This window comes from Pandoraea pnomenusa (genome assembly GCF_000767615.3).
In the GTDB taxonomy this organism is placed as follows: Bacteria; Pseudomonadota; Gammaproteobacteria; order Burkholderiales; family Burkholderiaceae; genus Pandoraea; species Pandoraea pnomenusa.
The window spans coordinates 4300742-4529946 of the sequence record NZ_CP009553.3; the positions used below are offsets into that span (position 1 = coordinate 4300742).

At 63.3% G+C, this 229205-nt stretch carries 219 protein-coding genes, 1 tRNA gene, 7 pseudogenes and 1 other annotated feature (1 of these 228 cut by a window edge); of the genes and pseudogenes, 108 read left to right on the top strand and 119 right to left on the bottom strand.

The features are described 5' to 3' along the window. Positions 1–670 carry the 5' portion of an inositol phosphate phosphatase SopB gene (locus LV28_RS43140; protein ID WP_038620142.1) on the bottom strand. The gene continues 1115 nt to the left of window position 1, outside the view, so the window shows 670 of its 1785 coding nt (coding positions 1–670); it begins with the start codon at positions 668–670; the stop codon falls past the left edge of the window. 217 nt (positions 671–887) lie between these two features. Between LV28_RS43140 and LV28_RS43145 the strand changes: the two genes are divergently transcribed. The 33 genes from LV28_RS43145 to sctV (LV28_RS43310) all read left to right on the top strand — a co-directional run bounded on the left by LV28_RS43145 (position 888) and on the right by sctV (LV28_RS43310) (position 30828). Beyond that, a complete protein-coding gene (locus LV28_RS43145; RefSeq protein WP_023597365.1) occupies positions 888–1202 on the top strand; it encodes a hypothetical protein in 315 nt (104 codons plus the stop codon). A 48-nt stretch (positions 1203–1250) separates the two neighbouring features. Next, entirely contained in the window at positions 1251–1871 is a 621-nt protein-coding gene (locus LV28_RS43150; RefSeq protein WP_115344485.1) for a hypothetical protein, read from the top strand. Next, a complete protein-coding gene (locus tag LV28_RS43155) occupies positions 1868–2392 on the top strand; it encodes a SycD/LcrH family type III secretion system chaperone (protein WP_023597367.1) in 525 nt (174 codons plus the stop codon). Before LV28_RS43150 ends, LV28_RS43155 begins: the two co-directional genes overlap by 4 nt. Beyond that, positions 2389–3573, top strand: a complete 1185-nt coding sequence (gene sctE / locus LV28_RS43160; RefSeq protein WP_038620138.1) for a type III secretion system translocon subunit SseC family protein — start codon at positions 2389–2391, stop codon at positions 3571–3573. The genes LV28_RS43155 and sctE overlap by 4 nt, the downstream gene beginning before the upstream one ends. A gap of 41 nt (positions 3574–3614) precedes the next feature. Then, positions 3615–4610, top strand: a complete 996-nt coding sequence (locus LV28_RS43165; protein ID WP_023597369.1) for a hypothetical protein — start codon at positions 3615–3617, stop codon at positions 4608–4610. Between the two features lie 6 nt (positions 4611–4616). Then, complete coding sequence (locus LV28_RS43170; RefSeq protein ID WP_023597370.1) at positions 4617–5105, top strand: hypothetical protein; 489 nt, start codon at positions 4617–4619, stop codon at positions 5103–5105. Further along, positions 5102–5515: a tetratricopeptide repeat protein gene (locus tag LV28_RS43175; protein WP_023597371.1), complete on the top strand. Its 414-nt coding sequence runs from the start codon at positions 5102–5104 to the stop codon at positions 5513–5515. Before LV28_RS43170 ends, LV28_RS43175 begins: the two co-directional genes overlap by 4 nt. A gap of 10 nt (positions 5516–5525) precedes the next feature. Further along, positions 5526–5945, top strand: coding sequence for a type III secretion system inner rod subunit SctI (gene sctI, locus LV28_RS43180; RefSeq protein WP_038620136.1), 420 nt, complete (start codon positions 5526–5528; stop codon positions 5943–5945). Further along, entirely contained in the window at positions 5942–6745 is an 804-nt protein-coding gene (gene sctJ, locus LV28_RS43185; RefSeq protein ID WP_023597373.1) for a type III secretion system inner membrane ring lipoprotein SctJ, read from the top strand. Before sctI (LV28_RS43180) ends, sctJ (LV28_RS43185) begins: the two co-directional genes overlap by 4 nt. Then, positions 6745–7410 carry a hypothetical protein gene (locus LV28_RS48860; protein WP_038620134.1) on the top strand — a complete coding sequence of 222 codons (666 nt, stop codon included), beginning with the start codon at positions 6745–6747 and terminating at the stop codon, positions 7408–7410. The genes sctJ (LV28_RS43185) and LV28_RS48860 overlap by 1 nt, the downstream gene beginning before the upstream one ends. Further along, positions 7398–8081, top strand: a complete 684-nt coding sequence (locus LV28_RS43195; protein WP_052408632.1) for an HrpE/YscL family type III secretion apparatus protein — start codon at positions 7398–7400, stop codon at positions 8079–8081. The genes LV28_RS48860 and LV28_RS43195 overlap by 13 nt, the downstream gene beginning before the upstream one ends. After that, positions 8078–9409, top strand: coding sequence for a type III secretion system ATPase SctN (gene sctN, locus LV28_RS43200; protein WP_023597376.1), 1332 nt, complete (start codon positions 8078–8080; stop codon positions 9407–9409). Before LV28_RS43195 ends, sctN begins: the two co-directional genes overlap by 4 nt. Positions 9410–9449: 40 nt before the next feature. Next, on the top strand, positions 9450–9941 hold the full coding sequence (gene sctO / locus LV28_RS43205) for a type III secretion system stalk subunit SctO (RefSeq protein ID WP_023597377.1): 492 nt from the start codon (positions 9450–9452) through the stop codon (positions 9939–9941). A 174-nt stretch (positions 9942–10115) separates the two neighbouring features. Next, positions 10116–10793 carry a hypothetical protein gene (locus tag LV28_RS43210; protein ID WP_144347400.1) on the top strand — a complete coding sequence of 226 codons (678 nt, stop codon included), beginning with the start codon at positions 10116–10118 and terminating at the stop codon, positions 10791–10793. Then, positions 10790–11908: a type III secretion system cytoplasmic ring protein SctQ gene (sctQ, locus tag LV28_RS43215; protein ID WP_023597379.1), complete on the top strand. Its 1119-nt coding sequence runs from the start codon at positions 10790–10792 to the stop codon at positions 11906–11908. Before LV28_RS43210 ends, sctQ begins: the two co-directional genes overlap by 4 nt. Continuing rightward, a complete protein-coding gene (sctR, locus tag LV28_RS43220; protein WP_031627393.1) occupies positions 11908–12555 on the top strand; it encodes a type III secretion system export apparatus subunit SctR in 648 nt (215 codons plus the stop codon). The genes sctQ and sctR (LV28_RS43220) overlap by 1 nt, the downstream gene beginning before the upstream one ends. 7 nt (positions 12556–12562) lie before the next feature. Continuing rightward, entirely contained in the window at positions 12563–12829 is a 267-nt protein-coding gene (sctS, locus tag LV28_RS43225; protein ID WP_023597381.1) for a type III secretion system export apparatus subunit SctS, read from the top strand. Positions 12830–12835: 6 nt separating this feature from the next. Then, the gene (gene sctT, locus LV28_RS43230) at positions 12836–13648 is read left to right on the top strand and encodes a type III secretion system export apparatus subunit SctT (RefSeq protein WP_023597382.1); all 813 of its coding nucleotides are present in this window, start codon (positions 12836–12838) and stop codon (positions 13646–13648) included. After that, the gene (sctU, locus tag LV28_RS43235; RefSeq protein ID WP_023597383.1) at positions 13645–14694 is read left to right on the top strand and encodes a type III secretion system export apparatus subunit SctU; all 1050 of its coding nucleotides are present in this window, start codon (positions 13645–13647) and stop codon (positions 14692–14694) included. The genes sctT (LV28_RS43230) and sctU overlap by 4 nt, the downstream gene beginning before the upstream one ends. Beyond that, the gene (locus tag LV28_RS43240) at positions 14691–15122 is read left to right on the top strand and encodes a CesT family type III secretion system chaperone (RefSeq protein WP_023597384.1); all 432 of its coding nucleotides are present in this window, start codon (positions 14691–14693) and stop codon (positions 15120–15122) included. The genes sctU and LV28_RS43240 overlap by 4 nt, the downstream gene beginning before the upstream one ends. Positions 15123–15413: 291 nt before the next feature. After that, positions 15414–17009, top strand: a complete 1596-nt coding sequence (gene sctC / locus LV28_RS43245) for a type III secretion system outer membrane ring subunit SctC (RefSeq protein ID WP_160117971.1) — start codon at positions 15414–15416, stop codon at positions 17007–17009. 99 nt (positions 17010–17108) lie between these two features. Then, positions 17109–19205 (top strand): hypothetical protein, encoded by a 2097-nt coding sequence (locus LV28_RS43255; protein ID WP_058371692.1) that lies wholly within the window; start codon positions 17109–17111, stop codon positions 19203–19205. Continuing rightward, positions 19202–21220 (top strand): hypothetical protein, encoded by a 2019-nt coding sequence (locus tag LV28_RS43260; RefSeq protein ID WP_155765761.1) that lies wholly within the window; start codon positions 19202–19204, stop codon positions 21218–21220. The genes LV28_RS43255 and LV28_RS43260 overlap by 4 nt, the downstream gene beginning before the upstream one ends. 30 nt (positions 21221–21250) lie before the next feature. Beyond that, entirely contained in the window at positions 21251–22189 is a 939-nt protein-coding gene (locus tag LV28_RS43265) for a hypothetical protein (RefSeq protein ID WP_147291609.1), read from the top strand. 159 nt (positions 22190–22348) lie between these two features. Beyond that, on the top strand, positions 22349–22822 hold the full coding sequence (locus LV28_RS43270; protein WP_023597389.1) for a type III secretion system chaperone: 474 nt from the start codon (positions 22349–22351) through the stop codon (positions 22820–22822). A gap of 200 nt (positions 22823–23022) precedes the next feature. Next, positions 23023–23427 carry a hypothetical protein gene (locus LV28_RS43275; protein ID WP_147291608.1) on the top strand — a complete coding sequence of 135 codons (405 nt, stop codon included), beginning with the start codon at positions 23023–23025 and terminating at the stop codon, positions 23425–23427. Further along, positions 23424–25181: a hypothetical protein gene (locus tag LV28_RS43280; RefSeq protein WP_147291607.1), complete on the top strand. Its 1758-nt coding sequence runs from the start codon at positions 23424–23426 to the stop codon at positions 25179–25181. The genes LV28_RS43275 and LV28_RS43280 overlap by 4 nt, the downstream gene beginning before the upstream one ends. Continuing rightward, positions 25168–26196, top strand: a complete 1029-nt coding sequence (locus LV28_RS43285) for an ABC transporter substrate-binding protein (RefSeq protein WP_058371695.1) — start codon at positions 25168–25170, stop codon at positions 26194–26196. The genes LV28_RS43280 and LV28_RS43285 overlap by 14 nt, the downstream gene beginning before the upstream one ends. Before the next feature lie 79 nt (positions 26197–26275). Further along, entirely contained in the window at positions 26276–27508 is a 1233-nt protein-coding gene (locus LV28_RS43290) for a TyeA family type III secretion system gatekeeper subunit (RefSeq protein WP_081326942.1), read from the top strand. A 4-nt stretch (positions 27509–27512) separates the two neighbouring features. Further along, on the top strand, positions 27513–27902 hold the full coding sequence (locus LV28_RS43295; protein WP_038620116.1) for a hypothetical protein: 390 nt from the start codon (positions 27513–27515) through the stop codon (positions 27900–27902). A gap of 14 nt (positions 27903–27916) precedes the next feature. After that, complete coding sequence (gene sctX / locus LV28_RS43300; RefSeq protein ID WP_023597395.1) at positions 27917–28309, top strand: type III secretion apparatus assembly protein SctX; 393 nt, start codon at positions 27917–27919, stop codon at positions 28307–28309. Further along, on the top strand, positions 28306–28716 hold the full coding sequence (locus tag LV28_RS43305; RefSeq protein ID WP_048806535.1) for a hypothetical protein: 411 nt from the start codon (positions 28306–28308) through the stop codon (positions 28714–28716). The genes sctX and LV28_RS43305 overlap by 4 nt, the downstream gene beginning before the upstream one ends. A gap of 6 nt (positions 28717–28722) precedes the next feature. Beyond that, positions 28723–30828, top strand: coding sequence for a type III secretion system export apparatus subunit SctV (gene sctV / locus LV28_RS43310; RefSeq protein WP_038620114.1), 2106 nt, complete (start codon positions 28723–28725; stop codon positions 30826–30828). Between the two features lie 41 nt (positions 30829–30869). On the opposite strand, the gene LV28_RS43315 is transcribed toward sctV (LV28_RS43310), so the two are convergent. After that, a complete protein-coding gene (locus LV28_RS43315) occupies positions 30870–31202 on the bottom strand; it encodes an STAS domain-containing protein (protein WP_048806534.1) in 333 nt (110 codons plus the stop codon). 66 nt (positions 31203–31268) lie between these two features. Between LV28_RS43315 and sctD (LV28_RS43320) the strand changes: the two genes are divergently transcribed. The 7 genes from sctD (LV28_RS43320) to LV28_RS43345 all read left to right on the top strand — a co-directional run bounded on the left by sctD (LV28_RS43320) (position 31269) and on the right by LV28_RS43345 (position 37266). Next, positions 31269–32621 carry a type III secretion system inner membrane ring subunit SctD gene (gene sctD / locus LV28_RS43320; protein ID WP_038620112.1) on the top strand — a complete coding sequence of 451 codons (1353 nt, stop codon included), beginning with the start codon at positions 31269–31271 and terminating at the stop codon, positions 32619–32621. Beyond that, the gene (locus LV28_RS48865) at positions 32618–32896 is read left to right on the top strand and encodes a hypothetical protein (RefSeq protein ID WP_147291606.1); all 279 of its coding nucleotides are present in this window, start codon (positions 32618–32620) and stop codon (positions 32894–32896) included. The genes sctD (LV28_RS43320) and LV28_RS48865 overlap by 4 nt, the downstream gene beginning before the upstream one ends. A gap of 15 nt (positions 32897–32911) precedes the next feature. Continuing rightward, positions 32912–33166 (top strand): EscF/YscF/HrpA family type III secretion system needle major subunit, encoded by a 255-nt coding sequence (locus LV28_RS43325; RefSeq protein ID WP_023597401.1) that lies wholly within the window; start codon positions 32912–32914, stop codon positions 33164–33166. 212 nt (positions 33167–33378) lie between these two features. Then, positions 33379–33924, top strand: a complete 546-nt coding sequence (locus LV28_RS43330) for an RNA polymerase sigma factor (RefSeq protein WP_158443211.1) — start codon at positions 33379–33381, stop codon at positions 33922–33924. Continuing rightward, on the top strand, positions 33917–34609 hold the full coding sequence (locus LV28_RS43335) for a lytic transglycosylase domain-containing protein (protein ID WP_081326943.1): 693 nt from the start codon (positions 33917–33919) through the stop codon (positions 34607–34609). The genes LV28_RS43330 and LV28_RS43335 overlap by 8 nt, the downstream gene beginning before the upstream one ends. A gap of 57 nt (positions 34610–34666) precedes the next feature. Further along, on the top strand, positions 34667–36691 hold the full coding sequence (locus LV28_RS43340) for a hypothetical protein (RefSeq protein ID WP_147291605.1): 2025 nt from the start codon (positions 34667–34669) through the stop codon (positions 36689–36691). Positions 36692–36900: 209 nt separating this feature from the next. Beyond that, entirely contained in the window at positions 36901–37266 is a 366-nt protein-coding gene (locus LV28_RS43345; RefSeq protein ID WP_038620108.1) for a CesT family type III secretion system chaperone, read from the top strand. Between the two features lie 198 nt (positions 37267–37464). On the opposite strand, the gene LV28_RS43350 is transcribed toward LV28_RS43345, so the two are convergent. Continuing rightward, positions 37465–39738, bottom strand: coding sequence for a hypothetical protein (locus LV28_RS43350; RefSeq protein WP_147291604.1), 2274 nt, complete (start codon positions 39736–39738; stop codon positions 37465–37467). After that, entirely contained in the window at positions 39735–43238 is a 3504-nt protein-coding gene (locus LV28_RS43355) for a hypothetical protein (RefSeq protein ID WP_023597407.1), read from the bottom strand. Before LV28_RS43355 ends, LV28_RS43350 begins: the two co-directional genes overlap by 4 nt. 278 nt (positions 43239–43516) lie before the next feature. Here LV28_RS43355 and LV28_RS48870 point away from each other — a divergent pair, with 278 nt between their 5' ends. From LV28_RS48870 to LV28_RS43370, 3 genes are all read left to right on the top strand, one after another. Further along, positions 43517–44248, top strand: coding sequence for a GNAT family N-acetyltransferase (locus tag LV28_RS48870; protein ID WP_115344480.1), 732 nt, complete (start codon positions 43517–43519; stop codon positions 44246–44248). 123 nt (positions 44249–44371) lie between these two features. After that, the gene (locus LV28_RS43365; RefSeq protein ID WP_147291603.1) at positions 44372–45106 is read left to right on the top strand and encodes a hypothetical protein; all 735 of its coding nucleotides are present in this window, start codon (positions 44372–44374) and stop codon (positions 45104–45106) included. Between the two features lie 149 nt (positions 45107–45255). After that, positions 45256–46116, top strand: a complete 861-nt coding sequence (locus tag LV28_RS43370) for a hypothetical protein (protein WP_147291602.1) — start codon at positions 45256–45258, stop codon at positions 46114–46116. Between the two features lie 88 nt (positions 46117–46204). Here LV28_RS43370 and LV28_RS43375 read toward each other — a convergent pair whose 3' ends face one another. The 3 genes from LV28_RS43375 to LV28_RS43385 form a co-directional block, all read right to left on the bottom strand. Beyond that, on the bottom strand, positions 46205–47302 hold the full coding sequence (locus LV28_RS43375; RefSeq protein ID WP_038620093.1) for a M14 family metallopeptidase: 1098 nt from the start codon (positions 47300–47302) through the stop codon (positions 46205–46207). After that, positions 47299–48498, bottom strand: a complete 1200-nt coding sequence (locus tag LV28_RS43380) for a M20 aminoacylase family protein (RefSeq protein ID WP_038622121.1) — start codon at positions 48496–48498, stop codon at positions 47299–47301. Before LV28_RS43380 ends, LV28_RS43375 begins: the two co-directional genes overlap by 4 nt. A 153-nt stretch (positions 48499–48651) precedes the next feature. Continuing rightward, positions 48652–49977 (bottom strand): MFS transporter, encoded by a 1326-nt coding sequence (locus tag LV28_RS43385; RefSeq protein ID WP_038620090.1) that lies wholly within the window; start codon positions 49975–49977, stop codon positions 48652–48654. Between the two features lie 341 nt (positions 49978–50318). On the opposite strand from LV28_RS43385, the gene LV28_RS43390 reads away from it, so the two are divergent. Beyond that, positions 50319–51191 carry a LysR family transcriptional regulator gene (locus tag LV28_RS43390; protein ID WP_038620087.1) on the top strand — a complete coding sequence of 291 codons (873 nt, stop codon included), beginning with the start codon at positions 50319–50321 and terminating at the stop codon, positions 51189–51191. 55 nt (positions 51192–51246) lie between these two features. Beyond that, positions 51247–52497, top strand: a complete 1251-nt coding sequence (locus LV28_RS43395; protein ID WP_038620084.1) for an IS256 family transposase — start codon at positions 51247–51249, stop codon at positions 52495–52497. Positions 52498–52577: 80 nt separating this feature from the next. On the opposite strand, the gene LV28_RS48875 is transcribed toward LV28_RS43395, so the two are convergent. From LV28_RS48875 to LV28_RS43400, 3 genes are read right to left on the bottom strand one after another with little or no spacing between them, the layout of a single operon-like run. After that, positions 52578–52898: a hypothetical protein gene (locus LV28_RS48875; protein ID WP_147291601.1), complete on the bottom strand. Its 321-nt coding sequence runs from the start codon at positions 52896–52898 to the stop codon at positions 52578–52580. A 3-nt stretch (positions 52899–52901) separates the two neighbouring features. After that, on the bottom strand, positions 52902–53231 hold the full coding sequence (locus tag LV28_RS48505) for a colicin E3/pyocin S6 family cytotoxin (RefSeq protein WP_196759336.1): 330 nt from the start codon (positions 53229–53231) through the stop codon (positions 52902–52904). Then, positions 53222–54256: a DUF637 domain-containing protein gene (locus LV28_RS43400; RefSeq protein ID WP_038620081.1), complete on the bottom strand. Its 1035-nt coding sequence runs from the start codon at positions 54254–54256 to the stop codon at positions 53222–53224. The genes LV28_RS48505 and LV28_RS43400 overlap by 10 nt, the downstream gene beginning before the upstream one ends. A 58-nt stretch (positions 54257–54314) precedes the next feature. Here LV28_RS43400 and LV28_RS49615 point away from each other — a divergent pair, with 58 nt between their 5' ends. Together LV28_RS49615 and LV28_RS43410 are read left to right on the top strand one after the other, a co-directional pair. After that, the gene (locus LV28_RS49615; protein WP_023597417.1) at positions 54315–54641 is read left to right on the top strand and encodes an IS3 family transposase; all 327 of its coding nucleotides are present in this window, start codon (positions 54315–54317) and stop codon (positions 54639–54641) included. Further along, positions 54638–55501, top strand: a complete 864-nt coding sequence (locus LV28_RS43410) for an IS3 family transposase (protein WP_025249651.1) — start codon at positions 54638–54640, stop codon at positions 55499–55501. Before LV28_RS49615 ends, LV28_RS43410 begins: the two co-directional genes overlap by 4 nt. Positions 55502–55610: 109 nt before the next feature. Here LV28_RS43410 and LV28_RS43415 read toward each other — a convergent pair whose 3' ends face one another. From LV28_RS43415 to LV28_RS43445, 5 genes and pseudogenes are all read right to left on the bottom strand, one after another. Continuing rightward, positions 55611–56243, bottom strand: coding sequence for an immunity protein Imm33 domain-containing protein (locus tag LV28_RS43415; RefSeq protein WP_038620077.1), 633 nt, complete (start codon positions 56241–56243; stop codon positions 55611–55613). Positions 56244–56423: 180 nt separating this feature from the next. After that, the gene (locus LV28_RS48880) at positions 56424–56843 is read right to left on the bottom strand and encodes a hypothetical protein (protein WP_147291600.1); all 420 of its coding nucleotides are present in this window, start codon (positions 56841–56843) and stop codon (positions 56424–56426) included. 79 nt (positions 56844–56922) lie between these two features. Next, positions 56923–58026, bottom strand: a pseudogene (locus LV28_RS48510) (IS3 family transposase). Positions 58027–58107: 81 nt separating this feature from the next. Next, positions 58108–58911, bottom strand: a pseudogene (locus tag LV28_RS48515) (IS3 family transposase); the annotation flags it as partial. A gap of 518 nt (positions 58912–59429) precedes the next feature. After that, positions 59430–60667 (bottom strand): IS3 family transposase gene (locus LV28_RS43445; RefSeq protein ID WP_115344476.1). Its coding sequence is split into 2 segments (ribosomal slippage): positions 59430–60376 and positions 60376–60667, totalling 1239 coding nucleotides; the frame shifts between segments, so codons are not numbered across the junction. Then, positions 60270–60386: a sequence feature (AL1L pseudoknot), on the bottom strand. It overlaps the preceding gene by 117 nt. Before the next feature lie 774 nt (positions 60668–61441). Here LV28_RS43445 and LV28_RS43465 point away from each other — a divergent pair. Then, a protein-coding gene (locus LV28_RS43465) for an IS3 family transposase (protein ID WP_371328132.1) occupies positions 61442–62544 on the top strand; the annotation gives its coding sequence in 2 pieces (ribosomal slippage) (positions 61442–61703 and positions 61703–62544; 1104 coding nt in all). Positions 62545–62914: 370 nt separating this feature from the next. On the opposite strand, the gene LV28_RS43470 is transcribed toward LV28_RS43465, so the two are convergent. The 7 genes from LV28_RS43470 to LV28_RS43500 form a co-directional block, all read right to left on the bottom strand. Further along, the gene (locus LV28_RS43470) at positions 62915–74659 is read right to left on the bottom strand and encodes a two-partner secretion domain-containing protein (RefSeq protein ID WP_058371696.1); all 11745 of its coding nucleotides are present in this window, start codon (positions 74657–74659) and stop codon (positions 62915–62917) included. Positions 74660–74852: 193 nt separating this feature from the next. After that, positions 74853–75776 carry a peptidyl-prolyl cis-trans isomerase gene (locus LV28_RS43475; protein ID WP_052408652.1) on the bottom strand — a complete coding sequence of 308 codons (924 nt, stop codon included), beginning with the start codon at positions 75774–75776 and terminating at the stop codon, positions 74853–74855. Between the two features lie 67 nt (positions 75777–75843). After that, the gene (locus LV28_RS43480) at positions 75844–77640 is read right to left on the bottom strand and encodes a ShlB/FhaC/HecB family hemolysin secretion/activation protein (RefSeq protein ID WP_038620069.1); all 1797 of its coding nucleotides are present in this window, start codon (positions 77638–77640) and stop codon (positions 75844–75846) included. Further along, complete coding sequence (locus LV28_RS43485; protein WP_081326946.1) at positions 77637–79802, bottom strand: filamentous hemagglutinin N-terminal domain-containing protein; 2166 nt, start codon at positions 79800–79802, stop codon at positions 77637–77639. Before LV28_RS43485 ends, LV28_RS43480 begins: the two co-directional genes overlap by 4 nt. A 498-nt stretch (positions 79803–80300) precedes the next feature. Beyond that, complete coding sequence (locus tag LV28_RS43490; protein ID WP_038620066.1) at positions 80301–80936, bottom strand: flavin reductase family protein; 636 nt, start codon at positions 80934–80936, stop codon at positions 80301–80303. A gap of 17 nt (positions 80937–80953) precedes the next feature. Next, a complete protein-coding gene (locus LV28_RS43495; RefSeq protein ID WP_371328133.1) occupies positions 80954–81781 on the bottom strand; it encodes a GntR family transcriptional regulator in 828 nt (275 codons plus the stop codon). A gap of 115 nt (positions 81782–81896) precedes the next feature. Further along, positions 81897–82886, bottom strand: coding sequence for a polysaccharide deacetylase family protein (locus LV28_RS43500; RefSeq protein WP_025249754.1), 990 nt, complete (start codon positions 82884–82886; stop codon positions 81897–81899). Positions 82887–83178: 292 nt separating this feature from the next. Here LV28_RS43500 and LV28_RS43505 point away from each other — a divergent pair, with 292 nt between their 5' ends. From LV28_RS43505 to LV28_RS43520, 4 genes are all read left to right on the top strand, one after another. Continuing rightward, positions 83179–84453 carry an ABC transporter substrate-binding protein gene (locus LV28_RS43505; RefSeq protein ID WP_081326947.1) on the top strand — a complete coding sequence of 425 codons (1275 nt, stop codon included), beginning with the start codon at positions 83179–83181 and terminating at the stop codon, positions 84451–84453. A gap of 71 nt (positions 84454–84524) precedes the next feature. Next, positions 84525–85403, top strand: a complete 879-nt coding sequence (locus tag LV28_RS43510; RefSeq protein ID WP_023873229.1) for a branched-chain amino acid ABC transporter permease — start codon at positions 84525–84527, stop codon at positions 85401–85403. Beyond that, on the top strand, positions 85400–87997 hold the full coding sequence (locus tag LV28_RS43515; RefSeq protein WP_038620059.1) for a branched-chain amino acid ABC transporter ATP-binding protein/permease: 2598 nt from the start codon (positions 85400–85402) through the stop codon (positions 87995–87997). The genes LV28_RS43510 and LV28_RS43515 overlap by 4 nt, the downstream gene beginning before the upstream one ends. Continuing rightward, positions 87994–89643 (top strand): gamma-glutamyltransferase family protein, encoded by a 1650-nt coding sequence (locus tag LV28_RS43520; protein ID WP_038620056.1) that lies wholly within the window; start codon positions 87994–87996, stop codon positions 89641–89643. Before LV28_RS43515 ends, LV28_RS43520 begins: the two co-directional genes overlap by 4 nt. A gap of 87 nt (positions 89644–89730) precedes the next feature. Here LV28_RS43520 and LV28_RS43525 read toward each other — a convergent pair whose 3' ends face one another. The 5 genes and pseudogenes from LV28_RS43525 to LV28_RS43540 form a co-directional block, all read right to left on the bottom strand. Further along, a complete protein-coding gene (locus LV28_RS43525; protein WP_038620053.1) occupies positions 89731–90522 on the bottom strand; it encodes an EAL domain-containing protein in 792 nt (263 codons plus the stop codon). Positions 90523–90588: 66 nt separating this feature from the next. Next, a complete protein-coding gene (locus LV28_RS43530) occupies positions 90589–91929 on the bottom strand; it encodes a sensor domain-containing diguanylate cyclase (protein WP_023873224.1) in 1341 nt (446 codons plus the stop codon). Next, positions 91926–92417 carry a PAS domain-containing protein gene (locus LV28_RS43535; RefSeq protein WP_223272091.1) on the bottom strand — a complete coding sequence of 164 codons (492 nt, stop codon included), beginning with the start codon at positions 92415–92417 and terminating at the stop codon, positions 91926–91928. The genes LV28_RS43530 and LV28_RS43535 overlap by 4 nt, the downstream gene beginning before the upstream one ends. 164 nt (positions 92418–92581) lie before the next feature. Then, positions 92582–92695: pseudogene (locus LV28_RS49620) on the bottom strand (hypothetical protein); the annotation flags it as partial. Beyond that, the gene (locus LV28_RS43540) at positions 92661–93464 is read right to left on the bottom strand and encodes a DNA-binding transcriptional regulator (RefSeq protein ID WP_038620049.1); all 804 of its coding nucleotides are present in this window, start codon (positions 93462–93464) and stop codon (positions 92661–92663) included. The gene LV28_RS43540 and the pseudogene LV28_RS49620, both read right to left, overlap by 35 nt. A gap of 289 nt (positions 93465–93753) precedes the next feature. Between LV28_RS43540 and LV28_RS43545 the strand changes: the two genes are divergently transcribed. From LV28_RS43545 to LV28_RS43565, 5 genes are all read left to right on the top strand, one after another. Beyond that, positions 93754–95622: a bifunctional 3-(3-hydroxy-phenyl)propionate/3-hydroxycinnamic acid hydroxylase gene (locus LV28_RS43545; protein ID WP_038620046.1), complete on the top strand. Its 1869-nt coding sequence runs from the start codon at positions 93754–93756 to the stop codon at positions 95620–95622. A gap of 3 nt (positions 95623–95625) precedes the next feature. After that, positions 95626–96585 carry a 3-carboxyethylcatechol 2,3-dioxygenase gene (locus LV28_RS43550; protein ID WP_038620044.1) on the top strand — a complete coding sequence of 320 codons (960 nt, stop codon included), beginning with the start codon at positions 95626–95628 and terminating at the stop codon, positions 96583–96585. A 15-nt stretch (positions 96586–96600) separates the two neighbouring features. Next, positions 96601–97386, top strand: coding sequence for a 2-keto-4-pentenoate hydratase (mhpD, locus tag LV28_RS43555; protein ID WP_038620041.1), 786 nt, complete (start codon positions 96601–96603; stop codon positions 97384–97386). 108 nt (positions 97387–97494) lie between these two features. Next, complete coding sequence (gene mhpT, locus LV28_RS43560) at positions 97495–98772, top strand: 3-(3-hydroxy-phenyl)propionate transporter MhpT (RefSeq protein WP_038620038.1); 1278 nt, start codon at positions 97495–97497, stop codon at positions 98770–98772. A gap of 110 nt (positions 98773–98882) precedes the next feature. Beyond that, positions 98883–99761: an alpha/beta fold hydrolase gene (locus LV28_RS43565; RefSeq protein ID WP_023873211.1), complete on the top strand. Its 879-nt coding sequence runs from the start codon at positions 98883–98885 to the stop codon at positions 99759–99761. Here LV28_RS43565 and LV28_RS43570 read toward each other — a convergent pair. The 5 genes and pseudogenes from LV28_RS43570 to LV28_RS43590 form a co-directional block, all read right to left on the bottom strand. Beyond that, a complete protein-coding gene (locus LV28_RS43570; protein ID WP_038620036.1) occupies positions 99739–101103 on the bottom strand; it encodes an MFS transporter in 1365 nt (454 codons plus the stop codon). The genes LV28_RS43565 and LV28_RS43570 overlap by 23 nt on opposite strands. Before the next feature lie 38 nt (positions 101104–101141). Next, positions 101142–101999: an enoyl-CoA hydratase-related protein gene (locus LV28_RS43575; protein ID WP_048806529.1), complete on the bottom strand. Its 858-nt coding sequence runs from the start codon at positions 101997–101999 to the stop codon at positions 101142–101144. Next, positions 101983–103214, bottom strand: a pseudogene (locus tag LV28_RS43580) (CaiB/BaiF CoA transferase family protein). The gene LV28_RS43575 and the pseudogene LV28_RS43580 overlap by 17 nt, the downstream one beginning before the upstream one ends. 132 nt (positions 103215–103346) lie before the next feature. Continuing rightward, complete coding sequence (locus LV28_RS43585; protein WP_028731230.1) at positions 103347–104231, bottom strand: LysR substrate-binding domain-containing protein; 885 nt, start codon at positions 104229–104231, stop codon at positions 103347–103349. A 65-nt stretch (positions 104232–104296) separates the two neighbouring features. Then, a complete protein-coding gene (locus LV28_RS43590; protein WP_048806528.1) occupies positions 104297–105688 on the bottom strand; it encodes an MmgE/PrpD family protein in 1392 nt (463 codons plus the stop codon). Positions 105689–105799: 111 nt separating this feature from the next. Here LV28_RS43590 and LV28_RS43595 point away from each other — a divergent pair, with 111 nt between their 5' ends. After that, complete coding sequence (locus tag LV28_RS43595; protein ID WP_038620032.1) at positions 105800–106720, top strand: LysR family transcriptional regulator; 921 nt, start codon at positions 105800–105802, stop codon at positions 106718–106720. On the opposite strand, the gene LV28_RS43600 is transcribed toward LV28_RS43595, so the two are convergent. The 4 genes from LV28_RS43600 to LV28_RS43615 form a co-directional block, all read right to left on the bottom strand. Beyond that, complete coding sequence (locus tag LV28_RS43600) at positions 106688–107494, bottom strand: fumarylacetoacetate hydrolase family protein (RefSeq protein ID WP_160117968.1); 807 nt, start codon at positions 107492–107494, stop codon at positions 106688–106690. The genes LV28_RS43595 and LV28_RS43600 overlap by 33 nt on opposite strands. 88 nt (positions 107495–107582) lie before the next feature. Further along, positions 107583–108788, bottom strand: a complete 1206-nt coding sequence (locus tag LV28_RS43605; protein ID WP_025249775.1) for a porin — start codon at positions 108786–108788, stop codon at positions 107583–107585. 96 nt (positions 108789–108884) lie between these two features. Next, positions 108885–110210, bottom strand: coding sequence for an MFS transporter (locus LV28_RS43610; RefSeq protein WP_028731227.1), 1326 nt, complete (start codon positions 110208–110210; stop codon positions 108885–108887). 47 nt (positions 110211–110257) lie between these two features. Beyond that, positions 110258–111109, bottom strand: coding sequence for a TauD/TfdA dioxygenase family protein (locus LV28_RS43615; protein WP_048806526.1), 852 nt, complete (start codon positions 111107–111109; stop codon positions 110258–110260). Between the two features lie 536 nt (positions 111110–111645). On the opposite strand from LV28_RS43615, the gene LV28_RS43625 reads away from it, so the two are divergent. From LV28_RS43625 to LV28_RS43640, 3 genes are all read left to right on the top strand, one after another. After that, a protein-coding gene (locus tag LV28_RS43625) for an IS3 family transposase (RefSeq protein ID WP_115344469.1) occupies positions 111646–112754 on the top strand; the annotation gives its coding sequence in 2 pieces (ribosomal slippage) (positions 111646–111895 and positions 111895–112754; 1110 coding nt in all). Positions 112755–112979: 225 nt separating this feature from the next. Further along, entirely contained in the window at positions 112980–114014 is a 1035-nt protein-coding gene (locus LV28_RS48885) for a hypothetical protein (protein ID WP_147291599.1), read from the top strand. Between the two features lie 319 nt (positions 114015–114333). Continuing rightward, positions 114334–114936 carry a hypothetical protein gene (locus LV28_RS43640; RefSeq protein ID WP_038620016.1) on the top strand — a complete coding sequence of 201 codons (603 nt, stop codon included), beginning with the start codon at positions 114334–114336 and terminating at the stop codon, positions 114934–114936. A 90-nt stretch (positions 114937–115026) separates the two neighbouring features. Here LV28_RS43640 and LV28_RS43645 read toward each other — a convergent pair. From LV28_RS43645 to LV28_RS43660, 4 genes and pseudogenes are all read right to left on the bottom strand, one after another. Next, positions 115027–115764, bottom strand: a pseudogene (locus LV28_RS43645) (phage portal protein); the annotation flags it as partial. Between the two features lie 564 nt (positions 115765–116328). After that, positions 116329–116784 (bottom strand): DUF6941 family protein, encoded by a 456-nt coding sequence (locus LV28_RS43650; protein ID WP_038620013.1) that lies wholly within the window; start codon positions 116782–116784, stop codon positions 116329–116331. Positions 116785–117164: 380 nt separating this feature from the next. Then, on the bottom strand, positions 117165–117569 hold the full coding sequence (locus LV28_RS43655) for a hypothetical protein (RefSeq protein WP_038620010.1): 405 nt from the start codon (positions 117567–117569) through the stop codon (positions 117165–117167). 612 nt (positions 117570–118181) lie between these two features. After that, positions 118182–118973 carry a DNA adenine methylase gene (locus LV28_RS43660; RefSeq protein WP_038620008.1) on the bottom strand — a complete coding sequence of 264 codons (792 nt, stop codon included), beginning with the start codon at positions 118971–118973 and terminating at the stop codon, positions 118182–118184. A 181-nt stretch (positions 118974–119154) separates the two neighbouring features. On the opposite strand from LV28_RS43660, the gene LV28_RS48890 reads away from it, so the two are divergent. Next, positions 119155–119856, top strand: a complete 702-nt coding sequence (locus LV28_RS48890; protein WP_147291598.1) for a hypothetical protein — start codon at positions 119155–119157, stop codon at positions 119854–119856. A gap of 261 nt (positions 119857–120117) precedes the next feature. Here the strand turns inward: LV28_RS48890 and LV28_RS43675 are convergent, their stop codons facing one another. The 33 genes from LV28_RS43675 to LV28_RS43830 form a co-directional block, all read right to left on the bottom strand. After that, a complete protein-coding gene (locus LV28_RS43675; protein WP_147291597.1) occupies positions 120118–120525 on the bottom strand; it encodes a hypothetical protein in 408 nt (135 codons plus the stop codon). After that, entirely contained in the window at positions 120512–120913 is a 402-nt protein-coding gene (locus tag LV28_RS43680) for a phage holin family protein (RefSeq protein ID WP_038620001.1), read from the bottom strand. Before LV28_RS43680 ends, LV28_RS43675 begins: the two co-directional genes overlap by 14 nt. Continuing rightward, positions 120892–121338, bottom strand: a complete 447-nt coding sequence (locus tag LV28_RS43685) for a hypothetical protein (protein ID WP_038619998.1) — start codon at positions 121336–121338, stop codon at positions 120892–120894. Before LV28_RS43685 ends, LV28_RS43680 begins: the two co-directional genes overlap by 22 nt. Before the next feature lies 1 nt (position 121339). Next, entirely contained in the window at positions 121340–121873 is a 534-nt protein-coding gene (locus LV28_RS43690) for a glycoside hydrolase family 19 protein (protein WP_038619995.1), read from the bottom strand. A gap of 55 nt (positions 121874–121928) precedes the next feature. Continuing rightward, positions 121929–122117 carry a hypothetical protein gene (locus tag LV28_RS43695; RefSeq protein WP_038619992.1) on the bottom strand — a complete coding sequence of 63 codons (189 nt, stop codon included), beginning with the start codon at positions 122115–122117 and terminating at the stop codon, positions 121929–121931. An 11-nt stretch (positions 122118–122128) separates the two neighbouring features. Further along, the gene (locus LV28_RS43700) at positions 122129–123082 is read right to left on the bottom strand and encodes a hypothetical protein (protein WP_038619989.1); all 954 of its coding nucleotides are present in this window, start codon (positions 123080–123082) and stop codon (positions 122129–122131) included. A 9-nt stretch (positions 123083–123091) separates the two neighbouring features. Beyond that, the gene (locus tag LV28_RS43705) at positions 123092–123688 is read right to left on the bottom strand and encodes a YmfQ family protein (protein WP_038619986.1); all 597 of its coding nucleotides are present in this window, start codon (positions 123686–123688) and stop codon (positions 123092–123094) included. Further along, the gene (locus LV28_RS43710) at positions 123679–124731 is read right to left on the bottom strand and encodes a baseplate J/gp47 family protein (protein WP_038619984.1); all 1053 of its coding nucleotides are present in this window, start codon (positions 124729–124731) and stop codon (positions 123679–123681) included. The genes LV28_RS43705 and LV28_RS43710 overlap by 10 nt, the downstream gene beginning before the upstream one ends. Beyond that, a complete protein-coding gene (locus LV28_RS43715; protein ID WP_038619981.1) occupies positions 124721–125125 on the bottom strand; it encodes a phage GP46 family protein in 405 nt (134 codons plus the stop codon). Before LV28_RS43715 ends, LV28_RS43710 begins: the two co-directional genes overlap by 11 nt. Then, the gene (locus LV28_RS43720) at positions 125122–125661 is read right to left on the bottom strand and encodes a phage baseplate assembly protein V (protein ID WP_038619978.1); all 540 of its coding nucleotides are present in this window, start codon (positions 125659–125661) and stop codon (positions 125122–125124) included. Before LV28_RS43720 ends, LV28_RS43715 begins: the two co-directional genes overlap by 4 nt. Then, positions 125661–126779 (bottom strand): phage baseplate assembly protein, encoded by a 1119-nt coding sequence (locus LV28_RS43725; protein WP_038619975.1) that lies wholly within the window; start codon positions 126777–126779, stop codon positions 125661–125663. Before LV28_RS43725 ends, LV28_RS43720 begins: the two co-directional genes overlap by 1 nt. A 1-nt stretch (position 126780) precedes the next feature. Next, positions 126781–127998 (bottom strand): DNA circularization protein, encoded by a 1218-nt coding sequence (locus LV28_RS43730; RefSeq protein ID WP_038619973.1) that lies wholly within the window; start codon positions 127996–127998, stop codon positions 126781–126783. Between the two features lie 14 nt (positions 127999–128012). Then, complete coding sequence (locus LV28_RS43735; RefSeq protein WP_038619970.1) at positions 128013–129848, bottom strand: phage tail tape measure protein; 1836 nt, start codon at positions 129846–129848, stop codon at positions 128013–128015. Between the two features lie 129 nt (positions 129849–129977). Next, positions 129978–130508 carry a phage tail assembly protein gene (locus LV28_RS43740; RefSeq protein WP_048806524.1) on the bottom strand — a complete coding sequence of 177 codons (531 nt, stop codon included), beginning with the start codon at positions 130506–130508 and terminating at the stop codon, positions 129978–129980. Further along, complete coding sequence (locus LV28_RS43745) at positions 130499–130846, bottom strand: phage tail tube protein (RefSeq protein WP_038619967.1); 348 nt, start codon at positions 130844–130846, stop codon at positions 130499–130501. Before LV28_RS43745 ends, LV28_RS43740 begins: the two co-directional genes overlap by 10 nt. A gap of 63 nt (positions 130847–130909) precedes the next feature. Further along, a complete protein-coding gene (locus LV28_RS43750) occupies positions 130910–132391 on the bottom strand; it encodes a phage tail sheath subtilisin-like domain-containing protein (protein ID WP_255315205.1) in 1482 nt (493 codons plus the stop codon). 8 nt (positions 132392–132399) lie between these two features. Beyond that, positions 132400–132594, bottom strand: a complete 195-nt coding sequence (locus tag LV28_RS43755; RefSeq protein ID WP_038619960.1) for a DUF2635 domain-containing protein — start codon at positions 132592–132594, stop codon at positions 132400–132402. Continuing rightward, entirely contained in the window at positions 132594–133184 is a 591-nt protein-coding gene (locus LV28_RS43760; protein ID WP_038619957.1) for a phage tail terminator protein, read from the bottom strand. The genes LV28_RS43755 and LV28_RS43760 overlap by 1 nt, the downstream gene beginning before the upstream one ends. 8 nt (positions 133185–133192) lie before the next feature. Further along, positions 133193–133630, bottom strand: coding sequence for a hypothetical protein (locus tag LV28_RS43765; RefSeq protein ID WP_038619953.1), 438 nt, complete (start codon positions 133628–133630; stop codon positions 133193–133195). Then, a complete protein-coding gene (locus LV28_RS43770) occupies positions 133620–133976 on the bottom strand; it encodes a head-tail adaptor protein (protein ID WP_038619950.1) in 357 nt (118 codons plus the stop codon). Before LV28_RS43770 ends, LV28_RS43765 begins: the two co-directional genes overlap by 11 nt. After that, a complete protein-coding gene (locus tag LV28_RS43775) occupies positions 133973–134557 on the bottom strand; it encodes a head-tail connector protein (RefSeq protein ID WP_052408627.1) in 585 nt (194 codons plus the stop codon). The genes LV28_RS43770 and LV28_RS43775 overlap by 4 nt, the downstream gene beginning before the upstream one ends. A gap of 60 nt (positions 134558–134617) precedes the next feature. After that, a complete protein-coding gene (locus LV28_RS43780) occupies positions 134618–135871 on the bottom strand; it encodes a phage major capsid protein (RefSeq protein WP_038619947.1) in 1254 nt (417 codons plus the stop codon). 69 nt (positions 135872–135940) lie between these two features. Beyond that, a complete protein-coding gene (locus tag LV28_RS43785) occupies positions 135941–136735 on the bottom strand; it encodes a head maturation protease, ClpP-related (protein WP_038619944.1) in 795 nt (264 codons plus the stop codon). Further along, positions 136701–138002, bottom strand: coding sequence for a phage portal protein (locus LV28_RS43790; RefSeq protein WP_038619941.1), 1302 nt, complete (start codon positions 138000–138002; stop codon positions 136701–136703). The genes LV28_RS43785 and LV28_RS43790 overlap by 35 nt, the downstream gene beginning before the upstream one ends. Further along, a complete protein-coding gene (locus tag LV28_RS43795; protein ID WP_048806834.1) occupies positions 137999–139669 on the bottom strand; it encodes a terminase large subunit in 1671 nt (556 codons plus the stop codon). The genes LV28_RS43790 and LV28_RS43795 overlap by 4 nt, the downstream gene beginning before the upstream one ends. Before the next feature lie 44 nt (positions 139670–139713). Continuing rightward, positions 139714–140085, bottom strand: coding sequence for a P27 family phage terminase small subunit (locus LV28_RS49430; RefSeq protein WP_255315204.1), 372 nt, complete (start codon positions 140083–140085; stop codon positions 139714–139716). Positions 140086–140436: 351 nt separating this feature from the next. Further along, positions 140437–140808 (bottom strand): HNH endonuclease, encoded by a 372-nt coding sequence (locus LV28_RS48530; RefSeq protein ID WP_038619935.1) that lies wholly within the window; start codon positions 140806–140808, stop codon positions 140437–140439. Positions 140809–141078: 270 nt separating this feature from the next. Continuing rightward, entirely contained in the window at positions 141079–141507 is a 429-nt protein-coding gene (locus LV28_RS43805) for a hypothetical protein (RefSeq protein WP_147291596.1), read from the bottom strand. After that, complete coding sequence (locus tag LV28_RS43810) at positions 141504–141953, bottom strand: phage replication protein O (protein ID WP_069106845.1); 450 nt, start codon at positions 141951–141953, stop codon at positions 141504–141506. Before LV28_RS43810 ends, LV28_RS43805 begins: the two co-directional genes overlap by 4 nt. 74 nt (positions 141954–142027) lie before the next feature. Next, positions 142028–142546 carry a helix-turn-helix domain-containing protein gene (locus LV28_RS43815; RefSeq protein WP_058371699.1) on the bottom strand — a complete coding sequence of 173 codons (519 nt, stop codon included), beginning with the start codon at positions 142544–142546 and terminating at the stop codon, positions 142028–142030. 11 nt (positions 142547–142557) lie between these two features. Next, complete coding sequence (gene dnaB / locus LV28_RS43820) at positions 142558–143931, bottom strand: replicative DNA helicase (RefSeq protein ID WP_038619931.1); 1374 nt, start codon at positions 143929–143931, stop codon at positions 142558–142560. 26 nt (positions 143932–143957) lie between these two features. Then, the gene (locus LV28_RS43825; protein ID WP_038619929.1) at positions 143958–144182 is read right to left on the bottom strand and encodes a hypothetical protein; all 225 of its coding nucleotides are present in this window, start codon (positions 144180–144182) and stop codon (positions 143958–143960) included. A gap of 29 nt (positions 144183–144211) precedes the next feature. Next, the gene (locus LV28_RS43830; RefSeq protein ID WP_058371700.1) at positions 144212–144742 is read right to left on the bottom strand and encodes a phage regulatory CII family protein; all 531 of its coding nucleotides are present in this window, start codon (positions 144740–144742) and stop codon (positions 144212–144214) included. A gap of 487 nt (positions 144743–145229) precedes the next feature. Here LV28_RS43830 and LV28_RS43840 point away from each other — a divergent pair, with 487 nt between their 5' ends. The 12 genes from LV28_RS43840 to LV28_RS43890 all read left to right on the top strand — a co-directional run bounded on the left by LV28_RS43840 (position 145230) and on the right by LV28_RS43890 (position 153262). Next, a complete protein-coding gene (locus LV28_RS43840; protein ID WP_058371701.1) occupies positions 145230–145916 on the top strand; it encodes a S24 family peptidase in 687 nt (228 codons plus the stop codon). A 376-nt stretch (positions 145917–146292) separates the two neighbouring features. Beyond that, on the top strand, positions 146293–146436 hold the full coding sequence (locus LV28_RS48895; protein ID WP_155765762.1) for a hypothetical protein: 144 nt from the start codon (positions 146293–146295) through the stop codon (positions 146434–146436). 105 nt (positions 146437–146541) lie between these two features. Then, the gene (locus LV28_RS43845) at positions 146542–146748 is read left to right on the top strand and encodes a hypothetical protein (RefSeq protein WP_038619919.1); all 207 of its coding nucleotides are present in this window, start codon (positions 146542–146544) and stop codon (positions 146746–146748) included. Positions 146749–147289: 541 nt separating this feature from the next. After that, positions 147290–147775 carry a PRTRC system protein E gene (locus tag LV28_RS43850; protein ID WP_052408626.1) on the top strand — a complete coding sequence of 162 codons (486 nt, stop codon included), beginning with the start codon at positions 147290–147292 and terminating at the stop codon, positions 147773–147775. Positions 147776–147802: 27 nt separating this feature from the next. Next, a complete protein-coding gene (locus LV28_RS48535; RefSeq protein ID WP_081326949.1) occupies positions 147803–148195 on the top strand; it encodes a PRTRC system protein C in 393 nt (130 codons plus the stop codon). Between the two features lie 181 nt (positions 148196–148376). Next, positions 148377–149366: a PRTRC system protein F gene (locus LV28_RS43860; protein WP_038619916.1), complete on the top strand. Its 990-nt coding sequence runs from the start codon at positions 148377–148379 to the stop codon at positions 149364–149366. Beyond that, a complete protein-coding gene (locus LV28_RS43865; protein WP_038619913.1) occupies positions 149363–150079 on the top strand; it encodes a PRTRC system protein B in 717 nt (238 codons plus the stop codon). The genes LV28_RS43860 and LV28_RS43865 overlap by 4 nt, the downstream gene beginning before the upstream one ends. Beyond that, entirely contained in the window at positions 150079–150882 is an 804-nt protein-coding gene (locus LV28_RS43870) for a PRTRC system protein A (RefSeq protein WP_038619910.1), read from the top strand. The genes LV28_RS43865 and LV28_RS43870 overlap by 1 nt, the downstream gene beginning before the upstream one ends. Beyond that, entirely contained in the window at positions 150872–151171 is a 300-nt protein-coding gene (locus LV28_RS43875; protein WP_038619907.1) for a hypothetical protein, read from the top strand. The genes LV28_RS43870 and LV28_RS43875 overlap by 11 nt, the downstream gene beginning before the upstream one ends. Further along, the gene (locus tag LV28_RS43880) at positions 151168–151968 is read left to right on the top strand and encodes a PRTRC system ThiF family protein (RefSeq protein WP_038619904.1); all 801 of its coding nucleotides are present in this window, start codon (positions 151168–151170) and stop codon (positions 151966–151968) included. Before LV28_RS43875 ends, LV28_RS43880 begins: the two co-directional genes overlap by 4 nt. Before the next feature lie 8 nt (positions 151969–151976). After that, entirely contained in the window at positions 151977–152192 is a 216-nt protein-coding gene (locus tag LV28_RS43885; protein ID WP_038619901.1) for a DUF4224 domain-containing protein, read from the top strand. After that, positions 152165–153262 (top strand): site-specific integrase, encoded by a 1098-nt coding sequence (locus LV28_RS43890; protein WP_257125731.1) that lies wholly within the window; start codon positions 152165–152167, stop codon positions 153260–153262. The genes LV28_RS43885 and LV28_RS43890 overlap by 28 nt, the downstream gene beginning before the upstream one ends. A 65-nt stretch (positions 153263–153327) precedes the next feature. On the opposite strand, the gene LV28_RS43895 is transcribed toward LV28_RS43890, so the two are convergent. From LV28_RS43895 to acs, 4 genes are all read right to left on the bottom strand, one after another. Further along, positions 153328–153418, bottom strand: a tRNA-Ser gene (locus tag LV28_RS43895). Between the two features lie 87 nt (positions 153419–153505). Then, positions 153506–155524 carry a sodium:solute symporter family protein gene (locus tag LV28_RS43900; protein WP_023597419.1) on the bottom strand — a complete coding sequence of 673 codons (2019 nt, stop codon included), beginning with the start codon at positions 155522–155524 and terminating at the stop codon, positions 153506–153508. Beyond that, complete coding sequence (locus tag LV28_RS43905) at positions 155521–156006, bottom strand: DUF4212 domain-containing protein (RefSeq protein WP_025249785.1); 486 nt, start codon at positions 156004–156006, stop codon at positions 155521–155523. The genes LV28_RS43900 and LV28_RS43905 overlap by 4 nt, the downstream gene beginning before the upstream one ends. A gap of 21 nt (positions 156007–156027) precedes the next feature. Beyond that, entirely contained in the window at positions 156028–158010 is a 1983-nt protein-coding gene (gene acs / locus LV28_RS43910) for an acetate--CoA ligase (RefSeq protein ID WP_038619897.1), read from the bottom strand. 302 nt (positions 158011–158312) lie between these two features. Between acs and LV28_RS43915 the strand changes: the two genes are divergently transcribed. From LV28_RS43915 to hemP, 13 genes and pseudogenes are all read left to right on the top strand, one after another. Further along, positions 158313–159239, top strand: coding sequence for a DMT family transporter (locus LV28_RS43915; RefSeq protein WP_255315234.1), 927 nt, complete (start codon positions 158313–158315; stop codon positions 159237–159239). A 179-nt stretch (positions 159240–159418) separates the two neighbouring features. Further along, positions 159419–159973: pseudogene (locus tag LV28_RS43920) on the top strand (TIGR00645 family protein); the annotation flags it as partial. A 32-nt stretch (positions 159974–160005) separates the two neighbouring features. Next, a complete protein-coding gene (locus LV28_RS43925; RefSeq protein ID WP_023597423.1) occupies positions 160006–161529 on the top strand; it encodes a fumarate hydratase in 1524 nt (507 codons plus the stop codon). A 182-nt stretch (positions 161530–161711) separates the two neighbouring features. Further along, the gene (gene bfr / locus LV28_RS43930; RefSeq protein ID WP_023597424.1) at positions 161712–162191 is read left to right on the top strand and encodes a bacterioferritin; all 480 of its coding nucleotides are present in this window, start codon (positions 161712–161714) and stop codon (positions 162189–162191) included. A 113-nt stretch (positions 162192–162304) separates the two neighbouring features. Continuing rightward, the gene (gene murI, locus LV28_RS43935; RefSeq protein ID WP_038619889.1) at positions 162305–163213 is read left to right on the top strand and encodes a glutamate racemase; all 909 of its coding nucleotides are present in this window, start codon (positions 162305–162307) and stop codon (positions 163211–163213) included. Between the two features lie 113 nt (positions 163214–163326). Then, positions 163327–163587, top strand: coding sequence for a (2Fe-2S)-binding protein (locus LV28_RS43940; RefSeq protein ID WP_023597426.1), 261 nt, complete (start codon positions 163327–163329; stop codon positions 163585–163587). Positions 163588–163950: 363 nt separating this feature from the next. Continuing rightward, entirely contained in the window at positions 163951–164673 is a 723-nt protein-coding gene (locus LV28_RS43945) for an energy transducer TonB (RefSeq protein ID WP_023873194.1), read from the top strand. A gap of 27 nt (positions 164674–164700) precedes the next feature. Beyond that, positions 164701–165441 carry a MotA/TolQ/ExbB proton channel family protein gene (locus tag LV28_RS43950; RefSeq protein ID WP_023873193.1) on the top strand — a complete coding sequence of 247 codons (741 nt, stop codon included), beginning with the start codon at positions 164701–164703 and terminating at the stop codon, positions 165439–165441. Positions 165442–165468: 27 nt separating this feature from the next. Continuing rightward, on the top strand, positions 165469–165894 hold the full coding sequence (locus tag LV28_RS43955; RefSeq protein ID WP_023597429.1) for an ExbD/TolR family protein: 426 nt from the start codon (positions 165469–165471) through the stop codon (positions 165892–165894). Between the two features lie 321 nt (positions 165895–166215). Further along, on the top strand, positions 166216–167118 hold the full coding sequence (locus LV28_RS43960; RefSeq protein WP_023597430.1) for a pirin family protein: 903 nt from the start codon (positions 166216–166218) through the stop codon (positions 167116–167118). 161 nt (positions 167119–167279) lie between these two features. Beyond that, positions 167280–167690, top strand: coding sequence for an OsmC family protein (locus tag LV28_RS43965; protein ID WP_023873190.1), 411 nt, complete (start codon positions 167280–167282; stop codon positions 167688–167690). 74 nt (positions 167691–167764) lie between these two features. Further along, a complete protein-coding gene (locus LV28_RS43970) occupies positions 167765–168235 on the top strand; it encodes an SRPBCC family protein (RefSeq protein ID WP_023597432.1) in 471 nt (156 codons plus the stop codon). A 177-nt stretch (positions 168236–168412) separates the two neighbouring features. Beyond that, the gene (gene hemP, locus LV28_RS43975; RefSeq protein WP_023873189.1) at positions 168413–168670 is read left to right on the top strand and encodes a hemin uptake protein HemP; all 258 of its coding nucleotides are present in this window, start codon (positions 168413–168415) and stop codon (positions 168668–168670) included. A 302-nt stretch (positions 168671–168972) separates the two neighbouring features. Here the strand turns inward: hemP and LV28_RS43980 are convergent, their stop codons facing one another. Continuing rightward, entirely contained in the window at positions 168973–169380 is a 408-nt protein-coding gene (locus LV28_RS43980) for a GlcG/HbpS family heme-binding protein (protein WP_023597434.1), read from the bottom strand. Between the two features lie 114 nt (positions 169381–169494). Next, entirely contained in the window at positions 169495–170292 is a 798-nt protein-coding gene (locus LV28_RS43985) for a YdcF family protein (RefSeq protein ID WP_023597435.1), read from the bottom strand. 195 nt (positions 170293–170487) lie between these two features. Between LV28_RS43985 and LV28_RS43990 the strand changes: the two genes are divergently transcribed. Beyond that, on the top strand, positions 170488–171126 hold the full coding sequence (locus LV28_RS43990; protein WP_023873188.1) for a thiamine phosphate synthase: 639 nt from the start codon (positions 170488–170490) through the stop codon (positions 171124–171126). 99 nt (positions 171127–171225) lie between these two features. Here the strand turns inward: LV28_RS43990 and LV28_RS43995 are convergent, their stop codons facing one another. From LV28_RS43995 to recG, 4 genes are all read right to left on the bottom strand, one after another. Beyond that, a complete protein-coding gene (locus LV28_RS43995; protein WP_038619886.1) occupies positions 171226–172674 on the bottom strand; it encodes a catalase in 1449 nt (482 codons plus the stop codon). A gap of 41 nt (positions 172675–172715) precedes the next feature. After that, positions 172716–172952 carry a hypothetical protein gene (locus LV28_RS48900; protein ID WP_152552663.1) on the bottom strand — a complete coding sequence of 79 codons (237 nt, stop codon included), beginning with the start codon at positions 172950–172952 and terminating at the stop codon, positions 172716–172718. A gap of 160 nt (positions 172953–173112) precedes the next feature. Beyond that, on the bottom strand, positions 173113–174057 hold the full coding sequence (locus LV28_RS44000) for a LysR substrate-binding domain-containing protein (RefSeq protein WP_023597437.1): 945 nt from the start codon (positions 174055–174057) through the stop codon (positions 173113–173115). Positions 174058–174234: 177 nt separating this feature from the next. Next, positions 174235–176598, bottom strand: coding sequence for an ATP-dependent DNA helicase RecG (gene recG, locus LV28_RS44005; protein WP_038619883.1), 2364 nt, complete (start codon positions 176596–176598; stop codon positions 174235–174237). 58 nt (positions 176599–176656) lie between these two features. Between recG and queA the strand changes: the two genes are divergently transcribed. The 6 genes from queA (at position 176657) to LV28_RS44035 (ending at position 183465) form a co-directional block, all read left to right on the top strand. Next, on the top strand, positions 176657–177739 hold the full coding sequence (gene queA / locus LV28_RS44010; RefSeq protein ID WP_023873183.1) for a tRNA preQ1(34) S-adenosylmethionine ribosyltransferase-isomerase QueA: 1083 nt from the start codon (positions 176657–176659) through the stop codon (positions 177737–177739). A gap of 236 nt (positions 177740–177975) precedes the next feature. Further along, on the top strand, positions 177976–179106 hold the full coding sequence (gene tgt / locus LV28_RS44015; protein WP_023597440.1) for a tRNA guanosine(34) transglycosylase Tgt: 1131 nt from the start codon (positions 177976–177978) through the stop codon (positions 179104–179106). Between the two features lie 225 nt (positions 179107–179331). Next, a complete protein-coding gene (yajC, locus tag LV28_RS44020; RefSeq protein ID WP_231107075.1) occupies positions 179332–179598 on the top strand; it encodes a preprotein translocase subunit YajC in 267 nt (88 codons plus the stop codon). Positions 179599–179732: 134 nt separating this feature from the next. Next, a complete protein-coding gene (gene secD / locus LV28_RS44025; protein WP_023873181.1) occupies positions 179733–181625 on the top strand; it encodes a protein translocase subunit SecD in 1893 nt (630 codons plus the stop codon). 24 nt (positions 181626–181649) lie between these two features. Next, the gene (secF, locus tag LV28_RS44030) at positions 181650–182627 is read left to right on the top strand and encodes a protein translocase subunit SecF (protein WP_023873180.1); all 978 of its coding nucleotides are present in this window, start codon (positions 181650–181652) and stop codon (positions 182625–182627) included. Positions 182628–182778: 151 nt separating this feature from the next. Then, complete coding sequence (locus tag LV28_RS44035; protein ID WP_038619880.1) at positions 182779–183465, top strand: cytochrome b/b6 domain-containing protein; 687 nt, start codon at positions 182779–182781, stop codon at positions 183463–183465. A gap of 80 nt (positions 183466–183545) precedes the next feature. On the opposite strand, the gene LV28_RS44040 is transcribed toward LV28_RS44035, so the two are convergent. Together LV28_RS44040 and purB are read right to left on the bottom strand one after the other, a co-directional pair. Next, positions 183546–183995, bottom strand: coding sequence for a c-type cytochrome (locus tag LV28_RS44040; RefSeq protein WP_023597445.1), 450 nt, complete (start codon positions 183993–183995; stop codon positions 183546–183548). A gap of 145 nt (positions 183996–184140) precedes the next feature. After that, entirely contained in the window at positions 184141–185514 is a 1374-nt protein-coding gene (purB, locus tag LV28_RS44045; protein ID WP_023597446.1) for an adenylosuccinate lyase, read from the bottom strand. A 140-nt stretch (positions 185515–185654) separates the two neighbouring features. Between purB and LV28_RS44050 the strand changes: the two genes are divergently transcribed. Beyond that, complete coding sequence (locus tag LV28_RS44050) at positions 185655–186266, top strand: glutathione S-transferase family protein (RefSeq protein WP_023873178.1); 612 nt, start codon at positions 185655–185657, stop codon at positions 186264–186266. A gap of 7 nt (positions 186267–186273) precedes the next feature. Here the strand turns inward: LV28_RS44050 and LV28_RS44055 are convergent, their stop codons facing one another. The 13 genes and pseudogenes from LV28_RS44055 to LV28_RS44105 form a co-directional block, all read right to left on the bottom strand. Continuing rightward, positions 186274–187275, bottom strand: a complete 1002-nt coding sequence (locus LV28_RS44055) for a lytic transglycosylase domain-containing protein (RefSeq protein WP_052408625.1) — start codon at positions 187273–187275, stop codon at positions 186274–186276. Beyond that, complete coding sequence (locus LV28_RS44060; RefSeq protein ID WP_081326951.1) at positions 187272–188495, bottom strand: EscU/YscU/HrcU family type III secretion system export apparatus switch protein; 1224 nt, start codon at positions 188493–188495, stop codon at positions 187272–187274. The genes LV28_RS44055 and LV28_RS44060 overlap by 4 nt, the downstream gene beginning before the upstream one ends. Before the next feature lie 7 nt (positions 188496–188502). After that, a complete protein-coding gene (gene sctT / locus LV28_RS44065) occupies positions 188503–189345 on the bottom strand; it encodes a type III secretion system export apparatus subunit SctT (protein ID WP_069106848.1) in 843 nt (280 codons plus the stop codon). A 4-nt stretch (positions 189346–189349) separates the two neighbouring features. Further along, positions 189350–189616, bottom strand: a complete 267-nt coding sequence (sctS, locus tag LV28_RS44070) for a type III secretion system export apparatus subunit SctS (protein WP_023597451.1) — start codon at positions 189614–189616, stop codon at positions 189350–189352. 18 nt (positions 189617–189634) lie between these two features. Then, entirely contained in the window at positions 189635–190285 is a 651-nt protein-coding gene (gene sctR / locus LV28_RS44075; RefSeq protein WP_038619877.1) for a type III secretion system export apparatus subunit SctR, read from the bottom strand. A 56-nt stretch (positions 190286–190341) separates the two neighbouring features. Next, entirely contained in the window at positions 190342–191397 is a 1056-nt protein-coding gene (locus LV28_RS44080) for a type III secretion system protein SepQ (protein WP_038619874.1), read from the bottom strand. Then, positions 191387–191869 (bottom strand): hypothetical protein, encoded by a 483-nt coding sequence (locus LV28_RS44085; RefSeq protein WP_038619871.1) that lies wholly within the window; start codon positions 191867–191869, stop codon positions 191387–191389. Before LV28_RS44085 ends, LV28_RS44080 begins: the two co-directional genes overlap by 11 nt. Positions 191870–191930: 61 nt before the next feature. Next, positions 191931–192365 carry a hypothetical protein gene (locus LV28_RS44090; RefSeq protein WP_058371702.1) on the bottom strand — a complete coding sequence of 145 codons (435 nt, stop codon included), beginning with the start codon at positions 192363–192365 and terminating at the stop codon, positions 191931–191933. Then, the gene (locus tag LV28_RS44095; protein ID WP_038619865.1) at positions 192341–193705 is read right to left on the bottom strand and encodes a FliI/YscN family ATPase; all 1365 of its coding nucleotides are present in this window, start codon (positions 193703–193705) and stop codon (positions 192341–192343) included. The genes LV28_RS44090 and LV28_RS44095 overlap by 25 nt, the downstream gene beginning before the upstream one ends. Position 193706: 1 nt before the next feature. Further along, complete coding sequence (sctV, locus tag LV28_RS44100; RefSeq protein ID WP_031627404.1) at positions 193707–195782, bottom strand: type III secretion system export apparatus subunit SctV; 2076 nt, start codon at positions 195780–195782, stop codon at positions 193707–193709. A 142-nt stretch (positions 195783–195924) separates the two neighbouring features. Beyond that, a pseudogene (locus LV28_RS49665) lies at positions 195925–196179 on the bottom strand (hypothetical protein); the annotation flags it as partial. Between the two features lie 237 nt (positions 196180–196416). After that, positions 196417–196584 carry a LuxR C-terminal-related transcriptional regulator gene (locus LV28_RS49440; protein ID WP_257125732.1) on the bottom strand — a complete coding sequence of 56 codons (168 nt, stop codon included), beginning with the start codon at positions 196582–196584 and terminating at the stop codon, positions 196417–196419. Continuing rightward, positions 196518–197075, bottom strand: coding sequence for a response regulator (locus tag LV28_RS44105; protein ID WP_257125733.1), 558 nt, complete (start codon positions 197073–197075; stop codon positions 196518–196520). Before LV28_RS44105 ends, LV28_RS49440 begins: the two co-directional genes overlap by 67 nt. 326 nt (positions 197076–197401) lie before the next feature. Here LV28_RS44105 and LV28_RS44110 point away from each other — a divergent pair, with 326 nt between their 5' ends. From LV28_RS44110 to LV28_RS44125, 5 genes are all read left to right on the top strand, one after another. Further along, positions 197402–197899, top strand: a complete 498-nt coding sequence (locus LV28_RS44110; protein WP_038619859.1) for a hypothetical protein — start codon at positions 197402–197404, stop codon at positions 197897–197899. 2 nt (positions 197900–197901) lie between these two features. Next, positions 197902–199494 carry a type III secretion system outer membrane ring subunit SctC gene (sctC, locus tag LV28_RS44115; protein WP_058371703.1) on the top strand — a complete coding sequence of 531 codons (1593 nt, stop codon included), beginning with the start codon at positions 197902–197904 and terminating at the stop codon, positions 199492–199494. 40 nt (positions 199495–199534) lie between these two features. Continuing rightward, positions 199535–200932, top strand: coding sequence for a type III secretion system inner membrane ring subunit SctD (gene sctD / locus LV28_RS44120; RefSeq protein ID WP_038619856.1), 1398 nt, complete (start codon positions 199535–199537; stop codon positions 200930–200932). Then, positions 200907–201146, top strand: a complete 240-nt coding sequence (locus tag LV28_RS48540) for an EscE/YscE/SsaE family type III secretion system needle protein co-chaperone (RefSeq protein WP_023873164.1) — start codon at positions 200907–200909, stop codon at positions 201144–201146. The genes sctD (LV28_RS44120) and LV28_RS48540 overlap by 26 nt, the downstream gene beginning before the upstream one ends. A gap of 217 nt (positions 201147–201363) precedes the next feature. Then, on the top strand, positions 201364–201777 hold the full coding sequence (locus LV28_RS44125) for an InvB/SpaK family type III secretion system chaperone (protein ID WP_150565604.1): 414 nt from the start codon (positions 201364–201366) through the stop codon (positions 201775–201777). Positions 201778–201914: 137 nt separating this feature from the next. On the opposite strand, the gene LV28_RS44130 is transcribed toward LV28_RS44125, so the two are convergent. From LV28_RS44130 to LV28_RS44180, 11 genes are all read right to left on the bottom strand, one after another. Next, positions 201915–203048, bottom strand: a complete 1134-nt coding sequence (locus LV28_RS44130; RefSeq protein ID WP_038619853.1) for a TyeA family type III secretion system gatekeeper subunit — start codon at positions 203046–203048, stop codon at positions 201915–201917. Further along, entirely contained in the window at positions 203041–203730 is a 690-nt protein-coding gene (locus tag LV28_RS44135; RefSeq protein WP_025249799.1) for a hypothetical protein, read from the bottom strand. Before LV28_RS44135 ends, LV28_RS44130 begins: the two co-directional genes overlap by 8 nt. Then, positions 203706–204368: a type III secretion system domain-containing protein gene (locus tag LV28_RS44140; protein WP_160117967.1), complete on the bottom strand. Its 663-nt coding sequence runs from the start codon at positions 204366–204368 to the stop codon at positions 203706–203708. Before LV28_RS44140 ends, LV28_RS44135 begins: the two co-directional genes overlap by 25 nt. Then, entirely contained in the window at positions 204365–205219 is an 855-nt protein-coding gene (gene sctJ / locus LV28_RS44145) for a type III secretion system inner membrane ring lipoprotein SctJ (RefSeq protein WP_023597467.1), read from the bottom strand. The genes LV28_RS44140 and sctJ (LV28_RS44145) overlap by 4 nt, the downstream gene beginning before the upstream one ends. Continuing rightward, the gene (sctI, locus tag LV28_RS48905; RefSeq protein ID WP_023597468.1) at positions 205216–205572 is read right to left on the bottom strand and encodes a type III secretion system inner rod subunit SctI; all 357 of its coding nucleotides are present in this window, start codon (positions 205570–205572) and stop codon (positions 205216–205218) included. The genes sctJ (LV28_RS44145) and sctI (LV28_RS48905) overlap by 4 nt, the downstream gene beginning before the upstream one ends. Beyond that, the gene (locus tag LV28_RS48910) at positions 205569–205982 is read right to left on the bottom strand and encodes a DUF1039 domain-containing protein (RefSeq protein ID WP_115344461.1); all 414 of its coding nucleotides are present in this window, start codon (positions 205980–205982) and stop codon (positions 205569–205571) included. The genes sctI (LV28_RS48905) and LV28_RS48910 overlap by 4 nt, the downstream gene beginning before the upstream one ends. After that, positions 205979–206197, bottom strand: coding sequence for a type III secretion system needle filament subunit SctF (gene sctF / locus LV28_RS44160; RefSeq protein WP_023597470.1), 219 nt, complete (start codon positions 206195–206197; stop codon positions 205979–205981). Before sctF ends, LV28_RS48910 begins: the two co-directional genes overlap by 4 nt. Further along, the gene (locus LV28_RS44165; protein ID WP_023597471.1) at positions 206194–206994 is read right to left on the bottom strand and encodes a helix-turn-helix transcriptional regulator; all 801 of its coding nucleotides are present in this window, start codon (positions 206992–206994) and stop codon (positions 206194–206196) included. The genes sctF and LV28_RS44165 overlap by 4 nt, the downstream gene beginning before the upstream one ends. A gap of 231 nt (positions 206995–207225) precedes the next feature. Next, positions 207226–208827 (bottom strand): FMN-binding glutamate synthase family protein, encoded by a 1602-nt coding sequence (locus LV28_RS44170; protein WP_023597472.1) that lies wholly within the window; start codon positions 208825–208827, stop codon positions 207226–207228. 72 nt (positions 208828–208899) lie between these two features. After that, positions 208900–210099 carry a tRNA 2-thiouridine(34) synthase MnmA gene (gene mnmA / locus LV28_RS44175; protein ID WP_023597473.1) on the bottom strand — a complete coding sequence of 400 codons (1200 nt, stop codon included), beginning with the start codon at positions 210097–210099 and terminating at the stop codon, positions 208900–208902. Beyond that, on the bottom strand, positions 210096–210572 hold the full coding sequence (locus LV28_RS44180; RefSeq protein ID WP_038619844.1) for an NUDIX hydrolase: 477 nt from the start codon (positions 210570–210572) through the stop codon (positions 210096–210098). Before LV28_RS44180 ends, mnmA begins: the two co-directional genes overlap by 4 nt. 422 nt (positions 210573–210994) lie before the next feature. On the opposite strand from LV28_RS44180, the gene LV28_RS44185 reads away from it, so the two are divergent. The 4 genes from LV28_RS44185 to LV28_RS44200 all read left to right on the top strand — a co-directional run bounded on the left by LV28_RS44185 (position 210995) and on the right by LV28_RS44200 (position 214790). Continuing rightward, positions 210995–212125, top strand: a complete 1131-nt coding sequence (locus tag LV28_RS44185) for a Re/Si-specific NAD(P)(+) transhydrogenase subunit alpha (RefSeq protein ID WP_023597475.1) — start codon at positions 210995–210997, stop codon at positions 212123–212125. Positions 212126–212140: 15 nt separating this feature from the next. Beyond that, a complete protein-coding gene (locus LV28_RS44190; protein WP_023596913.1) occupies positions 212141–212485 on the top strand; it encodes an NAD(P) transhydrogenase subunit alpha part 2 in 345 nt (114 codons plus the stop codon). Between the two features lies 1 nt (position 212486). After that, positions 212487–213929, top strand: a complete 1443-nt coding sequence (locus tag LV28_RS44195; RefSeq protein ID WP_038619840.1) for an NAD(P)(+) transhydrogenase (Re/Si-specific) subunit beta — start codon at positions 212487–212489, stop codon at positions 213927–213929. 99 nt (positions 213930–214028) lie between these two features. Then, positions 214029–214790: a 5'-methylthioadenosine/adenosylhomocysteine nucleosidase gene (locus LV28_RS44200; RefSeq protein ID WP_023597478.1), complete on the top strand. Its 762-nt coding sequence runs from the start codon at positions 214029–214031 to the stop codon at positions 214788–214790. Positions 214791–214878: 88 nt separating this feature from the next. On the opposite strand, the gene LV28_RS44205 is transcribed toward LV28_RS44200, so the two are convergent. From LV28_RS44205 to edd, 5 genes are all read right to left on the bottom strand, one after another. Beyond that, positions 214879–216183 (bottom strand): THUMP domain-containing class I SAM-dependent RNA methyltransferase, encoded by a 1305-nt coding sequence (locus tag LV28_RS44205; protein WP_023597479.1) that lies wholly within the window; start codon positions 216181–216183, stop codon positions 214879–214881. A 49-nt stretch (positions 216184–216232) separates the two neighbouring features. Beyond that, entirely contained in the window at positions 216233–216766 is a 534-nt protein-coding gene (locus LV28_RS44210; protein WP_023597480.1) for a gluconokinase, read from the bottom strand. A 70-nt stretch (positions 216767–216836) separates the two neighbouring features. Beyond that, a complete protein-coding gene (locus LV28_RS44215) occupies positions 216837–218192 on the bottom strand; it encodes a GntP family permease (RefSeq protein ID WP_038619836.1) in 1356 nt (451 codons plus the stop codon). Positions 218193–218321: 129 nt separating this feature from the next. Further along, positions 218322–218948 (bottom strand): bifunctional 4-hydroxy-2-oxoglutarate aldolase/2-dehydro-3-deoxy-phosphogluconate aldolase, encoded by a 627-nt coding sequence (eda, locus tag LV28_RS44220; RefSeq protein ID WP_023597482.1) that lies wholly within the window; start codon positions 218946–218948, stop codon positions 218322–218324. A 36-nt stretch (positions 218949–218984) separates the two neighbouring features. Next, positions 218985–220820 carry a phosphogluconate dehydratase gene (gene edd / locus LV28_RS44225; RefSeq protein WP_038619833.1) on the bottom strand — a complete coding sequence of 612 codons (1836 nt, stop codon included), beginning with the start codon at positions 220818–220820 and terminating at the stop codon, positions 218985–218987. A gap of 387 nt (positions 220821–221207) precedes the next feature. Between edd and LV28_RS44230 the strand changes: the two genes are divergently transcribed. Next, complete coding sequence (locus tag LV28_RS44230; protein ID WP_038622064.1) at positions 221208–222077, top strand: MurR/RpiR family transcriptional regulator; 870 nt, start codon at positions 221208–221210, stop codon at positions 222075–222077. A 239-nt stretch (positions 222078–222316) separates the two neighbouring features. Here the strand turns inward: LV28_RS44230 and LV28_RS44235 are convergent, their stop codons facing one another. The 3 genes from LV28_RS44235 to LV28_RS44245 form a co-directional block, all read right to left on the bottom strand. Beyond that, a complete protein-coding gene (locus LV28_RS44235; protein ID WP_038622060.1) occupies positions 222317–223297 on the bottom strand; it encodes a 2-hydroxyacid dehydrogenase in 981 nt (326 codons plus the stop codon). Positions 223298–223490: 193 nt separating this feature from the next. Then, the gene (locus LV28_RS44240) at positions 223491–224105 is read right to left on the bottom strand and encodes a 2-hydroxychromene-2-carboxylate isomerase (protein ID WP_038619830.1); all 615 of its coding nucleotides are present in this window, start codon (positions 224103–224105) and stop codon (positions 223491–223493) included. Between the two features lie 190 nt (positions 224106–224295). Beyond that, positions 224296–224712: a CopD family protein gene (locus tag LV28_RS44245; protein ID WP_023597487.1), complete on the bottom strand. Its 417-nt coding sequence runs from the start codon at positions 224710–224712 to the stop codon at positions 224296–224298. A 344-nt stretch (positions 224713–225056) separates the two neighbouring features. Between LV28_RS44245 and ruvC the strand changes: the two genes are divergently transcribed. The 3 genes from ruvC to LV28_RS44260 all read left to right on the top strand — a co-directional run bounded on the left by ruvC (position 225057) and on the right by LV28_RS44260 (position 227781). After that, a complete protein-coding gene (gene ruvC, locus LV28_RS44250; RefSeq protein WP_023597488.1) occupies positions 225057–225599 on the top strand; it encodes a crossover junction endodeoxyribonuclease RuvC in 543 nt (180 codons plus the stop codon). Between the two features lie 81 nt (positions 225600–225680). Beyond that, positions 225681–226751 (top strand): Holliday junction branch migration DNA helicase RuvB, encoded by a 1071-nt coding sequence (gene ruvB, locus LV28_RS44255; protein ID WP_023597489.1) that lies wholly within the window; start codon positions 225681–225683, stop codon positions 226749–226751. A 43-nt stretch (positions 226752–226794) separates the two neighbouring features. After that, positions 226795–227781 (top strand): oxygenase MpaB family protein, encoded by a 987-nt coding sequence (locus LV28_RS44260; RefSeq protein WP_023597490.1) that lies wholly within the window; start codon positions 226795–226797, stop codon positions 227779–227781. A gap of 15 nt (positions 227782–227796) precedes the next feature. Here LV28_RS44260 and LV28_RS44265 read toward each other — a convergent pair whose 3' ends face one another. Together LV28_RS44265 and LV28_RS44270 are read right to left on the bottom strand one after the other, a co-directional pair. Then, on the bottom strand, positions 227797–228510 hold the full coding sequence (locus LV28_RS44265; RefSeq protein ID WP_371328134.1) for a histidine phosphatase family protein: 714 nt from the start codon (positions 228508–228510) through the stop codon (positions 227797–227799). A gap of 40 nt (positions 228511–228550) precedes the next feature. After that, on the bottom strand, positions 228551–229177 hold the full coding sequence (locus tag LV28_RS44270; RefSeq protein ID WP_025249805.1) for a YbhB/YbcL family Raf kinase inhibitor-like protein: 627 nt from the start codon (positions 229175–229177) through the stop codon (positions 228551–228553). Between the last annotated feature and the right edge of the window lie 28 nt (positions 229178–229205).

Sequence of the window (229205 nt, forward strand, 5' to 3'; positions counted from 1 at the left end):
CCCGGGAGAGCACCGGCCATTCGCGATGGTTCAGCTGATGGATGGCCATCCTGTGGAATGCCTCCTGCGCTTCGCGACGCCCCATTCCCGCGTTGATCAGGTCTTTGATGAGTCGCCCGGGATACGCGGCGCCCTGAGCAATTTCCCGCTGTGTCGCATGTCGCTCGCCGCCGGCGAGCACTGGCTCCGGCGTCAATGGAAACTTGGAGAGATCGAGCTTCGCGTTCTTGGCGACGGCCAGGGCGACCTCGTGACGCCAATGGTTGAGTTCCTTGAGTCTGGAGATGTCGCGGGTGGAAACCGCTTTCCCCGGCGACGGCAATGCGGCGGGGGTCGCCACGTCGGGCGCCGACTCGCGCACCTGTGGCTCATCGATCTGAACAACCGCCGTCTTGATCGTCTCGTACCCGGGGATCTTGCCGTGACGCCACACCGTTGCCTTGGGTTTTACCTGACCAGCGTCACCGATTGAAGTCCGTTCTGTCACTGTGCGCGACGTTGTGGCAGGCGGCTTTGGCGAACCGGCTCGCGGCTCGATTCTCTTGTCCCCGTGCATCACGGTGCGGCCATTCAGGATCCCCTTGGCCGTCTTGAGGGCAGCTGCCGCGAACGCGCTGAACAGCGAGATATTCAGGCTTCCTGCGCCATTCACCGAATTGCTTGTCGTCATAGTGCGATTCCCCGGTTCGATTCAGTTTCTGTTCATCGGCCGATCTCGAACACCGCCCCGCAGGCACAGCGCTCATCCGGCTCCTGGACTGAGTAACCATGGAAAACCCGGCGTTCCCACAAAAAATTTCGCAGACGCTGGAACCCGAACCGGCGGTCCGTTACATAGCGAGCGAGACCAGATAAGCCAGGGCGCCTCCGGCGTCCTTGCAACCAAAATGACCGATAAAGAAATCGACTACATCCTGAGCCGCTCAGAAGCGCTCATCGAGCAGGCGTTCGCCCTGAAAGACAGGGCAGATGCCATGCGACGCGCCTTCGGATTCTCCGTCGAGCACTACGACGAGGAGTTGGCACGAGCGTTTCCTCCCCACGTACTGGCAGCCGCAATGGCCGTCGAGCGTGCCCATGTGGAAGAGGCCAAGGCCAATGCCGAGGCCTTGATCGCTGCACAGGCAACGAAGCCGTCGCCATCCCAGTCATCCCCCGGACGCCCCCGAATGAAACGAATTCACCGGTTCGCCAAAGTCTGAGGCGAACTAGTTCGTAGCCGTTCACTTTCAACCCGACAGGAGTCATCAATGCCGACCGCCACTTCCGCAACATCCGCGGCTTCCCCCGCTTCGAACTATTCAATTGACTTTGGCACTGCCGATGTGGGTTACATCTACACCGCCGTTGCGCTGCAGACCAGCGACACCAACACGGCGCTCATGATCAACCAGGCAGAGGGGATGCAGTCGCGTAACAAGCAGATCAACGAACTGCGCATGCTCAAGACCCGCCTGCAGGCCTGCAACCCGAACAATAAGACCGGCACCGATTTCGAGCCGCTGTCGTCCCTGCCGAAGGGGGTTTACGACCCCACCCTTTACACCGCCGAGTGGGGCAAGCAAGACACCCTCTTCTACGATTCGCTCAAGTTGAAGACCGATCTGGCGGCAGCAGGTTTCGTCCCCAAGGACGGTGGCACTCGTGGTCCGGACAGCTCACACGTGTCTGACGCCACGTTCGATCAGATGAATGACTGGTTGAGCCAGATCTCCAATCAGATCGACAGCCTGACGAGTACCACGTCGACCGACAGCATCTACCTGCAGCAATTCCTGAACAAGTCAACGAATGCCATGGAGCAGGGGAGCAACGTTCAGAAGAAGGTCTACGACACCAAGTCCAGCATTACTCGGAACATTGGCGCATGAACCCGCCCTCCCTCGCCAGCGTCGATGAGTCCGCTTCGGGAACCGACGCGGCGACGAGCGCCGCCATGCGAATCCTGGCGCATTTCGAGTCGTTCGGCACGTTCGGCGACTTGTGCGGGTACACACAGCAAGAAATGGACGCGCTGTATTCCGTGGGCTATGCGCACTATCGCAACGCGAGATACCAGGCGGCGCACGACATATTTGCGTTTCTTGTTCAGCACGATCACCTTGATCGTCGTTACCTCCACGCATTGGCGGGCGCACTGCAAGCGCTCGGCAAGTACACGGACGCGATCAAGTTCTACGGTCTGGCGCTCGGCTATGACATCGACGACACATCCGTCATCGTTCCCATGGCCGAGTGTTTTGCCCGAAGCGGGGACCGCGCCACGGCGCTCGAGTGCCTGGACGCGTTGTTGGCGCTTCACGCCCAAACCCCGCAAGACCCGGCGCTGGTATCACGCGCCGAAGCCCTGCGCAGTTTGTTGAATGCCGACCGGCAAGGAGAACGAACGTGAGTTCAATCAACGAATCGAATAACAGTCGCGACGCAGTGTCGCGTTACAGGCGCAGCGCCGACGTCAAGTCCGCGCAAAAGCGCGACGGCGAATCCCAACCGGGAAACAAGGCGGGGTTGACCGTCGGGAAGGATGCCGGCAGTTCGGTCCCCGGACTCGGCGATCCGTCTGTGCCCGAGATACCGGAGGCAGTGTTTGCCACCACGGCGGACGGTCTCGCGTTGATGCTGACCTCCATGCTGTCGAAGACGTCGGACGTGATGGTGCAAAGCGCCGCCACCGACATGTGCCTTGCCACGAAGCGGCGCAATTCGCAGAATGCCGAGCGCGAGCAGAAAGTCGCGGAAATGCGCCGAAAGAACGCAGAGGCCGCGGAAAAGAACAACAACCCGATTCTGAAGATCTTTAACAAGATCTTCAGTGGCATCGGCTACGTGATCGGCATGGCTGCACTGACATTTGCCACGGTGCTCACCCTGGGCGCCACCGCCCCTCTGTTGGCCGCCGCCGTGTATGGATCCGGCAAGCAGATGGCCGAAGGCACCTTCGATTTCTCGATGACCAAAGCCATGCAGGTCGGCGTAACGGACGCGCTGGTGGGCATGGGCATGTCGGAAAAGGACGCACAGGACATCGCCAAGATCGCCGTGGGCGTGGGCATGGCCCTGACGGTCATGGGGCTCATCGTGGCGCCCGACGCCATCGGCGACATGGCGGGCGGTGCCGCCAGTCTCGCGGGGGCAAACGATACAACCGTGATGGCGATCCAGGCGGCGGTGTCCGTTGCCGTCACCATCGCTGTCGCCATCGCCATGACCGTTGCTTCAGGCGGCACCGCGGCCGGTGCCATGGCCGCGCAGATCAGCCAGAAGATCTCAGCGGCGGTACTGCGAAGCGTCGATATCGCCAAGGCCGCCTACGGCATCGCGCAGGGCGGGTTGTCAGTCGCCAACGGCGGCGTCGGTATTTCCGTGGCACTGAACAGGCGCGACGCCTCGGAGTTCGAGGCCCAGCTCGCCGAACTGGCTGTCGCACTCAAACAACTCGCGCAACTCGATCAGAACAACAAAGAGATCATCGAAACCTACATGGGTCTGCGTCCGAGAATGTGCGAAGACATGTCAAACCTGATCAAGACCTCTGGCGAGATGAGCTCGCAACTTAGCGCCAATCTTGCGTAACGCCGCGCTCGCACGAACGCCCCATCTTCGAGGAATGTTCCATGAATACGATCAACGAACGAAAGAACACCGCACTCTCGGCCAGAATGGCAGATATTGCTGCGCAGGAGCACGACAAGCAGAACGGCACCAAGCCGCGCTCCCATGGCCATCATGGCAACCACGCTGCACGCGCGCTCACCGGGGTGAGCGACACGTCGCGCACCGCGGCGACGTCCGAGCTCTCGGACGCCACGCTCTCCGAGAGCTCACTGCCTCACGGTTCCGCCGAATCCGGGAAACGCACCTTTCTTGGCATCCAGATCAACCATCTGCGTTATGTGCCTGCGCCCGAGATCACGCTCGACTCGCCGAACGTGAGTGCCGCGGTCGACACTTTGCCCAAGGAGCCCTTGAGCTTCGCCGCCGTGATCGTCACGCTGAAGAACATGATGCAGGCGCAGAAATCGTGGGACCGGATGCAACGTACCGCCGGCTTCACGGTGCAGATTCAGGGATTGCAGAGCGCCGCCGAAGAAATTCGGAGTTCGGCGAAGATGCAGTTCGCCGCCAGCATGACACAGAGCGTCACTCAGGTGGCTGCGGGCGCCGCGCAGATGGGCATGTCCGCGGGTGCGTTGCGCATGACAAAGACGGAGATCAGCCTCGGCCGCAAGGCGTCGGACCTCAGCGCGAAGATCGAAGCCGACCCGAGCCTCAAATGCGCGTCGGCCAAGACGCTGGCAAATCTTGAAGACGGCTCGTCGCTGGCGCACGGGAAGGCTGCGCATTGGAACAACGTTTCGCAGGGCGTTGGGGCATCCGGGCAAGGCATCGGTGGGCTCGGGTCAGCGCCGATGCAATATGAATCGCAGATGGCCGATGCACGCCGTGCCGATCAGGAAACGGCGGCCAAACGAGGCGAAGCCCTGTCATCCCAATCGTCGGAATCGATGCAGTCGGAGAGTGATGTCATCCGAAGCCTCGACGAAGACCTCAAGTCCCTGCTGATGACGCCCCTGGAAGCCCAGCGCCGCGTCAATGCGAACATCGCCTGATCCGCCATGTCCGACATCATTGGTCGGTACGGAATCGCCGTGTCCCACGAGGACATGGCGATGGTCCGTCAAACGCTCGAGCGGGAAACGACGCGTGCCGCGCACAACCCGCATCTTCTGGCGACGGTCTATGCCCTGGCCTATCAGTTGCTCTCGGTGCAGAAGCTCGCAAAGGCGCATCGCTATTTCCTGCTGCTCGCGCAGTGGGCGCCCACCAACACGACCTACTTGAGAGCGCTCGGACGTGTTCAGTTCCTCCGAGGGCAAAGCTACGAAGCCCTGAACACCTTTTCGATGTGCGTAGCTTTCGGCGACGTGACACCCGAACTGGGTGTGTGCATCGCGGAGTGCCACCTCGCGCTGGATCAGCGTGCGCAGGCGGCGTCCGTGCTCTACGAGGTTCAGGACGCGTGCACTGACATCCCGGAACATGGGGCCCTGCTCGAGCGTGTCAACGCCATGGTCGACCTCATCGTCAGCGGGCAACAGCAATGAAACGCGAAACCCAGAACCTCGAGCTTGCGAGCGATGAAGTGCGTCTGCTCACCGAAATCGCGGTAGTGGCCATTGGTCGCCGCGATCCGGACCGCGCCCGACAGTTGTTCGCGGCGCTCTGCGAGCTGCGTCCGGATGTCGATTTTCCTTATATCGGACTGGCTCTCGCGCTGATGAGCGGCGGTCGGGCGGCAGACGCCGTCAAGTTGCTCGAGGAAGCGGACCGGCGGTTTCCCAACAATGCCGCGATTCAAACGCATCTCGGCATGGCCTTGCTTCTGAACGATCGCCGCACGCACAGCACAGCCATGCTCAACCGCGTTGTGCGTCGCCGGGATATCGGCCAACAGGACAAGCGTCTGGCTCGCGCGCTGCTTCTCCAGCCAATCCCCTCTTACTCGACTCATTAGGAGCCATGCGATGACATCAGCGATCAGTGCGATCACTGCGACGTCGGCCGAACCGGTGGCGGCGGCCGCCCTTCCGACCGCTCCTGCCGATGGCGCGGCGGTCCTCCAGTTCCGTAGCGCGCTTTCGCAACCGGACGTGAGTGCGCCAGCCCCCGTCGACGCCGCCCGCAATGCGGCGACCGTCAGCGCCGCCGGGAATACGCCGTCGGTATTTGGTGATCGCGTGCTGGCGGGCCTTCAGAGCGTATCGGACTCGTTTCGGCACCAGAACGCAACGCTCACCGCTCTGTCCACGTATCCGGGGCTGTCAATGACCGGCGTATTGCAACTTCAGGCAGACATTGCGCGCTTCTCCCTGCAGGTGGAAATGCTCGGAAAGATTACCGGCAAGGCGCCGCAACAGCTCGATCAACTTTTGCGCATGCAATGATGTCCACTGCCATTTCGCGCGCCCGTCTGGGCGCAGTCGCCTTACTGCTGGCCACCGCTGTAGCCTGCACGTCTCGCGTGGAATTGCTGTCCGCACTTCCCGAAAACGATGCCAACGAGATTCTGAGCACGCTGCTCAACGCGGGGATCAATGCCGAGAAGCGCGCGAACAAGGAAGGCTTTACGGTCAACGTGGACCCATCGCAGGTCGCTTCCGCCATGTCGGCGTTGCACGCGCAAGGACTGCCTCGCGACCCGTACGTGAGTATCGGTCAGGTGTTTCGCAAGGACGGATTGATTTCGTCGCCGCTCGAGGAACGCGCCCGCTATCTGTATGCCTTGTCCCAGGAACTCGCCTTCACGCTCACCAAGATCGATGGCGTGCTTACCGCGCGCGTTCATATCGTGCTTCCCGAGCGGATCGGCAAAGATGAAGCCGTCACACCGTCGTCGGCGGCCGTATTCATCAAGTATCGCGACGATGTCGCCGTCGACACGTTGCAGCCGCAGTTGCGCAAGCTCGTGTCCAACAGTATTCCCGGACTGTCCGCCGACAAGGTCTCGTTCATTCTCGTGCCTGCCGCCCCCATCACACGCACGGTGACGCCCGCGGCCCAGAACGCGTCGGGCACGTCGGGCGCCATGCTGGCGCTAATTGCCGGTCTGGCGCTCGTGGCCCTTGCTTCGGCCGGCGCTCTGACGTATGTGCTCATCGGCAGGCGATGGGACCGCTTTCTCGAAACACTGGCGGCACGCCTGCCCGGGCGCCGTGCCAAATCCGCAAGCGCCGAGGCGCAATAGTGCCCACGTTGACCGATGCCCAATGGCAGTCGATCGCCAAACGGTCGCCCGATGACATCCCGGCGCTCATGGCCTTCCTTCACTGCCCGGCCGCGCAGGCAATACCTGAGCGTATCTCGCAGGCGCTGGCCGTGCCGCTCGAATGCACCACGGCGATACCCGCACACGATGGGGTCCTGTGGTCCCGCCGGCTGCTGCAACACTTCCGGCAGACCGATGGCAAGGTGGCGCTGGTCGATGGTGAGGCCTTGCGCTATGCCAGCCAGTCGGAGAACACATGGCGCCGCATGGCCGCATACCTCGGGGCCAGACGCTTGGCACGGGCGCTGGCCCGGCGGGTGCAACGTTCGCAACTGGAAGTCGTACTGGATCTGGCAGGCCCCGACGCCCTGCAATTTGCTCGCCGTCCGTTGCTGGACGACCCGCTCGTGCTCGATGACACACAGGAATGGTCGAACGAGCAGATCGCGGCTTGTCTGATGCCGGGAGGCCTGGCGTGTCTTCAGAGATCGTTCGAAGCGCTCCCGCCCGCGCTCGCCTGGCGTGGCCGCCTGCGCCTGCCCGCGCCCCCTGACACCGAAAACCATACGGTGCCGCCGGCAGAGGTGCTGTGGCCCATATGTCTTGCGCTCGCCAAGGAGTTGAACAGTTCATGGTTTTCCTGATACCGGTCCTGCGCGCCGAAAGGCGCGATGATGCGGATGAATCGGTGGCGCCCGTGCGGATCGGCACGCATACCGGCGTCATTCCCCGCGAAATGGTGCAAACCTTCGCTGATGCCCAGTCGGCACTCGCCTCGGCGCGTGACGAAGCCGCACGTCTTGCCCGCGCCGGCCAGGCGGCCTATGAAGCGGAACGGCGTCGCGGCTACGAAGATGGCCTGGCGCTCGCTCGCGAGGAGCAGGCGGAACGAATGATCGAAGTTGTCGGGCGTACGGTCGATTACTTCGAGAATGTGGAGCAGCGTGTTGTCGCGCTCGTTACCGACGCGGTGCGCCGCATCACGCTCGATGCCCCCGATGGGGCGCGCGTGCTCGCCGTCACCCGCAGCGTGCTGTCCGTCGTGCGCAACCAGAAGCAAATGACGCTGCGCCTGAATCCGGGCCAGATCGATGCCGTTCAGGCCCACCTCAACGATCTGCTGGTCGCCTACCCGGGCACTGGATACATCGACCTGGTCGCCGACTCTCGCATCGCGCCCGACGCGTGCATGCTCGAATCCGAGATGGGCTTTGTGGAGGCGTCGCTCGAAGGCCAGCTCAACGCCATGAAGAAAGTGTTCGAGCGTGTGCTGGGCAACGACCGCGAACCTGCCGTCGAGCGCGCCACCTCATGAGGCAGTACGACTACATTCTCGACCTGATGAGCCTTGCGTTGCAGGACGCCACGCTGCTTCAGGTACGCGGGCGGGTCACGCAGGTCGTGGGGACGATCATCAAAGCCGTGGTGCCCACCGTGAAGATCGGAGAGGTATGCCTGCTCAGAAATCCCGGGGAAGCGGAAGCGCTCAAGGCCGAGGTCGTCGGCCTTACCCGCGAGGCAGCGCTGCTCACGCCAATCGGCGAGCTCTACGGCATCTCGGCGGCGACTGAAGTCGTGCCCACCGGCCGGGCCCACATGGTGCCGGTAGGTAACGGCCTGCTCGGGCGCGTACTCGACGGTCTTGGGCAACCGCTGGACATCGCAACCGAGGGCGCCCTGGTGCCCGACACGTACTACCCCGTCTACGCGGACGCCCCTGACCCCTTGCGCCGCCGCATCATCGACCGCCCGCTCAAGCTCGGCGTGCGCGCGCTCGACGGTCTTCTGACCTGCGGGGAGGGGCAGCGCATTGGCATTTTTGCGGCGGCCGGGGGGGGCAAGTCGACGTTGATGGGAATGCTCGTCAAAGGCGCAGACGTCGATGTCACGGTTATTGCGCTGATCGGCGAGCGCGGACGCGAAGTCAGGGAATTCATCGAGAACGAGCTCGGTCCGGAAGGTCGGGCGCGTGCCGTCATTGTCTGCGCAACGTCCGACAAATCGTCGATGGAGCGCGCCAAGGCGGCCTATGTCGCTACCGCCATTGCCGAGTTCTATCGGGATCAGGGCAAGAAAGTCCTCTTCCTCATGGACTCGGTCACGCGCTTCGCCCGTGCCTTGCGTGAAATTGGTCTCGCGGCGGGGGAACCTCCGACGCGCCGCGGTTACCCACCCTCCGTCTTTGCCACTTTGCCCCGCCTGATGGAGCGCGTGGGCATGAATGACAAGGGCTCGATTACCGCAATGTACACGGTGCTGGTCGAAGGCGATGACATGACCGAACCGGTGGCCGACGAGACACGTTCGATTCTGGACGGCCATGTCGTGTTGTCGCGCAAGCTGGCTGCCGCGAACCATTATCCGGCCATCGACGTACTGGCCTCGGCAAGCCGTGTCATGAGTGCAGTGGCTGATCCCGCTCACCTGAAAGCGGCCGGCAAGTTCCGTGAATTGTTGGCGAAGTACGCGGAAATCGAGCTGTTGGTGAAGATCGGCGAATACCAGCCAGGCGCGGACGCCATTGCCGACGAAGCCATCGCAAAGCACGACGCGATGCGTGGATTTCTGCGACAGCGCACCGACGAGTTCGAAACGTTGGATGCCTCGATTTCGAAACTCGACGACATCGCGTTCGGCAGGTAACCGCCCGAAATGATGGCATGACACGTCGTCCGAGGATTCGATGCTGAACGAGATATTGATCATCAAACGCCACCGGGAATCGAAGGCGGAGCGCGAGGTCAGCCGCTCCCGGATCGCTCAGGCACAGGCGGCCAGAGCGGTGCAGGAGGAAACCGAAGCGCTGCGCACCCTGGAGATCGAGCACACCCGTCGTGAGAAGGCGATGTACGCGGACCTGTGTGCCCGCATCGTGAAGTTGACCGACATCCAGAACGTATGTGCTTCGGTGGCACAGATGCATGAAGCGCAGACTCGCCAGGACGACGTCATCCACGAATGCAGCGCACATCTCGCGCAGTGCGATGAACAGCTCGATCAGGCCCGGCAAGATCTGCAAAGCGCCATGCGCAAGGTCGAGAAATACGTGCAGATACTCGCGACACTGAACGAAGAGATCACCGTGCAACGGGAGCGCGGCGAGGAAACCGAACTGGAAGAAAGTGCAAATGTCATCTTTGGCCGCCACGCGGCCGAGCGTTCCGCGGACAACTGAGCCAGCACGACATTCAACAAGAAGCCGGGCGATCAGGCATTACCGAGAAAAATCATGGAGACTTCCAGAAACGGGTTCGCGGCGTTCCCGCCCCCGGGCAGCGTGTCCGGGCAAACGGACCGCACCGCGACATCATCAGAGACGTGCGACGGACGGCTCGCGGCCGACGCACTGATGTTTGCGAACCTGCTTGTCCGCGAATCCGAGGGCCCCGAACCTGCAGAAGCTCGCCCGGCAGTTCCTGACGACGACGTTCGCTGCGCACCCGTGGCTGCCGACGCGTTCCCGCCGGTCCCGGATGTCGAGCCACGGCCCGCCGGGCAGGCGCAGACGGCCCTCGCTGCGCAAGATGCGCCCACGACAGGCGAAGGCGTTGGCGTGCCGGTTGCAACCGGCACGCGCATGGCGACGACGTCCGCCGAGAACCCCACGGTACCGGAAACTTCCTCGTCACTCACCGCGCCCGACTTCGCAACCGCAGTTGCCGCTCCGGCAAGGCGGTCGTTCACCGGCGCTCACCAGACGCCCGACACGGAAGCTACGGTCCTGGCGCGTTTGCGCGAGCACATCACGCATCTGTTCATCGACGATGCCGCCGGCCGGGAACGCCTCACAGCGAGCCTCCATGACACCGTGTTGCCCGGTGTCACACTGAGCGTCGCGACGCAGGACGGTTACCTGTGCGCCCGCTTCGACTGCGTACATGCCATGCAGTGGCACCGCCTGTCGGATCTTCGTTTTGAGATCGCGGAACGCATCGCCGACGTTATGGACGCCGGCATACAAGTCCGGGTCGTTCACCTGAATGAACCCTCGTCATATCGCGACGCCCGTGCGGGAGACTCACGGTGACTTCGCCACAACCACTCCGGCTTGCGCGAATCAGCGCCAGCGAAGCGGCCGCGCGGACATCGCTGGCTGCCGCCGCCTCGGGCTTCGACGTATCGGGCGTGGGCGGGGGACTGACGTTCTCGCTCGTGCCGCTGAATTTCTGCGCGAATCAGGGTGCGGGTTTCGACGACACGCGTTACGTACGCTGGTCAGGTGCCCAGTTCTCCATCTCGGGGACCCAGGCACTCTCCCGCTACCTGGCCGTGCAGGCGTTTGGCGCGGTGGCGAGCGATCCACCGCAAGCGCTTCAAACGCTGGCGCTAGAGGGGTTCCTGTCGGATCTGGTTCAAAAGGCAGGCCTGCTGGGCCGCGGCATCCCCGAGTTCTCCACGGAAGCATCGACTGCGCCGCTGCCCTTCGCTTATCGATGGGAGATCCGGCCCATTGACGAGCGAGCCGGGACCGACGCAGTGATTCCCACCTCAATGTGTGGAGAACTGCGCTGCGACTCGCTCGGGCAACTCATTGCGGGCGGTGTCGCTGCGTCCCGACTGGGCGGCGACGTGCCATCCGGCGGACTGCATGCGGGCGACCTTCGTGTCAGAACGCGCCTGCATGTCGGAAATGCGCGCCTGCCGATCAACGTACTGCAAGGGCTACGTCCGGCAGATGTCATCCTGGTCGAGGACTGTACGTTGCGAGACGGGATCATGACGCTGCTCGTCGGTAATTCACACTGCTGGCGGGTGCGCTTGCAGAACCAACAATTGGTCATTCTCGGTGGGCCCACGAAAATCATGAATCTCACAGATCAACCCGGCGAAGCCATGTTCGCCGACGACGACACCTCGGGCGACTTCGATCTCGACGACGATATCGACGTGGACGCCGAGCCGCCGAGTCTCGACGAACTTCCCGTTACCCTGACATTCGACGTTGGCCAGCGCCATATGACCGTCGCGCAAGCCTTCGATCTCGCGGCCGGAACCGTGCTCGACCTCGGACGCCCCCTCGCCCGGGCGGTGAGCATTCGCAGCGCGGGCGTGCGAATCGGCGAGGGGGAATTGGTCGAGATCGACGGTCGCATCGGCGTGTCGATCACGCGCATCGTATCGCGCTCGGAAGAAGCATCATGATGGCGGGCGTCGATCCGGTCAGCCTTGCGCTGGGACTGGCGCTATTCTCGCTGCTGCCGATTGCCATCATCGTGTGCACGTCGTTTCTCAAGATTTCAGCCGTGTTGTTGATGCTTCGCAACGCCATCGGCGTACAACAGATCCCGCCGAACATGGCGCTCTACGCACTTGCATTGATCCTGAGCGCCTATGTCATGGCCCCCATCGGGGTACAGATGTACGACCGCGTGAGCGAGTTGCCTGAACAATCGCGCAACGTTCCCGCCATCCTGGCGCAGGTCAAGGCGGGCGCGGAACCCGTGCGTCAGTTCATGGCACGCAATACGCGACCGGAACAGCGCACATTCTTTGTCGACACCACCTATCGTCTTTGGGGCAAGGAACTGGCCAAGGACGTCAAACCGAACGATTTCATCATCCTGATGCCGGCCTTTCTCGTCTCGCAGATCAACGCGGCATTCGAAGTCGGATTTCTGCTCTACCTGCCCTTCGTCATCATCGACCTCGTTGTCTCCAACATCCTCCTGGCCATGGGCATGATGATGGTGTCCCCCGTCATGATCTCTTTGCCGCTCAAGCTCTTCCTGTTCATCATGCTCGACGGATGGACCCGCTTGATCCAGGGCCTCGTTCTTTCCTACGTGTAAGGTCATCATGACGCCCAGCGAAATCACCATGTATGTCAACCAGGCGCTGTATCTGTCGCTGCTGCTTTCCATGCCGACGATCCTGGTGGCATCCGTGGTCGGCACGTTGTTTTCCCTGTTCCAGGCACTGACCCAGATTCAGGAGCAAACGCTGTCGTACGGCATCAAGCTCGCCGCCGTTGGCGTGACGCTGTTCATGACCGCGCAGTGGATGGGCGCCGAGCTTTACCGTTACAGCGAAGCCGTGCTCGACGCGCTGCGCACGATTTACTAGCGCGCCATGCCGGATATCACGCTGCCCTGGTTCAATGATCTGGACGTCAAGTTGTTCCTGATCACCTGGTCGCTGTGCATTCCGCGCCTGCTCGGCATGGCGTTGCTGCTGCCTGTGCTGGGAGCCCAGAATTTTCCCGGCTTGCTCCGCGTCGGCATCTGCGGCGGCTTTGCCCTGCTTGTCATTCCGGCCACCGCGCCGCACGTTCCTGCCGGGGGCCTGAGTGCGGCCGTCATGGCGGGCATCGCGCTCAAGGAAAGCCTGCTCGGCCTGATGCTCGGATTCCTGCTGGCGGTACCATTCTGGTCGATCGAATCGGTTGGTTTCATTATCGACAACCAGTGCGGCGCGTCGATTTCCGCCACGCTCAATCCGTTCGACGGCCACGACACCTCGCCCTTGGGCGTGCTCTATTCGCAGGCGTTCGCCGCCTTTTTCATCGCCACCGGCGGGCTGACGCTCGTGCTGGGGCTGATCTACGAATCGTACCGGCTCTGGCCGGTGATGAGCGCCATGCCCAGGCTTGCCATCGAGAATGCGCCCGCGTGGCTCGGCGTACTCAACGGCATGATGGCGATCGCGCTCGCATTGGCCGCCCCCGCCATGCTGCTGATGTACCTCGCGGAAATCAGCCTTGCACTGATGTCGAGCTTCGTTCCGCAACTGCAAGTGTTCTTCATGGCGATGCCAATCAAGAGCGCGCTCGCCTTGTTTGTGCTGGCGGCCTATGGCACAACGCTGTTCCACTACGCGGACCGCGATATCACCGGACTTCGCGACGCGATTCCTCATCTCGCTCGTCTGATGGGGGCGCCATGAGTGAAAAGACAGAACAGCCCACGCCCAAGAAGCAGCGCGACGCACGCGAAAAAGGACAAGTCGCTTACAGCAAGGACTTCACCAAGGCGATGCTCACTGTGAGCCTGCTTGGCTATCTGGTCATGCGCGGCGACGTCATCACCGAGCAAATGCAGTCGCTCATGCTCGCGCCCGCCGCATTTCTGCATCTGCCATTCCGTGAAGCGCTGGCCGGCATCTACGGTCAGATGAGTACCGACGCGATGGCGCTGCTCGCCCCGTTCATACTCATCGTGATCATTGTCGGCATGGCATCCGACATCATGCAGGTCGGTCTCGTGCTTGCGTTCGAGGCGGCAAAACCGTCGGGAGACAAGATCAATCCCGCCACCAACCTGAAGAACATCTTCTCGAAGCGGAATCTGGTCGAATTCATCAAGTCGCTGATCAAGGTGATCGTGCTCGGCGTCGTGGTGATGCATATCGTGAAATCGTCGCTGCCGGGGCTGGTGACATTGCCGTCGGCGGGGGTTTCGTCGGTAGGCATCGCGTCCGGAATATTGCTCAAGGCGTTGCTGATTCCGATCGGCTTCGTGTTCTTTCTCATCGCCGGTGCCGACCTGCTGTGGCAGCGCTATTCCCACAACAAGGAATTGATGATGTCGAAAGACGAAGTCGACCGCGAGTACAAGGAGATGGAGGGAGATCAGGATGTCAAGCAGCACCGCAAATCCCTTCACCGCGAGCTGCTCGAGGAGGATGCGGTGGAGCGCAGTCAGTCGGCGTCTGTGCTGGTGACGAACCCGACCCACTTTGCCATCGCCCTCTATTACGTTCAGGACGAGACGCCGTTACCGCTGATTCTCGCCAAGGGCGAGGATCAGCTGGCACAGCGCATGATCGACGCCGCAAGGCGCAAGGGCGTGCCGATCATGCGAAACGTTCCGCTCGCCCGTGCCCTTTGGGCCGAGGGCAGCGTCGATCAATACATTCCCAGTACGCAGATTGCCCCCGTTGCCGAGGTCATCCGCGTGGTGTTGAACATGCGCAATGAAGGCAGACTATGAACCTCACCGAAACCTGCCCGGCGCTCGGGCAATGGATTCGCGACGCCGACGGCATTTCACCGGCGGAGTTCGACGGCGACCGCGGAATCCTGCTCATCGACGACCGCTATCGCGTTCACCTGCAGGCGTTGCGCCGTCATCTGTTATTGCGCTGCCGCGTCGCTACGCTGCCGGATGGCATCGAACGCGAGACGATGCTGCGCACGCTTCTGTCCGAGGCCACGCAGCGCTTTGAACAGGAGCCGTTTGGTCTCGCCGTCGATCCGGACGGGGAAGCCATCTGGCTGCAGGGCACGCTTCCGCTCACGATGCCTGCCTTGCTGCTGACCCGAACGCTCGACGACTTCGTGGGCGCGCTCGATGCGCTTCGCGCACAGGCCATCCCACTGCGCCGCCGCCACCCAGCCCCTCGCGCGCGGTCCGCCTGAATTCCGAGGACTACCGACATGATTGCCTCCAGCACCTCCCGTCTCGCCCCGAACCTCGCACCGGCTGCCCGCCTCCGGTTCGCGCAACGCGTTCGCCACCTGCGCATCCGCGTCGATCGTCTTCGCCCCGGAATTGCACGTGTCGTCGCCGCCCTCGCCATTGCTTGCGTTGCCACGCAAGCGCTGGGCGCGGCTCCCTGGCCGGAAGCGTCATACAGCTACTATGCCGACAACCAGCGCGCGTCGCGCGTGCTCCAGGATTTCGCCAGCTCATTCGGACTGACGCTGAAAATGAGCACCGAGATCGATACCCGCGCCAACGGACGCTATAACACCGCGACGCCGACCGAGTTTCTCAATCGATTCTCCAGTTCGCTCGGACTGACGTGGTTTACCTACGCCGGCACACTGTATATAAGCCGTAGCTCCGAAACCATCACCCGCAGCCTGAGTGTTCAGAACGCCAACGTGAGTGCGATCCGCACAGCATTGGGAGACCTCGGGCTGATCGACGCCAGATTTGGTTGGGGCGAACTGCCCGATCAGGGTGTCATCATGATTTCAGGGCCGCCGGCCTATGTCGAACTGATCGAGCGAACGATCGCTACGCTGCCGAAGAATACATCGGCATCCGGCCAGCAAATGGCGGTCTACAAGCTCCAGCATGCCGAGGTGAACGACCGGCAGATGCAATACCGCGACACGCAGTTGACGATTCCGGGCGTGGCCAGCATTCTGCGCAATCTTTTGCAGCGCGAAGGGAACACCACAAAATCAGGCGGCATGACGGTGCAAACCAATAAGCCGTTGCCGGGCCCAATGATGCCGCTAGGGGGTCTTGGCGGTCCGGACGCAAGCAAAGGCGGCCCTGCGCCGGGCGCGGCCGACGTGGCGGCGACCGCTCCGGCAGGCACCAGGCCAGACCTTGAGAACGCAGCAAAACCCGGCGGCGCCCGCGCCACCATCGAAGCGTACTCGTACCTCAACGCTGTGGTGGTCCATGACTATCCGTGGCGCTTCCCGCTGTATGAAGCCCTGATCAAACAGCTCGACGTTCCCACGGCACTGATCGAAATCGAAGCCGTCATTCTCGACGTCAAGAAGAGCTCCGTGGAGGAACTCGGGGTCTCGTGGGGCGGACGCCTGGGCGGTGTGGCGGCCGGACAGGGGCCGGTCACCGCGACGTCGGCCACCGGTACGATATCTCTCGTGGCGGGCGCGGTCGGGTCCGTCAACCCATCAACCATCATTGCGGACGCCGGCAACTACCTGTCGAGCCGGATCAAGGCGCTCGAGCAGTCGGGCGACGCCATCGTGCAATCCAGCCCTTCCATTCTGACGGTCGACAACGTCGGGGCCGTCCTGGACCTGAGTCAGACGTTCTACGTGCAGACCGTCGGCGAGCGTGTGGCCAACGTCACGCCGGTGAGCGCAGGGACCACGCTTCGCGTCACCCCGCGCATGATCGAGCGCAACGGTGTGCGCGCTATCCAGATGGTCATCGACATCCAGGACGGACAACTGGTGTTCCCGGACGGCCAGAATACGCTGCCCACCGTCGCCAACAGCACGATCAGCACGCAGGCCATTGTCGGCGAAGGCGAGAGCCTGCTCATTGGCGGGTACAACACGGACACCACCTCCGCAGCCAAATCGCGGGTCCCCGGTCTGGGTCGAATTCCCATACTCGGAGCACTTTTCGGCACGACACGGGATGAAGTGTCGAAACGCGAGCGCATGTTCCTCATTCGCCCCAAGCTGGTGGCACTGCCGGGATCGGTTCCGCCACCGGCGGCGCCGGTGCCGGGACCGACGCCATCCGCGACGTCGTCCACCACGGCGCCCGCCAGTCCTGCCGACCTCCCGTCAGCCCCGCCGGGCGCATGACAGCCGTACACTTCGTCGCCCGGGGGGCATGGAACCCGCCACCGCCCTGACGTTACCTATCTGTCATTGGTGGTTTGGGTTTCTCCTGAGGAGTTGAGCATGGTAGGTTTCATCAGGTCGCGCACACCGGGCGGCCAGACGCGCACGGACGAAATGCGCCAGCACACCGACAAGCCGAAATCGAAACTGTCGGCCTGGTTCGGATTGGCCGTTCGGCCACGTGCGAAAAGCGATACGCCCCCGGTTGCCAGCCCGATCCAGCGAAAGGCATCGGTCGCACCGACCACGAGGATTCAGCCTCGGGCAAGCGAGTCCGTGGCCGAATTGCACTCGGAAGTCAAAGGCTATGCTCGGTCGATGATGTTTCGACTGAGTGTCCCCGAGCAAGGGCGCGAAGTCGATCTGGAACTGCTGGGAAACGCGTTTACCCTGCCTTCCGATCACGATTTCAGCGATACCGAGATCGACGCGGCGATGATAGCCACGCTTGACCAGATGGCGATCGGCAATCCGGAAGCATCGTTGGCTTTCGAGGCCGCATTGGAGCAAGACGAGGTGCTGACATCCGTCCAGAAGTCGGACGTCGGCCGCTCGCTTGTCCGATGCGTTGCCGCGCTCCAGCAGCATTCCGCACTCATCATGCAACTTCATGCAGTCACCGGAGCATTGCAGGCGACCGAGTTGTCGTTCACCGGATGCATCGAACATCTCGATACGCTCGTCAATGTGTTGACCAGCCTGGACGAAATGCGTCGGACCACCGCCATCGCGCCGGCCCCCGATATTGACGGTATGGTGATGGATGTTGTGGAAAAGCTCGTGATGTCGATCAAGGAGCAACTCGGATCGTTGGCGCCAAACCAGCTATGTGATATCGCGGACGCCATCCGCGCGGTGACCACCAGAATTGGAGACAACCAAGGCGCCACGCCAGCCAGAGATCTGCTTCAATTTGCCGTCGCGAAGTCCCGGGCAGCGTACGAGACCGCCACGGCGTCGATGATCACTGCGTTGAGCGCTGAGCCCGGCCGGTCCGAGGCCATCGAAACTGTCCGCGCTGCGGGCCAGCAACTTGCTCGGCACACGCGTCTGCTGGGCACTATTCTCCCGCGGCTCCCGGATGCGCCCAGCGCAGAAGCGACGCTCGGCGCCGAACACCGCTCGGTGGACGACGCCATGCACGATGGCGTGCGCGAGGCGCTCTCGGGAATCGGCACAACAACGGCACGCCCGGCCGCATGCTTTGCATTGCTCAGTGCGATGGGTGAGGGAAAACGTCTGTTTTTGCACGGTCCGGACCATCGCCGCGCATCCCGATCGCGCGCGCTTGACGAAATCGATGCTGCCCACAGGCTCATGAGCACGCTCCTGTCTCAATGGGCGCCTCGGGAAAGCGGGTCTGCCATCGTCCCGGATCATGATGCGTTAGGTGGCACATGGCGCACCGGCCTCGAGCAGACGTTTGGACTGCGTCTATCTGAGCACGGCGAGGTTCATGACCTTCATCGCTATTCGAACGAGGTCTTTTCCGATTGGGACGCCTATGTCGCTCCGGTCAAGAATGATTTCCTGAAGATTGCGGCGAGAAGCCGGGCGCAGGGCGTCTCTGCGTTCGATATCGACGGCACCTCTTTTGGATCCGATCTACCGCGAACGCGATTCATCATTGGGAATGAGCTGCTGGATCCTCGTGCCGACCGCACCGGAAAGGTCATCGCCGATATTAAGGCCGCCATGTCGCGAGTGGCCGGCTTCAACTCGGAGATGGCGGCCAATATGGCGGCGTGGCTACATCAGGGCTCGATGGCCATGTTCATCAACCCCAATGTCCCTGGCCTGGACCGGAAGTCCCTCCGGCGCCTGAGCGCGGTATCCGGCTATGAATCGGAGATGCTGAGTCCGATTCACGGCCCCCGCGACGCGGACGCCGGCTTTACCTGCATTGTGGACCGGATGGATCGGGATCGGGTAAGCATCGAATTCCGCTTCATTTCCCGTGCTGAGAACGTGTTGCGCCCGGAGGCGCCGGAGCACGCGAAGCAAATGATTAGCGTCGATCCGGAAACCAATTTCTGGTTCGGCCGATACTCGGTCGTGCTGGGCCCCGACGGTACCGCCTTGCCAGACGGCCCCGTCGAGGTTCACCATACGTGGCGCGTTGGGCCCGAAAACAATGCGCTGGGAGCTGAAGAATGACCTTTGCGGCCATCAATCGCGCGTCCTCCCTGCAAACGTCCAATCCCCAGAGCCAGACGCCGGCCTCAACGCCCACGCACGGTCAGGCGACGACGCAGTTGTCCGCAGCGCCCAATCGTTCGACGCCCCCCCCCCGATTCTCGGCGCTCGGCACAGGACAGGCATCGGCCCCGCGAAGCCGCGCGTCGTTACTGCATCTGAAGCGCACCATTGGAACGAGCGCGGGCAGACTCGGGCATCGCATCCTCAAACGAACCGTCAAGCCAGGCGTCGGCCCGCGTCGCGCCTCGACTTCGGCAGGGATTGAGCGCGACTTGCGCCGACAACTCGGCGCGTTGCTCAGGGCGCCCGGAAAAGACTCCATCGCCCGCCAGATGAACCTGGGCCGGCTTAGGTCGCTCATGACACGGCTGACCTGGCTGGACGAGGCAGGCGTTATCGGTACCCCGATGTCTACAATGGTAACGGGGCAGAATCCACGGCAAATCTACCTGCGTCACATCATGAGCGAAGTCGTCGGAACGCTTGGCGACTCGCACCTCGCCGACGTCGTGTCAGGCAACCCGCTGCCCAACCCGCTCGACCGCAATGCGCCGGCCGTTCCGGCAAAATTCGCCAACGGCCTGCACAACATGATGTTCGAGAGCTTCAAGCAAATTGCCGTGGAATGCGCGAGCGCCGAACTGATGCGGCGTGCGCAAAGCCGGGAACCGGGCGACGCCGGGAATCAGACGGATGTCCCGACGAGGCCGAATGCGACGCCTGAGCATCACATTCCCATCGATACCGACGCCGCGCCACCCGCAACCGGCACAATGTCCGGAGGCCCGCTGCCGGACGCGCGCCCGCCATCGCCGCATTCTCCGCCGGAGCCGATGGCCGGGCCCCGACCGGAATTGGACGCCGCTTTCGACTACGGCAGCCAAACCAGCGACATCGACACGGCATCGTTCACTACGGACACGTTGACGTTCGACGGCACATCGACGATTCGGAGTGACGGCTCGGAAGCCGCTACGTCCGAGATCAGTTCGGACGACACCGCGCAGTCATTCCGATGGAGCGACTTCGTGGCAAATGTGAATACCGGGAAGCGCGGCGCACTGTCGGAAAAATCGCAGCGGGCCCTGAACCAGTTCTCCGTGGCGCTCCACGATTACTTTGATCTGGCCGCCTATGTGCTGACGCCTTCGTGGATCGACGACGGCAGCCAACCGGACGGCGACCATGACACCCTCATGGCGAGAATGGAGTTGTGTCTCAGGTCACTGTCGAACACGTTTACCAGCGCACAGTCCGGCACCAGCCCCACGCAACGCGACGAAATTGCCAAACAGATTTCCCGGATGGTCGCTCAGTACGCGCAGACGCTCCCCCCCTTCACATTCGCATCATTGCTTGCCGCGAGCCAGTTCTCGAATCCCGGCTTCCGTCAAGACGGCGTTACCCCGCGTACGCTGAACATGGCTCGCAACAACGAACCCATGGCGTGGCATAGCGTGATCACCGCCGAGTTCGCCAAATCGGCCCACCTCGTCCCCGACAAGCTGACTGCCGCGCTCGCCGCCCTCCCGGTGGGCCAGGCAGTGGAGTCCGGTAGTGCGCTGCCTGCTAACACGGCGTTGGAGCGCGCCAACGCCATGCGCGCATTCTCCCGCGCGGCACGTCAATGGCCGCACCTGGACTGGGGTTGGATACCGCAAAGCACCCTGGCGCATCTGACCGAAGCGCTTGAGGCCAGAGGTGACGACGAGTTCCGTATGTTCCAGGAAACGGTGGCCGGTGCGATGCACTTGCCCCAGCATCTCTGGGTCGATCAGGCGACGATGCTCGTAGAGGCGCATCTTGAAAGGCAGCAAGCCGCGCGTCAGGAACCCGAGGCCCAGGTGTCCGAAACGAGCGAATCGTCGTCGAACACGGCGGCGATCAATGGACCGTCTGACGGGGACGCGGTAGCCGGCAGCACGCCGTGGCCATCTCCCGTGAGTCAGCCCGACGCCGGCCATCGCGCGTGATCGTCATCCCCACCCGTTAGCGTAAACAGCATGGTAAAGATCCGCACATCGACGCATGGTGACAATCAGGCATCCGGGCGCACATCCGACGACGTCAGAGCTAACGCCGCCGCCGAGCCGCCACCGACACGCTTCGCCGGACGACCTGTCAAGGTGATCGATGAGGTCGCCGCGGTGCCGCGTGCGGCGCCCCGTAGCGTGGACACGACTGCCGCTCGCACCCCGGCGCGCTTCTCCGGCACGGCAAGCTCGCGTTCCGCGTATGCTCCGCAGGACTTACGCAGACGGATGGGATACCTGCAGTGCCAGATGATTCAGTCATGCCTGAAACACTCCGGCAGACTGATGGCGACGAATCTTGCGTTGACGGAACCGCGCTTTGTGGAGTTGCTTTCGGAGGCGCGAGCGAGCGAAGCCCTGACGGTTCGGCATTTTCATCGGATTACCCGGCGACAGGTGGCCGGGCTGCCCAACGGAGCGCTCAGCGCCTTGGTTCAGGTCGGCTCGCATGTCACCAACGGACCGGATTCCGGCATCATGCCCGACGCCATGCTCAACGACATCGCGCAGGACCGTGTTCAATTCGAACACTTGATTCTTCGTGCCATCTTCAGTGCTGGCATCGATTCGCTTGACGAACGTCTTTGTCATGAAAAAGACGGCGCGCGTCAACAAGCGTTGGACGAAACGCGCAACGCCCGGCGGCAAATCCGTCAAGGGCATATCAGCGCGAATGGACCATCGCCGGAATTCTCGATCGGTAGTTTCGGTGTTCGGCTCAGGGATATCTGGCATCACCGATTCATACGCCTTCGGCCGTTGATCGAAGCGGTTCTGGCGCACCCCCAGGCGTTCGAGGGTCGAGACGCCCTCCCCATTGCGCTGTCAGCGAGCCTGCTCAACGATCCCTCTCGTGCCGTTCTGCACGGCAGGGCACTGCGCGTCCTTTCGGGGGACGCGCCCGCCTGAGACGCACGGCCCTGATGGAAAGCACCTTCCCTATCCCTGTGAATTTGTGTGGAACTCACCTCTCGTGACGGGTACTCAGTGGTTAATTGAATTGGCATCCGTATGAATGATCGACGTCCGAACGCAGCACACCATTCTTTTTTCAGGGGAAATTGAATCATGATGATCGACGAACTAATCACGCAGATCGGCTCCGTCATCGGTCTCCCGACGCTCAAGCTCGATGAGCGCGGTCTGGCGTGTGTTCGCATCCAGGACGCACCCGACTTGAATCTGGAGTACGACGAAGCGGCGCAGTGCCTGCATCTCTACAGCGTTGTGGGAACCGTCGGGCAGCACAGCCCTGCATCGATGCTCACGTCGCTGCTGGTAGCAAACGCCTTTGGCGCACGAACGGGTGGTTCGACGCTGGGAATCGACGACCTGAACGGCGATCTCGTGTTGTCCACACGCATCGAAACCAGCCAGATGCCCCCGACAACGCTGCTCAACATTCTGGAGCGGTTCGTTCACAATGCCGAACAGTGGACGCGGCGCATCGCCAATGGAAATCTCGATGGAGACGATGAATTCGCCACCAGCAGCCCCATGCCGGACGCCCCCCAAATGGCCGTCGGCGGACAGTGGGTGTGACGACCTGGCACATGCGCCAACCCGAATGGACCACGCGCCTGGGACTGGCTGGACTCACCGCTTGTATTTGCTTTGCGGTGACCTTGCTTTTCGGTGCACTGCCTGACGAGGCGAGAAACGCGGAAGTTCGCACGGTCGTCAACAACGAACTGGCGGGGGTGAGGCAAACGTTGGTGTTCCGTCTGGCGCTGGGGTCCCGATTGGGCGACATGCAAAATGGTGACCTGTCGTTTCGCGACAGTTTCTTGCGCGTGCCTTCGCTGCTGTCATTGCGCGTGCTTGCCGCCAATGGTGAGGTGATTCACACCGAGTACCGTGACAGGCAGACCGCGCTGGACGATTCGGCGTCGACGCGGCACGCGCGGCCTTTCTTCGCAGGGCAAACGCCCGGTCGCGGCGAGACCGTCACGGCGACAGTCGTGTCCCCACTCGGGGCGCCCGGAGGCTATCTGGTCGCGACATTCAGACGGCATGAATACAACGCCCCGTTAAGCGCCTTTACGCAGGCCGTCGCCGGGTCGCTGATCATTCTCATCGGGTGCTGCGCCCTGGATGCCGTATCGCGTCGACGCGCGCGGTCTCGAGCGTTCACGATACGCACGTGACGCCGCTTGCCCGCCGCACGACCTCGCTTGTTTTCAGTAGATTCATTCGAATGCCTTCCCATTCCGGTGTACCGGTGCCCGACGAGCTGTCGGACACGACGCCTGCAAGATTCGCACGATTGCCCGCCGCGTACCGTCGCACGCAATGGCAGTGGACGATCGCAGGCATTTCCGCATTGGCCATGGTTCTCTGCCTCGTCGCGTGGCAGACACTGGCTCACATCACCCTTGCGCAACGCGCCGGTGTGCAGTTTCGCGCGCAGCGCAACGCCGCGGCGCTTGCTCAGCGTATCTCGCACGCTGCGGCCACCGGGATGCCGATCGCCCGCATCAGCCGCATAGACGAAGCTTTCGAGAAATGCCTGCTCTCCGAGCCTGACATTCAATCGATCCGGCTTCTGAATCTGAGCTCGGGAAGTGTAATTGCGCGGGCCGATCGTGCGCCCGCGGTCCATGCGCATCCGCTGGAGGCCACGAGTGAAGTGGTCATCAACGGTACCGCCAGGTACACGGTGCGGGTGAGTGCCGCGTGGACGCCAGGAGAAAGCACGTCACTGATGCAAACCGTCTGGCTGTTCCTGGTTGCCCTGGCGAGTGGCGGTTGCATGATCTACGAATTCATGCGCTATCGGCGATGTCGCGACGTAATCGAGGATAAACCGGCTGCGGGACGCGCGCGGCGAATCGAATGGCAGCGGATGGCCGATGACGCGACTCGACGCTTTGCGCGGGTGCTCGTTGCCACGTCGCTCGGCGCAATCCTGGCCTGGTGCCTTCACGCAAGCGCTCCGATGTTTGCGGCTATCACGCTCGGCGCCATTGTCGGTACCCTCCTGTCGCGCGGCCTCGATCGCTATGGTCTGCCCCGGTTTCCGCCAATTTTCCTATGCCTTGCGACGGGCTGTGTCCTGATGGTGCTTGACTTGCCGGAACCCTGGTGGGGAATAGCGCCTGTCGCGGCAGGCGTCCTGTTGCTGGACACGAGCAGCGCCGACGCTTTCGTGCCGACGCAGCGCCTGGGTGCTGCGCGCCGTTTCCATTCGGGGCTGCCCGGGTTCGACGCCGCCATCGCCACCGGGTTGCTGGTGGGCGGCCCGGTTTGGGGCATCGCGCTGGCCGTTGCCGCGCCCGCCTGGTGGATGCCGCTGCTACTTCTGGTTCCTGCGGCGTTTGGCGCCGCAATGTCCGCGTCGCACGGTCCCGACCGGTTCGTGCGCGCACACGCAGGCGACCTCACCCCCACACCTGCACTCGTTGCCGCTGTTGCGCTAACAGGGGTCGGACTCGGGCTCGTCGCACTGACGCCAGATGCGACTTCGCCCCACGCACTTCACACCTTTCGGGCCTTGAACCCTGATTGGCGCGGCATGCTCCTATGTTTCGTGATCTGGCTGGTGTTGCAAATTCGCTGGCATCCTTTGCATGGCATGACGGCGATGCTACTCGCGTCCGTCGCCGCACTCTCTCCCATGCTGGCGCCCGATTGGGAGATCATCGCACTGGTCGGAAAGGCTTATCTGCTGGGGGAGGCATGGCGCGCTGTCTCGCGACTGACCGGCGTTGCCGACTGGTGTCACCGGGGATTCTGGTTTGCGGTAACTGCAATCGCCGCGGGGTCGATCTGGTACGTCGTTGATCTGCTTACCGCTTCCGCGCCGTCAAGCGATTACGCATTCGGCATGATGGGCCTCCCCATGCTACTCGGCGCGTGGGCCATCGATCGTTGGGTGGAGTGGCAACATGACACTCCCTGATGTCTCACGGTTTGCCGCGACCTTGCGCGGCATTCGCCTGTCCCTCGCGCTCGCGCTTGCCCCGCTCGCAGCCATTGCCGCGCAGCCGTCGCCCCATATCGTCATGGTCACGCCGCGCGGTATGCACGAGGCGGAGTTCGCCTTCCTGAGCTATTTCAGGCAACGTGGGGTCGAGGTTCGACTTACCCTGCTGGAATACGATCAGCCGTTGCTGCTTCAGTCCCGTATCCGGACGCTCAGGCCCGATCTGGTCTACACGTGGGGCACACCGGCCTCCCTCGCCGTACTGGGACAGTTCACCCAACGCACACATTCACCCGGGATCAGCGATATTCCAGTGGTATTCGCTGAGGTTGCGGACCCCGTCGGCTCCCATCTGCTTCCCCGGCTTTCGGTCCACGGCCCCAACGTTACGGGGGTTATCCACATCGCCCCCATGGCTGCGCAACTCGCCGCATTGCGGACGTTCAGACCGTTGCGGAAAATCGGCTACCTTGCCAATCCCGCCGAGCCCAACACGCTGACGACTGTGGCGGAACTCCAGCGGGCGGCGAAACGCGAGCCTTTCGAGCTCGTCAAACGCGCATTGCCCCTGCACGACGGGTCGCCGAGCGCGGCCGACATCGATCCCCTGGTTCACGAACTTGCCGATGCCGGCATCGACATGCTCTACGTCGAACCGAGTACCTTTCTGGCATCGACCTATCGTGATGCCCTCATGAACGCTGCCCTCAAGTGGCGCGTACCAACGTTCTGCGCAACGCAGAGCATTGTGCGCAAGTCGGGGTGCCTGATGGGACTGGTCTCGGACGAGGCCGACGTCGGCCGGCTGGCTGCGGCCAAGGCCTACGCCATACTTCATGACGGCGTGGCGCCCGCAAACATTCCGGTCGAGTTCGTCCACCGCTATACGCTGATCGCCAATTTCGACACCGCGCTGCGCCTGGATATCGAACTGCCGCTGGCGCTGCTGGACGTCGCACAGCCGTCGCATTCCCGGCCGTTGCCTCCGTAAAACAACGCCGGGAAGGAACTGAAGCGCGCCTGACGTTACACAAGGCCGTAAGCGGTGAAAGCGCCGCAACGAGACCACCATGGCGACTTCAAGAATCGATCCCCAATCTGCAATCGGGCGTGTTCCCCCTCGCGGGCGCAACACGACGACCGGCACCAGACAGCGACTGTTTGGTCGGGATCTGACGGTGCGCGCCAACGCAAGAGCCCAATCCGTGCTCAAGCGACTCGGCGGCGGTCGCCTCGGCTCGGCATCTCGCCGGCCTGTACTGGACAGGCGCGTGCGCGGCGGAAAGGCGCGCGAGAAGGCCGATATCGATACGGCGGACGAATACTTCGGCATGCTCGACGAGGGCGCGGACCCTCTTGCCCGAAAATCCCTGGAGCAAAGCTGTCTGAACGGGGACAACCCTCGTCAATCCGCACGCCAGTGGTATGAAGACCCTGCCGAGCAATATGCAGCACTGGAGAAGGTGCTCGAATCCAGCAGCGTATCCAACGATGCCGTCGTGCGGGCGCGGATCGAAGATGCGCTCGCCGAACTCCTTGCCGAGGAGGGCGATGCAATTCATGCCACGATCAATTCGGCAAGGGCTGCCACCGAGTTCGCCGAGATAACACAAGGCGGTGCCTCCGATGCGCGGGCCATTACGCAGACTTACGACGATATTGTGTTCGATCCGGAACGCAACCTCGCGCGGGTGCTGAATCTCGTGGTCGAGCGATTTCCCGGTCGCCCATTGAGCGGGGCGATCTCCGCAATCCGGCGTGCGCTGGGAGACGATCTCTCCGCACGCAGGCAATCCGCGCCGGACGAGCGATTAAGACTCCTGGTGTCAGACCTTTACTACGTGAGTGTAGCTACCACCGTGTTACTCACATGCACGCAGTTGGCCGAGCGGATTTCTGCGCAAGCGCCCGAAGGGGCGACCGACCATGGCCTCACTGACGAAGTATTGATGCGCAGAATCGCACACTGGACGATCGATCGCTGGCTGCCGTCCAACCGTGTGACGGAACTGGTCGACATGCTGCCGGACGATGGCGTCCCTGCCAGGATCACGCTGATGTCGGGCCTGCGCAAGATCACCGCCGCGCTGCCCGATCAACTCTATATCGACAAGGATCACCGGTTCCTCGTGGCCGACACGGTCCAACAGGTGCTTGACGAAATCATCGACGTGGAGATCGATGACCTTGCGATTGACGACGCCTTCGACGACATCGTTGTGATGGATCAGGCTGCCCCGATCTCCGCCGCGTCACCGGACGCCATCTCGACGCACGCGAGTTCGTCGCCTCGAACGGAGTGAATGAATGAGCCTCTCGCAGGAAGTCCGCGCTTTCGGTCTCTCGTTGGGGTTGACCGAATGGACCTTGAATGCGTCCGGCGTGGCGGAAGCCGCGCTCGGCGACGATTACATCATCAGCGTGGAGTCGCTGGGCGACGACGCCATCGTGCTCGCCACCTGGCGACGCCCATACATGGAAGCGTCGGCCATGGAGAACTTGTTGCGAGGTGCATGGCTCCACGAGAACACGCCGCTTTTCGACGTCATGCAGGTGGGCGTGCTGCACCAGGGCGCGGATACCACCGTGATTCTTGCGCGCCGCGAGGCCGCATCCCGTCTGAATTCAACGCTTATGGAAACCTGGCTGGCGCATTTCATGGGCCTTTTCGATGCCATTGAGGGTCATGTCGCCTGAGGAGATGCCATTTCATGTCAAGCCGTATCGACGCTGCCGCCTTGTTGAACTTCAGTCGCGGCATCGAACTCGTCGTCAATCGCGAGAACGACATCCGATCATTGCCACGCGTCACGCAATCGATGATCAGTGTGTCGCCGGGTCGCGCGAAGATCGACGCGCTCCTGCGAAAACCTTCGCACGAGGAGCGACTAATGGGGCTGCTCAGACCCAACCTGCCGCCAAATCTTCTGGACGCTCACGCTACCGAGCAATCGCTCGTCGCGTTGACTCAGAGTCTTCGGCAAGCCGCGGCGGCCGGCGGCGAGCACGCACAGATACTGCGGCGCGCCGCGGCCATTGTGTCGGAAGAGTCCAAGTCGAGAGAGTTGGTGGGTGCCTACAAACGTGCCCTCGTTTCAGCATGACGTCGCCCAAGAAATCCCGGCCGAGACTCGATCCTCAGCAAGTCACGCTGGCGTTGTTCCTGGCACATACGTACCTCGAATACCACTTGCCCGCAAAGGCCAACGCGCTGCTGCACGCACTGCAGGTGAGCGGCGCCGCGACCGGAAATGTCTATGTGCTTCGTGCCATTGCGCTGGTGAGAATGGAGAAGCCGGAACAGGCGCTCGCCTTGCTGGATGAAGCGGCGCTCAAGGGAGAGTTGGCGCCGGGCTACCACCTGGTTCGCGCTCAGGCGCTCGCCGTGTCAGGCCGACACGGCGAGGCCACCGAGGCCTTTCGATGCTTTATGGACAGCCCGGAGAGCGCGTATGCACCGGAGACGCCCGGGCAGGGAATTCTGCGCGATCGACGCATTTCACAGGACTGACGCATCATGCCAACGCTGCACCGAAAACTACAACGTCTGGTGGAATTCATTACCAGCCGGAATGACCTGATCCTGGCAGTGGTGGTCGTGGGCATCATCTTCATGATGATCCTTCCGCTGCCAACGCCACTTGTTGACGCACTAATCGCCACCAACATGAGCCTCTCGGCCATCCTGCTGATGGTCGCGATGTACCTGCCTTCACCGCTCGCATTCTCCTCATTTCCCACGGTGCTTCTGGTGACCACGCTGTTCCGGCTGGGGATCAGCATCGCCACCACACGGCTGATCCTGCTCAATGGCGATGCCGGACACATCGTGGATACCTTCGGCAATTTCGTCGTCGGCGGCAACCTGGTCGTCGGCCTGGTGGTGTTTCTGATTCTCACGATCGTGCAGTTTGTCGTGATCACCAAAGGGGCCGAGCGGGTGGCCGAAGTGGCCGCGCGCTTCTCGCTCGACGCCATGCCTGGAAAGCAGATGTCGATCGACGGCGATCTTCGCGCCAACACTATCGACATGGAGGAAGCCAAACGTCGACGCGCCATCGTCGAGAAGGAGAGCCAGTTGTACGGCGCGATGGACGGTGCGATGAAGTTCGTCAAGGGAGACGCCATCGCCGGCCTGATCATCGTGGCCGTCAACCTCGTCGGCGGCATGATCATCGGCACCGTGCAGCGCGGTCTAAGCGCCTCCGAAGCCGTTCATATCTACTCGATCCTCACCATCGGCGATGGCTTGATCGCGCAGATTCCGGCATTGTTCATCGCCATCTGCGCAGGCATGATCGTGACGCGCGTGTCATCGGATACGGGCAAACCCAGCAACATTGGCCGCGATATCGGTGAGCAGATCCTCGCTCGCCCACGCCCGTTGCTCATCGGTGCCTCGACGATGCTCGGGATGGCGTTGATCCCGGGTATGCCCACCCTGACGTTCCTCGGTCTTGCCGTCCTGATCGGCAGCGTCGGTTATGGACTGTCGCAGCCAAAGCGACGCGGGAAGGACAGCCCTGAGGGCATTGACGACATGCCCGGCGCGCAGGGCGACGCGGCGAAAGACAAGAGCGGCGCTGTCTCGGATGACGAACTGACCCCCACCGTGCCGCTCTTGCTCGACGTCGCCGAGGATTTGCGCAGAAGTTTCAGCGCGAAACAATTGAACGAAGAGCTCATTGCAATTCGACGCGCACTTTACTTCGATCTTGGGGTGCCATTTCCCGGTATTCAACTTCGCTTCAATCAGAACCTTCCCGCAGGCACCTACAGCATTCTCCTCTCGGAAGTGCCTGTCGCCGAGGGTCGGCTGCGTCCCGATCACATTCTGGTCAGGGAGAGCCGCAACAACATCGCCGCGCTCGGGGTGGAGATCGAAGAAGAGGCGCAGTTCCTGCCACACCTTCAAAGCTTGTGGGCACGCAGCGAGCTACGCGCACGGCTCACCGACGCCGGCATTCAGTGCATGGACAACGCGCAGATCCTGGGCTACCACCTCTCGTTCGTGCTCAAGAAACACGCCGCCGACTTTATCGGTATCCAGGAAACGCGCGCGTTGCTGACGTCGATGGAGTCGCGATTCTCCGAACTCGTCAAGGAAGTCACGCGGATCATGCCACTGCAGAAGATCGCGGAGATCCTCCAGCGGCTGGTTTCCGAGAGCATCTCGGTGCGAAATCTGCGTGCCATCATGGAGTCGCTGATCGAGTGGGGACAAAAGGAGAAGGATTCCGTGCTGCTCACGGAGTACGTTCGTGGCACCCTCAAGCGCCAGATCTGTCATCGCCACACGAGCGGGCAAAACGCGCTTCCGGCCTATCTCCTGGCCCCCGATCTGGAAGAGGTCATTCGCGGCGCCGTTCGGCAAACTTCCGGCGGCAGCTATCTCGCGCTCGACCCCAATCTTTCCAAGCGCGTGGTTGAACAGGTTCGCGAAACCGTGGGCGACAGCATGGCTTTACTGCACCCGCCCGTGCTGCTTACTTCGATGGATATTCGGCGATACGTGAGAAAAATGGTCGAGGCGGAATGCCACGACCTGCATGTGTTGTCGTATCAGGAATTGACGCCCGACATCAATATTCAGCCCCTCGCACGCATCGAGGTCGCGGCATGAGACGCCTCACGTTGGCGTTCCTTGCCGGCCTGGGGCGCGTCTCACACGCGAGCGTCGACGTCATGTGCACTGGCGACCTGACGGAACAACGCGAGAAAGCCGCTGAGTTCGAAGATCTCGCGCGCCATGCCATCGAGCCCGGTAATCAGCAAATCGCCGCCGTGCGTGCGCAACGTACGGCCGGCGTCGAGCACCACACGCAATCCCGCCGAACTGATGTAACTGAGCTCGGAAAAGTCGAATACCAACTTCTCGGGCGACTTCGCCAGCACTTCCTGCACTTGCCGCTCAAACTCCGCTGCCGCCGCACTGTCGAGCCGTCCGCTAACGGAGGTGACGAATGTGGGATGCGTAGTGTCGGTAACGATTCTCACAGAACAACTCCTGGAAAGGAAATTCGGAACGCCTTCTGCTACTGAAGCGGCCGGAGAAAAAACATCATGGACCAGAACCCTGCTTCTCTCGAACCCCGTGGAGCCCTGCACATTCTTAATGGGCACCATGCCGGGGTAGTCGTCGAGCTCAACGACTTCGATCATCTGAGCGTCGGCTCCGGCGTCGACAACGACATCATTCTTGCCGACGACACCATCGAAGCCCAGCATGCGCAGTTCAAGCGCGACAAGGCCGGATGGCGCATTCTTGCCAGCGCGGCCGTGACTCGACAGAACGGCTTGGCCGTTGAACCCGAAACTTGGAATGCCGCCGACGGTGCCTTGCGGCTAGGTAACATTTGGCTTGCGTTGGTTCCTGAGGGCGGCACGCCGCCGGATCTTGCGTCAATCGAGCACGGCGCGCCCGCCATGGGCGTCGATAGCGGCGAGCAGGAAAGCGCGATACACGACGAAGGCAGCGCGATGGTGCCTCCCACATTGCCCGCCAGTCCGCCGAAGGCCAGACGCCCCGCACGCTGGCGACGTTTGCCGATGGTACTGGTACCGGTGCTCCTGTTGCCTGCCGGACTGCTCCTGGGCATGACACAACGCCCCGGCACTTCGCCATCCGAGGCGGTCATCGCCCGCCCGTTGCCCGAGCTGGATCCCGCGCTCGCGAAGCTGTTGCAGGCACCGCGCTGGCGCGATCTCAAGGCGACCCCTCAAGAGGACGGCCGGGCCGTCATCCACGGGTGGCTGCCGGACGAGGGATCACTCGAGGCGTTGTCAATGCAGTTGGCTCGGGTCAAACCCCGGCCGATACTTCGCATTCGCACCGACGACGGCACCCGCGAAGCCGTCAAGACGCTCGTCACCGAGCTGGCGCCAGGACTTCACTCCGAATACGCGAAGAATGGACACGTCGTGCTGAGCGGCGCTGCCGCGGACGAACAAAGCGTTGACGGGGTTGTCGCGAGACTCAAGAAGCAGATCCCCGAACTGAACGTGAAGACCGAAGGCATTGAATATCTGCCCACGGTCGTCGACCAACTCCAGAAGACATTGGAGGCCGAGAAAATTGCTGGCGTTCGCGCGAGCTGGGATGGCCGCCAGGTCAAATTGACCGGCACGGTGTCGCCTGTTTCGGAAGCCCGTTTGCAAACGTTGCTGCAAGCATTCGACCAGCGCTACCGAAGCGCCATCCCGTTCGAGGCAACCCTCACGCGCGACCTCGGGCGATACGGTACCGGCCTGCCCTTCGCCATCCGCTCGGTGGTCGGAGGCAACGCGCCATATATTGTGCTCGAAGATGGAACCATGCTGACCCCTGGCGGTACGTACGCAGGTTGGCGGCTCAAAGACGTCGACGCCACCAACCTAACGTTCGATGCACCTCAACTGCTTGTGGTCAAACGATGACACTACACCCCACGCTGCCCGCCGCCGGGCAAGGGTTGTCGGGCGCGACGACCCGCTCACCCGGCTTCTCCACCGACCTTGAGCTTCGCCTTTCGGGCCCTGGTGGCGAAGATCACGCCAGAGCGTTGATCGCACGATGCAATGCGCGCCGCGCGCTCATCGATGCCGCGCTGCGCAATCCAATGACGCAAGCGAACTTCGAGCATCTGCGCGTTGCCAGTCGCGCGTTGAAGCTCGCTTGCGAAATTCTCGAGAACCGATCCGAAATCCGCTGACTCTGGAAATTACTCATGGCCACACCCAACGCAGGTTCTGTCGACGCCCTTACATTCGGCGTTATCAACGACACCGTATTCAATGTCGTCAAGAGTACGGAAAGCAATTTGAAGTCCACGATCAGCGGACTTGGCGAGAATCCGACGACGACAGATTTGTTGATGGTCCAGCAGGGCGTTCAGCAATGGACGCTAATGGTCCAGATTCAAAGTACGGTTACCAAGGAAATCGGCGATGCAATGAAGGGCATCATTCAGAAAGCCAGTTGATTGAATGCAAAATACTTGGCTAACGAGGGAAAACACTAACAAGAGAATCACCAATTATTTAGCATCCTGAGACTTTAGTCCAATGACAATGGGTTTTTCGTCTCCTACGATGAGCGTTATCGAAGCTGAAATGAAGCGATGTCCTGACACATCGCCCACGCTTGAACGAGTGACGCAGGATATGCGCACTCTTCTTAAATCCGGGGGTAGCCGTGGAGACAAATCTCGCCAACGTTGAAAATGTGGTGCTGTTTGCCAGACTTTACGAAGCTCATGGTCGACGGATTTATCGATTCATATTGAGACACATTGGCAATCATGGCGATGCTGAGGATATCACCCAACAGGTATTCCTCGATGCCTCGCGTTGCCACGACTCATTTCGCGGGGAATCAGAGTATTCGACGTGGCTATATGGTATTGCCCTGAATCAGATAAAGAATTACCTCAACAGATCTCCAGGCCGTCGCTATTCATTTGAAGAATACAATTCTCTTGAAGATACACACACATCCAATAACGATGTAGAAGGCATTGCTGTTCAAAACGAGCTGTTCAATATCATTGCAACGCAAATAAACAATCTTCCCAATGACATGCGCGATATCCTGATGGCCGTGGGCCTGAAGGAAATGTCGTATGAGGAGGCCGGTGCGCTGCTGGGCATCCCGATCGGAACGGTGCGCAGCCGCCTGTCGCGAGCCAGGGCACTGCTGCGTGAGCGCATGCGCGCTTGCGGCGCGGGATTGGATGAGTGACCGTCAGGCGATGAAACCGGACGCGGCACAAGTCTCGCCGCGCGTATGCAGGCTATCCAGCCTTTTGATAGTCGGTATCTGCGCGAGCGCCATGGCGAACAGCGCCCAAGCCGAGATCTATTTCCGCGACGCCGGGCGCCATCGCGTCGTGCTGAGCAATCGCAACGACGACGGCAAATGGACGCCGCTGATCAGGGTGGCAAGTCACACGTACGCGGGGTATTCAAAAAGAAGCGAAGGTCGGACGCGCACCGTTCCGACCGAATTCGACTCGCTTATCCAATCGAGCGCAGCGCAACATAATATCGATCCATCGCTGCTCAAGGCCGTGATTTCCGTTGAATCGTCGTTCATCCCTTCGGCAGTGTCGCCCAAGGGCGCCGTTGGTCTGATGCAATTGATTCCGTCAACTGCGGCCCAATACGGGGTCGTCGCCGACGCGCAAGGCTCGATCGCGGATAAGCTCACCAACCCCGAGACCAATGTGTCTGCCGGCGCCCGCCATCTGCGCGGCCTGATCGAGCGGTTTCCCGGCAATCTTTCGCTCGCGCTGGCTGCCTATAACGCTGGGGAAGGCGCGGTGCGCCGGTACGACAACCGGCTCCCGCCCTACGAAGAAACGCATCGCTATGTAAGCGAGGTATTGGCGCGCTACGAACAATTCTCGGCGCAACACGGCAAGTGATGCGGGGCTCCGCTCGCGACGTCGCGAACTTTTCATGTCGCGGATGTTACCGAGCCCATGTTGTCCGACGATGGGCCTGTCGGGCAATCCCCCCGTCAATTTTGCGTCCGCATACAGGCGCCATATGAAATCACAAATCACCAGCAAAAAGCCGGCAGCCGGATACCCGTCCTCCGTCAATGGCTCGCAGGGCACCCCCCCTCTTCCACGCCGAATCTCGAAAGTGCACCGCCGCAGCAAACGCCCGACCAGCCCCAATTTGAAATCCCGCAAACCGCCGGGCCGAATTCCCCAAACGCCGCCAAGCGGGAAAACGTCTGGAGTCGCAGCAAACCCGAAGTGAACTCTCAGCCGACATCGCCAGTGATCACCTCGGAGCAGCAACCTGCCGAGGAACACGCCGTCAGGCAGCAAGGGGCTGTCTGGAAACATAAGAAGCCGGATGATCTGTCGCAGCCAACGTCGCCCATCGTCACACAGCCGGAGCCACCGTCCGTACAGGACATACCCGTCGAACCCTCCCCGCCGGCGGGGCTCAAACCCTCCGCCGAGCCAGCAGCGCCGCCGGCGGAATCAGTGATGGCGACGCCCTCGCCCAACCCGAGCACTGCGGCAACGCCGACAACCGTGCCGTCGATTTCCCCCCCCGTGGAACAGGCAGCGCCGACTGTCTCACTGACGGGGGTCCAAACCGGTGTACCGGACATCGACCCGCCTGCCTTGTCCGCCACCCCGCTCAACACCACCGCGTCGGTCACGCCGCTCGTTGCCACGCCCATCCCGACAGGTCAGTATCACGAGGCCGAGAACCCATCCGAGCCGCGTACTTCGCACCGCGATGACCTTGAAACGGGAGTGCGGGACGTCGCCCGGAGTCACGCCGTTGCCGACGTTCAGGTCGGCGACGCAACAGCGCTGAATGAGCCCCCCGCGCTGGAGCAGCAGGCCAACTCGCCATCCGGTTGGCAGCTTGCGCTCACCATCGCTGCTCGCGGCGCTTTCGACGGCGTTTACACCGCGACAGGGAAAACATTCGGTGAACTGGCTGCCGCGGGCTGCTACATGCTCCCGGAGAATTCAGAAGTCCTCAAGTGGGTGAAGAATGTTCTCTGCGCGTGCCCTGCCATCGCCGGCGGAGGTCTGGGCGCAATTGCCGGCGCCTCGGTCGGGAAAAGAATGGATGAACGTTGGCGACTCGACAACCACGCTTTCGAGATCGTCGGCGGATCGCTTGGCCTCGTGGCAGGCGCAGGAATTGGCACATTGACGCCAGTGAGCTACGCATTGCGCGGCATGTCGCACACAGCTCAGTTGGCAGCGCTCGTCAGGTCGATCGTCTATCCGCTCGTGCGCGACCTGCTCACCGCGAGCACCTCTCGCGCGCTTGGCACCGTCCGCCCGCCCGACGACTTTGCGCGACGAGCCAAAATGACGCTGGTGGCGACGATATTCTATTTCGGGTTTTCGGTAGGGAGTAGCGCCGCGAACGCCGAACTGGGCAATGTATCCACAAGCTCATTCGAGCGATATATGCGGGAAGTCATGTCGCACGTCGGCGTCAGCGCCGGTGTCGAATTGCTCGACACGGTCGTGGGTACGGTGATACGTGCCATGTGGTGGGTTCCGTTTGTCGACCGCTTGGCGCACCAGCGCGCCCAAGGCGATCCAGTGCCCTTCTACTATCGGGAGCCCGATGTCTATCGCCCCCACCCCGACAGCGGGAGCACGATATCCCGCTGGCTCCGGAACCCCTTCACCGTTTCGACGCTGTTTTCAGGCGTGGCCCGTTATTTCGGCGTGAATCTGGTCCAAACCGTTCCATTACCTGAGCACTTCGATAATTTCCTGGTAAACCTCGGGGCGTCGGCGATCAATGGGGCAACGGAATTCCGGGGAATGTCAGCCCAGTGGCTCGAGAACAGCTTCGGCGAGCTCAGGGAAGCTCGCCCAGTGAATGCACGGCTTGAGCCAGCGCAGCCCCCCCTCGATACGGCTGACCTGGAAGCGAATGACATTCCCCTTCCGGCGCACAATACCGAGGCTACGGGGACTGACGCGCCCCAGCAACCAGCCGCGCACTGATGCCGGTTGCGACGGATCAAAGATCGATCACTTCATTGCATTGAGAATTCCGCCGGCATCGCGCACTCGGGGTGCCGGCATATGCCCGGAATACACAGGAGAAAAGATTGATGAGTACATCTCATTACACACGTGTCGTGGAAGCGTTCTGCACTTGCATCGGTCGAAGTGAGTCGTTCCCCACACTGCTGAAATCAGGTGAGATTGTCGTGGACGGCGTTGCGTTCTCGATTTCACAAGCCAACGTCGGCGAGATGGAGAGCGCGGTCATCATTTGCGATTTCGGTGACATTCCCGAGCACGCACAGGCGATCGTTCATCGGGAAATGTTGGAATCGAATGCGTATCTCTTCCATGGCCCCGGCGCGCCATGCTTCGCCATGTCACCTGAAACCGGTCGTGCGATATTCATGTTGCACATGGTGCTGGAGGAAGCCACTGGCGAGTCGTTGCGCGATTGCCTGTCCTATTTCGCTGCCGTGGCCAGTGAGTGGCAATCACGTGATTGGCAAACCGAGGCAGCCGACCGGCTGCGCATGCGCGTCATGCTCAACGAAATGGTGCGAGGCGTTTGACCCGGCGCGCTCGCCCGGGATAGGAACGCGAATACATATATCAGGCGGGCGCGAAGCTACTACCGTCCGCATTCTCAGCCGAATCATCAAGTTGTCTCAAAAAAACGGGGTCCTATTGTGTAGGACCCCGTTTTTTATTCTGACCTGTCAGTGTCCGAGATCATCGGACAGACGTCAGGGCAACGCCATCGTCACGATCTACCCTTGGACGTCCACGGCGATCGGCGACGTCACGGCCGGGCGAGAAACCGGCGCCTGCCGCGAATCGGACGCCGGGGTGCCGTAGGGCACCGGATCTGCCCACTGCTTGTTCATGGCATCCTGAACAGCAGCCAGGGTTTCCTTGGACACGATAGGATCCGAAAGACGGACAATCGCCTCTTCCAGCCTGAAGATCAGATTGTCGCGAACGCGCCGCGTCTCCTCACCACTCAGACGATCGAACCACACAGTGCCGTCCTCGTCGGTGATGTAGTCCACGCCGGCCTGGCGACTAATCTCGATCCGTGTGGACGCATCCGGCAATACCTTACCGCCTGCCAAATCGACCACTAACATGGTGAAACCAAACACGTACGGCGATTGATTGTCCGGGCCGCGCAGCAAGGCCATTGCAGTCGCGCGTATATCCAGCAACCTGGACTTCAGCTTGTCGGCTTGATTTTTCCGTTCCAGCATCAGCGAGTTGGAGGCCGTTCGAATCCGATCGATCTCCTCTTTCTCTTGCTGTGCGAGCGGCACGGTCGTTCGATACTCGTTGTTGATGCGGGAAATCTCGCCGCCGAGCTCGGCCGAAACCTGTCCGAAGGCAAGAAGGACGTTTCGCAATTCAGTTGCGCTGAGCGAGTTCACACTCACTTGCTCATCGCCCTTGGTGAAAAGGATCTCGCCCTTGCTGCTCACTGCAATTTGATACGGTGAGCGTCGATTGATGAGACCGAGCGTCTCGAAATGCATTTCGGCATTCGCCGTCCGGTCCGGAACAATCTTGCCCGCAGACACGCTCAGGGGTCCCACCTTCGCATTCGCTTCATCGAGTTGACGGCTGAGCTCCAAAGCTAATGTGGCATCCGGCTTCTTTGGCCTCCACACCGATGTGCCCTTGTTGGCCTGTTGGGCTTTTTCAACGAGCTTTCGGGCGTCATTGACCGCCACCTGGTATAGGATCGCGTCGTACAGGTGTTGTGTGTAGAGCTCGATCAGGGTGGGCCGGGCGAGTTCCTGCTTCGCAAGTTTGGCTCTCAATGCCACATTCTCACGCGCTCGCGCGACAATCTGCTTGTCAATTGACTGTCGCCGCGAAAGCGCAACGCGATCTCTGCCATCGATATGCCGGTCAAGCCGTTCTTCGTGCTCCGTGGCCCCATTCATCCATGCCTTGCCCAAGGCCTCCGAGATCTCCCGATTCAGCGCACGCTCACGCTGCAAGACAATCGCCGAAGACTCAGGAGTATTCCGGAACATCGCTTCAAGCTTCGGGTTTGGTGCCTCGTCCAGCCCATCGAGATATCTCTTTGCTATACCGGGCATGCTCGCATGCTCGTCGAACGCCGGCTGGCCGTATCGTCGGATGAACTCTTTCGTACGTGTCGGATCGTCGTCGATCTGAGATGGCTCAGTCGGCTCCATCGCCCGCGCTTCGTTAGCTACACGAACGTCCTCCTGACGTTTACGTGCGCCCAGATCGCGCTCGCGAATCTTGCCCATCTCGTTGAGCAGCGACAGGCCGCCCTTGACCAGCGGATCCCCATTCGAATCGCCACTTTCGCCCGCCGCTTCACTGCGTTGCAATGCAAGTACCTGCGCACGAATGCTATTCATCGCATCGGTGATGGTGCCGTTCTCCTGCCCGCCGCAAAGCAATCGCACCGCCTTGTCGAAGCTCGCTTCGTCCGAGGCAACGAACGCTGCCTTCAACGTAGCGAGCAATGGCTGACTGATGTCTGCATAGTCCGGCACATCCGAACTCGGAATCATCTGAAACTGCGTGAGCTCTGCAATGGCTTTCCCAATCTCGGAGGGACCAAGGCCTCGCTCGTGCATGGATCTCAGGCCAGTGGCAAGCCGGGTGAAAGCACCGGGAAGGCTCTCATAGTCGCGGGCGCATACCGCTCGCGAGAACTGATCGATGCCCTGGGCCAACCGAAAGTGCGCTTCGCGGGTTCGTGCTTCTGCGCGAAAGCCTTTCACGCCAATCGTGTCCATGACGCGATCAGCGAAGGACAAAATCTTCTGTTTCACGCGTTGTGCGATACTGGCGCGCGGCGTGTCGCAAGGCTTGCCCAACTCCGCCTTGTAGCGGAACGTTCTGAGTCCCGCATAGCGGGTATCACGCGCCCATTCGTGCTTGCGTCCGACATTCGAGTTGGCAATGACTGTCCCAGTCACTGGAGGGGCGGTTGTCGTGAGTGTCATTTCTTCGACTCCTTGTACATCTGGCTTGGCATTGCCAGCGATGGCAATGCGGATCAAACGTCGCCTTGTGCCAGATTCAGGGGCGACATCGGTGGGTTGGTGGTCAATTCGTACTTGAGCAGAGGCGGTGACTTCGGCTGGGACGCGACCATGCTCGCGTCCTCGTCACGCTTCTCGACCCACTGACAGGAAAGTCGCACATCGTCGTCGAGGCGTGCGTGTCCCTGGGCGTCAATGAGCAGCGATACCGACAAGACCAGCCAGCTATCGGCCGGCTCCAACTCGACCGGATCGGACATGGGGTCCGGCCCATCGATCCAGAGCGTCCTGCCGTTCTGGCAACGCTCGATCATATTCAGGCGCACGTCTCCGTTGGGCTCGCGCCTCAGGTGAATCGTGCTTTCCTGGTCTTCCACCCTGAAGCCCGACGGAAGGCATGGGTCTCCAGACTTTTCAAACGGCCACGTCTCTCTGCCTTTTCGCATCAACTCCCAGATCAGGCCGGTGAGCTCCTGGCCTGTGCTGCGGGCGACCATCCATGTCTGCCGCCGGTTTCCTCCCGTCAGTTCCAGAAGGTCGTGTCGCAGTTCATCAGGTTGGCGCGGACATTTCGGGGCATCGCCAATCCACACAGTGCGCCGGCCGACGTCAGCTACGACATCTACGGGAACGACGGGCCAGTTCATTTCGGGCACGTCTTTAGTCGCCTCTTGCCATTGGAGCTCGTCACGTTCGTTGAAATCAGCCATGCGTTCAGCCATGGCGACGGTCGTGCCCAGTGACCGGCTGAGCGTCACAACGCTGCTGTCGACGATGCCGATATTGAAGTACATGCCAAGCGCAGTGCGGGCGTCACCGGCCAGCGATCGCTGCACTTGTGAAAGATTCCGAAGTTGTCCTTTACCGGCATTCCCGGGCATCAGTACATGCGTGAAGGTATCAATGGCTTGCTGAAGCGCTTCGCGCCATACTTGCGGCAATTCGGAAGATTTCGAGCCATGCGCGGTCAGCGCTCGCAGCATGGGCAACCCCTCAGGGGACAAGGCGATCTTGCGCAGTTGCGCCGCGCATTCCCTCGAAATCTCGCCACTGGCGAGTGTCGCCAGCTCAGCCGACGTCGGCGGGCGCCGGCCCAGGCTGGCATAGCGGCCGGCCAGCCGATCGACTGCCACCTTGAGGTGATAGCAAACGTCAAGTATCTGGCGTCCTGTGCTCGCCTGACGGATGGATGTCAAATGCTTGGCAATACGGCGAACTCCCGCCTTGAACTCGTCGCGAATCGTACCTTCACGCGCGCTCTTCGCGCGCTGCGCCAGATCCACGATGCTCGTGGCGGTTTCGCCAAATCGAAGTGCCAATTCATCTGCATGCGAAGCCCACACGTCTATCTCCTCATCCTGGAGCTGTGCGGTTAGCGTTGCAGGATCGCCGGCCCCGCGGGACGCCCCAGCGGCCGCGGTCTGTCCGAAGGCCGTGCGGCTGGCTCCTCCGGACCCTGGCGACCAAACCATGATGTGCTCTTTTTCGATAGCGCGACGCAGTTGGCCCTCGGCAAGCCGGATGTCAGAAGTGAACTTCGGTGGTTCCAGGAGCGATATCTCACCCGAGCGGCGGATAACAAACGCGCAGTGCTCCGTGCGATAGGTTCCTTCTGTCTCCGTAGACAGGTCCGCCACGGGGTACCAGTCCGGGGTAACCAGGGACACCGATGAGCAATGCGTGCGGGCGTTGTATATCTTCACGACCATCTCCTGGTCGGACGATCGGAAGATTTCGTATTCCGTCTCGCGATCCCCCTGCCCCAGAATGGCATTCATGCCTCCCGGGCTCGGCGTCGGGACCGCAGAGAATATCTGCGCGCCCGTTTGTGTGGCAACAGCACTTACGCGGCGGGCCCACGCCGCATCGTTGTCGCACATCTCGATCAGATGCGCATTGCACGCGGCAAGACCATCGGCGCTCAAACGAATCGCATTGTCATTACTCGACGCATCCTGGGCGTTGGTAGTCCGTATGACCATCGTCGGACCCTGCACCTGCATGGTGGTGTTACCCAACGCGTCCCGTACGAAGATCGGGTGCAATCCAGGCGAGCGCGGATCGGGCGCAATCGTTGTGTCCCCCGCTTGTTGCGCGATGTTGGCAAGTAATTCGCCAAATGCCACGGGGTCGCACATTTGAGTGGTCGCAAGCCGCTCCACGACGTTGTCGGTCGTGACGACCGGACGCGCGCCCCACTTCTCGCCCATCGTGTAACACACCCTCGGTGAAAGGCCACGCACGAATCCTGCGAGATCACTCGCAGGAATGCCGCTCGACTGCGTGAGCACGTCGAACGCATCCGCAGCGGCGCGTAAGCCGGCGTGATCCGGATAGAGTCTCCGGATCAATGCAAAACATGTGTGGGCATGCGCGCCAGCGTCAATACGCGGCGTGCCTGCCAACAATTGCGAGATTGAAATTTGATTGAGCGAGACGAACTTACTAATGATCTCGCCCGATTTTTCGATGACGTCGAGCGAGTCCGGCGCCGTCAGCAAGCCCGGCGCATTCGGGCGTATCGCCGCAGTCAACGCCGCGAGCGGGGCCCGGAGATCGCCCCACACCTGCTTCTGGAGGTCTTCCAGCATGTCTTCGGCACGCTTCACCACGTCGGACCCGGGCAGGTCTCCTGCTTTAAGCACCTCTGTCACGCTGTTGACGCCATCGAATATCGTCTTCAGCGCGGTGGGGGGCAACTCCCGCGCGACGACGGGGCCGGCGACATTGGCCAGTTCCGTCAATCTAGCCAGGCGCGCGACCATGCCGGCTGACCGTGGCGTCAAATGTGCGACCCATTGCGCAAGCGTGCCAAGCCATTTCCAGCGCGCTGCCAGTTCGAGCTTGTGAATGACGGGGTTCAGTTCCCGCTCCTGCGCCGAGACGAGACCTTCGAGCCAGTAGGCGTGCACGTCGAGGCGCTGTGTCCGGCTCTCTGTGTGCGTGTCGTTGGGCATGGGAATCATTGGCCAGGTGGCCGGGTCCGCGACGCCCCCCATCCGCTCCGTCAGGACATGGCCGAGCGCCACACGCTCTTCGGAACTCAGGGCGCAAATCGCCGCCTTGAGTCTCGCGGCAAGCACGTCCCCGGCCTTCATGCCGGAACCAATGCGCGATGCGCACCGCGCCGCGTGCCGAATCATCCGATTCGCTGTGTCTTCGATCTGAAGTTTGACGTCGGCACCGGGAGTTCGGGTCAGCAAGAAGGTCAGCTTCCCGATGGCACGATCAACGTGCCGCCGTTCAGTTCGAGCATGGATCGAAGCGAGCGCCTCCCGCCCTCGGGGAATCGACTTCAGCAGCGCAAGGATTCGGCCCAGAAACGGTCTCACTTTCGCCGAGACGCCCGGCGACCGGCGACTGGCCCTGGGGCGGCCCGTTTGCGGCACTTGCGCGGTCGAGCGCGCCTGGTCGACGGGGGCCGGCCAACGCGCCAAGCTGCCTTTGGCGCTCACGGCGCGGAATTTCGCCAGGTGAACGTTAATGTGCGCCTTCATGCCGTCGGTCAAGGCGGCCATTTGAGTTCCTTTGTGGTCAGTCCGATTGTTTGGCTTCCAGCATTCGGCACAGAATCGCAGTAAAGTGACGGAGCCTGCGGAGTCGAGAAAAATGCGTCTGATTTGGTGCATATGTAACCTGCCATCCAGATCAGTTCCAACCCTAATACCGCGCCCACCGAGACAGGCGCATAAAGCCAATTGCCTTGTTTAGAGGGACTCGTCAAAATACGGAATATCTTTGCGATGACTTTCGCGGAATTGTTACCAATACTTGAGAATCCACTTGGAGAATCACGATGAATCTGCGCGGAAATCCTCTACAGGTACCCAATTCCGGGAAAAATCGCGCAACTTCGCACTACTCCCGCTTCAAAGTGCGAATGCTGTCTGACATGTACTTCCAGCCGCTCGTATCACTGAGAAAACGCGTTATTGATTCGCTCCCTCACCCCGATCTTTATGTTCCGGAAGTGGATGAGATTTCCTTCATCAATAACCATTGCGGCGCTGCGGGGGAGTCGATAGGCATCTTTTCGGGAGACGACCTCATCGCATACGCCATGCTCGGGTTGCCGGAAGACGAAGACGAAAGCACGTTTGCGCATGCCCTCAATATTGGATCGACGCCGTTGAACGAAACTGCGTACTTGAGCAGTTGCATGGTATTGCCAGGTTTCCGCGGTCACGGTCTTCAGCGGGCATTGATTTCGTCGCGGATGACGCTGGCGCGCATTCTGGGACGCGGGCGATGCATGGCCATCGTGTCGCCACACAATCACATCAGCCGCCAGAACCTTCTCGACTCGGGACTGCATCTCATTGGAACGCGGGACGTGGACGGCCACATGCGCCAGATCATGAGTTCGTTGCCAGGATCACCGCCGCATGATTGGCGCGACCTTGCCGAAGTCGACGCAAGCAACGTCGAGGCCCAGGCCGAGCTGGTGGAGCGAGGATTTCTCGGCTTCGCCCAGACCATGGCCAATGGAAATACGACACTGATCTTCGGTCGCTGCGCATCGGAATGACAAGGGATGGCCCGCCCGGGGGAATTGGAACGCAAGTTTGCGGATGGTTACTTAATTGAGCGATAAGGAATGGCTTCCTGCGAAGCCGTTCACGATGCTCACTCAAAGAAAGCCTCCACTCCCATGCGCACCAATACCGATTCGTCGCAAACGCGTCGTACATATGAGCCGCTCATCGAGCTCAAGCCGTTCAGGAATGGCCATCCCGATCCTGAAACATCGCTGACCTTCGAATCCTGCAGTCAGGTTCCGGCAGCAGGCAAACGTATCGGCGGCGTCCTGGGCGCGATGCGTCATACCGTGACCGCGACGCGCAACCTCCTGCGTCGGTTCATGAGACTCGTCACTCCGCAGTCGACAGTACGCAGCGTGCGAAAGGTCTGCGAGTACTGTGCGCGCACGGACGTTCCGACGAAAGACATTTATTCGCACCTCAAGCACTTGAGGCGGTCGACAGCCCCAATCTGGCCGGTCATAGCCACAGATCGGTTCGTGGCGATGCCTGACGCATCATTTGCAGCGTTGGGATTCGTTCTGATGATGCACGGGGAGGAATGGCAAATTCATCAGTGGTTCCGCTTGGGCAAGGATCGGAATTTCGATTCCATGCCGCTCAGCCTTGCTTGCCTTAACGGGATCATCGAGGCGGCGGTGTTGGCCAAGCTGCAAGTTGGAGAGCCCCCCCGGCTCTCGTCTGATGACTACGTTATCGACGCAAGCGCTTTGGAGAGAACGCGACGGCTTTCCGAGGTGGATATCAGTCCCCTCAGCGAGTATTTCAGCACGAGAGGGACCACGGCGCCCCCCGCGCGAGAGGTAACGGGCGATTGGCGCGATCATGCGTCGTTCCGCTCATGATTTGCCGTGAAGATTGCGTCCGGCCATCACGACCTGCGAGAAACGGAACACGACGCGACGCAAATGTTACATAACAGGTGCGACGTGCACCGTCGAATTCCACGAGTGCAGCGCAAACCTTTAGCTTTACCTTTCCGCAGGGTAATCCGATGACTAGCGCCAAGGCACCGAATTCAATCAGGACGTCCAACATCCGCAATCTCGCGTCGAAACGAGTGTCGCGGTGCCATATTCGACAGACACGCAGTGGGACATTCCGGTCAGCGCAACTCGCCGGGCTGAATCGGCTGACACCGCGCGCCGTCGCGCGAACAGGCCAACACCGCGCACACTGGCCCGTATCGCTGTTGCGGCGCCTGATCTGGCTGGTCACACCAAAGTCCGAGGCGCGCAATCTGCGCAAGATTGCGGAATACACACGCCGCGGCAATGTGGCGACTTGCGACATATATTTTCATGCGAAAGATCTCGCATCCAGGACAGCGCCCGTTGCCGTCGAACATGCGCGCAATGGCACCGGATCCGGGTCGCCCTGGTCGGATAGCGCCCGGAATGCGCTCTCAAACCTGCCCGACGCGTCGTTTGCCACCCTGGGGCGCGCCCTGATATCGCACGGCACCAAGCAAGAAATTGAAGCGTGGATTGACCTCGCACGGGAAAAGCTCCTCTCGCACCACGGCGACGGCGACAGCCGTTCCGGTGAAGCGGCCAATATCTCGAGCGTCACGATGGGTACGCATGCGGAAACGCTGCGCTGTCTGATCGACTTGGAAGAGCAGATCCACCTCGCGCGAAACCGCGCCTCGCCCGACGCTGTTGGCGGCGGGGCAGATCCGATCTCGTCACTGGACGAAGCGGGGCGAAATTTGGCGCCCCCAACCCGAGCCGACGTGATCGCGACGCTCGATCTGTGGCGCCTGGAGGCGAGCATTCCCGACGCTCCCGGCGAAAGTTTGGCGTCCAGTGCCCAGTTGGCACTTCTCCATGCCGAACCAAAAATGAACTGGTGATGCTGAGTGCCCCCCGCCGATATGGCCGACGGTGAAGCAAGTGACGGGGAGCACCCCGTCGCACCTGCAAAGGCCTCCCCCAAACGCGTCAGTCACGCGCCGACGTGCGCCCCAGCCCCGTGACCGCCTGCAGGATCGCCACACGCGCCTGACCGAGGATTTGCCCCTGCCATACCGGGTCGTCGAAGCAGAACGCCTGTTGCACCGCGTTTCGTATCGACGACGCCTGTGCCGCGGGCGCTTCCGGGTGCTGCTTCAACCAGGCGTCGGCGCGCAGCATGTGCAGCATGTCGATGAGCGGCACCGTGCCGTATTCGATGGCCATGGCGGTAATCTGAGCGTCCGGTCGCGCGCTGCGCAGGGTATCGAGCAAAGGGCCCCCGACATTCGACGCCACCGTCGTGCCGTCCACGGGACTGGCCAGGTCGGCGCCCCACCACGCGCGGGCGCGGGACAGTTCCTCGGCGTCCAGCGCGCCCACGCAGATCTTCTCGCCGTGTCCCGGCGGCCCGAGCCCGGTGTGGAAGTCGATCCATCCGATCGCGTCGCAGTGCTTCGCGTGCGTCTCGATGAGCGTGCGCATCAGACGTGTGCTCCACACGGGGCTGCGCCCGCCGTAGAACAGACCGTCGGCGAAGGCGTACTGCCCAACCGTCAGCGCCCGCTGATAGGCCGCTTCCCCATGCGTCGCAATGTAGTCCGAGATTGCCCGCGCGTTGTCGTCGTCGGGCGGCCAGGTCCGGGGCACCAGCAGCGCGTGCAGGTCGGCGTACGCGTCGTTGACCGGAAGCGGTTGCGAGAAGTCGATGCTGTTGCGGTTCAGGTCGACGTTGTCCTCGTTGGTGCGCGACAGCCACGAGAAGCCGTACGGATTGATGGCATGTACCACGAGGATGGCCACGTTCCCCGCGTCGAGACGCGACTTCAGACCTTCATCGCCCAGCAGCGCGATCTGCGCCGCGCTACCACAGAAGCCCTCGACGCCATGCGTGCCGGAGGTCAGGATCAGCATTCGCCTGGCGCGCGCCGGCCCCAGGCGCACGACATCAGTCGCCAGCGCTTCGCCTTCACGGCCGGTAATGCCGGGGATGATGTGGCTCGTCACCTCGGCGCCGGCCGTACGGGCCGCCGTCGCGAAGCGCTCGCGCGCCTGACGATAGCTCTCCGAAAACACGGCGGTGGTCATAGCGCGTCGCCCGAGAGGAAGGCCTCGGTCAGCCGTACCCAATACGTCGCCCCCAGGGTGAGCACCTCGTCGTTGAAGTCGTAGCTGGTGTTGTGGAGCATGCAGGGGCCGAGTCCGTGACCATGCGCGCGATGGTCGCCCGTGCCATTGCCGATATAGGCGTAACACCCGGGGCGCTCCAGCAGGAAGAACGAGAAGTCTTCCGCGCCCATCGTCGGATCGATCGGATCGACGACGTGGTCGCGGCCCACGATCTCCCGCATCACGTTCGTCGCGAACTGCGTCTCGGCGGCGGTATTGACCGTCGGCGGGTAATTGCGGATGAATGAGAACTCGACCGTACAGCCGTAAGCGGCGGCGGTGGACTCACAGAACTCGCGCATGCGCGTCTCGACGAGATCGAGCACGTCGAGGGAGAAAGTGCGCACGGTACCGGCCAGCGTGGCGGTGTTCGGGATCACGTTGATCGCCTCGCCCGCCTGCATCTGGGTGATGGAGAGCACGGCGGCGTCGATCGGGCGCTTGTTGCGCGTCATGATGCTTTGCAGGCCGGTGCCGATCTGCATGGCGGTGAGTACCGGATCGATACCGTTGTGCGGCATGGCGGCGTGCGCGCCGGTGCCTCTGACGACGATGCGGAACTCGTTGCTCGACGCCTGCGTTGCGCCGACACGGGCCCCGAAGCTGCCGGCGGCGAGTCCTGGCCAGTTGTGCAGGGCGAACACGGCGTCGACCGGAAATTTTTCGAACAGACCGTCGTCGAGCATGGCTTTGGCGCCGCCCCCGCCCTCCTCCGCGGGCTGGAAGATGAAGACGACGGTGCCGTCGAACGTGCGGTGTTGGGCCAGATGCTGAGCGGCGCCGAGCAGCATGGCGGTATGACCGTCATGGCCGCAGGCATGCATCTTCCCTGCGAACTTCGACGCGTGTTCGAACGTGTTGAGTTCCTGAATCGGCAGCGCGTCCATGTCGGCGCGCAGACCGATGACCTTCTTCGCGGAGCCGTTGCGCAGCACGCCTACGACACCCGTCTTCCCCAGTCCTCGCGTGACTTCGATGCCCCACGATTCGAGCAGTTTCGCCACGATATCCGACGTGCGGGCTTCCTCGTAGCGAAGTTCCGGGTGGGCATGAATGTCGCGTCGGATGGCTTGCAGTTCGGCCGAGCGTTCGGCGATTTCGGGAATGATGGACATGGATTGCGTCTCTTGATGGGTGCCCCCGGTGAGCGATGCCGCGACGTGGACGTCGACGGTCACGCCATTGGACAAGGGGCGGGTTGGGGAGGTGTTGGCCGGGCGCGTCGGCGCGAAGGCGCCGACGACCCTGGAAAGCGGCGTGCTACGGAATTACAGCAGCGGCTGGCGCGAGCGGTCCTGAAGCATCAGGATCGTGATCAACCCCACGGCGGCGCCGAACAGGCCGTAGTAGACCACCGCGAGCTTGTCGCCCGTCCATCCGATCAGCAGCGTGGCGATGGCCCCGGCGAAGCCGCCGAAGATCATGACGGCGAAGTTGTAGCCGATGGCCATGGAGGTAGCGCGGACCCGCGAGGGGAAGAGTTCACACACGAACGCGCAATACGAACCCTGGAAGAGACCCAGCGAGAGCATCAGGCAGCATTGCACGAAGATCAGCATCGGCAGCGTTGGCACGTGGCTCACGGCGAGGAACAGCGGATACGCGATGATCAGACTGATGAGCGCGGAGGCGGTCATCGGCTTCTTGCGACCTATCGCGTCGGAGATGCGACCTGAGGCGAACGTGCCGACGATGTAGGCGACGGCGGCGCACAGCGATGCAATCACACTGCTCTTGAAGGGGATGCCCAGCGACTTCGTGGCGTAGCTCGGCATGTAGTAGTAGAAGATATACGTTCCGATGGTGCCATACACCGTGAGGCCGAACCCGGCGATCACCTGACGCCAGTGCAGAGTGATCGATTCGAAGAACGGGGAGCGCTTTTCGGCGGGCTTGTGGCGAGCGTCCTTGAATACGGGCGATTCTTCGAGACGCGAGCGCACGTAGAGCCCGACCGGGACAATCAGCAGACCGATGACGAACGGAATGCGCCAGCCGTACGCGTCGATCTGCTCGGGCGTGAGTGCCTGGGTAATACCAACGGAGACGATGGCGCCGAGAAGCATGCTGCACGCCTGCGCGATCATCTGAAAGCTGCCGTAAACGCCGCGACGCTCGACCGGCGCGTGTTCCACGAGGAATGCGGTGGCGCTGCCGACTTCGCCGCCTGCGGAGAAGCCCTGGAGGAATCGACCGATGAGCATGAGCACCGGCGCGGCCATGCCGATTTGCGCGTAGGTGGGGGCGAACGCGATCACGGCAACGCCGAGGGCCATGACGGAGATGGTCACGAGCAGCGCGGCCTTCCGGCCGTGCCTGTCGGCGTAGGCGCCCAGGACGATGCCGCCCAGCGGACGCGTCAGGAAGCCGACACCGAAGGTCGTCCACGCGGCGAGCAGTGCGGCCGTCGGGTTATCGCTGGGGAAGAACTGGCGGGCGATATTGGCGGCAAAGAACGTGAAGACGGTGAAATCGAACCATTCGAGCGCATTGCCGATGGTCGACACGGCGATGACGCCGACATCGATGCGCTTTCCCGATCGCTCGGGGATCGCGGGGTTTGCGGCGCTGTCGCGCCCGACCGAAACTTCCATGGGGATACTCCTCTTCTGTGAAGTACTTTGGGTGTTCGTGGCAAGCCGACCGCACTCGCTTCGCCCCATTCTGCTTGTGCCAAAAAACCAATAAAAGCTAGAATTTGTGATCCGTCATCGCAATTTTTCTGATGAATCGAGGACGAGAATTCGGGATGAATACGAGGCGGAGCGGGGCCATGTGGGGGCCGATAGCCGATGGCGAGTCGACGGTGGGCGCGCGGTGAGTGCCTGGCGTGTCTTTCGGCGAGGGAGCTGCCTTTGCGATGCGCGTGGACGGCGCGGCGGAGGCGGGCGTCGGCGGTGAATGTCGAGCGATAACGGTGAGCGGTGAGTCATTCATGAGCAATCTTCGATTTATGAGGACGTTTGCGGCGGTCGCGAGATATGGATCGTTCGCTTCGGCAGCCGAACATCTGGCGATGACGCAATCGGCGGTAAGTATGCAAATGCGGGCGTTGGAGGAGGAGTTTGATCATCCGCTGTTCGATCGCGCGGGACGCTCGGTGGCGCTCAACGCCATGGGACGGGTTTTGCTGCCGCATGCAGAGAAGCTGCTTGCGCAGTATCAGACGATGCGCGCGTTGGCGGCCGGCATCGAATCGACGGCGGGCCCGGTGACGATTGGCGCGGTGGAATCGGCGGTCAGTGCGCTGGCACCGGCCGTGTCGTTGATCAAGCAGGCACAACCTCGCCTGGAGATCCTGATACAGACGGCGCGCTCGATTGGACTGACGGCCATGCTGGACGCCGGGGAGATTGATTGTGCAGTGCTGGTCGAGCCATCGGGACGGCGTCCGGCCGGCGTGCGATGGACGCCGTTGTACAGGGAGCCGTTGGTACTGCTGGCCTCGTCGGCATTGAGGACGGTGTCGGTGACGAAGCTGCTGGAGACGGAACGGTTTCTCCGTTTTGACCGGTCACAGCGCACGGGAGCGCTGATCGATCGCGCGGTGCGACGTCAACATGTGAAAGTCAATGACTTTCTGGAGTTGTCGTCAATCGAGGGGATCGTGGCTTTGGTTCGGCAACGCGTCGGCGTGGCCGTCGTTCCGATGCTGCGCAGCGCGACATGGGCAGAGGAAGATTCGCTACGCGTGATCCCGCTGCCCGGCGTGACGGAGCAACGAAGCATCGGCTTGTTGGAACGCATACGCCACGACAAGAGCGGAATCACCGCGACGATCGCGCAACAGGTGATGGCGCAGGGGTGATCGGGCCTGTCAGTAATTTCGTGTTCAAGGCATATGATGCTCCCAAGGAGAATGTATGCCTCGCAAACCGAAAGCCCCGCTGGCAGAGCTGCCGGCAATTCCCGCCGAGCTGCTTGAGCAGTTCGGCAATGGTGCGATGACGGCCGAAGCCATCAATGCCGCGACCATGGCGCTCAAGAAGGCGCTCATCGAACGCGCGCTGGGCGGCGAGATGAACCACCATCTCGGCTACCCGGCCGGCGGGGCCAAACCGGCCAACGTCACCAATCAGCGCAACGGCCGAGGTGCCAAGACGGTGCTGACTGAGGACGGCCCGATGCGCATCGAGGTGCCCCGCGACCGTGACGGCAGCTTCGAGCCGCTGCTGATTCCCAAGCACGAACGCCGCTTCACGGGCTTCGACGACAAGATTGTCGCCATGTATGCCCGAGGCATGACTGTGCGCGAGATTCAGGGCTTCCTGCTGGAGCAGTACGGCACCGAGGTCTCACCCGACTTCATCAGTTCCGTGACCGACGAGGTGATGGCCGAGGTCACTGCCTGGCAGGCCCGGGCGCTGGAGCCGATGTATCCGGTCGTGTTCTTCGACGCGCTGCGGGTCAAGATTCGCGAAGACGCCGTGGTGCGTAACAAGGCTGTCTATCTGGCACTGGGCGTGTTGCCTGACGGCTCACGCGACATCCTGGGCCTGTGGATCGAGAACACCGAAGGTGCCAAGTTCTGGATGAAAGTGTTCAACGACCTGAAAACGCGTGGGATCAATGACATCCTGATCGCCGTGACCGACGGCCTCAAAGGCATGCCTGAAGCCCTGGCCGCCGTGTTTCCGGCAACGACGCTGCAAACCTGCATCGTCCATCTGATCCGCAACAGCCTCGACTACGCGAGCTGGAAGGATCGCAAGGGTCTGGCTGCCGCGCTCAAACCGATCTACACCGCGCCCAGCGCCGAGGCGGCCCAGGCCGAATTGGATGCGTTTGCCCACGGGCCTTGGGGCCAGAAATTCCCAACTGTGAGCACGTCGTGGCGCAATGCCTGGGATCGCGTGATTCCGTTCTTTGCGTTTCCACCGGACATCCGCAAGGTTATATACACTACGAACGCCATCGAGAATATCAACTCGCAACTGCGCAAGATCATCAAGACGCGAGGTCACTTCCCGACGGATGATGCAGCGACGAAACTCATTTGGCTGGCACTGCGCAATATCACCGCTGATTGGGGGCGTGCAGCCAAAGACTGGAAAGCGGCCATGAACCAATTCGCTATCCTCTACGCCGATCGTTTCGTGCGACCGTCCGTGTGATTCCCAACCCGCCTTGAACACGGAATTTCTGACACCCTCCGCCACCTCCATAGCCGGCTCGAATTCCAAATACATTCCCATTAAGTTGCCTTCGGACAAATCACATGCTTGATTTGAAGTTCACCTTCGTTTTCACGAACCAACCATCCGAACTTTTCCAGCGCGATTATTTGACCACATACAAAGCATCGATCAGGCCAACCATTAGCTCGCCAATTAGCGAGATCTCGAAATTCCGCTCCTTGCGCATGCGCTGTCCACTCAACCCTTGACATACCTAGCGCTTCGTGTGCTGGCAAAGCTCCGAGAGGATCGGATAGAACATCACTGCAAATGTCGTCTGCCTCCTCATCTGTGATAACTCCGTTATAAAGATCCTTCAACAGGTCGATTTTTTTCATGATTTAGCGATTATTTAGCTTACGTCCTGGAACGGCTGGCTTATAGATTTCACCACTGACAGGATCCATCGATCCAATGTGCTCGCCGCGCTTGTTGTACACCTCGATGTCGTTGTGTGTGTAGTCCCATTCAAAGTAGCGTTTGCCATCCGTTTTGACGCTATTTCCCGCACTTCGAAGCTCCTTCCATACAGGACTTTCGCCCTTATTGGGATTGGATTGACGATCACTTGTCTCGTCTCGGCCACTATCCAGCATGACGTTATCGGGAACGTATCCCGGCATGCCCATCCCTGATGCAGACTCCGCTCCTCGCATACCGTTCACCAGCACGGTTCCCGGGTTACTCGTAGGCGGCCTCCCACCACCAGCCCCCCAACCGCCGTCCATCCGTTCGCGACGCCTTCAGCAATCAGTTGTTCCGGTGGCTCGGACATCTTCCGCTTGGCGTGGGCATTCATCAAATCGACGAATTGATTCCTTGCAACCTCCATCACGGGATTCCCTGGCAAAGCGGGCATTAGCAAGGACAGAAGGATGTTCAGTGTGCTCAGCACCCCGCCCTTCACCGCATCGGCGGTATGCTCAGGACTTCCGGCGTCGTTATTGATCGCCTGATTCTGCGCCCAGAACGCGCCGGCATTGGGGTCCGCTCCTGCAAGACCCGCGAACATGCTTCCCGCCAGGCTCGAAAGCGTAGATAGCGCTGCCAGATGCCCTGCGTCAAGCGGCGCCCCCGACGAGTCGATCGCCTTGATAAAGTCCGGGATGAAGGCGGCACTGACCGCCCCTCCAATCACACCGCCCGCGCACCCGTTTCCGGATGCAGCACTACCGATGCATCCCAACGCCGCATGGGCCACAACTGAAATAATGTTCCGGCCGGCACCTTCGCCGAATACTTCACCAACCTTGGCCTCACCGATCTGGAACGCCAATGCCGCGCCGAGATTATTAATCCCACTCGCCTTCAATGCGTCAAGGAAGCTCCCTCCCTGAATCGTTGACTGCACCCCCGCTTGAATGGCTGATTGCGCCAGTATCGCCACGCCCTGCGAGAGTAGCTTGTCGGCGGTAGTCGCAACCGCATTGCTTGCCGTTCCCGCCACATAGCTAGGATTGACCCCAGCCAAGCTGCTTAGGCTGTTGCCCGCGCCACCTACATCGGCAAAGCCGAGGCCATACTCGTTCGAGTACGTCATGCCGTTGAGCAAGCCCGCCGTAATCGCACTCGACAACCCGCTTGTCATCACCGAGCCGAAATCGATCGACCCCGTCATCACCAACTGCGAGAACGCCGAGCTCGTCATCGCGGTCATCGCTGCGCTTAGCGCGATGTTGCCAAGACCCGTGACCATGCCTCGATTTCGCGTACAGCAGGAATTTTGTTAGTTTCCTGTTTGTACGGAGGATTGCATGTCAGAGAAGTCAGTGCCGAAAAGGCAATACACGAACGAGTTCAAGGTTGAGGCCATCAGGCTTGCCGAAACAGTCGGGCAGCATGAAGCGGCGCGCAGGCTCGGGGTGCCAGTGGCAACGTTAGGGAACTGGAGTCGGCGTAGCCGCAGTTTCGAAGGCGGTATCGAGACGAGTGGTCGTGACGTGAGCGCTGCACGTGTTACGCGCCCGATCAGCGAGTTGGAGGCAGAGAACAGCCGGCTGCGCAAGGAACTCGCCAGCGCAAAACTGGATATTGAAATTCTCTCAAAAGCGACGGCGTACTTCGCGAAGGGGTCGCGGTGAAGTACGCCTGGATCGACGATCACCGCGACCAGTACAGTATCACCCGTCTATGCCAGATTCTGGGCGTTTCACGCAGCGGATATTGCCAGTGGCGCGTTCGCCCACCCAGCGCGAGGGCGCAAGCGAACGCGGCCCTGGATGTGGAAGTCGCGGCGATCCACCGCAAGCATCGTGGCACCTATGGCCGCTCCCGCATCGTGCGTCAATTGCGAGCCCAGGGTCGCACGGCGAGCGAGGAGCGTGTGCGACGTAGCTTGCGACGTCAGGACTTGCGCCCGGTCTACAGGCGTGCCTATCGGGTCACGACGGACTCGGCGCACAGCCTGCCCGTAGCGCCGAACCTGCTCGATCGTCGTTTCAACGGATGGCAGCCTGATCGTGCCTGGGTTAGCGACATCACGTTTGTCAGGACCGGCGAAGGCTGGCTGTATCTCGCAGCGATACTCGATCTGGCGAGCCGACGCGTAGTGGGCTGGTCAATGTCCGAACGCATCGACGCCGAGCTTGTTTGCCAGGCACTGCGCAGCGCGTGCTGGCAACGCAAACCGGCGCCAGGACTGCTGTTACATTCCGACAGAGGGGCCCAGTATGCAAGCCGGGCATACCAAAAGCTGGCTGCCGGATACAAGGCAACGATCTCTATGAGCCGTCGTGCCAATGCGTGGGACAACGCCCCTATGGAAAGCTTCTTTAAGACCCTGAAAGTCGAGAGAATCTATGAGGTCCACTACGAAACTCGAGCGCAGGCTCGTTTGGATATCGTCGACTGGATCGAGGGCTATTACAATCGAGAGCGTTTGCACACCTCTATAGGATTTCTTACCCCTGTCGACTACGAGGCCGCGTTGATCGCAGCATGATCTACTGTACGTGGAAACGAGGCAGGGTCAAGCGACTGCCGCCTCATCCTTCCATCCCTCGGAGGTCTCGCCGAGATTTGCTTCCAAATTCTCAACTAGCGACAAAGCTTCACCTCAATACTTTCCGCAAAAAATCATTGTTCTTCGATGATACGCTCTGTAGTCCAATACGAATATCAATGCAACTTTTCCGATATTTGACCGACGCTCCCATCGGAAGAGCAAGGAATGCAATGATTTCGGGACGAGCTACCGCGATCTCGAAGAGTGAGTAATGCTTACCTCCACTTGGCTCTGGCCCCTCGAACAGCCAGCCCGAATCGGCAGCGGCATCGACAGCCTCTCGATCCATGTAGAAGCTATCGCTATCGAGGAAATCAGCTGATACGATTCCGGACAGATTCAACGCCGGAAATTCAGGCCCAACATCCAATTGAGCGCAAACCTCTCTCTGAAGCATCAGATGACGAATAGTCATGCTCCCACCCTTAACCCAGGTGATCGGTATCGAGTCGAAACTAGGCTCCCATACGTCCAAATCTCCCGACGAATTTTTGCGCAACATCACTAGCATCCAGCCAATCTGCACTAGTTGCTTGTCGCTGAAAGCTGCTCCGTCGGCGACCTCGTTCTCGAAGTAGGAGAGAATCCACTCGAAGCCAACGCCCAACTCGGGCGCTACCGCCACACTGATGTTCGGGTGGCCGAATCGCTGGCGCAAGTTTGTACGGTACTCAATCATCCTAGTGCCTTCATCCGAGAGATTTGATGCGATCCGTGATGTGCGTACTGATAACTTCGGCTTGACGCGTACCATCCCGAATATAACCGGGCTCAATAGCTCGTCCCCTGTACGTCACTCTGGAACGGACCCTACACTGTCACCGTACTAAACGCGGGGTGCAGGTCAAGCCCCCTCACCTCACTCGCACCAACGGACGAAAATCCTCTCTGCAACGATTACAGCCCCTGCCCCTCGTGACGGCTTTATTGCTAGGACTTGCAGGCTACCGTTACTAATATCCTTCAAGCATTTCCTCATGGAATCGGGCGTCAACTCAATCTCTACATCGGAGAATGAGTTCGACCAGTTCACAAGTTCTTTCAATTCGTCTCCTGAAAAATTTACAAATGTCGAAACACGAATCTCGGAAACCACATTTTGCATAACAAAATCAACAATCCTCGCAAATCTAATTTTTTTAATTTCCAAGCGTGCGTGAATTCCAGATGGCATCAATAAGCTGATTCGCATCTCATTATCTGACCTCACGATTTCAATCGACGATATTTCTGAATCATGAAATTTCGAAGCATCTTCTGACGCGAACTCGTGGACCATTCCGTCCTCCGCCACCATTAATGTTGATCCCCTTGGGTTTTCTGTGCCAAATCCAGAGCGAGTTTTTCGGCGTATCGGGTCAAGTCGACCCGGGTAAAAACACCAATTTTCGAGCGAATTCGGCCGGCACCAGCTCTTGGAGAGCTGAGTGAGGCCCACTTTCGTTGTAGTTCCCGCGCCATGCCTCGATAGTCGCTTTCGCTTCGTCCAGCGTCTCGAACCAATGCAAGTTCAAACACTCATCACGGAATGATCCGTTAAACGTCTCAATGTGGCAATTGTCCGTGGGCTTTCCCGGGCGACTGAAATCGATTTTCGACTTGTGGTGATATGCCCTCATGTCGAGCAATCGCCCGGAAAACTCACTGCCGTTGTCTACGAAAATATGCCGAGGAGCGCCGCGTCTGGCCGCGATACGATTGAGCGCCGACACCACATGCTCTGCCCTCAACCGTTGACCAACTTCGATGGCCAGGGCTTCTTTCGTGAATACATCGACAACTGTCAGCGCGCGAAACTTCGAGCCATCCGCGAGTTGATCGGCGACGAAATCCATACTTCAGGCATCATTCGGTTTGCTCTGCACGATTTTCTGCACGCGCGTGACGACCATCTTGCGACGCTTGGGCAGCTTCGATCGTAATTGCAATTGCTCTTCGCAATACAGCCGGTATGCTTGATCCCTGCCCAACTGCCAGCCTTCACGCCGTTAGCAGTACATGCACGCGCCGATAGCCATAGCGCACCCGCGTATAGGCAATTTCGCGCATGCGGGCACGAAGCTCGGGCCGAGGATCTTTCACGCTTTGGTAGTACTGCGTGCTGCGAGGTTGCTTCACCAAACGACAGGCCCGCCTCATCGTCAATCCGTAGTGGCTTATCACGTAATCCACCACGTCTTTCCTCAGCGCGGGTCGGGCCGCTTTTTTGAGGCAACGTCCTGCAGAATGGCCTTGTCCAGGCTTAGCTCGGCCACTAGCTTCTTGAGCCGTGCGTTCTCGTCTTGCAACTGTTTGAGCTCACGCACCTGATCCGACTGCATACCGGCATATTGCTTCTTCCTGCGATAAAACGTCTGCTCCGAAATACCGACGTGACGGGTAAGATCGGCCACCGGCATACCCAACTCGGCCTGCTTCAGTACCACCACAATCTGCTCGACTGAAAGGCGCTTGCGTTTCATAGCAAACTCCTCCTTTTTCCAAGGGTAAAGTTTGCCGAAAAACTAACGTCCCAGGTGGTCCAGATTTCTCATTGCAGATCACAATGCCTTCGCCACCGAGCCGGCATCAGGGCTCGTCGAGAATGACCAGCCGACAACGCGGCGAGTGAAAAGGTCCAACACCACGGCTAAACAATGCCGGCGCCCCTGCGCCCATAAGTACGTGATGTCGCCGCACCAGACTTGATTCGGCGCCGCCACATCGAACTCGCGATTCAGGATGATCGGAATGTCGATGCGCTCCACCGTAGCGCGCTTGTATGCGTGGTTGCCAGGTTGCTTGCATATCAAGCCGAGCTCGTCCATCTGAGGGCTGACCTTAAAGCGCCCAATCGTCGCGCCTTGCTCGCGCAGCATGCCCATGATGCTGCGGCTGCCTGCCGAACTTCGGCTTTCGGCAAACAGCTCCTGCACGCGACTGCGCAGTGCGATTCGTGTCGCGTCAACTCGCTCTCGACGATGTCTGTATGCGTAAAAGCACGACCGAGCTATATCGAACAACTCACACAACATAGCTACCGGCACGCCGTGGCCGACCTGGTCGATTATTTCGTAGGTTCTATCCGTTCCGACATCAGTAGCGCAGTAGCGTTTCTTAAATTGCTCCTCTCCCTCTCGAGGCGTTCCCGCGCGTCCAGCTCCCGGATCCGCTGCTGCTCTGGCGTCATTACTGGATTCTGAGGATGCCTTGGCGTTCCTGGTGCAGTTGTTGAACCCAACGGCGCAGAACCGACTCCGCAACCCGACCGACCGGCTGGCATCGACGTGGCTATAGCTCTGGTCGAGAACCAGAGACGCAGCACTGCGCTTGAACTCAGGGGAAAACGTACGACGTTGCTTGCTCATCAGACACCTCTTCGTGGCGAGTATTCTCGTCTTAATTGGTGTCCGGGGAGATTAGACCTCTACAGTCGACGATGCTTTAGCTTTGCCGATTCCCAGTTCACAGTACCCGCTCGACCTTCCCGTAGCCGACCAGTCGGTCGAGCTCGAGTACCTCGAACGAATCGCCGGGCTTCACCGCATCCTTGAAATACTCCCAACTTGGAAAGCTAATCCGCGTCTCTAGCGTTTCTCCAGGATAGTGAAGATGATCATTCTCATACGTATGCACTCCACTCACCAAGAAATCAACCGATGCGAATTTATGGTGAGGGGAGTACCCGGATCTCACCCCCTTCTCCTTCGGTTCGTCAACGTCATCCGCGATGTGGATCGTCGCAATAATGTGGTGCAAAATAACCCTCCTAAAATGCATGACCAACGTTCTTCAAAGCGGAATTAAACAGATTCAATCCCGACTGTCCATTTATGGTAAGAACACCATTTTTGAACCGCACCGGGAATCGTGGAGGCTGGTTGGTTTAAGTTAATGCGGACACGTCAGCGGCATTTCTGAGTTGCCTGTAGTAGTTTGCCTCAGCTTCAGCAGGCGGGATATAGCCGAGCGGTTCCATCAGCCGATGATGGTTGTACCAGGCGACCCATTCCAGCGTTGCCAGTTCGACGGATTCCCTCGTTTTCCAAGGGGCGCGCCGATGAATCAGTTCCGTCTTGTACAGGCCGTTGATCGTCTCGGCCAGCGCATTGTCGTAGCTGTCGCCCCGGCTGCCGACCGATGGCTCAATGCCCGCTTCGGCAAGTCGCTCGGTGTACCGAATGGAAACATATTGCGATCCCCTGTCGGAGTGATGGATCAGCGTCCCGTCGCCGCCCGGTTGGCGGGCATACAGCGCCTGTTCAAGCGCATCGAGTACGAAGTCGGTGCGCATCGTCCGACTCACCCGCCAGCCAACGATGCGCCGCGCAAACACGTCGATGACGAACGCCACGTACAGCCAGCCCTGCCACGTCGAAACGTAGGTGAAATCGCAAACCCAAAGCTGATTCGGCCGGTCGGCCGTAAATTGGCGATTGACCCGGTCCAGCGCGCGAGGTGCCGAGACATCTGGAATCGTCGTGCGAACCCGTTTGCCGCGAACCGCGCCTTGCAATCCCAGCCGCTGCATCAATCTCTCGACCGTGCAGCGGGCCACACGAATTTGCTCCCGGTTCATCTGCCTCCAGACCTTGTCTGCGCCGTAGACCCGCATGTTGGCGTGCCAGACACGCTGGATTTCCGGGCACAGCACGTCATCACGCTTGACTCGGGCGCAGCGCTTCGATGGATCGCGAAGCTGGGCAGCATGGCGCCAGTAACCCGACGGGGCAATCCGCAAGACCTTGCAGATCGACTCGACCCCGAAGATGTCGCGATGCTGATCGATGAAGGCTTTCAGGACTTGATACGGCGGTCGAGTTCCGCCTGGGCGAAAAACGCGCTGGCCAGTTTGAGAATCTCGTTGGTCTTGCGCAATTCCTTGTTCTCGCGCTCCAGTGTTTTCAGGCGCTCGCGTTCGCTCGTGGTCAGGCCGGCACGTTCGCCGTTATCGATCTCGTCGCGCTTGACCCAATCGTTCAGTGTTTGCGGCGTGCAGCCGATCATCGGCGCAATCGATTCGACTGCCGCCCACATCGAAGGATGCTCGCTACGCTGCTCGCGTACTAGGCGCACTGCGCGCTCTCGGACTTCCGGGGAAAACTTGCTTGGCTTCTTGTTCATGGCTCCATTCTCTCAAGAGTTGGAGCCTCCACAAAATCCGGTGCGGTTCAAGCTTGCTTTCGAGGGCTCGACGTGTCGAACCCTGCTGCGCCGTTTGTGGCAACGAATTCTTAAGACACGACAAGCCGTCCATCCTCCCTAACCCATATCAATCCGGGCAGTTCATAAAAGTAGTACGTCAATTCAATATCGTTTTGATCATTAGCCTCCTCGGGCCACCGACCCCGTACGTAGCTCATGATCTCGGACACTGGGGCACTCCATCGCGCTTCCGGGTCCTCCACCGTAAGCTTCGGCTTAGGGTTAGCCGGTGAGACATAGCAATCGGCTCCTGGAGCAATGAACATCACCCTGCCCTCGCGAAGCAATTTTTCGAGAAGCATGAAGAAGAATTCCTTCTTCTCCAGAAAGGACCCACCGGGATTCCAACCGCACACGGCGCTGAAGAGCCCTGAAATCCAGAGCCCAAAGGCATCTCGAACGATTTCGCTCTCATGATCCATTTTCGTTTTACCTCAGGAACTTGATTTCCGGATTGTAGGTCTTTCCGACAGCACCGCCCGGAACATCAATAGTCCACGCCGCCCCAGTTTGTGCGGATGAGCCAGCGAAATCTCGCAGAGTAAAATTGCCCTGCGGCGTCTTCACCACGTAGATCGTTCCTTGGCCCGGAATAGTCCGAGCAGCAGGCATTGATCTGCAATGAGAATTCTGGGCCACCTGGGCCGTTAGTTTTTCGGCAAACTTTACCCTTGGAAAAAGGAGGAGTTTGCTATGAAACGCAAGCGCTTTTCAGTCGAGCAGATTGTGGCGGTACTGAAGCAGGCCGAGTTGGGAATGCCGGTGGCCGATCTCATCCGTCACGTCGGTATTTCGGAGCAGACGTTTTATCGCTGGAAGAAGCAATATGCCGGTATGCAGTCAGACCAGGTACGTGAGCTCAAACAGTTGCAAGACGAGAACGCACGGCTCAAGAAGCTAGTGGCCGAGCTAAGCCTGGACAAGGCCATTCTGCAGGATGTTGCTTCAAAAAAGTGGCCCGGCCCGCGCTGAGGAAAGACGTGGTGGATTACGTGATAAGCCACTATGGATTGACGATGAGGCGGGCCTGTCGTTTGGTGAAGCAACCTCGCAGCACGCAGTACTACCAAAGCGTGAAAGATCCTCGGCCCGAGCTTCGTGCCCGCATGCGCGAAATTGCCTATACGCGGGTGCGCTATGGCTATCGGCGCGTGCATGTACTGCTACGGCGTGAAGGCTGGCAGTTGGGCAGGGATCAAGCATACCGGCTGTATTGCGAAGAGCAATTGCAATTGCGATCGAAACTGCCCAAGCGCCGCAAGATGGTCGTCACGCGCGTGCAGAAAATCGTGCCGAGCAAACCGAATGATGCCTGGAGTATGGATTTCGTCGCCGATCAACTCGCAGATGGCTCGAAGTTTCGCATGCTGACAGTTGTCGATGTATTCACGAAAGAAGCCCTGGCCATCGAAGTTGGTCAACGGTTGAGGGGAGAGCATGTGGTGTCGGCGCTCAATCGAATCGCGGCCAGACGCGGCGCTCCTCGGCATATTTTCGTAGACAACGGCAGTGAGTTTTCCGGGCGACTGCTCGACATGTGGGCATATCACCACAAGTCGAAAATCGATTTCAGCCGCCCAGGAAAGCCCACGGACAATTGCCACATTGAGACGTTTAACGGATCATTCCGTGACGAGTGTTTGAACTTGCATTGGTTCGAGACGCTGGACGAAGCGAAGGCGACTATCGAGGCATGGCGCGCGGACTACAACGAGAGTCGGCCTCACTCAGCTCTCAAAGAGCTGGCGCCGGCCGATTTCGCCCGCCAATTGGTGGGTTTACCCGGGCCGACTTGACCCGATACGCCGAAAAACTCGCTCTGGATTTGGCACAGAAAACCCAAGCGGATCAACGCCGAAAAACTCGCTCTGGATTTGGCACAGAAAACCCAAGCGGATCAAGATCAAAGCTCCCTCCTTGAATCGTTGAGTTAATGGGGAGGATCCAACACAAGGCTTGCATCCACCCCGCCGCCTCTTGCTTTCTCAATACACCTTAGCCAATCGTTCCAAGCGGCGGGGTCAGCGGTTGTCCCGTCTGCGAGCAGACTCAGATCACCTAACAATGACCCGAGTTCGTCAGATTGGGTTCTTTCGTATAGCTCGACCAGGAATTCATACATCGCCAGATACGCTACTTTGATAGTGACAACATCCGTTTGAATATTCACTTTATTGCCTTCGATAGTCCAGTCACGGGATTAAAGATCTTTGGGGTTGCATTCAGGCCACCGTTCTGAACAACTCCATTTCGAACACTACCCCAGAGTTGAGTTCCATCCGACAAAATTTGGGCGAACCACTGGTTTCCAAATCTATCAGTACCGAGGAGGTTCGCTGGATTATTAACCAGATTTACTAGCGTTCGCCGATTCTCAGGCGTGTTAGACAAATGACCTGTTTCCTCACGAAAGATGTGAGACAACTGTGAAGAGTTTGACGGCAGGTTGTTGTTCCTGGCGTTACCACTGTCTTCGTCGTTACCGCTTGAGAACGTCCAACCGCTTGGTGGCGCACCTCCAGCGACAGTCGGAGGTGCAATAACGCATCCTCCGCCCCCTGGTGAGAGGACGCACACGGCCGGCGGTGGAGTCACCACCCTCCCCCCTGCCGCTGGGGGAATGCGATCGTTTTCCTGCACCAGCGGATTCGCATCTGCTGGAGGCGTCTCACCGGACTGCTGACGTTGCGCGAGCAAGAACTGGCGTACCAACCATTCGCGTAAATCCGATCGGCCGTTCAGAAGCGAAACAAGAACACCGGACAATTTCGAGGCTAGCCCGGCACTCCCCGGATGCTCTTCCGCATTATTTACCGCCTCATTCTGCGCCCAGAATACACCTGCATTTGGATCGGCACCGGCGAGTCCCGCTCCAAATGCGCCTGCTAGCCCCGCGAGTGTAGTCAATGCGGATCGCTGGGCGACGTCCAACGGCTGATCACCGTTTCCTAAGGCGCGGATCAAATCCGATATCAGCGCCGCACTAACACTCGCCCCAATAGCCCCCCCGACACAATCGCTTCCCGACGCCGCCGTACCGGCGCATCCTAAGGCAGCATGAGTTGCCACATAGGCCAGGCCTCCCGACAATCCGTTGCCAAACTTGCCGGCATCATTCAACTCGCCAATCTGGAACGCCAATGCCGCGCCGAGATTATTAATACCACTCGCCTTCAATGCATCAAGGAAGCTCCCCCCTTGAATCGTTGACTGCACCCCCGCCTGAATGGCTGACTGCGCCAATATGGCCACGCCCTGCGAGAGCAGCTTGTCGGCGGTAGTCGCAACCGCATTGCTTGCCGTTCCCGCCACATAGCTAGGATTGACCCCAGCCAAGCTGCTTAGGCTGTTGCCCGCGCCACCCACATCGACAAATCCCAGGCCGTACTCGTTCGAGTAGGTGATGCCGTTGAGCAAGCCCGCCGTAATCGCACTGGACATCCCGCTTGTCATCACCGAACCGAAATCGATCGATCCCGTCATCACCAACTGCGAGAACGCCGAGCTCGTCATCGCCGTCATCGCTGCGCTCAACGCAATGTTGCCCAGACCCGCTCCTATCGCAACGCCTTCAGCGGTCGTCCCGGCCGCTGCCATGAGCGTCGCAGTGCCTGCCGTGGCTCCGGCCATGTTCCCGATCAGTGCCGAGAACATCGGCCCCGCCACCATCGAGAGCGCAACTGCTGAGACAATCATCCCAACCTGCTGGATGCCAAAGTCACCGCCCTGCTTCACGAAGTCCGTGTGCAGGTCGTTCTTCAGTGTCTGTTGCAGGAAGTTCGCACCCAACTGTGCCGATACACCCGCAATGAATGCTTGCGTCGCGGCTTGGTCGACTTGGCCGTTCGGGTCCAAGAGTTGGAGTGCGCCGCCGATCTGGTTGAACTGGTCGACGTTCAGCGTCAGCCCACCCGCCGCTGCGCTCATGAAGCCGCCCGGCTGCACCATCGTGCCGGTCGTCTTCAGGTAACCCGCGTCCTTGATGTAGCTCCAGAGCTCGCCGACGTCCACCACGTTCGCGCGGTTCGTCAGCGTGCCCGTGTTCACCGTCAGCGTCCCGCCGGAGGTGATCGAGCCTGTGTTCAGAACGCTGCCACCCGTCGCCGTGCTGCCGAAGTTCAGCGACAGGTCGTTACTTGCCAGAATCTGCCCGCCCGCCGACAGCGCCGTGAAGTTCTCCGGCAAGTACACCTGCGGCATCAGCGCCGTCACCGTCGGGCACTTTGCGTTGCCCGTTGCAGCACATCCCGGCTCCGGCACCGTCTGCTCGACATACCACAGCATCGGTTGCGACAAACCTGCAACTTGCTCAGGCGTCAGGGCCTGACCCAATTGGATGTTGTTCGCTTTCGCGTACTCCACCGCGTTGCCGTATAGCACCAGCTTCTGCTGGTCGTTGACGGTAAGTTGCGACGTGCTGTCCGTCGACAACCCATTGATAAAGCTCGCCTTGCCCGTTTGCATCAGGGCGGCTTGCTGGAGTTGGATTGCTTCTTGTTGCGGTGAGAAGTAGAACGTCGTCGTGCCCGGTTGCAGCGACGCGGGTAAGTTCGAGATCAGCACTTGCGGCGAAACCGGATCGAGCGTTGCGCCCAGTCCACCGACGACATAGCTCGGGCCGTTCTGCTGGCCGGTGGCTCCCGTCAGGATCGACGAAACCGCGCCGCCCAGGCTCGCGGGGATCGTCAGATTCAGACCACCGTTCGCCGGCGCCAGGCTGATCACTTGCGGTGCGTTGCCGACTTGCGGCGTGTACGTGTTCGCTGTCGTGATGCCATTCACGAGACTCGTGCCCGTGAGCGACACCGACTGTCCCACCACGTTACCGACGTTGACGATCTGACCGCCTGACGTCACCGTCAGGTTCGGAGCCTGAATCGTCGCCGCGATGTTGCCCACCGGCGTCGGCGGGTTAATGACACCGCCTACGCTCGTATAAGCATCCCCATACAGCGACGTACACTCCGCAGCACTGCCGCAGCTCCACACATCGTGACGCTTGTCCGACTCGAACATGCCCGTCTCTTGCACCCAGTGCGAGTGCCAGTAGGCATTAAGCGTCTGTGCGCTGTTGACCACCGGACCGCTGACGTTGATCGTCGCGTTAAGCCCCGCCGTGATCAGGCTGCCGACGTTCGTCAGCGACCCGGCGTTGATCGTCAGATTGTTCCCCGCGCCGATGATCGACGAGTTGCCGGACTGCTGATCGACGTATGCCTCGCAGTAGCTTTCCTTGTAGCCACCCGCCGTCATACAGCCCGAGTACTTTTCGAGCTTGCCGTAGTTCTCGTGCACCTGAACCGGCGGCGGCAGCGTGTTCGTGATGCCGCCTGCCACGTTAAGCGTCAGGTTATTGCCCGCGAGGATGTTGCCCGATGTGTTGGTCAGCGAATCGGCCGCCGTCGTGCCCGTCGCTGACGAGCCAACCCCGCCGATCACGAGATCGTGTCCTGCGATCAGATCGCCGTACTTATTGGTGATCGTGCCCGCGGCAATCGTAAGGTTGTTGCCTGCGATGATTGCGGCGTTGTTCTGCGCGTAGGTGAAGCTCGTGGTGTCGGGATTCTGCCCCCGGACATCGTTGCCTCGGTAGCAGGCAACGTTGCTCGTGCCCGGCGCACACCCTGCCTGAGACGTGAACTGCTGCGTATTTCCGCCCTGATTCGTAACGCTCGCAGCGAAGATATTGACGTTGTTCTGGGCATAGATCATGCCCTCGTTCACCAGATTTCCGCCGTAGAGGTTCAGCGTGTTCGCTGCGGTGATCAGCCCGAGCGACGTCGACCAGGAAATCGTCGACGTTGACGTCGGCGCGGCCGATCCCGTTGCAATGTTGAACGAAACCGTCTGGTGCGCGAGCTGTGCGTCAGACAAATTCTCGCCTTGATATGCAGGAACCTCGATGGTACCCAGCGATGCAAGCTGCGCGAGGAAGGCAGAGTACTGCCCTTGATCGACCGCGTTCACCACCGAACTGGTGGTCGTGGGCGACACCGCGCCGTTGGACAACGCGCCAACATTCAGCGTCAGGTTGCGTCCCGCCGCGATCTGACCGCCCTTGTTTGACAGATTCGCCGTCGTCAGCGAGATGTCGCCTCCGGCGATCATCACGCCCGACGCCCCCATCTGCATCACCGTCGAGGTCTGGCTGACCGTCGGCAACGCGATCGCGACCGATGCCTGCGCCCCGGATATCGGGGTGGCGCTCATCATCCAGTAGTCGTAATCGACGGGATTGTCCCCAACCATCCGGCTGCCGCGAAGCTTGTTCATGTAGAACGTTCCCGATCCGGTCACCGGTGCGGCTGTTCCTGCATCACAACTCACGCCGAAGGCGCCGTCGCACCGATCTCCCGTCCACGGGTTGATCCCTTCCGTCTTGCCTTCCAGCGTGACGCCCGTCGGCGAGAGCAAGTCACCGAGCGTCGCCGTGGACGACACGGTCATCCATCGAGGGTTCATGTCGCCCTCGCCGCCGGTCGGTGCAGACCAATCGCGAATCGTCGTGCCCCGCGTGCCGATCACGGCGCTCCAGATCAGACCCGGATCGATGACGGTCGTCGTCGTGGTCACGGCACCAGCCCCGGCCGCCTGATCGTTTATCACGGCCCCGGCGTTCACCGCCAGGTTATTGCCGGCGATGATCGTGCCGCCAATATTGTTCAGTTGCCCCGGCAACGTGAACGTGACATTGCCGGCCGCCTGTGTCTTCGCGCCCACATTGGTGAAGTTGCCGCCCGTCGCCGACAGGTTCCGTTCCGCTTCCAGCAACCCGTTGTTGACGACATCGCCCGTCATCGACAGATCGCGACCCGCGTGAACCGAAGCGCCCGCGCCATTGAGCAGCGCCGCGTTCACCGTCACGTCGCCGCCCCCGACCACATTGCCGGCATTGGTGAACCAACCCTGGCTCGCCAGCGTCAGCGAACCGTCGCTCTGCAACGTTCCGCTGTTGTTGAACGAGTTCACGCCGGTGAGCACGGCATTGAGCGCGCCGATCTGCAACGTACCGGAATTGGTGATCGCGTTCGCCGTGATCGACAGCGTGCTGCCCGCTTGCAAAGCCCCCCCGGTGGCATCGAATACCGCCGAGCGCATCAGTGCCGACAACTCGCGCGTGGCAGCAAGCTCTCCGCCCGCGTTCGTGACCGTACCGCCGCCCGTCACCGTCAGCGCAAGATCGGCGCTCGCCGGTGTCGCGCCCGTCACGTCGCCCGCGAGGATCATGCCGCCGTTGTTGTTCAACCCGCCGACGTTGAGCGTGACGCCGTTCGCGCCGAGCACCGTCCCCGTGTTGGTGAGCGCGCCGCCCGCTGTGACGGACGTCGTGCTGCCGTTCATCAACCCGTTATTGACGATGTTGCCGGTGGACGTCAGCGTCAGTGCCTTCGTCGACGCCAGTTGCCCGTTCGCCTCGTTGACGATGCCGCCCGCCGTCACCGACAACGGCCCGGCGCTCAGCACCGATGCCCCCGCCGAGTTGGTGAACGTGCCTGCGCCTGCATTGAAGGTCGTCGCGCCATTGACGAGCGCGAGGCCGTGCGTCCTGATCCACTGCGTCGCGGTCACATCCAGCGCGCCACCGATGATCATCGCGCCCGTGTCGATGCGTGCGCCGCTCAGCTTCGCGTCCTGAGTGACGAAGAGTTGCCCGCCGCTTGCATCGAGCGCACCGGTTGCCGTGACAGTGAAGGATTTGGATGCCGTCGTTGCACCATTGATGACGACGTTGCCGCCATCGAGCGCCATGTCGCCGACGACGGTGTTGGTGCCGCCCAGCGTGAGCGTCTGTCCCGCACGCAGCGAAACCGTGTCGTTGCCGGAGACGTTCGCGACGCTGAGGTTGCCGTTCTGCGCGGTCAACGTCATCGCGCCCATGCTCGACAAGCCTTGCAGCGCCGTCAGGTTGGTCGCAGCGGTCATGTCGAGTGTGCCGCCGACGAGCACCTTGTCCACCGTCAGACTGCCCGACGTGCTGGTGAGCGACGCCTTACCCATCGAGGTCAATGCGCCAAGCAACGCGTCGCCTGCCGACGTCACCTTCACATCGCCTGCCGTATCCACGCCGCCGAGCGCCAGCTTGCCGCCGGACGTGATCGCGACGTCCTTACCGAACGTCAGCGCACCGTTGCTTCCCGTGATGTCGCCGCCGGATTGCAGCGTCGCCGTGCCCTTGCCGATGAGATGACCGCCCAGTGCCATCGTGGTACCGGACGTCAGCAACGTGTCGCCGTTGACTTGCGCGGCGCCCATCGACAGCGCGCCGCCCGCCTTTGCCGTGAAGTTCTGGATCGCAGTAACGGGGCCGGTCAGCGTGACACTGCCTTGCGTCGCGGTCAGTGCGATGTCCTGATTCGCCGACAGCGCGCCGGTCACCGTCAGGTTGCGCGCGGCCGTGACGCTCAGGCCCTCACCCGCTGTCACTGCGCCGCCGAGGGTCACATCGCGTCCCGCATTGACGGTCAAGCTCGTACCCGTGCCGACGTCGCCCGCAACGCGAACGTCACCCACACCGCCCGCCGTGAGCATGGCTGACTTGCCCGCCTGGATAGCGCCCGCGGTCAGGTCGCCCGTCGTCGTCATCGTCAGGGCATCGCCTGCGACGATGGCTCCCGTGACTTGCGTCGCACCTCCTGACAGCGTGGTCAGGCCACCATTGCCGAACGTGAGCGACGCAGCGCTGAGCTTGCCACCTGCCGTCAGCAACCCGGCAACAGCGTCTGCGACGACGCTGCGCACATTGCCCAGCGTCATATCGCCGCCTGACGTCAGACGCACCAGACCGTTGGCCGTCGTATCGCCTTGCATCGTCAGCGACTTGCCCGCGTTGACGGTGACGTCACCCTGCGCACCCGCATTACCCGTCGTGATCGCACCGTTCGCCGCCGTCAGCGTGAGATTGCGCTCGGAAGCCGTATCGCCTTGCAGACGAATGTCGCCCGTCGAGGCAGTCGCCGTGACGTTGTCGCCACCGACCGTCTTTCCGGTCACGGCGACGTCGTGCGCGCCAGTCAGTGTCACCGTGCCGAGTGCGACCGCGTCGCCAGTGATGGCCACATCGCCGCCGTCCGCCGTTACCGTCAGTGCCTTGGTCGCCTGCACGTTATGCAGGCCCGCGTTGTTCGCGGCGTGGACGTCGACGTTCTGGCCGGATAATGCGCCCGTGAGCGTCGTGTTGCGTCCGGCATCTAGCGTGACGTCGCCGCCAAACAATGCCGTGCCGTCTCCGAGGACGTCGCCACCGGCGCGCAACGCACCGATGCCCTGCACATTGGTTTGCCCAGTCAGCGTAAGATCGTTGGCAGCAGTAGCGCGCAAGTCGCCTTGCACGCTCAGCTTGCCGCCAAGCGTTGCGTTGCCCGCGCTCGTCGCCAGCAGCGCACCCGCTGTCGTCACCTCACCACTGATGGCGAGGTCGCCCATCCGCGTGATCAACGAGAGATCGCCCATTGTGAGCGCCGTACCCGCCACCGACAGATCGCGTTGTGCGGTCAGTTCGCATGCCGCACCGCACGCCAGGCTGCCTGCAAGGAGGATGTCGCGCGCAGCCGTCGCCGAGAACGCATTCGGCGACGACACCGCGCCGTTGAAGACGATGTCGCCCGGACCACCCAGCGCCCCCGCCGTGCCGGTCGTCGTGACCTTGATGCCGGTGGCCGAGTTGAGGACGCCGAAAGTCGCGTTGCCACCAGCCGTCGCGTCGATGGCATTCGCCTGCACACCGCCCGCGAGTCGCGTGTCGCCCGCCGACGCGAGCGTGGCGCTGCCCGTGAAGACAGCCTTGCTGCTGCCGTCGACGGTGTCGAGCAACGTACGGCCTGCCGTCAGGTTCGCGTTCACGCCGAGCAACACGGCACCGAGTTGCAGATCGCGTCCGGCGTTGATCGTGACGTCGCGCAATGCACTGGTCGACTGACCCAGCGTGACGTCTTGCGCTGCGTTGAACAAGAGATTCGCCCCGCCACTCACACCGCCGGTCGCGCGAATGCTGCCGCCGTGCGCCGTCAGGTTGGCGTCGCCTACCGACTGGATCGCGCCGCCCACGACGATGTCGCGTTGCGCGTCGAGCGTGGTGCCCGCGCCGCCGCCGAGCGTGCCTGCCACGTTGATGTCGCGCGCGGCCTGCAACGATACGGTGCCCGGTGCGCCGGATTCGCCATTGACGACGATGTCGCCGCCGCCTGCGAGGCCTTTTGCAGTCAACGTCAATGCGCCGGTCGACTGTGCATTTTTGACGGTGACGCTGTTGCCCGCAACAACCGCCAGACCACCGCCCTGCAACAGACCGCTCTGGTCGACGTCGCGCGCGGCGCTCACGTCGAGCGCACCGGTGAACGATGCCGAACCCGCGCCGCTTACGTCGCGACCTGCATCGATGCGTCCGGTGCCTTGACCGTTCAGCGCGCCCTGCACGAGCGTGTCGCGCCCCGAGGTCAGCGTCGTGTTGCCCGCAACGGCCGTCTGCCCGCCCATGACGACATCCGTCCCTGCCGACCCGGTCAGTTGTCCGCCCACGCCGAGCTTGCCCTGCGTGTCGACGTTGACACTACCTTGCGTCGCCGTCAGCGTCGCGTCCTTCGCCGAGCGGACCGTGCCCGTGATATTGACGTCGCGTGCGCCGGTGAGCGAGGCATCTGCGCCCGTTTGCAAGGTGCCTGCGACAGCGACGTCGCGCGCGCCCTTCAAATTAACAGCACCGACCACGCTCGACTCGCCGTTGACGACGACATCACCACCATCCGCATTGCCGTTGGCCGATACCGAGAACAGGCCATTGGACGTGACGCTGGAGACCGTCGCGCTGTTGCCCGCCGTCACGCTCACACCGTTACCCTGTAAAACGCCGGACAGGTTGACATTGCGGTTCGCGCCGAGCGTCGCGGTGTTGGTGAATGCCGACGCCCCTGCGCCGACGAGATCACGTCCGGCTTGCAAGACACCGGCGAGGCCGACCAGCGCGCCGTTCAGCACGATGTCCTGTCCCGCGGTGACCGTGGCGTTGCCGATGGCGCTCGTCTGCGGTGCGCCGAGCGCCACGGATTGCCCGGCGGTCAATGCGAGCTGACTATTCGTGCTCAGATTCGCCGTCGTGTTCAGATTGCCCGACGTCGCGGTAATCGCCACGTCGCCGACTGCCGCCACGCTACCGTCGAGTTGCGCATCGCGTTGTGCCGTGATGACGAGCCTGTCGTTCGCTTCAATCTTGCCCGTGCTCGCAATGGCGACATCGCGTGCGGCATTCAACGTCGCCACGCCGAAGGACGCCAACGGTCCGGCCACGCGGATGTCGCCGCTGCCGTCGAGACCGCGCGCCAGCACGTCGAGCGTGCCGCCGGTCTGGACATCGCCCAGCGTGACCGCGTTGCGGCTCGTGACGACGAGGTTCGCCGTCTGCAACTTGCCGCTCAGCGTGGCGTTCGCACCGGACGTCAGCCAGGTGTCGCCGAGGAAATGCGCGCCACCGCCGATGTCGAGATTGCCACCTGCGTCGAGCTTGCCAGTGAGTTGACCGGACACGTTGCCCGTCACGCGCATGTCACCGCCGGATTGCAGGGCGACGTCGCCCGCCGCGGTCGCGGCACCGGCTACGTCGAGCGTCGCACCGGCATTCGTTTTGAGGTCCGCGCTCGCCTGAATCGTGCCCGGGACGGTGACGGCATTGCCCGCAGCGATCGTCAGCGGATTCCCGGTGCCCGCCGTTTGAAGCGAGCCTGCGACGTTGACGTCGCGCGAAGCGTTCAGCGTCACAGCATCCGCACCCGCCGTGGTGCCGTTCACGAGAATGTCGCGCGCTGCCGTGAGCGCCGCCGCGCCGTAAAACGAGACCTTGCCTTGCAGGGCGATGTCGCCACCGCCTGCATTGCCCAACGCACGCAATGCGGCGACACCCGTGCTCTGCACATCGGCCAGCGACAGGCCGTTCGCGGCTTCGACGTCCAATCCACCTGCGAGCAACGCCCCGGTCAGCGAGATGTCGCGCCCGGCACGCAATGTGGCATCCATGCCGAAAGCGAGCTTGCCTTTGCCCGTGATGTCGCTGCCTGCGCGCAGCGTCGCGTCGGCTTGCCCGAGCAACGTGCCGTCGACGTTCAGCGTTTCGCCCGCGCTCAGGTGCGCGGTGCCGCTCGACGCCACATCGCCCTGTACGTCGAGACGGCGATTCGACGTCATGTCGAGTTGCGCGCCGGACGCCAGCGTCCCATCGATGCGCGTGTCACCACCCGATTGCGTCGATACCGCGCCATGGCCCGTCAGACGTGCGCCTTGCGCGATCTGGAAATCGCCGCCGGTGACGACGGACACGTTACCGTTCGCGCCCGTGCTGTCGGTGACGACAAGACTGCGCGCGGCGTTTGCGACGAGGGTGCCACCCACGGTCACCGGCCCCGTCAGACGGATGTCGCCCAGCGCACTGTCTTGCGTCGCCAGCGACAGATTGCCGCCGATTTGCGCTTCCTTCAGCGCCAGCGCCTTCGTTGCACTCAACGCGGTGTCGCCGTTCGACTGAAGGTTCGCGAGCGTGAGATTGCCGCCCGCCTGCACGTCCATTGCTTTGCCCGATTGCAGCGAGCCGGCCGACGTCACATCGCCGCTCGCCGTCAGTCGATAACCGTTCTCGCCGAGTCCCGTGCCGCTGAGCGCGACATTACCCGCACTCGTCATCTGCACCTGCTGCTGCGCCGCGTGGTTGGCAACGGTGAGGTCGCCGCCCGACGAGAGCGTTAGGTCGCCGGCCGTCGACGCGAGATCGCCCGCCATGCGCACACCAAGGCCAGCCGTCGTGCCGATGACCTGAATCTGCCCGGCGGTCATCGCGCCGAAGCGCGTCGCGTCGATAGCGAACGCCTGCGCGTTGCCCGGAGCGCTCTGAATGGCTTGCGCGGTATTGGCCGTGCCGTTTGCCGACGTGATGTAGCGCGTACCCGTGCCGTCGACTGCCCCTGTCAGCACCTGCTGATTTCCGGTGATGACGTTGATGCGCGTGCCCGCATACAACGGCGCGTTGATGCCGACCGTCTGACCGATGAGATCGATAGCGCCGACGGTGCCTTCGATGCCGCTGCCGGGGCCGGTCATTCCCGCATTCCCTTCCAGCTGGATATGGCCGCCGGTGACGTTGTAGCCGAGCGCGTTGGCGTTAGCGAAATCGGTAGGCGTGCCGCCCGGCCCGGAGAGGAATTGCGGTGTCCCCGTCGTCAGTGTCACGCCGATGGTGTTGGTGAAGCCCGCGCCGCGCACGGAAATGCCGTTCGGGTTCGCAATGATCACCGTGGCGGGCGCGCCGAACACTTCGAGCGGTCCATTGAGCGCGGAGGCATAAGCGCCGCCCGACGAGGTCACCTGGTTGACGATGGTGCTAGCGGAGCGGCCCGATAGATTCGGGTTCGCGGCAATCGTCCCACCGTTGAGCGACGTGCCGTTGAGAAGGCTGTTGTTGAGAATCAGTCCGGCAGCATCGACGTTGAAGCTCTGGTACTGGTTGAGCGAGATGCCCGCCGCGTTGGGGGCCGTGATGTTGACGACGGGTACGCCGTTACCGCTCATCGTCATCTTCGGTGCGAAGACGACCGGCGCCGTCGGATCCGTAATCGGCGCCGCCGACACCGTCTGCATGCCGACACGAAGACGCAACGACGCGAGCGAGCGCAGCACCGTCAGGGCGGTTTCGTCGAAGCCCGCTTTACCGGTCGCGTTGGCGGCCAATTCGCGAGCGGCTGACTGGCTCAGTTCGAACGTCACCGAGATCGGACTGATGAGCAGCGTCAGCGCAACGCACGCCGCAATGGCGCGCTGCCACACTCGAATCGCGGGCTTCTCCGGGAAGTGGGAATCCATAGCCTCGTCGTCGACATTGATCGACTGACGTGCGTTTTCCCCAACTTCGGTGATTCCTCGCGAAGATGCGTTCATGACGTGACCTGTTCGTTCTTTGGACGTGTGTAGCGCGAGACCGCCACGCAACATGCGGCGGCTCGATGACCTGCTCACTGCTAACCGCCGACGACTGCGTGCGGCAAACCGCGATTCGGCGAAACGCGACAAGGTCGAACGACGCCCGGCGGGGCGGCTCGACCGCGCCCGGCGTCGATCGGTGACTCCCGGATTACTGCTGGATGCGTGCGCTCTTCACGAGATCGCCAATCATTTGCGCCGTGGCCTTTTCCATCGCCACCTGCTCGAGTTGCTTGCGCAGCAGCGGGGCGCTCTCTTCGAACTTCGGGATCTGCGTGGCGCGCCTGTCGTCGACGCGCAGGATCCAGAACTGCTCGCCGACCTTCAGGGGCTCGGCGGACACGCCGCCCTTGGGCAGGTTCACCAGCGCTTCGGCAATCGGCTGCGGCCAGTTCTGCGTATTGCCTGCCGTGATCGGCGTCTTGAACGACACCCAGTTCAACTGGCCGCCCTGCGCAGCGTTCGGCCCCTGGCTGTACTGACGCGCCAACGCCGCGAAATCGCCCCCCTTCCGGATCTCGTCGAGCACGGTCTGTGCCGTGGCGGCATCGCGCACAGCGATCGCACTGGCGTGATATTCGTTCTCGCCCAGCGAGGCGACCACGGCGTCGTACTTGGCCTTGACGTCGGCATCGCTCACCGGGGCGGCCTTCGCATGCTCGGTCATGTAGGCGCGCGTGACGATCATCGTCTTTGCGGCTTCCAGCGCAGCCTGCACTTCCGGGCGCGTCTCGTAGTGCTGCCGGAGCGCCGCCTGCCTGAGCAATTCGTTCGCGATCAGTTGCCCCTTGAACAGCTCGCGCAATTGCGCGCTGTCCGGCTGGCCGCTCGCCTTGACCATCGCGTCCACCGACGCTTTCGGAATCCCGACATCGTTGACGCTGGCGACGACGTCGGCGCCCAGCGGCTTCGGCGCGGCAGTCCTGCTGTCGACCTTCTCCCCGGCTTTCTTCTCGGACTGACTGTCGGTCTTGGCCGCCCTGGCTGCCATCGCCGGCGCCATCGCAACGCTCAGCGCCACCCATACGCCCGCGGCACCCGCCACACCCCACCCCCGGATGAACTTCGCTTTCATCGACATCTCTCCCACAACGTTGGCAGGCGCCGCGAGCGAATGGCCCTTACGCCTGCGTTTTCACAATTCATCCCGCCCAGTTGAGCGTGATGAGCACGACACTGCCCTTCGGGCCGAGCGACGCGGGCTGCACCAGTGCGCGCCCGGCCATCAGCTCGCCCGAGAACGTCTGCCCCCGGAACTGCCATTGCGCACGCACGCCGACTCCCGCGCCGATCAGCGTCGGCCAGCCGGGCTCGGCCACCAGGTGAGCCTTGCCGCCGTCGAGGAACGCGTAAGGCTCCCAGCGCAGTCCCTGCCATACCGGGGCATTGGCCCAGACGGCCTCGTTCCGGAGATAGAAGCCGCTGTCGCCGGCAATGCCTCCCTGCATGAAGCCGCGCACCGAGTCCGTGCCGCCGAGGAAAATCTGCGCGTTGCCGAAGAGCGCTACGGCGCTGTATTGGCCGGTGAACGTGGTACGCCATGTCCATTGCGTCGGGCCGATTCGCGCGAGCGGCAATTGCACCGTCGTGCCGGCGTCCACCTTGGTGAACTGCGCGTGCGCGTCCTGCTTCTGGATACCGTCGAAGTCGCGCGTGGCATCGAACCACGGCAGGCCTTGCGAGACGCCCAGCGACGCGGTCAACGCGCCCGGCAGCCCGTTCCGGGTGAAGCGCCAGAGTCCTGAGATACCGACACGCAGGATCGTGAGCGCCTGGGGGGACAGCGGAATGTCGTTGACATCGCGCTCGGTGGACAGCTTGGTGAGCGTGGCGTCCAGACTCACGCGTTGCGACGCCGATCGCCTGAGCACGGTGTTCCAGCCGAAAATCTGACTGAGGGTGCGGCCGTAGAGCAGCGCGGTGCCCCCGATGATCTGCTGGTATTCGGAGAGCGCCGCCGTGTAGCTGAACGTTTGATAGCCGTAGGGAACGGCAGCCGAGACGACGAGCGCGTTGCTGTCGCGCGTGCCGGTGTAGGCCAGGCTCAATGACTCCTGCAAGCCGATGACGTTGCCGGCGTCCACGGATGCCCGCGTGCGCCACCGTCCCGTTGCCGTGCTGCCGTAGTTGTCCAGGCCAACGCTGTAGTTCAGGCGGCTGCCGAAGGGGTTCTGAATCGCGACGATGGACTCGCCAGGCGCTTGCCCCGGCAATATCTGGATCTGCGCCTGATTGCGGCGCAGCCGGTTGATCTGGTCGACACCCTGTTCGAGCGCGGGCAGCGTAAGCACATCGCCGACCGATGCGGGGAAGGCCCACGCGGTGCCCGCGTCCGTGAGCAGCCCTCCCCCATCGCCCGGCTTGCCCTGTCCCGCCGGACGCAACGCACCGCCGTTCAACGTGAAGCCGCTGATTCGCCCCGCGACGAGCGTAATGGCCAGCGTCCCGGAGGACAGATTCTGCGGCGTGGCGAGATAGGCACGCGTGGTGATGAGCCCGTCCGCCACGAATGCCTCCGTCAGGCGACGCAGCAGCAGATCGATGCGGCGCCGGCCAAGGGCCTTGTGCAGGAATGGCGCGCAGATCTCGTCGAGGCGCGACGGCGCGAGCACCGCGTCGCCCCGGAACACGATCCGATCGATGCGAAAGGTCGGCTCCGGGTCGGGCAGGGTATCGACGTCGGCGTTCGCGGGCAGATCGGGAACCCCGGGCGCGGCCGAGGGCGACGTCTCGATCTGTGCAGGCCCACGATCGAGCTCGCGTTGCAGCGCGTTGTTGCGTTGCTCTTCCAGCAGTCGTTGTCCGGGATCCTGCTGCGGGACCATGCCCGGCGGCAACGCCGGTACCGGTGGCGTTTGCGCGAACGCGACGCTCACGGTCCCCGTGAACACCAGCGCCGCGGCCCAGACACGTGCGGCGATCGTTGAGCGTATCGTCATAGCCCGAACCACGTCGTCAGGCCAAGGTGCGTGCCGATGCGTGCCGGTTCACGGTACGGCACGTAGGCCGTCTCGATGCCCTGCGCCGCCTTCACCCCCCTGGCCCCGGTGATCACGCCGCCCTTGATCAAGCCGCGCCCCGTCAGCACGACTTCGCCCGAGGCGGCGGAGAACAGACCGCCGTCGTTTTGGGCATAGATGGCGGCCCAGTGATTGCCGAACCAGGCCTTCAGGCCACGCGTGCCGTTGTAGGCCGTATACCCGAGCAGGCCCTGCGCGGTGACGAACGGGGCATCGACCGTCAGATTGCCGGACCACGCGATCACGTTGCCGCCAACGTTGCTGGCGCTTTGTCCGGCACGCAGTGCAATGCTTCCGGCCGCCTGCATCTGCCCACCGTATGAGGTCGTCGTGCTGGACGCCTCCGCCTTGCAGACAATGAAGCACGAACGCCGATACGACGCCTGTCCCGCCATGACCGCCTGATTGACGAACTGATCGGTCGCCGTCACCTGAATGTTCCCGCCATTGGTCAGCACCGTGCCGCCGGTGTTGAACACATTCCGGCCGGAGAGGGTGACGTTGCCGGCGTCGGCAATGATGTAGGACAGTTGCCCCGGTGCCGGGATCGCGCCGTAGTCGACGGAGAAGCCTTCGTCGCGCGTGGAGAAGAGCAGCCAGCGCCGGCCGCTGTTCGCATAGGCCGTCGCGACACCGCCGTTCGCACCATCGAGATGCGAAATGGCATTGCTCAGGTCGCCCTGCGCCTGCATCGACACCGACTGATTGGATTCGACGCGGGCGTTCAGATTGACGATATCGCCGGCAGCGCGCATCACGACGTCGTCGTTCACACCGAACACCACACCGAACGCACCGCCCGGGCGGGACACGTCGGAGGTGTTGGTGATGGTACCGGTGGCGTCGAGGGTGACCGCGCCCGCCGACGTCGTCATCGCCGTATCGCGCGTCACGCCCTGGATCAGGCTGCTGACATTGGTGATGTCACCCTGGCTGGTGATCACGACGCCGCTGCGCTGGGACACCAGCGTCGATTGCGTGGCGCCGGCGTTGGCGATGCGCACGCCGTGGCTCGAAAGCCGAATCGACCCGCCGGTCAGCACCGCCGCGCCCTGCAGGGTGGTCTGTCCCGCCGACTGCCAGGAGAGGTTGTTCGCGACATCGATCCGGCTCCACGGCGCCAGCAGCACATCGCCGGCGGCGGTGAGCGAGAAATCCCCGGCGTTGGCCATCATCGATCCGGCGTGGCGCACGCCGGCGCCGAGATCCGTCGTCAACAGCTGGATGCGCCCGGACGTGATGCTGCCGGACGGCTCGACGTCGAGCGCGATGGCATCGGGGTTCGCCTGCTGCCGGCTCGCGAGCGTGACCCAGTCGTTGTTGTTGTCGTCGGGCGAGAAGCCGGTGTTGAGCGACACCCGGCTGCTGCCCGCAATCACGCGCACGTAAGCGGTAGGCGACGAGAAGTCGTTGGTGATCGGCGCGCTCACCCTGACCGTCTTAGCGATGAGCTCCAGGCCGATGAGCGTTCCCGCGAGCCCGCCGCCCGCGACTTCGATCGTGCCGCGTCCGGTGTCGAGCACAACGTTGCGCTGATACACGCCGGGCGCGACGAGGACGTCGCTGAACGACACTTGTCCGGTGCTCAACGCGACGTGGCCGGTGTTGACGAAGGTACCGCCATTGACCGTGATGCCGTTGGGATTCGCGAGCACGACGTTCGCTCGCGGTCCTGTCACGGCGATCTGGCCCTGAATCAGGCTGGGGGCGGTACCCGTCACTTCGTTGACGATGGTGCGCGCGTTGACCCCGCTGTTGTTGAGGGTCGCACCGGCGCGATCGACGCTGAAGCTGGCGTAGGTGTTATGGGACACCCCGCGCACCGGCGGGGCGATCGCGACGTTCTGGCGTCCATCGGCGCCAATGGTGACGGACGTCGCCGTGCCGCCGTCGGGAACAATGCCCGCGGCACGGCAATGCGCGGCCGTGGCGAGTACCGTCGCCAGGCCGAAGCCGAATACCCGTCTTACCGTTTGACGCGTCTGAGACGCCCGAAACCGCCGAATCCCCAAGCCCTGTGAAGTGTGCCCGTCAATCCCGCCAGCCAACGGCGAGACTTCGCGCGTTGATTTCCAAGGCATCTGATATTTCGTTTTCCTGATTGTCGTAACGCTCGCAACATCCAAAGGCCGCAGCGGACATGGCCATCGCCCTGCCCCATGCGTTCCCCGGACGACGCCCCGCGCGCCGGCTATCGTGCCGTGCCGATTTTGCGCAAAGTGCCGCGCCCTTCGAATTCCCGGCCGGCGAGAACCGGTCCAGACAGAGCATTACGGAAGGGTTCTGAAATATCTTTAAGTAACCGATTGAAGTTTTTCGATCCCGGATCTCACCGCGGCGCAAACGCAAGGGAATTCCCTTCTGGAGCCTTGCCAGTGAAGGCCCGTGCGCAATACAAAAGAAATGCTAAACGTGCCGTTGATATATTTTCATTATTTAAAATCGGCATCCGAACTATCAGGAAACCACATCAATCCCTGTCGTCCAACACGTGCCTGCATGACGAAAACCGGCTCCCGATCCTACTCGCCCCCAGTACCGACGGACCGAATCCTCGTCATGCGGCCCCGCCAATCACTTCACATCTCGTCGACGGCTGTCGCGGCGGTAGGTTGACCGTCCTGCTGTTCCAGGGAGAAGCGATTGCGTGTGTCCACATAGAAGCTCGCGCCGAAACGCCCTACGGGGAAGTAGTTCTGCAACCGGACCCGCCAGGTTTCGGTGTCGATCAGCTCGTCGCGCGCGTGCATGCGCTCGACGCGCCCGATGAAGATGTGGCGGCTCGGCGTCTCCAGCGTCTCCCACAGCTTGCACTCGAACGCCACCGGCGCCTGCGCGATGCGCGGTGGCGCGACGAGACGGCTCGCCACCGGCGTGAATCCCGCATGCGTCAGCTCGCTCTCGGTCGGCGGCAAGCGCTCGCCACACGCGTGCATGCGGGCAGTCATCGCCTCATCGGTGAGATGCACGACAAACTCCCGATCCCGGAGAATGTTGGTGGCGGTGTCCTTGAGGGAATCGTCGTCGAGCCGGTTGATCGACAGCATCACGATCGGCGGTTCCTCGCCAAGCATGTTGAACATCGAGAACGGTGCGGCGTTGATGGCGCCGCCTTCGTTGATCGTCGTGACGAGCGCGATCGGACGCGGCACGATCAGGCTGGCCATCAATTTGTAGCGCTGGTAAGCGGTGATTTCCCGAAAGTCGATTTCCATGCGATATCCCTTGTGCCTCAAGCGCGTTTGCGAGCGGTGCGCCTGACGGGCGCAAGCGGTGGCGCATCGTGCCCGGGCTCAACCATCTCCGGCAGACCCAGCAGCGATGCCAGACTCTTCTGTCCTCGCATCCGAGTCGTCTCGATGCGACGCTCCAGCTCCTCGAGATGCGCCTGCATCCGGGCAATGGCGCCCGCGGCGTCGCGCGCTTCGATGCATGCCACGATGGCCGCGTGTTCATCGTGCTCGCACGGCGCGTATCCTGGCGGCTCGTACAACCCCACGATGAGCGAACACCGCGAGATCAGCTCGGTGAGGTAGCGCAGCAGCACGGCGTTACCGGCGAGCGCGGCCACACGCAGGTGGAAATCACTCGCCAGACGCGCCCACGACGGCTGATCGAAACGATGCATGGCGTCGTGCTCGGCATCGAGCTGGCGGCGCAGCATGGCGAGGTCGTCGTCGGTCACGCGCGACACGGCGAGCTCGACCAGTGAACGTTCGAGCGCGCGACGCGCCTCGAAGATCTCGCGCGTTTCCTCGGGCGTCGGCTCCGCAATCACGGCGCCTTTGTTCGGTCGGAGCGTGACGATGCCGTCATGCGCAAGACGCTCCAGCACGCGCCGCACGACCGCCCGTCCCACGTCGAACAACTGGCAAAGCTCCGGCTCGGGCAGCTTCGTGCCGGGCGTCAGGCGATGTGCTAGCACGCCGTCGACGATCGTGCGATAGATGTGCGTCTCGATGCGCGTCTCGGCGCTCTGCTCGTCATCGCTCGCCACGGGCGAGTGCAGCGAGCGCAGACGGGATTCGGTGTCCCGGTCGTCAGCGGCGGACGCAGCCACGTCGGCGGCGCGGCGACGTGGCGTCAGGGGGGGTTTGGCAGCAGGCATGGATGACAAGGGCAGTAAGGTCGAAGTCGCGCAGTCGGGGCAATGGCGTTTGAGCGTCATGCCGGGTTCATCCCATGATGGCACCGGGCTCGGCCACACTCACTGAGTCCACGTGCGCGGCGATGTCACCCGGCGTGGCCAGCCAGATTTCGCCACGTCCGGCCGCCTGAGCGATGGGCGTGAGCACACGTCGCAGATGCCGCAGGCGATAGGGCTGGCCCACCAGGTACGGGTGCAGCGCGATGCCCATGACCAGCGGTTGTCCCCGCGTCGGATGCTCTGCCTGAGCGTACATCTCGTCAAAGTTGTCGGCAATCATGTCGGCAAATGCGGCGCCGTCCATCTGACGCCCGACGATCATCGGAATATCGTTGACTTCCTGCGGGTAGGGCACCGACCAAAGCGTGCCGTGGGCAGTGCGCATGCGCACCGGGCGGTCGTCGTGACACCAGTTCAAGGTATAGCGGTAGCCGTTGCGAACGAGCAGGTCGGGCGTGTGATGCGTCTCTGAAATCCATGGCGAGAGCCATCCCGACGGCGTGTGGCCGGTTGCCCGCGCCAGGCGCGAGCGGCAATGCGCCAGCAGATCGAGCTCGTGCGCATATTCGAAATCGCTTTGGCGATGGGCATTGGTATGCCCGTGCCCGATCAACTCGTCGCCACGCGCCACGCACGCATGCACAAGGTCGGGACAGTGATCGAGCAGCGCCGTGTTGAGCACCACGCCGGCGCGCATCGCGAGATCGTCGAACAGATCGAGGCATCGCCACGCGCCAACCCGGTTGCCATACTCGCGCCAGCTGTAGTTGAGCACATCCGGCTGTGGCGAGACGGGTCCCAGATTCGCCCCAAGTCCCTCCCCGAAGGCGAAATGCTCGAGATTGAAGCCCAGATAGACGGCCAGGCGCGCGCCATTGGGCCAGCGGTAAGTGTCGCGCGCCGTGATCGGCAGATAGTCGAAGCGATCATGCGTGCGAAGTGCACCGAAGCGCACGTCGCCGGTCTCGGCATCGTCAGGTTGCGAGACGGGAAGCGTAAGAGGAAGCGTAAGGGTCATCGTGTGTCGTCTTGAAACATTCGCGCACCGCCGCAGTGCGGGCGCGTTCCGAGTTGGCGCAAAGCGCATCGTCAACGAACGTCATACGCAATCGTTCGCAATTTCAGTGCCAGATCGTCAACACCTTGGCATTCATATCGCGCAACGTCATTCGTTCGAAATGTCGACGAGGTGGCATGCCTCTTGCGTATGGCGGGGACATGGCGGGCCACGCCCGTTGCCGGGACGCCGTTGCGTCCCTTTCGATTCGCTTCCGATGCATCGCTTCGATGTGTCCCCACGGAGATTGCCCATGTCTGCCTCTGCAAGTCACCACGCCGTCGGCGCCAGCGCCGCGACCCCGGTATCCGTCCCTTCCCGCCGTCGCTGGCTTCGCAACGGCACCGTGGCCCTGGCGGCCGCCTGTGGGTTCGTGAGTCTGTCGAGTTACGCTGCCGACACCGTCAAGATCGGCCTCGTCACGGCGCTTTCGGGCCAGTCGGCCCGCGCGGGCGAAGCGCTCACGCGCGGCATGACCATCGCCATCGACGAGATCAACGCGAGCGGTGGCGTGCTCGGCGGCCGCAAGCTCGAACTGGTGCGCCGCGACGATGAAGGCAACCCGGCCAAGGGCGTGCTCGCCGCTCGCGAGCTGATCTACAAGGACAAGGTGGCGGTGCTCTTCGGCGGTCTGGACACGCCGGTGTCGATGGCCATCGTGCCCATTGCGAATCAGGAGAAGGTGCCGTTCATGGGGCCGTGGGCCGCAGGCACGCCGATTACCCATAACGGCGCCAATCCGAACTACGTGTTTCGCGTGTCGGCGGTCGATGAGATCGTCGACGGTGCGATGGTGAACTACGCACAGCAGACCTTCGGTGCGAAGAAGCTGGGCCTGATTCTCGTGAACAACCCATGGGGCGAGTCGAACGAGAAAGGCATCGTCGCCTCGCTCGCGGCCAAGGGCATGAAGCCGGCCGCGATCGAGAAATTCGAGGCAACCGACGTGGACGTCACGCCGCAGCTTGGGCGTCTGAAAGCCGCGGGCGCGGACACGCTGCTGATGGTCGGCAACGTCGGTCCGTCCGCGCAGGTTGTGAAGTCACTCGATCGCATGGGCTGGAAGGTGCCCATCGTTTCGCACTGGGGCCCGGCGGGCGGGCGCTTCACCGAACTGGCCGGACCGAACGCGAAGACCGTGCACTTCGTGCAGACGTACAGCTTCTTCGGCGCGACCACACCGGTCAGCCAACGCGTTGTGGCGGCCCTCAAGGCGAAGTACCCGGACATCAAGGGACCGGATGACATCACCCCGGCGGTGGGCGTGGCCAACGCGTACGACGCCATGCGCCTGACCGCGCTCGCCATCGATCGCGCGGGTTCGACCAACGGCGACGCGATCCGCACCGGCTTCCACAAGATCGACCGCTACGAAGGACTGATCAAGACGTACGTGAAGCCGTTCAGCGAACAACAGCACGACGCCCTTTCCGCGCACGACTATGTGTGGGCGCAGTTCATCGACAACCGCATCGTGCCGGTATCGCCGACCGGTGCGAAAGTGGCCGCGAAGGTGGCCGCGAAGTAAGTCGTTCAACGCAGGTCGTTCGACACCTGCAATGAAGCGACGCCGCGAAGCGGCGTCGCGGAGGACATCTCATGCAATGGATCTCGGCGCTCGTCGCCGGCCTCGGGCTCGGCAGCATGTACGGGCTCATGGCGCTCGGCTTTCATCTGACATTCGCCGTGAGCGCGACGGTCAATTTCGCGCAAGGCAGCTCGATGATGCTCGGCGCCGTGCTCGCCTACACCTTCTCGCAGACGCTCGGCTGGCCCATGCCGCTGGCGATCGTCGCGGCGCTGGCGCTTTGCGCCGTCTACGGACTGGCGGTCGAGCGCCTCGCCGTGCAGCCGTTCGTGCGACGCGGTTCGAGCGCATGGCTCATGGCGACGGTGGCGCTGGGTATCGTGCTCGACAACCTCGTGATGCTCACGTTCGGCACGGAGCCGCGCAGCCTGCCCTCGCCGCTCGCCCAAAGCTCGCTTCGGATCGGCGACGCGGGCCTCGGCGTCTACCCGCTACAGTTGCTGATCCCCGTCGTCGGACTCGCGCTTGCCGCGCTGCTGCATTACGTGTTGCGCCGCTCACGCTGGGGCATCGCGATGTTGGCGGTGGTACAGAACCGTGATGCCGCGCGACTCATGGGCATTCCCATCCAGCGCACCATTGCCGGCGCATTCGCCATCTCGACGCTGCTCGCCGGTATCGCCGGCGTGCTGATCGCGCCGTTGTTCAATGTGCAGGCGGACATGGGAACGGTCTTTGGTCTCAAGGCTTTCGCCGTGGCGATTCTCGGCGGGTTGTCCAGTGCGTGGGGCGTGATGATCGCCGGTCTGCTGTTCGGTGTGACCGAGTCGATGATCACGGCGACGCTGGGTTCGAGCTACACACAAATCATCACGTTCGGCCTGGTCATCGTGTTGCTGGCGATGCGACCGGACGGCATGTTCGGCCGCGCGGAGGTGCGCAAGGTATGAGCAATTCTTCTTTGCCGCTGGCGCGCCGTCACGCGCAATCGCCGGCGCATTCCGGCGATGGGCCCACGCGCGACGGCCTTGCGCTTTCCGGCGCCCTCGCCATTGCCCTGTTGGCCATGGCCGGTGCGGCGTGTGTCGTGAACGGCTATTTCGTGGTGGTGATCGCCGGTGTCGCCCTGCTCGCGATTTGCGGCGTGGGACTGAATCTTCTGCTCGGGCTCACCGGGCAGATGTCGTTCGGCCATGTGGGCTTCTACGCGATCGGCGCGTATGCCGTAGCCATTCTGACCACGCAGGCGGGCTGGCCGTTCTGGTTCGCCTGGCTCGCCGGCGGGGCCGTGGCCGCCGTCACCGGCGCGGTGCTGGCGCTGCCGGCGCTGCGCGTGCGCGGGCCGGGACTCGCCATGGTGACGATCGCGTTCGGGTTCATCGTCGAGCACGGCGCCGTCGAATGGCGCGGACTGACCGGCGGGCAGAACGGACTGATGGGCGTGACGCCGCCGGGTGTGTTCGGCTTCGCGGGCAGCGAACGTGTGGTGGCCGTCGCCTCGCTGGCCGTGCTCGCCGTCGCGTTGATCGTCTACGCACGCATCTCTCGCGGCACCTGGGGCGCGGCGATGCGGGCCGTGCGCGACAGCGAAACGGCCGCGGCATCGATCGGCGTCAACCCGCTTGTGGTCAAGACCGTGGCGTTCGCGTTCTCAGCCGCGCTCGCGGGGTTGGCGGGTGGCCTGTTCGCACCGCTGCAGGGCATGGTCACCCCCGGCATGTTCTCCTTCCTGCAATCGATCCTGTTCGTCCTCGTGGTGATGATCGGCGGCGCGGGCACCATTGCCGGACCGCTGGTCGGTGCGGTGATCGTCGGCCTGTTGCCCGAATTTCTCGCCAGTCTCGAGAACCTGCGCCTGCTGTGCTTCGGCGTTTTGCTGCTGATGGTGTTGTGGGGCGCGCCCAACGGCGTGATCGGCGTGTTGGGGCAATGGTGGAAATCGCGACGGCCCGCCTCGCCAAAGGACACCGGCGACGGTACGGCGTCGACGTTGACACTGCCGGCGCTGCCGCCGGCTCAGCGCAAGGGACTCGCGGCGCACGGGCTGACGATGACGTTCGGCGGCGTGAAGGCGGTGTCGGACCTGTCCTTCGAACTTCCTGCGGCGCGGGTCACGAGCCTGATCGGCCCGAACGGCGCGGGCAAGTCGACCGTGCTCAACATGCTCTCGGGCTTCTACCGGCCGCTCGCGGGTACCCGCTCGCTCGGTACGCAGACACTTCCGGCCGCAGGCGCGTGCGACAGCGCGCGAAACGGCGTGGCACGCACGTATCAGACATCGCAGTTGTTCGGCGGCATGAGCGTGCTCGACAACGTGACGCTCGCCCTGAGTGCGGGACGCCTCGGCGGTCTGCTCGGCGTGGCGCGCATGCAGAGCCGCGTGCGACGCGGCGAGGCGCTGGCATTGCTGCGCGCGTGCGGCTACCAGGGCGATGTCGATCTGATGGCGTCCGATCTCGCGCATGTCGACCGTCGTCTCGTGGAAATTGCGCGAGCGCTCGCCACCCGCCCCAGCGTGTTGCTGCTCGATGAACCGGCGGCGGGCCTGTCGACGCAGGACAAGGCACAACTGGGCAGGCTGTTGCGCCAGATCGCGAACAGCGGCGTGGCCGTGGGCCTGGTGGAGCACGACATGTCGCTGGTGATGAGCCTGTCGGACGGCATTGTCGTGATCGATGCGGGCCGTTTCCTCGCGCAGGGCACGCCTGCGGCAATCCGCCACGACGAGCGCGTGCGTCAGGCCTATCTCGGCGCAGTCTCGGCCGACGCCGCCGTGCCCGTCGCGCGCGTGGCGTCCACGAACCCCGAGGTGCTGGGCGTCGGCAAGCTCACGGCCGGCTACGGCGCGGCGCCGGTGTTGCACGACGTCTCGATACAGGTGCGCGAGGGCGAACTCGTTGCGCTGCTCGGGGCCAATGGCGCGGGCAAGTCGACCCTCATGCGCGCGCTTGCCGGGTTGCATCGTCCGGTGAGTGGTGGTGTCACCTTCAACGGGCGCGACCTGTCGCGCCTGGACGCCGCGAAGATCGCCGCGCTGGGCGTGGTGCTCGTGCCCGAAGGGCGTCAGGTGTTCCCGGAGCTGTCAGTACTCGACAACCTGCGTCTCGGCGCATTTGCTTGCGGACGTTTGCCGCGCGCCACGCTCGAGGCTCGCATCGAGCAGATGCTCACGCGGTACCCGCGTCTGCGCGAGCGGCAGCATCAGCGCGCGGGGCTGCTCTCCGGTGGCGAGCAGCAACTGCTGGCGATTGCGCGGGCGTTGATGTCGTCACCGCGCGTGCTGCTGCTCGACGAGCCGTCGCTTGGCCTGGCTCCCAAGATCATTGCGGATCTGTTTGCGTCGCTCGACGCGTTGCGCCGGGAATCGTTGTCGATGCTCCTCGTCGACCAGATGGCGGCGATGGCCCTGTCGATCGCCGACCGGGGCTACGTGCTCGAAGAAGGCCGGGTGACGGTGAGCGGCCCGGCGAGCGAGCTCGCCGGCGACGCTCGGCTCGCGGCGGCCTACCTCGGCGGTGCGCACGAGGCGGGAGCCGCGGCATGACGGCGCGCGAGTCGGTGCCCCCGGCTCCGCCCACCTGCGCCACCGGGCGCGCGGGTCTTGTCACGAGCCCGCACACGCTGGCGAGCGCCGCCGGCCGCGACGTATTGCGTCAAGGCGGCAATGCCATCGAAGCGGGCATCGCCATCGCAGCGATGCTGTGCGTGACGATGCCGCACTTCACCGGGCTGGGCGGCGACGGCTTCTGGCTCCTGGCCCGCGGCGAGCCCGGCGACGTCGGCGATGACACACCGCTGGCCATCTCCGGCATCGGGCAGGCGGCGCGGCACGTGCCGCAGGCACTGCGCGACGGCGGGGCCATTCCCTCGCGCGGGCCCGGCTCGGCGTTGACGACGGCGGCCACGGTCGCGGCATGGGAAGCGGCGTACCGCGTCAGTCGGGAACAATGGGGCGGCACCCTGTCGTGGGCATCGCTGCTGGCGCCGGCCATTGCCGCCGCCGAGGACGGCTTCCCGACCAGCGCCTCGCAGGATTTCTGGTACGCGTACCGCGCCGAGGAGATGCGCGACGCTTCGACCTGGCAGGGCTTCGCGCGCGAGTTCCTGCCGGATGGCCGCGCACCGGCGGTTGGCGAACGTTTCCGGCAGCCGGCATTGGCGTGGACGCTGCGGCGGCTGGCAGACGGCGGCCCCCGGGAGTTCTACGAGGGTGAGCTGGCCACGCGTCTGGCCGATGGATTGCATGCGGCGGGCTCGCCGATCACACGCGACGATCTCGCGGCCACACGCGTGCATCTCACTCCCGCGCTGACGCTGCCATACGGCGACGGAGTGCTGGCGACGTTGCCGCCGCCAACGCAAGGCGTGACGACGCTGCAGATCATGGGAATCCTGGCACGCCTGGGGCTGAAGGACTGCGCGCACGGCAGCGCGACGTATTACCACCGCTTGATCGAGGCCGTGAAACAGGCGTTCATCGCGCGCGATCGCTACGTCGCCGATCCGGCGTTCGTCGATGTGCCGGTGGCGACGATGCTATCGGATCGGTATCTGCGCGAAGCGGCGTCTCGCATCGACGACCGGGTGGCGCTCGACTGGCCGCATCGCTTTCAGGAGGGCGACACGGTGTACTTCGCTGCCACGGACGCGGCCGGTCGGGCGATCAGCGTGCTGCAAACGATCTACTTCGACTGGGGCAGCGGCGTGATGGCCGGCGACACCGGCGTGTTGTGGCACAACCGAGGCGCGGCGTTCCGGCCCGCGGGCAGTGCGCATCCCAATGCGCTGGTGCCCGGCAAGCGGCCCTTTCACACGCTCAATCCCGGCATGTACCTGCGGGCGGGGCGGGCGCGATTGCTGTATGGCACGCAGGGCGCGGACGGACAGCCGCAAACGCTGAGCGCGCTGCTCACGCGCCTGATTGACTATGGCATGCCGCCGCACGAGGCGTTGTCGTATCCGCGCTTCCTGCTGGGGAGGACATTCTCCGACAGTCGCGACAATCTGAAGCTGGAGCGCGATGCCGGGGAAGCCGTGTTCGCGTCGCTCGCCGAACGAGGTCATGCGGTGGCGCCGCTGCCGCCGCACAGCCCCCTGGCCGGTCAGGCGGGTGTCATCGCCATCGCCGACGACGGTCTAGCCAGCGGCGCGCACGACCCGCGCAGCGACGGCGCGGCAATGGCGGCGTAGTCGGCGTAGTCGGCGTAGTCGGCGGACTCGACGAACGGTGGCGCGGCGACGCCCCTGTCGACGTCGCGCCTACCGGTCGCGCCACGCTCAGCGCAGATAGGACGCGTCGTCGATCGCCGGAATCGCCTTGAAGGCCGGCTTTGCAAAGAAGTAGCCCTGCATCAGGCTCACGCCATGCGCGATGAAGAAATCGCGCTCGCCGCGGGTTTCGATACCCTCCGCGACGACTTTGATGCCCAGGTCGTGACACATGGAAATGACATTCCGAACGATTCGCTGGCGCACGGTGTCCGTGTCGATGCCGCGCAGCAGTTCCATATCCAGCTTGATGATGTCGGGCTGGAAGTCCACCAGGAGCGAAAGCCCCGAGTATCCGGCGCCGAAGTCATCGATTGCCGTCAGGAACCCGTATTCCTTGTAGGCTCTGAAAATATGGACCAGGTGAGTACGGTCGGCCAGATGCTCTCCTTCGACCGTCTCGAAGATGATCCGCTCGAGCGGGAAATGGTTTGCCTGCGCGGCGTCCAGCGTGCTCCTTATGCAGACCTCCGGTCGGTAGACGGCGTTCGGCATGAAGTTGATGGACAGAAACGCGTCGAGCCCCAACGCCGCCGCGCGGGCAATTGCCGTTTGTCGGCAGTACTGGTCGAACTGGTATTTCGCGGCATCGTCGATCTGCGAGAGCACGGAATATGCCGATTCCCCGTTGGCACCCCGCACCAGGGCTTCGCATGCGAACACAGCCCGGGTGTCGACGTCGACGATGGGCTGAAAGGCGAAATCTATCTCGACCGGCAACGGCGCCGTGTTCCGGCATCCGGCGCAACTTGCCGATTGCGCGGCCGCCTCGTCGTGGCTGTGAATCTTGAAAGCATTCATCTTTCTTCCGGCTGCGTCTATGGGTTGGTTGAGTCTGCAAACGTTGCGGCCGTGGCCGGACGATCGCTACGTCGACACCGCGTTGCCGGATTCACCGACAACATTCGCGGCATCTTCCGTCGGCACGACGAAGCCGCGGACACAGTTTCGACCGGCTTGCTTCGCGTCATACAGCGCATGATCGGCGGCAGCCAGCAAGTCCTGGAGCGTCTGGTTCTCATCTTCCAGACTGGCGACCCCAAGGCTGATCGTCGCATTCAATTGCCCCACCGCCGTTTCGATCGCCGCCTGCTCGACGGCGACGCGCAGTCGCTCCGCGACCGCCATTGCCTCTTGCGCGGTTGTCGACGGGAGCAGCAAGATAAACTCTTCCCCGCCGAGCCGGGCGACAATGTCCGATCGCCGCAGAAGCGCCCGTGCCTCGTCCGTGATCCGCTTCAGGACCTCGTCGCCGGCCTGATGCCCGGCATTGTCATTGATCTGCTTGAAGTGATCCGCGTCCAGCATCACCAGTGACAATGTACGACCGTTTCGCTTTGACCGGGCGACTTCGGATTCCCCGATCTCGAAGAAGTGCGCACGGTTGGTCACGCCGGTCAGATGGTCCGTCGTCAAGAGGCGCGCGAGATTGTCGCTGTGGATCTTCCGCTCCGTGATGTCCCTGAGCACGGCGGAATATCCCGATATCTCCCCGTCCTCCTCACGCAGCACCGCAACGAGCAGTTGCCCCCAATAGCGCCGTCCGGATCTTGTCTTGCACCAGAACTCCTCCACGTGCCAACCGTCGTCGCGCGTGAGCGCCATATGTTCTGGCGAACGGTGCAGGACAATCTCGTCGTCGGCGTAAAAGCGCGACAGCATGTGCCCGATCACGTCGGCGGCTTCATAGCCCGTCAGACGCTCGATCGACGGGTTCCAGGTGTCGATGCAGCCCTGCGCATCGAGCGTAAAGTACGCGAAATCGTTGACGCTCGTATAGATGCCCGCAAGCCATGACTCGGTCTGTCGCGCCCGACGCTCGGCGGCGACCTGGCGTGAGATGTCCGTCAGCACCATCATCAGCACGTCCGCGCTCACCTTAATGATGGAACATGCCAGCACGACGGCGTCGTCCTTGGCCGGCGTGACGAAAATCCGGTGATTCTCGCAAACCGGCCCGCGCTCGGCCTCGAAACTGGCCACCAGATTGCGAAGCTCCGGCGCGACGGATGCCAGGCTGTCGAAGATGTTCTCGATGCTCCCGCCTCTCACCAGCGGCATGAGCAGCTGCGCGGCAAGCGGGTTCATCATGTCGACAGCGCCGGATTTGTCGCTGCGGACAATCCCGACCGGCGACAGATACATGAACGACAGCAAGGCTTCGTACTCGGACTCGAGGTCGTAGTTGTCCGTATTCGGTGCATTCACTGGCCCGTCCTCCGCTCGATGAGGACATAACGCGTCGCGCAATGCGCGCTTTTGAGCAACCGCAAACGCACCGGCGTCGGGCGCATGCGCAGCGTCAGGACATACGGAATGATCTCGTCCAGTTCGGACGCATCGTCAAAGCGTTGCGCAACCATGAAGTTGTTCATGCAAGGCGCGACCTCTTCGAAAAAATGCTTACCCAATACGCGTTGCGGGCTCAATCCGGCATTTTTCGACTCCGTGGCGTTGTATGTCGTCACCATCGCGTCCGAGGTGAACCCGATCACGCCGAACGGCAACGCATCCATCCCCTGAGCATCCAGCTTTTCGAGTGCGGTGATCTGCACGTCTTCAAATTCACTGTCCACACTTCCCCCACATGGCATGACTTCACCAGGTCCGGATATTCGACCCTTCAGTCGACCGTTATGCAATCCGGGTCCTGCGCGAACACCGCACCAGCGGAATGTCGGCGCAGAACCCCACATATCGGGTTATCGGCGTGTGCAGACGAAACTTTAGGCTGGCCCGTCCCGCAAGCAGTTGTTCGCCCAATGATCGACACCGTTGTCAGCGACTCCCCTCTGACGATGCCTTGCCTCTCCGGATAAACCTCACGTTGTGCTTCAACATATATTATGGATACCGAAACTTAAGGGTGAATCGCCGCCAATTCCCGCAACACGAGAATGCGCAAAGACGCGTCGCTCGACAGACCTTCGACCGCGAGTTCAGAGTTGGCGAGCTGCGTCCACCTGAGCGACTGCCGCCGCCATCTGCGCCGCCGCCTCCTGCAGGGGTGGCACGAATCGCCGCACGGCCTCGGCCGGGCTCACTGCCTGGTCGAGATAGATCACGTTCAGGCTCGCCAACACACGCCCCTGCGACGCAACGGCAACCGCCACCGCACCGATCTTGCGCTGGTCGAGCCAGTCGCCATGATTGGAGCCGAAGCCGTTCTCTCGCGTCTGGCGCACGAGATTGCGAATGAACGCATCGTCGCTGGCAAAGCGTTGCTGCAACTCCCCGCCCGCGCCCGTGCGCAGCAAATCGAGAATGTCCTCGCGCTCGGCCTCGGGACACATGCCGAAGTACGCGCGCCCGGCAGCCGTAAACAGCATGGGCAGGCGTCGACCGACCATGGCGCGGTGAAAGGACAAGGGACTGAAACGATGCGTCGTCTCGCGAATGATCATGGCGTCGCCGTCCGGCGTGGTCAGATCCGAGGGCCACACCACCCGCTGCATCAACTGCCCCATGATCGGCGGCGCGATCGTCGCGATGCGCTCGTCATCCGTGAAACCCTCGCTGAGCGAGCGCACCGCGAGCGCCAGGCGGAAGGTGTCGTCGGACGTGCTGCGCCGCACGAATCCGTCTTCCAGCAACGTCTCCAGCAGTCGCCGCACGGTGGTGCGATGGAGCCCGGTCGCCTCGCTCAGTTGTTGCGGCGTCGCACGTCCGCGCTCCATCGCGTTGAGCGCCCGGAGCACCAGCAGGCCGCGCGACAGCCCCCGTACATTCGGATATTTGCTCATTAAATAGTTTTTAAAATCAACGATGTGCATTCTATGCACATTTCGGCGAAATTGTTGAGCGCTTTTTGTCAGCTGCCTAGACTCATCGAAAAATCAGAGAGCTAGTGGAGACACCCTCCTTTCCGTGCGGACGAGCATGACCGAACACGCGTCGCTCGACGGCCGGCCCCAGCCCGACGATTAGCGGACGACACGAGCCGCGATTGAATCAACGAACGCAGTACGCCATTCGAACGCGCCAGCCCGGCGCGCGGGGCGCGCTCGCGCTCAAAAAACAGGAGCGAGACACATGAGTGCATTCGTCAATGCCGCCAATGCCGCCAATACCGCGGCCGACACCACGCCCGACATCACGACGGACGTGGCCATCGTCGGCGCCGGACCGGTCGGGCTGATGATCGCCAACATCCTCGGCTTGCAGGGCGTGCGCGTCACGATCGTCGAGAAACTCGACCAACTCATCGATTACCCGCGAGCCATCGGCCTGGACGACGAGGCCCTGCGGGTGTTCCAGGCGGTCGGCCTGGCCGACGCGCTGCTTCCGCACACCACCCCCGATCACTGGATGCGGTTCCTCACCAGCGACGGCCATTGCTTCGCGTCGATCGAGCCGCGGACCGACGAGTTCGGCTGGTCGCGCCGCAACGCATTCATCCAGCCGCTCGCGGACCGGGTGTTGTTCGAGGGACTCGAGCGCTTCGCTCATGTGGACGTGTGCTTCGGCCACGGCGTCGAGGCGCTCGCGCAAGACGCTCGGGGCGTGACGCTGACCACACGAACGAACGATGGCGACGTTCGCACGATTCGCGCGGCGTACGTTGTGGGCGCCGACGGCGGCAACAGCATGATTCGCCGCCTGCTTCAGGTGCCGTTCGAAGGGCGCACGAAGCCCAACCAGTGGATCGTGGTCGACGTGCGCAACGACCCGGTGGGTGCCCCCCACGTCTACATGCATTGCGATCACGAGCGCCCTTATGTTTCGGCGGCCCTGCCGCACGGCATTCGCCGCTTCGAGTTCATGGTCATGCCGGGCGAGACCGAGGAAGAACTCTCCCGGCCCGAGAACATGGCCGCACTGATTCGCAAGGTAGTCACGCACCCGGACCGTGTCGATTACATCCGCAAGCGCGTCTACACGCACAACGCGCGACTGGCGGAAACGTTCCGCGTGGATCGCGTGCTGCTGGCGGGCGACGCGGCACACATCATGCCCGTCTGGCAGGGCCAGGGCTACAACAGCGGCATTCGCGACGCCAACAACCTTGGCTGGAAGCTCGCGATGGTGGTCAAGGGGCAGAGTCTGCCGGACCTGCTCGATACCTACACCGCCGAGCGACGGCCGCATGCGCGCTCGATGATCCATCTGTCCGAGGTCGCGGGCGACATCTTCGCGCCGACGACGCGCTTCGGCGTGCGCTTTCGCGACGCGTTCGTGCGCAGCTTCACCCTGTTTCCGTCGGTCAAGCGCTACTTCGTGGAGATGCGCTTCAAGCCGATGCCGCGCTACGAATCGGGAGTGGTGCTGCTTCCGCCCGCGAAATCGACCGGCGGCTGGCTGGCCCGTTTGCTGAAGCGTTCGGGCAATTCGGCGCCGGGCCGTCTGCTGGGCCTGATGAGCGAGAAGCGGGATTCGTGGCTTGGGCGCTGCGTATATGGCCGCGACCCGTTCGCCAGTTCACCGGTCGGCCGCCTGTTCATTCAGCCCAGGGTGCGCACGGCGACGGGCGAGGTCCAGCGTCTGGACGACGTGATCGGCAATCACTTTGTCGTGCTCGGCTGGGGGTCCGATCCGACATTCGGCCTGACGCCGCGTGCGCGCGCTGTCGCCGAGAAGCTGGGCGTGCGCTTCGTGCTGGCCAAGCCCGACGTGCAGATGGCGCATACCGACGACGTGCCGCAGGGCGTGATCGCGATCGGCGATCCGCACAACCGCCTCAAGGACTGGTTCGGCGCGCGTTCGCAATCCGTGGTGCTGCTGCGCCCCGATCGCTTCATCGCGGGAGTCTGCGCACCTCAGGAAGTGTCGGACACCCTGATCGAACTGGCGGGCAAGGTGGCGCTCGCCGACATCGCCATGCCCCAGCCAACGCCACTGCGCGCGCCAACGAACCACGCCGGGGCCGTCGTGCGGCCACAGCAACGCGTTGCCGGAGCCTGAGCGATGCCGATTCATCTCGAATGTATTTCGCATACGCCGTTGCATGGCTACTTCGATCCTCCCGACGAGGTCGTGTCGGAAGTGAAGCGGGTGCAGGCGCAGGCACGCGAGCGCGTGCGCGCGTTCGATCCCGAGCTGGTCATCGTATTCGCGCCGGATCACTTCAACGGCTTCTTCTATGACGTGATGCCACCGTTCTGCATCGGCGCGGCGGCTACCGCTATCGGAGATTTCAACAGTCTGGCCGGCGAGTTGCCGGTACCGTCGGATATCGCGCATGCGCTCGCGGAGCACGTACTGGCGTCGGAGGTCGATGTCTCGCTGTCGTACCGCATGCAGGTCGATCACGGGTGCGCCTATGCCCTGGAAGTGCTCGCGGGCGGACTCGATGCCTACCCGGTCGTGCCGGTGTTCATCAACTCCGTGGCACCGCCGATGGCGACGCTGCGTCGCTCGCGCCTGCTGGGAGACGCCATCGGCCGTTACCTGGCGCGCACGAACAAGCGCGTGCTGGTCGTAGGGTCGGGTGGCATCTCGCATGAGCCCCCTGTGCCCGAGTTGATCGGCGCGACGGAGGAAGTCGCCGAGCGCCTGATCGCCGGTCGCAATCCGTCTGCCGAGTCGCGCGCCGCGCGTCAGGCGCGCACGGTGGCCGCCGCCGAAGCGTTCACGGCGGGCAAGAGCCATCTGCATCCGCTCAATCCGCAGTGGGACCGCGCGTTCCTCGACGTGCTCGCCAGTGGGAATCTGAACGCCGTCGACGACATCAGCAACGACGCGATCACGCGCGAGGGTGGCAAGTCGGCTCACGAAATCCGCACGTGGGTCGCCGCATTCGCGGCACTCGCCGCTTACGGCGAATACGGCGCGTCGCTCGATTACTACCGTGCGATTCCCGAGTGGATCGCCGGCTTTGCCGCAATGCATGCCGCGCCGCAAACGTCACTGGCCGTCGCGGCCTGATAAAAGGAGTTTTCGATGTCGGGTTCCCCGCTGATTCAAACCCTCGCCGAGCGTCTTCGCCATGCCGAGGCCACGCGTGCGCCCATCGCGCCGGTTCGCGGCGAGATCGCCCCCGACGACATGGCGAGCGCCTATGCCGTGCAGCAGTGCAACGTCGACGCGCGCGTGGCCGCGGGCGAGCGCATCGTCGGCCGGAAAATCGGCCTGACGTCTCTCGCGGTGCAGCGTCAACTCGGCGTGGACCAGCCGGACTTTGGCGCGCTGTTTGCCGGCATGGCCTACGGCGACGCACAACCGATGCCGCTCGCGAGCCTCATCCAACCCAAGGTCGAGGCCGAGATCGCGCTTGTGATCGAGCGCGATCTCACGTGCGAGAAGCACACGTTCGCCGACATTCTGCGCGCCACCGCCTATGCGGTCGCCGCCGTGGAAGTCGTCGACAGTCGCATCGAGCAATGGAATATCCGCTTCGTCGACACCGTGGCCGACAACGCGTCGAGCGCGATGTTCGTGCTGGGCAGCCGGCCCGTCCCACTCGCCGACATCGACCTGACGGCCTGCGAGATGACACTGTCGCGCAATGGCGAGGTGCTCTCGCGCGGCAACGGTGCGGCGTGCCTTGGCAACCCGCTCAATGCCGCGGTCTGGCTTGCCGATCGCATGGCACAACTCGGCACGCCGCTGCGCGCGGGCGACGTGGTGCTCACCGGCGCGCTCGGTGCGATGGTCCCGGTAACCGGGGCCGGCACGTTCGTGACGGAAATTCATGGCCTGGGCAGCGTACGCGCCACGTTCGCATGAGAACCCCCGAGGACGCCTGGACGAGCATCGAGAGGTAACAAGCGCGATTCCCGAGATATCACATGACCGCCGACAAGAGCGGACTTTCCTGAAACCGGAGACAAAGCAATGCAAGCATCATCACCGCAAGGCGCGGCGCCCACGAAGGGTAGCCTCGCGACCATCGGACTGTGTCTGGCCATCGCCCTGCTCGAGGGCCTGGACCTGCAATCGGCCGGCGTGGCGGCACCGCGCATCGCCAAGGAGTTTGCGCTGTCGGTGGCGCAGATGGGATGGGCGTTCAGCGCAGGAGCCATCGGCCTGCTGCCAGGCGCCGCGCTCGGCGGGCGTCTTGCCGACCGCTGGGGACGCAAACGGGTGCTGATGCTGTCGGTCACGCTGTTCGGCATCTTCTCGCTCGTCACGGCACACGTCTGGAACTTCGAATCGCTGCTCGCGGCGCGCTTTCTGACCGGTCTCGGCATGGGGGCGGCCATGCCCAACCTGATTGCGCTGTGTGCCGAGGCCGCGCCGGACGGCCAGCGAAACACGGCCGTTGGCGCCATGTATTGCGGCATGCCGTTCGGTGCGGCTTTGGCGGCCGTCATCGGCATCGTCAGTCCGGGCGACGAGGGATGGCGCCACGTGTTCTACGTCGGTGGTTTCGGTCCGTTGCTGATGGTGCCGTTGCTGGGACTTTGTCTGCGTGAGTCCGCGCAGTTCGTTGCTTCGCGTGCCAGACGTGGTTCCGGCACAGCCGCGGCGAACGCCGTGCCGGACGCGACACCGAGCATCACGCACGCGCTTTGGCAGGAAGGGCGCGCTCGTACGACGATTGCATTGTGGGTGAGTTACCTCGGCACACTCATCGTCCTGTACTTCCTGATGAACTGGTTGCCGTCGATGGTCGTGGCCAACGGACTGTCCCGCGCGCAGGCTGGCATGGCCATCATGATGTTCAACATCGGGGGCGGCATCGGCGCGATCGGCATTGCCAGAGTGATGGATCGCTGTTCGCCGCGCCTGACCGTGATCGGCATGTATCTCGGCATTGCGTTGTCGCTGGCCGGATTGTCGGCGGCCAACGGCGCCCTGACGATGGCCTGCGGCGCGTTCTTCTGTGGATTGTTCCTGGTTGGGGGGCAATCGGTGCTGTACTCGATGGCCGGTCAGGCATATGCGACGGAGGTGCGTGGCACGGGCGTGGGCGCGGCCGTGGCCGTCGGGCGTCTCGGTTCGATCCTGGGGCCGCTGATCGCCGGCCAGTTGTTCGCGCTGGGACAGAGTGCGTCGATGCTGGTGTCGTCGAGCATTCCGCTGATCGTGATCGCGGCGATTGCCGCGCTCAGCGTGGTGAGCACGTTCGCGCCGCGCGTTGTCGCCGGGATGGCTCAGCCCGGGCGCTGACCCGGCAGCACCGAGCATCGTCGAATGCCCGGAAGTTTCTTGAGCAGGCGGCGCGTTTCGATGCGAAACGCGCCGCCTTCAACGATTGAATATTCGTAGAGGGAGTCATCATGACGACAACGCAACCGGTTGGCGCGACGCTCACGGAAGCGTCCACGAGCCGTTTCGTGACGATCCGCGACGCGGACACGGAATTTCGCATTCATTACAACGACGCCGGCCATGGCGCCGAGACGGTCGTGATGCTGCACGGCTCCGGGCCGGGCGCGACGGGCTGGGCCAACTTCAGCCGCAACGTCGAGCCGCTGGTCGAGGCCGGTTACCGCGTGCTGCTGGTGGATTGCCCCGGATGGGGAAAAAGCGATCCGGTGGTGAACACCGGATCGCGGTCCGAACTGAACGCACGTGTGCTCAGGGCGGTGCTCGACGCGCTCGACATCGAGCGCGTGCACATCATCGGCAATTCGATGGGCGGACACAGCACGGTGGCGTTCGCGCTGGCGAATCCCGCGCGAATCGGCAAACTGATCCTGATGGGCGGCGGCACCGGCGGTCCGAGCCAGTTCGTGGCCATGCCGACGGAAGGCATCAAGCTGCTCAACGGTCTGTACAAGGCGCCGACGCTCGAGAACCTGAAGCGCATGATGAACGTGTTCGTCTTCGACGCGAGCTCGATCACCGATGCGCTGATGCAAGCCCGGCTCGACAACATGCTCGCGAATCGCGAACACCTCGAGAACTTCGTGAAGAGCCTGGCCGCGAATCCGAAGCAGTTCACCGACTACGGTGCACGACTGGGCGAGGTCGCGGCGCCGACGCTGATCGTCTGGGGACGGGAAGACCGGTTCGTGCCGATGGACGTCGGCCTGCGCCTGCTGGCCGGCTTGCCGAACGCCCAACTGCACGTGTTCAATCGCTGCGGACACTGGGTGCAGTGGGAACACGCGGACGCATTCAATCGCATGGTCATCGACTTCCTGGCGCACTGATGGAAAGGCGCCCGGCGGATTCCGCGGCACGGAGGCGGCGGGCGTCCTGTCGAAGCCCCCAGAACCACGTCACCAACAGGCATGGGATCATGGAGACGATCGAATAGGCGACACCGGCGAGTTGATTCCCTGTGAGATTGACAAGCGTCAGACTGATGAGCGGAAGAAACCCGCCGAACATCACGTTCCCCAACTGCTGCGACAGCCCGAATCCGGTGGTTCGGCTTTGCGGCGGGAACGACTCGGCGATGAAGGCGGGCAGCGGCGCCATGATCATTGCCGTGAGCAGCGCGAGGATCGTAATTAGCGCTGTTACGTACGTCCACTGAGCCGTCAGTACATTCGCGCGGATACCGGTGAAACATGGGTAGGCCGCCGCGCACCAAAGCACGATGCCGATCAGAATCACTCTGGCGCGGCCGATCGCGTCGGACAGCCGCCCGAACAGCGGGTAAGTCGGCGCGGCGATCACGATGGCGATGCCGAGACAAAGACTCGCCCTCACGGTCTCGACTTTCAGGACGTTCTCCAGAAAATAGAGCATGTAGACAATCGATGTGTAGAGCGAGACGGACGTGGAGCCCTGAGCGCCGAACATCGTCACGAAAATCGCTTTCCACGACGTTCTGCTCTTGATCGTATCCTTCAGCGGTGATGCGGAGAGCAACCCTGCGTCCTTGAGTTCGGAGAAAATTGGCGTCTCCGTCATGCCGAGCCGAACCCAGGTGGCAACGACAACGATCGGTGCGGAGAGCAGGAACGGAACGCGCCAGCCCCACGAAAGGAAACTCTCCGGATCCAGAACCCATTTGAGACCGGCGACGATCAGCAACGCGATCAGCAAGCCGACGCTTGCCGTGCTTTGAAGCACGCTCGTCGCCATTCCCTTGCGCCCCGGTGCCGAATGCTCCATCACATAGACGACCGCGGATCCGTACTCTCCGCCGAGCGCGACACCCTGAATGATCCGAAGCAAGAGCAGCGCGACCGGCGCCGCACTACCTATGACGGCGTAGGTGGGCAGACATCCGATACCCACGGTCGCCACGCCCATGATCAACAACGTAATGACGAAGGTTCTCTTTCGCCCGATACGGTCGGACATTGGACTGAAAATCAGCGTGCCTACTGGCCGCGCGACGTAGGCGATGCCGAACGTCGCCACCCCGGCCAGCGCGGCAACCACCCGATCCGCCGATGGCAGGAAAAGTCCCGTGAGCGTCGAGGTCAGGGCGACGTAGACAAAGAAATCGTAGTACTCAAGCAAAGTACCGACGCTTGCGCTGGCGATGATGCGAAACATGCTGGGGCGGGCATTCGCCGCCCGTTGATCGACGAGCATGGGTGTCTCCATGTATGGGTTGTCGGGCCGTTGCGTCGTTAATCGGATCGATCGCGACGTCGGCTCTGTTCTGCCTGCTGCCAGTGCCGCTTTGCCGCGGCCCGATTCTCGAGAAAGGTCGTCACCGCCGCCTTATGCTCACTTCCGCAAAGCAGGATGGCCTGCATGCCGGCAGCCATTTCCAGTGCGGCAGCGAGGGAAGCGGTCGCCGACTGGCGCACCAGACTTTTCGCCATGCGCGCGGCTTTCGGTGGATGCGCAGCAATCTTCCGGGCCAGGGCCAATGCCTCGGCATCGAGGCGATCGTCCGGTACGACCTTCGACACAATGCCCAGGCGACGAGCCTCCGACGCATCGACAAACTCGCTCGTCAGCGTCATCTCAAGCGCTTTGGCTGGTCCCACGACACGATTGAGAAACCACGCGCCTCCGATGCCGGAAACCAGACCGAGCCGCAGAAAACTCTCCGCAAAAACGGCCCGCTCGCCAGCGATGCGGATATCGCACATCAATGCAATATCGAAGCCGGCACCGATCGCCGCACCATTGACGGCGCACACGGACGGGACCTCCATGTCATTGAGTGCTCGCGTAATGCGATGCAAACACCCTAGCAAGCGCTCGCGCACCGCTTCTACGCCGCCGTCCATGAGATCACTCCCGCTCTGCATGTCCTTCACGTTGCCGCCGGTGCAAAAGTGCTCGCCCGACGAGCGCAGCAGCACACAACGGACATCTGGCATGCGCCCAATCCCTTCGAGCGTGTCCGAGAGCGCACCGGACATCTCGACGGTCAGCGCGTTCCCGTTCTCCGGGATATTCAACGTTATCGTCAAGACTCCCGAATCCAATGACGTCAGAACCGGCGACCCGCCCTCCTTAACTTGCGTTGGCATGAACTGCGCCTCCCTTCGAAGATTGATGAATGGCGCCGTCATCGAGCAGTTTGGCAATCTCTTCCTGACTGACGCCATAACTCGCGAGCACGTCCCTTGTGTGCTCGCCGTTGAGCGGCGCGGCCCTGTCCTCGTAGTCAGGCGCCCCTTCCGCGGCACTCAATGCAAATCGATTCGTCCGGATGCGCCCCGCGACCGGATGCGCCATCGTCGCCGCCAGCCCGCTTTCGGCATACTCCCGGGACTCGATGACATCGCTGTACGTCGCGACCGGAGCGCAAATGATGTCGCGCGCACTGAGCCGCCGCATCCACTCGGCTGTGGACCGCTCAGCGAATATCGCGGAGAGCCGTTCGTGGAGCGCGTTGCGGTTTTGCACCCGCGCGTCGTTGTCGAAAAACCGCGGATCCGCCTCAAGCTCGGGGACAGCCAATTCGTCGCACAATGCGCGCCAACGCGCCGGGTGATAGGCGACGACGACCATCCACCCGTCCTGCGTCGGATAGGCTTCGTTGGGCGCCGCATAGGGTGCGGCACTGCCTACTCTGTCGGGATTTCGACCGGACGCGAAGAACGATGAGAAGCCGATCTGCTGCAGCATCACCGTTGCGTTGTAAAGGCTGACATCGAGATACTGTCCCCCTTACCGTCACGGACACGGTGGAGCGCCGCGAGGATGGCGACCGCGGCCAGATAGCCACCCACCATGTCGGCAATCGGCACCGGAACCTTCAGGGGATCGGCGTTGGCCGATCCCAAGGTGCTCATCAGTCCGCTCACCGCCTGGATGATTCCGTCGACGCCAGGGCGGGTACGATTGGCCCCGCCCTGCCCGAACGCCGAGATGGAGCAGTAAACGAGCTGGGGGTTGATCTCGCGCACCGACGCAAAAGAGAGCCCCATGGATGCCATCACGCCCGGGCGGAAATTTTCGACAAGGACGTCCGCATGACGGAGCATCTTGCGAACCACGCGCCGACCCGCCTCGGTCTTCAGGTTGATGGCAACGCTCTGCTTATTGCGATTGACGCTCATGAATGCCGGGCTCTCGCCATTCACCCAAGGTGGCCCGATCTTGCGTCCCAGTTCCCCTTCCGGCGGCTCGATCTTGACGACGTCCGCGCCGAGATCCGCCAGCGTCATTGAACACACGGGACCCGCGAGGACGTGCGAGAAATCGAGCACTCGCACGCGACTTAGGCTGTCTCTTAACATTTTCGATTGTCCTGTCTCCTGACTTGCCGGAATGCCAAGCCATCAGGCGAGCATAGGTAGCGCGCTCGCACGCGACAATCGACTTTTTCGAACCGACGCTTTGACTTTTTGTTAAGAGGTTCGGCTACTCGGCTACTCGGCGACTAAGGTCACCAGCCAATCCCGAAAGGTTTCAAGCGCCGGCGAGGCGCGGCGCGTCTCGGGCCAGGCAAAGTAGTAGGTGTGTTCGCCGCGGTCCAGCCGAAACGAGAACGGCGCGATGAGCGTGCCATTGGCCAGTTCGGGAAGCACCAGCGCTTCCTGCGCAATCGCGACGCCGTGGCCTTCGATCGCAGCCTGATAGGCAAGCAACGACGTCTCATAGCGCATCTCACGTCGCCGCGGATTCAACGGCATGCCTGCGGCTTTGAGCCAGAGATTCCAATCCTCGGGGCGCGCAAGCGAATGCAGCAGCGTTTCGCAACGAAGCTGGCCGTCGCGGTTGATCGGGCATGACGGCGCCACCACCGGGACAAGGACGTTGCGCATCAGGCGTTGTACGTTGACCCCAGGCCAGGTGCCGTCTCCCAACTGAATGCCGGCGTCAATGGCTTCACGAGCGAAATTCAGCGGCGCAGGAGACGTCGTAAGTTGCACCTCGATGTCTGCGTGCAACCGGTGAAAATTGGCCAACCGGGGGATCAGCCACCTCACTGCGAAGGTGGCAGGCGAGCGAATCTTCAATACGGCAGCCCGACGTCCCGACGAGCGAATGCCTGTGGTCGCGTCGCGAAGCGCAGAAAATAACGGCATCAATTCGGCCAGATAGCTGGCACCCGCGGCAGTCAGTTCGAGCCGACCTTTGACGCGCTCGAACAGATCGACGCCAAGGTAATCCTCAAGCGCCCTCACCTGCCGGCTGACCGCCGCCGGTGTCACCGCCAACTCGTTCGCCGCCTTTGTAATGCTCAACAAGCGCCCAGTCGCTTCAAAAGCACGTGCAGGGTTTAGCGGGGGAAGCGACTCTCGGCGTTCCATTGGCGCGATCCAGGCATGAGGTGAATTGCCGAAATTCTCTTTCACCTCGAAGGAATGGGCAACAGCTATACTCCGGCCATTTTCGCGCGCCGTTGCGAGATTCCAATAACGGGAGCGAGGTCGAAGACCTCGTCAAACCTTCGCTCACTTGCGCCCGGCGCGCAAAGTTGGGCCAACTGGCGCGACAGTCGATCGTACGCGACGTCGCGTTCGGCAACTCGCCACTCAGTGGACATCCGTCGGGTCAGCGACTTGACTTCGTCCAACGTATAGGCAAGCGCCGACGGTGCGCCGGAGTCCAGTCGCACGACGCGACCATCGCGCAATACAACATCGATTCGGCAATGGAACGGCGCAAGCGACGTGTCCGCGACCACCTCGATTCGGCGGCTCCTGTCGTGCAACGCGGCAGGCGCATGCCCTGGCGTAAAGTCGGCCAATGTCAGCGTGTCGTTCTCGAGCACGGTTTGCAGCATGAATGCCGCGCTCATGATGGCACTGGAAGCGCTATCAAACGGCCCATGACGGTCCACCCCGGGATAACGGGCGTATGCGGGATGCAAGGCGAGCGTCATGCGTTCGACATCGCTCGCCGTAAAGCCGTCGCGGTGCTTCCCGTCGATCAGCGTCTTGACCGGTAGCTGGTTGATTGTGCAGCCTGGGAACGGCTTGAAGGTCACCGCCAGGATTTCGTCCGGCGCCTCGCCACTCCATTGCCACTGCGGGACCTCTCCCGCAAAAGCACGATAGAAGCCGTTAGGTCCCTCCAGTGCATGGGCAGCGCCGCCCATGCCATACTGCGCCAGCCGTGCCGCCACGACGCCAGCACGGCTCGCCATGCCAACCTGCAACAGCCATTCAGGCGTCCCCTCCGCCCAACATTGCATTGTGCCCCCGCTGAACTGACTCGCGATCGACAGCGCCGCCGCGCACTGCGCAGCGTCGAGTCTCAGAACGCGCGCCGCACCCGCCGCCGCGGAAAACACGGCATACAACGACGTGCCACGAAAGCCACGCTCGCCGCTCTTCATGGCGGCAGAACGCGCGACGAGCGGCGCAACGTCGTAGGCACAAGCCAGCGCGGCGCAAACGTCGCCGGCGCACGCGCCGGTTTCCTCCGCCAGCGCAATGACTGCCGGAATCGCAACGCATCCAATATGTCCATTCATGGCGGCATGGGTGTCGTTCTGGCCGCGCGCGGTAATCAACGCCGCGTTGCGAAATGCCGCGTCCGCGGGCGACAGCGCCGCACCGGTTCGCCAGCATCGGGCATCGCCGGGCGCGGCATGTATGTGCTCGAGCGCCCGGCGCACGTTATCGGCAGGGGGTGCGGCCAGCGCAACGCTGAGATTGAACAGCAGGCAAGCATGCAGCTTGTCGATCACGGCGCGGCCAAGTGCGTCGGCCGTGCGTGAAGCAATAAAGGTGGCGAGCTTTTCAACGTAAGTCGGTTGCATCGAGTGTCTCCTGTTCAATGCAGTCTACGTGCTAGCGCCTATTCAAATAAGCCGGGATTTTCAATATCATCCGATCGATCTTTCCAATCGTTTTGCGGCGCCCCACTATCCATGAGTCGACTGAACCTGACCAATCTCGAGACCGTGTGCTGCATCGCCCGCGCCGGGACGTTTTCCGCTGCGGCGGAACGACTCAATGCGTCCCAACCGACGGTGACCGGGCGAGTACGCGAGCTCGAGCAATCCCTCGGCATCCAGTTCTTCAGAAAGCGCGGACGCAACATGGAACTGACGGAAGAAGGGAGACAATTCATCGAACGTGTCGAACCGCTCGTCATCAAGCTTGAAGAGGCTGTCTCGACGCACGCCGACACGGCGTCGGCACGTGGCACGTTGCGACTCGGCATCGGCATCGTGACGATGACGTGGTTCGGCGAAGTCCTCGCGCAACTGCGCCGCGACATGCCCCTGGTGCAATACGACATCGACACCGATCTGAGCATGAACATGCTGCACAAGCTGGAGTCCGGAAAGCTGGATCTCGCAGTGATCGCGGGGCGTGTAGACCACCCGGTGCTCGCAACTTCGCGGCTCGCCCCGGAAGAGCTTCGTTGGCTGATGGGTGTGCGCACGGCTGACGAAGACAGCGCGCAGTCCGCCGACATTGCGTCTTGTATGAACGAACGACCACTGTGGTTTGTGTCACGCCCCTCCGAGTTCTTTCCGCGCTCCCTCGAGACGCTCAGGCGCCACGGCGCGTCGCTTTCGAATGTGAACACTTGCAGCAACATGATGAGCATGCTGCAAATGATCGAATGGACCGGCGGCATCGGACTGGTGGCATCGGCGCTCGCCAAACCGCTGCTCGAGGCTGCGCGGGTGAAAGACCTATCGGCCGACTTGCCGCCGGAGCATTACGATTTGACCCTTGCTTACCGTACGGACGAGCGTCAGTCCATCGTTCGACAGGTGGTGGATCGTATCGTTGAGTACGATGCGCTACATCGCAATGCGCGCCGCCCCTTGCGATAACTCGTCGACCACCCGATTTCTCAACACGCCTACACCGGATATCTCCACTTCCACCACGTCGCCGGGCGCCAGCCACCGCGGTGGCGTGCGGCGTGCGCCAATGCCCGCCGGCGTCCCCGTTGCGATCACATCGCCACCGGCCAACTGGGTGAAGGTCGATGCGTAAGCGACAAGTGACGCGATGGGGTGAATCAGATTTGACAGCGGCGCACTTTGCATCACCTCGCCATTGACTCGCGTACGAAGCACGCATCGGGTCGGGTCCGGCAGCTCATCCGCGGTGACGATCCACGGTCCAAGCGAACCGGACGCACAGAAATTCTTGCCCGCCGCAATCGACGCCTTCTGAAAATCGCGCACGCTCCCATCATTGAAGCAGCAATAACCGGCGATGTGCCGCTGCGCATCAGCGGCATCGATGTAGCGCCCGGGCTTGCCTATGATCACCGCAAGTTCACCCTCGAAATCAAGCTGCTCGGAGACACGCGGACGAATCAGCGGCTCGCCGGAGCCCACCAGAGAGTCATGGAAGCGACTGAAGAATATCGGCGCCGCCTGTGCGTGCAGCCCGATTTCCTTCACGTGTTCCGCATAGTTTCCGCCGACCGCAAGCAGTTTGCCCCGCTGCAATGGAGGCCGCCACCGGATCGTGTCGGAACGGAAAGTGGGCGCGGATTGCGAGACAGCCTGGGCGACATCGACCAGGGCGTCGGCGCGGAGCACCTCGTCGAGCGTCGCGAAACGGCCATGCGTTGCCCGTTGACCGTCAACCACGTCGAAGCCGTGCGCGTTGCGATCGACGAGCGCGCCCCACCGCGAGGCGTCGCCATGCGTGAATGAAAGGAGTTTCATGTTCGTGCACCTAGAAGCGATGACGCAAACCGACGCTCACTCCGGCTTCCGTTCGATTCGATGAGGGGGCGTTAAGCGTGATTTGCGCGATTGCATCGGGTGACGAACCGATCTCGTATGCCGCGGCAACGTAGACGTCGGTAAGCTTGGACAAGAAGTGGTCGTTGGCGATGCCAATCTGCCACCAATGCGGAGCGTTATGCGTGCTGCCGCTACGGAACTGGCCCGACGAGTACGTCAGCATCATGCCGGTGACGTTGGCGGGCGTCGCCTGATATGCAAGGTTGATTTCCGCGACGTTCAGCGCCAGGCTACCGGGACCATTGAGCCCCGATGTGCGAGCAAGCGTCATACGGTTATCGTTCAGGAGTGTTCGGGAGAGCACGGCGCCGACGCTCCAGCGATCGATCGTGTACACGGCGGCAACCATCCCCGTTTTCTGTGTGCCCACGGCCAGCGCGGCCGTCGATGGGCCGCCGGACATCTTGGCGTCCACCTGCCGAATCCATAATGGCAGCGCCGTCTGATAGTCGCCGACCGCGGCCCCTGCGGAATTGGATAAGGCGTCGGGCCGGTCGATCTGCGTGTAGCCCGCAGACAGTTCGAGTCCATGGCCTACGTAACGAACCGCCCCGCCCCATTCGCGGTTATTGGCGAAGCCGCCGCTGTCCGTAGCGGCCTGATTGCTGAAGGCGTACTGCAACCGGTACGTCACGCCGACATAGTTCGGACTTTCGTAGTCGATCGCATTGTTGAAGCGAGTGGTTCCACCGAGCAAGTCGAGATCGAGCGGATGGACCATCAGCGACGTTCCCCACCGCAGCGCGGCGGTGAGAAAGCCGCCATAAAGGGCCAGCGGCGTGTACTGCCGACCCAAGCGCAGCGTGCCGTACTGGTTGTCCGAGAGCCCCACGTACGCCTGACGTCCGAACATTCTGCCGTTCTGCAGCGTCGATCCGCTCGCGGAGTTGAAGCCGCTCTCGAGCACCCCGAGCGCACGCAGTCCGCCGCCGAGGTCTTCGATTGCTCTCACGCCCCATCTCGCGCCCGACAGCTTGCCGGAGGTCATCTCCAGGTTGCGGCTTCCGTTCTGGTTGCTGGACCAGGTCATGCCGGTGTCGATCAGTCCGTAAAGCGCTACGCTCGAGCCTGCGTAGGATGAATGCGCGCAGGTTGCCCCGAGCGCTAGCGCACAGAGGCGCAGCACCTTGTTCATCGTGTCTCCAATGGTTGTGATGCCCAAATTGGTCGACGAAGTGGTCGACGAAGTGGTCGATTTGGGCAGGCGCACTTGGGCGCCGATATTCGAGCGTCAGTCGCGCTCGTGCAGCGTGCGTGACGGGATAAGCCAGAGAACCACCGCCACGGCAGCCATTACCACGGCGGCGACGAGGTACAAGCCTCCGGCAACGCTGCCGGTCTGCTGCTTGATGTGTCCGATCGCCATGGGCGCCAGCGAACCGGCGAGTTGACCGAGCGCACTGATCAACGCGAGCCCGCCCGCTGCCGCCGTGCCGGACAGATATGCCAGCGGAATCGTGAAGAACAGCGCCGCGATGCCGAGAAAGCCGATCGTGAGGAACGTGATGGCGACGACGGTCAGCATGAGGTCGTGCATGACGAACGACAATCCGACAAGCGACGCCGCTGCGAGTGTCCCGCACGCAGCCCAATGCCAGCGGCGTTCGAGCCGCAGATCAGAACTGCGGCAGATCAGCAGCATGGCGACCGCGCCGATCGCATAGGGAATCATCGATATCAGGCCGACATCGAAGGCGTTGGCTGCGCCGGCCTGCTTGATGATGGCCGGACTCCAGTAGGTGATGACGTTGGCGACCCACGGCACCGCGGTATAGACCAGCGCCGCAATGTAAAGGCGCGGGGATTTCAATGCCGCGCCGAAGTGATGCGACGCTGCGTCCTGACCTTTGGCGTTTCGCTCGGCTTCGAGGGCACTGACAATCAGCGTCTTTTCCGCGTCGGTCAGCCATCGGGCATCCTTAGGCCGCTCGGTCAGGAAGAAGTAAAGCAGCACCCCCGCCACGATGGAGGGAATCCCTTCGATCACGAATAGCCAACGCCACGCCGCCATTCCCCCGACATCGTTCATCGCATGCAGAATCCAGCCCGAGAGCGGGCCACCGAGAAATCCGGAAACGGGTACGGCAAGTGCAAAGATTCCGATCACTCGTGCGCGCCGCTTGGCAGGGTACCAATGCGTGAAAAACAGCAGTGCGCCGGGGAAAAAGCCTGCCTCGGCCGCGCCCAGGGCGAGACGCGCGAAGTACAGGTGCGTGGGCGTCTGCACGGCGAACGTCAGTGTGGAAACAATGCCCCACGCAATCATGATGCGCGAGAGCGTCTTGCGTGCCCCGATCCGCACCATCAACAAGTTGCTGGGCACTTCGAAAAGGACATAGCTGAAGAACAGAAGGCCGACCGCGAAGCCGTACTGTTCGTCGCTCAAACCGATGTCCTGGCGCATCTGAAGGTGTGCGAAGCTGATGTTCACGCGATCGATGAACGACAGAACGAAGCAGCCGAACAGGACCGCTGCGATGCGCAGGTCGATCTTGCGATATGCGGCGCGCTCGGCGTCGGCAAGATCGAGAGATACAGACGGGGAAGCCGTGCTCATTGATGTGTCTCCTGGCGATGCGCTTTGGCGCATTCTATATATGAGGCTCAGGCGGCTTCGACGACAGCCGTCCAGCGCAGCTCACGACGATGCTCTGTCGATTCGAAGGGCGTCGCGCGATGCATGGTGACGCTGTTGTCCCACAGAAGCAGGTCGTTCGCGTGCCAGGCGTAGCTCAGCAGGAAAGCCGGTTGGGTGGCATGCTCGAGCAATTCCTCGATCAGGGTGCGTCCCTGATCAAGCGGCCAGCCCGCGATATGCGATGCGCTTGACGACAGGTAGAGCGACCGTCGGCCGCTCACGGGGTGCTGGCGGACCAATGCGTGGCGTACGGCGGGCGCCTGACGACGCTCCTCGTCGGTGAAATCCGTGAACCCGCATTTGGCGCGTTGTACGAGCACGCTGTGTTCGACTTCAAGCGATGCGAGCAGCGCCTTGCGATCGGACGGCAAGGCGTCCCATGCCGCTCGCATGTCGACATACTCCGTGGGTGGCGGCTCGGGCGGGAGCGCACGCGCGGACAGTAAGGTAATTCGAGCCGGACGCGCGAGAAACGTCAGGTCCGAGTGCCAGAGCAAATTCGAATCTCCGTAAGCGGGAGCGGTCGCGTCCTTGAGGTTGCCCTTGACGTCGATATTTCCAACGTCGTTAAGTCGCCGATCGGCGAGTCGCCGGCGAGACGCGTCGAGAATCGACTGATGGATGGGTCCAAATCGATCGGCAAGCGCGAGTTGGGCTTCGTCATCGAGCGGCATACCTCGCACGCCTACCACGGCATACCGTGCGAGTGCGTCGTTGAGCATGGCGATGGTCGCTTCGGTCCGTAGTTCTTCCGGGCGCAAGTCGTGAATGACGGCGCCGAACTCGCGCCCGGGATGACCGAGAGGTTCGATCAGCATGGGTAGTCTCCGCATCTTGTTAGTGTGGTTTGCTCACACCGTTCGTAGTCGAATCCGGTGCGACAGAGCGGAGTTTAAGAACGCTGGGCCAGAGCGAACAAGTGGGAATTTTCGATCCGCTTTTATCGGTATTTCCTATGCTTTTCCGGCGCCTGCACGCAACGGGGGGCGTCGCGCAATGGATTTGACTCGGATTTTGCGCCCGAATTTGTCACGGTCGGAAGTGGTGGCGGCGCGCCTGGTTGTATTCGATCGGCATTGGAATAAATTTATGAGGCGGTGGAAACCTGCTCACGTCCTGATCGAGGAAAAGACTGACGTTCGGCGCGGCGATCAAGGCTTTGATCGAGAAGTCACCGCCGTTCGGCTATCGGGCGGTCGCGTATCCGCTGGGATTCAACGAGATCACCGTGCGGCGAGTGTTCCGGTTGATGGGCTGGTAGATTCGTAAGCGGCCGATCGGCTGACCTGTCCTGAAAATTTCGTACCAATCAAATCTAGGGATAATGGCTCCTCAGCTCAGATGAGGAGTTGGCATGAAAAAGAACCGGTACAGCGACGAACAGATTGTGCGGATACTGCGTGAAGCGGATCGGGACACGGTGCCTGAGGTGGCCAAGCGCCACGGCGTGAGCGAAGCGTCGATCTACGCTTGGCGCAAGCGCTTCGGTGAAATGGTCAGCGACGACGTCAAGCGCCTCAAAGCACTAGAGGCGGAGAACGCCCGACTGAAGAAACTGGTCGCCGACCAGGCACTCGATATCCAAGTCCTGAAGGAGATCGGCGCAAAAAAGTGGTGAGCGTGCAGGCTCGCTGTGAGCAAGCCCGGTTTGCGATGGCAAGGGGCTTGAGCCAACGGCGAGCGTGCACGCTGATGCAGGTCAGCCGTTCGAGCTTGGGTTACGAGCTCAAGATGCCGAGCAAGAACGCGCCAGTGATCGATGCGATGCGAGCGTTGTCGGGGCAATTCCCGCGTTTCGGCTCGCGTCGCATTCGAGTATTGCTAGGGCGCGAAGGCATCGTGGTCGGTCGTGACCGATGTGCTTCGCTCTGGGCGCAGGCGGGTTTGCAAGTGCCAAAGAAGCGTCGCAGACGCCGCGTAGCAGGCAGTCGTTCAAGGCCCCACGCACCGGCAGCTCGCAACTCGGTGTGGTGCTATGACTTCGTATTCGACGCCTGTGCGAACGGTCAGCAAGTCAAATGCCTGACGGTGGTCGACGAATATACGCGGGAATGCTTGGCGATCGATGTGGCGGGATCGATTCGCTCTCGTCGAGTCATTGAAGTGTTAAGTCGGTTGATCAGCGTGCATGGCGCGCCCCGTTATCTGCGCTCAGACAATGGGCCGGAATTTGTCAGCACGGCGCTGTTGAAATGGGCGGTACAGGAGCAGATCGAGACAGCGTTGATTGATCCGGGCAAGCCTTGGCAGAACGGAACCAACGAGAGCTTCAACGGGAAATTCCGCGATGAATGTTTAGCGATGGAGTGGTTTCGCAATCGGATTGAAGCGAAGATCGTGATCGAGGACTGGCGCACGCACTACAACGAGGTGCGCCCGCATTCGAGTTTGCAGTACCTAACCCCCGCCGAATTCCGTCGGGTCAGCGAATGTGGTTCAAACACCGGGGCCGTGATTCTCTAGACGCCAATGGTACGAAAATATCCGTCAGGTCATCTGGCTATCGCGTTTGAACACTACAATGAGCGCCATCCGCACAAAGCCCTGAAATACCGCTCGCCTCGCGAGTTCAGGCGTAATGCGGTGTCATCAACCTAACGGTGTCCGCGTGTCCTGAGTTACAGGGGCAACTCCAGACCTACAGGCATGTGCCGCAATAGGCGATAATCTCGGGTAATCGCGCCACGCATGCGCCGGCCGGTTGCTTCTTCGCAAGTCACATTTATAACCGCAACGATCGCACCTATTTTGGCTCCGTTAGCAATGAATATAACAACAGATTGGAATTGGTTTTTCAGTTCAATCGCACAGTCATCCGCGGCTATAGTAGGCATTTTCGGCGCGTTCATCATCACAAAAATATTGAACAATCAGTCCGCCTTTTCGGCAACGAAAAGTCAGATCCAGGAGCTGATACTGGAAGGCCAGAAAATTGCCGACGACGCGGGCGGTCGATATTTCAAGTGGTACAACGAGCGCACACTGGAATCGGCGAAATTCCGAGCAGAAAATTTCCTTGATGAGCATCCAGAAGCCGACGACGAAACTTTGCTCCGGGAGGCCCGATTCTCACCTTTCTTGCCGCAAAGCTCCGCGAATGAAGTGATTCTCACGATACGTTCAAATCGAGCTGAAGAAGCAAGGCGCGAGAAGGAAGAACTCGATTGGTTGAGCAATGCAAGAAATCTCTCTGGTTTCGGCGCGGCCGCACTCGCCAATGGAGTTGTCCGCGGTCGAAAGTTACCGAGTATTTCCAGTTTCAACCATGAGCAAGTGACAGAAGAGCGGGAATCGATCGATGCGGTTCTTCGTCAAGCACGCCATCATTTGCGAACAGTGTCACGATTCCTGTCACGGGTTGAGAGCAATCCTGAATCTTCGGGCGTGATCTCATGCTCTCTAGTGATGATCGCGGTGCTGTTTTTGGTTGGGGTGATCTATCCGCTTAGCTTCTTACCGATGTCAGTTCCCGGCCAGCCTGTTCTTACGCTCGATGGTTTCTGGCATGCTGTCTTTTCGCTACGCGGTATCTTGTTGATCGTCGTTTCGCTTCTGTTTCTCGCGGTACTCGGAATGTTTTTCGTCATGAACTACGGCATGAAGTATTCTGAGGAAGAGATTCAGGGGTTGCGGGATCTATGTTCATTGGGGCGATATTCTTCGTATTTTTCTATATACGAAGTAAACGAACGGCAACTGTCGAAGAAAGTGACTGGCGCTTGAGGCGGACCGGTTGGACGCGACCAGCGTCGGTTGCCGGGCGCGAAGCAGTCTTCGCAGTGGAGCGTGTCTGAAGACCGTTGAGGGTCGAAAACTTCCCCTCGCGCGTGACCGTTTTCGGCCAATTCCGGTCGTTCGACATTGGAGCGTAGATCGTCGACAATCTCGCATGCTGTCTAACCTTGAGTATGACTGCAATGGACGACAAGACGACTGAATCGAAGAAATCAGCAAGCGAACAGATGATGGACGCGACAGCACACTTCATCGGGAAACTTGAAGAAGTTCCTGGTTGGCGGGAGTTTCGAGATTGGCAGCCGCAATGGACCTCGACGGAATTTATCAGAGGCAGCTCGACGAAGTGCAGCCGGTCGCACTGCCCCACGAGATCGATTTGCAGCATGCCGTCGTAAGTCGTTATCTTGAGCTGTGTGACCTCGTGCTTTCCGTAAAATCCTGCGAGTATTACTTCCGCCGCTTTCCGTTCAATGGTTTGCCAGTGACGCGACATGAACACTTAAGCAACGTCTGCGAGTTGTACTTCAGCCGCTTCTACCAGTTTAAGGAGCGCCTCAAATACTTGGTCGATGCCGTCGATGTTTTGGTGCCCAAGCACGGCATGCAATTCGGTCCGTTCATCAAACAATTTGCGAGAGAATTCGATCAGGAAATTCACGAGCGGAACCAAATTCACCATTTCAAAAGGTTCGCGGATCTCGATATTGAGCGGGTCTATCTGACTGGGATACATGACATCGTGTTCCCGAATAAAGGTTGGAAAGCAGAGCAACGCCTGTACTACAGAAAGGTCGCGAGAGAATGGGCTCAGCGTGTTCGCAAACGTGGAGCACGACTGGATGCTTTCGTAGATGCAGTCGCCGAGGCGCTTCTACGAGGCTGCCCGTTCCTCGCCCTCCCCGGGTAGGGGATGTCCGCTTGGCTCGTGAGGCAGATGGCAGCGTTGGGTCGAGAATGGACCACCAGCTCTCCTTCTGGACAACGCCAGTGTCACCTGTCACCCACCCTTGTTGTCGTCAGCGAGGGCGTACGGACCGAAACGCATCACCTCCTCGCCAATCCAGTCGTTGACCGCCTTCATGCGCTCCTGCAGCGGCTGCACTTCGTTGATCCCGAACACTCGCGCGGCCTTCGTCACGTCACCGAAGCCGCCCGTGTTGTTCGGGAGCACGCTCATCAGTTGCGGTGGCACGCGGTGCGCCGCCAACAGGTCATCACGCGTTACGTTCTTGATGTTGAAGAACTCATCTTTTGCGGCCACTTCCGACACTGGCAGAATCTGGATGCCATCCTTCTTGCCGTTCGGCGCGTACATGAACAGGTCCCGGAAGTTGCCCGGCCCTTTGGCGCTGCGCAGCGCCTCGCGCATCGCATCGACGTCGCCTTGGTCCTGTGCCGCGTCCGTCATGTACAGGATGAAGCCAGCGTGGCTACCGTTCTTGTAATACCGCCGGCGGAACAGTGTCGCCGATTCGTTGAGCCACGCCGAGTTGAGCGCAGCCAGGTATTCGGGTAGGCCGTACACCTCCTGATGGAGGTCCGGCTCCATCAGGTGAAACACGTCGCCGGCGTCGAACTGCGTCTCCTTCCCGACTTCGGGCACCCACCAATATCGATCCAGATCAAGGCCACGCCGCACGTACTTGGTCAGTGCGGCTTTGAGTGCCACGGCGCCGCCGAAGCGATTCTTGCGCCGCTCGAAATATGCGTTACCGAAGATCAGAATCTGGAACGATGATCTGCGGGCCGCCATCGCGGCAGCGCTGGCGTCACGCCCCGTTGCCACGTCGCGCTGGCTCTTCTGCACGCGCGCGGGCGATTGCTACGTCAAGGAGCACGGCCGTGCTGGAGGACGGGAGTCACTTTGGGCGGACTTCATGGCCCGAGTCATGGCAGAAACCAAGGTGACCTTCCGTTCAACGAACACGATATGTGCGCAAAAGCGGCCAGCGATGCGGAATCGCTTGAACAGGCGCGCGCGCTGCTTTCTCATGCTGATAGCAGGACGACGGAACGCATCTACAGACGGAAGGCCGAGCGGGTGAATCCGCTCAAGAAACCGGGTTGAATGACACAACCCCGGTTCTATGACACAAGTGGGTATCCGACACTGCCCGGAAACCCGCATGGAATAAGGTGGCGGAGAGAGGGGGATTCGAACCCCCGATAGGCTATTAACCTAGGACCGCATTCGCAGTAGGGATATGATTTTACGAGCAAAACTACGGACAACGAATCCTATTCGGTCTACATAGGGCGCCCGATATGGGCCAATATCGACCGACACTTGGTTCTGCGATTAGGGAATATGACTTGGCGTGTCATTGCCAAGCGGACCTAGGATTGAGAACTTCCGCACGTATTCTTGCCCAGAGATGGTTGCCGTAAGTTGGTAGTCACCGAAAACAACTTGCAGCGGGCGGAAAGGAAACACCATTGAAAGAGAAGTAACGCCATTGACGGCGCTGATCTGACGCACTCGCTCCCCCTCCGCAATCAATTGCTTGCCATTAGGGTCCCGAAAGTCAACCGTTACCGAGAATTGCCCCGAAACGTTAGAGACGAGCAACGCAGCGGCCAATGAGGGTAACGTCAGTTGCTGCCCTTCCGTTGGAAACTGAGTGGTACGAATCGCGTTTCCAGGCATTAGCCCTACCACCATGAGCTTACCGGGCTCAGCCTCCGGGCGAATGTCATCGGCAACAAAAAACGCAACATCGGCTTCCGATGGCGGGCGGGTATTGGTATCGACCATTAAACCCTCGTCTTATTTTCCGTAGAACAGCATTGCCATGGGCACGGACTTTGTGCGTGTTTCTGTCGACAGTTGCGCCGCAAACAATTCGAAATCTGATGGCGCTCCAAGCCAAGAGGCTTCTGCAGACGCGTCAAAGTCGCTCGGCCCTTGGCTCGCAACTTCAAATTCCACCAATTTCGCAGTGGTACGCGCGAACACCATCGCGCTCGTCACCAACAATTGCGACGTCGGAGAAATGAACCTTGGCGCCGTACGTTTCGGCGCCCGCCTCGAGCGCCAAAACGCTCGAAGTTCCCCTCGGTTGAGGTATGCCATAACGCTCACGCATGCAACGCATGAGAGCACAAAGAAAACGAAGATCATTCCAAAATAGAATGTCATTGTGGGTTGTACGTGAAGATCATGACGTTCGTGGCACAGACGGTGATCGCAGATACCCATCCAAGCCCGTAGACTAATCCACGCAGTACTATCTCGAAAGGCTTCTCAACCTCCCGACGCGCATGCGGTTCAAAGAAAAAAATCTGCGCCAACCATCCTAAGAATGCGAGCACAAAAGTCACCCCGAAGCACAGGCTAGCATTGTCGCGAAATGGGGCGTTATGGATGAATTTTGAGAACGAGGCGGCGTCGATCATCGCAGTGAAATTCAAAACGATCAAGACCAGCAGCCAGTCTGCGCCGCTTGTAGCCAACGCATCACCTTTTCTGACGGCCAAATTCAGAAGCCACCCAAAAAAGGGTGGCAGGAACGCTGTCGCGATCAACTGAAAAAAAAGCACGTCGCCTCTCCCCGATTCGGCAATCTAACTCTTTGGCGAGATAGTAACATGCCACCTAGATGTGAGAGTGCGTACGGTAAGGCGCAACAGTTTCGATTCCTGTCGGGGGGACCAGCCAGATAAGGCTTTCGGCGTTCGCCGTGACACGTTTGTGTCAAATACCCTCCATGCCAGCGGTGCCATCGGAACCGATGAGCCCTGTTCCGACTTGACGCGCGCGGGTGGGCGGAATACTGTACAAAACAACAGCATTCCGCCGTAACCTCATTATGTCTCTCCAACCTCGTCCATCCGACCTATCCATCGATCGACTGCGCAGCTTGTGGCTGGCCAATAGAGATCCGGATATTCGCCGCGCCCTCGAAGAGGTGGCGTTTAGACGTGCGGCCGCAGAACGGCAAGACCTAGCCCTCCGCGAGATCACGACATTATTCGAGATCATCCGGCAGGCTTGGAAGGAAAACGTCGGCGGGCAGCTCGTCGCAATGGAAATGCTTAGAGCCGCTCTCAACGATCAGCGCGACCTGCGGGGGAATTTCCGGGGGATCGCCTCAGAGATCAAAAAAGATAACGATAGTTATTATTTACTCATATTTGCTAACTATAGTTATCTCAAAACAGTCCCGGTGCGTCCACCGATCGGTCCCAGCTGTAGATGATTAGTTCGGTACGCGACGCTGCCCGGCCGCCACCCCCGACGGTGTAATCAATGCCGCAGGTTTCGAACTCGAAGCCGTCAAACACCCGGCGTATGTCCGGGTGATCATTGATGCTGACGATCGCGCGCCCCTTAATATGCCGCAGCAGGTGCGCCATGCGTTCGTATTCGGCAAACGGAAATGGGACACCATACCCTTCCGTCTCCCAATATGGTGGATCGAGGTAAAAGAACGAGTGCTCGCGGTCGTACCGCTCGATGCAGTTGTGCCACTCCAAGTTTTCGATATACGCGCTGGCCAACCGAAGATGCGCGGCCGACAGAGACTCTTCGAGGCGCAGCAAGTTGAGGCCCGGCGGAGTGGTAGTCGCTGTACCAAAGGTCTGCGACTCCACCTTTCCGCCGAAGCAGCTTTGCTGAAGATAGTAAAAACGCGCCGCCCGTTGAATGTCAGTTAGCGTTCGTGCCGGCGTATCCTTCAGCCACTGGAACACCTCGCGGCTGGACAACGCCCACTTGAACTGCCGCACGAACTCCTCGAGGTGATTCTGTACAACGCGGTACAGATTCACCAGCTCGCCGTTGATATCGTTGATGACCTCCACGTCCGCAGGCGGTCGCAGAAAATACAACGCGGCTCCGCCGGCAAAGACTTCGATATACGTTTTGTGGGCCGGGAAACGCGGCAAGAGAATGTCTGCCAGGCGACGCTTGCCGCCAATCCACGGGATGATTGGTTGTGCCATTGATGTGAGCCTTTTGGGATTTGTTACAATCGCCCCGCCTCCTAGGAAGGTGGCAGGGCCTTGGCTTGGCTCACTGGTCGCATCAGTGTGTCCGGTGACCGGTTAGGTGCTCCAACACCGAGCCGGTCGCCCTGTCTTTTCAAAGGCAGCGGCGCCGCCTTCAGATAAGAAAAATTCGAAAATGCCAGACATTGAAGATTCGCCAGATAAAGCAAGACGAAACCTAGTCACGCTGTCGGCAGTTGTCTGGGCCTGCGCCTATCTTCAGCCCAGAATTCCAGCAGAAGCAAAGCTGTTCGGGATTGTCGACGTTCAGCACATCACCCCGTCCAGGCTATGGGTGGCGCTGCTTCTTCTCCTCTCATATTTGTTGGTCCGGTTTATTCGTTCCCCTGCGTGGTCGGAAGCATTCCTACGATGGCGAGACGCTCGAGAAAGGCAGCTTAATTTGATGCTCGCGAGAGACTTCGAGGAGGACGTGCGCGAATATCTTCTGCGTCGAACTGAGACTGACCGACTGTCGATCATGGCGGCGGCGTCTGGGCAGTTCCCACTCCTGAAGCCCGGCGAAGTTGAAACGCTGCAGTACTCCAAGCAGCACCTTCACTGGCTGACCAATCGAAGGTCGCACGCGGAGCTCGAACTGGAGTTCGACTTCTTGACTGACGGCCACATTCGCCGGGGCTCCCTTCGATTCAATGTTCGACTGGAGCCGAACTCCCACCGCTCGGCGCGCTTTCGCGCGTGGGCGTACTCGCAACTCACATCAAACCTCGCCCTGGAAGTGCATTTCGCCCTCTTCATGGCAATCGGTGCGGTCGGACTGACGCTAGACGCCTTTTGGAACTCGTGCACAGCGAGCGTCTGGGCTTGCATCTTCTAGCCAACGTCTCGCTAGTACAGCTGCGAAGATGAACAAGCCCGTCCGATAGCCTCCCACTTTTCCTCGTACATATCGCGCTCGATCCGCTCAGCGCGCAGACGCTGCACTGCTTGGTACGTGCTTCCCGCGAGAATCTCTTCGTCCGTGAACCAACGGCCCCGCGTCGGCAGCTCCCTGATGCACGGAACGGCGACCGGGATCTCCGCTTCGACCAACGCCGGCGGCCGATCACCCGGGACGCCGCCGCACCCGGCCAGCACACTACATGCCAGCACGCCATTCATTAAAAGCGTCTTCACAGGATTTCCCCTTTGCCGATTCGTCGGCAATTCGTTGATTAAGCAATGCGACCTTTTGCATCGCCGACGACGCACGCGCTTCGGCAGCTCGCAACGCGTCGTCGGCCGCTGACCGGCTTTGGGCGGCCGCCTCCGCCCACGCGGCGACTGCGCTGTTTTGTCGGGAGAGCGTCGCGGACATAGCATCGAAGCCACGATGCCATTGCTCCGCCTGGTCTTTCGCGCGAGCGACCTCGGACTGCGCAGCGTCCAGCCGAGGCGAGAAATAGATGCGATCCGCGGCGCCGATTGAGACTAGGGCGATGGCAAGAACGATCGCCGCCATCGCGAGCACCTTGGCCGACGCCGACCAACCGTTAAGCACTTCCACGATCCACCTCCCGCAATCCACGATTGAGCACGGCGTCGAGTACACGCGAACCACCATATCCGGCAAGCGTGATCGCTAGCGCCTCGAGCGCCCACTTCCATTCCATCCACTCAGAGACGAAAAAAGCGGCCAGCCCAGCCACCACCCCGACGACGAGATCCTTTGCAATCTCGAGCGGTACCGATCGAACCGGCGGCGCATCGACGCGCGCGAGCTTCTGCAACGTGTTGGCCACGCCACCGAGCAACGAGAAAACGACCGTGAGCACGATGGCCGCCGGCGCCACGTGCGCGAGATCCTGGTCGAACGTGACGGCGCTGCCCGCGATCGCGGCCGTCGCCCAGCACAGCAGCCACATCCCCCATGTCAGCTTGATAATTTGTTGCACGCGTCCCCCCGTTGGGTGCGATGTTTATTGATGGCGTCGCGCATCGCGAGCGCAACGCCGAAGACGGCCATACCGATGTGCAGCACATAGCTCGCCCAATCCCCGAATCCGACGCCGGCGCCGCGAAACACCTGGACCGCTACGAATGGCGGCACGAGGTATCCGAAGGCAACGCCAACATAGATCCAGTGACGCAGATTGACCGCCCATGGCAACGCGAATTGCGCAGGCATGACGTCGTTGACCAGCACGTCTGCAAGCAACGATGTGGCGAGCACCGCCGTGCCGCAGGAAATTAGCGCGCCGGCCGTGCCGCTGAAGTCAACCATCAGCGCGGCCAGCGAACAAGGTGAGTCAATTGCCGCCAAGGCCATGTAGATGGCACAGACCGCGTACATGACGCGGGCGAGGATGTCTCGTTGCATATCAAACCCCCAGCGCATTCTTTGCTCGCGCCCAACGCGATGTCCGGTCTTCCCAGCCGTTCGTTGCGCCATTGATCACCCGAGTTATTTGCAGGAAGTCACCGCGATCTGCGAGCGCATTGCAACCGGCGTTCCGCCAATACCACCCAGCAGAACGAGCGGCATTAACCGGCTCGAGCAGCAGCTCCGGATGCTCGAGCAGGTCCAGTTCGAGCGCCATGCCACACAACACATAGTTGCGATGGCCCGTCACCTGGATAAGGCCGCGCCCTTTATACCGCTGCCCATCACCATCAGCCTCGGGGGTGTTCCCCAACGAAATGACTTTCGGGCCAGTGTCGTACGCCGCACCACTCGCATACTCTTCGGCCGTGTTAAATCCATCGCTCTCGTGCCCAATCTGGGCGAGAAACGCAGCCTGCCGCTCAGGCGTATCGATGCCGAACTCGGCCATAGCGGCAGAGACTGGCAAGGCCCAGCGCGCCGCGAGGCTGGCACTAACGCCAGTAGCCCGCTGAAATGTTTGCTGTTCCATATTGGCTATCCAAAAACGAAAAAGCCCGCGCAAGGCGGGCTATCGAAATGTCTTGCTATTCGGTCGGTATGGGCACGATGCCCTTTTGCGACTCCGGCACTGCCGCGTAGAACGCGAGCAGCCGCTCGTCGTTGACCGGCACGGCCTCCTGATAGGGATACTGGTCTTCCGGCTGCGGCGTGGAGAAGCAGCCGACTACTGCCTGCTTCTCCGGGGAATCGAACGCGACTTGAATGATATCCATGAGATCTGACCTCAAAAGCGGAAGCCGGTAAGGCTCACCGAGTAACTGGGCGTGCCGCCCGACGTGCTGCTCTTTCGGTACAAGGTCGACGGCGTGAGCACGGGGATCTCAAACGGCCCTCGGCGCGACCCTTGCTGCGCGGTCGGCTGGTTCGCCGCGTAGACCGTTTCAGCAAGTCCGTTTGCATCGGCCGCGACCCAGTGCTCCAGATAGGTGCCATTCAGATTGCTCGTCGCATCTACGGTCACAAAGGCCGATTTCGCGCACGGCGGCAAGACGGACGCGGCCACCGACAACGCGGCGTATGTCGGACGACTCACCGACTCCAACAGAACGCCAGCGGAGGGAAAGCGCACCGTGCGACCGTCCATGAACTGAATGGGAAACTGCCCCGAGCCATTCACGACAAGCACCGCCACCCGCGCGGAGGCGTAGAACCCGGCCGGGGCATTCGCTCCGGTGTACACGTCACCGATCACAGCGACGCTCGCATCCACGAGCCGCACTGCGACCTGGCCGTCGTCTGGCTTCACGAAGAAATACACGCCGACGGCCCCACCCTTCGGCGCGGTGCCGACGTCCATATCCGCCGTCAGATCCAGCACCCTGTTCACGTTCGCGATGCGATACCTGCGGCCGTTTCGCGGATCGATCGTGACGACATCGCGCGCGGTAAACGTGGCGGTATTTCCCACGACTTTCACATTCACCTGCGCGTCGATCGACGCACCGACCTGCCCGAGACCGCCGCCCGCGATGAGATTTCGAATCGCCGCGAGCAACTGCCCCGCATCGTTCTCATCGGCGACGAGTCCGCCCGCGTCCTGCACCACCTTGATCGAATCGGTAACCGCGTTTCCCCAAGCCCCCGGAATCAGCGACCCCACGCGAGGCACTGTCTTGTCCTCGTCGACGAACTTGCCGTCGACAAGCCCCACACCGGGCACACTCTTCGGATAATCCATGCTCTCCCCTTATTGCTCGTAATCAAACATCACAACCGTGTGGGCGTGCGCCTCGCGCCGCACAACACACTCGACACCTTCGTTCGGATTACCGCCGAACCGCTCGCCCCAAACCGTCGCGCCGAACCTTCGGCCACCCGCCAAGGCACCCCCGAGACGCAGGCCCCAGAAGAACTGCTGTGCCCACGTACCAAAGCGACTTTGCCCGAACCGCGCCCGCCCGAATCGCGGGGCGCGGTATTCCACCCCTTGGGCGTTCGCGTATCCAAACGAAACGGCAATTTGCACGTAGTACGCCATCCGGGCGTCGCCAACCTCGAACATCCGGCGAAACACCGCCGCGCGGCGGTCATCAAACGATTGCGTTGGGCCGAGGCACGGATCTGGCAACTCCATGACTCGCTCCCAATCCGGCAGCAGCTCGCGCACCGTGCGGGGGTCCATCTCAGCGAGCAGCGCGTCGCCTCGCGCATCCACACGAGCAAGCTCAGGTGCCAGGCATTGAAGCACCTGATCTACCTCGGCCCCCATATCCCCAGACCACGCCGGGCCGGGCGGCAATAAAGCTCGCAGCTGGGCGAGATAGTCATCGACCGTCATACCCATGTGATTACCCCCGGCGTCGGCAACTCATTCACCGCGCATTCGACGTTCTCAGCTGGCACGAGCAGCTTGTGATCATCTTCACCAGGCGCACCGCTAATCGCTGCCGTCAGGTGAGAGCGAATCAGCGTCACCCCGAGATCGGCTTCGGCACGGAACACTTCGTCGAGAGCCGCCGCGACGGCCCCCCTCATTTCAGCCGTGTCCGGCGTAAGATGAATCGTCATGGGCACAGGCCGATTCTTCGGCGCCATCACATAGACTTCCGGGCACGTCGGGCGCTGTGCCTCGATGTACGCGGCCACCACATTGCATTGCTCCTCGGTAGGGAATGGATCCGCATCGCCGTCACGCATGATGTAGACGCCTACCGTGCCCGCGCCGAGAAAGTTGCGCACGCACCACGCCCGAGTAATGCCGGGCACCTCAAGCGCCCACGTCACGTAATCGTCCGGCTTTCCGCCACGTGGCACGACGCGGTATGTGCGCACCACGCGCGCGCGCAGGCTTTCGATACTCTCGATATCAGTGCCTCCGCTGATACCGCCCTCGCCCACGTACGCCTTGTCTGAGACGCCTTCAATGGGCGACACGCTGGTCAGCTCCGTGCCCTCGTCGAGATTGCCCAGAACTCCCTCGTCGACCGCCGCCAGCGTCACGGTTGCCGTACTGCCGCTTATCGCGCCAGCGAGCTTTACGGTGTAACGCCGACCGTCACGCGTTTGCCACAGTTCGCCCGATTCAATTCGAGCCGTATCGCGCCCCGAACAGACCAGCGGCCCCATCGCGGCTACCGCAGGACGTCGTCCGTTGTTTGGCAGCCGCATGGCCGCCAGCCGCAGCAACGTCTCCTCGGAACACGTGTCCGGCAAGATCTGGTCTGCGATGTATGCCTGATGCCCATATAGGCCCGCCACAGCGCCCGATTGCGTGCGAGAGATCACCTCGCCATCACTGCGGCGCAGCGCCCCGGAATTGCTCGCGGGCGTGAGATCTCCCCGCACACGCTTGATCAGCTTGGGCAGTGCCGGAATATCAAACGGCATTGATTACCCTCCATATGTCATCAATATCGAGACTGAGCGGATCGCCATCGACGAGGTCAATTCGCACTCGCATGCGCAACTGGTCGTTGCCCCGGCGTTCTGCTTGCACGTCGACCGCCGCCGCGTGCTCATCGTCAACAAGCCACGCCAATGCCTCTTGGGCATAGGCAATCGCGTCACGCACCGTGTCCGCCGTCAACGTTCGGCGGCGCAGCAGCCAGAGCCGAGAGCCGATTTGATCTCCGCCCACGGTCGGGAAGGAATCCCCCCACCAGCCCTGCAACTCGTCGTCGTCGACGGGATCGCTATCGAGCGCACGTCGCCACGAAAACAGGCTGATATAAACCGCCCGCGTGAGCACCGCGACGCGTTCGTCTTCGGTCAGCTCGTTCATTGCGGCTCTCCCGTCGACGGCCCGTCATGCTCTTTGTGCGTATGGCCGACCATGCTCTTACCGGCACCCTCGCCGAGCACGACGTCGGGCGCGTGAATCGCAGTGCTGGATCTTGCCGATGCCGCGTCCAATTCGAATGCATCGGTCTTGAGTGAAACCGCTTCGCTGGCCTGCACTTCGTAGCGCTTCGCGTTGACGCGGTACACATCGCATTCGACCTCCACCAGACGGCCGCGACGCAGCGTGATACGCGCCCCCTCGTCGGTGTAGATCGCCACTTCGCCAGGCTGTAGATCCGTAGGCCGATACCGCTTGTCATTCGGCGGCAATGCGACGCCATGCGACCGGTCGCCACCGAAGAACAGGGCAACGCCCCCGGCGCCGGACAGCGCCACGGACGTGAAGCCGTACTGCTCCAAGCTCTCTATGCCGTCCAACACCTCACCAGCCAGTGGGCGGATTTGCAGGCGCTGCAATTTCCCTGCCGCTTTAGCGAGCACCACCGTGTAGCGCGACAGAATTGTGGAAATTCCCATCAACCTTTCTCCCAATCGGCAGGTAACAGGTACTCGAAGTTGTCGCCCTTCTTGCCCTTCTTCACCTTCATGCGCTTGCGCTTGTCGTTCGGCTCCGGCTCGAAACCGTCGGGTGGCGCAACCATCAACGTCGCAATCGTCCCGCCCGACCGCCTGCGGCTGTATGTCACTTCCGCAATCAGCATGTCTCGATCAAAGCCAATGACCGGATCGACCACTCGAACGATGAGATTCGGAACCCACAGTGCGCCGTTGGTCTGCCGCCACCCCTGCACCTGGTACGTCGCCTCCAACGCCTTCGATATTCGGTGCTCACGTTCCCAATCCGCCCGCCATTGCGCGAGATCCTTCGTGACCTGCCCGGCTTCGTTGATCACCAGACGGCGACGCCGCCCGATCCGATCATCGGCGGAGCTTCCGACCACCTCCGCCGCGTCGACCGATTCTTCGTCGTCCTGCTCCGCCCGCTGCCCCTTGGCCACGTACTCAGAGAAAACGCGCGAAAAGTCGAGCGACGCTTCGCCCTCACGAATGTTTTCGCCGAGCACCAGACGATCCGCCGCGCGACCAGCGCTACCCGGCCGCGCCATCACCAAACGCCCCTGCCCGTCGTCCGTCGAGAAAAGCCGGGAGACGGTCAGCAGCCGGTCGATAGACTCGAAGATCGTCTCGCCGGGCTTCACCGTGTGGTTCGGGATGACTGTCGAGTCGCGCCCCTCGTTCACAACCTTGATGCCGTACGGACTGACAAGCGAGCGCACCACCTGCTCGATGCGCTGCCCATTCCATTGCCCCGGCTTGTCGTCGGGGCAGCAATCGACGAGATCGGCCGTCAATGAGCGCCCCGTGATACGCATCGTCGCTTCGGTCTTGTTGTATCGAATCGGGGATGAGTCGACCCAGCCCGTGACGACCAGGTCGCGGCCGATACGCACCTCGCAACGCGCACCATGCCGAACCGGGCGAATCTGCTCGGTTGAACCCGGCCAGCGCCAGGTAATCCCAAGATCGAAGTCCCGCGCCTGACGCTCTACGCCCGCGCCAATGCTGACCTCCTTCCAGCCGCCGTAATCCATCCCGTCGACAGTCAAAGTCACTTTGTCGTTTGCGTCTTCCATTTCACTTCCGTGCAATTTGCAGAGGCAGCGCAGGCACGAAGCCCGGATAGATCAGCCGGTTGCGCTCAACGATCTCGTCAGCCCTGCGAGCGTCGCCATATCTCGAGTACGCGAGCACGAGTGCCGGAACCGTCGCGTTCGGCGTGTACGCCGTCAGCCGCACCCCCGCGCGGGCCACTTGCGCCAGGTGCGATTCCATCGCCTGACGAGCATCGGTCAGCACGGCAAAGTGCTGCGCATCCGACTGAAGCGCAACATCCCAAACCGCGGCGCTTACCGCATCGCGGGCACCGATCACGTCGTCGGCGATAGGCGTCTCATCAACGGCCACGGGAGACGCAGCCTGCACATCGAGCGCAGGGGCGTCGACACGCTGACTCGGCGGCGGCATTGCGGCAGGCATTTCGGCTGCGTCGCGCAGGGCATTGGCAATGGCCACGTCCTGGAACAAATTCACGACCGCCGTCTGTAGGGCAGCGGCATCCGTTCCCGGCGGCGACGGGATAGCAGCAAGCGCGGGCACCGCACTTGCGCTATTGCGTACGTCCGCCACCGATCCCCCGAAGCTGGAGAAGCCTCGCGTGATCTCGCCCAACGCGCCGAGCAACATGCCCGAGAGATTCGCCGGAGCATTCATTACCGTGTCCAACAAACCACTGGCCGTGCCGAACAACGACGTGAAGGGGGACAAATATCCCTGCACCGCCCCGAAGATCCCAGAGACGCCCGAGGCAAGGGAATTCGCCTTGACGCGGGCCATATCCACTGCGCCCAACGCGGATTGGAATCGATCAAGTGCCGAACTCTCCACCGACTCCGCCGCCGCCTTCAACTGCTGCCCGGTGTTCGTTACGGGCTTGGGGTTTTCCAGCTTCCCCGAATCAACGAACACCAGCTCGAAGCGAACGACGCCGCCCTCGTCCATCCGATGCGACACGGAACACTCGTTCGTGGCCGTCACGGTCTTGCGTCCGTACCAGGGATGCACCAGCTCGCCGGGGCCAGGCTCATCAAGTGCCTTTAGCAGCGCGTCGCGCTCGTCAAAGCAATTGGCCCCGACAACGTACGCCGTGAAGCGGTAAGTGCGCGTGCGACGGCCCATATCTTCGACGTAGGGCTCGTCCTTCTTGGGGTACTCATGAATCTGGACGTCCCGGCCAACCGGCCCCGACTCGTCGTTGACCCGAAACGGCACGCCCCGGAACGACGCGGGTTGCATCTTCTCTTTCCAAGTCAATTGGTGTCTCCCAAGCTACGACGTCCAACGCGGCTCGTCACCGTCAATCCGGACTGGTTTGTCTTGGCATCGTCGACGCGGGTGCCGGGAGGAGCGTTATCGAACTTCACGGTAAGCTCACCATTCAGACGCGTGGCCCCCGCCGCTCCCCCGACAATCGATTGCTGCTGCCACGCCATTGCCCCTGCCAGACCTCGCCCGCCGCCGGTCGGTAGCGGCACGAGGCCGGACGCGTCCGGCGTCGCATTGCGAGCAGGCCCGCCGTCGAACAGCCCGCCGATCTTCTCGCCTACCCACTTCGTCGCGTCCATGATCGGCTCGACATATGGCCGAATGCGCTCCCACATCCGCTTGAACCAATCGACGATAGGCTCCCAGTTCGCGACGACCATGCCCAACGGCGAGTACGACCAGATCGTCTTAATCAGCTCCCACCCGGCCACGAAGTACGGCTGAATCTTTCCCCACATGTCCTTGAACCAGGGGGCGACAGAACTCCAGTTCGCGATCAGGAAGCCCGCACCAAGCGCGAGTGCCCGCACGGCGATACCGATGGGGGAGAGATTCGAGACGGCGAGGAAAAGCTTCGTTGCGACGGTTGCGCCCCACACTGCCAGACGCAGCGTCCCGAATCCGAGCGCGGCACCGAGCAGCCCCTTGACCAGCCAAGGGTTAGCGGCGGTCAGATTGGCAATCTGGTCCGTCACCGGCCCGATCACGCCGAGGAACGAATTGATCGACGGGAGCAGGATGTTGCCCATGCTCACGCCGAGGCCAACAACCCGGTTGGTGAACAACTGAATGTTGTTCGCCGTCGTCGCTGCTCGCGCGGCGTATTCCTGCTGCATCGACCCGCCGTACTGCTGCTCCTGCGCGACCTTCTCGAGATTGCCGCGCAGCAGTTCCATGTTGGTCAGCAACGGCGCGATTGCCTCGATGGACTCTTTGCCGAACAACTGCTGTAGAACAGACGCCTGCTTCGACTTGTCGACCTTCCCGACCGCCGTCAGGACGCGCAGCAACGTGCCTTGCGCGTCTTTCTGCATGCCGACCGCAAGTTGCTTTGCATCGAGCCGCAACGACTTGAATGCATTCTGTTGCTGCTTGGTAGCGGAGGAACCCGCCGTCAAGGCCAGCATGAAGTTTTTCATGCCGGTCGCGGCGACTTCCTCCTGAATGCCCATCCCGGCGAGCGTCGCACCCATCGCAGCGATCTGACCGGACGCCAACCCCGCGACCTGGCCGAGCGGGCCAATACGCGTCACGATGGACGAGATCTGCTTCGCCGTGGCGGGGCCGTTGTTGCCCAGATAGTTGATCTTGTCGGCCAGCTCGACGACCTGATCCTGTCCCATCTTGAACGACGTGCGCCACTTCGCCATCATCGTGCCGGACTCGTCGGCCGACTGGTCGAACGCGACGCCCATCTTTACAGCGTCTTCGGCAAAGCGGGCCAGCTCGCTTTTATCAAAGCCAGCCTGACCGCCTGCGGCGACGATGGCAGCGATGTCTTTTGCCGCCATCGGCAAGCGCCGTGACAGGTTCATCACGTCATCGCCCATCTGCTTGAACTGCTCAGGCGTGTCGAAGTTGACGACTTTCTTCACGTCGGCCATAGCCGATTCGAAGTCGATTGCCGCCTTCGCACCGAGCACGAACGGGGCCGCGATGGCCCCGCCCCTCATGATCTCGCCGAAAGAGATCTTGTCGCCAAGGCTCGACGTCTTGAGTTGCTTGCGAAACTGCGCAACGTTCTTGCGCATTCCCGCCAGCATTGGCGAGAGCTTGTCGACGCCGGAAATCAGCGCCTTGAGTTGGAACTTTTCAGCCATCGCTATCTCTCCGCGCCTGAATCTGACGCCATGCCTGCGCGTGCGCCTCGAAGACCACGCCGAGCGGCCGGTCCTTCACGACTTCAGGATCCAGCTGCCAGTAGCCCGCGACGTCATAGATCAGCGCCGTCAGCTCGTCGACGCTTCCGACGGCCCACCGTAAAAAAAACTGACCACCTGCAACGACAGGCGAGCGATAGCGGCCGGGGACAGCGCATCCACCTGATCCTTGTTCAGCCCTGCCAGAAGCTCGATGTAGCGCATCGCGGCGGCCGTGTTCACGTAGAACGTCTCCGCATCGACACTGACCATGTGCGGCATCTCGCCGACAGCCGACGTCTCCCGCCCCGTCACTTCGGCCAGCGTCGGCAGATCGTCGACGTCTCCGACGAACATGCCCATAACTGCATCGTTGACGGCCATGACGTCGGGGCCGGACAGCTTCGACAGCGACGACGGTGGGACTTCGGCACACACCGCGGCGTACTTCAGAATCGCGCGCGGGTCGGGAACGAACGCGCCGTCTTCGCCGCGCACGAGAAAGGGCAAACGCCGTACAGCACGGATCTCCGCGCCGGTCGGCTCACGCAACTCAAGCGTCGAAACGGTTTTGCCGTGCGCCGGGATAGGCTTCTTCAATCGGATCTCGATCACATCCATTCCCCTTTGACGCCGTTGAATTCGAGCGAGATCTTGCCGTCGTCGCCCGCCGATGCCGGTTCACCCACGAGGTACGCGCCGGACAAAACGTACGTCTTACCGTTGTTGAACTCGCACGTCACGGTCATGTTCTCGCCCTTCGCGAGCTTGTCGAGCGGAAAGCCCGGCGTGTGCACCGCGTCGACCTTGACATACGGCACGCGATCCTTTTCGGAGAAGAAGCCTGGAACGATGGTTTCACGCGTCTTCTCGGTGATCGGGGCTTCGCAGCCGCCCGTAACCGTGAGCGCAACGCCATCGGCCTTGACGTAGCAAGTGCCCGCAGTTTTCTGTCCCATCAAGAACTCCAAATGAAAGCGGCCCGGACGAAGCCGGGCCGCAGGGGTTACAGGAGAGCCGCGTTACGCTGCTTCCGGGTATTGCAGCCGGAACTGATTCACCAGCGCGAAGATGCGCAACTGGTTCACGTAGTCCGGCGGGAACAGCACATTCACGCGGTTCGGGTTGTTCGCGTCGCGCTCGACGATCAGGTACTTCGCGAACAGGTCGGCATTCTCGACGACGCCGTCACGCTCCATTTCGCGATAGACGGCGATCATCTCCGCACGAATCGTCTTCGGCGTGACGATGGCTACCCCATCACCGAAATTCGTGCCGTCGTCTGCCAGCTTGTAGCGTCCGAACTTGCTCGTGACGACGCTACGCAAACGACGCATCGAATAGCCGATCTGATGCATCGTCTCGCTGTCGAGATACGAATCGTCAGGCTGGCCGTAGGCGTTACGCTGATACGTCGTAATCGCACGCTCAATGCGCACGGAACCGCCCTCGTACGTCTGCGTCGCGATGCCGTTCGTCAACAGCGATTGCCGCTCGTTCAGGATGAAGCGTTGACCGGCCGGAGCAGGCTTGATGCCGTTCTGCTCTCCCGTCTGCGTCGGTCGACCGACGTCGGCACTCGTGAACACCGCCGTGCGGGCAGCAAACGATGCTGCCCACAGCCACACCGGATCTGGCGAGCCGGGCTCGAATCCCTCGATGCTGATGTGCTCATCGTTGCGCGCTCGACCGAACGGCACCAGTTCACCCATCGTCCCGCGCCGGGCGCTGTAAACGTGCCCGTACAACTGCTGCGCATACGACCAGCGGCCGATCGTGCCGCTCATCCAGTCTTTCAGACCGTCAAGCGTCGTAACGTCGGTGTACGGGTGCCCGATGAACTCGAACGGCTCGTCACCGACCTGCGCCAGAGTCGACACGATATCGGGCGTTCCTGCGCCGCCGGTCGGCTGCGTGATCTCGACCACCAGGCCGGCCGGCGTGCGCTCGTTCGCTGCGGCGCCCTGCTGATTGACACTCAGACGGACGTCGTTGCCAGTTTCCCCCTTCCAGCGGCACGCGAGCGTAACGGTCGCATCCGCAACCGTCGCCGTGACCGGCAAGCCGAATGCAGCATTCACCGCGCCCGACAGCGCCGTCGCCGTTTCCGCTGCGGTCTGGCCGATTGCGACGGCCACGCTGACACGGGTCGATCCGACGTAGGCGCTGACAAGTCCGGCCTCGGTCGCCGCGCCGGTAAACTTGATCGTTCCCTTCGCGATCTGACCGACCTCGACTTTTACGGGCACAACCCAGATCTCGCCCATTTGGTCGATCTGCCGCCACTTGGCATACATTGCCGAGAGCATGGAGCCATCGCCGCCCAGCGCCGTCGCTTCGGAAGTTCGCGACACCAGCGTCAACGCGCTCACCGGAAGATCGACGTCGTCGTTGACTTGGGCGATCAGCAGGCGACGCAACGTCTGCGCGCCGCTGTTCGCCATCGAGTTATCGACTTCGCCGTAGAACAACGGCACGCGCGCGTCATTTGGGATAGTAGGCATCGCGATGGTCATTGCGCTTCACCCTTTTGCTTGCCTGCGACCTTCGGCTGCTCGCGCGCCTCCAGATCGCCCGCGTTAATGGCCCGCAGCCAGTACGTCGTGCGCGGGACTGCCCGGCCACCGGCCGGAATGTCGTCGCCGCGCTCCGGGTCGGGCACGATACGCCCTTCCACCGGCACGACGAAAACGGTGCGTTGGTTCATCAGTTGAACTCCTCTTTCAGGATGACTTCGATACGCCCATCCGGGCCGGGATACTTCAGGTTCTTGTCGGCCGCCGGATCAATGGCATCGACGTTGACCGTGATGCCTTCCAACGGCGGAAGGCCGGCGAGGAACCAGTCGTGCCAGGTTTCCGGATTGCCGTCCGGGTCTGCCCCGCCCAGGTTGAACTCCATGCCGAAGCCGAACCGATACAGAATTCGCTCGCGGTTGAGCATCAGCAGACTGCCGCCCTGGTAGGTGACAGGGCCCCACTGGCTATAGGGAACCAACCCCACCAGGGCGCGCCACAGCTCGGCGCGAATTGAATGCAGTTCGTCGATACGCGATTGCCCGCGCGCGTCCTGCGTGGCAATCACCACCACCACGTCGAACTTCTCCGTGATCAGCTGCCGCACGGTGTTCTGCGTCTGGTTCTCGCCCGCATCGTCGTGCGTTGGCACCACATACGCCGCAGGCATGCTCATCAGTGCCGCGTCCCTCGCTGCTTCGAACTCGATTGCGGCTGCTACCCGGCCGGCAAATGTGGGGCAATGCTCCCGCAGGTGGAGCACGATAGGTGTGACCTTCATCGGATTCCCTATTTGATCTGAAGCGCCGACGCGAGCGCGGTGCGCAGAATTGCCTCTACATTCGCGGCTTCGGCCTGAAGCGCGTCGACCATGTAGTTGCCCCGCGGCTCGACACGCATGCCATCGCCATCGCGCCGCTTCACTCCATAGTGCAGATATACCGGGTAGTACCACCGCCCGATCGCGGCGGTCTTCTCTGGCCGGACGCGGACAAGGAAGCCCGAGCGGCTAACCTTGGTCCCAATGCTGTCTCGCAACGCACCCGTACGAACAACCGGGTAACGCGCCGCCGCACCGCCCGCAGACAAATTCGCCTTTGCTCGACGCTGAACGAGGCGACCAATAATTCGCATCGCCTTACGCACTTCCTTCTTGTCAAAGTCGAGCCGCCTATCGAACCCCTCATATCCGTCGATATGCAGATAGAAAGCGGTGTCATTCGCCATTGCTCACCTCGCTCTCATCGTCAACTCGCCGCTGCTCCTCGACTTCGAGCAGCGTTTCGCGCTTGTCATGCTCGTGCTTTGCTCGTCGAACTCTGTACACCCAGCCGTTCCAAACGACCTCGTACTTCGTCGTAATCCTCGAGAAGAGTCGCATTCGCATGCGGTGCGTAACGCGTTCATCCGACTGGACGGACGCGGCATACGCAACAGCGCCGACCGGCCGCACCTCGGCCCAGCGCTTCACCTCATCGGAATAGCCCGCAGTTAGGCCAGCATCCAGCGCCGGCGAGTCCGTCCGCACCCTCAGCGCGATGCGAGCGTTCATCCGTCCCGGCTTTGCGCTCATAAGGTCACCGCCCTGTATCGGTCGATCAATCCAGCCGCGAATCGGCCGGGAAGTGCAAACGTCTGGTCTGCGGTGGCAATCTCACGCTGTTCATAGAGCGTGCCGAGTACCAGCTTCATCCATGCTTTGCACGAGTCGGGAACACCGGCCACCTCGTCAAAAGCGCCGCACTTGAATTTGATCGTTACCTGCTCGCCCCGCGGCCATGACGTGCGCGGCACGACGTAAGATCGCTGCAGCAGCCGAACGCTCGACAGGTCAAGCGCCTGCTGCTGGCCATCCGCATCGACATAGCCCACTTCGACCAATGCCGTCACGTCGTTCCATAGCAAGATGCGCCCGGAGGGAAACTCGTCAATCGCGACACGGCACGTCTGAGCAAGCAACGGACGATTGAGCTCATGCTCGAGCAACTCGCGTGCAGCGACGATGGCCCCCTCGATCAGCTCGTCCTCGTCATCGTCATCGACTCGCAGATGCGCCTTCGCTTCAACCAGATTGAGCGGCTCAGCCGCCGGTCGCTCGATGGTGACCGGCCGCCCCACGCCAACCGTCGAAGGGAAAAAAATCTTGTTCGGCATCTCGGCCTCGATGGTGAACGGGGCGCATCACAACTGGAGCGCCCTGTCGTTTCAGCGGATTTAGCCGGCAACCGGCCCCATCTTCAGCGTCTTGACGGCGCCGCCGACGTCGATCAGATTCCCGCCCTGGCGGTTGAACGCAACGAAACCCACCTGCCCGTTCAGCGTGAACGCCGAGTCGGTCATGCGGAAAATCGTCAGGTCCATCACCTCGCGAATGAAGTAACTGCCAAAATCGCCGAACGCGATCGGCAGTGCATCAGGCGCAACGTCCGGCATTTCCTGCACGATGTGAATCGGTCGGTTGAGCAGCCGATCCGGTGCACCACCCGGGTTACCTTGCTCATAGCCCGGCACGAAGATGGGACGCTTGTTCTCGTCTTTGATCTTCCGTACGTCGCGCAGCGTCTTGTCGTTCAACATCCAGCCCACATTGGGACGGGCCCGGTACACGGGATCGACACTGTGCTCGAGGTCGATCAGCGCGTCATAGTCGATGCTCGCGCCGGCGACGAGCGTCTCACCGACCTGGGCCGCTGTGATCAGTCCCATCGGTTGCTTGTTGCCAGAGCCAACCATGAAGTGTCGCGACGTGATACGGCCAATGCGCATTGCCAGCAGCGCCTGAATGTACGCATCGATGTCGAACATGCCGTCCTGGATCAACTCGAACGGAATCGCGATCGACTTCGACGAGTACTTGTACACCTCGAGCGACAGGTTCTCGAAGGACGTGTCCGCCTTGTTCACGGGTCCGTTCTGACCGACGATCTCGCCCTCTTCCGCCGTGGCATCGGCTGCCGGAAAGTTCATCGCGGCGCCGGTCCCCGTGCGAATCGTGCGAGCGACCTGACGGATGCCGCCGTACAGCTTCATCGCCTCGGTCAGTTGGCGGTAGTACTCAGTCGCCACCGTGTAGCCCCCCTCGCTGCCAGTCGTCGTCGACATCGCCGCGCGGATATCCGGGGTCTGACGCTCACGAAGCGACGCCAGATCCTCCTGACTCAAGGCATTCAGACCGCCCATCAGGTACGCACGCACACCTGCCGTGCTCTCGCTGTGCGCGCCCGGCGTGCGCGTTACGGCATTGCGCAGGCCATCGGTGTCTCCATTCAGAGCGTCCGCAGCCAAGCGCGCCATCAGACCTTCGTGACGCTGAATCTCCGCCGAGATCGTGTCGATCTCGCGCATACCGTCGTCGTAGGCCGTCTGCTGGACGTCGGTCCACTTCTCGCCCGGGTGATTCTCGAGCAGGTTGTTCAAGTTCTTGGCGAGCGCGTCGCGACGCTCCCGCAGTGCCTGAATGCTTTTCATAGGTTCTCCAATGTAGGAAATAAAAAAGCCGCTCCGAAGAGCGGCTTCAAGACACGACGCGGGAAGGCGTCAAGTTCGCTGCGCAAGATCGAGCCGACGGCGCATCGCTGCGAGATCCGGGACCGGCTTGACGACGTCGCGAGGCTGATCCACGCGCCGGGCTTCGGGCGATGGAGTCGGTGTCGGCGCGCGGTCGCTCTGCGCTTCGCGCTGCGGAGAGGCCGGCGGGGCGTTGCTGTACGCCGCGAGGTTCCACGCCGCCGCGTTCGCAGCCGGCGCATCACCCGCGATACGATCGGCAAAGCCCTTTTCCACAGCCTCATCGGCGGAAAACCACGTTTCCGCGGCCATCCATGCCAGGACGTCGGATTCATCTTGCCCGGTCTCCTTTGCGTAGGTTCGGACCAGCGTCGCGTCCACCGCGTCGAGCAAGCCCGCCATTTCCTTCAATTCATCGGCGTTACCCATCGCAAGCGCCCACCCCTTGTGGATCATCACGAATGCGCCCTCGCTGATCTCGACTTCGTCGGCGGCCAACATCACGAAGCTCGCCGCGCTCGCGGCAACTCCATCGATGTGCGCGATCACTTTGGCCGAGTGGCCGCGGATTGCGGTTTCCATCGCCCGTGCCGCAAACACGTCGCCGCCAGGACAATTGATACGCAGATGGATCACGTCGGCGGTAATCTCGGCCAAGGCACGCACAAAGGACTGCGCTGAGATACCGCCCCACCAATCGTCAGTCACGATGGCGTCATACAGATAGACAGTGACCTCACTCGCTCCGGCCTGAGCTTGCACGCGAAGCCCCTCCCGCCGCCCGCGGTTGTCATTCAGCAGTTGCAGGATTCGGTTTTGCGCCATCGTTGGTTCCCTTGAAAAGTGTGTCGCCGTCTTGGTGGACCGGCAGATTGACCTTGCGACGCGCCTCGTTCACCGTCATGAACCCCGGTTCGCCTGGCCGGCCGATGGCGACGCGCAACGAGTCATAGAGCGACTTCAGGTCGCCGCGCTCGAGCGACGTTACGTCATGCTGCACAGTACGCGTCGCATTGCGCACCACTTTGCGGTTCAGCTCCTGGGCAATCTTCACCATGTGGCGCTGCAGCGTGTACTTGACGAAATTGATCCCGAACTGCTCGACGCTCGATCCCAGCGTCGTGGTCTTCTCAGGCCGGCCGATCAGATAAGGCATGACGCCGAAGATGCCGCAGATGTCGTAGTCGGTTTGCTGGCGAGCCTCGAGCAGCTTCGCGTCCGCCACGGTCATGCTGATTTCCTTGACCTCCATCCCTCCGCCGAGAATGATCGGAGCCGTGCTATTGCTGAGGCCCGAGTAGCGCTCAATCCACTGCTTACGGAGCATGAGGACGGTTTGCTCGTCGACCTTCTGGTCCGTCTTGAGCACCAGATCGGGACGGAGCCCGTCAGTAGTCAATGCATCGAAGAGCTCCCCAGTCGCGTCAGCCAGCGCAACAGGATTTCGCAGCGCGTAGCGGATTTGCGACATCCCACGCCGGCCGTCGAAGCCAGGGCCGGGCACGTGGAGCATGTCGTCCTGGTCAATGACTTCTACCGTCCCCGTCGCCTGATTCCACAGCGTGTACGTCAGGCGATCGCCGACTATGTCCGGAAATACCGCCAGCGGGTGATACGGCTCGAACGCAGCGATTCGCGATGACATACGCGAAGCCCGGCGAATGCGCAGAAACATGTCGCCGTGCAGCAGCAGCGATTGCATGCCGAACTCCCATCCGACGCCAGCCGCCCAGCGGGTGTGCATTTCCTCGTTCAGCAGGTACCAAAATTCCGACTTGACCGGAAGCAGATCAAGACCATTCGACTCGAATTCCTCGATCTTGGTCGCCGCGATCGCACCGCCGATAAGCGAAACGCACGCATATACGGTGGCCGCACTCATGGCCGTGCGCTCAGTCACCGCACGGCCCCGACCGACGCCACCGGTCAACCAGCCGTATGCCTCCGTGCCGGACGTGATCTCACTCACCGGCACCGGCTGCGACTGCCCCTGCGCTTGGGCGCGCTGCGCCTGACGCTGAGCATTCCAGTTGCGCAGGATCGTCGATCCGGTGCGATCAGCGTCACCCTGATTGTTCAGACGTTGCGTCATAGGATGTAAATCTTCGGTTCGGGATCGGGCTCATGCATTAGCGCACGCGACATTGCCATGCATGTCGCCACGATCGGATCAATGCGGCCACCCGACGTTTTCTTGTTCGGTCGGATGTTCTCGTTGGTGTCGATAAGCAACGTCACGTTGCTGGCACACCAGCGCAAGACTGGATTTCCACCGTGCTGGAGCCGCGCGCCATACACGAGCCGCTCGAGCAACTTCGAGCCCGGAGACAGACCGCCCATGTTCTGGGCCAGTTGCACCATCGGCACGTCTTTCTCCAGCAACTCATTAACGATGTGAGTTGCATTCCAGGGGTCGAAGGCAATGTCCTGCACGTCGTACAGGTCGCATGCGGCAATCACCGCATCACGAACCGAGCCGTAATCGGCAACTGAACCCTCGGTCACGGTCAGCCAACCGGCCTCGGCCCATTTCGCGTACGGCGCCGCGTCGCTCGCGGACTGCTCGTCGACCTTGCGCTGTGGCGCGAAAATTCGTGCCACCACGTACCAATCTCCCTCCGCATCCGGATCGTCGGCCAGCTCGCCGCGAAATCCCTCTGGCGGAAACACCAGCACGAACGCACACAAATCTTGAGTGCTGGCCAGGTCCAAACCGCCGAAGCACCGCCGGCCCGCCAGTTGACGCGCATCGAATGCCGTTGCCCCTCGATCCCACACCGAGATATCGAACCAGCTCAGCGCCGAGTTCACCCACACGTTCAGGTCTTTCGTCAGGAAATTCGCCTTTGCGCTCGGCAACTCGGCGGCCTTCGCTGCTTGCGAGACCATGTACTCTCGCGTTTTCGCACTGCCCAAACTCGGATTTGCCTTCGGCCAAACCGCAGGATCGAACGGATCGTCCTGGGGGTCGAGGGTGTAGATGTAACCGAAGAAGCTGTCGTCCTGCTTTTTGCCAGTCAGGATCAGCGCCAGGTAGCCGCGAATCTCCGTGCAGATCCCGTCGAGGATGTACCCCGCCGTCGTGATTGCCGAGATGAGCGGTTGCCGTCGAGCACCAAGCGCCGACTCCATCACATCCCAGACTTCGCGCGTAGGGTGCGCATGCAGCTCATCGACGATACAGGCGTACGGATTCAGACCATCAAGCGACTCGGCGTTCGCCGGCAACGGCTTGAACACTCCACTGCCGAGCAGGATTCGCTCCTGGTTGGCGCCGTCGTACAGCTTGACCGATTTGGCAAGTCGCTTTGAGCGGCGCAGTCGGCGCTTGTAATTGTCGAGCGCCGGCTTGAACACGCTCATGGCCTGCTCGCGAGTGGTGGCGATCGTGTACACCTCGGGCCCGATTTCGCCGTCCATCAGGAAAAGGTAATCGGCGATCGCCGCCTTCCATGTCGACTTACCGTTCTTGCGCGCGACCTCCTCATAGCCCGTTCGAAACCGCCGAAACATCGTTGCCGCGCGGCGCCAGCCGAACAACACCGCCGTCCAAAAGCGCTGCCACGGATCAAGCACCAACGGCGTGCCGGCCTTCGCACCTTTGATATGGTGAAACTGCGTCTCGATCCAGTCGATGCAATGGCGCGCGTGCGGCGAGCTGAACACCAAACCCCGCGACGGGCCATAGGCCAGATCTTCGTAGTGTCGGAGCACCGCAAGAAATACAAACTCGCATTCGAGCACCTCGCCCCGAAGCACCGGCAGGCCGTACAGCAGATCCCAGTCTTCGAGACGTGCGGGCGTCAAGCGGGCAAGGCGCTCGGGTGCGAGCGAGCATGCTCCACCAGCTGATCGAACAAATCGTCCTGCGGATTCGGATCGCCCATCTTCGTCTGCGCCACCAACATCGACGGCAGTGTCAGACAAGCTTCCGGCAAACATTTGAGCAATCCTTCCTTGAGGCTTTTCGCCGCGTAGTACAGCTGGTGCGGCTGCGTATGACCGTTCGGCGTTACGACCATGAACGATCCGTGATTGATCTTTTCGAAGTCGCGCAATTGAAGTTCAGCCTTCACCCACCTGACGAAGTCGACACATACGATCGCCAACACGATGCCGGCGGTTCGATGTGGCACGCCCTCCTCTCTGAGTGCGACGCACAGGTAATCCCACACCTTCCGGTGAGCGGACTCGAAATGCACCCCCGGCGGCGGCGGCGGCGACACGATTTGCTTCCCAACCGGGACCGGGCCCTGCTGGACAGGTGCGCCCGGAGACACCGGCGTATTCGGTTCATTCGGAGCCATAGAGCGTCCTCTGTTCACGAGCCGACAAAAACTTCATCTCGCTTCATCTGATCGGCTCTATCGGGCGGCGTGTTTAACCCCCCCTCTCTGAAAAATGCGTCGAGAAAAAATCGAGCTGGGCGTACGGTCCCGGCGGCGTTCGCCCTCGGAAAAATGTACCCCCCCTGCCCGCGCGGCCATCGCTGCTCAAAAATTCAGCATCTAAGCGCACCCGCGATCTCATCGCCGAATCTGCCGCGCTCGTGCACTTTCGTCGGCAGTTTTCGCCGCGTGACACGTCGGGCAGATCGACTGCAAGTTCGACTCGTCATCCGTGCCGCCTTCCGCTTTCGCAACAATATGATCGACGTGCCGTGCAGCGGTGACGCGACCGACCTTTCGACACGGCTGGCACAGGCCGTTGTCGCGTTCGAGAATTCGAGCACGCAGCCTTACCCACTTGGCGCCATAACCTCGGGCATGACGCGAGCCGCGGTTCGGATCTCGCTGCCACCCCGACGCCTCTTTGGCGTGCTGCGCGCAGTAGCCAGGCACTGGAACCAGACAACGGCAGCCAACGTGCCGGCACTTCGACGGAGCTTGACGGGGCATAACAATCACCCTCGGACGAACGCCCTACCACGCGGAAGCGAATCGCGGGAACCCTCGGCGGAAAACAAAAAGCCCGCGAGGCGCGAACCTAGCGGGCGATGACTGCGACAGCTTCGACTCATTCATTCTGGAGACGCAGGCTTCGCAAAGCGTAGCTGAAATGTACGAGTATCCGCGCCTGTTTTCAAGGGTCCGAGGGGTAGCTGTTCTGGAAGCTCATGATTTGAAAAAGGAAATCGACGTCAATTCGCGCGCAGTTTTTGGCGATTTCTAAGCGCGAGCCATGGGTTTAAGTACAGCGGCATGCGTTGGCACAGCCGCTCTTGGGTTCTCGATGCAGTACTGAACGCCGTTATGCAACATCTGCCGCAGCTTTCGGTAATGGCCCTCGCTGACCCGGGCTCGCTTTGCGGCGTCCGACATCGTCAATGCCCATACGTACTCAAGCAGCGCGATATCCTGCAACTGGCGCGATTGCTTGCGCACGGCATCGTCGGTCTGTGAGCACTCAAGCTCTTGCACAGGGACATAGACCGGCGGCATGGCCCGATCGCTGGGGTCGATCGTCAGGCTGCTGCTGCCATATCCCATGCGCCCCTGCATCTCGACCCACCTGCCCCACGAAATGAGACGTTCCCGCACACGCTCGTGTGGATCTCGCCGCCCACCGCGCTCACGCGGCAATGCCAATCTACTCATGCTCCCTCCTCGTTATCGACCGCTTCCCGGTAATGATCCAGACACCACCAATGCCCGCCGTGCTTCATCGCGCCACGCCGGGCGCACCGCTCACCTGCCGCGCCAACGTGGCAACACCCTCCGTCGGCATGGCCAGTTGAAGGCGGCGCCGCCACCTTCCCCGGCGCCACTACTGCTGACGCCTCACGGCGAATCACCAGTTGGTCCCACTGAGCGCGGAGCTTCGCAGGCGAAAGAATGTTGTTCCGCCAAAAGGCATCGCGGTTCGCCCAATCGAAGAGCGCAGCGATTTCCCGCCTTGAGCGCCGGTCTCGCTCGCGCATCAGGCGCACGTCTCGCGACCACGAGTGCATATCGGGCTGGCGGTGCGTCGGATGCATGCCGAGAATGCGCGCGAAGATCCACTCCGCCAGCCGCAGATCCTCCGCCGCGTCGTCAACGACCATTCCCCCACCAAACGAAAGGTCATTTCTCGTCCCATCGCAAGATGGGACAAGAGAGGTTTTATTACTAATCTCTGTTAGTGGAGTATTAGTGTCCGTGCCACGGACCTGATCCCCCCGAAATCCCCCCCAGGCACGCCGGCGCTCAAATCGTCAAGTCCGTCAGACGGACCTTGCTCCGAATCATGTCCGTGGCACGGACCTACCCCGTTCGAGCGGCCTTTAGAATCAATTGCTTGCGAAGAGCCACGTCCGTGCGGCGGACGTTGTAACAAGCCAGCCACCTCGGAGATATGCACGCGTACCACTCCATCGGGTACAGCCAAACGGTAGTGATTCTGCGCCCACTGCTCACCGGGCTGCCTTCGTCGCCACTTCTCTAGCCAGCCCGCTTTGACGGCGGCATCGAGGTACTTGCACACTGAGCTGCGCGACAATCCGGTTTCCTCGACCAGACGCTCGATCGACGGCCACGCAATCTCGTCGGCGACGTTCATGTAGCAGCCGATCGTATGCAGAATCAGGCGCGAGTGCGGGTGCAAGTCGCTTTTCATCATCGCCTTGCGCCAGTTAAAGAAGTTCGGCAAAGCCGTCATAGATAACCTCGTTACGTTGAGCCTTGCGGCCCACTCGAGAAATCCTCGAATCTCGTTACGTCACCGCGCCAAGCCAAACGGATCGTGGCGCGCGCGCCATTGCGCTGCTTCTCAACGATCAGTTCTGCGCTCCCCTTGTCCATCGAATCGGGGTTATAGACCTCATCGCGATACAAAAACCAGATCTGGTCTGCATCCTGCTCGATGGCGCCGCAGTCTTTGATATCGGACATCACGGGCCGCTTGTTGGTGCGCTTTTCAACTTCGCGATTCACCTGAGCAAGGGCGATCACGGGAACCCGCTCGTCCATCGCGAGTTTCTTCAATGCCCGAGAAACCTGCGCAAGGTCAGCCGCGCGGTTCGCCGTCGGCGACTCGATGTCCATCAGCTGCAGGTAGTCCACGATGATCAACCCGAGTTGCTTCTCGCCGACCATCCGCTTCAGCTTCCGCACAGCGGCGCGCAGTGAAGTTGGCGTAACAGTTGATTCCTGCTTGACGTAGATTGGGATGTCATTCAGATGCATTGCGCCATGCGTCAGGCGGGGCCAATCCTCGTCACGCATTCGCCCCGCCCGAAGGCGGTTTTGACTGAGCTTCGACGCCGATGCAAGTAAGCGCATCGCCAGCGCGAAGCCACCCATCTCCATCGAAGCAACGGCCACGGCCCGGCCGATGGAGGTGGCCACGTATTCCGCGATGTTCATCGAAAGCGCCGTCTTTCCCATCGCCGGCCGAGCACCGATCACAATGAAGTCCGTGTCCATCAATCCGGACGTCAGCTCATCCAACGCAGTGAAGCCCGTCGCGAGCCCAACGATCCCAGACTTGTCTTCCCGGTGATACATGTCATCAACGTGCTGCACTACCTCGGCCAGGTATGGCGTGATTGGTCGAAAACCTTCGTTCGCGCGCTGTGCATCGTCGGTCAGTGACAGTAGCTCGGCCTGCGCCTGGTCGATGACATCGGCGGCCTCGCGCCCGCCTGTTTTGTAAGCCATCTCCAGGGCCTTGCTGGCCGATCGCGCCAATCCGCGCAGCATCGCCCGATCGCGCACGATCTCGGCATATCGGACGATGTTGGCTGCGCTAGGCGTGTTTGATGCTAATTCGTTCAGATAAGCAAGCGGTCGCTCGATCTTGACGCCGGTGTCCTGCAACCGCTGAAACACCGTGATCACGTCGGCGTGCTTGCCAATGGAAAGTAGCGCCTCGATCGCCCGATAAATCGCGGCGTGCTCCGAGATGTAAAAGTCGTTTGCTGAGATGGTGTCGCAGATGCGGTCATATGCCTCGTTGTCGAGCAGTAGCGCACCAATTACGGATTGTTCAGCCTCTTGGGCAAAGATCGGCCTTTTCGCGGCGACGGGATCGCGCGTTCCCATTGATTCCCCCGGTGATTAAGCGCGATTCAACGCGCCGCAAAGTGTTCAAGGTCGGCAATCACGGCGTCGATGTCAGCCCGGCCGTCGTAGACCCCGACGAGATGGCCGTGCACCGTCGAGCGCCGCAGTTCGCAAGCACAGCGTGCCGTCGACGTGCGCAGCGCAACCGCTTCGCCCTTCACGACAAACACCGCGAACGGCTCGCGGGCACGGTAGAGGACGTTCTCGATCGCATGCACCGCGCGCTGCATGGCCCGCTTTCCTAGCGTGGGCTTCGGCATCAGTCCCCCGAACAGCAATTCGGTCGACCGGAAGCAGTCATATCGCTCTGGTGCCGGGCCGTCACATTCGCGCGCCACAGTGAAACCGCATGGAGGCACTCTTGAAACAGCTTCTCGATCTCGCCGTGCTCGCTGCAGTCGATCACGCCATCGTTGCGAATCGACTCGCTAACCTTTTCAGCCACAGCTCCAATCCGGCCGATTGCATCGCCGAGCGCAGTTGCAAGTTGCCCTTGATCACCAGCTTCCTCGATAACCGGCATCTGGATAGCGACGCGCCCCAAACGCCATTCCGCCGCGTCGATCGCCAGCGTGGCCTCGCGCACTCGAGCAGCAGTGCAAAGCTCAGTGATCTCTGTCGCCTCCTCGAAAGTCACGTGATGCGTGTCGATATCGGGACGAAGCTTGTTTCGCAGCACATTGACCGACTTCCCCATGCGCTGCGCGAGCGCCTCGACCCCTCCCGGGTAAGCGCGCGCTATCAAGTACAGGGCATCATGCTGATTGATTTCGTTGTAACGACGGGTCACGGTTAACGCTCCTCATTTTTGCCGTGTTTACTTTTGGGGTGCGCCGATACCATTGCTTCAGCCAACACCAATGGAACCGACATGCATCGAAAGCCGAAATATCTGCGACGCCTCTCTCCGGTAGAGCGCGCACGCATCAAGCGCTTCACGCGCGCTCGACCGGGCGGCCGCGCGGCACGTGGGCGAGTTCGGGCCACAGCTCGGACCAATCCTCCGGACGAAGGTCAACCCGCGTGACTTCGCGCGATGACTCTCGCTCTATCGCCACGCACAGGGCCGCCCCCAACGCTTGGCGGGCGCTAAGGGCCTTTCGGAGATACCCGACGGAAGTGCGGCAGGCCGCGCAAAACTGTGCTTGCTCGGCTGCAGAGAGGGAATTTAGGTAAGCGCGCAGTTTGTCCATGCGCCGAATAATTACTGTTTAGTAATTTTCTGTCAATACCATTCAGTGATTCACCTTATGGTAATCGTCCCCGATAATCGCGCGATGGACATTCAAGCGACCCGCAGACAACGTCTCCGCCAGCTCATCGACGAGCAATACGGGGGTGTTCAGGCAAAGTTCTTAGACGCCACTGGCATGAACCAGGGGGAGCTATCCTCTTTGTTGCGCGACAAATCGTTCGGTGAACGAAAGGCCCGAAAGATCGAAGCACTTGCGGGAATCACGACCGGATGGTTAGACTCTTCCCCATCGAACGAGAAAACAAACGAAAGCGGCCCGGGCCATCCGGTGCCCCTCACGTACGCCGTCGATCTCACTAAGTTCCGCGAGATCCCTGTTATTGGCAAGGCGCAAGGGGGGCTCCCTGACCGCATTTGGACAGATGGGGACTATCCAGTTGGGGTAACTGATCAATACGGCATTCTCGCCAGCACCGACCCGCACGCGTTCTTGGTTCCGGTGGTGCAAGACTCGATGGCGCCACGGTACAACCCAGGAGAGTTCGCTCTGATTGAGCCAGGCACTGAACCTGACCTTGAGGACTGCGTCTTGGTTCGGCTCAGGTCCGGTGAGACCATGCTAAAGAGACTGCTATCGCGTAGAGATGGAATCTTGCGCTTCGGAAGCTACAATCGCCCCGAAACGCTCACGTACCGCGATGACGAAGTCGTCTGGATGTACTACGCGGCGCACCCGGTCCCCGCCCGCAAGATCAAGACCAGGATGTAACCTCCCGCGGCCCGCTCGGGCCGCGAAGCCTTGCCTTTCCCTGCCAAGAGCACCAACCCCGCAGAATTACTAAAATCTAATGGTAAAAATTACTATTAGGTAAATTCAATCTAGAACATTACCTTTTGGTATTGTTATAAAAATTACCTCAAAGTAATATTCCTCCAACTCGTACCACTACCTGAGTTGGAGGATCGAATTGGAACTGCACCCTTACTCTGCTGCATACATTCCTGCCGGCACAGCTCACATTGGGGCTGAACCGGCCACAGAGATCGTCCACGCCGCGAACGCGCTGCATGCGCAAGAGTTGGTTGGCGCCCGGCACCCTGCCGCGACAGTTGTGGACATTGCTCGCATCGAAGGCTGACCGACGATGCGCGCCATTCTCTCTCGTCTTGAGGCCATCCATCCCGACATCCCACTCTGGATCGGCGCGGTCTTCTTCACCGTCATCGCGCCCGGCCTCGCCGGTTACGCTGCGCCTCCAATCGAGTTCCTGGCGGGGCTGGTCAAATGAAGTGCCGCGACCCGCTCATCGTCAGCAACGCCATCGCAGGGCCATTCCGCCCACGTCGCGCGGGAGTGCTTCGTCGCGTCTTGCGCTGGCTCGCGGAGGTCTGATATGGACAGGGCCGCGAAATTCTCCCGCGACGAGTTGATGCGCACGTGCGCGCTGTATCGAGTCACTACGCCACTCGAACACGCCGGGCAGCATCTGCTGGCGACTCTCGTGATCCTGACCCGAATCCGCATTGAGCGCGAGCAACGCCCGCGCGCCCTCCATCACGTCGACCTCAAGCGCCGCGCCGCCGGCGATTTCGACGAATAACACATCAAGCACATGACTACGCAGCCCGCCATAAAGGACGGTCGCGCCCGCGATCGCGCAACGACAACCCAAACGCAGGTTCGGCCAATGTACGGCACCCCATACTCCCGCTACATCGTCAGCGCCGGCGGTGTGATCGTGCTCGATACGATCAGCGCACCAAGTGCCTACGACCGCGAATGCGCGGTCCGCGCCCACGCCATGGCTGAAAAGGCCAGCGCCCCGCGCGGGCGCCGCCGACCACGAGTGTTGAATGGTGCTGCCCGCGCGGCGCGAGGTGCCGCATGAGCGCGCTTTTGCTTCAGATCTATATCTTCATCACGTCCATTTCGGCCGTGTACTTCCTCACCAGTAAGCCAGCGCACGCGCGATGGGGCTCGCTCATCGCTTGTGCGGACAACCAGCCTGGCTCTACGTCACCGCCAAGGGAGAAACGTGGGGCGTGTTCGCCGTCAGCGTCTGGTTCTTCTTTTGCTATTACCGCGGCGTCGCTCGCGGCTTCTTTCCCCTTCACAAGCAGTAATCGCCCACGGAGACTCTCATGTTCACCGAATTGCACGCGCTCGCGCAGCGCACCTGCCTGACCATCGCAGTGACCGCCGAAGGCGAGCATCTGCGTGTGCACATCCAGCCCACACCCAAAAAGGAGGGCGCGCCCGTGCACCCGCTTTCGTTGATCGGCACGCCGGAAGAGCTTGACGAGCAGTTCCCGGAAGCCGTGGCGATCTACGAGCCGGGCGCGCTTTCGTTGCTCGACCAGGCTCGCGCCGCCGCGAATGTCAATGCGAAGGGTAATGACGCCGAGACGCCTGCCGCCACCAACAAGCCCAAGGGCACGCGCGGCCCGAAAAAGCGCCCTCCAGCAAACGACGCGCCGTCCACGGACAACGGCCAGCAAGGCGCCGCACAGACCAACACGACTGCCGAAGAACCTGGCCAGAGCGCATCGCCCTCCGCCGCAACGCCGAACGTCACTGACGACTCGGACGACGACCTGCCGAGTAACGCGCCGCTCGACTTGATGTAACAGCCACTCACCGAGGAGATTTCCGCCATGAAAACCGAAGCGCTCCAACGAGAGTTTCGCTACAACAGCGTCAAACTCGCCGATCCGGCCCCCGCCTTCACCGTGCAACAGGTCCGCGACTTTTATGCGAACACGTATCCGGAGATCGTCAACGCAGATATCGAAGGGCCCGAGATGGCCGGCAGCAAGCAGGTCTACACGTTCCGCCGAGCCGTCGGTACCAAGGGCTGCGTTCCCATCAGCGTCAAGGCTGCTCGCCTGATGTCACTCGCCGAAATGGGAGACGTCCCCGCGCGTGAACATTCTTTCATCGGCAAGCTGAATCGCGCGCTCAACAGCGGACAGGTTGTTGCGATCCCCGACCGCGAGTTGCGTCGTATCCACCGCCTTTACGATGAGCATGCAGGGGAGAAGGCATGACGCTCGCCCAACTTCACGCTGCCATTCGTGCCGGATCACTGTCACCAGTCGCTGGAGTCCAGGCACCCGCCGAACACGTCAACACCCCGCTCGCAAGGCGCGTCGAGGAGGTGATCCGTCGATCGGCACTTGCCGACCAACGGCGTCCGACGCCGGTCGCGGAAAACGTGGGGCTATTGCCATGAACACCTTGTCGATTCCGCGCGCGAACGCCATCGCGCCCTCGTACCACCTCGCGGCTGACTCTGATTACACCACCAAGATCGCGACGACGCTTCTCGATGCCGGGCTGATCGGAGACGAATGCGTGCGCGGAACGAGCCCGCGCTCCTTCGCGGAAGTCTGCCGCCGCGCGATCGCCGCCCGTTGGACTGAGGTCACGGCTGGCTTGCGCACATTCAACTGGCATCTCCATGTGCTGCCTGGAACCGAGGTGTACTCCGACGAATCGTTTGCATTCGTTTGCGTGCTTCGCCCAGAGACCTATGATCAGTGGCCAGTGCTCGAAATCGGACCGCGCATCATGCAGCTTGAGTCGACGAGGCCCGGTCTTGGCCAAACGGTTCTCGCGCTTTTGTATGACGCGTTCGACAGTCTGCCCAACGTGTTTACGCCGCGCACAGCTCTTTGGACCGCCGAGTACGTGCATTGGCACGGCGAGCGTGACGAAGCTTACGCAATCGAAGAATTGCTCGGATGGATGACGCCCGAGGAAGCACAGGGCGCGACGATCGACGTCTTCCGGCGCGCGGATTTCTTCTGCGGCCTGCCGGAATGGGCCGCGCTACCCGAACGCGTTCTGACCGTTCGCGACATCGAGGAAGCTGCCCGGAGCGACGAGTTCGCTGCCTCCGTCGTCGCGGCATGCGACGCAATTAGCGATCTCGCAATGCACGATGGGCCTCTCCCGTCCATGGCGCACGACGCCCCCTGCGAACTGATCGGGGTATCGGCATTTGTTCGGTGGCACGAGGACGACGCCGTACTTCGACTGTGGGACGACTACGCGAACCTTTCTGTGCAAGGCGAACACCTTGAAGCCTGCGCCGCCGTTGGTTTCGACATTCGCGGCACAGGCATTGCAGACTGGATCGGTGCTTTGCCGCAACTCGGCGAGCTCGCCCGCCGTGTTGAGGTGTTGCTCGATCTCGTCGGGGAGCGCCGAACATGAGCCCCGTGACCATTCAATCGAACCGCGACGCCGTGCTCGTGCCGCGTAGTGCACTAGTCATGTATCGAGACGACGGAAGCGCGCACGCCTTCGCCACATGCCACCCGATTCACTTCATCGGAGATGTGCCGCATCTAGGCCCTGGCACCGCGTTGAATCACGATCATCTCGCAGACTTCGCCGCGGTGGCGCAGAAGCAAGCCGCCTATGCCGGGTTCGTTCCGGAACGATTGATCTACACGCAGCCCAACCTGATCGCGTGGTGGCGCCCGGCGGGAAAGCGTCACGTCTGGTTCTCCACGGGGGACGCGATTGGCCAGCGTGCTGGCGCGACTGAGCATCCGCCGCTCGTGTTCGTCGCCTCGCATCGCGGCTGGCATGTCTTCGCCCTCCGCACGAATACCCGGCCCACGCCGGAAAGCGCGCTATTCAACGCGCCCTATTACAACGTTTGGCAGGACGGCAGGATCTGCGCTGGCAACGCGCAAACACCCAAGTCAGCCACGCCCGACTCGATCAAAGGATTCGAGGACGCGTTCTTCCGAAGCCGATTCACGCACCCCAACCAACCAAGACTGATCAAGCGCAAGGGCGGCGCGACACAACTCTGGCTCGACCTGCTCGACGGCGTGGCGTTTCCTCTCGCCGCGCTCATTCCCGCCGGCGAGACGCTGGCCGACGCAATCCACCGTATCGCCACTGGAGAGAAATAATGCAGCACGTCCTCGAAGCATTCGAAGCCGCCTCTAAGGGCGCCCTCAAGCAGTTGGCCGACGCCATGACCGAATTCTCCGGCGCCGTGAAGCACGAACTGGAAGCCGCGCGGCCGCGCGCGATCGCAGCAAAGGAAGACGACGCCCAGATCCAGCTCGACGTAGCATTGTATGACAGCGCGCCGACGCTTGCAGTACCTAAGCACGCGCAGTTCGAAGCACTGCAAGAGATCGGCCACCGATTCCTCGCATCGGCCGATGGCCTATTTGTCGAGATCCGCCGCCCGTGGCTGCACCTGATTCGCCAGGTCAGCAAATTCCCGGCCGAAGGTCCGCGCCCGCCTTACGGGACCATCGCCGAGACGTGCGAATTGACGTTTGGTCGACTCCCCGCTGCGCTGCCGCTTATCGCAGGCTTCGCAGCCGAAGCGCTCGATAGCCTGCCAAACGAGCATGCCGCCTGGATTGTCTGGAACGATCAGTCGCAGTTGCTCGAGTACATCGCGCTGAAGCCGAGCGAAGCGTCCCCCGGCCATATCAAGTATGAACGGCCGCAGCTCGCGGCTCACTTGTCACTCGTGATCGATATCCACAGCCACGGAGCGTCGCCGGCGTTCTTCAGCGCCACTGACGACCAGGACGATCGCGGAGAAGTGAAATTCGCGTGCGTTGTGGGCAACCTCGGCGAGGAAGGCAGCCTGCCATCAATCGCGATGCGCCTTTGCGCACTCGGCCTCAACATTCCCATCAAGCTCTCGCCGGCAGACGTGTTCAAGACGTGGGAGGCCAACCATGTCGCATAAGCCGCTCACAAAAAAGCAGCTTGAGGACGCCAAGCGCATGTACACGATGGCAGGTGGCACTTATGGTGCCGCAGAACGGGTCATAGAACATGTGGCCGCCATCGCTTTCGAGAACGGGCTAGCATTCAGCGCAGGCCACCGCTCATTTCACGACTGGGCCGAGTCCGAAGGGCTCGACATGTCGGTTGACTGGAAAGGCGACCTCACATCGCCGGTTTCCGCCGCGGCGCTGCGGGGATGGGAAGCCGCACGGAGCGCAGCCTCGCAGGCAAAGGATGAGCGGAAATGAGAAAGCTCGACCGCATCCACCCAACACCGTCAGCGTATCTGAGTCGCGCTGTGAGCGTCCTGCTCATCGGCTGCGGCGGGAATGGCTCGCTGATGCTCACCGGCCTCGGCCGACTCAATCATGCGCTGACTGCACTCGGCCACCCGGGCCTGGACGTCACCGCCTACGACGACGACACCGTGAGCGAGGCGAACATGGGCAGGCAGATGTTCAGCCCTGCCGACGTCGGCCTGCACAAGAGCAGCGTGCTCGTTCATCGGGTCAATCAGTTCTTCGGATTGAACTGGCGGGCCGAGCCGCACCGCTTCGCATCCGATCAGGACGCCAACACGTACTCGCTGAATGGGAAGCCCACCATCGCCATCGTATGCGTCGACAGCGCTACCGCACGAGCCAGCATTTACTCCTTTCTGGAGAGCCGTAGCTTTCGCGGGTACATCCTCGACCTCGGTAATCGGGCCAGTGACGGACAGGTTCTGCTTGGCCAGCTCTCCGCGAGCGGCGACTTGCCCCCGCTGCTCGCCGACGATGGCATTGAGCCTGCAGCGAGACTGCCGGCGCCTCATCGCGTGCTGCCCGAGCTGGTCGACACCACCGCTCCGCCCGACGACGAGCCGAGTTGTGGCCTCGCCGCCGCGCTCGAGCGCCAGGAACTGTTCGTGAACCAGGCGGTGGCCACGCCAGCACTCGCGCTGCTTTGGGAGTTTTTCCGCTACGGGAAGCTCACGTGGTGCGGCGCATTCGTAAACCTCAAGACCGGCAACATGCGCCCGATCGCTGTTCCGGCCGGGGAATAGGTGACGCAATGAGCAGCACTTTCCTGTCGCGCGACGAAGTCTGTGAACTGACCGGGCGCCGGCAGCATGCGGCGCAGGCACGAGCACTGCGCGCGATGGGCATCGAACATCGCGTGCGGCCGGACGGCTCGATCGCCGTTTTGCGCACGCACATCGAGGCCGAACTGGCCCCTGCCGCAACGCGCCGCGTCGCGGATTGGCAACCGAATTGGAGCGCAGCCTAATGCCACGACCGAGAAGCAAAGAGAACAAGGGCCTGCCGACCCGCTGGCGCCGGCGAAGTGGCGCCTATTACTACCAGGTGCCGCGCGGCCTCGAGCATATGTGGGACGGAAAGAAGGAATTCCGGCTCGGCGCGTCACTGCCCGAGGCATACCGCGTGTGGGCAGAGCGGCTCGGCAAGATGGAGGAGACGCGCACCGTCGCCGAACTGCTCGATCGATACTCGCTGCAGGTCGTGCCAACGAAGAAGCCGACGACACGCGCCCAGAACCAGGTCGCGATCAAGCGCCTGCGCAACGTGCTCGGCGTCGTGCCCATCACCGCCATCAAGCCACAGCTCATTTATCAATACGTCGAGCGGCGTGAGGCCAAGGTGGCAGCGCGGCGCGAAATCGAAATCCTGTCGCACGCGTTCACCAAGGCGGTCGAGTGGGGCATTTTGGATCGTCACCCGTTCAAGGGCGAGGTGCGGCTTCCCGGGGAAAAGTCGCGCACGCGGTACATCGCGGACTGGGAAATCGATGAGTGCCTCGCGCTCGAGCCGAAGCGCAAGAAGGGAAGCGTGCTCGCCTTGCAGGCATACATCAAGATCAAGCTACAAACCGGCATGGCACGCAGCGACCTGCTACGCCTTCAGCCGGAGCGCGACTTTGACGACGACGGCATCCATATCCTGCGCCACAAGACGGCGGACAGCAGCGGCAAACGCACGATCTATGAGTGGACGAACGAATTGCGCGAGGCAGTAGCTGAAGCCGTTCGCGCACGGCCGGTGCGCACGTCCAAGTGGCTTTTCTGCACGCTTGAGGGCGAAGGCTACATTGACGAGGAAACTGGACGCGCCGGCGGCTTCGATTCGATGTGGCGCGGGTTTATGGATCGCGTGCTGGCGGAGACCAAGGTCACCGAGCGGTTCACCGAGCACGACCTACGCGCCAAGGTGTCGAGCGACGCGGAATCGATCGAACATGCCCGCGCGCTGCTCTCGCACACGACGACACAGACCACGCAGCGCTCATACCGGCGCAAGGCCGAAAAGGTCAAACCACTGCGCCGGGGACGATCCGAATAGGAAAGCCCCCGTTCTATAGGAAACGGGGGCTTTCTTAGAAAGGCGTAAAGCCTTATGGAAGGCGGTGGCGGAGAGAGGGGGATTCGAACCCCCGATAGGCTATTAACCTATACACGCTTTCCAGGCGTGCGACTTAAACCACTCATCCATCTCTCCTGAATGGTCGCGCATTATAGCAGGTTGGCGGCAACATCTCACCCCCTTTCGTAGCGCGTGGGATCAAATATGGCGCCTCCCCTTCCGTCACGGGCGTCGCAGATGGTCCACCAGGTGTCTGTCGCGCTCGCTCGGGCGTCCGCCCAGCAGGCTGAACGCGATCGCCACCGCAAACCCCACCGGCACCCCGAACGCCCCCGCCGAAATCGGGTCCACGCCCCACCACCGTGCTCCCGCAAATCCCGTCAACCGCGTGAAAAACGGGTACGTCGTCATGATGTAGTACACGCACACCAACAACCCGCTCACCATGCCCGCCGTCGCCCCCAGACGCGTCGTGCGCTTCCAGAACACCCCCAGCACCAGCGCCGGAAACAGGCAGGATGCCGCCAGCGAAAACGCCGCCCCCACCAGAAACAAAATGTTCCCCAACTTCAGCGACGTCACGTACGACGCAAACATCGCCACGCACAACAACAGTATCTTCGACGTCGTCACCCGCTTCTGACTCGACGCATTCCGATCCACCATGTGAAAGTACACGTCGTGCGACAGCGCATTCGCAATCGTCAGCAACAACCCGTCCGCCGTCGACAGCACCGCCGCCAACGCCCCCGCCGCGACCAGCCCGGAAATCACGTACGGCAATCCCGCAATCTCCGGGCCCGCCAGCACCAGCATGTCCGGTTGCATCCAGATCTCGCCCCACTGCACCACCCCGTCCCGGTACACGTCGGAGATGTCCAACTGCACCGGCGTCGCGTGCCGCCATTGCGTCACCCACCCCGGCAAGTTCTCGTATCGGGCACCGACCAGATGCAGCAACACGTCATACTTCAACATCACCGCCAACGCCGGCGCACTCACATACAGCAGCGCCACGAAGAACAACGTCCACCCCACAGAACTCCGCGCCCCCTGCACCGTCGCCGTCGTGCCATATCGCGTCAGGATGTGCGGCAGACTCGCCGTCCCGATCATCAGGCACACCATCAGCAACAGGAAATTCAACCGCTGCGAACTGCGCGTGGTGTCATCCCGCGCCGGAAACGGCTCCGTCATCGCATGCGGCGGTTCGCTGCGCTCCGCATACTGATTTCGCATCTCCAGCCACCGATTCTGCGCCTCGCCCACGTCGCGCGGAAACGCCTCCAACTTCGTCTCCAGCACCTTCACGTCACGCAACGGGCCATTGCGACGCTTCGTGTCCAGCAACTGCCGCTCCAGCTCGGCCCGCTCGCTGTAAAAACTGTCCGGCAACCCGTCCAGCCGTCGCTGCATCTGCTCGGCCTGCTCGCGGTAATAGTCCCGCACCTCACGCTCAGGCACCGACTGCTGAATGTCGCGCTCCAGCGCCTCGACCTTCGCCAGCGCCTTGCCGTAGGTGAACTGCGGAAACCAGCCATTGCCCGTCTGATGCCCGATCATGGCCGTCGGCACCAGAAACGCCGTGATCATGATGATGTACTGCGCCACCTGGGTCCACGTCACCGCGCGCATGCCGCCCAGGAACGAACACACCAGAATGCCCGCCAGCCCGAAGAAGATCCCGATCGTGAACTCGACGCCGATGAAACGCGACGCAATCATCCCCACGCCCTGAATCTGCGCCACCAGATACACGAACGAACACAGAATCGTCGAAAACACCCCCAGCGCACGCACCAGATTGCTGTCGTAACGCGTGCCCAGAAAGTCCGGCACCGTGTACCGTCCCATCTTGCGCAAGTACGGCGCCAACAGAAACGCCACCAGACAATATCCGCCCGTCCATCCCATGACGTATGCCAGGCCGTCGTAACCGGAAACGTACAGCGACCCCGCCAACCCCATGAACGACGCCGCGCTCATCCAGTCCGCCGCGCACGCCATGCCATTGAACATCGGCGGCACACGACGCCCCGCCACGTAGTACTCGGCCGCGTCGGACGTGCGGGATATCAGCCCGATCACCGCATACACGGCAATCGTCACGAACAGGAACGCATACCCGATCCAGACGCCCGGACCGTTCACACGCTCAAGCAATCCGATCATCAGCACGAACGCGAGAAACCCCGCTGTGTAATACAGGTAGTAACGCAGCAGCCTGCGCGTGAAACTCATCGGGGAGCGCGCGCCGACGTGGCGCGAGAGAGGGGGTCAGGCATTGCGCCGAATTCAGCGCCGGCATCGCGCATTCCGAGGCTGTCCCGATGCGCATCGCGCAACGCCGAGAGCGCCCGGCGATACTGGGTATCGTTGCGACGTTGCATCGCGACGTAGATCATGATCAGCACAATGTCGATCAGGATCGCCCCCTGCGCACCCATGTAGAACGGCAGCGGCCAGCCCGCAAATCGCATCGCGGCCCATTCCCGCGCCCAGAACTGCGGTACGAAAGTCACCACGAATCCGATGGCCATCAGCACCGCCACGAGCCGTAGCGTCCGTCGCCAGTGACGTGTCGCGATGCTCGCCGCCTCGCCATGCCAGTCGACGTCGGGCGGCGTGCCGCCGGAACGCATGTCCGAACGCACGCCACCAACGCCGAAGGTCGCGGATGCGGCAGGTGTGCCCGCCGCCCCCGTCTGCGAACGCTTAGCCATGACCGGCCGGGAACCCCGCGCTTACTGCGCCTGCTTGAGCTGCTCCAGAATGGCCGGATTCTCGAGCGTGGACGTGTCCTGCGTGATCTCCTCGCCCTTGGCAATCACTCGCAACAAGCGACGCATGATCTTGCCGGAGCGGGTCTTCGGCAGATTGTCCCCGAAGCGGATGTCCTTCGGCTTGGCGATCGGCCCGATTTCCTTGCCGACCCAGTTGCGCAGCTCGAGCGCGATCTGCCTGGCTTCGTCTCCCGTCGGACGCGAACGCTTGAGCACCACGAACGCCACGATCGCCTCGCCCGTGGTGTCGTCCGGACGCCCCACCACCGCCGCTTCCGCCACAATCGGATTCGCCACCAGCGCCGACTCGATCTCCATCGTGCCCATGCGGTGACCGGAAACGTTCAGCACGTCGTCGATTCGCCCCATGATCGTGAAGTAACCGGTCTTGGCGTCGCGAATCGATCCGTCGCCGGCCAGGTAGATATGCCCACCCAGCTCCGACGGGAAGTAGCTCGACTTGTAACGCTCCGGGTCGCCCCAGATGGTACGGATCATCGACGGCCACGGACGCTTGATCACCAACATGCCGCCCTGACCGTTCGGCACGTCCTGCCCCGTCTCGTCGACGATGGCCACCGCAACGCCCGGCAACCCCAAAGTGCACGAACCCGGCACCAGCGGCGTCGCCCCCGGCAGCGGCGTGATCACGTGACCGCCCGTCTCCGTCTGCCACCACGTGTCGACGATCGGACAACGCCCGCCGCCAACGTTCTCGTAGTACCACATCCACGCTTCCGGATTGATCGGCTCGCCGACCGAACCGAGAATGCGCAGGGACGACAGGTCGTACTGCTTCGGATGCACGTCCGGCGTCTGCTCGGCCGCCTTGATCAGCGATCGGATCGCAGTCGGCGCCGTGTAAAAGACGCTGACCTTGTGACGGCCGATCATCTCCCAGAAACGACCGGCGTTCGGATACGTCGGCACCCCCTCGAACACGACCTGCGTCGCGCCCACGGCGAGCGGACCGTACGCAATGTACGTATGCCCGGTAATCCAGCCGATGTCGGCCGTGCACCAGAAGACATCGTCAGGCTTGATGTCGAAGGTCCACTGCATGGTGAGCGACGCCCACAGCAGATAGCCGCCAGTGCTGTGCTGCACGCCCTTGGGCTTGCCCGTCGATCCCGACGTGTAAAGGATGAACAGCGGATGCTCCGCGCCGACCCACTCCGGCGCGCACTGATCCGACTGGCCCGCAACGAGGTCCTGCATGACTTCGTCGCGACCGGCCTGCATGGCCACATTGCCGCCGGTGCGACGGTAGACGATCACCGACTTCACATGGTCGCAACCGCCCATGGCAAGCGCTTCGTCGACGATCGCCTTCAAGGGCAGCGCCTTGCCGCCGCGCATCTGCTCATCGGCCGTGACGATGGCCACCGCGCCGGCATCGATCACGCGCTCGTTGAGCGACTTCGCCGAGAAACCGCCAAACACCACCGAGTGCGTCGCGCCAATACGGGCGCACGCCTGCATGGCGACCACGCCTTCGATCGACATCGGCATGTAAATGACCACGCGGTCGCCCTTTTTCACGCCCTTGGCCTTGAGCGCATTGGCGAAACGACTCACGCGTGCGAGCAAGTCCCGGTAAGTCACCGGCGTCACGGTGCCGTCATCGGACTCGAACAGGATGGCGTTCTTGTCGCCCAGGCCCGCCTCGATCTGACGGTCCAGGCAATTGTAGGAAGCGTTGATCTGACCGTCTTCGAACCACGTGTAGAACGGGGCGTTGGTCTCGTCGAGGACTTTGGTGAACGGCTTGTGCCAGGCCAGGTTCTCGCGCGCCTGACGCGCCCAGAACCCCTCGTAATCCTTCTCGGCCTCGGCGCAAAGCGCCTCATAGGCGGGCATGCCGGAGATGTTCGCTTTGGCGACCAGCGCCTGCGGCGGCGCGAAAACGCGCTGCTCCTGCAAAACCGATTCGATTGCTGCCATGAGTTGTCCCCTCTTATGGATATGCAAATACGATTGCAATCAAGCCAAAACAAATCGCTAACGTCACATTAAGACGAGCGACTTACTAACGCCTTACACTGGTGCACACGCTTCGCGCCTCCTGCGCGCGGGACTCGCGCGAACGCGTCGACGCTGTGCCGCAGACTGTGGCGTATTCGCTACAATCCTACCCGTATCAACCCTATCCCGCCACCCCGGACTCGCCCGGAGCGCCCGTGAATTCGACATCTCAGCCTCCGACGCCCCCTCATACCCAGCCCGGGACGCCGACCGCCGACCGGCTGTTCGCCCGGTTTCCGAGCTTCGCGCTTGCGCTGGCCATGACGTTCGTGGGCACCAACGTAGGCATCGGCAAGACGATGGTGGCCGTGATGCCCGTCGCGGCCTTCGCGCTGTGGCGCTTCCTCATCGCCATTGCCGCCCTGTCGCCCCGTTACCGGCCTTCCGTCATGCGGCGCGTGACGCGAGACCAGTGGAAGCACCTCTTCGTGCAGACGTTCTTCGGCACGTTCCTGTTTACGCTGCTCATGCTCCATGGCGTGCGCCTGACCACGGCCACCGCCGCGGGCGTGATCACCGCCACGCTGCCCGCCTGCGTCGCACTGCTCTCCTGGGCGGTGCTGCGCGAGCACCCGTCGCGCCGCACGCTCGTGAGCATCGGACTGGCGATTGCCGGCGTGGCGCTGCTCAATGTCTCGCGCGGCGACGCCCACGGCGCCAGCGGCACGGGCGGCGCCCCGAGCGCCTGGCTGGGCAACGCGCTCGTGCTCGGCGCGGTGCTCTGCGAGAGCATCTACGTGATCGTCTCGAAACGCCTGGCCGCCGAGCTGCCCGCCATCGACATCTGCGCCTATACGCACCTGATTGGCGGCGCACTGATGCTGCCCCTGGGCGCGGCAGGCCTGATGGCGGTGGACTACGCGGCGCTCACGCCCGGCCACTGGGCCCTCATCGTCTGGTATGGCCTGGCGGCGAGCGTTTTCTCGTTTTTCCTGTGGATGCGCGGCATTCGGCACGTCAGCGCACAGCTTGCGGGGGTCTTCACGGCGATGGTGCCCGTCTCGGCCACCGCGTACGGCGTGATTTTCCTCGACGAGCGCCTCTCCGTCGCCCAGGGCGCCGCGCTGGCGCTCACCGTCGCGGGAATCGTGCTCGCCGCGCTCCCTTCCCCCGGCGCACGCAAGACGCTATTGCCGGCCCGCGATTGATTCGGCCGCGGCGCGGCGGGCAAGACGTTGTAAAATGCCCGCCATGCCGAATTTCGCGACGCGAAATCCGTGACCTGCCATCAGGCACCGTCCCGCGCGCCGCGTCTATTTGATTTGCGTATTTGATAACCCTCGTCTGCGGCCGTCCGCGCAGGCGAACGCCCCCACTCAAAACAGCCATGTCGACTCCCGGCCGCCCGTCCGACGCGCCGATGCGCCCCCTGCCCCGCATCATCTTCTTCAGCCGCTGGCTGCAACTGCCGCTGTACCTGGGGCTGATCGCCGCGCAAGGCGTCTACGTCTACAAATTCCTTGCCGAACTCTGGCATCTCATCTCGCACGCAGCGACCTTCGACGAAACGCAGATCATGCTCGTCGTGCTCGGCCTGATCGACGTGGTGATGATCTCGAACCTGCTGATCATGGTGATCATCGGCGGCTACGAGACGTTTGTCTCGCGCCTGGGCGTCGAGGGCCATCCGGACGAGCCGGAATGGCTCGATCACGTGAACGCCGGCGTGCTCAAGGTGAAGTTGTCGATGGCGCTCATCAGCATCTCGTCGATCCACCTGCTCAAGACGTTCATCGACGCCTCGCAGCAAACGCCGCACACGATCATGTGGCAGGTGATCATTCACTGCGCATTCCTGCTTTCCGCCGTGGTCATGGCCGTCGTCAACAAGATGACGAACGAGAGCCATGCCCCGGCCTACGCCTCCCCCAAGTCGTTACCTCTACCAGTTCCCACTAAGTCGAGAGTCGTTTCATGTCTACCGTCATTAAAGAAGACGACGTCATCCAGAGCGTCGCCGGTGCCCTGCAGTACATCAGCTACTACCATCCGGACGATTACATCCAGGCGCTGGGCCGTGCCTACGAGGCCGAGCAAAGCCCGGCCGCCAAGGACGCCATCGCGCAGATCCTGACCAACAGCCGCATGTGCGCCGAAGGCCGCCGTCCGCTGTGCCAGGACACCGGCATCGTGACCGTCTTCGTGAAGGTCGGCATGAACGTGCGCTGGGACGCCAAGCGCAGCCTCACCGACATGATCAACGAAGGCGTGCGCCAGGCCTACATGCACCCGGACAACGTGCTGCGCGCCTCGATCGTGGCGCCGCCCGAAGCCGGACGCAAGAACACGAAGGACAACACGCCGGCCGTCATTCACTACGAAATCGTGGAAGGCGACAAGGTCGACATCACGGTCGCGGCCAAGGGCGGCGGCTCGGAGAACAAGTCGAAGTTCGTGATGCTCAACCCGTCGGATTCGATCGTCGACTGGGTCGTGAAGACGGTGCCGACGATGGGCGCCGGCTGGTGCCCGCCGGGCATGCTCGGCATCGGTATCGGCGGCACGGCGGAAAAGGCAATGGTGCTCGCGAAGGAATCGCTCATGGACCCGATCGACATCCATGACGTGATCAAGCGCGGTCCGCAGAACTGGAACGAAGAACTGCGTATCGAGCTGTTCGAGAAGGTCAACGCCCTCGGTATCGGCGCACAGGGTCTGGGCGGTCTGGCCACCGTGCTCGACGTGAAGATTCTCGACTACCCGACGCACGCCGCGTCGAAGCCGGTCGCCATGATCCCGAACTGCGCGGCCACGCGTCACGCGCACTTCACGCTGGACGGCTCGGGCCCATCGTTCCTCGCCGCCCCGTCGCTCGACGCCTGGCCGAATGTGCACTGGGCGCCGAACACCGAAACGAGCAAGCGCGTCGATCTCGACACGCTCACGCCGGAAGAAGTCGCCAGCTGGACGCCGGGCCAGACGCTGCTGCTCTCGGGCAAGATGCTCACCGGCCGCGACGCCGCGCACAAGCGCATCGCCGACATGATCGCCAAGGGCGAGCCGCTGCCGGTCGACTTCAAGGGCCGCGCGATCTATTACGTCGGCCCGGTCGATCCGGTCCGCGACGAAGTCGTCGGCCCGGCAGGCCCGACCACCTCGACCCGCATGGACAAGTTCACCGACATGATGCTGTCGAAGACGGGTCTGGCGGTCATGATCGGCAAGTCCGAGCGCGGTCCGGCCGCCATCGAAGCCATCAAGAAGCACAAGGCGGCCTACCTGATGGCTGTGGGCGGCGCCGCCTACCTCGTGTCCAAGGCGATTCGCGCCGCGCGCGTGCTGGCCTTCGAAGACCTCGGCATGGAAGCCATCTACGAGTTCGACGTCAAGGACATGCCCGTGACGGTGGCCGTGGATGCGACCGGCGTGTCGGTGCACAACACCGGCCCGAAGGAATGGCAGGCGAAGATCGGCAAGATTCCGGTCGCCGCGGAGTAATCGCGCCGCGCCCTCGCCACGAAAAGCCCGGCTTCGGCCGGGCTTTTTTATCCACCGCCACGCGAGAATGGCTCGCATTACCATTCGCACCTCGGTTCACGAAAAGCCTTGCAGAGCTTGGCTTTCCAGACGTTTCCGGCTACCCTTCAACGGCTCGCAAACTGCATAACAAGGGATCCGAAATGAAAGGCGACAAGAAAGTCCTCGAACTCCTCAACGCACAGCTCACCAACGAGCTGACGGCGATCAACCAGTACTTTCTGCACGCCCGCATGTACAAACACTGGGGCCTCGAGAAACTCGGCAAGCACGAGTACGACGAGTCCATCGGCGAGATGAAGCACGCCGACAAGCTGATCGAGCGCATCTTCATGCTCGACGGCCTGCCGAACCTTCAGGACCTGCACAAGCTGCTCATCGGCGAGACGACCGACGAAATCCTGAAGTGCGATCTGAAGCTCGAATACATCTCGCAGAAGACCTGCAAGGACGGTATCGAGCATTGCGAAAAGGTGAAGGACTTCGTATCGCGCGAACTCTTCAACGAAATTCTGCACGACACCGAAGAGCACATCGATTGGCTCGAGACGCAGATCGAACTGATCGACAAAGTCGGTCTCCAGAATTACCAGCAGTCGGGCATGGCGTCGTTCGAAGAATAAGCCCGTCACCCACAAAACCTGGACAACAAGACGCATCGCCGCGCCGATATCGGTTTGCCGGCTTTGCGCTAGAATTTCGGGGCCGGCCGCTTGCCGGCCCTTTTTTATTCACCATGTCCTCCAACGCGCCGATTGGCGTCTTCGATTCCGGCCTAGGCGGCCTGTCAGTCCTTCAGGCCGTTCGCGCCCTGCTGCCCCATGAGTCGCTGCTCTACGTCGCCGACTCCCGCTACGCACCCTATGGGGAGCGCCCCGACACGTTCATCGAACAGCGCAGCCTCGCCATTGGTCGATGGCTGCGCGCACATGGCGCGAAGGCGCTCGTCGTGGCGTGCAATACCGCCACCGCGCACGGCGTGGCGGCCCTGCGCGCCGACGCCGCCTGGCCGGTCGTCGGGGTCGAGCCCGGCATCAAGCCGGCGGCCGCAGCATCGAAGACGGGCGTGATCGGCGTGCTGGCCACGGCAGCAACGCTGCGCAGCGCGCGATTCGCGGACCTGCTTGCGCGGCATACGGCGCAAGGCCAGCGCTTCCTCTGCCAACCCGGGCATGGACTGGTCGAGCGCATCGAAGCCGGGGATGTGGGCTCGGCCGATGTCGTGGCACTGCTCGAACGTTTTATCGAGCCGATGCTCGCGCAAGGCGTCGACACGCTGGTGCTCGGTTGCACCCATTACCCGTTCCTCATTCCGGCCATCGAGCGGCGCTTCGGCAATGCTCTCACGCTCATCGATACCGGCGCCGCCATCGCGCGTCAGTTGCAACGCCGCCTCGAGACGGCCGAACTGAGCGCGCCGACGCAGTGCGAGTCGCCGCCTGGCCTCGCCGGCACGCTCCAACTGTTCACCACCGCAAGCCCGCACGCCTTGCAGAAGATGGCCGACCGCCTGCTGCCGCACGCCCCGGGCGTTCAGGCGGTCCGGATCCCCGGGACCGGCGAAGCCAACGAAGTCACCGAATGCGTCCCAAACGACGCGGCCCGCCTGGACTTGCCGCCCAACCTTCCCATCGCGTCAGCCTGACACCGTTTCCCTGTATCCCTGAATGCAACATGGGATAGGTGGATGGCGCTTGCAAATCTCGGCAACTTAAATAATAATTATTCTCATTAGTGTTACATTTTGACGTTTTCATCATGATCGTCTGCGTCTGCAAGTCCGTTTCCGAGCGCCAGATCAAGGCATGCCTCGATGCCGGAGCCACCACCCTGGAAGATCTTCAGATCGACCTGGGCGTTGCGCTGTGCTGCGGCAAGTGCGGCCCGTACGTTCAGGAGATGGTGTCGGGTGTCACGCCGTGCTGCGGTCGGTCGTGCGGTGGCTGCTGTCAATCGGCGCAGGCCGACGCCACGACCGAGGTCGTGTTCACGCAGCGCGACCTCGCGCTGGCGGCCTGAGGCATCCGGCAAGCCCTGACGTCATCCGTTTCGATTTCCCCGTCCCGATGCGGTCTTCACCGCAGCGCGACGCTACGAAGCCAGCCAGGCGTCTCGCGGCGTCATGCGCCAGCCAGCGACCCGTCACCCTCGGAGGTGTCAGATGGAACTCCTGATCGGCTTCGTTTCGACGTTATGTTTATCGTTCTTCCTGTTTCGAAGGTGAGTCGGTGCACGGTGCCTGACTCGCTGCATTCGCCGACCGCGCCCCCTGGCGCGGTTTTCCTTTGATCGCACGTCCGGCCATCCCGAACCCCGAGGCTTCGCGCATCGCGCACCACTCGACGTTCATCTGCCGCAAACTAGCGTACCCTAGCCGTTAACATGTCGACCGCCGTGCCCCCTGCCGTGACGACTTCCGGTCGTGCGCCCACCTCGATTCGTGACCCGCTGACGTCGCCGCGCGCCATTGTGATCGCGGGCGCGATCGTCGTTCTCCATATCGCCGCCCTGGTCGGTTTGTCGCAGCTGCGCAACGCCCCGGAAAAAGCGACCATCGAACCGACCACCTTCACTGCCACGATCATTCCGCTCACGCCCGCGCCCACGCCGCCGCAACCCGCGCCGCCCAAGCCGCAGCCGGAGCCGCCGAAGCCGCGCGTGACCCCGCCGCCGCCCAAGCCACGCGTGCAGCCCAGGAATGCCATCACGCAGAAGGCCGAGCCGGTCGCGCCCGCGCCCCAGCCCACGCCGGCCGCCCCGGTGCAGAACGCCGCACCCACCCCGCCGGCGCCGCCCGCGCCGACACCGGCACCCGCACCGTCCGGTCCGATCGAAGGTCTGGCCGTGAAATGCGAAGAGCCGCGCGTGGTCTATCCGACACAGTCGCGACGCGTGGGCGAGGAAGGCACGGTCACGCTGCGGCTGGTGATCGACACGCGTGGTGTGGTCGCGAGCGCGAACGTCATCAAGTCGAGCGGCTTCTCGCGGCTGGATCAGGCCGCCCGCACCGCCGCGCTGGCAATGCGCTGCGCGCCCCCGATGCAAAACGGTCGCGCGGTGGAAGCCGCCGCGACCAAGCCGTTTAACTTCAATCTGAACGATTAACGAACTGGATCTCCCGAGGAACGCAAAATGCAAGAGTATGGTTTGAGCCACGTCTGGGCACAGGGCGATTTCGTCACCCGAGCCATCGCGATCGTGCTGCTGGTGATGTCGGTGCTGTCCTGGACGGTCATTATCATCAAGGGCACGCAAGTCTTCCGCCTGAGCCGCCTCACGCGCTCCGCCGAACCCGATTTCTGGCATTCGGAGAACTTCTCCGCCGGTTTGCAGAAGCTCGGCGAATCGGGCCAGAACAATCCGTTCCTCGCGCTGGCCCTCGCCGGTCAGGACGCCGCCGAGCATCATCGCCAGAGCCAGCCGCATCTGCACGACAAGATGGACGTGAGCGACTGGATCACGCGCGCGCTCAAGAATTCGGTGGACGACACGGTCTCGCGCCTGCAAAGCGGCCTGGCCATGCTCGCCTCGATCGGCTCGACGTCGCCGTTCGTGGGATTGTTCGGTACGGTGTGGGGCATCTACCACGCGCTGCTGGCGATCGGCGCCTCGGGTCAGACGACCATCGACAAGGTGGCAGGCCCGGTGGGCGAAGCCCTCATCATGACCGCGTTCGGTCTGTTCGTCGCCATCCCGGCCGTGCTCGGGTTCAACGCGCTCACGCGCGCCAACAAGGGCATCGTCTCGAAGCTCAACCGCTTCGCCCACAGCCTGCACGCCTATTTCCTGACCGGCGCGAGCCTGCACTCGACGCAGTTCGCCAGCAACGTCACGCCGGTGCGCAAGCCGTCCACGCCGGCCAGCGCCAGCTAAGCCGGCGCACGAAACAAGGAGTTCGCCATGGCCATGGGTTCATACAGCAGCGACGACGGCGCCGACGACGCAATGATGAGCGAGATCAACATGACGCCGCTCGTCGACGTCATGCTGGTGCTGCTGATCATCTTCATCGTGACGCTGCCGGTGCTCAATCACGCGGTCAAGCTCGATCTGCCGCAGGCAAGCAACCAGCCGGAAGACACCAAGCCCGCCAAGATCGACCTCTCGATCCAGGCGGACGGCACAGTCTACTGGGACAAGCAGGCCATCGACGAGGCCACGCTCAAGGCACGCCTGGCCCAGGCGGCCGAGGCGCAGCCGCAGCCGGAGCTGCACCTGTTCGCCGACAAGAATGTGCGTTACGAGAGCGTTGCGAAGGTGCTCTCCGACGCCCAGACGGCAGGCGTGACCAAGCTCGGTTTCGTGACCGAGCCCGCGACGAAGTAGTCCGCACGCGTTCCACCGATCCGACGCTTCGCGCAAGTCGAAGCCGTCGCAGTACACAAAGCGCGGTGCCGGTCACCGCGCTTTTTCCATCCCCGCCCTTGCCCCGGCGCCGTCACCGCCCGCGCAGACTCGCTCGACTTTCCCGCCTCTCTCCCATCACTTTTCCGCCATTTCCCGATGAAGTTCACGCATTGTTCCAATCGGGTAACAATGCTTCCAGCGTTACGGGCTACTCCCGGTACCGGCCACCCCGATATAGTGGGGACATGACATTGGACGCGTCACGCCGCCCTGGCGCGCGCCCCCACAGGAGATTGCCCCATGAGCACCACCTTCGCCCGTCCGGTCGCCCGTGTCTTCACGGCAGCGCAAACGCAGGAAGGCGCCGGTTTTCACGTCAACCGCCCCTTCCCCACGCGCATGATGATGGACTTCGATCCGTTCCTGCTGCTCGACGAGATGGGTCCGATGCAGGTGGCCCCCGGCGACGCCAAGGGCGCGCCTGACCATCCGCACCGCGGTTTCGAGACCGTCACGTACCTGCTCGCCGGAGAAATGGAGCACCGCGACTCGCAAGGGCACGCCGGCAAGCTCACGCCCGGCGACGTGCAATGGATGACGGCCGGTGCGGGTGTGATCCACTCCGAAATGCCGTCGCAGGCCTTCCAGCAACGCGGCGGCGAAATGCACGGCTTTCAGCTCTGGGTGAACCTGCCGCGCACGGACAAGATGATGACGCCACGCTATCAGGAGCTGCCGGCTGCCGGCATCCCGAACGCAACGAGCGAAGACGGCAAGGTGTCGGTGCGCGTGATCGCCGGCGAGGCGTTGGGCACACGCGCCGCCATCGAGACGCGCACGCCGATCCTGTACCAGCACTTCACGCTGCAACCGCAGGCGCTGCTCGATCATCCCGTGCCCGCCGACTTCAACGTGTTCGCCTACGTGATCGACGGCGAAGGCAATTTCGGTGCCGAGCCCGTTGCCGCCAAGGCGCATCAGATGGTCGTGTTCGGCAACGACGGCGAGAGCATTACCGTGCGCAACGATGGCGATCGGCCAGTGTCGTTCCTGCTGATCGGCGGCAAGCCGCTGGGCGAGCCGGTGGCACGCTACGGCCCGTTCGTGATGAACACCGAGAGCGAGATCCGCCAGGCGATCCTCGACTTCCAGGCGGGTCGCATGGGCCGCATCCCGGCCTCGGGCGCGGGCGCGTCTGCCTAAGGGCAGCGTCCCCGGCCGCACGACAGCAGCATCCGGCGCGGCGCAAGCCGCCCCATCGTTCGCACCGGCCCGGCGAATTTGGGTCACAATGACACTCATTGAGTGCATCGTGGCCCATACGTTCGCCGGGCCGTTTTCATCCAGCCCCCACAGGAGCCGCCATGGCTGCAGAAGCGATTGTCACCGCCCATCTGGGCGCCGCCGGTTACACCACGCGTCTCTCGGACGGCAAACACGAATGGATCGCCGACGAGCCCGAAACGCTCGGCGGTGCGGACCTCGGTCCGGCCCCGACGGCGCTGCTGCTCTCGAGCCTGGGCGCATGCACATCGATCACGTTGCAAATGTATGCGCGCCGCAAGGAGTGGCCGCTCAAGGATGTGAAGGTGACGCTCGCGATGAATCCGGATGGCAAACCGCCGATGGGGACCACGCAGATCACGCGCAAGATCGAGCTGGGCGGGGATCTGTCCGAGGAGCAGCGTCAGCGTCTCTTGGAAATCGCCAATGCGTGCCCAATTCACAAGGTGTTGTCGGGCACCATCGCCATCGACAGTTCGCTGGTCGAGTAAGATCCGGCGCGCGCACGGCCTCTCGCTCCATGGCGACGCGAGGCCGGCCGTCATCGATTGAAGGGGAAATAGTCTTGCAGTACGAACATCTCATCGAGGTCAACGACCTTCTGAATCCGCTGGCCTTCGCGCTGTCCCGCGACCAATTGTGGCGAGGCCTGGTACTGCGCGCCGAGCAGCCGGAATCCTTTGTGCTGGGGCTGGACAAGTGCATCGTGCACGAACGCACCGACGACACGCTCACCCGCGAGCTGCGCTTCGGCGAGGCGGTAGTGCGCGATCGCGTGATCTTCGAAGCCCAGCAATCGGTCCGCTACGAGACGGCCGCCACCGACCAGCACGCCGGCGGCTCGCTCACGATGCGAATCGAAGAGCCCACGCCCACGCATTATTTCGTGCGCTTCACCTACAGCACCACGCTGCCGGAAGACGCCGCGACGGCCGATACCCGCTACAGCGAATTTGTGAAATCCGCCTATCGCGAAGCGGACATCGACACGGTGGCCCAGATTCGCGCCCTCGCGGAGCAGGGCGCACTGGGCTGAACGCCCGCCCCACAGGGCATTGCCGGACACCACCGTACGGCGCCGGTCCGATGCCGGTCATCCTTCGGCATCGGACCAATTAGCAAAAATCTATTCCAGAGAATACGACAATAGCCAAATTCAAATACAAATGGGAATGATTCTCATTTAATATTCATCTCACAGTCAGCCACACGGATGAGCGAGATGACCGCAAGCCACACCACTGCCCGCCAGACCACGCCCGCAACGGCGCCGCGCCGCACCCTGTCGGTGTCGACGACGCGCACGCAGGCGGCCAGTCCGGCGGCGGAAAAGCCGGCCAGCCACGCCACGGGACGCGTGCTCACGAGCGATCACCTGTTGCAGGGCACGCAGTGCGTGAACATCCTGCACAACGGACAGACGTACCAGCTGCGCGCCACGCGCTACGGCAAGTTGATCCTGACGAAGTAAGCGATTGAATCTGCAAGCATTTTGGCGGTGGCGAGACCACGACCTCGCCGCCACCTTCACCGAGTTTTGTGGGGACCACCTCGCCTAAGAGGTGTTTGGCAGTAGCCAGCGAACGCAACGCGATCCCATGTAGTTACGGCAAGCCCCTCTCTACCTGCGTTGCGCGCCAGCCAAGCCGCTTTTTTTGTCCACCCACACGGGTTTCATTGATGTTCTCCTCGCGGCGCCGCCTGCAAGCCTCAGGCACGCCGTCCGGCCTGACAAGCCCTTGACCCATCCGCGAGGATGGGTTTTTCTTTACATCACTTCGCGGTGACGGCAGCAATGCCCGCCCGGGCGATCTGCGCGTCTTGCGCCGACTTCACACCCGAGACGCCGACCGCGCCGATCACATCGCCGTTGACAACGATGGGCACGCCGCCTTCGAGCATGGCGGTGTTCGGCGCGCTCAGGAACGCGAAGCGGCCGCCATTGATCATCTCTTCGAACGCACCGCTCTCGCGACGGCCGACGGCCGAGGTCTGCGCCTTGCCAAGCGACATCATGGCGGTGCTGGGCGCCGCGCCGTCCATGCGGTGCAGCGACAGCGCGTGACCGCCGTCGTCGACGATCGTGATGCATACGTTCCAGCCGTTCGCGCTGGCTTCGGCCACGGCGGCGGCGTTGATCTTCTGCACGTCTTCAACAGTCAGGACTGCTTTCGTCTTCATACGTCTCTCTCATTCAGGGTTGGCAATTCAGGAAGCCGCGCCGGGCGCGGCTTCCGCGGAAATCCGCCTGCGACGATGCCTCCGGCACGTGACATCGCGCAGGCAACGGACCGCTCAGTGCCCTACGGCCAGCGCCATCCACTCGCGCAGCGCCTGTCGCGTCCTGCGCAAACCGTCGAGTGTCGGCCACATGCCGGGCACGGCATCCGGGTCGAGGTTGCTCGCATTGCAGCACGGCGCGGGTACCACCGTGAGTCCAGCGCGCTCGAACTGATCGCGGGCGCGGCGCATATGCCAGGCACTCGTGACCAGATAGACGCGCGACACGCCGGCGTTGGTCAGCATGCGCGCGCTGAAGATGGCGTTTTGCGCCGTGTTCAGTGATTGTCCTTCGGTCCAGCGCACCGGCACGCCGAATTCCTCGGTGGCGACCTGCGCCATCAGACGCCCCTCGACCGCCTGTCCGCTCGGGCTGCCGCCGGACATGAGCACCGGGAGGTGCGTCTCACGGGCGAGAAACGCGCCGTAGCGCACCCGTGCAAGCGTCTCCGTGCTCAGGTCGGCATCCTTGCGCCAGCCCTTGCTGGCGTATTCGGTAGCGTTGACGCTGGTGCCGCCGCCGAGGATCACCACGGCCTGTGGCAGCGCCGCCGCCGTGGCCGGATGCTGTCGCGCAGCGTCGTACGCCTTGAGATCGACCGGCTTTCCCACCTCGAGCCCATACGCGATCTGCCGGGCGAACCACGGCATGGCCTGCAGCCAGAGCACCCCGGCCGCGAGCACGGCCAGCGTCCTCCCGGTGCGCGGCCAGCGCCGCCAGCTCACGAGCGAGAGCACCGCGAGCACAAGCACATTGGCTGGCGGCAGAAACAAGCTGACGAGGAGGTTCCGGGCGAGCCAATCGAAGGGCATCCCGCCAGTCTACTGGACTGCACACGCGAGTGCATCCATTCTCTACGCCAGGGCGCCCACTGGCGCGCCGCGCACCGTTGCGCGCAAGCTTGCCGGGGCCGGCGTCACGGCACGACTCCACGCCGCAACCCGAAGCGACGCCTCTCCGTACTTTCCTCAGGACGTTCGCGCCGGCATTCCGGTTACACTTCGCGCATGCCCGACGACCTCACCGCCGACTTGGCCACGCTTCCCCGTCAATTGCTGGTGACGCCCGACGTCACCTCACGCACCCAGATCGCCACCTTCGCGTCGCAGCTCGCGCAAGCGCTGGCTCGCGGCATTCGGCTCGTACAACTTCGCAACCGGTCGCTCGACGCCGACGGCTATCGCGCCCTTGCGGAGAGCGCGCTGGCCCTGACGCATGCGGCCGGGGCGCAACTCATCCTCAATCCACCGCGCGACGTGGCGGACCTTTGGCTCGACATTGCCAGCGGCAAGCATGCCGGCACGGTCCCGCAGGCCGACGGCTGGCACCTGACGAGCGAGCGGCTCATGGCGAGCCAGACGCGTCCAGCGGGCTGGCGACGGGTGAGTGCCGCGTGTCATGACGCAGCCCAGCTCGCGCAGGCCGGCCGACTCGAACTCGACTTCGTGACGCTGTCCCCCGTACTCGCCACCGCCACGCATCCGGAGGCCACGCCGCTCGGCTGGCCCGCATTCACGGCCCTTGCGGCACAGGCCACGCTGCCGGTGTTCGCGCTCGGCGGCATGCGTGCCGACATGCTCTCGAACGCGCGCCACGCCGGCGCCTACGGCATCGCCGCGATCCGCGCGTTCTGGCCTACGGCCTGAGGCCCCCTCAAAACGACAAAGGGGCGGATTCAATCCGCCCCCGGGTGCGCGCCGCCGATGGCGTCGCAGTACCGCTGACTCCCTGATCGCCGGCGTCGCTTACCCGGCGAGCGCCTTGCGAGCCGCGATCACGCCCTGCGCGTAAGTCGGGTCGATCTTCTCGAAGTGCGCGATCTGACGCGCCGACACGTCGTCCGGCACGCCCTGCATCGAGGCGGCGATGTTGCCGAACAGTCGGCCCTTCTGCCCGTCGTCGAACAACTGGAACAGCGCGCGTGGCTGCGAGTAATAATCGTCGTCTTCGCGATGATCATAGCGATCGGCCAGGGCGCCCACTGCTTGCGGCGGCTCGCGGAATTCCGGCTGCTCCGCGAATGCGCCGTAGCGATTCGGCTCGTAATTCGTCGTGCCACCCAGATTGCCGTCCACGCGCATCGCGCCATCGCGGTGGAAGCTGTGATGGAACGGGCACTTCGGCGCATTGACCGGAATGGCACTGTGATTCACGCCAAGACGGTAACGCTGCGTGTCGCCGTACGAGAACAGGCGCCCTTGCAACATGCGGTCGGGCGAGAAGCCGATGCCCGGCACCACGTTGGCCGGATTGAACGCTGCCTGCTCGACGTCGGCGAAGTAATTCTCCGGATTGCGATTGAGTTCGAGCACGCCCACGTCGATGAGCGGGTAGTCCGCGTGCGGCCACACCTTCGTCAGATCGAACGGGTTGATGCGATAGGTTGCCGCGTCGGCCTCCGGCATCACCTGCACCTGCATGCGCCAGCGCGGGAAGTTGCCGGCCTCGATCGCCTCGAACAGGTCGCGTTGCGCGCTTTCCCGATCGCCGGCGACCACCTGTGCCGCCTGCGCGTTCGTCAGGTTCTCGATGCCCTGCATCGACTTGAAGTGGAACTTCACCCAGAAGCGTTCGTTGGCCGCGTTGATGAAGCTGAATGTGTGCGAGCCGAAGCCGTGTTGCTGGCGGTAGTTCGCCGGCAGGCCGCGATCGCTCATGAGAATCGTGACCTGATGCAGAGATTCGGGGTGACGCGACCAGAAGTCCCACGCAGCCGTCGGATTGCGCAGGTTTGTCTTCGGATCACGCTTTTGCGTGTGGATGAAGTCGGGGAACTTGAGCGGATCGCGCACGAAGAACACTGGCGTGTTGTTGCCCACGAGATCCCAGTTGCCTTCGTCGGTGTAGAACTTCAGCGCGAAGCCGCGCACGTCGCGCTCCGCATCGGCCGCACCGCGCTCGCCGGCCACCGTCGAGAAGCGCAGGAACACCGGCGTTTCCTTGCCGATGGCCTCGAACACGCGCGCCCGGCTGTACTTCGTGATGTCGTGCGTGACGGTGAGCTTGCCGAACGCACCGGAGCCCTTCGCGTGCACGCGACGCTCCGGAATCACTTCCCGGTCGAAGTGCGCGAGCTTTTCGAGGAACCACACGTCCTGCAGCAGGGCTGGGCCGCGCGGGCCGGCGGTGAGCGTGTTCTGGTTGTCGGGCACCGGGGCTCCGGCGGCGGTCGTGAGTTTTTTCGTATCTGACATGTGACGCTCTCCTGTTTCCTGATCGGGCAATCTCGCCGGACTCATGCGCCCATCTGCGCAAAGTCGGCGAGCACGTGTTCCAGCGTGGTTTCGATGTCGTGCCAATAGGCTTTGAATGGGGTCATCGTCGGCGCCTCTCCGGGCATGGGGTGGCTCGGGCAATCGTCGCGTCGGTGGGCGGTGGCCTGCTGGCAGTGCCCGTTGCCAACGCGTGCCGTCAGATTAAATATTTTTATCGAAATCGTAAAATTGATCGTTTTTATATATTCAATAGACAAAAGCAATACGCCGCGGCTCGGCGCAGCGGCGGCGGCATGACAGTCGGAAGGACCTGGAGGAAAAAGCGGAAGGGAAAAAGCGCGAGGGGAAGACGGGGAAGCGCCGACAAGCGGCGGGGGCGGAATGCGGTGACCTGTCGGCCGCGCCCGCCCCGGCCGCTCAGTTCGACGTGGCCGGAAGATCCAGCGGAATCACACCCGGCAGGTGGCATTTGGCAATGGCTTGCGCCACGGCGTCGATGGCCGGCAGGCGCGTGAAGCTCTTGCGCCAGGCGAGCACCACGCGGCGGTCGGGCACGGGGGCCGAGAACGGCACGTAGCGCAACAGGCTGTCGGGTGCCTGCGTGTCGGGCACGGACGTCTTCGGCAGCACGGTGATGCCCACGCCACTCGCGACCATGTGGCGAATCGTCTCCAGCGACGAGCCTTCGAACGTCTTCTGGATGCCGTCGGCGTTCTGCGAGAAGCGCATCAGTTCGGGGCATACGCCCAGCACGTGATCGCGGAAGCAGTGACCGCTGCCGAGCAGCAGCATGGTTTCCTGCTTGAGATCGCCCGCGTCGATCTGCTCGCGCGTGGCCCACGGGTGCGAGCGCGGCAGTGCCACCACGAACGGCTCATCGTAGAGCGGACGCACCATCAGACCGCTCTCCGGGAACGGCAGCGCCATGATGGCCGCATCGATCTCGCCCTGCTTGAGCAGTTCGATGAGCTTGAGGGTGTAATTCTCCTGCAGCATGAGCGGCATCTGCGGCGTCGTCTCGATCATCTGCTTGACGAGTGCCGGCAACAGATACGGGCCGATGGTGTAAATCACGCCCAGGCGCAACGGTCCCGCGAGCGGATCGCGGCCCTGCTTGGCAATTTCCTTGATGGCGATGGTCTGCTCGAGCACGCGCTGCGCCTGCGCGACGATCTGCTCGCCGAGCGGCGTCACGCTCACTTCCGCGGCGCCACGCTCGAAAATCTGTACGTTCAGCTCGTCTTCGAGCTTCTTGATGGCCACCGAGAGCGTCGGCTGGCTGACGAAACAGGCTTCCGCCGCGCGACCGAAATGGCGTTCTCGCGCCACCGCCACGATGTACTTGAGTTCCGTGAGGGTCATGTCGTCCTAACCTGTGTAAATTAATCGAACAACGGCAGTCGATAGATTTTCTTTTTTATAGCACAATCGGGCGGCAATTGCCCGTTTTCAGGCGACGCTCCCGTCGGCACCGCGCTCCCCCTGCCACCGACCGCCGCACCGGCGTCGAGTACCGTCCTGCCGGCCCGGCACCCGGGGTCATGCCTTCAGATAGTCTTCGCGCGCGCCGAGCCATCGCTCCAGATGCGCCGCCACCGCGCCTGGATGCGATTTGAGCAACCGGTCGGCCGCCTCCTGCGCGCCCGGAATCATCCAAGCGTCCTCGTTGAGGTCGACGAAGCGCAGCATGGCGGCGCCCGACTGCCGTGCACCGAGGAATTCTCCCGGGCCGCGAATCTCCAGATCTCGCCGCGCGATGACGAAGCCGTCGGTGGTCTCGCGCATCGTCTGCAATCGCGCCTTGGCGCCCATCGACAGCGGCGAGGCATATATCAGCAGGCACACCGATTCGGCCGAGCCGCGCCCGACGCGTCCTCGCAATTGATGGAGCTGCGCGAGACCGAAGCGCTCGGCATGCTCGATGACCATCAGCGACGCATTGGGCACGTCCACGCCCACTTCGATGACCGTGGTCGCCACGAGCAGATGCGTGTCGCCGCGCGAGAAGTCGTCCATCACGGCGGCCTTCTCCGCCGGCGAGAGCCGACCGTGAACGAGGCCCACGCGCAATTCGGGCAGCGCCGCCACCAGTTGCGCATGCGTGTCGACGGCCGTCTGCAATTGCAGGGCCTCGCTCTCCTCGATCAGCGGGCACACCCAGTACACCTGACGGCCGGCCAGCGCGGCCGCGCGAACCCGGTCGATGACCTCGGGACGCCGCGTGTCGCTGACGAGCTTCGTCACGACCGGACTGCGCCCGGGCGGCAGCTCGTCGATGACGGAGACGTCGAGATCGGCGTAGTAGGTCATGGCAAGCGTGCGCGGAATCGGCGTGGCGCTCATCATCAGTTGGTGCGGCATGGCGTCGTCGCCCATGCCGGCGGTCTGCATCTTGCTGCGCAGCGCCAGACGTTGGGCGACGCCGAATCGATGCTGTTCGTCGACGACGGCCATCCCCAGCCGCGCGAACACGACCGTGTCCTGAATGATGGCGTGCGTGCCAATGACGAGTTGCGCCTCGCCGCTGGCCACGCGGGCCAGCGCCTCGCGCTTTTCCTTCGCCTTCATGCTGCCGGCAAGCCACGCGAGCGTCACGCCCAATGGCGCGAGCCATGCGGAGAGCTTGCGCAGATGCTGCTCGGCCAGAATTTCGGTCGGCGCCATGATTGCGGCCTGGTAGCCCGCGTCGATGGCCTGCGCGGCGGCAAGCGCCGCGATGATCGTCTTGCCGCTGCCCACGTCGCCCTGCAGCAGCCGCTGCATCGGATGCGGCTCGGCCAGGTCGGCGCGAATCTCCGCCCAGACGCGTTGCTGCGCGCCTGTCAGACGAAACGGCAGCGCCGCCTCGAAGCGTTCCAGCAGGCCACCGGGCACGCGCGCGCCCAAGGCCGGTGCGGCGAGTCGCCGGCGCGCGGCCTGCGCACGCTTGAGCGACAACTGCTGCGCCAGAAGCTCCTCGCACTTGATGCGCAACCACGCGGGATGCGAACGCTCGATGAGCGCCGTCTCCGACACGTTCGGCGGCGGTGCGTGCAGCAGGTGCACGGCGTCGGACAACGCAGGCAGCGGATGATCGGGGCCGATGGCGTCCTGGAGCAGACCCGGCGGCAGCAGTTCCGGGAGCGGCGTGCGCGCCATCGCGTTGTGGATGGCCTTGCGAAGATACGCCTGCGACAGGCCCGCCGCACTCGGATACACCGGCGTGAGCGACTCGGGCAACGGCGCGGCGGCGTCCTGCACCACGCGATATGCGGGGTGCACCATCTCCAGCCCGAAGAATCCGCCCCGTACTTCGCCGCGCACACGCACACGCGTGCCAATGGCGAGCTGCTTCTGCTGGCTGCCGTAGAAATTCAGAAAACGCAGCACGAGTTCGTGCCCATCGTCCGCAATGCGTACGACCCACTGGCGGCGCGGCCGATAGGCGACTTCGCTGGACGTCACCACGCCTTCGACCTGCGCCAGCTCGCTCGGAAGCACCTCGCCGATCTTGCGCAGCGTGGTTTCGTCCTCGTAGCGCATGGGCAAGTGCAGGATGAGGTCGATGTCGCGCTTCAGGCCGAGTTTGGCGAGCTTGTCGGCGCTGCCGGCTCCGGCCTTGCTGGCTGCGGGCCTGGTGGCCTTGGTGGCCTTGGTGGCCTTGGTGGCCTTGGCGGGCCCTGATGCGCCGGAGGATTGGCCGGACTTGTCGGAATGGCTTGTCCCCGCGTCCGTCGGGGGGTTGGCGGACTTCGCCGATGCCGGCGCGGCGCTATCGGCAGCGGCGGCCCCGGAGCGACGCGCGCCGCGCCTGGCGGCCACGCGCGGCGAGGCGTCGGCCTGCGCGCCTGCGGCATCGGCAAGGTCCACGAGGTCGGCAGGGGCGTCGTCGGGCGCGGTGGCGGACATTCTGCGTTCGGTCATGCAGTCGCGAATCTGGCGTTCCAAGTAAAATGGCGGTTGCTACGCATTGTAAACGCTGATGTATACCCTCTCCGATTTCGATTTCGACCTGCCGCCCGAGCTCATCGCGCAGACCGCTCTCGCCGAGCGCACCGCCAGCCGCTTGCTGGAGGTCGACGGCAGTGTCACGCCACCGCATCTGTACGACCGCCGCTTCGCCGACCTGCCCGGTCTGCTCGCCCCCGGCGACCTGCTCGTCTTCAACGACACGCGCGTCATCAAGGCGCGCCTGTTCGGCCAGAAGGCAAGCGGCGGCAAGATCGAGGTGCTCGTCGAGCGCGTGATCGACAGCCGCACCGCGCTGGCCCAGATCCGCGCCAGCAAGCGTCCCGGCCCGGGCACCGTGCTTCGCCTGGCGGATGCCTTCGACGTGACGGTCGGCGAGCGCGTCGAGCCGTTCTACACACTTCATTTCCCGGACGACTGCTACACGCTGCTCGAGACGTATGGCCGCCTGCCGCTGCCACCTTATATCGAGCACGACGCCGACGCCGCCGACGAGACACGCTACCAAACGGTCTACGCCCGCAATCCGGGCGCCGTGGCGGCCCCCACGGCCGGCCTGCACTTCGACGACAGCTTGTTCGCCCGTCTCGACGCACTCGGCGTGCAACGCGCCACGCTCACCCTGCACGTGGGCGCCGGCACCTTCCAGCCGGTGCGCGTGGAGAACATCGACGAGCACAAGATGCACGCAGAGTGGTACGAAATCACGCCGGAGCTCGTGCAGGCCATCGCCGCCACCCGCGCCCGCGGCGGGCGAGTGATCGCCGTGGGCACGACGTCGATGCGGGCGCTCGAATCGGCCGCGCAGGCCGCGCTCGTCGCCGGAGACGCACCGGGAACGCTTCGCCCGGGCAGCGCCGAGACGGACATCTTCATCACGCCCGGATACCGGTTCCAGGTGGTCGATCGCCTGATCACCAACTTCCACCTGCCCAAGTCGACACTGCTCATGCTGGTGTCGGCTTTCTCGGGCATGGAGACGATCCGCGCGGCCTATCGGCACGCAATCGAGCAGCGCTACCGCTTCTTCAGCTATGGCGACGCGATGATCCTCTCGCGCGTGGAAATGCACGACGCCCCCCTGGCCGCGGCCTGAGAGACGCGATATGCGCGGCGGGCCGCCGCGCGCGGGCGGGCGCGTCGGCCGCCGATCGGGGCCCATCGCATGCGTGGGCCGTCGCACCCGGCCCCGCCGGCCGGTGGGGCGTTCTCATCGAGCGCCATTCGACCCGGTACAATGGCGCCTTGGCCGCGCATGGGGCGCTGGCCGCTTTTTGACGCCCCCGCGCGTGCGCCGGCTTGTTTTGCCGGTAGTGCCGGGGCGCACGACACATGCTCAAGTTCGAACTCATCACCACCGACGGGCAGGCCCGCCGGGGACGCGTCACGCTCAACCACGGCGTGGTCGAGACGCCCATCTTCATGCCCGTGGGCACCTACGGCTCGGTCAAGGCGATGTCGCCCGCCGAACTCGTCGAAAACAACGCCCAGATCATTCTCGGCAACACGTTCCACCTCTGGCTGCGCCCGGGCCTCGAGACAATCGCCGCGCACGGTGGCCTGCACCGTTTCATGGGCTGGGACCGTCCGATCCTGACCGACTCCGGCGGCTTCCAGGTCTTCAGCCTCGGCGAATTGCGCAAAATCAGCGAAGAAGGCGTGAAATTCGCCTCGCCCGTCAATGGCGACCGGTTGTTCCTCTCGCCGGAAATCTCGATGCAGATTCAACACGTGCTCAATTCGGACATCGTGATGCAGTTCGACGAATGCACGCCTTACGAGATCGACGGCCGCCCCGCCACGGAATCGGAAGCCGGCCAGTCGATGCGCATGTCGCTGCGCTGGGCCAAGCGCTCGATCGACGAATTCAACCGCCTCGAAAACCCCAACGCCCTGTTCGGCATCGTGCAGGGCGGCATGTACGAACATCTGCGCGACGAGTCGCTCGCCGGGCTCTCCGAGCTCGACTTCCATGGTTATGCCATCGGCGGGTTGTCGGTCGGCGAGCCCAAGGAGGACATGATGCGCGTGCTCGAGCACGTGGCGCCGCGCCTGCCCGCGAACAAGCCGCACTACCTGATGGGTGTGGGCACGCCGGAAGACCTCGTGGCGGGTGTGTCCGCGGGCGTCGACATGTTCGATTGCGTGATGCCCACGCGAAACGCGCGCAACGGCTGGCTGTTCACGCGTTTCGGCGACTTGAAGATCCGCAACGCCTCGCACAAGAGCGACACACGCCCGCTGGACGAAACTTGCGGGTGTTACACCTGTCGAAACTTCTCGCGCGCCTATCTGCACCATTTGCAGCGAGCCGGGGAGATTCTGGGCGCGCGGCTCAACACCATCCATAACCTGCATTACTATCTCACGCTGATGCAGGAAATGCGGGATGCCATCGAAGCCCACCGATTCGACGCGTTCGTCACCCAGTTCCGGGCCGATCGCGCGCGCGGCGTGCAGTGACGGCCCGGGGCTCCGCAACGGGCACCGAATCCCCGTGGAAGGCGCTCGGGCAGTGGTAAAATGCCGGGCTTGGATCCTGAATCCTCGCACCGAAACACACGCCGCGCGTGTCCGGGTCACCGGCCACACGCGGCTTTTACACGTCTTACATAAGGAGAACCGAACGTGCTGATTTCCGATGCTTTCGCTCAGACGGCTGGCGCCGCCAGCCCGACCAGCAACCTGATGAGCTTCCTGCCGCTCGTTCTGATGTTCGTGGTGCTGTACTTCATCATGATCCGTCCGCAGATGAAGCGTCAGAAGGAAACCCGCAACATGCTCGCGGCCCTCGCCAAGGGCGACGAAGTCGTGACCTCGGGTGGTCTGGCCGGTCGCATCTCGAAGGTCGGTGAGACCTTCGTGACCATCGAGATCGCGGAGAACGTCGAAATCAACGTGCAAAAGGGTGCGATCACGACCCTGCTGCCGAAGGGCACCATCAAGGCGCTCTGATCCTTCGCGCAACCGCATGCGGCCGCCCTCCCAGGCGGCCGCAATGCATGGCGGCGCGGGTCTGGCGACCTGCGTTGCCTTGCCAGCCGGTCTGAAGCACGGTTTGCCACGAGGCATCACCCTAGCCCGCCGCTATGAATCGCTATCCTCTCTGGAAATACATCATCATTCTGGTGGCGCTCGCCATCGGGGTGCTTTACACGCTGCCAAACCTGTTCGGTGAAACGCCGGCGGTACAGATTTCCAGCGTCAAGGCGACCGTCAAGGTCGACCCCTCGACGCTCGCGCGCGCCGAAGACGCGCTCAAGGCACAGAACATTGCCTACAACGGTGCCGTGTTCGACAGCACGGGCAACAACCCGAGCGTGCGCATTCGCTTCTCCGACACCGACACGCAGCTGCGCGCCAAGGATCTGCTCCAGACCGCGCTGAACACCGATCCGACCGACCCGACCTACGTCGTGGCGCTCAACCTGCTCTCGGCCTCGCCGGACTGGCTCACCAGGATTCATGCGCTGCCGATGTACCTCGGCCTCGACCTGCGCGGCGGTGTCCACTTCCTGCTGCAAGTCGACATGGCCGGTGCCATCACCAAGCGTCTGGATGCATCGGCCGCCGACGCCCGTACGCTGCTGCGCGACAAGAACATCCGTCACAACGGCGTGACGCGCACGGACAATGGCATCGAAGCGGCCTTCAGCACGCAGGAAGACGCCGATCGCGCCCGTGGCGCGCTCACCGACGGCCTGCCCGATCTGTCCTACACGACGCAGCCCGGCCCGAACGGGACGTTCAAGGTGGTGGGCACGTTCACGGAAGCCGCCCGGCGCTCCGTGCAGGACAACGCCGTCAAGCAGAACATCGTGACGCTGCATAACCGGGTGAACGAGCTTGGCGTGTCCGAGCCCGTGATCCAGCAGGAAGGCCCGGACCGCATCGTCGTGCAGTTGCCCGGCGTGCAGGACACCGCCAAGGCGAAGGACATCATCGGCCGCACCGCGACGCTCGAAGCGCGCCTGGCCGATCCGGACGCGCCCCGCTTCGTCACGGCCGATACGCCGGTCCCGCCGCAGGACGAGCTGTTCCTGCACGGCAACGGCGCACCGGTCATGCTCAAGCGTCAGGTGATCTTCAGCGGCGATCGCATCACGAGCGCCTCGGCCGGCTTCGACGACCACCAGCAGCCCTCGGTCAACATCAAGCTCGATGCCGCCGGCGGTCGCGTCCTGCGCGACGTGTCACGCGACAACATCGGCAAGCCGATGGCGATCGTACTGTTCGAAAAGGGCAAGGGCGAAGTGCTGACGGTGGCGAACATCCGCAGCGAACTCGGTCAGAGCTTCCAGATCACCGGCATGGGCTCGGCGCAGGCCGCCAACGATCTGGCGCTGCTGCTGCGCGCCGGTTCGCTCGCCGCGCCGATGGAAATCATCGAAGAGCGCACGATCGGCCCGAGCCTCGGCGCGGATAACGTGCAAAAGGGTGTCGACTCGGTGATGTACGGCCTGATCGCCATCGCCGTATTCATGATGCTGTATTACATGCTCTTCGGCGTGTTCTCGGTCATCGCCCTGCTGTTCAACCTGCTGCTGCTCGTGGCCGTGCTCTCGATGATGCAGGCCACGCTCACGCTGCCGGGTATCGCCGCCATCGCGCTCACGCTCGGCATGGCCATCGATGCCAACGTGCTGATCAACGAACGTATCCGCGAGGAACTGCGTGCGGGTGCGTCGGCACAGAAGGCAATTTCGCTGGGCTTCGAGCATGCGTGGGCCACGATTCTCGACTCGAACGTGACCACGCTGATCGCCGGCCTGGCACTGCTGGCTTTCGGGTCGGGCCCGGTGCGCGCGTTTGCCGTGGTGCACTGCCTGGGTATCCTGACCTCGATGTTCTCGGCCGTGTTCTTCTCGCGCGGTCTGGTCAACCTGTGGTACGGCGGCCGCCGCAAGCTCAAGACGCTGGCGATCGGTCAGGTCTGGCGCCCGGACGGTGCGAAGAACGCACCCGACGCAGGCGAGCAATAACCGCAGGCGCGAGAGGAAACAGTCATGGAATTTTTCCGCATCAAGAAAGACGTGCCGTTCATGCGGCACGCCCTGATCTTCAACATCATCTCGGCGCTCACGTTCGTGGCGGCGGTGTTCTTCCTGCTCACGCGGGGCCTGCACCTGTCGATCGAGTTCACCGGCGGCACGGTCATGGAAGTGGCCTACTCGCAGGCGGCCGATCTCGAGAAGATCCGGGGCGAAGTGGGCAAGCTCGGCTATCGCGACGTGCAGGTGCAGAGCTTCGGCACCTCGCGCGACGTCATGATCCGCCTGCCGATCCAGAGCGGCGCCGACGGCAAGCAGGTGACCAGCGCGCAACAGAGCGACGCCGTGATGACCGCGCTCAAGGCCGACGCCCCCGACGTGCAGCTGCGTCGCGTGGAATTCGTCGGCCCGCAGATCGGTCACGAGCTGTTCACCGACGGCCTGCTGGCGCTGACCTTCGTGGTCGTGGGCATCATCATCTATCTGTCGTTCCGCTTCGAATGGAAATTCGCCGTGGCCGGCGTGATCGCCAACCTGCATGACGTGGTGATCATTCTCGGCTTCTTCGCATTCTTCCAGTGGGAGTTCTCGCTGGCGGTGCTCGCGGGGGTGCTGGCCGTGCTCGGCTACTCGGTGAACGAATCGGTCGTGATCTTCGACCGGATTCGCGAGACCTTCCGAAAGATGCGCAAGGCAACGGTGCAGGAAGTGATCGACCACGCCATCACGACGACCATGTCGCGTACGATCATCACGCACGCGAGTACGGAAATGATGGTGCTGTCGATGTTCTTCTTCGGCGGTCAGACGCTGCACTACTTCGCACTGGCGCTGACCGTGGGTATTCTGTTCGGTATCTACTCGTCGGTGTTCGTGGCGGCCGCGCTCGCGATGTGGTTCGGTGTGAAGCGCGAGGACCTCATCAAGCATGGTGGCAAGGACGACGAACCAGGGGTCGATCGCAACGACCCGAACTTCGGCGCCCGTGTCTGACACGCGCGACATGATGTGAAGAAACCGCCGGCTCGCCCGGCGGTTTTTTTTCGTGTGTCGCCGTCACGCGGTGCGGTACGGTGTGACGCGTGCAGGCGCGGCGGGCTTGCGGTAATCTCGCGAAGTTCGCCAATTTCGACATTTCACGCCAATGAAGTCCGTCCGCATCTGGGATCTGCCCACTCGTCTGTTTCACTGGTCGTTCGTCGTGCTGGCGGTGGCGGCCTACGTCACGGCCAAAACAGGCGGCAACGCGATGATCTACCACTTCTGGTGCGGCTACGCCGTGCTCGCGCTGCTGCTGTTCCGGCTGGTGTGGGGCATCGCCGGGCCGCGCTATGCCCGCTTCGGGGCGTTCATCGCCCGCCCGGCAACGTTCCTGCGCTCGCTGCGCGATACATCGGACACCGACGCCCGCTTCGCCGGTCACACGCCCCTCGGCGGTCTGTCGGTGATGGCGATGCTGTTGTTCTTCGCGATCCAGGCCGGTCTGGGCCTGTTCTCGAACGACGACATCTTCAACGACGGCCCGCTCGTGAAGTTCATCGACAAGGACACCAGCGACATGCTCACTGGCTGGCATCTGCGCAACCAATGGGTACTGGTCGCACTCGTCGCGCTGCACGTGCTGGCGATTCTCTATTACCGCGTGATCCGCAGGAAGGATCTGATCAAGCCGATGATCGTGGGGGACAAGCACACCGCCGCGCCCGTGCATCCGGCGCGCGACGACTGGCGGGTGCGCGTGGGCGCACTGGTGCTGATCGTGCTGGCCTCGGCGCTCGTGTATCGGGTCGTCAACCTGACCCCGGCCGTGGCAGCCTTGCCGTCGTATTGACGGCGCGATCTCGACGTCCATGAAAAAAGCCGGTCGGATGACCGGCTTTTTCGCAGGCGTGGCCAGCGTGCGAGACGCGCTTACTTGGCGCGGAAGCTGTCGTGGCAGCTCTTGCAGGTTTGCGCCGCCTCGCCGAAGGCCGTCTTGATCGAGGCGAGGTCCCCGCCCTTGGCCACGGTGTTGAGCTTGGCCACCGCGGTTTCCATCTTCTCGGCAGCTTGCTGGAACTTCGCCTTGTCGGAGAACACCTCCGGCTTCGCCTTGCTCCTTGCCGTGGTCTGACCGCCCTCGAACGCGGGCCACGGCAGCTTGGAAAGCGTGGCGACGAGTTCGGCGTTCTTGATCACGTCGTCCTTGTTGAACGGTGCGTCACCCTTGACCACGGCACCGATACGACCGAAATGGTTGCCGAGCAGGAAGAGGGCCGATTGACGGTATTCCACGGCGTCGTCGGCCTTGGCGAACTGAGCCTGTGCGAATGCCGGCACGACGGCGGCGGCAAGCGCTGCAACTGCGAGGGTAAGCTTCATCGGTGGGGTTCTCCTTATGGGTTGTGCGGCTATGATACACAGCAACCCGGCACCGTAAAAAACGAAACGGGCCGCAAAAGCGGCCCGTCGGGTCGACGCGGGCGCCAGATGCCGCGAGTCGAGGGGTCTTCGGTAGTTCGGAGGCTTACACGCGCTTGGCGAGCGCCTCGGCGATACCGACATAGTTTGCCGGGGTCATCTCCAGCAGACGCGCCTTGGCGTCTTCGGGAATCGCCAGTTGCTTGATGAACGCCTGCAGCGCTTCGCGGGTGATGCCCTTGCCGCGCGTGAGCTCCTTGAGTTGCTCGTACGGGTTCGGCACCCCGAAGCGGCGCATCACGGTCTGCACCGGCTCGGCCAGCACTTCCCACGTGTTGTCGAGGTCTTCGTCCAGACGCTGCGGGTTGACTTCGAGCTTGCCCAGACCACGCAGGCACGAGTCGTAGGCCAGCAGGCTGTAGCCGAACGCCACGCCGATGTTGCGCAGCACGGTCGAGTCCGTGAGATCGCGCTGCCAGCGCGAAACCGGCAGCTTGTCGGCCAGGTGACGCAGCACCGCGTTGGCCAGGCCCAGATTGCCTTCCGAGTTCTCGAAATCGATCGGGTTGACCTTGTGCGGCATGGTCGACGAGCCGATTTCACCGGCCTTCGTCTTCTGCTTGAAGTAGCCGACGGAGATGTAACCCCAGATGTCGCGGTTCAGATCGAGCAGGATCGTGTTGGCGCGGGCCACGGCGTCGAACAGCTCGGCCATGTAGTCGTGCGGTTCGATCTGGATCGTGTACGGGTTGAACGTGAGGCCCAGGCGCTTTTCGATCACCGCCCTGGAGAACGACTCCCAGTCGTATTCAGGGTAGGCCGAAAGGTGGGCGTTGTAATTGCCGACCGCGCCGTTCATCTTGGCAAGCAGCTCGACGCGACGCACGCGCTCGAGCGCGCGAGCCAGGCGCACGGCCACGTTGGCCAGCTCCTTGCCCAGCGTGGTCGGCGAGGCCGGTTGACCGTGCGTGCGCGAGAGCATCGGCTGCGCGGCGTGCTCGCGGGCGAGCTCGCTGAGCTTGGTCACGAGCGATTCGAGCGCGGGCACGATCACTTCGTCGCGCGCGCCCTTGATCATCATGCCGTGCGACGTGTTGTTGATGTCTTCCGACGTGCAGGCGAAGTGAATGAACTCGCTGGCCTTCTCGAGCTCCGCCTGGCCCTGCACCTTCTCCTTGAGCCAGTACTCGACCGCCTTCACGTCGTGGTTCGTGACCTTCTCGATGTCCTTGATGCGCTGGGCATCGGCGTTCGAGAAATTGGCGGCGAGGTTGAGCAGGAACGCCTCGGCATCGGCCGAAAATGGCGCGATCTCGGCAAAGCCGGCCTTGGACAGGGCGATCAGCCAATGGATTTCGACCGTCACGCGGTGGCGCATGAAAGCCGCCTCGGACAACCACGGACGCAGGGCGTCGGTCTTGCCGGCATAACGGCCGTCGAGCGGGGAAAGCGCGGTCAGGGGGGAGAATTCGTCGGACATGGCACTGGGCACCGAAAAAGAAAACCGGGGAGCCGGCGATGTGCCAACTCGGAAAAGGCCAGTATTTTACCATTCCCCGGGGACGGCCATCCCGCACGTTATACTCTCCCCCGCGCTATCGCGATATATCAAGGATTCACATGAAGTTGATCGGTGCCCTCGCCAGTCCGTATGTTCGCAAAGTCCGCATCGTGCTGGCCGAGAAAAAGCTCGACTACAAGCTCGAGCTCGAGAACGTGTGGGGCGACGACACCCGCATCCAGCAGTCCAACCCGCTGGGCAAGGTACCCTGCCTCGTCATGGAAGACGGCGAGGCGGTGTTCGACTCGCGGGTGATCTGCGAATACCTCGACACCCTGTCGCCCGTGGGCAAGCTGATTCCGCCGTCGGGGCGCGAGCGCGCCGAAGTGCGTTGCTGGGAGGCCCTGGCCGACGGCCTGACCGACGCCGCCGTGCAGATCCGCGTCGAAATGATGTTTCACGACGAGGCATCGCGCTCGCAGCGGCTCGTCGACCGTCAGCTCGGCAAGATCGATGCCGGACTTCAGGCCATGGCAAGCGGTCTCGGCGATCGCCAGTGGTGCGCGGGCAATCGCCTGACGCTGGCCGACGTGGCGCTCGTATGCTCGCTTGGCTATCTCGATTTCCGCTTTCCCGATATCCAGTGGCGTGACGCCCATCCCAATCTTGCCCGCCACTTCGAGCGCATGAGCACGCGCGCCTCGGTGACCGACACCGTCCCCACGCTCTAGGCGCGCCTCACCCGCCCCGCCCGGCGGACTGTGCCGTGGCGCCGACCGGGCGCTCGTACATGACCGCGGGACGGTCGCGCCGCCGCTTTCGCTCGGCCTCGGCCGACGGACTGCGCGTCACCAGCACGCCCAGATCCCGTAGCAAGCGCCACGCGCCAGACGCGTCGGCGCCGTCCGTGCGCGCGGCGGGCACCGGCGAGGCCGTCTGTACGTGTGCGGGCAAAGGACGCGCGGCGTCAGACGATTTACCTGCCGCGTCCTTGCCTGCGGCACCGACAGTGGCAACCGAATCGTAGGGATCGGAGGACTCCATGGAATCCCTGGGCACGCCCGCGACGAAGGGGGCGGCCGAGCCGACGGCATCGACCCGCTTCCGCGAGGAAGGAGCCACCGCCTCGCCCGACGCTCCGGAGTCTTGCAGGCGCGAATAGGCGTCCATCACGCGCTGGACGAAGCGCCGCGTCTCGGCGAACGGCGGCACCCGTCGCCCATGGCGCAGCACCGCGCCTTCGCCGGCATTGTAGGCGGCGAGCACGAGACGCAGGTCGCCATCGAATCGGGAGAGCAGCCAGCGCACGTACGCCGCGCCCGCCCGAAGATTTTCCGCAGGGTCCTCCAGACGTCGGACGCCGAAACGCTGCCCCGTGCGCGGCAGAATCTGCATCAGCCCGATCGCACCTCGCTCGGACACGGCGGTCGGATCGTATCCCGACTCCGTGTCGATGATCGCATGCAGCAGCGCCGCGTCGACGTCGGTGACAAGCGCCGTGCGGCGCACCAGCGCGTCGAACGGCGGCGCGGCCGACGCCGGACCTGGCGAGCGTTCAGCGCGCGCCTGCGCCTGCGCCTGCGCCAACGGTGGCGGCGCACGCCACGGTTCCGCCACGGCGGTCGGTGGGGTGGGCACCGCCAGTTGAGCGTCCTCCACGCGAGGATGGTGGGGCAATAAGGCCGCCGGCGCGACCGGTGCGGCAAGTGCCGCGAGCACGAGCGCGACACCCCGCTTCACGCGCCACCTCCCGGTTCGTCGCGTCCAGCGTCTTCAATCGACTCGCCGGCGTCACCGTCGTCATCGCGCCCGCCGCCGCCCTCTACGGCCTCCATGCCCTCTCCGCCGCTTCCGACCTGTCCGCCTTCGTTGCCCTCGCCGTCATCATCGACCTTCTCGCCAGTCTCCTGCGCCCTCACCTCGTATGGCAGATCGAGCGCCAGGCGCAGAATCGCGGCCACGGCGTCGAACAGATCTGGCGGAATCGGGGCGTCGATCTCCACTTCGTCCATCAGGCGCCGCGCGACAGGCACGTGTTCGACAACGGGCACGCCCGCCCGCTCGGCCAGCCGCACGATGGTGCGCGCGCGTGCGTCGCGCCCCTTCTCGATGACCAGCGGCACGGCCGTCTCGCCCGGCACGTAACGCAGGCACACGGCGAGGCGCGTAGGATTGCGCACCACCGCGGTGGAACGGTTCACGTTGTCGGAAAGGCTCCCGCTCTCGATCGTCTCGCGGTGAATGTCGCGCCGCCGGGTCTTGATTTCCCGATTGCCCTCCACCTCCTTCGACTCGCGCCTGACCTCGTCGAACGACATCATCAACTGCTTGCGCAACTGGTACTTCTGGTACGCGAAGTCCAGCGCGCCGAACACCACGTACGCCACGACCAGCACAGCCATCAGCCAAAACAGCAATCGCGCCGTGAGCGCGAGTCCGCATGACGGCCCGCACATGGGCAACGACGCGAGCGAGGGGGTGTATTGCCGGATCAGATAAAAGAACACCACGCCAAGCACGCCCACCTTGACGAGCGACTTGCCGAACTCGAACAGCGACTGCATCGAAAACAGCTGTCTGGCCTTCGCCACGGGATCGATACGTTCATATTTCGGCCGTATCGCCTCCGGCGCCACGAGTACGCCGACCTGCAACACCATCGCGAGCCAGGTCGTGACCACCAGCAACGCGGCGAGCCCGCCCGCGAAACGCGCGAGCAGCAGCATCGACGGGCCCAGCATGCCCTGCACGGCCACATCGACCGGATCGCGCAGCACTTGCAACATGCGCGAGACCAGCGCGACGAGCGCGTCGTGCAGCGCTGGGCCTTCGAACGTCAGCCACGCCAGCGTCGTGCCGAGTTGCATGCATACGGCCAGATCGGCGCTCTTGGCCACACGCCCCTTCCGTCGCTCATCCGCGACCTTCTTGGGCGTGGGCGGCAGGGTCTTTTCGCTCATCCCGGCCTCACGAAGCCGGCTGCGCCAGCGCGACCCATGCGTGAAACACGTCGGGCAGGCGATACCAGCCGGCAAGCGGCACGGCAACGGCGAACGGCAGGCTCGCCACGGTCACGAGCAGCGCCATGGCACTCTTGACGGGCATGGCCAGGAAGAACACATTGAGCTGCTGCGCCGCGCGATTGACGAAGCCCATCGACATGTCGACCAGTACCATCACGACCATCGCGGGCAGCGCCACGGCCAGGCACATGACCTGCATCGCCTGCCACAACGACAACACCCACGCCTGGCCGCCGCCGTGCCACTGCCAGGGCAGACCGACCGGCAGGGCGAGGTAAGAGTCGTAGAGCGTGGCGAGCAGCATGTGTGCCGCGGGCGTGATGAAGAACAGGACGCAGAGCATCTGCGTGAAGGCCGTGCCGAAGATCGACGACTGTGCGCCCATCAACGGATTGAGCACGCTCGCCATGGACGCCCCGCGCATCGTGTCGATCACGTAGCCCGTCATATCGACCGCCCAGAACGGCAGCGCGGCGGCGAAACCCAGCAGGCCGCCAACGCAGAGTTCACGCACGATCACCATGCTCCAGCCCCCCCAATGTGCCGGGATCTCAGGAGCCGCGTGAACGAGCGGCACCACCGGCAACGCAAGGGCGAGCACGAGAGCGTTGCGCAACAGGCCGGCACCGAGCATCCCCACCGAGAGCACCGGCAACAGCATGGCAAGGCCCAGCGGGCGCAACATGGCCACGCCCCACGCCAGGCACCATTCGAACAAGCCTGACCCGGCCGAAGAGAGCAGGCCGCCGAGTGTGGCGTCGGCGCCGCCAAGGAAGGAAGTGTCCATGCGCTCATGCCATCCGGCTGATCTGTTCGAACGTGCTGCCCGCGTAGTTGAGCAGCACATGGCCCATCCACGCGTACGTGGCCGCGAGCGTGACCGACACCGCGACCAGCTTGATGAGGAACTGCACCGTCTGGTCCTGCACCTGCGTGAGCGCCTGAATCAGCGAGACCAGCACCCCGACGACCGACGCGACCACCACGGTCGGCAACGACATCAGCAGCGTGAGCCAGAGCATTTCGCTCGTGAGATTGACGACGATCGCTTCGCTCATGATGTTGCCCCCCGGCCGTCATGCGTAGGAGAGCATCAACTGGCGCACCAGTTGTTCCCAGCCGTTCATCATCACGAAGATCAGCAGCTTGAAGGGCAATGCGATGGTCATCGGCGAGACCATCATCATGCCCATGGCGAGCAGGATGTTCGAGATCACCAGATCGATCACGACGAACGGCAGGTAAAGCAGCAGCCCGATCTTGAACGCCTCGGCAAGCTGGCTCAACGCGAAGGCCGGCATCAGCACGAGCAGCGAATCGGCGCCCAGCCGGTCGCGATGCGCCTCGGGCCACGTCCGGCCGCCGATCCCTGCGAAGAAGTCGCGCTGGCGCGGATCGGTGTGTCGGGTGAGGAAAGCGCGATATGGCGCCAGTACGCCGGCATCGACGTCGGCAACGAAATCCTTCGACGACAGCGACACCGGGCGCGCCGCCAGATTCGCTTCGATATCGAACGCGACGGGCGCCATGATGAAACAGGTGAGAACGAGCGATAGTCCGTAGATGGCAATATTCGGCGGAATCTGCTGCGTACCTAGGGCATTGCGAAGCAGTGCGAAGACGACGGCCAGCTTCAGGAACGCAGTCCCCAGTACCACCAGCAACGGCAAGATCGAGAGCAGCGAAAGCAGTACGACGAGCTGCACCGGATGATCGAGCAGGGACATGCGAACTCCAGGAATGACGTGGCGCGAAAGCAAGGCGCGGCAAAGGCCGAGCGATGTTAGGTGGACGTCGGATATACGCCCATCGGGTCACCACCCGAAATCGGGATGGCCTCATCGCCTGAGGCGTCGGTGCCACCCTCGTCGTTCGAATCCGGTATCGGACCGGCAGCCGGTCCGATCGCGTCGATCTGCACGCCGAGGCGCCCGTCGCCGAAACGCAGGAGTTGCCCGCTGGACCAGGGTGCGCCGTCGCGCCACATCGTCAGGCAGGCAGCGGCGTGCACATTCGATGCGCCGGCGGGCGGCGACACGGCCGGCTCGCCGGCAAGCCACGCCATGAGCGCCGGAATGGGAATCGGCCTTTTCGCGATCACCACGTCGAGGCAGGTCACGGCATCGGTTCGCATGCGCTCCACCGCGCCCCGGCCGGACGGTTGACCGTCGCGCATCGGGATGGCGTAGTCGCCGTCGATCAGCCAGTACTCACCGCTCGCGATGTCCGCCGTCACGTCGAGCAGGACGGTGTCGCCCTTGCACAGCGCGTCGCATTGCGCAACGCCGAGCGTGGCCCACCCCACCGCCAACGTGCACGGGCGCGCCGGCAGCCCTGCGGGGTCGAGCGGTTCGTCGCACGGCGTGGCCAGTCGACAGCGCTCGCGTAGCCACGATGCCGCGCCGTCGAGATACGTCAGCGCCAATCGGTGCGCGCCGCGCTGCAGGACGATGCCGATACGCCAGTCCGTCGTCACGCTCCCGGGTGTCAGATCGACGGCCTGCGGCCAGGTCGCATCGACTGCGGCGCCGCCAGGCGAAAGCGTAAGCGCCGCCGCACTCGCACGCCACGCTTGCGGTAGCGCTTCCCACGAGGGCACCGGCAGCTCCGCCGCGAGCCAGTCGGCCCACTGACGCGCGTCGCACCAGAAGCGCGTCCGGCCCGGCCCCGCCTCGTTGACGCGCGCTGTGACGATCAATCCTTCGCCGCCGATGAGAAGCCAACCGACCCGAACCTGCGTGTCGCCTTCCTGAAACATCAGACTGCCGCCGCCGGCGAGCAGGTCGTCCAACATTTGACGGTCGTCGCCCGAATACGCCGCGCAAAGGTCACGGGACATAGCGCGCCTCGACTTCGACCGTGACAGGCAGCTTCATGCGCGCGGTCAGCGCCCGGGAGAATTGCCCGCGACGCGCCAGCAAGCGCCGGAACATCGTGAGCCGCACGCAGAGCAGACTGACGGTGATCCCCAGCCGCCCCCGACGGGCTTCGACGACCAGCGTGTCGAGCACTCCGCCATGCACGACCACGCGCAATGCGCTGGCGCCGTCCCAATTGACCTCCTGCCGTGCATGCCACACGCGCAGCCAGCGCAGCACGTCGGCCGGGCCGCTCACGCGCGCGACATGCTCGCCGGTCAGCGAGAACGTGCGCTCGCCGCCTTCGCTGCCAATGTTGTCGTTGCTGCCGTGGCTGCCGTCACAGCGGCGTTCAAAGCGACTCGTCGCGCCTTCGCGCCGCCGCGGTGACGATCTGTCTTGCGGACTGACGACGGGATCGGCACACAGGCCGCTGCGGTGGGTGATGTTCATCGTGAAGTCCTCATCATGGCGTGGTGAAGAAAACCATTCGTGCAATCGCCGTGTCTCTCGGTCAACGGCGGTATAACTTCGATAGCTCGCGAAATTTTTCCTGCTTGCGGGCGTTCGCTTGCAGTTGCTCGTGCAGTCGAATCACATCCGTCCGCGCCTGCTGCGCATGCGCGAGGGCCGCCGCGTGCCGCGACGCGGCATCGCCGAGCGCGACGCGCGCCGCCTCCACGCGGCGCAAGGCTTCGACCGCCTCGCGGCGCGCATAGACGCCGCCTCGCGACAGGCACTCACGCCAACGGCGACGCTGCGTCTCGCAGGCCTGCTCGCACGTCCTCACCGCTGCCTCGGCATCGTGGGCATCGGCCTGCGCGCGGCGCATCGCGGCACGCAGGCCAACGTCGCGGTGCCTCGCCAGCGCGACCAGTTCGGCGAGCGCCGTCGATTCGACCTGCACCCGGCCGCCCGTGGTCTTCAGTTCGCGAGATGTTCGAGCCATGCGCAGGTATCGTCGAAAGGCGCCACGTCGTGTTGCGCCTGACACAGGAACTGGCGGATGTCAGGCGCGCGCGCCAACGCGTCGTCCGTGTCCGGATCGTTGCCCGCCTGGTACTCGCCAACGCGCACCAGCAGCTCGACCTCCGCCGCGAGCGCCATCGCGCGCCTCACGCGTGTCGCGTTGTCCACATGCCGCGCCTGGGCGACCTGCGTCATCACGCGCGAGAGGCTTGCCGGTATATCAATGGCGGGGTAGTGGTTTTCCTGCGCCAGACGGCGCGAAAGCACGATGTGGCCGTCGACGATGGACCGGACCTCGTCGGCCAGCGGTTCATCGAGGTTGTCGCCCTCGACGAGTACCGTATAGAACGCCGTGATGCTCCCTCGCTCGCCATTGCCGGCGCGTTCGAGCAAACGGGGCAAACGGGCATAGAAGCTGGGCGGCAAGCCGCTCGCGGCGCCGAGTGGTTCCCCGGCCGCCACGCCGATATCGCGAACCGCCCTGCCGAAGCGGGTCAGCGAATCCATGAGCAGCAGCACGTGCTTGCCTTCGTCGCGAAACGCTTCGGCAATCGCGGTGGCGGTATAGGCCGCCTTCATGCGTTCGAGTGCGGGACGATCCGACGTTGCGACCACGCACACCGTGCGCGCACGCGCCTCGGCGGTAAGGGCCTGCTCGAGGAACTCACGCACTTCGCGACCGCGCTCGCCGATGAGCGCGAGCACGATCACGTCGGCCTGCGCGCCGGCGCACATCATGGCAAGCAACGTGCTTTTTCCGCCGCCGGCCGCGGCGAAAATGCCCAGCCGTTGCCCACGACCACACGTGAGCAGGCCATCGATGGCGCGAATGCCGATGGGCAACGGCGTCGAGACGAGGCACCGCGTGAGCGCGCCGGGTGGTTCGGCGTCGAGCGAGCGCCAGATCACATCGGTCGGCACGTCGTGCGGAATCGGTGCCCCCGCCGACAGCGAACGACCGAGTCCGTCCAGCACCTGTCCGATCAACCGGTCTCCGACCGCCACGCGTGAATCCGTGCCCAACGCCCGTACGAGCGCGCCGTTGGCAACGCCGTTCGGCTGCGCGTACGGCGCGAGCCAGACATGTCGCCCTTCGACCGCGATGACTTCCGCATCGAGCAACGGCGACATGACGCGGCATTGCTCGCCCAGCGCCGCACCGGGCAGCCGCGCGCGCATCGCGTTCGAGGTGACCTTGTCGATGCGCCCATGGCGGACTTCGGCCGACGACGTGCGGCGCCAGTCGTCACACGCCTTGCGCTGTCCGTCGAGCACTCGGCGCAATCCGTTGGCAATGCGGGACGCATCGGGGCGGCGCATGTCAGTGCGCTCCCTGCAGGTCGATCGTGCCGAGCACGCGCACATGCGGCTCGTCCGCCACTTCCTGGAACGACAGCACCGGCAGGTCGGCGCGCTCGCGCTCGATCAGCTTGCGCACGAAGCGCCGCACATCCATCGCGGTGAGGAGCACCGCGGGCGTGCCGTCATGCGCCTGCATCGCACCGTCGAGCGCTTCCAGAATCGCGTCGGTCTGCTCGTGGCTCAGGTCGGCGTACGAACCCGACGACGTTTGCCTCACCGCCGCCCGCACCGTGTCCTCGATGCCGCGGCCCACGTTCCATCCGGTAATGTGTTCGGCGCCCCGGCGAAAACGCCGCGTGATATGGCGGCGCAGACTCAGCCGCACATACTCCGTCAGCATGATCTGATCGCGCTCGCGCGGCGCCCATTCGATCAGCGCTTCGAACACCCGCCGAAGATCGCGGATCGAGACGCCTTCGGCCACCAGGCGCTGCAGCACTTCCGCCGTCCGGCTGATCGGCAGTTGCCGTTGCAGCTCCTTGACCAGCTCGCCGTAGCGATCTTCCATGCCGTCCATCAGATAGCGCGCCTCCTGCACGCCCAGAAAGTCCGCCGCGTGCGCGTCGATCACCAGCGAGACGCAGTGCGCCACGCGATCGGCGCCCTCGAGCACCGCGCCCCCCTGTCCCCGCCACGCGTCGCGCTGCGCGTCGTCGAGCCAGAACAACACCTGGCCGCCGAACGGCAGCGGCGTCTCGCGCGGCGCGCCCGCGGCAAGATTGCGCAGTGCCGGGATCGGATGCGAAACATCGTGGCGCGCCAGCGCCTCGCCGGGCATCACCTCGAGCGTCATCACGCTCTCGTGATACAGCTGGATGTCCAACGTGCCGTCGGCGAGCGCGGCATCGACGACGACCGCCACCTCCGGCATCGGCACGCCGAACTGCTCGAACTTCTCGTGACGCAAGGCGTCGATGCGCGCGGCCAGTGTCGCGACACCGCCCTCCGGGTCCGCCAGTCCCGCGCCGACACGCGCCAGCAGCGGTTGCGCTCCAGGACGTCCGCCGTTGGCGTTCGGCGTGCTTCCCGGGTCGGCATGCGCCGCCGCGGCCGCGCGCTGACCGCGCCCGACCCACCAGGCGCCGCTACCGGCGAGCGCGGCGAGCAGCAGGAAGTAATGCATCGGAAAGCCCGGGATCAGGCCGAAGAGCAGCATGACCACCGCGGCGAGTGTCAGCGAACGCGGCTGGGCCGCCAGTTGATCGGTCAACTCGCGCGCGAGGTTGCGGCGGTGCTCGCCCGGCACGCGCGTCACGATGATGCCGGCCGTCACCGAGATCAGCAGCGCCGGAATCTGCGAGACAAGCCCGTCGCCGATGGAAAGAATGGCGTAGATCGCGGCCGCGTCTCCGGCGCTCATGCCGCGCATGAAAACGCCCACGCCGATGCCGCCGAGGAGATTGACCACGATGATGACGAGCCCCGCGATGGCGTCGCCCTTGACGAACTTCATCGCCCCGTCCATCGCACCGTAGAACTGGCTCTCCTTTTGCACGACGCGTCGCAGGCGCTTGGCTTCGCCAGCGTCGATGGTGCCCGCGCGCAGATCGCCGTCGATGCTCATCTGCTTGCCGGGCATGCCGTCGAGCGAGAAACGGGCACCGACTTCGGCCACCCGCTCCGAGCCTTTCGTGATCACGATGAAGTTCACGATGGTGATGATGAGAAACACGATCATGCCCACGACGATGTTACCGCCCGCCGCGAAGTCGCCGAAGGTGTAGACGATATCGCCCGCGTCGGCGTGCAGCAGGATCAGGCGACTCGTGCTGATCGTGAGGCCGAGGCGGAACAGCGTGGTCATCAGCAGCACGGACGGGAATGCGGAGAAGTCCAGGGGCTCGTTGATGTAGAGCGCCACCATCAGCAGCAACAGCGATACGCCGAGATTGAGCGCGATGAGCAGATCCATCACCGACGGCGGCATCGGGATGATGATCATCAGTACGGTCACGAGCAGCAGCGCGGCCAGGACGATATCCTGTCGCCCCGCGGCGGCGCGAAGCCAGTCGCTCACCCGTCGCGTGCGGTTCATTCGGCCCATGCGGCTCATGCGTGCCCCGCACGGTGCCGACGGGCATCGACGCGTTCGAGCAGCCGGCGCATACGAGAAAGGCATCCGAACCATGCAAGGGCCTGCAATCGGGCCGGCGGTGTCGCAACGAGCATTGCGCCCCCTGCGCCACGCAGGCACGCACCGGAATGCCGGGCGTCCACTCCGGCGCACACGCTTGCAACAGCAACGGCAGGCACCGCACCGCGTGCCCGTCCGGCTGCGGCAGCGCGAGCGTCAACGTAATGCCGTAAGCATCGACGTCGGTCATCAGCCAACATGGCGCAAGCGGCACCCGCATGCGCCATGCGATCCGCCGCGGCGGCAGCGACAACAATTCGAAGAGCTGTTCGAGCTTGCGTTGGGTCTGGGTGTCCATCGTCGGCAGACGTTGACGTTCGGCGTGGTTGGGCGAGGTTCGATGGCGACGCGTCGCCACCGTGCCGGCATGTCGGCGTGTCGACCCACCGAAGTGCCGATGGACCGTCACGGCGGCATGCCGGCATGCCGATACGTTGATATGTGCAGGGTTCGGGAAGCGGGCATGGTCGCGCACTCCGCGCGCACGCGGCTATCCGGTGCAGACCTGAACTTGGCCCCCGGCGCCGGCTTTCGCTCACAGCATCATTCTCAGGCGATAGGCCCAATTCACGATGTCGGCCACGTTGTGCGCGCCAAGCTTTCGCATCATGTTCAGCCGATGCGTCTCCACGGTCTTCACGCTGATCGACAACAACTGCGCGATGTCGCGATTGCGCTGCCCCTCCGCCACGAGCTTGAGCACCTGGCGCTCGCGTAGCGTGAGCAGCCGCTCGGGCTTCTCGACAGTGCCCAGCGCCGGCGGACGCGGTGCGTTCGCCGGATCGAGCGCGCCGCCGCAAACCGCCGGATCGACGTAGCGATCCCCCGCATTGCCTGAATTGCCGCCTGAACCAGTGTCTCGCGCGGACTGCTTTTGAGGACGAACGCCGAGGCGCCGGCTTCGAGCGACAGACGCGCGCGTTCGCTGTCGTCGCTGGCCGAATTGACCACGATGCGCAACTCGGGCCAGCGTTGCGCGCATTGCCGGATCACGTCGACACCGTCCATGCCCGGCAGCCCGAGGTCCAGCATCATCAGCGTCGGTGCGTGAATCACGCAGGCACGGTATACGTCCAGCCCGTTGGCGACTCTGGCCAGCACGCACCATCCAAGACGCTCTTCGAGCAGACGGCAAAGCCCGTCGGCCAGCAATTCATGATCCTCGACAACGATGACACCGATACCCCCCGTCATTCGCGGCTCCTCGACAGTTGATCATTAGCATTCATGCGGATTTTTGTTCACTCTCTTTCGACTTCGGTCCCGCGGCGCGAATCTTGCGCCTTCGCCTGATCCTCGACATGGGAAAACGCCGCAAACCCGACGCCCTCGCGACAACTTCAGGTCTGCGCCGTATGGCGTCGCGCACGCGGCGCCCGATAATGACCGTCCTCGCTCGCCGATCGACGGCCGACGCCCATTCACGAACGTGGACCGTATCCTCGCCGGAGATCGGTGTTGCGGCGCCTCCCCGACTTCGGCTCTCCCGTTCCACCGCATTCCCGACTCCACTTCCGTCCATGCGCCTGCCGTTCGCCCTTGCCTCGCTCGACTGGATCGCTCCCTGCGACATTCAGGGCTCGCGCATCGTCCTCGAACTCGACGGCCAGCGCGGCTGGACCTGCGCGGCCGGCGACGGCTACTGCGTGGCCACGAACGTCACGCCGGCGGCTGCCGTCGAGACCCCGGGCCGGCCGCCGCTGGCGAGCGCGTTCCGCGACGACGCCGCGCTCGCCCACTGGCTCGCTCGCCTCACGCTCGCGCTCGCCGCCGAGCCGGCGTTGCGCGATGACAGTCTGTGCCTCGCGACCGACGCACTCTGGTGGGTTCACCGCTTCGATAACTCGGCCCCGGCCGCACAGGTCGAGGCCCATCTGCGCAGACAGTTGCTCGCCTGCGCGATGGCTGTCGCATGGGACGCGGACAGCACGCCACGCCCCGGGCGTCCGTCGACGAGCACGCCACGAGACGGCATCGCCGCGGCCGACTTCCGGCGCCGGCCGCCGCGACAGCGCTGACCATGCGTGTCGAGTTCTCGCGCCGTCTGGCGCCCTCCCTCCCGTGGCATGCGCTGCTTGCCATCGTGCTGGCGCTCGCCCCCGCCGTTGGAGCGACGATCACGCCCGTCTGGCGCGGCGGGCCGTTCGTCTTTCAGAGCACCGGAACCCCGTTGGTCGAACTGCTGCGCGACTTCGGGGCGCATCACGGCATGCCCACTGTCGTGAGCGAGCAAGTCGACGATCGTTTCATCGGAACGTTACCTGCGGGGTCTGCACAGGCGACGCTCGATGCACTTTCGGAACGTTATCGGCTTTCGTGGTACTTCAACGGCCAGACGCTGAACATCTATAAGTCCAGCGAGGCGGCGCGACGCGTGGTGCCGCTGCGTTTCGCGTCGACCGGCGACTTGCTCGGGCACCTTCGGGAGGCGGGCGTGCTGCACCCGCGGCACTGCGTGGCGCGGGCGATTCCGGCAACGCACGCGCTCGAGATCACGGGCGTGCCGGCCTGTCTGGAGACCGTGTCCATGCTCGCCGATTACGTCGAGCGCGACGCGCGCGACCAGCAGGAAAGCGAAGAGACCATCAAGATATTTCCCCTGAAATTCGCGACGGCGGACGACACCAGGTACTCTTATCGCGGGCAGGAAGTCGTCATCCCGGGCGTCGTCAGCGTACTCAAGGAGCTTGTTCTCGGCGCCGGCCCGCTGACCGCGACGGCGACCGGCGACGCGTCCACCGAGGGCATCGGCAATGCGATGACGGCCGGCGCGGGCGCGTCGCTGTCGGCCGCCGCGCGCAGCAGCACGCCACGCTTCTCGGCCGACCCACGCCGCAATGCGGTGATCGTGCGGGAGCGAAGACGCAACCTGCCGATCTACGGCGATCTCATCTCGCAACTCGATATCCCGCCGCGCCTGGTCGATATTTCCGTCGCCATCATCGACGTCAACGCCAGCGACATTGCCGAGCTCGGCGTCGATTTCTCGGGAAGCGCGCGAATTGGCGGGTTCGGTGCGGTTGCGCTGAACGGTCAGATGCACGAGGGCGACGGCGGCACGTTCACGACCGTCGTCGGGGATACCAACAAGTTCATGATCAACCTGAGTGCGCTCGAAAGAAACTCCAAGGCACGCGTGTTGTCCCGGCCGTCGATCGTCACCCTGGACAACATGCAGGCAGTGCTCGATCGCAGCGTGACGTTCTACACGAAGGTCTCCGGCGAGAAGGTGGCCAGGCTCGAGAGCGTGACGTCAGGCTCGCTGCTGCGCGTGACACCGCGCCTCGTTCCGGGCGTTGGAGGTACCGGGAACCAGGGGAGCGCACGAGACGCCCCCGCGCCCGAGCAGGTGATGCTCACGCTCAACATCGAAGATGGCGGCGAGGTGCGCAGCGAACGCAATACGCGCGACGAAGTGCCGACGATCCGCAACTCGTCGATCTCCACCCATGCCACGTTGCAGGCGGGGCAAAGCCTGCTTCTCGGGGGTTCGTCCAGGACGCGCAGCGCGAGCACGAGCGCAAGATCCCGCTGCTGGGCGACCTGCCGCTCATCGGCCGCCTCTTCAGTTCCACGAGCAACCGGAGCGACAGCGTCATGCGCCTGTTCCTGATCAAGGCCGAGCCGGCCCAAGGCATGCCCAGTCCGTGACCATGCTGACGATGACCTTGCTCGATGGTCCACTCGCCGGACGTCCGATGCCGCTGCCCGCAGGCATGCTCACCATCGGCGACGCCGATTCGGATATCGCCGTGACGCTCGAGCACGGCGCGCGTGTCACGCTGAGCGTGGACGACGACGGCGTGCGCTTGCTGACGGCCGCGCCGCTCTGGGTGGACGGTGTACCTGTCGCGTCCCCCGACGACAATTGGTGCGACGACGGCGACGGCGACGGCGCCGCAGCCCGGCCACCCTCGGCACCCGACACGTCCTGCCTGCCGCTGCATGCCGTCATCGACCTGGCCGGCATGGCCTTTCGGCTCGACGATGGCAGCGATCCAACACCCTGCCCGATGCCGCCGCGTCCGGCACGTCGACCGGCGGCGCCGCGCTCGCTTGCGCCGTCCCACAAGCCCCAGGTCGCGCGGCGGTCCCTCGCCTCGCCCGACGCCCGCGCCGCTCGTCGCCCTCGCCGTCACCGCGGGTCACTTCCGTGGATCGCCGTCGCGGGCGTATCTTCGCTGATCGTCGCCGCAGGCGCCGCGATGTGGCGCACCGGCTCTACCGGTCAGGCCCCGGGCGCGCCGGAACCGGACGCGTTATCGGCACTCGCGGCGCGCATCGCACCCAACGTCGTGCTCGCCAATCGCGATGGCGCCGTCCGTCTCACTGGCGGCTGCATCGACGACGATGCGCGCGCCCGGCTGCGCGCCGAAGCCCGGTGGCTGGGCAAGACGGTGAGCGACGAGACCTGGTGCCCGGCGAACGCCATCGAGACCACGAGGACGGTGTTGCGATTGCATGGCTTTGCGACGGCGCACGTGGAAGCCGCACCGGACGGCGAGATCGTCGTCAGCGGCCCGTTCGTGGCGGATGCCCGCTGGCGAGCCGCCTCCGACGCCCTCGACGCGCTCGCGTTGCCATACGGCTGGCGCGTGGCCGAGGGGTCGGCCGACGCGTTGGACAGGCTGGTGAGAACGCTGCGCAACGCCGGTCAACTGCGGGGCCTCGACATTTCGCGCGATCGCCGCGGTTGGCGCCTCACCGGCGCCCTGCCGCCCGGCCGGCAAGCGGCGCTCAAGGGCATCGTCGACACATGGAACCGCTCAGCAGACGCATCGCCCGCGCGCATCGAACCGTTGCCGCCCACGATCCCGACACTGGCCGAGACGGGATTCTCCGCGCCGCTCGTGAGCATCGGCGGCTCGCCCGAAGCGCCCTCGCTCACGCTCGCCGACGGCACACGTCTCGCCCAGGGGGTACGCCTGCCCGGTGGCACGCGCATCGTCGCCATTTACGCCGACGGCGTGTCAATCGGTGCACCGGACCGGCTCTACTACCTTCCCCTGACTCCGGAGACCCATCTTGGCGACGCACCTGACGCAGCTTGAGGATCGTCTGGCCGTCGCGCCCGCTGCGGTTGCCCGCGAGGTTTCGTCGACGCTCGACGCCGCACGCGCGACGCTGGCACGAGCGGCACGAACACCGCTCACGCCCGCCGAGCACGCACAGGTGCGACTTCAGCAACGTGCCGTCGACGCCGCCGGAGCGATTCTCGAAAGCCTGGCACGCCGCTACGGCACATCGTACGGAGCTTCGGCGTGACGGTCCGGATAGTTGCGACTGCTGCGACTGAGGCGATCACGGCGACCGCGATGAAGGCGGCGGCGCGCCAGGCGTGCGCAGAAGCGACAACCCTGCACCGACGACCAAAGTCGAGATCGACGGCGCATGGGAACCTTCGGCATCGCGCGGCGCGCGCGGCGACCGGTCGCACGCCACGCCGATGCGCCTTCGATTTCCTCATCACTTCACGCACATCATGCCCAGTTACGACCTCGCGCAAACGCTCGTCGAAGCCCTGAAGTTGATCGGCTGCGATCCCAGCAAGATCGACGCCGTCGACAATCATTCGCCCATCGAGCTGACGTTCAACGCTTCGCCCAGCATCATCGTCGAAACCCTCGAGAATCAGGTGTGCAGCATTCACGCGGTCGTGGCCACCGACGAAGCGGCGCGATTGCACCGGGCCAACAGCGAGCGGCTGCTGCAATTCCTGATCGAGCCCGCCGAATGGGCCGTCACCGGACACGTGCAATTGCGCGAGCGCGACAACCGCTTGATTCTTCACGCACAGGTCAGGGAAGACGCCGCGGCAGAACCGGAACCCTTCGCGCAAGCGCTAACCGACTTCTATGACCGGATCAAGCTCTGCCGCGAACATCTGCGCGCGTGATCCTCGCGATCTTCTCCATTCCGCTTTCCGGCCCCCCGCCTCGCCCCCCTGTACATCCTGCGCTCGCCCCCCGCGCGCCGTAGCGCACCCAATGGGCGCCCCCGCCCCTCGCTGCCGCCCAGCCACCCACACCACCGCTATCGCGTCTCGTCGCCCTCGCGGGCGAGCTCCGTCCTCCATGCATCGAGCGCCTCGTCGAGTGCCTCGCGTTGCGTTTCGTCGCGGAAGCACCCGTCATGTGCCGACTTCACCAGGCCGGTGAGTTCGCGCGCGAACGCATATCGTATTCGCGGCGTCGCGATGCCCAGATAGTGCGCCCGCTGCGACAGCCATTCGACGCCCGCCCACGACTGATCGAGCAACGTGAGCGTCTCGGAGATCATGGTGTCGGTCTCGAACGTACGGCAGCCCGCCGCGCGCATCGTCGTTGCCGACGCCTCGCACGAAGCCTCCAATGAGAGGAACAGCACAACGCGGCGCAAATCGTCGACGACCTCCGCCAGGCGCCGCACGTCGGCATCCGCGTGCGTCGCGCCGAGCTCCATGCCGAGGGCTTGCATCAGCGCGCGCAAGCGTGCGCGTCGCTGCGGAAATCGTCGACATGTATCGAACCATTGCGTCAGCGACTGCTGCGGTCCCTGCGACTGACGATAGAGCGACTTGAGTTGTTGCAGCAACGCGGCGCCCGGACGGCGGCCGCCGCCGCACTCCAGCGCGGCAAACGCCTCGATCGCCCAGGTCTGCGTATCCGTCAGCACTTCCAGCGTCTTTCGCAATCGGGAGCGCGTCGGGTGGTCAAGGCCGCTCTCGGCCAGCCAGGCCGCAACGACCAACGCCGCGTGGCCGCCCGACAACTGCGCCTGTCGAATCCGTTGGAGCGGATCGGGAACGAACGGCAGATCGCGCAGTTGCTCGCGAATCGTTTCGAACTGCGCACCGTGCACGCGCGCGTAGCGAATCATCTGTTGCTCGAAGAGCGCCCGCGCACGCTGCTTGTCGTCGCGAATGTCGCGCAGGCCTGTGCGTCGAAAGCGCACACCAAGCGCGAAACTGAGGTTCTCCTGAGACTCGGCGACAGCGGCTTTGTCGTTCTGCGCGATCGCCGCTTCGATCAACGCGACATGCCCGGGCACGTCGGTCGTCGGGTCGTGCGACAGACGCGCATGCCCCTCCAACGCCAGCCACGCCTGCGCATCGGGGGGCTCGGCGGTACTGCCCGCCTGCGCGGACCCGGCCTCCGTAGGCATCGACGAACGCACGCGCTCAACCATAGGCGACCTCCAGTCCGGGGCCGGGATGCAGGCGCGCCAGGATCGCCGCCAGATCGGCGTCGAGGTCCAGGCAAACAGTGACCCACTCGCTTTCGATGCGCGCCTGACGCCCGCTCAGCGCCGGGTCTGGCACGCACGCCAGCACGATGTCCGCCGCTCGCAGCGCGTGCGCCACGACATCGCGATGCGCGGGTGGAACCCGCAGCGTGAGCGCGCCCTCCCTTACGAGATCGGGCAATGCACGCGCAACACGCAGTGCGTAGCGCTCGCCCACTTCCATCGCATCGACGAAACTCGACAGCGCGACACCCATCGCATCGGCCACGCGCCGCTCCAGCGAACGAACGATGTCGCGCTCCAGCGCGGCTTCTCCGGCCAGCCATTCGACGGCTTGCATCACGGCGTCGTGACGCGCCGCCTCCGCCATCGCCGCCGCCTCCTGCCCGGCCTGCTCGCGCGCCTGCGCCAGCCACGTCTCGCGCAAGGCCTGCGCATCGCGCCGCGCCTGCTCGCGCTCCGCCAGCGCGGCGTCGCGCTCGGCCTGCGCCTGCGCCATCCACTGCACCCGCTGGTCCGACTGGCCGCGCAGACGTGCGAGTGCGTCAGCGCAAACCACGGGCCCCGCCGGCGCGGGGCCCTCGATCGTCGTGATCGCCGTCAATGCGATTTCGATGACATACATAGCATCCTCTCGAGCGCCGCGAGGCGCGCCCACATGTCGTCGTCGGCCACGCCATCGGCGATGCCCCCACCCGCCTCGGCGGCATCGTGCGCCGGTGGCAGCAAAATGCGGGCCGCAGTGACGATCGTTGCCAGGTCGGCCGCATCCGGCATCGCGACGGCATCGAGGCATCGCCCGGTGCGGCGCATTGCCGCCGCCACGATCCGATCGGGCGGACAGGTCGCCCGCGCGGGCCATTCGGCACATGCGAGCAGCAGGCGGTCGCATTGCCAGGCGTCGAGCCATGGCGACAGCGCGCGACGATACGCGCCGAGCAACAGATAGTCGGGGCACCCCATCGTTCGCAATCCATACGCCACCGCCACGCGGCGCAGCGTCGGCAGACGCCGCAATCGCGCTTTTGCGGCTTCGCTGCATGGGGGTACCGCGTGCGGCCCCCGTGCCTCACGAACGGCAGGCCAACCGCGGCGCACGATCAGTTGCGCGTCGATGGATGCGCGACATGCAGGATGTCGACGGTAGGCGTCTCGCCATGGCGTCATCTCGAAGGCATGCCACCACCCTTCGTCCATCTGTCCTCCCGGCTGCCAGATCAGCCTTGCGAGTCGGACCGCACCCGTGTCGCCGCGCGCCGTCATGCGGGCTTGCCCGCGCGCCGACGCAGCCATCGTCCCCACACCGCACGCCTGCGCCATGCCATCGCGCCGCCCACGGACAGCACGGTGCCCGCGAGCGCCAGGCTGGTCCATTGCAGCACCGGACGCCAGCGCGCAGCGCCGCCGACCGACGGTGGGACCGCTCCCGAACGTGTCTCGATTGCCGCACGCGGCAGGCGATAGTCGGCCGGCTGGAGCACGACGCTGATGCGCTCCGGCGTCACGCCGGGCACACTGTCATGCACGAGGCTGCGGATGTCGGTTATGCGTTGCGTCATGTTGATCTCCGGGCTGTATTTCACGAAGACGGCAACGCCCGGCGGCAAGGTCGCGCGCCCGGCCGAATCCACGGGCACCTGCGCGATGGAGACCTCGGCCACCATGACACCATCGAGCGCCGCGAGCATGCGTTCGAGCCGTTGCTCCTTGAGAAAATTGAGCTTCGCCTGCTCCTGCACCGGCGAGCTGACGAGTTGTCCTGGCGGGAAGACGTCCTCCACCGATGCACGCTTCTGGCGCGGCAGCCCATGCTGGCGCAGCACCTCCACCCCGCGGACGAAGTCGCTGCGCTCGATGCGAACGGTCATGCCCGACGTATCGGCGCGCTTGTCCGCCTGGAGCCCCGATACGAGCAGCAATGCGAGCATCTGATTCGCCTCGGTCTCGCTCAATGCACGATGCAGTTCGACCTTGCAGCCTGCGAGCGCAAGGACCAGCGCGCCGCCAACGCACCAATGCGCACAGCGGCACACGCGCCGACGTATACGTTCGCACCCGGCCACCGACATCGCACCCGGGCGAACGGGACGGGCGATGCCAACACCGTGCGTCATTGCATGTGCACCAGCTTGTTGACCCCTTGCGTGGCCGCGCCCGCCACCTTGGCCACGAACTCCAGCGAGAGTACGCGTTCCGTCAGATCGCGCTGCGCGGCGAGCAGACGCACCGGGTCGTTGCGCGTGCCCGCCTGCGCCGTGATTCGCTCCGCCAGGCGTTCCGTATCGCCCGCGAGCCTGCCTGCCGCATTCAGCAGATGGTGTTCCGGCAATCCGGGCGCGTTTGCCATGGCTTGCGCGAAGCCGACGGCGTCGGCTTCGCCGGCATGGGTCGTTGCGAGCGCCGCGTTGGTGGGCGACGCCGTGTCCACCGCCTGGGCAGCGACTTCGAAGAGTCGGGAAAGCGTCATGATCGGGAAGTGTGGAAGATGTCGGAAGTTCGGGATGCGGCAACCGGCGTCGGGGCGATCGGTGCATCCGGTGCGACCCGCCCGCCCGCCGAAGGACGTGAAGCCGCCCAGCACGCGAGGGCATCGGCCGTCGCGTCCGCGGCCGGCGCGCCGTTGCGCGCTTCGGCCAGCAAGCCGCCGGCCGCCACGGTGTCGCCAAGCGCGATCGACAGCGCCGCCTGCAACCAGCGACACGTATCGGGATCCGGCACCAGCGACGGCAATGCGGTCAGAATCGTGCGAGCCTCGTGCGCCATGCCGTGATGCGCGCCCGCCAGCGCGAGCTCCACGAGGCATTGCCGTACGGAAGCGTCGAGCCACTGACGACCCGCATCGCCGTCGGCCGGCGTGGCGTGCGTCATGTCTGTCATGCGATCTTGGCAATGATGCCCATCAGCGTGTCCTTGATGAGCTTGATGGCCGCACTGTGCAACCCGACCATCGTCGAGTACTGCTGCAGGCGGAACTGCACGTCGAGCATATGTCGCGGATCGTTGACCTCCTGCGTGCGCACGGCCTGCGTGGCTTCGTCCGACATTCGGCGCACGCCTTCCGACATGCCGCGGTGCACTTCCTCGACGTTCATTGCACACCTCCCTCGGCGACCGCCCCCTGCCCGGCCACCAGATCGGCACGCAGCGCGGCGTAGGCCTCGGCGCGCGGCGTCGCCACCCGGCGGGCGCCGCGCATCGGCGGGGCACCGAGCCGGATCTCGGTGGGTGCGCAGTCGAACCGCTTGCGGAAGGTGTCGGTGAAATGCGCGTGATTGGTGAAGCCGCACTCGAGCGCGATGTCGAGCACCTTGTGACGCGTGGAGAGCAGCAGGTCTCGGGCGAGTCTCAGCCGCCGCTCCAGCAGCCACTGCTTGGCAGGCATGCCGTACGTCTGCTGAAAGAGGTAGCGGAACTTGCGCAGCGGCATGCCGAACTCTTCGGCCAGACGCCCCACCGGCCACGGTCGGTGAAAGTTGGCCTCGACAAAATCGAACAACGAGTGGCTGCCGGCGATGGTCTGGCGCAACATCGCGGAAAAGTAGCGTTGATCGCGGCACAGGCAATAGACGTAGAAGAAGCGCAGCATCGCCATGCGGTCGACGTCCTGCAACGCCATCGCCACGTCGACCATGCTCGGTTCGAGGATCAGCGTGCGCGCCGCCTGCCGATGGAAGACGCCAAGCGGTCGACGGTCGAGCAGGTCGACGACATCCGGGTAAAGCGCCTGCAGATCGCAGGCATGAAAGTCATGCGACACCACGGGCCCCTGGGCGTCCATCGTGGCGTCCGAACTGGTCGCCGTCATGCTGCCGGCGGGAAGGGTATGCACGAGACCGTTCACGATCAGTTTCACGTCGTGGCGGCTGATCAGAAATCGCACCGTACTCATTGGCTCCTCCTCTGACGGCATTCCGTCTGCGGGATGACAAAATCGAAGGCCCAACGATAGGCGAGTCCGCGCACGGGCATCATCCGGTGGACACCTTAATGTCGCGCGCGGCGCCCTGCCGTTTTGGTTTTTGGGAAGAAAACTGTCGGAAAAACAAAAAACCCGATGCCCCATCGCATCGGGTTCCGGAAGCGGACGCCACGCCGTCGTGCGTGACGTGCGGCCAACGCGTCAGGCGATCGCCGCCGGCGAAAAGCTGTCGGCGCGCGCCATGGGCCAGTACGTCTCGTAGAGCTGATAGCGGAACTGGCCGCGCAGCAGATCGCCGGGCGCGAGATACTTCAGCGACTCCGACATCAGGCGAATCTCGTTGGACGACACCCGCCGCACGATGTGATGCGCGCGCAACTCCGACGGATGCGAGAGTCCCGCGGCCTGAATCAATTCCTGAAGCGCATGCAGCGTCTGCGAGTGGAACTGGTGCACGCGCTGCGCCTTGTCGGGCACCACGAGCGCGCGCTGACGCAACGGGTCTTGCGTCGCGACACCGGTCGGACACCGGTCGGTATGGCACTTCTGCGACTGAATGCAACCGATCGCGAACATGAAGCCACGCGCGGAATTGCACCAGTCGGCGCCAATGGCCAGCGTGCGGGCGATGTCGAACGCCGTCACGATCTTGCCGGACGCGCCGATACGGATCCTGTCGCGCAGCCCGGCGCCCACGAGCGTGTTGTGCACAAGCAGCAGACCTTCCTGCAGCGGCGCGCCCACGTGATCGGTGAACTCCAGCGGCGCGGCGCCCGTGCCGCCTTCCGAGCCGTCCACGACGATGAAGTCGGGCAGGATGCCGCTCTCGAGCATCGCCTTGACGATGCCGAAGAATTCCCACGGATGGCCGATGCAGAGCTTGAAGCCGGTCGGCTTGCCGCCCGAGAGCGTGCGCAAGCGGTCAATGAACTGAAGCAGGCCGAGCGGTGTCGAGAATTCGCTGTGACGCGACGGCGAGATGCAGTCCTGGCCCATCGGCACGCCGCGCGTGGCCGAAATCTCGGGGGTGATCTTCGCGGCCGGCAACACACCGCCGTGCCCCGGCTTGGCGCCTTGCGAGAGCTTCACCTCGATCATCTTCACCTGAGGCGTGGTGGCCTGCGCCGCGAACTTCTCGGCATTGAACGTGCCGTCGTCGTTGCGACAGCCGAAGTACCCCGACGCCACTTCCCAGATCAGGTCGCCGCCCTGCTCGCGATGGTGCGGCGAGATGGACCCCTCGCCGGTATCGTGCACGAAGTTGCCGAGCTTTGCGCCCCGGTTGAGCGCGCGAATCGCGTTGGCCGACAGCGCGCCGAAACTCATCGCGGAAATGTTGAAGATCGAAGCGGAATAAGGTTGCGCGCGATCCGGGCCGATGGTGATGCGAAAGTCGTGACCGTCAAGGACCGTGGGCGCGAGCGAATGGGCGATCCACTCGTACCCCGTTGCCTTGACGTCGAGTTCGGTGCCGAAGGGTCGACTGTCGACGTCCCCCTTCGCGCGTTGATAGACGATGCTGCGCTGCGCGCGCGAGAACGGCGTCTCGGAGGTGTCGTCCTCAACGAAATACTGACGGATCTCCGGCCGGATGAATTCGAACAGAAATCGGAAATGTCCCCAGAGCGGGTAGTTGCGCAGCACGGCGTGACGCTGCTGCACGACATCCCACACGCCGAGCGCGACGAGTGCGGCAAACGGAAGCGGCCACAGCGGATGCCAGCCGTCGACGAGCACCAGGGCGAGCGTTGCCACCAGCAACGCGACCGCCAGCCAGAGAGCCAGGAATCGGCGCGAAAACATGAAACCTCCTTGCTTTTGGGGGGACCGGCACCGGCGCACGGCCGGGTGTTCCCCCGGCGAGCGCCGACGGCGTCAGTGCGAGTTGAGGATGGTGTGCTTGCGCTTCGCGTCGCGCGTCGGCGGTTCGGTGCGGACCGACGCAGGCGACGCCTGCGACACGGACGCCGAGGTGTCCGGCGTGGCGGGGGTGGTCGCGGCGATGATGCCGCCGCCGAGGCAGATCTCGCCGTCGTACAGCACGGCCGACTGTCCGGGCGTGACGGCCCATTGGGCCTCCGGGAACGACAGCGTAAGCGCCTGCGAGCCATCGGCGCGCACGACCTCGCAGGCGGCATCCGCCTGGCGGTAGCGAGTCTTGGCGCCGCAGCGGGTGCCCTCGGCGGGCGGCTCGCCCGCGACCCAGGACAGGTCCTCGGCGTCGAGCGTGGCCGAGAGCAGCCACGGATGGTCGTGCCCCTGCACCACGTACAGCGTGTTGCTCGCCATGTCCTTGCGGGCGACGAACCACGGCTCGCCGGAACCGTCGCGGCTACCGCCCAGGCCGATGCCCTTGCGCTGACCGAGCGTGTAGAACGCCAGGCCCACGTGCTCGCCCACGACAGCGCCGTCGGGCGTCTTCATCGGCCCCGGCGTCGTGGGGAGGTAGCGATTGAGGAAGTCGCGAAACGGACGCTCGCCGATGAAGCAAATGCCGGTCGAATCCTTCTTCTTCGCGTTGGGCAAGCCGATCTGCGCGGCGATCTCGCGAACCTTCGTCTTGGGCATTTCGCCGAGCGGGAACATCGTGCGCGAGAGTTGCGCCTGATTGAGCCGATGCAGGAAATAGCTCTGGTCCTTCGTGTGGTCGAAGGCCTTGAGCAACTCGAAGCGTCCGTCGTGCTCACGCACGCGCGCGTAGTGCCCCGTCGCGATGGTCTCGCCGCCGAGCGCCACCGCATGGTCGAGAAATGCCTTGAACTTGATCTCGGCATTGCATAGCACGTCCGGATTGGGCGTGCGTCCCGCCGAATACTCCCGCAGGAACTCCGCGAACACGCGGTCCTTGTATTCGGCGGCGAAATTCACGGCCTCGACGTCGATGCCGATCAGATCGGCGACCGACACCACGTCGATCCAGTCCTGCCGGGTCGAACAGTACTCGCTGTCGTCATCGTCTTCCCAGTTCTTCATGAACAGGCCGACGACGTCGTAACCTTGCTGCTTGAGCAGCCATGCCGTGACCGACGAATCGACGCCGCCCGACATGCCCACCACTACGCGTTTTTGACTCATGTATTGCCTTGCCCACCGGTCGTGACCGGATGGGACTGAAGTATGGCGAGGTCGTAACGTACCCCACGCAGGTAATCGTCCATGCAGCGCTCCAGAATCGGTGACCGGTGGCGTGCGCGCTGGGCGCGCACTTCGTCCGGTGTGAGCCACAGCGTGCCGACGATGCCGTCGTCGAGCGTGCGCGAGGCGTCGAACTCGCCGAGCGTGCCGGTGAAGGTGAAGCGCAGGTACGCGATGTCGTCCGGCCCGGGCGCAAGATAAATCCCCACCAGATGCCTCGGCTCGAACCGGTATGCCGTCTCTTCCAGCACCTCGCGGCGCACGGCGTCGACGATCGACTCGCCCGGCTCCAGATGGCCGGCGGGTTGATTGATCAGCAGCCCGGCACGCTTTTGCTCTTCGACAAACAGAAAACGGCCGTCGCGTTCGACGACCGCCGCCACCGTCACGTTGGGCTTCCAGCGTGCATCCATGCGACTTCCTCGCGAGAGACGGGTCGCCCGGCTCACCCGGGACACCGCCCGGAAGTTACCTCGCGGACGTGATCCCCGATAAAAACGTCATTTTACCGTCTGGCGGGGTTTGCCGCAGGCGACGCGCCAGTCGAACGACCGACCGGTCGGTTGGCGTTAGCCGCGATTATCCCGCGTTCGCGGCATATTGATATGCCGTTTGGTGCAATAGGCGCATCTGTAATCTTCGGGTAAGCTTCGAGCACCAGCAGTGTGCAGTGGCAGTACCGCATCACCGGTTTTTGCAGTAGTTCGTTTGCAGTGGTTTGTGCAGGACTAATGTCATCAGCGGCGAAACAGGTAACGCGCCTGCCCCGGCAGCGCACGCGCTGCGGCTCCTTGGCCGTTGATGAGATCAGTTCACAAACCCAAGGAGAGACACAATGAAAATCGGCATTCCCGCCGAGACGCTTGCCGGAGAATCCCGTGTCGCGGCCACGCCCGAGACGGTGAAGAAACTGGTCGCGTCGGGACACCAGGTCGTGATCGGGCATGGCGCCGGCAACGCCGCCAGCGTACCCGATGCCGCCTTCGAGGCTGCCGGCGCCACACTGGGCAGCGCAGCCGACGCCCTTGGCGCCGAGCTCGTACTCAAGGTACGTGCGCCGTCGCCGGAAGAACTCGCTCAGATTCCGCGCGGCAGCGTCGTGGTCGGCATGCTCAATCCGTTCGATGCCGAGAACAACGCGCGCATGGCGGCGGCCGGCGTGACCGCCTTCGCCCTGGAAGCCGCCCCGCGCACCACGCGTGCGCAAAGCATGGATGTCTTGTCCTCGCAGGCCAACATCGCCGGCTACAAGGCCGTGATGCTCGCGGCCAACCTCTATCAACGCTTCATGCCGATGCTCATGACGGCCGCGGGCACCGTGAAGGCGGCGCGCCTGGTCGTGCTCGGCGCCGGTGTGGCGGGCTTGCAGGCGATCGCCACCGCCAAGCGTCTGGGCGCCGTGATCGAAGCCTCGGATGTGCGCCCGGCCGTGCGCGAGCAGATCGAATCGCTCGGCGCCAAGTTCATCGACGTGCCGTTCGAGACCGACGAAGAGCGCGAGATCGCCAAGGGCGTGGGCGGCTACGCGCGCCCGATGCCCGCCGCATGGCTCGCGCGTCAGGCGCAACTGGTGCACACGCGCCTCACACAGGCCGACATCGTGATCTCCACCGCCCTGATCCCGGGGCGCGCGGCGCCCACGCTGATCGCTGAAGACACCGTCAAGGCCATGAAGCCCGGCTCGGTGATCATCGATCTGGCGGCCGGACGCGGCGCGAACGGCGGCGGCAACTGCCCGCTGTCGGTGGCCGACGAAGTCGTCAAGGTCCACGGCGTGACCATCGCCGGCTACACCAATCTGGCGGGCATGGTTGCGGCCGATGCGTCCGCGCTGTACGCGCGTAACGTGCTCGACTTCCTGAAGCTGGTGATCGACAAGGAAGGCAAGCTCGTCATCGATACCAACGACGACATCGTCAGCGCGTGCCTGATGTGCCGCGACGGTCAAGTGCTGCGTGCGGCTTAAGGGGGAGCGGACATCATGGAAATGATCAATCACACGGTGATCAATCTGATCATCTTCGTGCTGGCGGTGTACGTCGGCTATCACGTGGTGTGGAACGTCACGCCGGCACTGCACACGCCGCTCATGGCGGTGACCAATGCGATCTCGGCCATCGTGATCGTGGGGGCCATGCTGGCGGCGGGCCTCACTGAAGGCGCGCTCGGCAAGACGATGGGCGTGGTCGCCGTGGCGCTGGCCGCGGTGAACGTGTTCGGGGGCTTCCTCGTCACGCAGCGCATGCTGGAGATGTTCAAGAAAAAAGACAAGGCCCCGGCGAAGACGGCGGCCAACGACGAAGCCGCGGCAAAGGGAGCGCACTGACATGAGCATGAATCTTGTGACGCTGTTGTACCTGGTCGCGTCGATCTGTTTCATTCAGGCGCTCAAGGGCCTGTCGAATCCAAAGATGGCGCGCCGGGGCAATGCCTTCGGCATGATCGGCATGACGATCGCCGCGCTTACCACTGTGGCGCTGATCTTCGAGTTGCGCAAGCTCTCGAACGGCAATTTCTCGGGCCTCGGCCTGATTCTGGCGGGGCTGGTCGTCGGTGGCGGCATCGGCGCATTCGTCGCCCGCAAGGTCGAGATGACGAAGATGCCGGAGCTGGTCGCGGCAATGCACTCGCTGATCGGTCTGGCGGCCGTGTGCATCGCGGTGGCCGCCGTGGCGGAACCGGCTGCATTCGGCATCGTGCCGGCCGGCGAGACGCTGCTGCCGCCGGGCAACCGCATTGAGCTGTTCATCGGCACGTTCGTGGGCGCGATCACGTTCTCGGGCTCGGTCATCGCCTTCGGCAAGCTCTCGGGCAAGTACAAGTTCCGACTGTTCCAGGGCGCGCCGGTACAGTTCACGGGGCAGCACACCGTGAACCTGCTGCTCGCGATCGCGATGATCGGCTTCGGCGTGATCTTCTTCCTGTCGCAAAGCTGGCTGCCGTTCATCCTGATGACGGCCATCGCCTTCGTGCTCGGCGTGCTCATCATCATCCCGATCGGCGGCGCGGACATGCCGGTGGTCGTATCGATGCTGAACTCCTACTCGGGCTGGGCGGCCGCGGGGATCGGCTTCTCGCTGAACAATCCGATGCTCATCATCGCGGGATCGCTGGTGGGGTCCTCGGGCGCGATTCTGTCGTACATCATGTGCCGCGCGATGAACCGCTCGTTTTTCAACGTGATCCTCGGCGGCTTCGGCGCGGCGCCAGGCGCGAGCGCCGCCGGCGGCGAGCAGCAGCAACGCCCGGTCAAGTCGGGCTCGCCCGACGACGCCGCGTTCCTCATGAGCAACGCCGAATCGCTGGTGATCGTGCCGGGATACGGCCTCGCCGTGGCGCGCGCCCAGCACGCCCTCAAGGAACTGACCGACAAGCTGGTGGAGAAGGGCGTGAACGTGCGCTACGCGATTCACCCGGTCGCGGGCCGCATGCCGGGACACATGAACGTGCTGCTGGCCGAGGCCGAGGTGCCGTACGACCAGGTGCTCGAGATGGACGAGATCAACGGCGAGTTCGGGCAGACGGACGTGGTGCTGGTGCTTGGAGCGAACGACGTGGTGAACCCTGCCGCGAAGAACGATCCGCAGTCCCCGATCGCGGGCATGCCGATTCTCGAGGCGTACAAGGCCAAGACGATCATCGTGAACAAGCGCTCGATGGCTGCTGGCTACGCCGGTCTGGATAACGAACTGTTCTATCTCGACAAGACCATGATGGTGTTCGGCGACGCGAAGAAGGTCGTCGAGGAGATGGTCAAGGCAGTCGAATGATCGCTTGCGGCCTGGCCGCTCTCGCTTGACCCGATGCGGGGCTGCCACGGCAGCCCCGCGCTACAATGCGCGCTTCTCATTGTCCTCCGAGACCGCGCCATGACCCTCGGCATCGTCGCCGCACTCCATGAAGAAATCGCCGACCTGCTCGCCGAGATGGCCCCCGGGGCGCATGTCGAGCATGTCGGCATGCGCGACTATCACGTCGGAACCCTGCACGGTCACGACTGTGTCATCGTGCTTGCCCGCGTGGGGAAGGTGGCGGCCGCGGCGACCACGGCAGCCCTGATCCATCGCTTCGATGTCGGCGAAATCGTGTTCACTGGCGTGGCGGGCGGCCTCGCGCATGGCCTGTCGGTCGGCGATGTGGTGGTCGCCGACACGCTCGTGCAGCACGACATGGACGCCAGCCCCATCTTCCCCCGGTTCGAGATTCCGCTGCTCGGACGCCATGCGTTCGACACCGAGACGCCCCTGCGCGACGCGCTCGCGCAGGCCGCCCGCGAGTGGCTGGCCACCGACATGGCCGACGAGGTGCCGGCATCGCTGCGCGCACAGTGGCACATGCATGCACCGCGCGTTCATGTGGGACAGATCGCCAGCGGCGACCGGTTCGTCTCCAGCGCGGCGGAAGTCACGCGCCTGCGCGACGCCCTGCCCCGAACGCTTGCCGTCGAAATGGAAGGCGCCGCCGTGGCGCAGGTGTGCCATGAGTACGGGGTGCCGTTCGCGGTGATGCGAACATTGTCCGATGCCGCCGACGACGATGCGCACGTCGACTTTCCGCGCTTTCTGCGCGAAGTGGCCAGCCACTACTCGCACGGCATTCTGCGGCGTTTTCTGCTCTCGCGGCACGCATGATCGCGCGCGCCAAAGCTCCGGGCAAAGGACCATGAAAAAGACCGGCCAGTGGCCGGTCTTTTTCGTGACGCCGGAGCGATGGCGGGGCTTACGCCTGCGGCGCGCCTTCGTCCGCCTTGCCCTCGCGCTTGCGCACCGAGCCCGCGATCAGGTCGAAACGGAAAAGGCGGCATTCGAGTGCGCCGTTGTACAGCGGCGTGCGTCGCGATTCGCGCAGACGCATTTGCCCCGGCAGGCTCATGTCGGCGGTCAGCAGAAATGCGCTCCACCCGGTAAAGCGTTGCTTGAGCACGTCGCCGAACGCGCGGAAGAACGCCGCGTCGACGCCATCGGGCTGATTACGCTGGAAACCGCCGCGATTGCCCTGCACGTCGGGCGAATCGCCATCGTCGGCATCGCGCGAGGGGCGTCGGCCGCGCACTTCGATACGTTCGCCGTACGGCGGGTTGGCCACGATGATGCCCGGCCGATCCACCGGCGGCGACATGTCGCGGGCGTCCACCTGTTTCAGGCCGATGTCGCCTACGCCGGCGCGCTCCAGATTGGCGCGTGCCTTGACCAGCATGTCGCCGGAAATGTCGCTGCCGAAGATGGTCGGGGGCACACCGCGCACGCGCGCGTCGCGCTGCGCGTCCATGGCCTGCACTTTCAGCGTTTGCCAGGCCGTGATGTCGTAACCCTTGAGCTTCTCGAACCCGAAACGTCGCCCGGCACCCGCCGGCACGCCCAACGCGATCTGCGCGGCCTCGGCGAGAAACGTGCCGCTGCCGCACATCGGGTCGTAGAGCACCATGTCGGCGGCCGTGTCCGTGCGCCAGCCGGCCAGTCGCAGGATCCCGGCAGCGAGGTTCTCGCGCAGCGGGGCGGCGCCCTTGTCCAGGCGCCAGCCGCGCTTGAACAACGCTTCGCCGGAGGTATCGAGATAGAGCGTGACGTCGGTCGCCGTCAGGAACGCGAACACGCGCACGTCGGGTTGGGCGGTATCGATGTTCGGGCGCGCGCCGGTCTTCTCGCGCAAACGGTCGCAAACGGCGTCCTTGATGCGCAGCGTGACGAATTCGAGACTGCGCACCGGGGCCTTGATGCCCGTGACGTCCACACGCAACGTCTGCTGATAGCCGAACCAGTCTTCCCAGCGCTGCGACAGCGCGAAGGCGTAAATGTCCTGTTCGGTGCGGTAGCCCTGCTGGGCCACGCGCAGCAGCACGCGGCTTGCAATGCGCGAATGCAGGTTGGCCGCCATGCCGGCCGCCCACGGACCGGCGAAATGCACGCCACCGGGCACCTGTTTGCCCACCGAGACGGGCGCCAGACGGCCCAGTTCAGCCAGTTCGGCGGCAAGCGCCTCTTCCAGTCCGCGAGGACAGGGCGCGAAGAATTCGAAGGAAGCCATTTCGATGCGTACGGCCGGCACATGACGTGCCGGCGCAGGGAATAAACCGCTATTGTACGCGTGCCGCGCCGGCCGACATCAGCGGCGCGCCGCCCGGGCAGGCGGCGAGTTTGTGCAGCAGCGTCTCGACGATGGCGTCGGGCGATTCACGGATGTCGATGATCAGCGCGTCGCGCGGTTCTTCCAGCGTGTCGAACTGACTTTGCAGCAAGGCAGGGTCGAAAAAATGCCCCGAGCGCGACGCCAGCCGCTCGCCGATCACCTCGGGGGCGCCCTTCAGGTAGACGAACACCACGTCGCCGTCGTGCTCGCCGAGCACGTCGCGATAGCGCGAGCGCAGTGCCGAGCAGGCGAACACGTGATGACGCCCCGCCAGCCGGCGCGCCACGATCGCTTCACGGATCGCCGCAAGCCACGGCGCACGATCGTTGTCGTTGAGCGCCTCGCCGCGGCGCATCTTCTCGATGTTCGCGGGGCTGTGAAACGAATCCGCGTCCGAAAAACCGCAGCCCAGCCGGTCGGCCAGCCTCTGCCCGACCGTACTCTTGCCGCTGCCCGATACGCCCATCACCACGACGATCATGGCTCGCCTCCTTGTCACCTGCCGACTTGCGTCGGCGTGTTGCCGGTGTTGCCCGCCCTGCATCGCGACCTCAGACCACCGTCGAGAGGCCAAGCGTGAGCAGCAACGCCACTACCGAAATGATCGTCTCGCAAACCGTCCAGGTCTTGAAGGTCTGCGGCACGGTCATGTTGAAATATTCCTTCACCAGCCAGAAGCCGCCGTCGTTCACGTGCGAGAGGATCAGCGATCCCGCGCCCGTGGCGAGCACCATGAGCTCCGGCTTCACCGTGACACCCGCGGCGGCCGCGATCGGGGCGACGATGCCGCACGCCGTGGTCATGGCCACCGTGGCCGAGCCCGTCGCGATACGGATCAGCACGGCCACCAGCCAGCCCAGCAGCAGCGGCGAGAGGTGGGCATTGTTGGCCACATCGACGATCGCCTTCGACACGCCGCTGTCCATCAGGATACGCCCGAAACCGCCACCGGCTCCCACCACCAGCGTGATCGTGGCGATGGGCGCGAGACACTCGTTCGTGAACTTCAGGATCTGGTCGCGATTGAAGCCGCGCTGCTTGCCGAACGTGAAGAAACTCACCAGCGTGGCGATGAGCAGCGCCATCACCGAGTTGCCGATCAGGCGCAGGAAGTCGTTGGCGAACGTCTTAGGCGCGAAGATCAGGTCGGCCCAGCTCCCGAGCAGCATCAGGATGACCGGCAGCAGGATCGTGAACAGCGTGATGCCGAAACCCGGCAGACGATCCATCGGACGATCGGCCTCGACGAATTGCGCAAGCAGCGGATTGTCCGGGTTGGGCACCACGTGGCGCGCCATGAGCTTCGCGAACAGCGGACCGGCGATGGCCGCCGTCGGAATGCCCACGATCAGGGCGTACATGATGGTGTGCCCGATGTCGGCGTTGTAGGCGGTCACGGCCAGCAGCGCCGCCGGGTGCGGCGGAATCAGACCGTGCACGACCGACAGGCCCGCGACCATCGGAATGCCCACGAGCACCATCGACGTGCCGGTGCGCTTGGCCACGTTGAAGGCGATCGGAATGAGCAGCACGAAGCCGACCTCGAAAAACACCGGCAGACCGACGATGAACGCGATCACGACCATCGCCCAATGCACGTTCTTCTCACCGAAGAATCCGATGAGCGTGCGCGCAATGCGCTCCGCCCCGCCGGACTCGGCCATCATCTTGCCGAGCATCGTGCCAAGCCCCACCACGAGCGCGATGTGCCCCAGCGTGTTGCCCACGCCCGTCTCGAACGCCTTGACGATGCCGCCCATGGGCATGCCCACGGCCAGCCCGAGCACCAGAGAGACGACGATCAGCGTGATGAACGGATTCAGTTTGAAGCGCGCGATCAGCAGAATCAGCGCGATTACCGCGACAAGCGCGTACACCAGCAGCAAGTTGCCTTGCACCGCGACCATGGGGGAGTCTCCTCGTTTGGCTAGTTGGGCGAATGCCCGAGGGGCTTGCGCCCGATTATTGGAATCCTGCTTCCTGTTATTCGATACATCAATGCGGCGAGTCGATTCGCGCCGCCCGTCAGCCGCTCGTCAGCCGCGCGGCAGCGCGCTCGCGGCGCGTGCCAGGCGCGTAATGCCATCCCAGTCCTTCGCGTCGACGAGTGCCTTGGGCGTCAACCACGAACCGCCCACGCACACCACGTTCGGCTGAGCCAGGTACGACGGCGCCGACTCCGCGCTGATGCCGCCCGTCGGGCAGAACCGCACGTCACGGAAGGGGCCGTAAAGCGCCTTGAGCATCGGCACGCCGCCTGACGGCTCGGCCGGGAAGAACTTCACCGTGTCGTAGCCGTCGGCCAGCGCCGCGAGAATGTCGGACGGCGTGACCACGCCGGGCAGCAGCGGCAGGCCGGCCGCCCTGGCGGCCGCGCCCAGCGCGGGCGTGTAACCGGGCGAGACGCCAAAGCGTGCGCCCGCGGCCACGGCCCGCGCCATCTCTTCCGGGCGCGTAAGCGTGCCCACGCCCACGATCAGTTCGTCGGACAGCCCGGCCACATGGCGAATGACGTCCATCGCCGCCGGGGTCCGCAGCGTGATCTCGAGCACCCGTACGCCGCCGGCAAGCAGCGCGCGCGAGACCTGCTCGCCCTGCTCGATGTTGTCGAACTGGAGCACCGGAACCACGGGGCCGGCACGAACGATGTCATTGATGTCCATTACGTTTTCCTTGAATGCAGCGACGTGCCCCGCACGTCACTCGGTACCGAAGAACACGGAAGCGCCGGTCTCCGCCGCGCCGACGGCGGCGCGCATGTGACCGAAGAGCAGACGTCCGGTGTCGTCACCCGAGACCGGCACCGGTGCCGCCTCGCGCGCCGACCATGCCTGCGGGGCCACTTCCGCGTGCAGCATGCCTGCGTTCGCATCCAGCACGATCAGATCGCCGTCGCGCACCCGGCCGAGCGGGCCGTCGGCGGCAGCCTCGGGCGACACATGAATCACGGCCGGCACCTTGCCCGACGCGCCCGACATCCGGCCGTCGGTCACGAGCGCCACGGCAAACCCTTCATCCTGCAAGACGCCCAGCAGCGGGGTAAGGCGATGCAGCTCGGGCATGCCATTCGCGCGCGGCCCCTGGCCACGCAGCACCACGACCACGTCGCGATGCAGTTCGCCTGCATCGAACGCGGCCTGAACCGCTTCCTGCGAAGTAAATACGCGCGCCGTTGCGGCCACGCGCCGATGCTCCGGCTTGACCGCCGACACCTTGATGACGCCGCGCCCCAGATTGCCGTGCATGAGCCGCAGTCCGCCATCGGGGGCGAACGGCTCGGCATGACCGCGCAACACGTCACGATCACCACTGTAGGCGCTCCCTGCGCGCCACGCCAGCCCCTCGGGCGAGAGCCACGGTTCGGCACGGTAGCGCGCCAGGCCCGGGCCGGCCACGGTCCGCACATCGGCATGCAGCAGTCCCGCGTCGAGCAGTTCGCCGATCAGGAAGCCCATGCCGCCGGCCGCGTGAAAGTGGTTCACGTCGGCCTTGCCGTTCGGGTAGACGCGCGCCATGAGGGGCACCACGGCCGACAGCGCGTCGAAGTCGTCCCAGTCGATGACGATGCCCGCGGCACGCGCCATGGCCACGAGGTGCAGCGTGTGATTGGTCGAGCCCCCCGTGGCCAGCAGGCCGACGATGCCGTTGACGACGGCCCGCTCGTCGACCACATGGCCGATGGGGGTGTACTCGGCCGTGTCCGCGCCGATGGCCAGCACGCGCGCCAGGGCCGCATCGGTGAGCGCGTCGCGCAAGGGCGTGTGTGGGTGCACGAACGCCGCGCCGGGAAGATGCAGGCCCATGATTTCCATGAGCAGCTGGTTGCTGTTGGCGGTGCCGTAGAACGTGCAGGTGCCGGCGCTGTGATACGCCTTCGATTCGGCGTCGAGCAGCGCGTCGCGCCCAACCTTGCCGGTCGCGTACAACTGCCGGATCTTCGCCTTGTCGTCATTCGACAGGCCGCTGGCCATTGGGCCGGCCGGCACGAAAATCGTTGGCAAATGGCCAAATTGCAGCGCGCCGATAACGAGGCCCGGCACGATCTTGTCGCAGACGCCGAGCATCAGCGCGGCGTCGAACATGTTGTGCGAGAGTGCCACGGCCGTGCTCATCGCGATGACCTCGCGCGAGAACAGCGACAGCTCCATGCCCGCATTGCCCTGCGTGACGCCATCGCACATGGCCGGCACGCCGCCCGCGACCTGCGCCGTGGCGCCCAGCCGGCGGGCCGCTTCGCGCAGGCGCGCCGGGTACTGCTCGTACGGCTGGTGCGCCGAGAGCATGTCGTTGTACGCCGTGACGATGCCAACGTTCGGGCGACGCTGCTCGCGCAGCATCAGCTTGTCGTTGGCGGGCATGGCGGCGAAACCGTGCGCCAGGTTCGCGCAGGACAGCGCGCCACGCTGCGGAAAGCGGCCAGCGCTCGCGTCGATGCGGGCGAGATAAGCCGCACGGCTGTCACGACTGCGCGCCGCAATGCGCGCCGTAACGGCCATCACGGCCGGGTGCAGGGGCTTCGTTTGCTCAGACGTCATGCCGATGGGGCGGTGCGATGCACTCAGGGTAGGGGCGATTGGGAGCGGAGTTTAGTAGAAATTCTACACACCATCAATCAAAAGCCATCCGCATTCGGGGTTATACCGATTATTTTCTTGTATTTACCTATCTTTTTGCCGTATTGAGAAATAAACATCCACAATATGAAATTGCAAATTTATGTAGTTTTTGTACAACTTCAGGGCAATGCCGACGGAATTCCGCGTCGGGATACGGTGCGGCGCCACGCCGCACGGGTGCTATAGTGGTCGCCAGACGCCGGACCCGCCGCGCGCCCAGACGGCGCTCGACCTCACGGCGAAACGGGGAAATGGCGCGTGGCGACGTTCCAACGTCTCACGCGCCTGCTTTTGTTGGTGCCTGCCATGCTGAACCGAATTGAAGCCACGCTGACCCAGTTGCGTCCGTCCGAGCGCAAGCTCGCGACCTACGTGCTCGACGCGCCGCGCGAAGTCGTCGACCTGTCGATGAACGAACTCGCCGAGCGCGCCAACGTGAGCCAGCCGACGATCGCGCGCTTTTGCCAGGCGGTCGGTTGCAGCGGGTACCGGGAATTCAAGATCCGCCTGGCGCAGGGCATCGCCCAGGGCGTGCCTTTCGTGCACCGCGACGTGCGGCCCGACGAGCCGGTGCCCGGCATTGCCGGCAAGGTGCTCGATCGCACCATCGGCAGCCTGATGCAGGTGCGCAACAATCTCTCGCCCGACAGCATCGGGCAAGCCATCGATCTGCTCGCCCGCGCGCGCCGCATCGAGTTCTATGGCGCGGGTGCGTCGGGCATCGCCGCGCAGGACATGCAGCACAAGTTCTTCCGTCTCGGCGTGCCCTCGGTGGCCTACAACGACCCGCACGTCTACGGCATGTCCGCCGCGCTGCTCGGCGAAGGCGATGTGGTCGTGGCGATCTCCAACACGGGGCGCACGCAGGATCTGCTCGAAGCCGTCGGGCTCGCGCGCGCGGCCGGTGCCAGCGTGATCGCGATCACGCACAGCAATTCGCCGCTTGCGCGTCAGGCGAGCGTGGCGCTGTTCGCGGACGTCGATGAAGACACGGACGTGTATTCGCCGCTCACGTCGCGCATCTCGCATCTGGCCATCGGCGATGTGCTGGCGGTGGGCATGGCATTGCGCCTGGGCGACCGCCTGCCGTCGCAGCTCGCGCGCGCGAAGGAAGTGATCAACCGGCGTCGCACTGCCGTCGACGGCAACCCATCCACGGCGCGCGGCGGCACCTGAAACGTCGCGACGCCGATGATCCGAGCGCACGGCGCTGGAAGGGCAAGTCGTACCGGCGGGGCTGGGTTTCGTATTGCACGGAACCCAGCCCTTCGCGTTTGCAAGCCTGCCGGCGAGATACCGGCGGCGAATGCGGCCGTCGAATTCCGGGTCACGCCGGGTCACGCCGGGTCACGCCGGGTTACGCCGGGTTACGCCGGGTTACACCGGGTTACAGCGGATCACGCCGGATCGAGTATTCAGCCTTGCCGCGCCTGCGGGTTGACCGCATTGCGCAGCGACCTGCCGCCGAGCGCGGCGATCAGGTTGTCGGCGGCGCAAGACGCCATTGCATGGCGCGTCTCGTGCGTGGCGGAGCCAATGTGGGGCAGCGCCACCACATTTTTCATTGTCAGCAGCGGCGAATCGACCGGCACCGGCTCTCGTTCGAAGACATCCAGGCCTGCGGCGCGCAAATGTCCCGACGCGAGCGCCCCGATCAACGCCGCTTCGTCGATCACCTTGCCGCGCGCCGCGTTGATGAAGATCGCCCCGCGCTTCATTTGCGCAAACTCGTTCGCCCCGATCAGGCGCTCCGTCGCAGGCGACAGCGGCACGAGCGTCACGACGAAGTCGGCTTGCGCGAGCAAGTCGGGCAACGCCCGATGTTCGGCGCCGTAGGCCGCTTCCGCGGCCTCGTTGCGCGATCGGTTGCTGTACAGCACCTTCATGCCGAAGCCGAGCGCGGCGCGGCGCGCCACGGCGCCGCCGATGCGCCCCATGCCGACGATGCCCAGCGTCTTGCCGTGCACGTCGGTGCCGAAATGCGCTTCGCCCAGACTTGCCTTCCAGCCGCCCGCCTTCACCAGCTCGGCGAGCTCGACCACGCGTCGCGCGCTCGACAGGATCAGCGAGAAGACGGTATCCGCCGTCGTCTCGGTGAGCACGTCGGGCGTATTCGTGAGCACGATGCCGCGGCGCGTGAGATCGGCCACGTCGAACTGATCGTAGCCCACCGAAATGGTCGCCCACGCCTTGAGCCGGGGCGCCGCATCGAGCAACGCGGGCCCGACGTTCAGGCCAACGCCGATGGCACCGTCCGCATGGCCGAGCGCCGCCATGAACGCGGCGCGATTCCCATCGTTCACACCATCGAATTCCGTGAGCGAGAACGCCTCGGCCAAACGGGCCCGCACATCCGGAGGGACGCCCTTGTACAACACCACTTCCGCACGACTCATCGTGTTCACTCCTGGGGAAGATTGCCGCCGAACGCCACGGGCGACATGGCCGGCAGACCCGCTCGGCGCGACCGGCACGCGGCGGCCTCACGGCATCACGGCATGACGGCGTCACGCCGGTGCGACACTACCGCACCACTAAGAAAACATCACAGCGACGCGACGGCGGGATTCCCACGTCGCGACGGTACGATTACGCGCCACGGGCCTCGGCGAACGCACGCTCGAGAAAATCGAGACGGTCCTGCCCCCAATAGGGCTGGCCCTCGAAGACGAACCACGGCGCGCCGAATACGCCGCCACTCGCCGCTTCCTCGGTATTGGCGTCGTAGGCGGCCTGCACGCTCGCCCCGTTGGACGCCGCAAGCAGCGACTTGCCGTCGAACTTCAGCGCGTCGGCAATCGCCTGCAGCGTGGCATCGTCGGCAATGTTGCGCTCCTCGACCCAGAGCGCCTTAGAAATGGCGCCCGTCAGCGCCAGCGCCTTGTCCGTGCCGAGCGCCAGTTGCGTCGCCACGATCAGCCGCGCCGCCGGGTCGCCCGCGACAGGGAAGAACTTGGGCTGGAGATTGAGCGGCATGCCGAGATATTTCGACCAGCGCGCCAGCTCGACGAGGCGATACGCCTGTCGCTGCGGCGCGCGCTTGGCCAGCGGCAGACCGCCGGAGCCGGCGAAGACGCGCCCCAGGTCCATCGGCTTGAGTTGAATCTGCACGTCGTAGCGGCGCGCGAGGTCGATAAACCGCGCGTGCCCCAGATACACGTAAGGCGACGGCGGTGACACAAAGTAGTCGCAGGTCAGGCTCACGTCAGACTCCTCTCGACAGTCGGTGAATCGCGCCCTATCGGCGCGCGAAATGGGTCACAACACGGGTAACACGACAGGCACTACGACGAATCGGGCGTCGAACGAGACAGCATGCGACGCCGAGCACGACGCAGGGCCCTATGCCGACGCAACGCATCGGTGACGACACTCCCGCCACCGACGTGGCGCATCAGAACGGCTTGACCACGGCGAGGATCACCGCGCCCAGCAACCCGAGCACCGGGAATTCGTTGAAGTAGCGATACCAGCGGTGCGAGTGCGTATTGCGCCCGGTCTCGAACTTGCGCAACAGGCGGCCGCAGGCGTGGTGATAGCCGAGCAGCAGCACCACGATCAGCAGCTTGGCGTGCAACCAGCCGCCGTGACGACCGATGCCGTAGTACAGCCAGAGAATCAGACCGAAGGCGAGCGCGGGCACCGCGAGGATCGTCATGAAGCGGTAGAGCTTGCGCGCCATGAGCAGAAGACGTTGCGTGGCCGCGGGATCGCTCTCCATCGCCAGGTTGACGAAGATGCGCGGCAGATAGAACAAACCGGCGAACCACGAGGCGACGAAAACGATATGAAACGCTTTGATCCAGAGCATCGGGGACGGGGCGGCCCGCACGCAGGCCGTCGAATATTTTGAACAGCAAGCAATGTACAACAATCCGTCACATCGCGAGACGCACCCTCGCGCCGGACCAGCCGGGCGCGCTGCGGCAAATCGACGCGATCCCGTTCGGCGGGGGCTCGCACCCCGCGCCTTGCCCTCGCCTGCCCGCCGCCCCGCCTCCGAGGCGGGTGCCTCGTTGCGTCTCGCCCGCCAAAACATCCCTCCCGCGCCGCTGCCGCCGGTTTCGGCAACGCCCACGCACGCCTGTGCCAGAATACGGACCATATTGGTTTTTCCGCCCCCATCGGCGTCACGCGCCGGTCACTGGCTCCCGCATGAGAATTCTTGGCATCGACCCCGGACTGCGCGTCACCGGCTTTGGCGTACTCGAAAAGCACGGCAACCGTCTCCAATATGTGACGAGCGGCGTCATTCGTACCGGCGAAGGCACGTTGCCCGCGCGGCTGCGCATCATCTTCGAGAGCGTGGCGGAACTCGTCGACACCTACCGGCCCGATCAGGCCGCCATCGAAAAGGTGTTCGTCAACGTCAACCCGCAATCCACGCTGTTGCTCGGGCAAGCGCGCGGCGCGGCCATCACCGCGCTGTCGGTCGGCGGTCTCGAGGTGTTCGAATACACGCCGATGCAGCTCAAGCAGGCGGTGGTCGGCTACGGACGCGCCCGCAAGGAACAAGTGCAGGAAATGGTCACGCGACTGCTCACCCTGTCCGGCACCCCGGGGAAAGACGCGTCCGATGCGCTCGGCGTGGCGATCTGCCACGCCCACAGCGGCGAAACCTTCTCGGCCCTGGCCGACGTCTCCCCCGCACTCGCGGCGAAGGGCCTGCGCGTGCGGCGCGGGCGGCTCGTCGGCTAGGCGTCGCAGGCCCGACATGCCTCGCAGGCCGCCCGGTCGTCCCGCCCCGGCAAGCCACGCCTGAAGCGCTACAATGCAGCCATGATCGAAACCGACAAACTCGCCGCCGAGCGCATCATCGCGCCGACCCCGGCCTCGCCCAACGAGGAAGCCTTCGAGCGCGCGCTGCGCCCCAAGCTGCTCGACGAATACGTCGGCCAGCGCAAGGTGCGCGAACAGCTGGAAATTTTCATCGAGGCGGCGCGCAAGCGCGCGGAGCCGCTCGACCATGTGCTGCTGTTCGGCCCGCCCGGCCTTGGCAAGACGACGCTCGCGCATATCGTCGCCCGTGAAATGGGCGTGCATTTGCGTCAGACATCGGGCCCCGTGCTCGAACGTCCGGGCGACCTGGCCGCGCTCCTGACCAACCTCGAAGCCAACGACGTCCTCTTCATCGACGAAATCCACCGGCTCTCGCCGGTCGTCGAGGAAATCCTGTATCCGGCGCTCGAGGACTACCAGATCGACATCATGATCGGCGAGGGCCCCGCCGCGCGCAGCGTCAAGCTCGACCTGCAACCGTTCACCCTCGTGGGTGCGACCACCCGGGCGGGCATGCTGACCAACCCGTTGCGCGATCGCTTCGGGATCGTGGCGCGCCTGGAGTTCTATACGGCCGACGAACTGGCCGGCATCGTGCGTCGCTCCGCCGGACTGCTCGGCGCCGCCATCGTCGACGACGGCGCCTTCGAGATCGCCCGTCGCGCGCGCGGCACGCCGCGAATCGCCAACCGCCTGCTGCGCCGCGTTCGCGATTACGCCGAGGTGAAGGCCGACGGCCGCATTACCGCGGCGGTCGCCGACGCCGCCCTGTCCATGCTCGACGTCGATCCGGTCGGCTTTGACGTGATGGACCGCAAGCTGCTGGAAGCCGTGCTCCACAAGTTCGACGGCGGCCCGGTCGGTGTGGACAACCTCGCCGCGGCCATCGGTGAAGAGCGCGACACCATCGAAGACGTGATCGAGCCGTTTCTGATTCAGCAAGGCTTTCTGCAACGCACGCCGCGCGGACGGGTGGCCACCCTGGCGGCCTACCGCCACTTCGGACTGGCCGCCCCCGGCAGCCTGCCGGACACCGGCTCGCTCTGGTCGCAGGACGCCGACGGCAAGTAACGCGCCGCACACATCCCGCCATCTCCCTCACCCCGACAGCCGCATGTCCCTGCACGACGACCTGCCCACCCCGCCGCCATCCACGCCGTTGCGGCCCGCCGGACCGGTCGTTGGCGTGTCGGGACGCGTGCGACATGCCATCGCCATGCGCCTCGTGAGCCTGACGTCGGGGCCCGGTGCGCCGCGCCTGAATTACGACACACCGCCTGGCGATCCCGGCCTGTTCGGCCCCGACGCGGCCTGCTGGCAGGTACACGGCGACTTCACCTCGATGATGATCGGCGGCATCAGCGCGTTGCTCCTGCAATCGCTGCATCCGCTCGCGATGGCGGGGGTCTGGGACCACTCGACGTTCCGGCAGGACGTGATAGGCCGCCTGCGCCGCACCGCCACCTTCATCGGCGGCACCACGTACGGCAACACGGCCGACGCGCAGGCGCTGCTCGAACGCGTGCGTCGCATCCACCTCCAGGTCACGGGCATCGCGCCGGACGGCCGCCCGTACGCGGCGTACGATCCCGACTTGCTCACGTGGGTGCACGTGGCCGAGACGTCGAGTTTCCTGCGCAGCTATCTCGTCTACAAGGACCCGGGATTTGCACGCAGCGAGCAGGATCGCTACTACGCGGAGGTCTCGCGCATCGCCGTCGCACTCGGCGCGCGAAATGTGCCGATGAGCGTTGCCGACATCGACGACTACCTCGCCGGCATGCGCGCTCGGCTTTGCGCGAGCGAGCGCACCGAAGAGGTCGTGCGCGTGCTGCGCAATCTTCCGGCACCGTTCGCCGGCGCGCAGGTATTCAGTGGCCTGTTGTTCCGCGCGGGCATCGACCTGCTGCCCGACTGGGCGCAATCGATGCTGGGCTTCGACGATCGTTCGGCGCTACGCCGCCTGACGGTGCGGCCGGCCGTGCGTCACATGGCGCAGGTCGCGCGCTGGTCGATGCGCAACAGCGTCGCCCACCGCGCACGTCGGCGTGCGCTGGCGTCGCCCGACGTCGTCAACGTGCAGCCGTCGCTCGAGCGCTGACGGCTGGCGTCGCCTTCACACCACGCGCGGGTCCACGCGGTCCGCAGCCTGCCCCGGTCGGTCATTGCTTTCGTCGCGCACCGTATCGTCGAGGTGCGTGACGTCGGCCCAGCTCAGGACCTGCCAGCGCTGTCCGTCGTAGGCCAGTCGATTCACGCTTGCATTGAGCAGCGCATGGGTGCGCGGCTCGCCCAGGGCGAGCCCCGTGGCCAGCCGGTAGCAACAGTCGAGCACGCCGCCGTGCGCCACCAGCGCGAGACGTTGTCCCGCATGGTCGCGCAACAGTTGTTCGACGAACGCGGTGATGCGTTCATGGAACCCCCGCGTCGACTCACCGCCCGGAATCACGAAGTCCGGATCGCGACTCTGCCAGCGCGCGTAGTCCTGCGGATACAGTGCCTGGATCTCGTCCGGCACGTGCGTTTCGAAGGCGCCGTAGTGACGCTCGCGCAATTGCGGCGTGCGCACGAGCGGCAAGCCGCACGCGCGTGCAACGGGCTCCGCCGTTTGCACCGCGCGCCGCAGATCGCTCGTGAGCACGTGATCGAACACCGTTCCGTGCGCACGCACCTCGCGCGCCACACGCTCACCCAGCAACGCCGCCTGCCGCTCGCCCGCACGCGACAGCGCAATGTCCGTATGCCCCTGAATCCGCTTCACGCGGTTCCAGTCGGTTTCTCCGTGACGAATCAGGGTGAGCGTCGTGGTCTTGCCGGTCATCGAAGCCATTGCGTGGTGATTGTGTTCGGGAGTGACGAAGCGCCGGACCTCAGGCCAACTTCGGATTGAGCGTGTAGGTGCCCGTCACGCGCGCGCTGCCAAGCACGTGCGGCTTGATGGCGGCGAGCACGTCGTCGCCACCGAAGCGGCCCTCCAGCGGCACACGTTCGACGTCGAGGGCATACACGGTGAAGTGATAGTGGTGAAGCCGCGTGTCGTTCCACGGCGGGCACGGGCCGTCGTAGCCATAGTAGTCGCCCTTCATGCTCTCGTCGCCCGCGAACCATGCGGTGTAGTCGTTCACGCCGTGACGCATGCCGTCGAGCGCGTCCGGACCGAACTTGCCGCGCGGCGTGACGTGATTGCTGTGACTCGCCGCCGGAATTTCCGTGGTCGACGCCGGCACGTCGACAAGCACCCAGTGGTAGAAATCGACGCGCGGCAGATCCGACGGAACCTCCCGGCCCTCCTGGTTGACGTCGTCACCGCGGCTGGGCACGTCGCTGTCGGTGCAGATCACCACAAACGAACGCGTGCCTTCGGGGACGTCCGACCACGCGATATGGGGATTCTTGTTCTGCGACAGCGCAACATGCGACTGCGCATCCGGTTTGCCGAAGGCGAACTGGGCGTCGATGGCGCCATTGTCCTCGAACGAGTTGCTCCAGACTTTCATCGGTTTCTCCCAAGCATTGTGATTTCGG

Bases quoted from the DNA above. Each gene is read 5' to 3' on its own strand.
- LV28_RS43145 (WP_023597365.1), top strand. From the start codon at position 888: ATGACCGATAAAGAAATCGACTACATCCTGAGCCGCTCAGAAGCGCTC.
- LV28_RS43150 (WP_115344485.1), top strand. From the start codon at position 1,251: ATGCCGACCGCCACTTCCGCAACATCCGCGGCTTCCCCCGCTTCGAAC.
- LV28_RS43155 (WP_023597367.1), top strand. From the start codon at position 1,868: ATGAACCCGCCCTCCCTCGCCAGCGTCGATGAGTCCGCTTCGGGAACC.
- LV28_RS43165 (WP_023597369.1), top strand. From the start codon at position 3,615: ATGAATACGATCAACGAACGAAAGAACACCGCACTCTCGGCCAGAATG.
- LV28_RS43170 (WP_023597370.1), top strand. From the start codon at position 4,617: ATGTCCGACATCATTGGTCGGTACGGAATCGCCGTGTCCCACGAGGAC.
- LV28_RS43175 (WP_023597371.1), top strand. From the start codon at position 5,102: ATGAAACGCGAAACCCAGAACCTCGAGCTTGCGAGCGATGAAGTGCGT.
- sctI (WP_038620136.1), top strand. From the start codon at position 5,526: ATGACATCAGCGATCAGTGCGATCACTGCGACGTCGGCCGAACCGGTG.
- sctJ (WP_023597373.1), top strand. From the start codon at position 5,942: ATGATGTCCACTGCCATTTCGCGCGCCCGTCTGGGCGCAGTCGCCTTA.
- LV28_RS43195 (WP_052408632.1), top strand. From the start codon at position 7,398: ATGGTTTTCCTGATACCGGTCCTGCGCGCCGAAAGGCGCGATGATGCG.
- sctN (WP_023597376.1), top strand. From the start codon at position 8,078: ATGAGGCAGTACGACTACATTCTCGACCTGATGAGCCTTGCGTTGCAG.
- sctO (WP_023597377.1), top strand. From the start codon at position 9,450: ATGCTGAACGAGATATTGATCATCAAACGCCACCGGGAATCGAAGGCG.
- LV28_RS43210 (WP_144347400.1), top strand. From the start codon at position 10,116: ATGTTTGCGAACCTGCTTGTCCGCGAATCCGAGGGCCCCGAACCTGCA.
- sctR (WP_031627393.1), top strand. From the start codon at position 11,908: ATGGCGGGCGTCGATCCGGTCAGCCTTGCGCTGGGACTGGCGCTATTC.
- sctS (WP_023597381.1), top strand. From the start codon at position 12,563: ATGACGCCCAGCGAAATCACCATGTATGTCAACCAGGCGCTGTATCTG.
- sctT (WP_023597382.1), top strand. From the start codon at position 12,836: ATGCCGGATATCACGCTGCCCTGGTTCAATGATCTGGACGTCAAGTTG.
- sctU (WP_023597383.1), top strand. From the start codon at position 13,645: ATGAGTGAAAAGACAGAACAGCCCACGCCCAAGAAGCAGCGCGACGCA.
- LV28_RS43240 (WP_023597384.1), top strand. From the start codon at position 14,691: ATGAACCTCACCGAAACCTGCCCGGCGCTCGGGCAATGGATTCGCGAC.
- sctC (WP_160117971.1), top strand. From the start codon at position 15,414: ATGAGCACCGAGATCGATACCCGCGCCAACGGACGCTATAACACCGCG.
- LV28_RS43255 (WP_058371692.1), top strand. From the start codon at position 17,109: ATGGTAGGTTTCATCAGGTCGCGCACACCGGGCGGCCAGACGCGCACG.
- LV28_RS43260 (WP_155765761.1), top strand. From the start codon at position 19,202: ATGACCTTTGCGGCCATCAATCGCGCGTCCTCCCTGCAAACGTCCAAT.
- LV28_RS43265 (WP_147291609.1), top strand. From the start codon at position 21,251: ATGGTAAAGATCCGCACATCGACGCATGGTGACAATCAGGCATCCGGG.
- LV28_RS43270 (WP_023597389.1), top strand. From the start codon at position 22,349: ATGATGATCGACGAACTAATCACGCAGATCGGCTCCGTCATCGGTCTC.
- LV28_RS43285 (WP_058371695.1), top strand. From the start codon at position 25,168: ATGACACTCCCTGATGTCTCACGGTTTGCCGCGACCTTGCGCGGCATT.
- LV28_RS43290 (WP_081326942.1), top strand. From the start codon at position 26,276: ATGGCGACTTCAAGAATCGATCCCCAATCTGCAATCGGGCGTGTTCCC.
- LV28_RS43295 (WP_038620116.1), top strand. From the start codon at position 27,513: ATGAGCCTCTCGCAGGAAGTCCGCGCTTTCGGTCTCTCGTTGGGGTTG.
- sctX (WP_023597395.1), top strand. From the start codon at position 27,917: ATGTCAAGCCGTATCGACGCTGCCGCCTTGTTGAACTTCAGTCGCGGC.
- LV28_RS43305 (WP_048806535.1), top strand. From the start codon at position 28,306: ATGACGTCGCCCAAGAAATCCCGGCCGAGACTCGATCCTCAGCAAGTC.
- sctV (WP_038620114.1), top strand. From the start codon at position 28,723: ATGCCAACGCTGCACCGAAAACTACAACGTCTGGTGGAATTCATTACC.
- sctD (WP_038620112.1), top strand. From the start codon at position 31,269: ATGGACCAGAACCCTGCTTCTCTCGAACCCCGTGGAGCCCTGCACATT.
- LV28_RS48865 (WP_147291606.1), top strand. From the start codon at position 32,618: ATGACACTACACCCCACGCTGCCCGCCGCCGGGCAAGGGTTGTCGGGC.
- LV28_RS43325 (WP_023597401.1), top strand. From the start codon at position 32,912: ATGGCCACACCCAACGCAGGTTCTGTCGACGCCCTTACATTCGGCGTT.
- LV28_RS43335 (WP_081326943.1), top strand. From the start codon at position 33,917: ATGAGTGACCGTCAGGCGATGAAACCGGACGCGGCACAAGTCTCGCCG.
- LV28_RS43340 (WP_147291605.1), top strand. From the start codon at position 34,667: ATGTTGTCCGACGATGGGCCTGTCGGGCAATCCCCCCGTCAATTTTGC.
- LV28_RS43355 (WP_023597407.1), bottom strand. From the start codon at position 43,238: ATGGCCGCCTTGACCGACGGCATGAAGGCGCACATTAACGTTCACCTG.
- LV28_RS48870 (WP_115344480.1), top strand. From the start codon at position 43,517: ATGAATCTGCGCGGAAATCCTCTACAGGTACCCAATTCCGGGAAAAAT.
- LV28_RS43365 (WP_147291603.1), top strand. From the start codon at position 44,372: ATGCGCACCAATACCGATTCGTCGCAAACGCGTCGTACATATGAGCCG.
- LV28_RS43370 (WP_147291602.1), top strand. From the start codon at position 45,256: ATGACTAGCGCCAAGGCACCGAATTCAATCAGGACGTCCAACATCCGC.
- LV28_RS43375 (WP_038620093.1), bottom strand. From the start codon at position 47,302: ATGACCACCGCCGTGTTTTCGGAGAGCTATCGTCAGGCGCGCGAGCGC.
- LV28_RS43380 (WP_038622121.1), bottom strand. From the start codon at position 48,498: ATGTCCATCATTCCCGAAATCGCCGAACGCTCGGCCGAACTGCAAGCC.
- LV28_RS43385 (WP_038620090.1), bottom strand. From the start codon at position 49,977: ATGGAAGTTTCGGTCGGGCGCGACAGCGCCGCAAACCCCGCGATCCCC.
- LV28_RS43390 (WP_038620087.1), top strand. From the start codon at position 50,319: ATGAGCAATCTTCGATTTATGAGGACGTTTGCGGCGGTCGCGAGATAT.
- LV28_RS43395 (WP_038620084.1), top strand. From the start codon at position 51,247: ATGCCTCGCAAACCGAAAGCCCCGCTGGCAGAGCTGCCGGCAATTCCC.
- LV28_RS48875 (WP_147291601.1), bottom strand. From the start codon at position 52,898: ATGAAAAAAATCGACCTGTTGAAGGATCTTTATAACGGAGTTATCACA.
- LV28_RS43400 (WP_038620081.1), bottom strand. From the start codon at position 54,256: ATGGTCACGGGTCTTGGCAACATCGCGCTAAGCGCAGCGATGACCGCG.
- LV28_RS49615 (WP_023597417.1), top strand. From the start codon at position 54,315: ATGTCAGAGAAGTCAGTGCCGAAAAGGCAATACACGAACGAGTTCAAG.
- LV28_RS43415 (WP_038620077.1), bottom strand. From the start codon at position 56,243: ATGATTGAGTACCGTACAAACTTGCGCCAGCGATTCGGCCACCCGAAC.
- LV28_RS48880 (WP_147291600.1), bottom strand. From the start codon at position 56,843: ATGGTCCACGAGTTCGCGTCAGAAGATGCTTCGAAATTTCATGATTCA.
- LV28_RS43470 (WP_058371696.1), bottom strand. From the start codon at position 74,659: ATGAACGCATCTTCGCGAGGAATCACCGAAGTTGGGGAAAACGCACGT.
- LV28_RS43475 (WP_052408652.1), bottom strand. From the start codon at position 75,776: ATGAAAGCGAAGTTCATCCGGGGGTGGGGTGTGGCGGGTGCCGCGGGC.
- LV28_RS43480 (WP_038620069.1), bottom strand. From the start codon at position 77,640: ATGACGATACGCTCAACGATCGCCGCACGTGTCTGGGCCGCGGCGCTG.
- LV28_RS43485 (WP_081326946.1), bottom strand. From the start codon at position 79,802: ATGCCTTGGAAATCAACGCGCGAAGTCTCGCCGTTGGCTGGCGGGATT.
- LV28_RS43490 (WP_038620066.1), bottom strand. From the start codon at position 80,936: ATGGAAATCGACTTTCGGGAAATCACCGCTTACCAGCGCTACAAATTG.
- LV28_RS43500 (WP_025249754.1), bottom strand. From the start codon at position 82,886: ATGACCCTTACGCTTCCTCTTACGCTTCCCGTCTCGCAACCTGACGAT.
- LV28_RS43505 (WP_081326947.1), top strand. From the start codon at position 83,179: ATGTCTGCCTCTGCAAGTCACCACGCCGTCGGCGCCAGCGCCGCGACC.
- LV28_RS43510 (WP_023873229.1), top strand. From the start codon at position 84,525: ATGCAATGGATCTCGGCGCTCGTCGCCGGCCTCGGGCTCGGCAGCATG.
- LV28_RS43515 (WP_038620059.1), top strand. From the start codon at position 85,400: ATGAGCAATTCTTCTTTGCCGCTGGCGCGCCGTCACGCGCAATCGCCG.
- LV28_RS43520 (WP_038620056.1), top strand. From the start codon at position 87,994: ATGACGGCGCGCGAGTCGGTGCCCCCGGCTCCGCCCACCTGCGCCACC.
- LV28_RS43525 (WP_038620053.1), bottom strand. From the start codon at position 90,522: ATGAATGCTTTCAAGATTCACAGCCACGACGAGGCGGCCGCGCAATCG.
- LV28_RS43535 (WP_223272091.1), bottom strand. From the start codon at position 92,417: ATGTGGGGTTCTGCGCCGACATTCCGCTGGTGCGGTGTTCGCGCAGGA.
- LV28_RS43540 (WP_038620049.1), bottom strand. From the start codon at position 93,464: ATGAGCAAATATCCGAATGTACGGGGGCTGTCGCGCGGCCTGCTGGTG.
- LV28_RS43545 (WP_038620046.1), top strand. From the start codon at position 93,754: ATGAGTGCATTCGTCAATGCCGCCAATGCCGCCAATACCGCGGCCGAC.
- LV28_RS43550 (WP_038620044.1), top strand. From the start codon at position 95,626: ATGCCGATTCATCTCGAATGTATTTCGCATACGCCGTTGCATGGCTAC.
- mhpD (WP_038620041.1), top strand. From the start codon at position 96,601: ATGTCGGGTTCCCCGCTGATTCAAACCCTCGCCGAGCGTCTTCGCCAT.
- mhpT (WP_038620038.1), top strand. From the start codon at position 97,495: ATGCAAGCATCATCACCGCAAGGCGCGGCGCCCACGAAGGGTAGCCTC.
- LV28_RS43565 (WP_023873211.1), top strand. From the start codon at position 98,883: ATGACGACAACGCAACCGGTTGGCGCGACGCTCACGGAAGCGTCCACG.
- LV28_RS43570 (WP_038620036.1), bottom strand. From the start codon at position 101,103: ATGCTCGTCGATCAACGGGCGGCGAATGCCCGCCCCAGCATGTTTCGC.
- LV28_RS43575 (WP_048806529.1), bottom strand. From the start codon at position 101,999: ATGCCAACGCAAGTTAAGGAGGGCGGGTCGCCGGTTCTGACGTCATTG.
- LV28_RS43585 (WP_028731230.1), bottom strand. From the start codon at position 104,231: ATGGAACGCCGAGAGTCGCTTCCCCCGCTAAACCCTGCACGTGCTTTT.
- LV28_RS43590 (WP_048806528.1), bottom strand. From the start codon at position 105,688: ATGCAACCGACTTACGTTGAAAAGCTCGCCACCTTTATTGCTTCACGC.
- LV28_RS43595 (WP_038620032.1), top strand. From the start codon at position 105,800: ATGAGTCGACTGAACCTGACCAATCTCGAGACCGTGTGCTGCATCGCC.
- LV28_RS43605 (WP_025249775.1), bottom strand. From the start codon at position 108,788: ATGAACAAGGTGCTGCGCCTCTGTGCGCTAGCGCTCGGGGCAACCTGC.
- LV28_RS43610 (WP_028731227.1), bottom strand. From the start codon at position 110,210: ATGAGCACGGCTTCCCCGTCTGTATCTCTCGATCTTGCCGACGCCGAG.
- LV28_RS43615 (WP_048806526.1), bottom strand. From the start codon at position 111,109: ATGCTGATCGAACCTCTCGGTCATCCCGGGCGCGAGTTCGGCGCCGTC.
- LV28_RS48885 (WP_147291599.1), top strand. From the start codon at position 112,980: ATGCGCCGGCCGGTTGCTTCTTCGCAAGTCACATTTATAACCGCAACG.
- LV28_RS43640 (WP_038620016.1), top strand. From the start codon at position 114,334: ATGGACCTCGACGGAATTTATCAGAGGCAGCTCGACGAAGTGCAGCCG.
- LV28_RS43650 (WP_038620013.1), bottom strand. From the start codon at position 116,784: ATGGTCGATACCAATACCCGCCCGCCATCGGAAGCCGATGTTGCGTTT.
- LV28_RS43660 (WP_038620008.1), bottom strand. From the start codon at position 118,973: ATGGCACAACCAATCATCCCGTGGATTGGCGGCAAGCGTCGCCTGGCA.
- LV28_RS48890 (WP_147291598.1), top strand. From the start codon at position 119,155: ATGCCAGACATTGAAGATTCGCCAGATAAAGCAAGACGAAACCTAGTC.
- LV28_RS43685 (WP_038619998.1), bottom strand. From the start codon at position 121,338: ATGCAACGAGACATCCTCGCCCGCGTCATGTACGCGGTCTGTGCCATC.
- LV28_RS43690 (WP_038619995.1), bottom strand. From the start codon at position 121,873: ATGGAACAGCAAACATTTCAGCGGGCTACTGGCGTTAGTGCCAGCCTC.
- LV28_RS43695 (WP_038619992.1), bottom strand. From the start codon at position 122,117: ATGGATATCATTCAAGTCGCGTTCGATTCCCCGGAGAAGCAGGCAGTA.
- LV28_RS43700 (WP_038619989.1), bottom strand. From the start codon at position 123,082: ATGGATTATCCGAAGAGTGTGCCCGGTGTGGGGCTTGTCGACGGCAAG.
- LV28_RS43705 (WP_038619986.1), bottom strand. From the start codon at position 123,688: ATGGGTATGACGGTCGATGACTATCTCGCCCAGCTGCGAGCTTTATTG.
- LV28_RS43710 (WP_038619984.1), bottom strand. From the start codon at position 124,731: ATGCCGTTTGATATTCCGGCACTGCCCAAGCTGATCAAGCGTGTGCGG.
- LV28_RS43715 (WP_038619981.1), bottom strand. From the start codon at position 125,125: ATGAACGAGCTGACCGAAGACGAACGCGTCGCGGTGCTCACGCGGGCG.
- LV28_RS43720 (WP_038619978.1), bottom strand. From the start codon at position 125,661: ATGGGAATTTCCACAATTCTGTCGCGCTACACGGTGGTGCTCGCTAAA.
- LV28_RS43725 (WP_038619975.1), bottom strand. From the start codon at position 126,779: ATGGAAGACGCAAACGACAAAGTGACTTTGACTGTCGACGGGATGGAT.
- LV28_RS43730 (WP_038619973.1), bottom strand. From the start codon at position 127,998: ATGCAACCCGCGTCGTTCCGGGGCGTGCCGTTTCGGGTCAACGACGAG.
- LV28_RS43735 (WP_038619970.1), bottom strand. From the start codon at position 129,848: ATGGCTGAAAAGTTCCAACTCAAGGCGCTGATTTCCGGCGTCGACAAG.
- LV28_RS43740 (WP_048806524.1), bottom strand. From the start codon at position 130,508: ATGGATGTGATCGAGATCCGATTGAAGAAGCCTATCCCGGCGCACGGC.
- LV28_RS43745 (WP_038619967.1), bottom strand. From the start codon at position 130,846: ATGGGACAGAAAACTGCGGGCACTTGCTACGTCAAGGCCGATGGCGTT.
- LV28_RS43750 (WP_255315205.1), bottom strand. From the start codon at position 132,391: ATGCCTACTATCCCAAATGACGCGCGCGTGCCGTTGTTCTACGGCGAA.
- LV28_RS43755 (WP_038619960.1), bottom strand. From the start codon at position 132,594: ATGAACCAACGCACCGTTTTCGTCGTGCCGGTGGAAGGGCGTATCGTG.
- LV28_RS43760 (WP_038619957.1), bottom strand. From the start codon at position 133,184: ATGAAGGTCACACCTATCGTGCTCCACCTGCGGGAGCATTGCCCCACA.
- LV28_RS43765 (WP_038619953.1), bottom strand. From the start codon at position 133,630: ATGGCGAATGACACCGCTTTCTATCTGCATATCGACGGATATGAGGGG.
- LV28_RS43770 (WP_038619950.1), bottom strand. From the start codon at position 133,976: ATGAGCGCAAAGCCGGGACGGATGAACGCTCGCATCGCGCTGAGGGTG.
- LV28_RS43775 (WP_052408627.1), bottom strand. From the start codon at position 134,557: ATGCCGAACAAGATTTTTTTCCCTTCGACGGTTGGCGTGGGGCGGCCG.
- LV28_RS43780 (WP_038619947.1), bottom strand. From the start codon at position 135,871: ATGAAAAGCATTCAGGCACTGCGGGAGCGTCGCGACGCGCTCGCCAAG.
- LV28_RS43785 (WP_038619944.1), bottom strand. From the start codon at position 136,735: ATGGCGCAAAACCGAATCCTGCAACTGCTGAATGACAACCGCGGGCGG.
- LV28_RS43790 (WP_038619941.1), bottom strand. From the start codon at position 138,002: ATGACGCAACGTCTGAACAATCAGGGTGACGCTGATCGCACCGGATCG.
- LV28_RS48530 (WP_038619935.1), bottom strand. From the start codon at position 140,808: ATGCCCCGTCAAGCTCCGTCGAAGTGCCGGCACGTTGGCTGCCGTTGT.
- LV28_RS43805 (WP_147291596.1), bottom strand. From the start codon at position 141,507: ATGAGTAGATTGGCATTGCCGCGTGAGCGCGGTGGGCGGCGAGATCCA.
- LV28_RS43810 (WP_069106845.1), bottom strand. From the start codon at position 141,953: ATGGTCGTTGACGACGCGGCGGAGGATCTGCGGCTGGCGGAGTGGATC.
- LV28_RS43815 (WP_058371699.1), bottom strand. From the start codon at position 142,546: ATGACGGCTTTGCCGAACTTCTTTAACTGGCGCAAGGCGATGATGAAA.
- dnaB (WP_038619931.1), bottom strand. From the start codon at position 143,931: ATGGGAACGCGCGATCCCGTCGCCGCGAAAAGGCCGATCTTTGCCCAA.
- LV28_RS43825 (WP_038619929.1), bottom strand. From the start codon at position 144,182: ATGCAGCGCGCGGTGCATGCGATCGAGAACGTCCTCTACCGTGCCCGC.
- LV28_RS43840 (WP_058371701.1), top strand. From the start codon at position 145,230: ATGGACATTCAAGCGACCCGCAGACAACGTCTCCGCCAGCTCATCGAC.
- LV28_RS48895 (WP_155765762.1), top strand. From the start codon at position 146,293: ATGCGCGCCATTCTCTCTCGTCTTGAGGCCATCCATCCCGACATCCCA.
- LV28_RS43845 (WP_038619919.1), top strand. From the start codon at position 146,542: ATGGACAGGGCCGCGAAATTCTCCCGCGACGAGTTGATGCGCACGTGC.
- LV28_RS43850 (WP_052408626.1), top strand. From the start codon at position 147,290: ATGTTCACCGAATTGCACGCGCTCGCGCAGCGCACCTGCCTGACCATC.
- LV28_RS48535 (WP_081326949.1), top strand. From the start codon at position 147,803: ATGAAAACCGAAGCGCTCCAACGAGAGTTTCGCTACAACAGCGTCAAA.
- LV28_RS43860 (WP_038619916.1), top strand. From the start codon at position 148,377: ATGAACACCTTGTCGATTCCGCGCGCGAACGCCATCGCGCCCTCGTAC.
- LV28_RS43865 (WP_038619913.1), top strand. From the start codon at position 149,363: ATGAGCCCCGTGACCATTCAATCGAACCGCGACGCCGTGCTCGTGCCG.
- LV28_RS43870 (WP_038619910.1), top strand. From the start codon at position 150,079: ATGCAGCACGTCCTCGAAGCATTCGAAGCCGCCTCTAAGGGCGCCCTC.
- LV28_RS43875 (WP_038619907.1), top strand. From the start codon at position 150,872: ATGTCGCATAAGCCGCTCACAAAAAAGCAGCTTGAGGACGCCAAGCGC.
- LV28_RS43880 (WP_038619904.1), top strand. From the start codon at position 151,168: ATGAGAAAGCTCGACCGCATCCACCCAACACCGTCAGCGTATCTGAGT.
- LV28_RS43885 (WP_038619901.1), top strand. From the start codon at position 151,977: ATGAGCAGCACTTTCCTGTCGCGCGACGAAGTCTGTGAACTGACCGGG.
- LV28_RS43900 (WP_023597419.1), bottom strand. From the start codon at position 155,524: ATGAGTTTCACGCGCAGGCTGCTGCGTTACTACCTGTATTACACAGCG.
- LV28_RS43905 (WP_025249785.1), bottom strand. From the start codon at position 156,006: ATGGCTAAGCGTTCGCAGACGGGGGCGGCGGGCACACCTGCCGCATCC.
- acs (WP_038619897.1), bottom strand. From the start codon at position 158,010: ATGGCAGCAATCGAATCGGTTTTGCAGGAGCAGCGCGTTTTCGCGCCG.
- LV28_RS43925 (WP_023597423.1), top strand. From the start codon at position 160,006: ATGTCTACCGTCATTAAAGAAGACGACGTCATCCAGAGCGTCGCCGGT.
- bfr (WP_023597424.1), top strand. From the start codon at position 161,712: ATGAAAGGCGACAAGAAAGTCCTCGAACTCCTCAACGCACAGCTCACC.
- murI (WP_038619889.1), top strand. From the start codon at position 162,305: ATGTCCTCCAACGCGCCGATTGGCGTCTTCGATTCCGGCCTAGGCGGC.
- LV28_RS43940 (WP_023597426.1), top strand. From the start codon at position 163,327: ATGATCGTCTGCGTCTGCAAGTCCGTTTCCGAGCGCCAGATCAAGGCA.
- LV28_RS43945 (WP_023873194.1), top strand. From the start codon at position 163,951: ATGTCGACCGCCGTGCCCCCTGCCGTGACGACTTCCGGTCGTGCGCCC.
- LV28_RS43950 (WP_023873193.1), top strand. From the start codon at position 164,701: ATGCAAGAGTATGGTTTGAGCCACGTCTGGGCACAGGGCGATTTCGTC.
- LV28_RS43955 (WP_023597429.1), top strand. From the start codon at position 165,469: ATGGCCATGGGTTCATACAGCAGCGACGACGGCGCCGACGACGCAATG.
- LV28_RS43960 (WP_023597430.1), top strand. From the start codon at position 166,216: ATGAGCACCACCTTCGCCCGTCCGGTCGCCCGTGTCTTCACGGCAGCG.
- LV28_RS43965 (WP_023873190.1), top strand. From the start codon at position 167,280: ATGGCTGCAGAAGCGATTGTCACCGCCCATCTGGGCGCCGCCGGTTAC.
- hemP (WP_023873189.1), top strand. From the start codon at position 168,413: ATGAGCGAGATGACCGCAAGCCACACCACTGCCCGCCAGACCACGCCC.
- LV28_RS43980 (WP_023597434.1), bottom strand. From the start codon at position 169,380: ATGAAGACGAAAGCAGTCCTGACTGTTGAAGACGTGCAGAAGATCAAC.
- LV28_RS43985 (WP_023597435.1), bottom strand. From the start codon at position 170,292: ATGCCCTTCGATTGGCTCGCCCGGAACCTCCTCGTCAGCTTGTTTCTG.
- LV28_RS43990 (WP_023873188.1), top strand. From the start codon at position 170,488: ATGCCCGACGACCTCACCGCCGACTTGGCCACGCTTCCCCGTCAATTG.
- LV28_RS43995 (WP_038619886.1), bottom strand. From the start codon at position 172,674: ATGTCAGATACGAAAAAACTCACGACCGCCGCCGGAGCCCCGGTGCCC.
- LV28_RS44000 (WP_023597437.1), bottom strand. From the start codon at position 174,057: ATGACCCTCACGGAACTCAAGTACATCGTGGCGGTGGCGCGAGAACGC.
- recG (WP_038619883.1), bottom strand. From the start codon at position 176,598: ATGACCGAACGCAGAATGTCCGCCACCGCGCCCGACGACGCCCCTGCC.
- queA (WP_023873183.1), top strand. From the start codon at position 176,657: ATGTATACCCTCTCCGATTTCGATTTCGACCTGCCGCCCGAGCTCATC.
- tgt (WP_023597440.1), top strand. From the start codon at position 177,976: ATGCTCAAGTTCGAACTCATCACCACCGACGGGCAGGCCCGCCGGGGA.
- yajC (WP_231107075.1), top strand. From the start codon at position 179,332: ATGAGCTTCCTGCCGCTCGTTCTGATGTTCGTGGTGCTGTACTTCATC.
- secD (WP_023873181.1), top strand. From the start codon at position 179,733: ATGAATCGCTATCCTCTCTGGAAATACATCATCATTCTGGTGGCGCTC.
- secF (WP_023873180.1), top strand. From the start codon at position 181,650: ATGGAATTTTTCCGCATCAAGAAAGACGTGCCGTTCATGCGGCACGCC.
- LV28_RS44035 (WP_038619880.1), top strand. From the start codon at position 182,779: ATGAAGTCCGTCCGCATCTGGGATCTGCCCACTCGTCTGTTTCACTGG.
- LV28_RS44040 (WP_023597445.1), bottom strand. From the start codon at position 183,995: ATGAAGCTTACCCTCGCAGTTGCAGCGCTTGCCGCCGCCGTCGTGCCG.
- purB (WP_023597446.1), bottom strand. From the start codon at position 185,514: ATGTCCGACGAATTCTCCCCCCTGACCGCGCTTTCCCCGCTCGACGGC.
- LV28_RS44050 (WP_023873178.1), top strand. From the start codon at position 185,655: ATGAAGTTGATCGGTGCCCTCGCCAGTCCGTATGTTCGCAAAGTCCGC.
- LV28_RS44060 (WP_081326951.1), bottom strand. From the start codon at position 188,495: ATGAGCGAAAAGACCCTGCCGCCCACGCCCAAGAAGGTCGCGGATGAG.
- sctT (WP_069106848.1), bottom strand. From the start codon at position 189,345: ATGGACACTTCCTTCCTTGGCGGCGCCGACGCCACACTCGGCGGCCTG.
- sctS (WP_023597451.1), bottom strand. From the start codon at position 189,616: ATGAGCGAAGCGATCGTCGTCAATCTCACGAGCGAAATGCTCTGGCTC.
- sctR (WP_038619877.1), bottom strand. From the start codon at position 190,285: ATGTCCCTGCTCGATCATCCGGTGCAGCTCGTCGTACTGCTTTCGCTG.
- LV28_RS44080 (WP_038619874.1), bottom strand. From the start codon at position 191,397: ATGTCCCGTGACCTTTGCGCGGCGTATTCGGGCGACGACCGTCAAATG.
- LV28_RS44085 (WP_038619871.1), bottom strand. From the start codon at position 191,869: ATGAACATCACCCACCGCAGCGGCCTGTGTGCCGATCCCGTCGTCAGT.
- LV28_RS44090 (WP_058371702.1), bottom strand. From the start codon at position 192,365: ATGGCTCGAACATCTCGCGAACTGAAGACCACGGGCGGCCGGGTGCAG.
- LV28_RS44095 (WP_038619865.1), bottom strand. From the start codon at position 193,705: ATGCGCCGCCCCGATGCGTCCCGCATTGCCAACGGATTGCGCCGAGTG.
- sctV (WP_031627404.1), bottom strand. From the start codon at position 195,782: ATGAACCGCACGCGACGGGTGAGCGACTGGCTTCGCGCCGCCGCGGGG.
- LV28_RS44105 (WP_257125733.1), bottom strand. From the start codon at position 197,075: ATGACGGGGGGTATCGGTGTCATCGTTGTCGAGGATCATGAATTGCTG.
- LV28_RS44110 (WP_038619859.1), top strand. From the start codon at position 197,402: ATGCGCCTGCCGTTCGCCCTTGCCTCGCTCGACTGGATCGCTCCCTGC.
- sctC (WP_058371703.1), top strand. From the start codon at position 197,902: ATGCGTGTCGAGTTCTCGCGCCGTCTGGCGCCCTCCCTCCCGTGGCAT.
- sctD (WP_038619856.1), top strand. From the start codon at position 199,535: ATGCTGACGATGACCTTGCTCGATGGTCCACTCGCCGGACGTCCGATG.
- LV28_RS44125 (WP_150565604.1), top strand. From the start codon at position 201,364: ATGCCCAGTTACGACCTCGCGCAAACGCTCGTCGAAGCCCTGAAGTTG.
- LV28_RS44130 (WP_038619853.1), bottom strand. From the start codon at position 203,048: ATGGTTGAGCGCGTGCGTTCGTCGATGCCTACGGAGGCCGGGTCCGCG.
- LV28_RS44135 (WP_025249799.1), bottom strand. From the start codon at position 203,730: ATGTATGTCATCGAAATCGCATTGACGGCGATCACGACGATCGAGGGC.
- LV28_RS44140 (WP_160117967.1), bottom strand. From the start codon at position 204,368: ATGACGGCGCGCGGCGACACGGGTGCGGTCCGACTCGCAAGGCTGATC.
- sctJ (WP_023597467.1), bottom strand. From the start codon at position 205,219: ATGACGCACGGTGTTGGCATCGCCCGTCCCGTTCGCCCGGGTGCGATG.
- sctI (WP_023597468.1), bottom strand. From the start codon at position 205,572: ATGACGCTTTCCCGACTCTTCGAAGTCGCTGCCCAGGCGGTGGACACG.
- LV28_RS48910 (WP_115344461.1), bottom strand. From the start codon at position 205,982: ATGACAGACATGACGCACGCCACGCCGGCCGACGGCGATGCGGGTCGT.
- sctF (WP_023597470.1), bottom strand. From the start codon at position 206,197: ATGAACGTCGAGGAAGTGCACCGCGGCATGTCGGAAGGCGTGCGCCGA.
- LV28_RS44165 (WP_023597471.1), bottom strand. From the start codon at position 206,994: ATGAGTACGGTGCGATTTCTGATCAGCCGCCACGACGTGAAACTGATC.
- LV28_RS44170 (WP_023597472.1), bottom strand. From the start codon at position 208,827: ATGTTTTCGCGCCGATTCCTGGCTCTCTGGCTGGCGGTCGCGTTGCTG.
- mnmA (WP_023597473.1), bottom strand. From the start codon at position 210,099: ATGAGTCAAAAACGCGTAGTGGTGGGCATGTCGGGCGGCGTCGATTCG.
- LV28_RS44180 (WP_038619844.1), bottom strand. From the start codon at position 210,572: ATGGATGCACGCTGGAAGCCCAACGTGACGGTGGCGGCGGTCGTCGAA.
- LV28_RS44185 (WP_023597475.1), top strand. From the start codon at position 210,995: ATGAAAATCGGCATTCCCGCCGAGACGCTTGCCGGAGAATCCCGTGTC.
- LV28_RS44190 (WP_023596913.1), top strand. From the start codon at position 212,141: ATGGAAATGATCAATCACACGGTGATCAATCTGATCATCTTCGTGCTG.
- LV28_RS44195 (WP_038619840.1), top strand. From the start codon at position 212,487: ATGAGCATGAATCTTGTGACGCTGTTGTACCTGGTCGCGTCGATCTGT.
- LV28_RS44200 (WP_023597478.1), top strand. From the start codon at position 214,029: ATGACCCTCGGCATCGTCGCCGCACTCCATGAAGAAATCGCCGACCTG.
- LV28_RS44205 (WP_023597479.1), bottom strand. From the start codon at position 216,183: ATGGCTTCCTTCGAATTCTTCGCGCCCTGTCCTCGCGGACTGGAAGAG.
- LV28_RS44210 (WP_023597480.1), bottom strand. From the start codon at position 216,766: ATGATCGTCGTGGTGATGGGCGTATCGGGCAGCGGCAAGAGTACGGTC.
- LV28_RS44215 (WP_038619836.1), bottom strand. From the start codon at position 218,192: ATGGTCGCGGTGCAAGGCAACTTGCTGCTGGTGTACGCGCTTGTCGCG.
- eda (WP_023597482.1), bottom strand. From the start codon at position 218,948: ATGGACATCAATGACATCGTTCGTGCCGGCCCCGTGGTTCCGGTGCTC.
- edd (WP_038619833.1), bottom strand. From the start codon at position 220,820: ATGACGTCTGAGCAAACGAAGCCCCTGCACCCGGCCGTGATGGCCGTT.
- LV28_RS44230 (WP_038622064.1), top strand. From the start codon at position 221,208: ATGCTGAACCGAATTGAAGCCACGCTGACCCAGTTGCGTCCGTCCGAG.
- LV28_RS44235 (WP_038622060.1), bottom strand. From the start codon at position 223,297: ATGAGTCGTGCGGAAGTGGTGTTGTACAAGGGCGTCCCTCCGGATGTG.
- LV28_RS44245 (WP_023597487.1), bottom strand. From the start codon at position 224,712: ATGCTCTGGATCAAAGCGTTTCATATCGTTTTCGTCGCCTCGTGGTTC.
- ruvC (WP_023597488.1), top strand. From the start codon at position 225,057: ATGAGAATTCTTGGCATCGACCCCGGACTGCGCGTCACCGGCTTTGGC.
- ruvB (WP_023597489.1), top strand. From the start codon at position 225,681: ATGATCGAAACCGACAAACTCGCCGCCGAGCGCATCATCGCGCCGACC.
- LV28_RS44260 (WP_023597490.1), top strand. From the start codon at position 226,795: ATGTCCCTGCACGACGACCTGCCCACCCCGCCGCCATCCACGCCGTTG.
- LV28_RS44265 (WP_371328134.1), bottom strand. From the start codon at position 228,510: ATGGCTTCGATGACCGGCAAGACCACGACGCTCACCCTGATTCGTCAC.
- LV28_RS44270 (WP_025249805.1), bottom strand. From the start codon at position 229,177: ATGAAAGTCTGGAGCAACTCGTTCGAGGACAATGGCGCCATCGACGCC.